General features: G+C 67.5%; 205 protein-coding genes, 10 tRNA genes and 2 pseudogenes (1 of these 217 only partly in view). 79 read left to right on the forward strand and 138 right to left on the reverse strand.

Annotation, left to right across the window (positions count from 1 at the left end):
* The 4 genes from gcl to lysM form a co-directional block, all read left to right on the forward strand.
* Positions 1-1,096: the 3' portion of a glyoxylate carboligase gene (gene gcl, locus HWX31_RS16250; protein WP_059618112.1), read on the forward strand. Its footprint begins 680 nt before the window's first position; the window shows 1,096 of its 1,776 coding nt (coding positions 681-1,776); the start codon falls outside the window, past its left edge; the stop codon is at positions 1,094-1,096.
* A gap of 40 nt (positions 1,097-1,136) precedes the next feature.
* Positions 1,137-1,946, forward strand: coding sequence for a hydroxypyruvate isomerase (gene hyi / locus HWX31_RS16255; RefSeq protein WP_174966013.1), 810 nt, complete (start codon positions 1,137-1,139; stop codon positions 1,944-1,946).
* A gap of 42 nt (positions 1,947-1,988) precedes the next feature.
* Positions 1,989-2,894: a 2-hydroxy-3-oxopropionate reductase gene (locus HWX31_RS16260; protein ID WP_174966012.1), complete on the forward strand. Its 906-nt coding sequence runs from the start codon at positions 1,989-1,991 to the stop codon at positions 2,892-2,894.
* Between the two features lie 438 nt (positions 2,895-3,332).
* Positions 3,333-3,803 (forward strand): peptidoglycan-binding protein LysM, encoded by a 471-nt coding sequence (gene lysM / locus HWX31_RS16265; protein ID WP_069273061.1) that lies wholly within the window; start codon positions 3,333-3,335, stop codon positions 3,801-3,803.
* A gap of 80 nt (positions 3,804-3,883) precedes the next feature.
* Here lysM and HWX31_RS16270 read toward each other — a convergent pair whose 3' ends face one another.
* Positions 3,884-4,903, reverse strand: a complete 1,020-nt coding sequence (locus tag HWX31_RS16270) for an asparaginase (RefSeq protein WP_174966011.1) — start codon at positions 4,901-4,903, stop codon at positions 3,884-3,886.
* A 257-nt stretch (positions 4,904-5,160) separates the two neighbouring features.
* On the opposite strand from HWX31_RS16270, the gene HWX31_RS16275 reads away from it, so the two are divergent.
* The 3 genes from HWX31_RS16275 to HWX31_RS16285 all read left to right on the forward strand — a co-directional run bounded on the left by HWX31_RS16275 (position 5,161) and on the right by HWX31_RS16285 (position 7,021).
* Positions 5,161-5,451 carry a PsiF family protein gene (locus HWX31_RS16275; protein ID WP_059618118.1) on the forward strand — a complete coding sequence of 97 codons (291 nt, stop codon included), beginning with the start codon at positions 5,161-5,163 and terminating at the stop codon, positions 5,449-5,451.
* A gap of 303 nt (positions 5,452-5,754) precedes the next feature.
* Complete coding sequence (locus HWX31_RS16280; protein WP_174966010.1) at positions 5,755-6,195, forward strand: hypothetical protein; 441 nt, start codon at positions 5,755-5,757, stop codon at positions 6,193-6,195.
* A 238-nt stretch (positions 6,196-6,433) separates the two neighbouring features.
* Entirely contained in the window at positions 6,434-7,021 is a 588-nt protein-coding gene (locus tag HWX31_RS16285) for a BPSL1445 family SYLF domain-containing lipoprotein (protein ID WP_076475032.1), read from the forward strand.
* Between the two features lie 74 nt (positions 7,022-7,095).
* Here the strand turns inward: HWX31_RS16285 and HWX31_RS16290 are convergent, their stop codons facing one another.
* The 9 genes from HWX31_RS16290 to mltG form a co-directional block, all read right to left on the reverse strand.
* Positions 7,096-8,160, reverse strand: coding sequence for a glycosyltransferase family 4 protein (locus HWX31_RS16290; protein ID WP_059611654.1), 1,065 nt, complete (start codon positions 8,158-8,160; stop codon positions 7,096-7,098).
* A 170-nt stretch (positions 8,161-8,330) separates the two neighbouring features.
* The gene (locus HWX31_RS16295) at positions 8,331-9,509 is read right to left on the reverse strand and encodes an AAA family ATPase (RefSeq protein ID WP_174966009.1); all 1,179 of its coding nucleotides are present in this window, start codon (positions 9,507-9,509) and stop codon (positions 8,331-8,333) included.
* 13 nt (positions 9,510-9,522) lie between these two features.
* Positions 9,523-10,695, reverse strand: a complete 1,173-nt coding sequence (locus HWX31_RS16300) for a mechanosensitive ion channel family protein (RefSeq protein WP_174966008.1) — start codon at positions 10,693-10,695, stop codon at positions 9,523-9,525.
* Positions 10,696-10,795: 100 nt separating this feature from the next.
* A complete protein-coding gene (locus tag HWX31_RS16305) occupies positions 10,796-11,152 on the reverse strand; it encodes a Rap1a/Tai family immunity protein (RefSeq protein ID WP_029226518.1) in 357 nt (118 codons plus the stop codon).
* A gap of 79 nt (positions 11,153-11,231) precedes the next feature.
* Positions 11,232-11,939, reverse strand: a complete 708-nt coding sequence (locus HWX31_RS16310) for an ankyrin repeat domain-containing protein (RefSeq protein ID WP_059775423.1) — start codon at positions 11,937-11,939, stop codon at positions 11,232-11,234.
* Positions 11,940-11,985: 46 nt separating this feature from the next.
* Positions 11,986-12,765 (reverse strand): TatD family hydrolase, encoded by a 780-nt coding sequence (locus tag HWX31_RS16315; protein WP_059832727.1) that lies wholly within the window; start codon positions 12,763-12,765, stop codon positions 11,986-11,988.
* Positions 12,766-12,855: 90 nt separating this feature from the next.
* Positions 12,856-13,884 (reverse strand): DNA polymerase III subunit delta', encoded by a 1,029-nt coding sequence (locus HWX31_RS16320; RefSeq protein ID WP_175933943.1) that lies wholly within the window; start codon positions 13,882-13,884, stop codon positions 12,856-12,858.
* A 36-nt stretch (positions 13,885-13,920) separates the two neighbouring features.
* Positions 13,921-14,541, reverse strand: coding sequence for a dTMP kinase (tmk, locus tag HWX31_RS16325; protein ID WP_059662583.1), 621 nt, complete (start codon positions 14,539-14,541; stop codon positions 13,921-13,923).
* A complete protein-coding gene (gene mltG / locus HWX31_RS16330) occupies positions 14,541-15,560 on the reverse strand; it encodes an endolytic transglycosylase MltG (protein ID WP_059527630.1) in 1,020 nt (339 codons plus the stop codon). The genes tmk and mltG overlap by 1 nt, the downstream gene beginning before the upstream one ends.
* A gap of 77 nt (positions 15,561-15,637) precedes the next feature.
* Here mltG and ygfZ point away from each other — a divergent pair, with 77 nt between their 5' ends.
* Entirely contained in the window at positions 15,638-16,672 is a 1,035-nt protein-coding gene (ygfZ, locus tag HWX31_RS16335; protein ID WP_174965833.1) for a CAF17-like 4Fe-4S cluster assembly/insertion protein YgfZ, read from the forward strand.
* A 76-nt stretch (positions 16,673-16,748) separates the two neighbouring features.
* A complete protein-coding gene (locus HWX31_RS16340; RefSeq protein ID WP_059527637.1) occupies positions 16,749-17,594 on the forward strand; it encodes an NRDE family protein in 846 nt (281 codons plus the stop codon).
* Between the two features lie 3 nt (positions 17,595-17,597).
* Here HWX31_RS16340 and HWX31_RS16345 read toward each other — a convergent pair whose 3' ends face one another.
* From HWX31_RS16345 to HWX31_RS16365, 5 genes are all read right to left on the reverse strand, one after another.
* Complete coding sequence (locus HWX31_RS16345) at positions 17,598-18,038, reverse strand: GNAT family N-acetyltransferase (protein WP_174965834.1); 441 nt, start codon at positions 18,036-18,038, stop codon at positions 17,598-17,600.
* A 39-nt stretch (positions 18,039-18,077) separates the two neighbouring features.
* On the reverse strand, positions 18,078-19,037 hold the full coding sequence (locus tag HWX31_RS16350; RefSeq protein WP_059611570.1) for an alpha/beta hydrolase: 960 nt from the start codon (positions 19,035-19,037) through the stop codon (positions 18,078-18,080).
* A gap of 64 nt (positions 19,038-19,101) precedes the next feature.
* The gene (locus HWX31_RS16355; protein ID WP_174965835.1) at positions 19,102-20,100 is read right to left on the reverse strand and encodes an NADP-dependent oxidoreductase; all 999 of its coding nucleotides are present in this window, start codon (positions 20,098-20,100) and stop codon (positions 19,102-19,104) included.
* 94 nt (positions 20,101-20,194) lie between these two features.
* Complete coding sequence (locus HWX31_RS16360) at positions 20,195-20,674, reverse strand: PaaI family thioesterase (RefSeq protein ID WP_059611658.1); 480 nt, start codon at positions 20,672-20,674, stop codon at positions 20,195-20,197.
* On the reverse strand, positions 20,674-20,985 hold the full coding sequence (locus HWX31_RS16365) for a Dabb family protein (RefSeq protein WP_042584210.1): 312 nt from the start codon (positions 20,983-20,985) through the stop codon (positions 20,674-20,676). The genes HWX31_RS16360 and HWX31_RS16365 overlap by 1 nt, the downstream gene beginning before the upstream one ends.
* Positions 20,986-21,163: 178 nt before the next feature.
* Here HWX31_RS16365 and HWX31_RS16370 point away from each other — a divergent pair, with 178 nt between their 5' ends.
* On the forward strand, positions 21,164-21,562 hold the full coding sequence (locus HWX31_RS16370) for a hypothetical protein (RefSeq protein WP_174965836.1): 399 nt from the start codon (positions 21,164-21,166) through the stop codon (positions 21,560-21,562).
* A 42-nt stretch (positions 21,563-21,604) separates the two neighbouring features.
* Here HWX31_RS16370 and HWX31_RS16375 read toward each other — a convergent pair whose 3' ends face one another.
* The 5 genes from HWX31_RS16375 to HWX31_RS16395 form a co-directional block, all read right to left on the reverse strand.
* Complete coding sequence (locus HWX31_RS16375) at positions 21,605-23,053, reverse strand: GGDEF domain-containing protein (protein ID WP_174965837.1); 1,449 nt, start codon at positions 23,051-23,053, stop codon at positions 21,605-21,607.
* Between the two features lie 326 nt (positions 23,054-23,379).
* Positions 23,380-24,558, reverse strand: coding sequence for an acetyl-CoA C-acyltransferase (locus tag HWX31_RS16380; RefSeq protein ID WP_174965838.1), 1,179 nt, complete (start codon positions 24,556-24,558; stop codon positions 23,380-23,382).
* A gap of 46 nt (positions 24,559-24,604) precedes the next feature.
* The gene (pncA, locus tag HWX31_RS16385) at positions 24,605-25,237 is read right to left on the reverse strand and encodes a bifunctional nicotinamidase/pyrazinamidase (protein ID WP_059611660.1); all 633 of its coding nucleotides are present in this window, start codon (positions 25,235-25,237) and stop codon (positions 24,605-24,607) included.
* Positions 25,238-25,288: 51 nt separating this feature from the next.
* Positions 25,289-27,373, reverse strand: a complete 2,085-nt coding sequence (locus HWX31_RS16390; protein WP_174965839.1) for a 3-hydroxyacyl-CoA dehydrogenase NAD-binding domain-containing protein — start codon at positions 27,371-27,373, stop codon at positions 25,289-25,291.
* Positions 27,374-27,525: 152 nt separating this feature from the next.
* Positions 27,526-29,163 carry a 3-(methylthio)propionyl-CoA ligase gene (locus HWX31_RS16395; protein ID WP_174965840.1) on the reverse strand — a complete coding sequence of 546 codons (1,638 nt, stop codon included), beginning with the start codon at positions 29,161-29,163 and terminating at the stop codon, positions 27,526-27,528.
* A 112-nt stretch (positions 29,164-29,275) separates the two neighbouring features.
* On the opposite strand from HWX31_RS16395, the gene HWX31_RS16400 reads away from it, so the two are divergent.
* The 5 genes from HWX31_RS16400 (at position 29,276) to HWX31_RS16420 (ending at position 33,034) form a co-directional block, all read left to right on the forward strand.
* Entirely contained in the window at positions 29,276-30,853 is a 1,578-nt protein-coding gene (locus tag HWX31_RS16400; protein ID WP_174965841.1) for a protein adenylyltransferase SelO, read from the forward strand.
* 38 nt (positions 30,854-30,891) lie between these two features.
* Positions 30,892-31,323, forward strand: coding sequence for a peptide-methionine (R)-S-oxide reductase MsrB (gene msrB / locus HWX31_RS16405; RefSeq protein WP_059611584.1), 432 nt, complete (start codon positions 30,892-30,894; stop codon positions 31,321-31,323).
* A 69-nt stretch (positions 31,324-31,392) separates the two neighbouring features.
* The gene (locus HWX31_RS16410; protein WP_010092152.1) at positions 31,393-31,923 is read left to right on the forward strand and encodes a septation protein A; all 531 of its coding nucleotides are present in this window, start codon (positions 31,393-31,395) and stop codon (positions 31,921-31,923) included.
* 1 nt (position 31,924) lies between these two features.
* Complete coding sequence (locus HWX31_RS16415; protein ID WP_059611586.1) at positions 31,925-32,233, forward strand: BolA family protein; 309 nt, start codon at positions 31,925-31,927, stop codon at positions 32,231-32,233.
* Between the two features lie 21 nt (positions 32,234-32,254).
* On the forward strand, positions 32,255-33,034 hold the full coding sequence (locus HWX31_RS16420; protein ID WP_059611588.1) for a peptidylprolyl isomerase: 780 nt from the start codon (positions 32,255-32,257) through the stop codon (positions 33,032-33,034).
* A 79-nt stretch (positions 33,035-33,113) separates the two neighbouring features.
* On the opposite strand, the gene HWX31_RS16425 is transcribed toward HWX31_RS16420, so the two are convergent.
* Both HWX31_RS16425 and purL read right to left on the reverse strand, forming a co-directional pair.
* Positions 33,114-33,656, reverse strand: a complete 543-nt coding sequence (locus HWX31_RS16425) for a GNAT family N-acetyltransferase (RefSeq protein ID WP_174965842.1) — start codon at positions 33,654-33,656, stop codon at positions 33,114-33,116.
* Positions 33,657-33,660: 4 nt separating this feature from the next.
* Positions 33,661-37,725, reverse strand: a complete 4,065-nt coding sequence (purL, locus tag HWX31_RS16430) for a phosphoribosylformylglycinamidine synthase (protein ID WP_174965843.1) — start codon at positions 37,723-37,725, stop codon at positions 33,661-33,663.
* A 240-nt stretch (positions 37,726-37,965) separates the two neighbouring features.
* Between purL and HWX31_RS16435 the strand changes: the two genes are divergently transcribed.
* The 3 genes from HWX31_RS16435 (at position 37,966) to pgi (ending at position 42,631) form a co-directional block, all read left to right on the forward strand.
* The gene (locus HWX31_RS16435) at positions 37,966-39,270 is read left to right on the forward strand and encodes an FAD-dependent oxidoreductase (RefSeq protein ID WP_174965844.1); all 1,305 of its coding nucleotides are present in this window, start codon (positions 37,966-37,968) and stop codon (positions 39,268-39,270) included.
* A gap of 44 nt (positions 39,271-39,314) precedes the next feature.
* Positions 39,315-40,895 (forward strand): NAD(P)H-hydrate dehydratase, encoded by a 1,581-nt coding sequence (locus tag HWX31_RS16440; RefSeq protein ID WP_175933944.1) that lies wholly within the window; start codon positions 39,315-39,317, stop codon positions 40,893-40,895.
* Positions 40,896-41,008: 113 nt separating this feature from the next.
* The gene (gene pgi / locus HWX31_RS16445; RefSeq protein ID WP_174962096.1) at positions 41,009-42,631 is read left to right on the forward strand and encodes a glucose-6-phosphate isomerase; all 1,623 of its coding nucleotides are present in this window, start codon (positions 41,009-41,011) and stop codon (positions 42,629-42,631) included.
* A 48-nt stretch (positions 42,632-42,679) separates the two neighbouring features.
* Here the strand turns inward: pgi and HWX31_RS16450 are convergent, their stop codons facing one another.
* Complete coding sequence (locus HWX31_RS16450; protein ID WP_174962094.1) at positions 42,680-43,393, reverse strand: ABC transporter ATP-binding protein; 714 nt, start codon at positions 43,391-43,393, stop codon at positions 42,680-42,682.
* Here HWX31_RS16450 and HWX31_RS16455 point away from each other — a divergent pair.
* Positions 43,392-44,072 carry an arylesterase gene (locus HWX31_RS16455; RefSeq protein WP_174962092.1) on the forward strand — a complete coding sequence of 227 codons (681 nt, stop codon included), beginning with the start codon at positions 43,392-43,394 and terminating at the stop codon, positions 44,070-44,072. The two genes, HWX31_RS16450 and HWX31_RS16455, sit on opposite strands and share 2 nt — an antisense overlap.
* An 89-nt stretch (positions 44,073-44,161) precedes the next feature.
* Here HWX31_RS16455 and HWX31_RS16460 read toward each other — a convergent pair whose 3' ends face one another.
* The 7 genes from HWX31_RS16460 to tig all read right to left on the reverse strand — a co-directional run bounded on the left by HWX31_RS16460 (position 44,162) and on the right by tig (position 52,842).
* Positions 44,162-46,096: a SurA N-terminal domain-containing protein gene (locus tag HWX31_RS16460; protein WP_174962090.1), complete on the reverse strand. Its 1,935-nt coding sequence runs from the start codon at positions 46,094-46,096 to the stop codon at positions 44,162-44,164.
* A gap of 182 nt (positions 46,097-46,278) precedes the next feature.
* Positions 46,279-46,355: transfer RNA gene (locus HWX31_RS16465), tRNA-Asp, on the reverse strand.
* Between the two features lie 23 nt (positions 46,356-46,378).
* Positions 46,379-46,454: transfer RNA gene (locus HWX31_RS16470), tRNA-Val, on the reverse strand.
* 192 nt (positions 46,455-46,646) lie between these two features.
* Entirely contained in the window at positions 46,647-49,070 is a 2,424-nt protein-coding gene (lon, locus tag HWX31_RS16475; RefSeq protein ID WP_059611604.1) for an endopeptidase La, read from the reverse strand.
* A gap of 199 nt (positions 49,071-49,269) precedes the next feature.
* Entirely contained in the window at positions 49,270-50,541 is a 1,272-nt protein-coding gene (gene clpX, locus HWX31_RS16480) for an ATP-dependent Clp protease ATP-binding subunit ClpX (RefSeq protein ID WP_174962088.1), read from the reverse strand.
* A gap of 160 nt (positions 50,542-50,701) precedes the next feature.
* A complete protein-coding gene (gene clpP, locus HWX31_RS16485; RefSeq protein WP_010092137.1) occupies positions 50,702-51,355 on the reverse strand; it encodes an ATP-dependent Clp endopeptidase proteolytic subunit ClpP in 654 nt (217 codons plus the stop codon).
* A gap of 140 nt (positions 51,356-51,495) precedes the next feature.
* Entirely contained in the window at positions 51,496-52,842 is a 1,347-nt protein-coding gene (gene tig, locus HWX31_RS16490) for a trigger factor (protein WP_174962086.1), read from the reverse strand.
* 365 nt (positions 52,843-53,207) lie between these two features.
* On the opposite strand from tig, the gene HWX31_RS16495 reads away from it, so the two are divergent.
* Together HWX31_RS16495 and HWX31_RS16500 are read left to right on the forward strand one after the other, a co-directional pair.
* Positions 53,208-54,365: a glycerate kinase gene (locus HWX31_RS16495; RefSeq protein ID WP_174962084.1), complete on the forward strand. Its 1,158-nt coding sequence runs from the start codon at positions 53,208-53,210 to the stop codon at positions 54,363-54,365.
* Positions 54,366-54,427: 62 nt separating this feature from the next.
* Complete coding sequence (locus HWX31_RS16500; RefSeq protein ID WP_174962082.1) at positions 54,428-54,877, forward strand: MarR family winged helix-turn-helix transcriptional regulator; 450 nt, start codon at positions 54,428-54,430, stop codon at positions 54,875-54,877.
* A 21-nt stretch (positions 54,878-54,898) separates the two neighbouring features.
* On the opposite strand, the gene HWX31_RS16505 is transcribed toward HWX31_RS16500, so the two are convergent.
* Positions 54,899-55,906 carry a 2-dehydropantoate 2-reductase gene (locus tag HWX31_RS16505; RefSeq protein ID WP_174962080.1) on the reverse strand — a complete coding sequence of 336 codons (1,008 nt, stop codon included), beginning with the start codon at positions 55,904-55,906 and terminating at the stop codon, positions 54,899-54,901.
* A gap of 244 nt (positions 55,907-56,150) precedes the next feature.
* Between HWX31_RS16505 and HWX31_RS16510 the strand changes: the two genes are divergently transcribed.
* Entirely contained in the window at positions 56,151-56,366 is a 216-nt protein-coding gene (locus tag HWX31_RS16510; protein ID WP_059750604.1) for a hypothetical protein, read from the forward strand.
* A 31-nt stretch (positions 56,367-56,397) separates the two neighbouring features.
* Here HWX31_RS16510 and HWX31_RS16515 read toward each other — a convergent pair whose 3' ends face one another.
* Entirely contained in the window at positions 56,398-56,826 is a 429-nt protein-coding gene (locus HWX31_RS16515; RefSeq protein WP_244143757.1) for a DUF4438 family protein, read from the reverse strand.
* Positions 56,827-57,029: 203 nt separating this feature from the next.
* Between HWX31_RS16515 and HWX31_RS34965 the strand changes: the two genes are divergently transcribed.
* A complete protein-coding gene (locus tag HWX31_RS34965) occupies positions 57,030-57,548 on the forward strand; it encodes a hypothetical protein (protein ID WP_244143758.1) in 519 nt (172 codons plus the stop codon).
* Here the strand turns inward: HWX31_RS34965 and HWX31_RS34970 are convergent.
* A complete protein-coding gene (locus HWX31_RS34970) occupies positions 57,545-57,745 on the reverse strand; it encodes a hypothetical protein (RefSeq protein WP_244143759.1) in 201 nt (66 codons plus the stop codon). The two genes, HWX31_RS34965 and HWX31_RS34970, sit on opposite strands and share 4 nt — an antisense overlap.
* Before the next feature lie 484 nt (positions 57,746-58,229).
* Between HWX31_RS34970 and HWX31_RS16525 the strand changes: the two genes are divergently transcribed.
* Positions 58,230-58,685, forward strand: coding sequence for an avidin/streptavidin family protein (locus tag HWX31_RS16525; RefSeq protein WP_174962078.1), 456 nt, complete (start codon positions 58,230-58,232; stop codon positions 58,683-58,685).
* 254 nt (positions 58,686-58,939) lie between these two features.
* Here HWX31_RS16525 and HWX31_RS16530 read toward each other — a convergent pair whose 3' ends face one another.
* From HWX31_RS16530 to HWX31_RS16535, 3 genes and pseudogenes are all read right to left on the reverse strand, one after another.
* Positions 58,940-59,554 (reverse strand): trypsin-like serine protease, encoded by a 615-nt coding sequence (locus tag HWX31_RS16530; RefSeq protein ID WP_174962075.1) that lies wholly within the window; start codon positions 59,552-59,554, stop codon positions 58,940-58,942.
* Positions 59,555-60,196: 642 nt separating this feature from the next.
* Positions 60,197-60,349, reverse strand: a pseudogene (locus tag HWX31_RS35250) (lysozyme inhibitor LprI family protein); the annotation flags it as partial.
* 528 nt (positions 60,350-60,877) lie between these two features.
* A tRNA-Leu gene (locus HWX31_RS16535) sits at positions 60,878-60,964 on the reverse strand.
* Positions 60,965-61,190: 226 nt separating this feature from the next.
* Here HWX31_RS16535 and hpnD point away from each other — a divergent pair.
* Entirely contained in the window at positions 61,191-62,024 is an 834-nt protein-coding gene (gene hpnD, locus HWX31_RS16540; RefSeq protein ID WP_174962101.1) for a presqualene diphosphate synthase HpnD, read from the forward strand.
* Positions 62,025-62,031: 7 nt separating this feature from the next.
* Here hpnD and HWX31_RS16545 read toward each other — a convergent pair whose 3' ends face one another.
* The 3 genes from HWX31_RS16545 to HWX31_RS16555 all read right to left on the reverse strand — a co-directional run bounded on the left by HWX31_RS16545 (position 62,032) and on the right by HWX31_RS16555 (position 65,206).
* Positions 62,032-63,246, reverse strand: a complete 1,215-nt coding sequence (locus HWX31_RS16545) for a DUF1501 domain-containing protein (RefSeq protein WP_174962073.1) — start codon at positions 63,244-63,246, stop codon at positions 62,032-62,034.
* Between the two features lie 50 nt (positions 63,247-63,296).
* Positions 63,297-64,799, reverse strand: coding sequence for a DUF1800 domain-containing protein (locus tag HWX31_RS16550; protein WP_174962070.1), 1,503 nt, complete (start codon positions 64,797-64,799; stop codon positions 63,297-63,299).
* A 128-nt stretch (positions 64,800-64,927) separates the two neighbouring features.
* Positions 64,928-65,206: a hypothetical protein gene (locus tag HWX31_RS16555; protein ID WP_010092130.1), complete on the reverse strand. Its 279-nt coding sequence runs from the start codon at positions 65,204-65,206 to the stop codon at positions 64,928-64,930.
* A gap of 258 nt (positions 65,207-65,464) precedes the next feature.
* Between HWX31_RS16555 and ompR the strand changes: the two genes are divergently transcribed.
* The 4 genes from ompR to HWX31_RS16575 all read left to right on the forward strand — a co-directional run bounded on the left by ompR (position 65,465) and on the right by HWX31_RS16575 (position 68,944).
* Complete coding sequence (ompR, locus tag HWX31_RS16560; protein WP_370542727.1) at positions 65,465-66,199, forward strand: osmolarity response regulator transcription factor OmpR; 735 nt, start codon at positions 65,465-65,467, stop codon at positions 66,197-66,199.
* Positions 66,200-66,239: 40 nt separating this feature from the next.
* Positions 66,240-67,598, forward strand: a complete 1,359-nt coding sequence (locus HWX31_RS16565) for an ATP-binding protein (protein WP_059618296.1) — start codon at positions 66,240-66,242, stop codon at positions 67,596-67,598.
* Between the two features lie 194 nt (positions 67,599-67,792).
* Positions 67,793-68,341, forward strand: a complete 549-nt coding sequence (locus HWX31_RS16570; protein WP_059611629.1) for a peroxiredoxin — start codon at positions 67,793-67,795, stop codon at positions 68,339-68,341.
* Positions 68,342-68,416: 75 nt separating this feature from the next.
* A complete protein-coding gene (locus HWX31_RS16575; RefSeq protein ID WP_059587555.1) occupies positions 68,417-68,944 on the forward strand; it encodes a carboxymuconolactone decarboxylase family protein in 528 nt (175 codons plus the stop codon).
* A 144-nt stretch (positions 68,945-69,088) separates the two neighbouring features.
* Here the strand turns inward: HWX31_RS16575 and ispF are convergent, their stop codons facing one another.
* Both ispF and ispD read right to left on the reverse strand, forming a co-directional pair.
* On the reverse strand, positions 69,089-69,574 hold the full coding sequence (gene ispF, locus HWX31_RS16580) for a 2-C-methyl-D-erythritol 2,4-cyclodiphosphate synthase (protein ID WP_174962068.1): 486 nt from the start codon (positions 69,572-69,574) through the stop codon (positions 69,089-69,091).
* Positions 69,575-69,602: 28 nt separating this feature from the next.
* Positions 69,603-70,313 carry a 2-C-methyl-D-erythritol 4-phosphate cytidylyltransferase gene (gene ispD / locus HWX31_RS16585; protein WP_174962066.1) on the reverse strand — a complete coding sequence of 237 codons (711 nt, stop codon included), beginning with the start codon at positions 70,311-70,313 and terminating at the stop codon, positions 69,603-69,605.
* Positions 70,314-70,420: 107 nt separating this feature from the next.
* Between ispD and mfd the strand changes: the two genes are divergently transcribed.
* The 3 genes from mfd to HWX31_RS16600 all read left to right on the forward strand — a co-directional run bounded on the left by mfd (position 70,421) and on the right by HWX31_RS16600 (position 76,327).
* Positions 70,421-73,897 (forward strand): transcription-repair coupling factor, encoded by a 3,477-nt coding sequence (gene mfd / locus HWX31_RS16590; protein WP_174962064.1) that lies wholly within the window; start codon positions 70,421-70,423, stop codon positions 73,895-73,897.
* 123 nt (positions 73,898-74,020) lie between these two features.
* Entirely contained in the window at positions 74,021-75,250 is a 1,230-nt protein-coding gene (gene argE / locus HWX31_RS16595; protein ID WP_174962062.1) for an acetylornithine deacetylase, read from the forward strand.
* Positions 75,251-75,310: 60 nt separating this feature from the next.
* Positions 75,311-76,327, forward strand: a complete 1,017-nt coding sequence (locus HWX31_RS16600) for a threonine/serine dehydratase family protein (RefSeq protein WP_059965531.1) — start codon at positions 75,311-75,313, stop codon at positions 76,325-76,327.
* A 487-nt stretch (positions 76,328-76,814) separates the two neighbouring features.
* Here the strand turns inward: HWX31_RS16600 and HWX31_RS16605 are convergent, their stop codons facing one another.
* Together HWX31_RS16605 and HWX31_RS35190 are read right to left on the reverse strand one after the other, a co-directional pair.
* Positions 76,815-79,337, reverse strand: coding sequence for a penicillin-binding protein 1A (locus HWX31_RS16605; protein ID WP_174962060.1), 2,523 nt, complete (start codon positions 79,335-79,337; stop codon positions 76,815-76,817).
* Between the two features lie 152 nt (positions 79,338-79,489).
* The gene (locus HWX31_RS35190) at positions 79,490-79,612 is read right to left on the reverse strand and encodes a hypothetical protein (protein ID WP_279613152.1); all 123 of its coding nucleotides are present in this window, start codon (positions 79,610-79,612) and stop codon (positions 79,490-79,492) included.
* Positions 79,613-79,786: 174 nt separating this feature from the next.
* On the opposite strand from HWX31_RS35190, the gene HWX31_RS16610 reads away from it, so the two are divergent.
* The 4 genes from HWX31_RS16610 (at position 79,787) to HWX31_RS16625 (ending at position 83,193) form a co-directional block, all read left to right on the forward strand.
* Complete coding sequence (locus HWX31_RS16610) at positions 79,787-80,467, forward strand: PspA/IM30 family protein (RefSeq protein ID WP_059711135.1); 681 nt, start codon at positions 79,787-79,789, stop codon at positions 80,465-80,467.
* A gap of 76 nt (positions 80,468-80,543) precedes the next feature.
* A complete protein-coding gene (locus HWX31_RS16615) occupies positions 80,544-81,746 on the forward strand; it encodes a tetratricopeptide repeat protein (protein WP_174962058.1) in 1,203 nt (400 codons plus the stop codon).
* Positions 81,747-81,972: 226 nt separating this feature from the next.
* Positions 81,973-82,410, forward strand: a complete 438-nt coding sequence (gene mscL / locus HWX31_RS16620; protein WP_059618308.1) for a large conductance mechanosensitive channel protein MscL — start codon at positions 81,973-81,975, stop codon at positions 82,408-82,410.
* 336 nt (positions 82,411-82,746) lie between these two features.
* Complete coding sequence (locus tag HWX31_RS16625) at positions 82,747-83,193, forward strand: hypothetical protein (protein ID WP_060244710.1); 447 nt, start codon at positions 82,747-82,749, stop codon at positions 83,191-83,193.
* A 61-nt stretch (positions 83,194-83,254) separates the two neighbouring features.
* Here HWX31_RS16625 and HWX31_RS16630 read toward each other — a convergent pair whose 3' ends face one another.
* Positions 83,255-84,145 carry an NAD(P)-dependent oxidoreductase gene (locus tag HWX31_RS16630; RefSeq protein ID WP_174962056.1) on the reverse strand — a complete coding sequence of 297 codons (891 nt, stop codon included), beginning with the start codon at positions 84,143-84,145 and terminating at the stop codon, positions 83,255-83,257.
* 134 nt (positions 84,146-84,279) lie between these two features.
* On the opposite strand from HWX31_RS16630, the gene HWX31_RS16635 reads away from it, so the two are divergent.
* Together HWX31_RS16635 and HWX31_RS16640 are read left to right on the forward strand one after the other, a co-directional pair.
* On the forward strand, positions 84,280-84,489 hold the full coding sequence (locus HWX31_RS16635; RefSeq protein ID WP_059611645.1) for a dodecin: 210 nt from the start codon (positions 84,280-84,282) through the stop codon (positions 84,487-84,489).
* A gap of 206 nt (positions 84,490-84,695) precedes the next feature.
* Positions 84,696-85,625 carry a LysR substrate-binding domain-containing protein gene (locus HWX31_RS16640; RefSeq protein WP_059932531.1) on the forward strand — a complete coding sequence of 310 codons (930 nt, stop codon included), beginning with the start codon at positions 84,696-84,698 and terminating at the stop codon, positions 85,623-85,625.
* Positions 85,626-85,696: 71 nt separating this feature from the next.
* On the opposite strand, the gene HWX31_RS16645 is transcribed toward HWX31_RS16640, so the two are convergent.
* A complete protein-coding gene (locus tag HWX31_RS16645) occupies positions 85,697-87,115 on the reverse strand; it encodes an 8-oxoguanine deaminase (RefSeq protein WP_174962054.1) in 1,419 nt (472 codons plus the stop codon).
* 528 nt (positions 87,116-87,643) lie between these two features.
* Here HWX31_RS16645 and uraH point away from each other — a divergent pair.
* Entirely contained in the window at positions 87,644-87,997 is a 354-nt protein-coding gene (uraH, locus tag HWX31_RS16650) for a hydroxyisourate hydrolase (RefSeq protein WP_010092108.1), read from the forward strand.
* A gap of 52 nt (positions 87,998-88,049) precedes the next feature.
* Positions 88,050-89,243, forward strand: coding sequence for a urate hydroxylase PuuD (locus HWX31_RS16655; RefSeq protein WP_174962052.1), 1,194 nt, complete (start codon positions 88,050-88,052; stop codon positions 89,241-89,243).
* 89 nt (positions 89,244-89,332) lie between these two features.
* On the opposite strand, the gene HWX31_RS16660 is transcribed toward HWX31_RS16655, so the two are convergent.
* Positions 89,333-89,743: an ACT domain-containing protein gene (locus HWX31_RS16660; RefSeq protein WP_174962050.1), complete on the reverse strand. Its 411-nt coding sequence runs from the start codon at positions 89,741-89,743 to the stop codon at positions 89,333-89,335.
* A gap of 185 nt (positions 89,744-89,928) precedes the next feature.
* Here HWX31_RS16660 and HWX31_RS16665 point away from each other — a divergent pair, with 185 nt between their 5' ends.
* Positions 89,929-90,894 carry a LysR family transcriptional regulator gene (locus tag HWX31_RS16665; RefSeq protein ID WP_174962047.1) on the forward strand — a complete coding sequence of 322 codons (966 nt, stop codon included), beginning with the start codon at positions 89,929-89,931 and terminating at the stop codon, positions 90,892-90,894.
* An 82-nt stretch (positions 90,895-90,976) separates the two neighbouring features.
* On the opposite strand, the gene HWX31_RS16670 is transcribed toward HWX31_RS16665, so the two are convergent.
* The 11 genes from HWX31_RS16670 to HWX31_RS16720 form a co-directional block, all read right to left on the reverse strand.
* Positions 90,977-91,489 carry an ureidoglycolate lyase gene (locus HWX31_RS16670; RefSeq protein WP_174962045.1) on the reverse strand — a complete coding sequence of 171 codons (513 nt, stop codon included), beginning with the start codon at positions 91,487-91,489 and terminating at the stop codon, positions 90,977-90,979.
* A complete protein-coding gene (gene alc, locus HWX31_RS16675) occupies positions 91,486-92,499 on the reverse strand; it encodes an allantoicase (protein WP_174962043.1) in 1,014 nt (337 codons plus the stop codon). Before alc ends, HWX31_RS16670 begins: the two co-directional genes overlap by 4 nt.
* 60 nt (positions 92,500-92,559) lie before the next feature.
* On the reverse strand, positions 92,560-93,081 hold the full coding sequence (uraD, locus tag HWX31_RS16680; protein WP_060269000.1) for a 2-oxo-4-hydroxy-4-carboxy-5-ureidoimidazoline decarboxylase: 522 nt from the start codon (positions 93,079-93,081) through the stop codon (positions 92,560-92,562).
* A complete protein-coding gene (gene puuE, locus HWX31_RS16685) occupies positions 93,078-94,031 on the reverse strand; it encodes an allantoinase PuuE (RefSeq protein WP_059624444.1) in 954 nt (317 codons plus the stop codon). Before puuE ends, uraD begins: the two co-directional genes overlap by 4 nt.
* 168 nt (positions 94,032-94,199) lie before the next feature.
* Positions 94,200-95,027, reverse strand: a complete 828-nt coding sequence (locus HWX31_RS16690; RefSeq protein ID WP_174962041.1) for an aspartate/glutamate racemase family protein — start codon at positions 95,025-95,027, stop codon at positions 94,200-94,202.
* Positions 95,028-95,037: 10 nt separating this feature from the next.
* Positions 95,038-96,522, reverse strand: coding sequence for an NCS1 family nucleobase:cation symporter-1 (locus tag HWX31_RS16695; RefSeq protein ID WP_174962039.1), 1,485 nt, complete (start codon positions 96,520-96,522; stop codon positions 95,038-95,040).
* 151 nt (positions 96,523-96,673) lie between these two features.
* A complete protein-coding gene (locus HWX31_RS16700) occupies positions 96,674-97,381 on the reverse strand; it encodes a GntR family transcriptional regulator (RefSeq protein ID WP_059609130.1) in 708 nt (235 codons plus the stop codon).
* A 308-nt stretch (positions 97,382-97,689) separates the two neighbouring features.
* Positions 97,690-98,628, reverse strand: a complete 939-nt coding sequence (ldcA, locus tag HWX31_RS16705; RefSeq protein WP_174962036.1) for a muramoyltetrapeptide carboxypeptidase — start codon at positions 98,626-98,628, stop codon at positions 97,690-97,692.
* A 54-nt stretch (positions 98,629-98,682) separates the two neighbouring features.
* Positions 98,683-99,258 (reverse strand): tRNA adenosine(34) deaminase TadA, encoded by a 576-nt coding sequence (gene tadA, locus HWX31_RS16710; protein ID WP_174962034.1) that lies wholly within the window; start codon positions 99,256-99,258, stop codon positions 98,683-98,685.
* Entirely contained in the window at positions 99,255-99,659 is a 405-nt protein-coding gene (locus tag HWX31_RS16715) for a DnaJ family domain-containing protein (protein ID WP_084903687.1), read from the reverse strand. Before HWX31_RS16715 ends, tadA begins: the two co-directional genes overlap by 4 nt.
* A gap of 243 nt (positions 99,660-99,902) precedes the next feature.
* A complete protein-coding gene (locus HWX31_RS16720) occupies positions 99,903-100,166 on the reverse strand; it encodes a DUF4148 domain-containing protein (protein ID WP_174962032.1) in 264 nt (87 codons plus the stop codon).
* 504 nt (positions 100,167-100,670) lie between these two features.
* Between HWX31_RS16720 and HWX31_RS16725 the strand changes: the two genes are divergently transcribed.
* On the forward strand, positions 100,671-101,753 hold the full coding sequence (locus HWX31_RS16725) for a helix-turn-helix transcriptional regulator (protein ID WP_174962030.1): 1,083 nt from the start codon (positions 100,671-100,673) through the stop codon (positions 101,751-101,753).
* Positions 101,754-101,779: 26 nt separating this feature from the next.
* On the opposite strand, the gene HWX31_RS16730 is transcribed toward HWX31_RS16725, so the two are convergent.
* Positions 101,780-102,727, reverse strand: a complete 948-nt coding sequence (locus tag HWX31_RS16730) for a GlxA family transcriptional regulator (protein WP_174962028.1) — start codon at positions 102,725-102,727, stop codon at positions 101,780-101,782.
* A gap of 134 nt (positions 102,728-102,861) precedes the next feature.
* Between HWX31_RS16730 and HWX31_RS16735 the strand changes: the two genes are divergently transcribed.
* Genes HWX31_RS16735 through HWX31_RS16745 form a run of 3 tightly spaced genes read left to right on the forward strand, consistent with a single transcriptional unit; the run spans position 102,862 to position 104,926 of the window.
* Positions 102,862-103,662: an SDR family NAD(P)-dependent oxidoreductase gene (locus HWX31_RS16735; protein WP_174962026.1), complete on the forward strand. Its 801-nt coding sequence runs from the start codon at positions 102,862-102,864 to the stop codon at positions 103,660-103,662.
* Positions 103,663-103,713: 51 nt separating this feature from the next.
* On the forward strand, positions 103,714-104,475 hold the full coding sequence (locus HWX31_RS16740; RefSeq protein ID WP_174962024.1) for an SDR family oxidoreductase: 762 nt from the start codon (positions 103,714-103,716) through the stop codon (positions 104,473-104,475).
* Positions 104,476-104,521: 46 nt separating this feature from the next.
* On the forward strand, positions 104,522-104,926 hold the full coding sequence (locus tag HWX31_RS16745; RefSeq protein ID WP_060378188.1) for a nuclear transport factor 2 family protein: 405 nt from the start codon (positions 104,522-104,524) through the stop codon (positions 104,924-104,926).
* A 12-nt stretch (positions 104,927-104,938) separates the two neighbouring features.
* Here HWX31_RS16745 and qhpG read toward each other — a convergent pair whose 3' ends face one another.
* From qhpG to guaB, 8 genes are all read right to left on the reverse strand, one after another.
* Positions 104,939-106,483 carry a flavin-dependent monooxygenase QhpG gene (qhpG, locus tag HWX31_RS16750; RefSeq protein ID WP_174962022.1) on the reverse strand — a complete coding sequence of 515 codons (1,545 nt, stop codon included), beginning with the start codon at positions 106,481-106,483 and terminating at the stop codon, positions 104,939-104,941.
* The gene (locus HWX31_RS16755; protein ID WP_244143760.1) at positions 106,480-107,844 is read right to left on the reverse strand and encodes a radical SAM/SPASM domain-containing protein; all 1,365 of its coding nucleotides are present in this window, start codon (positions 107,842-107,844) and stop codon (positions 106,480-106,482) included. Before HWX31_RS16755 ends, qhpG begins: the two co-directional genes overlap by 4 nt.
* 67 nt (positions 107,845-107,911) lie before the next feature.
* Positions 107,912-108,772 (reverse strand): LodA/GoxA family CTQ-dependent oxidase, encoded by an 861-nt coding sequence (locus HWX31_RS16760; protein ID WP_174962018.1) that lies wholly within the window; start codon positions 108,770-108,772, stop codon positions 107,912-107,914.
* A complete protein-coding gene (locus HWX31_RS16765; RefSeq protein ID WP_174962016.1) occupies positions 108,762-110,177 on the reverse strand; it encodes a hypothetical protein in 1,416 nt (471 codons plus the stop codon). The genes HWX31_RS16760 and HWX31_RS16765 overlap by 11 nt, the downstream gene beginning before the upstream one ends.
* Before the next feature lie 9 nt (positions 110,178-110,186).
* Positions 110,187-111,737: a ferritin-like domain-containing protein gene (locus HWX31_RS16770; RefSeq protein ID WP_174962014.1), complete on the reverse strand. Its 1,551-nt coding sequence runs from the start codon at positions 111,735-111,737 to the stop codon at positions 110,187-110,189.
* A 351-nt stretch (positions 111,738-112,088) separates the two neighbouring features.
* Positions 112,089-113,708: a glutamine-hydrolyzing GMP synthase gene (gene guaA, locus HWX31_RS16775; protein WP_174962012.1), complete on the reverse strand. Its 1,620-nt coding sequence runs from the start codon at positions 113,706-113,708 to the stop codon at positions 112,089-112,091.
* Positions 113,709-113,818: 110 nt separating this feature from the next.
* The gene (locus HWX31_RS16780; RefSeq protein WP_174962010.1) at positions 113,819-114,421 is read right to left on the reverse strand and encodes a hypothetical protein; all 603 of its coding nucleotides are present in this window, start codon (positions 114,419-114,421) and stop codon (positions 113,819-113,821) included.
* A 6-nt stretch (positions 114,422-114,427) separates the two neighbouring features.
* Complete coding sequence (guaB, locus tag HWX31_RS16785) at positions 114,428-115,888, reverse strand: IMP dehydrogenase (RefSeq protein WP_174962008.1); 1,461 nt, start codon at positions 115,886-115,888, stop codon at positions 114,428-114,430.
* A 317-nt stretch (positions 115,889-116,205) separates the two neighbouring features.
* On the opposite strand from guaB, the gene HWX31_RS16790 reads away from it, so the two are divergent.
* The 3 genes from HWX31_RS16790 (at position 116,206) to HWX31_RS16800 (ending at position 119,240) form a co-directional block, all read left to right on the forward strand.
* Positions 116,206-117,426, forward strand: a complete 1,221-nt coding sequence (locus HWX31_RS16790; RefSeq protein ID WP_174962006.1) for a helix-turn-helix domain-containing protein — start codon at positions 116,206-116,208, stop codon at positions 117,424-117,426.
* A 37-nt stretch (positions 117,427-117,463) separates the two neighbouring features.
* The gene (locus HWX31_RS16795) at positions 117,464-118,132 is read left to right on the forward strand and encodes a Vgb family protein (protein ID WP_174962004.1); all 669 of its coding nucleotides are present in this window, start codon (positions 117,464-117,466) and stop codon (positions 118,130-118,132) included.
* 139 nt (positions 118,133-118,271) lie between these two features.
* Positions 118,272-119,240: a DMT family transporter gene (locus tag HWX31_RS16800; protein ID WP_174962002.1), complete on the forward strand. Its 969-nt coding sequence runs from the start codon at positions 118,272-118,274 to the stop codon at positions 119,238-119,240.
* A gap of 63 nt (positions 119,241-119,303) precedes the next feature.
* On the opposite strand, the gene HWX31_RS16805 is transcribed toward HWX31_RS16800, so the two are convergent.
* Together HWX31_RS16805 and HWX31_RS16810 are read right to left on the reverse strand one after the other, a co-directional pair.
* Entirely contained in the window at positions 119,304-119,627 is a 324-nt protein-coding gene (locus tag HWX31_RS16805; protein ID WP_010092084.1) for an RnfH family protein, read from the reverse strand.
* 4 nt (positions 119,628-119,631) lie between these two features.
* Positions 119,632-120,069: a type II toxin-antitoxin system RatA family toxin gene (locus HWX31_RS16810; RefSeq protein WP_059750030.1), complete on the reverse strand. Its 438-nt coding sequence runs from the start codon at positions 120,067-120,069 to the stop codon at positions 119,632-119,634.
* Between the two features lie 97 nt (positions 120,070-120,166).
* Here HWX31_RS16810 and smpB point away from each other — a divergent pair, with 97 nt between their 5' ends.
* The gene (gene smpB, locus HWX31_RS16815) at positions 120,167-120,613 is read left to right on the forward strand and encodes an SsrA-binding protein SmpB (protein WP_174961999.1); all 447 of its coding nucleotides are present in this window, start codon (positions 120,167-120,169) and stop codon (positions 120,611-120,613) included.
* 163 nt (positions 120,614-120,776) lie between these two features.
* Here the strand turns inward: smpB and HWX31_RS16820 are convergent, their stop codons facing one another.
* The 3 genes from HWX31_RS16820 to ppsA form a co-directional block, all read right to left on the reverse strand.
* Positions 120,777-121,724 (reverse strand): SPFH domain-containing protein, encoded by a 948-nt coding sequence (locus HWX31_RS16820; RefSeq protein ID WP_174961997.1) that lies wholly within the window; start codon positions 121,722-121,724, stop codon positions 120,777-120,779.
* Positions 121,725-121,755: 31 nt separating this feature from the next.
* Positions 121,756-122,190: an NfeD family protein gene (locus tag HWX31_RS16825; protein WP_174961995.1), complete on the reverse strand. Its 435-nt coding sequence runs from the start codon at positions 122,188-122,190 to the stop codon at positions 121,756-121,758.
* Between the two features lie 121 nt (positions 122,191-122,311).
* Positions 122,312-124,711: a phosphoenolpyruvate synthase gene (ppsA, locus tag HWX31_RS16830; protein WP_174961993.1), complete on the reverse strand. Its 2,400-nt coding sequence runs from the start codon at positions 124,709-124,711 to the stop codon at positions 122,312-122,314.
* Positions 124,712-125,088: 377 nt separating this feature from the next.
* Between ppsA and ppsR the strand changes: the two genes are divergently transcribed.
* Positions 125,089-125,904, forward strand: a complete 816-nt coding sequence (gene ppsR / locus HWX31_RS16835; RefSeq protein ID WP_059609147.1) for a posphoenolpyruvate synthetase regulatory kinase/phosphorylase PpsR — start codon at positions 125,089-125,091, stop codon at positions 125,902-125,904.
* 113 nt (positions 125,905-126,017) lie between these two features.
* Here ppsR and HWX31_RS16840 read toward each other — a convergent pair whose 3' ends face one another.
* From HWX31_RS16840 to rpsB, 16 genes are all read right to left on the reverse strand, one after another.
* Positions 126,018-126,800 (reverse strand): TrmH family RNA methyltransferase, encoded by a 783-nt coding sequence (locus HWX31_RS16840; protein ID WP_174961991.1) that lies wholly within the window; start codon positions 126,798-126,800, stop codon positions 126,018-126,020.
* A complete protein-coding gene (gene rnhB, locus HWX31_RS16845; RefSeq protein ID WP_174961989.1) occupies positions 126,797-127,429 on the reverse strand; it encodes a ribonuclease HII in 633 nt (210 codons plus the stop codon). The genes HWX31_RS16840 and rnhB overlap by 4 nt, the downstream gene beginning before the upstream one ends.
* Positions 127,426-128,598, reverse strand: coding sequence for a lipid-A-disaccharide synthase (lpxB, locus tag HWX31_RS16850; protein ID WP_174961987.1), 1,173 nt, complete (start codon positions 128,596-128,598; stop codon positions 127,426-127,428). Before lpxB ends, rnhB begins: the two co-directional genes overlap by 4 nt.
* A gap of 3 nt (positions 128,599-128,601) precedes the next feature.
* Positions 128,602-129,390, reverse strand: coding sequence for an acyl-ACP--UDP-N-acetylglucosamine O-acyltransferase (gene lpxA, locus HWX31_RS16855; protein ID WP_174961985.1), 789 nt, complete (start codon positions 129,388-129,390; stop codon positions 128,602-128,604).
* 57 nt (positions 129,391-129,447) lie between these two features.
* Positions 129,448-129,915, reverse strand: a complete 468-nt coding sequence (gene fabZ / locus HWX31_RS16860; protein WP_006495559.1) for a 3-hydroxyacyl-ACP dehydratase FabZ — start codon at positions 129,913-129,915, stop codon at positions 129,448-129,450.
* A gap of 130 nt (positions 129,916-130,045) precedes the next feature.
* Complete coding sequence (gene lpxD / locus HWX31_RS16865) at positions 130,046-131,128, reverse strand: UDP-3-O-(3-hydroxymyristoyl)glucosamine N-acyltransferase (protein WP_059750024.1); 1,083 nt, start codon at positions 131,126-131,128, stop codon at positions 130,046-130,048.
* 16 nt (positions 131,129-131,144) lie between these two features.
* A complete protein-coding gene (locus HWX31_RS16870) occupies positions 131,145-131,642 on the reverse strand; it encodes an OmpH/Skp family outer membrane protein (protein WP_010092070.1) in 498 nt (165 codons plus the stop codon).
* 66 nt (positions 131,643-131,708) lie between these two features.
* Positions 131,709-134,018: an outer membrane protein assembly factor BamA gene (bamA, locus tag HWX31_RS16875; protein WP_174961983.1), complete on the reverse strand. Its 2,310-nt coding sequence runs from the start codon at positions 134,016-134,018 to the stop codon at positions 131,709-131,711.
* Positions 134,019-134,078: 60 nt separating this feature from the next.
* Positions 134,079-135,452, reverse strand: coding sequence for an RIP metalloprotease RseP (rseP, locus tag HWX31_RS16880; protein ID WP_059631202.1), 1,374 nt, complete (start codon positions 135,450-135,452; stop codon positions 134,079-134,081).
* An 11-nt stretch (positions 135,453-135,463) separates the two neighbouring features.
* Positions 135,464-136,660, reverse strand: a complete 1,197-nt coding sequence (locus HWX31_RS16885; RefSeq protein WP_174961980.1) for a 1-deoxy-D-xylulose-5-phosphate reductoisomerase — start codon at positions 136,658-136,660, stop codon at positions 135,464-135,466.
* 16 nt (positions 136,661-136,676) lie between these two features.
* A complete protein-coding gene (locus HWX31_RS16890) occupies positions 136,677-137,501 on the reverse strand; it encodes a phosphatidate cytidylyltransferase (protein ID WP_174961978.1) in 825 nt (274 codons plus the stop codon).
* On the reverse strand, positions 137,495-138,277 hold the full coding sequence (gene uppS, locus HWX31_RS16895; protein ID WP_174961976.1) for a polyprenyl diphosphate synthase: 783 nt from the start codon (positions 138,275-138,277) through the stop codon (positions 137,495-137,497). Before uppS ends, HWX31_RS16890 begins: the two co-directional genes overlap by 7 nt.
* A gap of 49 nt (positions 138,278-138,326) precedes the next feature.
* A complete protein-coding gene (frr, locus tag HWX31_RS16900) occupies positions 138,327-138,887 on the reverse strand; it encodes a ribosome recycling factor (protein WP_010092064.1) in 561 nt (186 codons plus the stop codon).
* Positions 138,888-138,999: 112 nt separating this feature from the next.
* Positions 139,000-139,713, reverse strand: coding sequence for a UMP kinase (gene pyrH / locus HWX31_RS16905; RefSeq protein ID WP_006402648.1), 714 nt, complete (start codon positions 139,711-139,713; stop codon positions 139,000-139,002).
* Between the two features lie 157 nt (positions 139,714-139,870).
* A complete protein-coding gene (gene tsf / locus HWX31_RS16910; RefSeq protein ID WP_174961974.1) occupies positions 139,871-140,752 on the reverse strand; it encodes a translation elongation factor Ts in 882 nt (293 codons plus the stop codon).
* A 162-nt stretch (positions 140,753-140,914) separates the two neighbouring features.
* Positions 140,915-141,658 carry a 30S ribosomal protein S2 gene (gene rpsB, locus HWX31_RS16915; protein ID WP_010092062.1) on the reverse strand — a complete coding sequence of 248 codons (744 nt, stop codon included), beginning with the start codon at positions 141,656-141,658 and terminating at the stop codon, positions 140,915-140,917.
* Between the two features lie 384 nt (positions 141,659-142,042).
* Here rpsB and map point away from each other — a divergent pair, with 384 nt between their 5' ends.
* From map to HWX31_RS16930, 3 genes are read left to right on the forward strand one after another with little or no spacing between them, the layout of a single operon-like run.
* Complete coding sequence (gene map / locus HWX31_RS16920) at positions 142,043-142,858, forward strand: type I methionyl aminopeptidase (protein WP_059711121.1); 816 nt, start codon at positions 142,043-142,045, stop codon at positions 142,856-142,858.
* Positions 142,859-142,894: 36 nt separating this feature from the next.
* Positions 142,895-145,471, forward strand: coding sequence for a [protein-PII] uridylyltransferase (locus tag HWX31_RS16925; protein ID WP_174961972.1), 2,577 nt, complete (start codon positions 142,895-142,897; stop codon positions 145,469-145,471).
* A 26-nt stretch (positions 145,472-145,497) separates the two neighbouring features.
* A complete protein-coding gene (locus HWX31_RS16930) occupies positions 145,498-147,351 on the forward strand; it encodes a pseudouridine synthase (RefSeq protein ID WP_174961970.1) in 1,854 nt (617 codons plus the stop codon).
* Positions 147,352-147,470: 119 nt separating this feature from the next.
* Here the strand turns inward: HWX31_RS16930 and def are convergent, their stop codons facing one another.
* From def to HWX31_RS16955, 5 genes are all read right to left on the reverse strand, one after another.
* A complete protein-coding gene (gene def, locus HWX31_RS16935) occupies positions 147,471-148,001 on the reverse strand; it encodes a peptide deformylase (protein WP_059609162.1) in 531 nt (176 codons plus the stop codon).
* Positions 147,998-150,073, reverse strand: a complete 2,076-nt coding sequence (gene ligA, locus HWX31_RS16940; protein ID WP_174961968.1) for an NAD-dependent DNA ligase LigA — start codon at positions 150,071-150,073, stop codon at positions 147,998-148,000. Before ligA ends, def begins: the two co-directional genes overlap by 4 nt.
* A gap of 152 nt (positions 150,074-150,225) precedes the next feature.
* Entirely contained in the window at positions 150,226-151,527 is a 1,302-nt protein-coding gene (locus tag HWX31_RS16945; RefSeq protein WP_174961966.1) for a cell division protein ZipA C-terminal FtsZ-binding domain-containing protein, read from the reverse strand.
* Between the two features lie 99 nt (positions 151,528-151,626).
* Complete coding sequence (gene smc, locus HWX31_RS16950; protein ID WP_174961964.1) at positions 151,627-155,139, reverse strand: chromosome segregation protein SMC; 3,513 nt, start codon at positions 155,137-155,139, stop codon at positions 151,627-151,629.
* Positions 155,140-155,277: 138 nt separating this feature from the next.
* Positions 155,278-156,219 carry a DMT family transporter gene (locus HWX31_RS16955; RefSeq protein WP_174961962.1) on the reverse strand — a complete coding sequence of 314 codons (942 nt, stop codon included), beginning with the start codon at positions 156,217-156,219 and terminating at the stop codon, positions 155,278-155,280.
* 162 nt (positions 156,220-156,381) lie between these two features.
* Between HWX31_RS16955 and dapC the strand changes: the two genes are divergently transcribed.
* From dapC to cls, 6 genes are all read left to right on the forward strand, one after another.
* The gene (dapC, locus tag HWX31_RS16960) at positions 156,382-157,629 is read left to right on the forward strand and encodes a succinyldiaminopimelate transaminase (protein ID WP_174961960.1); all 1,248 of its coding nucleotides are present in this window, start codon (positions 156,382-156,384) and stop codon (positions 157,627-157,629) included.
* Positions 157,630-157,672: 43 nt separating this feature from the next.
* Positions 157,673-158,500 (forward strand): 2,3,4,5-tetrahydropyridine-2,6-dicarboxylate N-succinyltransferase, encoded by an 828-nt coding sequence (gene dapD, locus HWX31_RS16965; RefSeq protein WP_059618359.1) that lies wholly within the window; start codon positions 157,673-157,675, stop codon positions 158,498-158,500.
* Positions 158,500-158,868: an ArsC family reductase gene (locus HWX31_RS16970; RefSeq protein ID WP_174961958.1), complete on the forward strand. Its 369-nt coding sequence runs from the start codon at positions 158,500-158,502 to the stop codon at positions 158,866-158,868. The genes dapD and HWX31_RS16970 overlap by 1 nt, the downstream gene beginning before the upstream one ends.
* A gap of 81 nt (positions 158,869-158,949) precedes the next feature.
* On the forward strand, positions 158,950-160,089 hold the full coding sequence (gene dapE / locus HWX31_RS16975) for a succinyl-diaminopimelate desuccinylase (protein ID WP_174961956.1): 1,140 nt from the start codon (positions 158,950-158,952) through the stop codon (positions 160,087-160,089).
* Between the two features lie 11 nt (positions 160,090-160,100).
* Complete coding sequence (prmB, locus tag HWX31_RS16980) at positions 160,101-161,012, forward strand: 50S ribosomal protein L3 N(5)-glutamine methyltransferase (protein WP_174961954.1); 912 nt, start codon at positions 160,101-160,103, stop codon at positions 161,010-161,012.
* Positions 161,013-161,116: 104 nt separating this feature from the next.
* A complete protein-coding gene (gene cls / locus HWX31_RS16985; RefSeq protein WP_174961952.1) occupies positions 161,117-162,556 on the forward strand; it encodes a cardiolipin synthase in 1,440 nt (479 codons plus the stop codon).
* 45 nt (positions 162,557-162,601) lie between these two features.
* Here cls and HWX31_RS16990 read toward each other — a convergent pair whose 3' ends face one another.
* Positions 162,602-163,081 carry a glutathione peroxidase gene (locus HWX31_RS16990; protein WP_059609172.1) on the reverse strand — a complete coding sequence of 160 codons (480 nt, stop codon included), beginning with the start codon at positions 163,079-163,081 and terminating at the stop codon, positions 162,602-162,604.
* A 132-nt stretch (positions 163,082-163,213) separates the two neighbouring features.
* On the opposite strand from HWX31_RS16990, the gene HWX31_RS16995 reads away from it, so the two are divergent.
* Complete coding sequence (locus tag HWX31_RS16995) at positions 163,214-165,145, forward strand: ATP-binding cassette domain-containing protein (protein ID WP_174961950.1); 1,932 nt, start codon at positions 163,214-163,216, stop codon at positions 165,143-165,145.
* A gap of 28 nt (positions 165,146-165,173) precedes the next feature.
* On the opposite strand, the gene HWX31_RS17000 is transcribed toward HWX31_RS16995, so the two are convergent.
* The 3 genes from HWX31_RS17000 to alr all read right to left on the reverse strand — a co-directional run bounded on the left by HWX31_RS17000 (position 165,174) and on the right by alr (position 168,043).
* The gene (locus HWX31_RS17000) at positions 165,174-165,440 is read right to left on the reverse strand and encodes a DUF2866 domain-containing protein (RefSeq protein WP_174961948.1); all 267 of its coding nucleotides are present in this window, start codon (positions 165,438-165,440) and stop codon (positions 165,174-165,176) included.
* Between the two features lie 144 nt (positions 165,441-165,584).
* On the reverse strand, positions 165,585-166,961 hold the full coding sequence (radA, locus tag HWX31_RS17005; protein ID WP_076475769.1) for a DNA repair protein RadA: 1,377 nt from the start codon (positions 166,959-166,961) through the stop codon (positions 165,585-165,587).
* A gap of 11 nt (positions 166,962-166,972) precedes the next feature.
* Positions 166,973-168,043 (reverse strand): alanine racemase, encoded by a 1,071-nt coding sequence (alr, locus tag HWX31_RS17010; protein WP_174961946.1) that lies wholly within the window; start codon positions 168,041-168,043, stop codon positions 166,973-166,975.
* 218 nt (positions 168,044-168,261) lie between these two features.
* Here alr and lplT point away from each other — a divergent pair, with 218 nt between their 5' ends.
* Together lplT and thiD are read left to right on the forward strand one after the other, a co-directional pair.
* Positions 168,262-169,569: a lysophospholipid transporter LplT gene (lplT, locus tag HWX31_RS17015; RefSeq protein ID WP_174961944.1), complete on the forward strand. Its 1,308-nt coding sequence runs from the start codon at positions 168,262-168,264 to the stop codon at positions 169,567-169,569.
* Positions 169,570-169,627: 58 nt separating this feature from the next.
* A complete protein-coding gene (gene thiD / locus HWX31_RS17020; protein ID WP_174961942.1) occupies positions 169,628-170,437 on the forward strand; it encodes a bifunctional hydroxymethylpyrimidine kinase/phosphomethylpyrimidine kinase in 810 nt (269 codons plus the stop codon).
* A gap of 18 nt (positions 170,438-170,455) precedes the next feature.
* On the opposite strand, the gene HWX31_RS17025 is transcribed toward thiD, so the two are convergent.
* From HWX31_RS17025 to tsaB, 4 genes are read right to left on the reverse strand one after another with little or no spacing between them, the layout of a single operon-like run.
* Entirely contained in the window at positions 170,456-171,424 is a 969-nt protein-coding gene (locus tag HWX31_RS17025) for a DUF1853 family protein (RefSeq protein WP_175933945.1), read from the reverse strand.
* Positions 171,421-172,524 (reverse strand): uracil-DNA glycosylase, encoded by a 1,104-nt coding sequence (locus tag HWX31_RS17030; RefSeq protein WP_174966031.1) that lies wholly within the window; start codon positions 172,522-172,524, stop codon positions 171,421-171,423. The genes HWX31_RS17025 and HWX31_RS17030 overlap by 4 nt, the downstream gene beginning before the upstream one ends.
* A complete protein-coding gene (gene rimI / locus HWX31_RS17035) occupies positions 172,511-173,008 on the reverse strand; it encodes a ribosomal protein S18-alanine N-acetyltransferase (RefSeq protein ID WP_045567600.1) in 498 nt (165 codons plus the stop codon). Before rimI ends, HWX31_RS17030 begins: the two co-directional genes overlap by 14 nt.
* A complete protein-coding gene (gene tsaB / locus HWX31_RS17040) occupies positions 173,005-173,772 on the reverse strand; it encodes a tRNA (adenosine(37)-N6)-threonylcarbamoyltransferase complex dimerization subunit type 1 TsaB (protein ID WP_174966030.1) in 768 nt (255 codons plus the stop codon). The genes rimI and tsaB overlap by 4 nt, the downstream gene beginning before the upstream one ends.
* A 148-nt stretch (positions 173,773-173,920) precedes the next feature.
* On the opposite strand from tsaB, the gene HWX31_RS17045 reads away from it, so the two are divergent.
* The 3 genes from HWX31_RS17045 (at position 173,921) to aceA (ending at position 177,771) form a co-directional block, all read left to right on the forward strand.
* Positions 173,921-174,190 carry an acyl-CoA-binding protein gene (locus HWX31_RS17045; protein WP_059563494.1) on the forward strand — a complete coding sequence of 90 codons (270 nt, stop codon included), beginning with the start codon at positions 173,921-173,923 and terminating at the stop codon, positions 174,188-174,190.
* Positions 174,191-174,536: 346 nt separating this feature from the next.
* A complete protein-coding gene (locus tag HWX31_RS17050) occupies positions 174,537-176,075 on the forward strand; it encodes a DEAD/DEAH box helicase (RefSeq protein WP_174966029.1) in 1,539 nt (512 codons plus the stop codon).
* Positions 176,076-176,463: 388 nt separating this feature from the next.
* A complete protein-coding gene (aceA, locus tag HWX31_RS17055) occupies positions 176,464-177,771 on the forward strand; it encodes an isocitrate lyase (protein ID WP_059609183.1) in 1,308 nt (435 codons plus the stop codon).
* Between the two features lie 224 nt (positions 177,772-177,995).
* Here aceA and HWX31_RS17060 read toward each other — a convergent pair whose 3' ends face one another.
* Positions 177,996-178,430: a universal stress protein gene (locus tag HWX31_RS17060; RefSeq protein WP_076475900.1), complete on the reverse strand. Its 435-nt coding sequence runs from the start codon at positions 178,428-178,430 to the stop codon at positions 177,996-177,998.
* A 153-nt stretch (positions 178,431-178,583) separates the two neighbouring features.
* Positions 178,584-179,486, reverse strand: coding sequence for a LysR family transcriptional regulator (locus HWX31_RS17065; RefSeq protein ID WP_174966028.1), 903 nt, complete (start codon positions 179,484-179,486; stop codon positions 178,584-178,586).
* Between the two features lie 157 nt (positions 179,487-179,643).
* Here HWX31_RS17065 and HWX31_RS17070 point away from each other — a divergent pair, with 157 nt between their 5' ends.
* Positions 179,644-180,402, forward strand: coding sequence for a haloacid dehalogenase type II (locus tag HWX31_RS17070; protein ID WP_059609185.1), 759 nt, complete (start codon positions 179,644-179,646; stop codon positions 180,400-180,402).
* A gap of 70 nt (positions 180,403-180,472) precedes the next feature.
* The gene (aceB, locus tag HWX31_RS17075; protein WP_174966027.1) at positions 180,473-182,065 is read left to right on the forward strand and encodes a malate synthase A; all 1,593 of its coding nucleotides are present in this window, start codon (positions 180,473-180,475) and stop codon (positions 182,063-182,065) included.
* Positions 182,066-182,183: 118 nt separating this feature from the next.
* Here aceB and HWX31_RS17080 read toward each other — a convergent pair whose 3' ends face one another.
* Both HWX31_RS17080 and rraA read right to left on the reverse strand, forming a co-directional pair.
* A complete protein-coding gene (locus tag HWX31_RS17080) occupies positions 182,184-182,597 on the reverse strand; it encodes a gamma-glutamylcyclotransferase family protein (protein WP_174966026.1) in 414 nt (137 codons plus the stop codon).
* Between the two features lie 35 nt (positions 182,598-182,632).
* Positions 182,633-183,130, reverse strand: coding sequence for a ribonuclease E activity regulator RraA (gene rraA, locus HWX31_RS17085; protein ID WP_045567593.1), 498 nt, complete (start codon positions 183,128-183,130; stop codon positions 182,633-182,635).
* Between the two features lie 127 nt (positions 183,131-183,257).
* Between rraA and HWX31_RS17090 the strand changes: the two genes are divergently transcribed.
* Positions 183,258-184,136, forward strand: a complete 879-nt coding sequence (locus HWX31_RS17090) for an AraC family transcriptional regulator (protein ID WP_174966025.1) — start codon at positions 183,258-183,260, stop codon at positions 184,134-184,136.
* Between the two features lie 16 nt (positions 184,137-184,152).
* On the opposite strand, the gene HWX31_RS17095 is transcribed toward HWX31_RS17090, so the two are convergent.
* The 9 genes from HWX31_RS17095 to gltX all read right to left on the reverse strand — a co-directional run bounded on the left by HWX31_RS17095 (position 184,153) and on the right by gltX (position 187,326).
* Complete coding sequence (locus tag HWX31_RS17095) at positions 184,153-184,617, reverse strand: GNAT family N-acetyltransferase (protein WP_174966024.1); 465 nt, start codon at positions 184,615-184,617, stop codon at positions 184,153-184,155.
* Between the two features lie 151 nt (positions 184,618-184,768).
* A tRNA-Asp gene (locus HWX31_RS17100) sits at positions 184,769-184,845 on the reverse strand.
* A gap of 73 nt (positions 184,846-184,918) precedes the next feature.
* A tRNA-Glu gene (locus HWX31_RS17105) sits at positions 184,919-184,994 on the reverse strand.
* A 64-nt stretch (positions 184,995-185,058) separates the two neighbouring features.
* Positions 185,059-185,135 (reverse strand) — tRNA-Asp (locus HWX31_RS17110).
* Positions 185,136-185,214: 79 nt separating this feature from the next.
* Positions 185,215-185,290 (reverse strand) — tRNA-Glu (locus HWX31_RS17115).
* A 63-nt stretch (positions 185,291-185,353) separates the two neighbouring features.
* Positions 185,354-185,430, reverse strand: a tRNA-Asp gene (locus tag HWX31_RS17120).
* An 81-nt stretch (positions 185,431-185,511) separates the two neighbouring features.
* Positions 185,512-185,587, reverse strand: a tRNA-Glu gene (locus HWX31_RS17125).
* A gap of 136 nt (positions 185,588-185,723) precedes the next feature.
* A tRNA-Ala gene (locus HWX31_RS17130) sits at positions 185,724-185,799 on the reverse strand.
* 117 nt (positions 185,800-185,916) lie between these two features.
* Positions 185,917-187,326, reverse strand: a complete 1,410-nt coding sequence (gene gltX, locus HWX31_RS17135; RefSeq protein ID WP_174965462.1) for a glutamate--tRNA ligase — start codon at positions 187,324-187,326, stop codon at positions 185,917-185,919.
* A gap of 273 nt (positions 187,327-187,599) precedes the next feature.
* Here gltX and HWX31_RS17140 point away from each other — a divergent pair, with 273 nt between their 5' ends.
* Positions 187,600-188,541 carry a patatin-like phospholipase family protein gene (locus tag HWX31_RS17140; RefSeq protein ID WP_174965463.1) on the forward strand — a complete coding sequence of 314 codons (942 nt, stop codon included), beginning with the start codon at positions 187,600-187,602 and terminating at the stop codon, positions 188,539-188,541.
* 89 nt (positions 188,542-188,630) lie between these two features.
* Here the strand turns inward: HWX31_RS17140 and HWX31_RS17145 are convergent, their stop codons facing one another.
* The 15 genes from HWX31_RS17145 to HWX31_RS17215 all read right to left on the reverse strand — a co-directional run bounded on the left by HWX31_RS17145 (position 188,631) and on the right by HWX31_RS17215 (position 207,060).
* A complete protein-coding gene (locus tag HWX31_RS17145; RefSeq protein ID WP_174965464.1) occupies positions 188,631-189,308 on the reverse strand; it encodes a C40 family peptidase in 678 nt (225 codons plus the stop codon).
* A gap of 128 nt (positions 189,309-189,436) precedes the next feature.
* Positions 189,437-191,059, reverse strand: coding sequence for an ABC transporter ATP-binding protein (locus HWX31_RS17150; RefSeq protein ID WP_174965465.1), 1,623 nt, complete (start codon positions 191,057-191,059; stop codon positions 189,437-189,439).
* Complete coding sequence (locus HWX31_RS17155; RefSeq protein ID WP_059617615.1) at positions 191,056-192,153, reverse strand: ABC transporter permease; 1,098 nt, start codon at positions 192,151-192,153, stop codon at positions 191,056-191,058. The genes HWX31_RS17150 and HWX31_RS17155 overlap by 4 nt, the downstream gene beginning before the upstream one ends.
* 162 nt (positions 192,154-192,315) lie before the next feature.
* Positions 192,316-193,359: a microcin C ABC transporter permease YejB gene (locus HWX31_RS17160; RefSeq protein ID WP_174965466.1), complete on the reverse strand. Its 1,044-nt coding sequence runs from the start codon at positions 193,357-193,359 to the stop codon at positions 192,316-192,318.
* A gap of 51 nt (positions 193,360-193,410) precedes the next feature.
* The gene (locus tag HWX31_RS17165) at positions 193,411-195,285 is read right to left on the reverse strand and encodes an extracellular solute-binding protein (protein WP_174965467.1); all 1,875 of its coding nucleotides are present in this window, start codon (positions 195,283-195,285) and stop codon (positions 193,411-193,413) included.
* A 187-nt stretch (positions 195,286-195,472) separates the two neighbouring features.
* Complete coding sequence (locus HWX31_RS17170; RefSeq protein ID WP_059527968.1) at positions 195,473-195,832, reverse strand: hypothetical protein; 360 nt, start codon at positions 195,830-195,832, stop codon at positions 195,473-195,475.
* Between the two features lie 260 nt (positions 195,833-196,092).
* On the reverse strand, positions 196,093-196,425 hold the full coding sequence (gene cyoD, locus HWX31_RS17175; RefSeq protein WP_059480081.1) for a cytochrome o ubiquinol oxidase subunit IV: 333 nt from the start codon (positions 196,423-196,425) through the stop codon (positions 196,093-196,095).
* Positions 196,426-197,040 carry a cytochrome o ubiquinol oxidase subunit III gene (gene cyoC, locus HWX31_RS17180; RefSeq protein WP_059527971.1) on the reverse strand — a complete coding sequence of 205 codons (615 nt, stop codon included), beginning with the start codon at positions 197,038-197,040 and terminating at the stop codon, positions 196,426-196,428. It abuts the gene before it with no gap.
* Positions 197,040-199,049 (reverse strand): cytochrome o ubiquinol oxidase subunit I, encoded by a 2,010-nt coding sequence (gene cyoB / locus HWX31_RS17185; protein WP_174965468.1) that lies wholly within the window; start codon positions 199,047-199,049, stop codon positions 197,040-197,042. Before cyoB ends, cyoC begins: the two co-directional genes overlap by 1 nt.
* Before the next feature lie 3 nt (positions 199,050-199,052).
* On the reverse strand, positions 199,053-199,940 hold the full coding sequence (cyoA, locus tag HWX31_RS17190) for a ubiquinol oxidase subunit II (RefSeq protein ID WP_174965469.1): 888 nt from the start codon (positions 199,938-199,940) through the stop codon (positions 199,053-199,055).
* Positions 199,941-200,141: 201 nt separating this feature from the next.
* On the reverse strand, positions 200,142-201,671 hold the full coding sequence (locus HWX31_RS17195) for a complex I subunit 4 family protein (RefSeq protein WP_174965470.1): 1,530 nt from the start codon (positions 201,669-201,671) through the stop codon (positions 200,142-200,144).
* Positions 201,672-202,143: 472 nt separating this feature from the next.
* Positions 202,144-203,196, reverse strand: a complete 1,053-nt coding sequence (locus HWX31_RS17200) for a FecCD family ABC transporter permease (RefSeq protein WP_174965471.1) — start codon at positions 203,194-203,196, stop codon at positions 202,144-202,146.
* On the reverse strand, positions 203,193-204,167 hold the full coding sequence (locus HWX31_RS17205; protein ID WP_244143761.1) for an ABC transporter substrate-binding protein: 975 nt from the start codon (positions 204,165-204,167) through the stop codon (positions 203,193-203,195). Before HWX31_RS17205 ends, HWX31_RS17200 begins: the two co-directional genes overlap by 4 nt.
* A gap of 5 nt (positions 204,168-204,172) precedes the next feature.
* Positions 204,173-204,970 carry an ABC transporter ATP-binding protein gene (locus tag HWX31_RS17210; protein WP_174965490.1) on the reverse strand — a complete coding sequence of 266 codons (798 nt, stop codon included), beginning with the start codon at positions 204,968-204,970 and terminating at the stop codon, positions 204,173-204,175.
* A gap of 2 nt (positions 204,971-204,972) precedes the next feature.
* Positions 204,973-207,060, reverse strand: a complete 2,088-nt coding sequence (locus HWX31_RS17215) for a TonB-dependent receptor (protein WP_174965473.1) — start codon at positions 207,058-207,060, stop codon at positions 204,973-204,975.
* Between the two features lie 827 nt (positions 207,061-207,887).
* On the opposite strand from HWX31_RS17215, the gene HWX31_RS17220 reads away from it, so the two are divergent.
* The 9 genes from HWX31_RS17220 (at position 207,888) to HWX31_RS17260 (ending at position 215,923) form a co-directional block, all read left to right on the forward strand.
* Complete coding sequence (locus tag HWX31_RS17220; protein ID WP_174965474.1) at positions 207,888-208,910, forward strand: aldolase catalytic domain-containing protein; 1,023 nt, start codon at positions 207,888-207,890, stop codon at positions 208,908-208,910.
* Positions 208,911-210,065 (forward strand): isocitrate/isopropylmalate dehydrogenase family protein, encoded by a 1,155-nt coding sequence (locus HWX31_RS17225; RefSeq protein WP_174965475.1) that lies wholly within the window; start codon positions 208,911-208,913, stop codon positions 210,063-210,065. It begins immediately after the preceding gene.
* A gap of 29 nt (positions 210,066-210,094) precedes the next feature.
* Entirely contained in the window at positions 210,095-210,793 is a 699-nt protein-coding gene (locus HWX31_RS17230) for an RraA family protein (RefSeq protein WP_174965476.1), read from the forward strand.
* 108 nt (positions 210,794-210,901) lie between these two features.
* A complete protein-coding gene (locus HWX31_RS17235; protein ID WP_174965477.1) occupies positions 210,902-211,888 on the forward strand; it encodes an NAD(P)H-dependent flavin oxidoreductase in 987 nt (328 codons plus the stop codon).
* A 61-nt stretch (positions 211,889-211,949) separates the two neighbouring features.
* Entirely contained in the window at positions 211,950-212,729 is a 780-nt protein-coding gene (locus HWX31_RS17240) for an alpha/beta hydrolase (protein ID WP_174965478.1), read from the forward strand.
* 12 nt (positions 212,730-212,741) lie between these two features.
* On the forward strand, positions 212,742-213,596 hold the full coding sequence (locus HWX31_RS17245; RefSeq protein ID WP_059613215.1) for a DUF6282 family protein: 855 nt from the start codon (positions 212,742-212,744) through the stop codon (positions 213,594-213,596).
* A gap of 93 nt (positions 213,597-213,689) precedes the next feature.
* The gene (locus HWX31_RS17250) at positions 213,690-214,853 is read left to right on the forward strand and encodes an LLM class flavin-dependent oxidoreductase (protein ID WP_059589865.1); all 1,164 of its coding nucleotides are present in this window, start codon (positions 213,690-213,692) and stop codon (positions 214,851-214,853) included.
* A gap of 65 nt (positions 214,854-214,918) precedes the next feature.
* Positions 214,919-215,479 carry a flavin reductase family protein gene (locus HWX31_RS17255; RefSeq protein WP_174965479.1) on the forward strand — a complete coding sequence of 187 codons (561 nt, stop codon included), beginning with the start codon at positions 214,919-214,921 and terminating at the stop codon, positions 215,477-215,479.
* Positions 215,480-215,554: 75 nt separating this feature from the next.
* Positions 215,555-215,923 carry an antibiotic biosynthesis monooxygenase gene (locus HWX31_RS17260; RefSeq protein WP_059617637.1) on the forward strand — a complete coding sequence of 123 codons (369 nt, stop codon included), beginning with the start codon at positions 215,555-215,557 and terminating at the stop codon, positions 215,921-215,923.
* Positions 215,924-216,011: 88 nt separating this feature from the next.
* Here the strand turns inward: HWX31_RS17260 and HWX31_RS17265 are convergent, their stop codons facing one another.
* Together HWX31_RS17265 and HWX31_RS17270 are read right to left on the reverse strand one after the other, a co-directional pair.
* Positions 216,012-217,145, reverse strand: coding sequence for a helix-turn-helix transcriptional regulator (locus tag HWX31_RS17265; protein WP_174965480.1), 1,134 nt, complete (start codon positions 217,143-217,145; stop codon positions 216,012-216,014).
* 158 nt (positions 217,146-217,303) lie between these two features.
* On the reverse strand, positions 217,304-217,546 hold the full coding sequence (locus HWX31_RS17270) for a hypothetical protein (RefSeq protein WP_174965481.1): 243 nt from the start codon (positions 217,544-217,546) through the stop codon (positions 217,304-217,306).
* 119 nt (positions 217,547-217,665) lie between these two features.
* Between HWX31_RS17270 and HWX31_RS17275 the strand changes: the two genes are divergently transcribed.
* Positions 217,666-218,847, forward strand: a complete 1,182-nt coding sequence (locus tag HWX31_RS17275; RefSeq protein WP_174965482.1) for an MFS transporter — start codon at positions 217,666-217,668, stop codon at positions 218,845-218,847.
* Positions 218,848-218,916: 69 nt separating this feature from the next.
* Here HWX31_RS17275 and HWX31_RS17280 read toward each other — a convergent pair whose 3' ends face one another.
* From HWX31_RS17280 to opcM, 8 genes and pseudogenes are all read right to left on the reverse strand, one after another.
* Positions 218,917-219,888 (reverse strand): LysR family transcriptional regulator, encoded by a 972-nt coding sequence (locus HWX31_RS17280; RefSeq protein WP_174965483.1) that lies wholly within the window; start codon positions 219,886-219,888, stop codon positions 218,917-218,919.
* Positions 219,889-220,223: 335 nt separating this feature from the next.
* Positions 220,224-220,925 (reverse strand): MBL fold metallo-hydrolase, encoded by a 702-nt coding sequence (locus HWX31_RS17285; RefSeq protein ID WP_244143762.1) that lies wholly within the window; start codon positions 220,923-220,925, stop codon positions 220,224-220,226.
* Between the two features lie 601 nt (positions 220,926-221,526).
* The gene (locus HWX31_RS17290) at positions 221,527-222,420 is read right to left on the reverse strand and encodes a UbiA prenyltransferase family protein (RefSeq protein WP_174965485.1); all 894 of its coding nucleotides are present in this window, start codon (positions 222,418-222,420) and stop codon (positions 221,527-221,529) included.
* Between the two features lie 14 nt (positions 222,421-222,434).
* Complete coding sequence (locus HWX31_RS17295) at positions 222,435-225,191, reverse strand: PEP/pyruvate-binding domain-containing protein (RefSeq protein ID WP_174965486.1); 2,757 nt, start codon at positions 225,189-225,191, stop codon at positions 222,435-222,437.
* 116 nt (positions 225,192-225,307) lie between these two features.
* Positions 225,308-226,249, reverse strand: a complete 942-nt coding sequence (locus tag HWX31_RS17300) for an NAD-dependent epimerase/dehydratase family protein (protein WP_174965487.1) — start codon at positions 226,247-226,249, stop codon at positions 225,308-225,310.
* 4 nt (positions 226,250-226,253) lie between these two features.
* Positions 226,254-226,901 carry a methyltransferase family protein gene (locus HWX31_RS17305; protein WP_174965488.1) on the reverse strand — a complete coding sequence of 216 codons (648 nt, stop codon included), beginning with the start codon at positions 226,899-226,901 and terminating at the stop codon, positions 226,254-226,256.
* 33 nt (positions 226,902-226,934) lie between these two features.
* Positions 226,935-227,717 carry an AfsA-related hotdog domain-containing protein gene (locus HWX31_RS17310; protein ID WP_174965489.1) on the reverse strand — a complete coding sequence of 261 codons (783 nt, stop codon included), beginning with the start codon at positions 227,715-227,717 and terminating at the stop codon, positions 226,935-226,937.
* 44 nt (positions 227,718-227,761) lie between these two features.
* A pseudogene (opcM, locus tag HWX31_RS17315) lies at positions 227,762-228,230 on the reverse strand (multidrug efflux transporter outer membrane subunit OpcM); the annotation flags it as partial.

A 228,230-nucleotide genomic window follows, 5' to 3' on the forward strand; every position in this document is an offset into this window, starting at 1 on the left:
GGAAACCGTCGGCGTGCCGGTGATCCCGACGCTGATGTCGTGGGGCGCGATACCCGACGACCATCCGCTGATGGCCGGCATGGTCGGCCTGCAGACGTCGCACCGCTACGGCAACGCGACGATGCTCGCATCCGACTTCGTGCTCGGCATCGGCAACCGCTGGGCGAACCGCCACACGGGCAGCATCGACGTCTACACGAAGGGCCGCAAGTTCGTGCACGTCGACATCGAGCCGACCCAGATCGGCCGCGTATTCGGCCCGGATCTGGGCATCGTATCCGACGCGAAGGCCGCGCTCGAGCTGTTCGTTGCCGTCGCGCAGGAATGGAAGGCCGCCGGCAAGCTGAAGGACCGCGGCGCGTGGGTGGCCGAATGCCAGCAGCGCAAGCGCACGCTGCAGCGCAAGACGCACTTCGACAACGTGCCGGTCAAGCCGCAGCGCGTGTACGAGGAGATGAACAAGGTGTTCGGCCGCGACACGTGCTACGTCAGCACGATCGGCCTGTCGCAGATCGCCGCCGCGCAGTTCCTGCACGTATTCAAGGCGCGCAACTGGATCAACTGCGGCCAGGCCGGCCCGCTCGGCTGGACGATCCCCGCCGCGCTCGGCGTGCGCGCGGCCGATCCGCAACGGCCGATCGTCGCGCTGTCGGGCGACTACGACTTCCAGTTCATGATCGAGGAGCTCGCCGCCGGCGCGCAGTTCAAGCTGCCGTACGTGCACGTCGTCGTGAACAACTCGTACCTCGGGCTGATCCGCCAGGCGCAGCGCGCGTTCGACATGGACTACTGCGTGCAGCTCGCGTTCGACAACGTCAACGCGCCGGAACTGAACGGCTATGGCGTCGACCACGTCGCGGTGGCCGAAGGCCTCGGCTGCAAGGCGCTGCGCGTATCCCGGCCGGAAGAGATCGAGCCGGCGCTGAAGCAGGCGCAGGCGCTTGCGGAAGAGTTCAGCGTGCCGGTGATCGTCGAAGTGATCCTCGAGCGCGTGACCAACATCTCGATGGGCACCGAGATCGACGCGATCAACGAGTTCGAGGATCTCGCCGACAAAGCCGAACACGCGCCGACCGCGATCTCGCTGCTCGACTGACCCGCCACATTACAACTGACCGACCGAAGAGGCTTAGCTCATGCCGAAGTTTGCAGCCAACCTGACCATGCTGTTCAACGAAGTGCCGTTCCTCGACCGCTTCAACGCGGCCGCCGACGCGGGCTTCGACGCCGTCGAGTTCCTGTTCCCGTATCCGTACGCGAAAGAGGAACTCGCCGAGCGACTCGAGACGCACCGCCTGCGCCTCGTGCTGCACAACCTGCCCGCCGGCAACTGGGACCAGGGCGAGCGCGGCATCGCATGCCTGCCCGATCGCGTCGGCGAATTCCAGGAAGGCGTCGGCCGCGCGATCGAGTATGCGAAGGCGCTGAAGGTGCCGCAGCTGAACTGCCTGGTCGGGATTCCGTCGGCGAGCACGGCGCGCGACACGACCTTCGTCACGATCGTCGACAACCTGCGCTTCGCGGCCGATGCGCTGAAGCGCGAAGGCATCCGCCTGCTCGTCGAGCCGTGCAATTCGTTCGACATCCCGGGCTTTGCGCTGAACCGCTCGGCCGAGGGGCTCGACGTGATCCGCGCGGTCGGCTCGGACAACCTGTTCCTGCAGTACGACATCTATCACATGCAGCGCATGGAAGGCGAACTGGCCGCGACGATCGAACGCAACCTCGCGTCGATCGGCCACGTCCAGCTCGCCGACAACCCGGGCCGCAACGAGCCGGGCACGGGCGAGATCAACTACGCGTTCCTGTTCGCGCTGCTCGACCGGCTTGGCTATGCGGGCTACGTCGGCTGCGAATACAAGCCCCGCACCACCACGACCGAAGGGCTCGGCTGGCTGCAACGCATCGCCGGCTGCGCACCGGGCTCGGCGCGCCGCGCCGCCTGAGCCCCGCCCATTCCGTCATCGCCCCTATAAGGAGACACTCATATGGCAACCATCGGTTTCATCGGCCTCGGCATCATGGGCGCGCACATGGCGCGCAACCTGCTCAAGGGCGACCATCAACTCGTCGTGAACGGCGCGTTTCCGGTGCCGGACGACCTGCGGGCGAGCGCAAAGGTCGTCGCGAACTCGACTGAAGTCGCGAAGCACGCGGACATCATCATCTCGATGGTTCCGGACACGCCCGACGTGCGCAACGTGCTGTTCGCGGACGACGGCGTCGCGAAGGGCCTCGCCGCCGGCAAGCTCGTGATCGACATGAGCTCGATCTCGCCGCTCGACACGCAGGCATTCGCGAAGGACATCAACGCGCTCGGCTGCGACTACCTCGACGCGCCGGTGTCCGGCGGCGAAGTCGGCGCGCGCGAGGCGACGCTGACGATCATGGTCGGCGGCCCGGAGCAGGCCTTCGAGCGCGCGAAGCCGCTGTTCGAGCTGATGGGCAGGAACATCACGCTCGTGGGCGACAACGGCGCGGGCCAGACCTGCAAGGTCGCGAACCAGATCATCGTCGCGCTGAACATCGAGGCCGTCGGCGAAGCGCTGCTGTTCGCCGCCCGCTCGGGCGCCGATCCGGAGCGCGTGCGCCAGGCGCTGATGGGCGGCTTCGCCGCCTCGCGCATCCTCGAAGTGCACGGCGCGCGGATGACGAAGCGCACGTTCGATCCGGGCTTCCGCATCGAGCTGCACCAGAAGGACCTGAATCTCGCGCTCGACGGCGCGCGCAAGCTCGGCCTCGCGCTGCCGCATACCGCGAGCGCGCAGCAGCTGTTCAGCGTCTGCGCGTCGCACGGCGGCAAGGCCTGGGATCACTCGGCGCTCGTGCGCGCGCTCGAGATCATGTCGAACTTCGAGATCGCGCAGCCGCACGCGCAAGCCAAGGTCGCCTGACGCAACCCGCGCGCCGTCCGCGGTCATCGCGGACGCGCGCACACGCCACACTTGCGGTTCCGCGTGCCGGACCGCATCGATGCGCGCGTCATCGCGCATCACCGTGGGGCGCCCCGCCACGCATCGCAGCCCGCGTGCGACGGGGCGAAAAACGCCGCTCTGGGCTGAGAGCGGCGAGGTGGGGTCCGCAGCGGCACCCGGCGACGCCGGGGAAGCCTTGGTCGGTCAGACGTCGTCGTCGGGTGTCCGTCTGTCGGATTTCACGTCTTACACTTCTTTACGTTCACGCATGCAATAAGTCATGCAATCGTCGCCGTGAACGCCTACACTTTCGCCACGCCTTTCGAGAAAACCGCCGCGCGCGCATTCGTGCCAGCGCGGTGTTTTTTTCGCCACTTCACGGCGCGTTTTCTTTTCAACCACCTAGGGAGTGCAACGATGGGTCTTCTTTCGTTTATCAAAGAGGCGGGTGAAAAACTGCTGGGTCATGCCGACGCGCAAGCGGCGGAAGATCCGAATGCCGCAAACCAGACCGCGGCCGATGCGATCAAGAATTACATCAACACGCAAGGCCTCGACACGTCGAACCTGACTGTCGCGTTCGACGGCGCGTCGCGCACCGTGACGCTGTCGGGCAGCGTCGCCGATCTCGACACGAAGGCCAAGGTCAAGGTCGCGGCCGGCAACGTGCAGGGCGTCGCGGGCGTCAACGACGACGATCTCCAGCCGGACGATCCGGAAGTCCAGTACCACGACGTCGTGTCCGGCGACAATCTGTGGAAGATCGCCGAGAAGTACTACGGCGACGGCACGAAGAACACCGCGATCTTCGAAGCGAACAAGCCGATGCTGTCGAGCCCCGACCGCATCTATCCGGGCCAGAAGCTCGTGATTCCGCCGCAGTCCTGATCGCTCGCTCAGGAACGCAAAAGGAAAAGGCAGGCCGATCGGCCTGCCTTTTGCATTGACGCCGGACGCAACGCGTCCGGTCAGTAGGTGTCGAACAAGCGCTGCAGGTCGTCGCGCGCGCCGATCCCGTTCGCGAGCGCAAGCATCAGCAGCACGCGCGCCTTGAACGGGTTCAGCGAGCCCGCGCTCACGAAGCCGAGCGCGTCGTCGCAGGCCGCGCCGTTCTTCATCACGTGCCCCGAGCCGACCCGAGACGCGCGGACCACGGCGACACCCTGCTTCACCGCATCGGCGAGCGCCGCCTGCAGCGTCGCATGGATCGAGCCGTTGCCGGTGCCCGCGACGACGAGCCCGCGCACGCCTGCCGCGACGAGCGCATCGACGGCGATGCGCGTGACACCCGCATAGCTGGCAACAACCTCGACCGCCGGCCATGCATTACGCATCGCCAGTTGCGAATCGTGCGGACGCGTCACGCGCCGCGCGAATTCGACGCGGCCGTCCTGCACCCAGCCGAGCGCGCCGAGTTCCGGCGACTGGAACGCATCGACCGCATACGTGCTCGTCTTCACGACGTCGCGCGCGCCATGGATCCGGTTGTTGAATGCGACCAGCACGCCTTGCCCGCGCGCCGCCGGGTGAGCCGCGACCGTCACCGCGTTGAGCAGGTTGAGCGGGCCGTCGGACGACAGCGCGGTCGCCGGGCGCATCGCCGCGGTCAGCACGACCGGCTTGTCGCCCTGCACGGTCAGGTGCAGCGCGTAGGCGGTTTCCTCGAGCGTGTCGGTGCCGTGCGTGATCACGATGCCGTCGACGGCGTCGTCGGCCATCAGCGCGCCGATGCGCGCGGCCAGCGTGTTCCACAGCGGCAGCGCGAGATCCTTGCTGTCGATGCTGGCGACCTGTTCGGCGTCGATGCGCGCGACGGACGCGAGCGCCGGCACGGCGTCGAGCAGGAAGTTGACGCCGAGCGCGCCGGCCTGGTAGCCGGCCGTGCTGGCGGCGTCGGGCGCGGCCCCGGCGATGGTGCCGCCGGTGGCGAGGACGGCGATGCGCGGCAGGGCCGGCGGCGAAGCGGAAGCGGAATGCGGAGTATTCATGGGCGCGATTGTAATGGCTCGCGATCCGGGCACGATAGCCCGGCCGCGCCCGGTGCGTGCGCATCATGGTTTGTCCCGATCGCCCGCCTGCGCTTTTCGTCAACGCCGGTGCGGCCCGCCACGTTATAGAAAGTGCTGTTTTGGTGTTTTCACATTGATTCGCCATAATCGGAGCGCGCGGCGCGATGCGTCCCCGCTATGCGTCCCGCTTCGCGTTTGGCGTCAATAAAACGCAGTTCACCCCATGGGAGTGTCAAATGAAAATCCAATCGCTCGTAGCCGCACTGCTCGTCGGCGGCATGCTCGCTTCCCCCGCATTCGCGGCGAACAGCCAGCAGGACAAGATGAAGGCCTGTAACACCCAGGCAGCCGGCAAGACGGGCGACGAACGCAAGGCATTCATGAAGGACTGCCTGTCGGCGAAGCCGGCGAAGGCGATGTCGCAACAGGACAAGATGAAGGCCTGCAACAAGGACGCCGCCGGCAAGAAGGGCGACGAGCGCAAGGCGTTCATGAAGAGCTGCCTGACCGCTCAGCCGGCCGCCTGATTCCGGCCTCGTCATCAATGCCGCGCACCGTTTCGACGGGCGCGGCATTGTTGTTTTCGTTGCATGCGCATCAACATCCGGTCGCGCGGATGACGGGCTCGCCGCCGCCCGTCGGCCGCAGCGCGGCCCTCCCGACGACGGCTTTCCGTGCCGGCTCCGGCCCGCCGCGCGCCCCCCGCACATGATGCGGCAATTCGCCGCGTTTTCTTCTATGATGGCTGCAATGCGGCCCATCCAAGCATAAGAAGCGCCATCGGGCCGCCCTCGACACGGACGCGCACGCCGCGTCAAACGGAGGCTTGGATGGCATGGAGACAACACCGCTGGTTCCGCCGCTGGGTGATCGTGATCGTGTTCTGGGCCGTCCCCGTCGCGATCGTCGCCGTGCGCGAGATCCGCGAGGAAATGGCCTACAACAAGGCGGACCTGCAACTCGCGCTGACCACCTGGCAGCTCACCGATGCGCAGCGCGCCGCCGGCGCCGCCGCGCGCTGTCACGGCGACCCTGACGAAGCGCGCGCGGCCGGCTGCCCCGCCGACGTGCTCACCGCCAATGCCCCCCGCCAGAAGGCCGCGCGCGATGAGTACGTGGTGCGCCGCAACACGCTCGCGAGCTACCTGTGGCATGCATTCGTCGGCTATTGGGTCGTGCCGGCCGCGTTCCTGTTCGCGTGCGGCGTCGTCATCGCGCTGATCCGTCGCGCGCTGCGACGGCCCCCGATCAAGCCGCCGGTGCCGCACTGACGCGTGCATCGCCGCACCGCGCCCGCCCTCCCCCTGGCCTGCAAGCCGCCGGCGCATGCGCCGCGCCGGCGAGCGCGTGCGCGCCGTTCGTTGACGGATGGCGACACAACTTGACGATTTGACGCTTTTTCACTTCCGAGTAAAAAGCCTCCCGTAATCCGCTGTGATATAACTGCCGACGTGATCCGCCCCTTGAACGGCGCGACTCACGCTGAACATCACCCGATGGAGAACAACGATGCAAAAACGGAATCTCGCACTGAAAGCCGCCGCCGCGCTCATCGTCGGCAGCCTCGCGCTCGCCGGTTGCACCACGACCCCCGACAAGCCCGACACCGCCGCGACCAGTGCGTCGAAGCGCCAGGCGATCGATTCGAGCGTCGACGCGACGCTGTCGCGCCTGTATTCCACGGTCAAGGGCTCGCGTGAGCTCGTCGCGAAATCGCGCGGCGTGCTGGTGTTCCCTGAAGTGCTCCAGGCCGGCTTCATCGTCGGCGGCCAGTCCGGCAACGGCGCGCTGCGCGTCGGCGGCAGCACGGTCGGCTACTACAACACGTCGTCGCTGTCGGTCGGCCTGCAGGCGGGCGCGCAATCGAAGGCGATCGTGTTCCTGTTCATGACGCAGGAATCGCTCGACGAATTCCGCGGCTCGGACGGCTGGGCCGCCGGCGCGGGCGCGTCGGTCGCGCTGGTGAAGATGGGCGCGAACGGCGCGATCGACACCAACACGGCCACCGCGCCGGTGCAGGTGATCGTGCTGACGAACGCCGGCCTGATGGGCGACGTGTCGATCAACGGCACGAAGGTCACCAAGCTGAAGATCTGACGCACGCTGCCCATGTGCAAACGGCGATGCCCACGCGGGCATCGCCGTTTTTTTTTGCGCCTGCGCGACACGCGTCAGGTCGTCGAATCGATCACCTTGAAGCGCGCGCGCTTCTGCGCGCGGATCATCGACTGATAGACGTCGACGTACTCCTGCGCCATCCGGCGCGACGTGAAGCGCTCCTCGAAGCGCTGCCGCACGCGCGCGCGCGGCAGCAGGCGCAGCCGGTTGACGGCCGCGACCGCGCTGATCTCGTCCTCGACGATGAAGCCCGACACACCCTCGTCCAGCACCTCCGGCACCGAGCCGCGATTGAACGCGATCACCGGCGTGCCGCACGCCATCGCCTCGACCATCACGAGGCCGAACGGCTCCGGCCAGTCGATCGGGAACAGCAGCGCATGCGCGCCCGACAGGAATTCCGCTTTCTGGTGATCGGCGATCTCGCCGATGAATTCGACGTGCGGCAGCGCGAACAGCGGCTTGATCTCGCGTTCGAAATACTCCTGGTCGGCCGCGTCGATCTTGGCTGCGACCTTGATCGGCAGCCCGCACTGCTGCGCGATGCGGATCGCCGTGTCGACGCGCTTTTCCGGCGAGATGCGGCCGAGGAACGCGAGATAGCGCGGCTCGACCGGCTGCGGCGTGTAGAGCGTCTCCGGCAGCCCGTGATAGACCGTCGTCAGCCATTTCGCCTGCGGCAGCGGCTGGCGCTGCGCGTTCGAGATCGAGATCACCGGCGCGGTGTTGAACGTGTCGAACACCGGCTGCTGCTCGGGCAGGTCGAGCCGGCCGTGCAGCGTCGTCACGTACGGCACTTCCTGGCGGTTGAAGACCGAGAACGAGTAATAGTCCATGTGGAAATGCAGGACGTCGAAGTCCTTCGCGCGGCGCGCGACCGTTTCCATCAGCAGCATGTGCGGCGCGATCCGGTCGCGGATCGACGAGTCGAGCCGCAGCGCGCGCGGCCACACCGGCTCGAGCTTCGCGCGCGTCGTCGAATCGCCGCTCGCGAACAGCGTCACGTCGTGACCGAGGTCGACGAGCGCCTCGGTGATGTACGACACGACGCGCTCCGTGCCGCCGTACAGCTTCGGCGGCACCGACTCGGTCAACGGGGCGATCTGGGCAATTCTCATGATCCACGTCTCCAAAGGGTCGGCGCAGCACCGCCCGAATATCTCATTATTAGCGATCCGGCCGGGACACACCGGAGGTCTTGCATTTTATGGGTGTTGTTACAGACCGGATACACTCGGCCGCCCTGCCGATACAGGGGTCGGAGCCCCGGCGGACGACGCGCCGCGCGTCAGCGCGACGGCCACTTCCACGGCGGCAGGTCCCGCGTGTCGGCATCGACGAGCCCGGTCGCGCCGAGCCGCTTGTCGAGCACGAGCGACTCGCAGCCGGCCTCGCGCTCGAGCGTCGCGATCAGCCGCGCCGCGTGCGACACGACGATTACCTGCGAATGCCGCGCCGCCTGTGCGATCAGGCGGCCGAGCGCCGGCAGCAGGTCCGGATGCAGGCTCGTCTCCGGTTCGTTCAGCACCATCAGCGCGGGCGGCCGAGGCGTCAGGAGCGCCGCCGCGAGCAGCAGGTAGCGCAGCGTGCCGTCCGACAGCTCGGCGGCCGCCAGCGGGCGCAGCAGCCCCGGCTGGCACATCAGCACCTCGAAGCGGCCGCGGGCGCCCGGATTGTCGATCTCGACCGACGCGCCCGGAAACGCGTCGTCGATCGCCGCGTCGAGCGCCGCGCCGTCGCCGATCTCGCGGATCGTCTGCAGTGCGGCGGCAAGGTCGGCGCCGTCGTCCGCGAGCACGGGGGTGTGGGTGCCGATGTGCGACTGCCGCGCGGGCGCCTGCGCGTCGGTACGGAAATGATCGTAGAAGCGCCACGAGCGGATCCGCTCGCGCACCGCGATCATCTCCGGCGCGCCGCGCGGGTCAGCGAACTCCGTCATCATGCTGTCGAAGCTCGCGACCGGCTGCGGGACGGTCGACCAGTCGCCCGACGCGTCGCGCGCACGGATCTGCGCGCCCTGCCGGTCGACCAGCAGCGTCGACGGCCGTAACGCCGGCCCGCTCCAGATGCATTCGCGCTTGACGACCGGATCGAGCCCGAATACCGAGCCGCCGCCCGGAGCCGGCAACCCGAGATCGATCGCATAGCCGAAATCGTCGCACGCGAACCCGAGCTTGAGACTCACCGGCCCGTTGCGCACCGTGCCGGTGACGGGCGTGTCGCCCGCCAGCATCGACCGCGAGAACCGCTCGGGGCCGGCCCACAGCGTCGACGGCAGCCCGCCCTCGCGGGCCAGCGACGGGATCACGCGGCCCTGCGCGGTGTCGGCGAGCAGCCGCAGCGCGCGGTACACGCTCGACTTGCCGCTGCCGTTCGGCCCCGTCACGACGTTCAGCGCCGCGAGCGGCACGATCAGTTCGCGCAGCGAGCGGTAGTTGGCAATGGCGAGCGTATGGAGTGCCGTCATGATCGGGAGCGGGTCAGCGTCCGTCGACGGCCTGCGGATCGGCCGCGGTATTCGCCGCCGTGCTGGCGGCAGGCGCGCGTTCGCGCGGGCGCACGGGGTTCGGCGCGTCCGGCGCCGAGGCGTGCGGAAACAGCTCGGTGCGGCTGCGCGGCAGGCACTGCGGGTAATGCGACTGGATGTACGCGATCAGCCCCTCGCGCACGCGGCAGCGCAGGTCGAAGCACAGCGACGAATCCGCCGCGCTGACGAGCGCGCGCAGCTGCATCGTGCGCTCGGTCGCGTCGGTCACCTGCAGCACCTGCACGCGGCCGTCCCATTCGGGTGCGTGCTGGACGAGCCGCGCGAGCTCCTCGCGCAGCGGCGCGAGCGGCGTCCGGTAGTCGACGGACAGGAATACCGTGCCGATGATTTCGGCGCTGTTGCGCGTCCAGTTCGCGAACGGATTCTCGATGAACCATTGCAGCGGCACGACGAGCCGCCGCTGGTCCCACAGTCGCACCGACACGTAGGTGCCGGTGATTTCCTCGATGCGCCCCCACTCGCCCTGGATCACGACGACGTCGTCGAGCCGGATCGGCTGCGTCAGCGCGATCTGCAGGCCCGCGATCAGGTTGCCGAGCACCGGGCGCGCGGCGATGCCGGCGACGAGGCCCGCGACCCCGGCCGACGCGAGCAGGCTCGCGCCGACCTGGCGCACGTTCGGGAACGTCATCAGCGCGGCGCCGGTGCCGACGATCACGATCAGCACCATCACGGTCCGCGACAGCACGCGCGCCTGCGTATGGATGCGACGCGCCTGCAGGTTGTCCGCCGTGTCCAGCGGATGCGCCAGGATGATCGCCTCGCAGACAGCGGCCGCGAGCCGCGCGAGCAGCCAGGTCAGCGCCACGATCGTGCCGACGGCCGCCGCGGTGCGCATGCCGCGCACGAACGGCACGCCGTCGTCGGCCTGCAGCCAGACAAATTCGAGCGTGAGCAGCGCGAGCGTGACGAGCGACGGCTTGTCGATGTAGCGCAGTTCCACGCTCAGCATCGGATAGGGGCTCGCGAGGCGCTTGACGATGCGCGCGCCGATCCGGTGCGCGGCCGCGCCGACCAGCAGGATGACGGCCGACACGATCAGCGTGCCGAGCCACGAATGCAATGGCGCATCGGCGATGCGCCGCAGTTCCTCGAGTGAAATCATCGACGCCTGAGCCTCTTCGGTTCAGGAGGCGCGTCATGCGCCTCGTCCTGGATGCATCGGCGACGCCCGGGCGCGGCACGCGCCCGGACACGGCTTCGGGTCAGTTGCCGCCCCTGCAGGGAAACGCCTTGCCGAGACCGAGCGATACCGCGGTGCTCGCGTTGTAGTCGGCCAGCTTCGGATTTTCCGCGATGTACTTGCGCACCGCGTCGGTCATCTGCTGCGCCTTGATATCGGGCGGCAGGCAGAAATACTGGCCGACGCGCGGCCCGGTGGTGCCGCCGATCGCGTCGATCGTGTTGTAGACGCCGTCGGCAGCGCCTTCGATGTAGGCCGCGCACGACGCCCGCGATTTCACGTCCGTCTTCGCGCACAGCCGATCGAGATCCGCGCCCGTGAAAGCCGCCGCCGACAACGGCACGGCGAACGCCGCGGCACAAAACATAGCCCGCAACATGGTGTTCCTTATGTCAATGCGACCCGGGGCCGCCGGCCGCGCCTGGCCGGCCGCGCCTAGCCGGCCGCGCCCAAAACCGCTATTTTGCACTCTTTTGGGCATTGCCCGGCGTCGCCGCGCCGATACGCTCGGTGCGCTTGCTCAGGATGTCGATGGCATCCGGCGCCTTGTAGTGCTTCGCGAACTCCAGCGCGGTGATGCCGAGCTGGTTCTTCACCTGCGGATCGGCGCCCTGGTCGAGCAGCAGGTTGACCGTCGACGCGTGGTTGCCGCGCGCCGCCATCATCAGCGGCGTCGTGCCGTTCGGCGACGCGGTGTCGATATAGGCGTCGTGATCGAGCAGCACCTTGACGACCGCGTCCTGGCCGTTGGTGGCCGCGTAGTGCAGCGGCGCCCAGCCCTTCTTGCTGACCTCCGCGCCCTTGTCGATCAGGAGCTTCACGAGACCGACGTCGCCGTTCAGCGATGCGAGCATCAGCGCGTTCTCGCCCGCCTTGTCTTCCTTCTCGAGGTCGACGTTCGGCGCCGCGGCGAGCGCCGCCGCCACCTTGTCGGACTTCTCGCGCGCGGCGATCACGATGAGCGGATCGCCGTTCGGCGCGAGCGTGTTCGGATCGAGGCCGTTCTTCAGCTGCTTGCCGATATCGGCAATGTCGTCGAACTTGACCGCCTTGACGATCGCTTCGAGCGACTCCGCGTGCGCGCCGGCGGCCGCGAACAGCCCGCCCGCGACCAGCGCGGCGGCGACGAGCGCACGTTTCGGCAGATGTTTGATCGGCTTGGTCATTGTTGTGGGCTCCTTCCCCTGGGTTGTCGGCTGTGTCGCGCCGCCGTCAGCGGGCGATCTTGAACAGCCGGAAAAAGTTCTGCGTCGTCGCATCGGCCAGCGCCTCGACGGCGATGCCGCGCTCGGATGCGATAAAGCGTCCGACATGACTGACGTACGCAGGTTCATTCGGCTTGCCGCGATACGGCACCGGCGCGAGATACGGCGAATCGGTCTCGATCAGCAGCCGGTCGAGCGGCACGCGGCGCGCGACGTCCTGCACGTCGGTCGCGTTCTTGAACGTGACGATCCCCGACAGCGAGATGTGGAAGTTCTGCGCGAGCGCCTGCTCCGCGACCGGCCACGGCTCGGTGAAGCAGTGCATCACGCCGCCCGGCACCTCCGCGCGCTCCTCGGCCATGATCCGCAGCGTGTCCTCCGACGACGACCGCGTATGGATGATCAACGGCTTCAGCGTCGCGTGCGCGGCGCGAATGTGCGTGCGGAAGCGCTCGCGCTGCCACTCCATGTCGGCGATCGAGCGGCCTTCGAGGCGGTAGTAGTCGAGGCCCGTCTCGCCGATCGCGACGACCTTCGGGTGCGCGGCCAGCTCGATCAGCTCGGCGAGCGTCGGCTCCCGCGCGTCCTCGTGGTCGGGATGCACGCCGACCGACGCGTAGACGTTGTCGTGCGCCTCCGCGATCGCGAGCACCTCGGGCAAGGTCTCGAAATCGACGGACACGCACAGCGCGTGCGTGACGTCGTGCTCGCGCATGTTCTCGAGCACCGCCGGCAGGCGGTCCGCGAGACCCTTGAAATTGATGTGGCAGTGAGAATCGACGAACATCGTGTTTCCTGAATGCGGGTGACGGGCGGCCGCTCGGGCCGCGCGCCGCCGGTTATGCGCCCTGTGCGCGGTCGAGCCGCTTGCCGGCGCTCACGCGAACATTTCACGGTATCCGAGAAACAGTTCCTCGAATACCAGCCGCGCGTTGAGCGGATGGTTTTCGACCATCCGCTGGCGCGTCACGGTCTTCATGAAGCGCGCGAACGCATTCGCGTCGAGCGCGTCCGCGCAGCGCGCGAGCGCGGCGGCATGGACCGGGAAATAGCGCGGCGCGCCCGCCATCCGCTGCGCGAGCAGGTCGTACAGCCAGCGCTGCAGCCAGCCGAGCACGAGCGGCACCGGCAGCTTCTGCAGCGCCTCGCCGCACGCGAACGGGTCGCACCCCGCGCCGGCCGCGAGCTGGCCGAGCGTGAAGTCGCGCAGCGGCCGGTTCTCGTCGCTCGCGAGCGCCAGCGCCGCGAGCGGCGCGCCGCCCGCCTCGGCCAGCAGCGCCGGCGCGTCCGCGACGCCCTGCGCGGCCAGCCACGCGGCGGCCTCGTCCGGCGCCGGCACCGTCATCGGCCATTGCCGGCAGCGGCTGATGATGGTCGGCAGCAGGCGGTCGATGCGCGCCGACACGAGCAGGAACACGACGCCTGCCGGCGGCTCCTCCAGCGTCTTCAGCAGCGCGTTCGACGCGGCGACGTTCAGCGCCTCGGCCGGATACAGCACGACGACGCGCGCCCCGCCGCGGTGCGAGCCGACGCCGCAGAAATCCAGCAGCGCGCGCACCTGCTCGATCTTGATTTCCTTGCTCGGCGCGCGGGTCTTCTTGCCGCCTTCGTCGGCATCCGCCGGCTTGGCGTCATCCGCCGCGCCCGGCGCTTCGCCGGCGAGCGCTTCCGGCAGCACGATCCGATAGTCGGGATGGTTGCCCTGAGCGAACCACGTGCAGGCCGCGCACGTGCCGCACGGCTCGCCGTTTGCCTGGCGGGTTTCGCACAGGAAGCCCTGCGCGAGATGCTGCGCGAACTGCAGCTTGCCGATCCCGGCCTGGCCGTGCAGCAGCAGCGCATGCGGCCATTGCGCGCGCAGTTGCTGCAGGCGGTTCCAGTCATCGGTCTGCCACGGATAGATCATGTGTGTTCCAAAGGTAAGCGAAGCGGCCGTCCGGAATTACAGCGCGGCGAGCACGCCTTCGAGCTGCCTGCGGATCTCGGGGATCGACTGCGTCGCATCGACGATCGCGAAACGGTGCGGCGCCTCGGCCGCGCGCCGCAGGTATTCGCCGCGCGTACGCGCGAAAAATGCGTCGGATTCGCTCTCGAACTTGTCGGGCATCCGCGCCGCGCCGCGCCGCTCGCTCGCGACCTGCGGCGCGACGTCGAACAGCACGGTCAGGTCCGGCTGGAAGCCGCCCTGCACCCAGCGCTCGAGCGCCTCGAGCTTGTCGCGCGGCAGCCCGCGGCCGCCGCCCTGGTACGCGAACGTCGCGTCGGTGAAGCGGTCGGACACGACCCAGTCGCCGCGCGCGAGCGCGGGCTCGATCACGAGCGCGAGGTGCTCGCGCCGTGCGGCGAACATCAGCAGCGCCTCGGTCTCGAGGTCCATCGGCTGGTTCAGCAGGATCTCGCGCAGCTTCTCGCCGAGCTGCGTGCCGCCCGGCTCGCGCGTGACGACGACCTGCCGGCCGGCGCCGGCCAGCTTGTCCTGGAGACGTTCGCAGAACCAGTCCAGGTGGGTGGTCTTCCCCGCCCCGTCGATGCCTTCGAACGTGATGAATCTACCGCGCGCCATCATTGACCTCGTATGTATTTGTCCACGGCCTTGTTGTGGTCGTTGAGCGAGTCGGAAAACACGCTCGTGCCGTCGCCCTTCGCGACGAAGTAGAGCGCGCTCGTCGCCGCCGGATTGATCGCCGCCTGCAGCGCCGCGACGCCGGGCAGTGCGATCGGCGTCGGCGGCAGCCCGCGCCGGGTGTACGTATTGTAGGGAGTGTCGGCCTGCAGGTCGCGCTTGCGCAGGCGGCCGTCATACGCGTCGCCGAGCCCGTAGATCACCGACGGATCGGTCTGCAGCGGCATGCCGATGCGCAGCCGGTTCGCGAACACCGCCGCGACGAATGCGCGATCCGCCGCATGCCCGGTTTCCTTCTCGACGATCGACGCGATCGTCAGCGCTTCGTAAGGCGTCTTGTACGGCAGGCCCGGCGCGCGCGCCGCCCATGCCTCGTCGAGACGCGTCTGCATCAGGCGGTACGCGCGCCGGTAGATGTTCAGGTCGACCGTGCCCTTGTCGAACAGGTAGGTATCGGGAAAGAACAGCCCTTCGCCGCTGCCCCGCCTGACCGCGCTGTCCGGCGCGCCGATCGCGCGCAGCAGGTCGGCGTCGCTCATGCCGGCGGTGGTGTGCACGAGATCCGGATTCCCGTCGAGTTCCGCGCGCATCCGCTTGAAGGTCCAGCCTTCGATCACGGTCGCGACGTATTCGTTGACGTCGCCGCGCGCGATCTTCTGCAGCACGTCGTACGGCGTGATGCCGCTCTTGAATTCGTAGTTGCCGGACTTGAGCTGGCTGGACAGGCCGAGCACGCGCGTCATCGCGACGAACGCGAACGGCTCGACGGGCACGCCGCCGCGCTTGAGCTGCTGCGCGACGCTCTTCACGCTGCTGCGCGGCTTGATCGTGACGTCGAGCGGCGCGGCGCCGAGCAGCAGCGGGCGGGTTGCCCAGTAATACGCGCCGCCCGCGCCGGCGGCGACCACAACGACGGCCAGCGCCGCAACCGTTGCGGCGCATTTCTTCAGTAGGGACATGGAAACGTGACTCGGGTAAGACCCATATAATACTTGCTCGCCTCCGTCAAAGTCAGGGTTGACTGTTCCCTCATTCCATGAGCACACCGTTCGCTTCACCGGCTGCCCAGGCCGCACCCGCCCCGCTTCCCGTGTTCCCCCGTCCGCCGGCCGCCGATTTCGACGCGGCGGGCGCGTACATGCCGCTGCCGCAGTTCGGCGTGATCGACGTCGCCGGCGACGATGCCGCGACGTTCCTGCACACCCAGCTGACCAACGACATCGAGCACCTCGACGCCGCGAGCGCGCGGCTCGCCGGCTACTGCTCGCCGAAGGGGCGCCTGCTCGCGTCGTTCCTCGCGTGGCGGTCCGGCCATGACGTGCGCCTGCTGGTCTCGAAGGACGTGCAGGCCGCGGTGCAGAAGCGGCTGTCGATGTTCGTGCTGCGCGCGAAGGCGAAGCTCGCGGACGCCAGCGACGCGCTTGCCGTGGTCGGCTTCGCCGGCGACGTGCGCGCCGCGCTGTCGGGCATCTTCGACGCGCTGCCGGACGGCGTGCACGTGAAGGTCGACGGCCCCGCCGGCGCGCTGATCCGCATGCCGGACGCCGCCGGCAAGCGGCGCTACCTGTGGATCGGGCCGCGCGCGGAAGTCGACACGCGGCTCGCCGCGCTCGACGGCAAGCTGCCCGCCGTGTCGCCGGCCGTGTGGGACTGGCTCGACATCCGCGCGGGCGAGCCGCGCGTCACGCAGCCGGCCGTCGAGCAGTTCGTGCCGCAGATGATCAATTTCGACGTGATCGGCGCGGTGAATTTCCGCAAGGGCTGCTATCCGGGCCAGGAAATCGTCGCTCGCAGCCAGTATCGCGGCACGATCAAGCGCCGCACCGCGCTCGCGCACGCCGCGGGCGACACCGATACGGTGCGCGCCGGCATCGAGCTGTTCCACAGCGACGACCCCGGCCAGCCGTGCGGGATGGTCGTGAACGCGGCGGCCGCACCGGCCGGCGGCATCGACGCACTCGTCGAGATCAAGCTCGCCGCGCTGGAAAGCGGCAGCGTGCATCTCGGCGCGGCTGACGGCCCGGCGCTCGCGTTCGAGCCGCTGCCCTACGCATGGCCGACGGAGGCTTGACCGGCCATCCCAACGTTCAGGCGCCGGCCCGCGCGGTGCGGCCGGCGGCCGAGGTTCGAAGCGAGAAATTTGCCCGATGTGTCTGATTGCCTTCGACTGGCAGCCCGATGCCGCCGCCGGTCCCGTGTTCACCCTGGTCGCCAACCGCGACGAGTTCTTCCGTCGCACCAGTGCGCCGCTGTCGTGGTGGGAGGACGTGCCCGGCCTGCTGGCCGGCCGCGATCTCGAAGCCGGCGGCACGTGGCTCGGCGTGTCGCGCGACGGCCGCTTCGCGGCGCTCACGAACTACCGCGCGCCGTTCGACATCCGCGCGGGCGCGCCGACCCGCGGCAAGCTCGTGTCCGATTACCTCGGCGGGCAGCCGGTCGCGCCGCTCGACTACCTCGCGCGGCTCGCCGAGCATGCCGCGGTGTACAACGGCTTCAACCTGCTGGTCGGCGACTGGAAGCGGCGCGAGCTCGCGTGGTTCTGCAACCGCGCGGCGGAAGACGCGGCCGGCGTCGACGCGCCCGCGCTCGTGCCGGCCGGCGTGCATGCGCTGTCGAACGGGCGGCTCGACACGCCCTGGCCGAAAGTGGTGCGCAAGCGCGCCGAACTCGGCACGCTGCTGACCGACGACCCGACACCCCCGCTCGACGACCTGATCGCGCTGATGCGCGACCCGCACATCGCCGCGGACGACGCGCTGCCGCATACGGGCATCCCGCTCGAGCGCGAGCGCGCGCTGTCCGCCGCATTCATCGAGACGCCCGAATACGGCACACGCGGCACCACCGCGCTGCGGGTCACGATGAAGGAAGGCGTGCGGCTGACGGTGGAAATCAAGGAACGCTGCGACGACGACGGCTCGCACCGCATCGTCCGTCCCGGCGCGTTCGAGCGCGCGTTCACGTTCGACATCGACGCGACGCAGGCGCGTTGACGCTCACGGCGCGCGCGTCATCTCGACGTGCCGCACGCCGGCCTCGACGAACCATTCGCCGATCGTCGAGAAGCCATGCCGCACATAGAACGGCACGGCCGTCTCCTGCGCATATAGCCGCACGGCAGGCTCGCCGCGGCGCCGCGCCTCGTTCAGCAGCGCCTGCAGCACCGCCGAGCCGGCGCCCTGCCCGCGCGCGTCGGCCAGCACCGAGACCCGCCCGATCGTGCCCGACGGCAGCAGCCGCCCGGTCGCGATCGCGCGGCGCGCGCCCGTCGCCGCGTCGATCCGGTACGCGACGGCATGGCGCGACAGCGGATCGTCGTCGTCGAGCTCCCACTCCGGCGGAATACGCTGCTCGCGCACGAACACCGCGTCGCGAATGCGCGCGGCGTCGCCGCCCAGCATCGTCCAGTCGCCCGTCTCCACCTCGCAGTCCGTCATTGCGCATCCTCCGCGCGGCCGCGCCGCCGTCAAAGGTCGTCAAGCGTCGTCGAATGCCGCCTTCAGCGCCGCGACCGCATCCGCATGCGCGGCGAGCACTTCAGGCACGTAGCCGCCCATCTTGAAGAATTCGTGAATCATCCCCGCATAGCAGGTCAGCGTGACCGCGTTGCCGGCCGCGCGCAGCTTGTCCGCATACGCGACACCCTCGTCGCTCAACGGATCGTATTCGGCGGTCGCGATCCACGCCGGCGCGACGCCCGCGAACGACGGTGCGCCACGCGTGCCGTCGAGCGGCGCGAAACGCCAGTCGTCGCGATCGGACGGATCGCGCACGTATTGCGAGAAGAACCACTGGATCGTGTCCTGCGACAGCAGATAGCCGTTCGCGAGCCGCGCATGCGAGTCGGTCTGCTGGTGGCCGGTCACGCCGGGATAGATCAGCAGCTGCAGCGCGAGCCGGATGCCCGCGTCGCGCGCGAGCACCGCGCAGACGGTCGCGAGCGTGCCGCCCGCGCTGTCGCCGCCGACCGCGAGCCGCGCCGCGTCGATGCCGAACGCGCCCGCCTCGCGATGCAGCCAGCGCAGCGCGTCGTCCGCGTCGTTCGCCGCGGTCGGAAACTTGTGCTCCGGCGCGAGCCGGTAGCCGACCGACAGCACCGCGCATTGCGCGTCGCGCGCGAACATCCGGCACAGCGCGTCATGCGTGTCGATGCTGCCGACCGTGAAGCCGCCGCCGTGGTAGTACACGAGCGCCGGCAGCGGCTCCGCGAGGCTCGGCGCGACCGGCAGGTACAGGCGCGCGCCGATCGACCGGCCGTCGCGCGTCGGCACGACGCAGTCCTCGACCGAGTGCATCGGCGCCTGCGCGACGTCGAGGATCGGCGCGCTCTTCTCGTACGCCGCGCGCGCCTGCTGCGGCGTCTGATGATGATAGGACGGACGTCTGGCCCGCTCGACCATGTCGAGTATCTGGGCGATCTTCGGATTCAGCGGCATCGGCAAGCGGGCGCGAGAACGGCGCGGGAACGGTCGACAAGCGCCGTATCATGCCACGCCCGCGTCATACGAGCTGCACGAGCTGCTTGCCGAAGTTGCGGCCTTTCAGCATCCCGAGGAACGCTTCGGGCGCGCGCTCGAGCCCGTACGCGATCGACTCGCGGTAGTGCAGGTGTTTCGACGCGACGAGCTCGGTCAGCTCCGCGAGCGCAGGCGGCCACGCGTCCGGATGCTCGAACACGATGAAGCCCTGCATTTTCAGCCGCGAGCGCAGGATCAGCGCCGGCGCCGCCAACGGCGCGCTCGCGCCGTCGTACGCGGCGATCATCCCGCACACGGCGATGCGGCCGAACGCATTCATCCGCGCCATCGTCGCGTCGAGCACCGCGCCGCCGACGTTCTCGAAGCACCCGTCGACGCCGTCGGGCGTCGCGGCCGCGAGGTCGTCGACGAGCCGGCCTGCCTTGTAGTCGACGCACGCGTCGAAGCCGAGCGCCTCGACGACGTAGCGGCACTTGTCCGGACCGCCCGCGATGCCGACCGCGCGGCACCCGGCGCGCTTCGCGAGCTGGCCCACGACGCTGCCGACCGCGCCGCTCGCCGCGCTCACGACGACCGTTTCGCCCGCCCTCGGCACGATGATCCGGTTCAGCCCGTACCACGCGGTGACGCCCGGCATCCCGGTCACGCCGAGGCTCGCCGACAGCGGCACGCGCGACGTATCGACCTTGCGCAGCCCATGGCCGTTCGACGTGCCGTATTCCTGCCAGCCGAGCGCGCCGACCACGCGATCGCCGACCGCAAACCCGGGATGCCGCGACTCGATCACCTCGCCCGCGGTGCCGCCGATCATCACTTCGTTCAGCGGCTGCGGCTGCGCATACGACTTCGCGTCGTTCATGCGGCCGCGCATGTACGGATCGAGCGACAGGAAGTGATTGCGCACCCGCACTTCGCCGTTGGCGAGCGGCGCGAGCGGGGTCTCGACGAGCCGGAAGTTGTCGACGCTCGCCGCGCCCTGCGGACGCGACACGAGCAGGATCTGACGATTGACGATGCTCATCGCTGCCTCCAGTCCCATGCCTCGCGGCCGCGCGGAACGCGCGCCGCAAGAAAAAACGGCCCTGCCGGACAGGCAGGGCCGCACGTCGCCGCGCTTACGCGTCGCTCGGGCCGGGATGCGCGTCCGGCGCGGTGCGGTTGCGTTGCCGGCGGATGTCGCGGCCTACCGCGATTCGCTTCATGTACTTGAACGTACCGAGCGCCTTCGCGACGAAATGCCCTTCGCTGTCGCGCACCTCGCCTTCGCAGTACGCCATCGTCGTCGAGCGGTGCATCACGCGCCCGTACGCGCGCAACTCGCCGCGCCCGGGCTGCATGAAGTTCACCTTCATCTCGACCGTGACGACGCCGACACCGTCGTCGGTCAGGCTGCGCGCGGCCATCGCGAGCGCGACGTCCGCGAGCGTCATCGTCACGCCGCCGTGCGCGATGCTCCACGTGTTCATGTGCCGTTCGTCGAGCGGCAACAGGATCTCGCTGTTGCCGTCCTTCGCGGACACGAGCTGCACGCCGAGCATGTCGACGAACGGGCTCTCGATCTGCGGGCCGCCCGCCTGCTGTGCCGCGCCGCTCATCATGCCGCGTCGACGAGGTAGTCGATGCACTGGCGCGCTTCGCGCACCGCGCCGACGAATTTCTTCACTTCCTCGTGCACCGGATGCACCTGGTACGCGTCGAGCGCCGCCTGGTCGACGAAGTCGGACACCAGCACGACGTCGTAGGTCGCTTCGAGGCCCGGCGTCGCGAGACCGACTTCGAGATGAAGAACGCCCGGCACGATGTCGCGGCACGCTTCGAGCTTCTCCTTCAGCCTGAGCGCGTTCTGCGCGCGCGTCGCGCCTTCCGCGGTTTCCTTCAGTTTCCACATGACGATATGTCGGATCACTTCGTTTGCTCCAGTTTCAGGTCGTGATGGTTTGCCATTGTGGCTCAAACCTCGTCGACCGGGAATCCTGCCCCACCCGGCTCGCCAACCGGACGGATGGACGGACAAACGCGAGGCTACGTCATCCGCGCCGGTTGGCTACACTGCCGACTTGTCCCCGTTACGCGAAACGCACGCCATGAATCGCCCGCCCTATCTCTCGCACGCCGCGCTGCTGGAACTGGCCCACCAATCGGCCGCCGTGTCGTCGTCGTGTACCTGCACGAAAACACCGCTCGACGGATGGACGAGCCTGCCGCTGTCGCTGCCGGAAGATCAACTGGAAGTGGTCGGAACGCTCGTGGCGCCGGACGAGACCGACGAACCGACCTTCGAGGAACATCATCCGGCCGGAACGCGCTACTGGTCCGCGGATGCGCCGATCGCCGCGCGTCATTTCCCGTACAACCGCAGCAACGTCTGCCGGTGCCGGCCATGCGGGCGCGTGTACCTGCGTTACCAGGAGGGCGGCGGCTACTTCATCGATCAGCGGATTCGCGCACTGAAGCCGGAACTGATCGTCGATGCAGGCGGCTGACGCTTTCGCATCGCTCCATCACCCGACTCGCCCCAATCGCCGTCAATGCGCAACGACGCGATTGCGCCCTTCGCGCTTCGCCTGATACAGCCGCTCGTCCACCGCACGCAGCAGCGCGTCCACCGTGCTGCCGTCGATCCCGTACTGCGCGACGCCGACGCTGACCGTCACCTGCACCCGCTTGAAATCGAGCCCGAACGGCGCGCTCGCGATCGACGAGCGCAGGCGCTCGGCCGTCATCCGCGCCCCCTCGAGCGGCATCTCCGGCAACAGCGCCATGAACTCCTCGCCGCCGACCCGCGCAATCCCGCCCGCCGGCCGGACCACGAACTCGTCGCCACCGCCCCGCGCGGTCCCGCTCCCCGGCCGGATCGCCTCGATGCATTGCCGCACGACGCCGCGCAGCACCTCGTCGCCGATCTGGTGCCCGTACGCGTCGTTGATGTTCTTGAAGTTGTCGAGATCGAACGCGAGCAGCGAAAACGGCGTGCCGTCGCGTTCCGCGCGCTGGATCTCGCGTTCGACGAGGCCGATGAACTGGCGGCGGTTCGACGCGCCCGTCAGCGGGTCGGTCGCGGCCAGGTATTCGAGTTTCTGGTTGGTGCGCCGCAGTTCCTGCAACGCGCTCTCGGTGCGCGACATCGATTCCGACAGCCGGCTCATCAGGTCTTCCTGGCTGTAGATCGCCGAAAACGAACGGGTGGTCTGCAGCGCCTGCACGACGCCGTAGCTCAGCAGGAAGAACCCGCCCGCGAAGATCGCATGCGCGAGCCACCACATGTGGTTCCACGGCTTGCCGAGAATGAACGCGAGCGACGACAGCGCAAACGCCGTGATCGACATCCCGTAGATCGCCATCAGCGGCGAGCGGATGCGCCGCGCGAGCAGCACGCCGACGTTGAGCATCGAGAACACCATCGCGCCGCCCTCCATCGACAGGCGGGTGCCGAGCACGCCGGCGACAGGCGAATACGCGATATACGCAACCGCGGCATCGACGCCCAGGAAGAACACGACCCACGGCAGCCAGGTACGCAGGCTCGTGCGCCGGTCAACGCGATCGGACGGCCGCGAATACGACATCAGGCCGGTCAGCAGCAGGATCGCCATCACGAGCCGCGACGCCGGGCCGTACAGCAGGAACAGCCAGATGTTGTGATGCGCCATCCCGGTGAAGAGGCCGTGCAGCGCATAGATCATCGCGAAGCCGAGAAAGCCGAGCGTCAGCCAGCGCAGCAGCGGTTCGCCGGACGAGCGGTAGCACACCCACGTCACGTACGTGACGAAGGCGCCCTCGAGCGTGGCCGCGGCAATCGCGAGTTCATGGAACGCGTGGTTCTCGAACGTCAGGTGCGGATCGCCGAAGAACCACAGGTATGCGATGAGATAGGCCGGCAGCAGCGCGAATCCGATCAGCAGGCATTTCGCGTAGATCTTCGCGACGGCGCTGACGGCGCGCGGCGGCTCGCTTGCGGTGTATGTCGTGCTCAATTCGGCCCCCGATCGATCCGCTGCGTTGTTCGAATACGAAAGACGCCGGACCACGACACACCGCCCGCCCCCACTTACGGGCATGCGCGGCGACCGTCCGCGCGACGCGCTATCCGGCCCCTAATACCGAAAGGCAAATGTCAGAGGCTAGTATAGGTGGGGCGATTCGTTTGACAAGTAAGGGGAAACGGCATCGGTGCAGCCACGCGGATTGATTCTCGTCCGTATCGGATCGCGCGGATTGGACGCGTTGCCGTATCCGGGGAGAGGCTCGCCCGGGCGGTTGCGCAGCCGGCGTGCGAACACGTACGCCGGCTGCGCCGAGGTCAGACGATTTCGAACAGGCCGGCCGCGCCCTGCCCGCCGCCGATGCACATCGTCACGACCGCATATTTCACGCCGCGCCGCTTGCCTTCGATCAGCGCATGGCCGGTCAGGCGCGCGCCCGACACGCCGTACGGATGCCCGACCGCGATCGCGCCGCCGTTCACGTTGAGCCGGTCCTCGGGAATGCCGAGCGTATCGCGGCAATACAGCACCTGCACCGCGAACGCCTCGTTGAGCTCCCACAGGCCGATGTCATCGACCTTCAGCCCGGCCTGCTTCAGCAGCTTCGGCACCGCGAACACCGGGCCGATGCCCATCTCGTCCGGCTCGCAGCCGGCGACCGCGAAGCCGCGGAACACGCCGAGCGGCTGCAGGCCTTCCTTCTGCGCGGCATCGGCGCTCATCACCACGCACGCGGACGCGCCGTCGGAGAACTGGCTCGCGTTGCCGGCGGTGATCACGCCGCCCGGCACGGCCGAGCGGATCTGCGACACGCCGTCGAGCGTCGTGTCCGGCCGGATGCCTTCGTCGGCCGACACCGTCACTTCCTTCGTGAAGAGCCGCCCGGTCGCCTTGTCGGCAATGCCGGCGCGCACGGTGATCGGCACGATCTCGGCATCGAAGCGCCCCGCCGCCTGCGCAGCCGCCGCCCTCAGCTGCGACTGCACGCCGTATTCGTCCTGCCGCTCCTTCGAGATCCCGTAGCGCTTCGCGACGTTCTCGGCGGTCTGCAGCATGTTCCAGTAGATCTCCGGCTTGTGTTCGAGCAGCCAGCCCTCGTGCATCATGTGCCGGTTCATTTCGTTCTGCACGCACGAGATCGACTCGACGCCGCCCGCGACATACACGTCGCCTTCGCCCGCGATGATCCGCTGCGCGGCGAGCGCGATCGTCTGCAGCCCGGACGAGCAGAAGCGGTTCACCGTCATGCCCGGCACGCTCACCGGCAGCCCCGCGCGCAGCGCGATCTGGCGCGCGATATTGACGCCCGTCGCGCCTTCCGGGTTCGCACAGCCCATGATCACGTCCTCGACGCGCGCGGGGTCGAGCCCGGTGCGTTCGAGCGCGGCGGCGACCACGTGGCCGCCGAGCGTCGCACCGTGCGTCATGTTGAAGGCCCCACGCCACGATTTCGCCAGCGGCGTGCGCGCAGTCGATACGATTACGGCTTCGGTCATGCGAGTCTCCTTCCTGTTCCTGCTTCCTGATGAATGAGTGAATGCGCTACGCCGCCGGGCGCGCGCCGGCCGACGTGACCCGCGTCACGCCCGCCGCCTGCAGCTGTTGCCATGCGTTCGCGAGTGACCCGTTCAGGTCGATCGCGCGACATGCGTCGTCGATCACCGCCGCGTCGAAGCCCGCTGCCCGCGCGTCGAGCGCCGACCATGCGACGCAATAGTCGGTCGCGAGCCCGCAGCACCACACGCGCTTCGCGCCGAGTTCGCGCAGGTAGCCGGCGAGGCCCGTGCGCGTCGTGCGATCGGCTTCGACGAAGGCCGAATAGCTGTCGACCTGCGCGTCGCCGCCCTTGCGGATCACGAGCCGCGCGTGCGGAATGTCGAGGTCGCGATGCAGCGCCGCGCCGTCGGTGTCCTGCACGCAGTGCACGGGCCACAGCACCTGTTCGCCGTACGGCAGCGCGAGGGTCGAGAACGGCTCGCGCCCCGGATGGTTCGCCGCGAACGACACGTGGTCGCGCGGATGCCAGTCCTGCGTCAGCACCACCTGGTCGAAACGCGCGGCGAGCGCATTGATGACCGGCACGACCGCATCGCCGTCCGGCACCGCGAGCGCGCCGCCGGGCATGAAGTCGTATTGCACGTCGATCACGAGCAGAACGTCGTCGGTGTGTTTCATCGCGTTTCTCCTGTAGGCGCCGCTCGGCAGCACGGCGGCACGGCAGCGCAGTCAGCCGTTGAAACCGCGTCCGGCCTGCGCGAGTTCGGCGATCGACGGCGCAAGCTGCCACGCGTCGCCGTTCGCGGCGGCCGCATAGCGGCGGATCGCCCGCTCGACGTTGTAGAGGCCGACCGTGTCCGCGTACAGCATCGGGCCGCCGCGCCACAGCGGGAAGCCGTAGCCGGTCAGGTACACCATGTCGATGTCGGACGCCTTTGACGCGATCTTCTCCTCGAGAATCTTCGCGCCTTCGTTGACGAGCGCGAACACGAGCCGCTCGACGATCTCGTCGTCGCCGATCTTGCGCCGCGCGACGCCGCGCTCCTGCGAATACGCGACGATCATCTCGTCGACGAGCGCCGACGGCTTCGCCTTGCGCTCGCCCGGCGCGTAGTCGTACCAGCCCGCGCCGGTCTTCTGGCCGAAGCGGCCCTGCTCGCACAGGCGATCGGCGATCTTCGAGTAATGGAGGTCCGGCTTCTCGACGTAGCGGCGCTTGCGGATCGCCCAGCCGATGTCGTTGCCGGCGAGGTCGCTCATCCGGAACGGGCCCATCGCGAAGCCGAACTTTTCGATCGCGCGGTCGACCTGCGCGGGCAGCGCGCCTTCCTCGACCAGGAACAGCGCCTGGCGGATGTACTGCTCGATCATCCGGTTGCCGATGAAGCCGTCGCACACGCCCGACACCACCGCGGTCTTGCGGATCTTCTTCGCGATCGCCATCACGGTCGCGAGCACGTCCTTCGCAGTCGCCTCGCCGCGCACGACCTCGAGCAGCTTCATCACGTTCGCCGGGCTGAAGAAATGCATGCCGACGACGTCCTGCGGCCGCTTCGTGAACGCGGCGATCCTGTTCACGTCGAGCGTCGACGTGTTCGACGCGAGGATCGCGCCCGGCTTCGCGACTTCGTCGAGCTGGCGGAACACCTGCTCTTTCACGCCGAGCTCCTCGAACACGGCCTCGATGATCAGGTCGGCGTCCTTCAGGTCGGCGTAGGACAGCGTCGGCGTGATCAGCGCCATGCGCGCGTCGAGCTTCTCCTGCGTGAGCTTGCCCTTCTTCACCTGCGCGTCGTAATTCTTGCGGATCGTCGCCAGCCCGCGCTCGAGCGCGTCCTGCTTCGTTTCGAGCAGCGTGACGGGCAGGCCCGCGTTCACGAAGTTCATCGCGATGCCGCCGCCCATCGTGCCCGCGCCGATCACCGCGACCTGGCGGACCTCGCGCACCGGCGTATCGGCCGGCACGTCGGGGATCTTGCTCGCCGCGCGCTCGCCGAAGAACGCATGCCGCAGCGCACGGCATTCCGGCGTCATCATCAGCGCGACGAAGCCGTCGCGCTCCGCGATGACACCTTTGTCGAAGCCGTGCAGCACACCCGCCTCGATCGCGTCGATGCACTTGTGCGGCGCAGGGAAGTTCGGCGCGGCGGCCTTCGCCGAGTTGCGCGCGAACTGGATGAAGCCCGCGGCGTTCTCGTGGACGATCTTGCGGTCGCGCACGCGCGGATGCGGCCCCGCCTGCGCGCCGACCTTGCGGGCGAACGCGACGGCCGCGTCGAGCAGGTCGCCCTCGGCCATTTCGTCGAACAGCCCGCTCTTCGCGAGCTGCTCGGACGGCACCGGCGCGCCCGACACGATCATGTTCAGCGCGGTCTCGAGCCCGACCGCGCGCGGCAGGCGCTGCGTGCCGCCCGCGCCCGGCAGCAGACCGAGCTTGACCTCCGGCAGCGCGATCTGCGCGCCGGGCGCCGCGATCCGGTAATGCGCGCCGAGCGCGAGCTCGAGGCCGCCGCCCATCGCGACGCTGTGGATCGCGACGACGACCGGCTTCGCGCTCGCTTCCACCGTGCGGATCACGGTGTGCAGCGTCGGCTCCTGCAGCGCCTTCGGGGTATTGAATTCGGTGATGTCGGCGCCGCCCGAGAAGGCGCGGCCCGCGCCCGTCAGCACGATCGCAGCGACCGCCGGATCCTGCGCGGCGCGATCGAGCCCTTCCATGATGCCGAGCCGGGTCGACAGACCGAGCCCGTTGACGGGCGGATTGTTGAGCGTGATGACGGCGACGCCGTCGCGAATCGAGTAATCCACTGCCATCTGTCTGCCTCCATGCGTCGCGCGCCGGGGTGGCTGCGCTTCATTGTGCGCGGGTGAACAGCCGCTTGTCCAAGACGAACGGAGGCAGCATACAACGAAAAAGCACGGTCGTTCAATTTGAATTTGAACGCGATTCGGGGGCGGAACGAACGCTAGCAGTCCGCCGTCGGCAGCGTGTAATCGCGGAACATGTCGCGCAGCTTCAGCTTCTGCAGCTTGCCCGTAGCGGTGTGCGGCAGCGCGTCGACGAACACGACGTCATCGGGAATCCACCATTTCGCAACCTTGCCGTCATAGAACGCGAGCAGTTCCTCCCGGCTCACGTCGGCGCCGTCCCGCAGGACCACGACCAGGAGCGGCCGCTCGGTCCACTTCGGGTGCGCGCAGGCGATGCACGCGGCCTCGGCGACCGCCGGATGCGCGACCGCGACGTTCTCGATGTCGATCGAGCTGATCCACTCGCCGCCCGACTTGATCACGTCCTTGCTGCGGTCGGTGATCTGCAGGAAGCCGTCCGGATCGATCGTCGCGACGTCGCCGGTCGGGAACCAGCCGTCCGCGAGCGGCGACGCGTCGCTGCGGAAGTAGCGGTCGACCACCCACGGTCCGCGCACCTGCAGCTCGCCGAACGCGACGCCGTCCCACGGCAACTCGCGGCCGTCGTCGCCGACGATCCGCATGTCGACGCCGCAGATCACGCGCCCCTGCTTCTCGAGCACCTTGCGCTGCGCGTCGAGCGGACGTTGCGACTGCGCCCAGGTCAGCTTCGCGAGCGTGCCGAGCGGCGACATCTCGGTCATGCCCCACGCGTGGATCACGCGCACGTCGTACTCGTCCTCGAACGTGCGCAGCATCGCCGGCGGGCATGCGGAGCCGCCGATCACGGTGCGCTCGAGCGTCGAGAAGCGCACGCCCGCTTCGCGCATGTAGTTGAGCAGTCCGAGCCACACGGTCGGCACGCCCGCCGAGAAGGTCACGCGCTCGGCCTCCATCAGCGCGTACAGCGACTTGCCGTCGAGGTCCTTGCCGGGCAGCACGAGCTTGCCGCCCGTGAGCGGCACCGAGTAAGGCAACCCCCATGCGTTGACATGGAACATCGGCACGACGGGCAGCACCGCGTCCATCGCGGACAGGTTCATCGCGTCGGGCAGCGCCGCGCCGTACGCGTGCAGCACGGTCGAGCGGTGCGAATACAGCACGCCCTTCGGGTTGCCGGTCGTGCCCGACGTGTAGCAGAGCCCCGACGCCTGCTGCTCGTCGAGGCGCGGCCAGTCGTAGCGGCCGTCCTCCGCTTCGACGAGCGTCTCGTAGCACAGGAACGGCGTCGCGCCGGCGGGCAGGTGCGCGGCGTCGGTCATCGCGATCCAGCCCTGCACATGCGGGCATTGCGGCGCGAGCGCGTCGACGAGCGGCGCGAAATTGATGTCGAAGAAGACGTAGCGGTCTTCCGCGTGGTTGACGATATAGGCGATCTGCTCGGGAAACAGGCGCGGGTTGATCGTGTGGCAGACGGCGCCCATGCCGCTGATCCCGTAGTACGCCTCCAGATGCCGGTAGCCGTTCCATGCGAGCGTGCCGACACGCTCGCCCGCTGCGACGCCGAGCCGCGCGAGCGCCTGCGCGAGCTGCTTCGCGCGCCGTTCGCAGTCGCGATACGTGTAGCGATGCAGGTCGCCCTCGATCCGCTTCGACACGATCTCGACCGCGCCCGCGTGACGCGCGGCATGCGTGATCAACGAGGACACCAGGAGCGGCATGTCCATCATCTGGCCCAGCAACGGCTTACCCATCGTCTTGTTCTCCCGGAAGGACGCGAATCGGTGTACAGCCTCGGCCCGGCGCGCCGCCATGCGGGCGGCGCGAGGCCGCCTTACAATATCGGCTAAACCAGAGGCGCTCAACATGTCGTTTTCCCGAAGCGCAGCCGATCCGGCTGACACCCTGCCCGATCTCCCCGATCTTGCCGCCACGCTCGGCGCGCCCGCCGACGGCGCATTCGTGCGGCTCGGCGCGGCATTTCACACGCGCCTGCCGGCCGCGCCGCTGCCCGCCCCCTACGTGGTCGGCTTCTCCGACGAAGTCGCGCGGCTGCTCGGGCTGCCGGCGGCGCTCGCCGGCCATCCGCAGTTCGCCGGGCTGTTCGCCGGCAATCCGACCCGCGACTGGCCCGCCGACGCGATGTCGTACGCGTCGGTCTATTCGGGCCACCAGTTCGGCGTATGGGCCGGCCAGCTCGGCGACGGCCGCGCGCTGACCATCGGCGAGCTCGACGGCACGGACGGCCGCCGCTACGAGCTGCAGCTGAAGGGCAGCGGCCGCACGCCGTACTCGCGGATGGGCGACGGACGCGCGGTGCTGCGCTCGTCGATCCGCGAATTCCTGTGCTCCGAGGCGATGCATCACCTCGGCATCCCGACCACGCGCGCGCTGACCGTGATCGGCTCCGACGCGCCGGTGGTCCGCGAGGAAATCGAAACGTCGGCCGTCGTCACGCGCGTGTCCGAAAGCTTCGTGCGTTTCGGCCACTTCGAGCACTTCTTCTCGAACGACCGCCCCGACCTGCTGCGCGCGCTCGCCGATCACGTGATCGAGCGCTTCTACCCCGCCTGCCGCGACGCCGACGATCCGTACCTCGCGCTGCTCGAAGCGGCGACGCTGCGCACCGCCGACCTCGTCGCGCAATGGCAGGCGGTCGGCTTCTGCCACGGCGTGATGAACACCGACAACATGTCGATCCTCGGCGTGACGATCGACTACGGCCCGTTCGGCTTCGTCGACGCATTCGACGCGAACCACATCTGCAACCACTCCGATACGCACGGCCGCTACGCGTACCGGATGCAGCCGCGCATCGCGCACTGGAACTGCTACTGCCTCGCACAGGCGCTGCTGCCGCTGATCGGGCTGCAGCACGACATCGCCGACGACGACGCGCGCGCCGAACGCGCGGTCGAGGACGCGCAGGCCGTGCTCGCGAAGTTTCCGGAGCGCTTCGGCCCCGCGCTCGAACGCCTGATGCGCGCGAAGCTCGGCCTCGAGGTCGAACGCGACGGCGACGCGGCGCTCGCGAACCGGCTGCTCGAAGTCATGCACGCGAGCCATGCGGACTTCACGCTGACGTTCCGCCATCTGTCGCAACTGTCGAAGCACGACGCGAGCCGCGATGCGCCGGTGCGCGACCTGTTCATCGACCGCGACGCGTTCGACGCATGGGCGAACCTCTACCGCGCGCGCCTGTCCGAGGAAGCACGCGACGATGCGGCGCGCGCCGCCGCGATGAATCGCGTGAATCCGAAGTACGTGCTGCGCAACCATCTGGCCGAGATCGCGATCCGGCACGCGAAGGAAAAGGATTTTTCCGAAGTCGAACGGCTCGCGCAGGTGCTGCGCCGGCCGTTCGACGAACAGCCCGAATACGCGTCGTACGCGGCGCTTCCGCCCGACTGGGCCGGCTCGCTCGAAGTGAGCTGCTCGTCGTGACGCCCGCGTCCCGACCGTTCCATCAGGAGAAACGACACATGTCCCACGATTCAGACGACAAGTCCTATCCGTACCAGAAAGACGACGCGGAACTGCGCCGCCGGCTCACGCCGATGCAGTACGAAGTCACGCAGCACGCGGCGACCGAGCGCGCATTCACCGGCGAATACACCGACACGGAAGACGCCGGCATCTACAAATGCGTCGTATGCAGCACGCCGCTGTTCGAATCCGGCGCGAAATTCCATTCCGGCTGCGGCTGGCCCAGCTACTTCAAGCCGCTCAACGGCGAAGTGATCGAGGAAGTGATGGACTACACGCACGGGATGGTGCGCGTCGAGGTCCGCTGCAACCACTGCGGCGCGCATCTCGGCCACGTGTTCGAGGACGGCCCGCGCGACCAGACCGGCTTGCGTTACTGCATCAATTCGGCTGCGTTAAACTTCGACTCCCGACCCGAAGACCAATAAGCGGCGCTTCGCGGGCCCCTACAACGGTGAAAGGCCGCGCAAGCGGCCTTTCACGCAGCTGCGATCATCATGAAATTTTTGTTCGATCTGTTTCCGATCATCCTGTTTTTCGCCGCCTTCAAGGTGTGGGATATCTTCACCGCGACCGCCGTCGCGATCGTCGCGACGCTCGTTCAAGTCGCGTGGGTCGCGTTCCGGCACCGGAAGGTCGACACGCTGCAGTGGGTCAGCCTCGGACTGATCGTCGTGTTCGGCGGCGCGACGCTCGTGCTGCACAACCAGAAATTCATTCAGTGGAAATTGACCGTGCTTTACTGGCTATTTGCAATCGGCCTGCTCGCCGCGCGCTACGCGTTCGGCAACAACCTGATCGAGAAAATGATGGGCAAGCAGCTCACGCTGCCGCACCCCGTCTGGGACAGGCTCAACGTCGCATGGTCGCTGTTCTTCGCGGCGCTCGGCGCGGTCAACCTGTACGTGATGCGCAACTTCACCGAATCGCAGTGGGTGAATTTCAAGCTGTTCGGCACGACGGGCGCGATGGTCGTGTTCATCATCCTGCAGAGCCTCTGGCTCGCAAAATACCTGAAGGACGAATGACATGAGCGATGCCTTCCTGAACGCATCGCCCGACGCGCGCATCGCGCTGATCGAGGCGCGCCTCAACGCCGCGCTCGCGCCCGTATCGCTCGCGGTGCGCGACGACAGCGCGCAGCACGCGGGCCACGCCGGCGCGGCCGCCGGCGGCCACTACACGGTCACGATCGTGTCCGCCGCATTCGCCGGCAAGGCGCGCGTCGCCCGGCACCGGCTGGTGTATGATGCGCTCGCTGATGCGATGCAGCGCGGCATTCACGCGCTCGCGATCGTCGCGTACACGCCCGAAGAATTCAACGAATCTTCAATCTAGTCGTCTCATTAGGAATTCCCGATGATCCTGAAATCCCCCCGCCTGTGGGCCGCAGCGGCCGCTCTCGCAGCAGCGCCGGCCTTCGCCCAGAACATCGCCGTCGTCAACGGCACGCCGATTCCGAAGTCGCGCGCCGACGCGATGGTCGCGCAGCTGGTCCAGCAAGGCCAGCCCGACAGCCCGCAGATGCAGCAGGCCGTGCGCCAGGAACTCGTGAACCGCGAAATCCTGATGCAGGAAGCCATTCGCCGCGGCATCCCGAATCGTCCGGACGTGAAGGCGCAAGTCGCCGTCGCGCAGCAGACCGTCGTGCTGCGCGCGATGATCGAGGACTTCCTGAAGAAGAACCAGCCGACCGACGCCGAAGTGAAGGCGCGCTACGACGAACTGGTGAAGGGCGTCGCGAACCGCGAATTCCACCTGCACCACATCCTCGTCGACAACGAGCAGCAGGCGAAGGACCTGATCGCGAAGATCAAGGCCGGCGCGAAGTTCGAGGATCTCGCGAAGCAATACTCGAAGGACCCGGGTTCGGGCAAGAACGGCGGCGATCTCGACTGGGCCGATCCGAAGGCGTACGTGCCGGAATTCGCGGCGGCCGCGACGAAGCTGCAGAAAGGCCAGATGACCGACGAGCCGGTGAAGACCCAGTTCGGCTGGCACATCATCCGCGTCGACGACATCCGCGCCGTCGCGCCGCCCCCGTTCGACCAGGTCAAGCCGCAGATCGCGCAACAGATGGTCCAGCAGAAGCTGCAGGCGTTCGAGGAAAGCCTGCGGCAGCAGGCCAAGGTGCAGTAACGCCACGCTGCGCCGCATACGAGAAAGCCGCTCCACGGAGCGGCTTTTTCTTTTTGCCGGCACGCGAAGCGCAGTGCCGCTACGCGCAGAACGACGCGTGATACCGCACTTCACCCGCCGGACGTGGCGCTGCGGCATCGAACGGCAGCACCATCAGGTATTCCGGCGGCGCCTGCGGAAACACGATGTCGCCCGCGGGCCCGAAGCCGAAGCGCGCGTAATAGGCGGGCTCGCCGAGCACGACGCAGCCGCGCGCGCCGAGCCGCCGCAGCGCATCGAGACCGGTGCGCACGAGCCCCGCGCCGACGCTTTGCCGCTGGCAGTCGGGCAGCACCGCGAGCGGCGCGAGCCCGTACCAGCCTGATTCACCGCCGTCGCCGACCGTCCCGATCATCACCGAGGAAAACGCGACATGCCCGATGATGCGCTCGTCGCGCTCCGCGACGAGCGACACGCTGAGGCTGCCGTCCGCACGCAGCGCGTCGACGATCCGCTGCTCGAACTGCCCGTGTTGCGGCGCAGCCGCAAACGCCGCGGCGATCACGCGGGCAATCGCCGCGACGTCGCTCGCGCGCTCGTCGCGCAGCGTGACGACGTCGACCGGTGCATGCGGATCGAACATCGCGTCAGCCGATCCAGCGGCGCGCGTTGCGGAACACGCGCAGCCACGGGCTCGCCTCGCCCCAGCCTTCCGGGTGCCAGCTCATCGTGACCGTACGGTGCACGCGCTCCATGTGCGGCATCAGCACCGTGAAGCGGCCGTCGGCGGTCGTCACCGACGTGATGCCGGCGGGCGACCCGTTCGGGTTGAACGGATAGCCCTCGGTCGCGTTGCCGCGATGGTCGACGTAGCGCATCGCGACCGCGACGCGATCGATGTCGCCCTGCTGCGAGAAGTCCGCATAGCCTTCGCCGTGCGCGACCGCGACCGGAATCCGCGAGCCTTCCATCCCCGCGAAGAAGATCGACGGCGACGACTGGACCTCGACGAACGAGAAGCGCGCCTCGAACTGCTCGGACTTGTTGCGCGTGAACTTCGGCCACGCATCCGCGCCCGGGATCATCGACGCGAGGCTCGACAGCATCTGGCAGCCGTTGCAGATGCCGAGCGCGAACGTGTCCTGCCGCGCGAAGAACGCCGAGAACATGTCGGCGAGGTTCGCGTTGAAGCGGATCGTCTTCGCCCAGCCCTCGCCCGCGCCCAGCACGTCGCCGTACGAGAAGCCGCCGCACGCGACCGCGCCCGCGAAATCGGCGAGCGTCGCGCGGCCCGCGAGCAGGTCGCTCATGTGCACGTCGTGCGCGTCGAAGCCCGCGCGGTCGAACGCATACGCGGTTTCGAGATGCGAGTTCACGCCCTGCTCGCGCAGGATCGCGACACGCGGACGCGCGCCCGTCGCGATGTACGGCGCGGCGATGTCGTCGGCCGGCTCGAACGTCAGCACCGGCGAGATGCCCGGGTCGGCCGCGTCGAGCAGCGCGTCGTATTCGGCGTCCGCGCAGGCCGGGTTGTCGCGCAGGCGCGCGATGCGCCAGCTCACCTCGCCCCACGCGCGATGCAGCTCGGCGCGCGGCGCGTCGTAGATCTTCTTCGCGTCGCGGTACACCTCGATCACGTCGCGCTCGTTGACCGAGCCGATCACGTGCGAGCACATCGACAGCCCGAACTCGCGCAGCGCGCCGAGCACCGCGTCGCGGTCCGCCGCGCGCACCTGCACGACGGCGCCGAGCTCTTCCGAGAACAGCGCGCGCAGCGTGCGGTCCTCGCGGCGGCCGCTCGTCTGCTTCGCCCAGTCCTTCGCGTCGCCATAGTCGGATTCATGATTGGCGTCGAGCGTCAGCATGTCGACGTTCAGCGACACGCCAGCGTGGCCCGCGAACGCCATTTCGCAGACCGTCGCCCACAGGCCGCCGTCCGAGCGGTCGTGGTACGCGAGCAGCTTGCCTTGCGCATTCAGCGACTGGATCGCGTTGAAGAAACGCTTCAGGTCCTCCGGATCGTCGACGTCCGGCGTCGCGTCGCCGACCTGCTGCGTAACCTGCGCGAAGATGCTGCCTGCCATCCGGTTCTTGCCGCGGCCGAGGTCGATCGCGATCAGCACGCTGTCGCCGGCGTCGGCGACACGCTGCAGTTGCGGCGTCAGGTGACGGCGCACGTCTTCGACCGGCGCGAATGCGGAGATGATCAGCGACACCGGCGAAACGACTTCCTTCGCGACGCCCTGCTCGTCCCACTTCGTCTTCATCGACAGCGAATCCTTGCCGACCGGGATGCCGATGCCGAGCGCCGGGCACAGCTCCATGCCGATCGCCTTCACCGTATCGAACAGCGCGGCGTCTTCGCCGGCGGTGCCGCACGCGGCCATCCAGTTCGCGGACAGCTTCAGCTTGTCGAGCGACGCGATCGGCGCGCTCGCGATATTGGTGATCGCCTCGCCGACCGCCATGCGGCCCGACGCGGGCGCGTCGATCACGGCGAGCGGCGTGCGCTCGGCCATCGTCATCGCCTCGCCCCCGAAGCCCGCGTAGTCGAGCGCCGTCACCGCGCAGTCGGCCACCGGCACCTGCCACGGGCCGACCATCTGGTCGCGCACCGACGTGCCGCCGACCGAGCGGTCGCCGATCGTGATCAGGAACGACTTGCTCGCGACCGTCGGATGCTTCAGCACGTCGACCGCGACCTGCGCGAGCGCGACGCCCGTGACGTCGACCGGTGCGCGCTCGGTGCTCACGCGCGTGACGTCGCGGTGCATGCGCGGCGGTTTGCCGAGCAGCACTTCCATCGGCATGTCGACCGGGTATTCGTCAGCGCCCGTCGCCTCGTCGTCGACGAGCCGCAGCTGGCGCTCGTCCGTCGCGACGCCGACCACCGAGAACGGGCAGCGCTCGCGCGCGCAGATCGCCTCGAAGCGCGGCAGGTCGGCCGGCGCGATTGCCAGCACGTAGCGCTCCTGCGCCTCGTTCGACCAGATCTCGCGCGGCGACAGGCCCGACTCCTCGAGCGCAACCTTGCGCAGCTCGAAACGCGCGCCCTTGCCCGCGCCGTCGACGATCTCGGGGAACGCGTTCGACAGGCCGCCCGCGCCGACGTCGTGAATGCTCAGGATCGGGTTATCGTCGCCGAGCTGCCAGCAGCCGTTGATCACTTCCTGCGCGCGCCGCTCGATTTCCGGGTTGCCGCGCTGCACCGAGTCGAAGTCGAGCTCGGCCGTGTTCGCGCCGGTCGCCATCGAGCTCGCCGCGCCGCCGCCCATGCCGATCCGCATGCCGGGGCCGCCGATCTGGATCAGCAGGGAGCCGGCCGGCACGTCGTGCTTGTGCGTGTGCGCGTCGGAGATGTTGCCGAGGCCGCCCGCGATCATGATCGGCTTGTGATAGCCGCGCACCTGGCCGCCGACGTTCTGCTCGTACACGCGGAAGTAGCCGCCGAGGTTCGGGCGGCCGAATTCGTTGTTGAACGCGGCGCCGCCGAGCGGGCCGTCGATCATGATCTGCAGCGGCGACGCGATGCGGTCCGGGCGGCCGTACGGGCCGTGCTGCTCGTTCGGGTTGCGCTCGGCCACCGGCTGCGCGGCGTCGCGCGCGTTTTCCCACGGCTGGCGCGCGTCGGGCAGGTCGAGGTTCGACACCGTGAAGCCCGTCAGGCCCGCCTTCGGCCGCGCGCCGCGGCCCGTCGCGCCTTCGTCGCGGATCTCGCCGCCCGCGCCGGTCGCCGCGCCCGGGAACGGCGAGATCGCCGTCGGGTGGTTGTGCGTCTCGACCTTCATCAGCGTGTGCGTGAGCTCGGTGTGGCGGCCGTAGCGCTCACCGGGCTCGCCGGCCGCGCCCGCGCCGCGCGGGAACCAGCGCTCCGCTTGCGCGCCCATCATGATCGACGAGTTGTCCGAATACGCGACGATCGTGCCTTGCGGGCTCAGCTTCTCGGTGTTGCGGATCATCGCGAACAGCGACATGTCCTGCGCGTCGCCGTCGATCGTCCACTGCGCGTTGAAGATCTTGTGGCGGCAGTGCTCGCTGTTCGCCTGCGCGAACATCATCAGCTCGACGTCGGTCGGGTTGCGCTCGAGCTTGCGGAACGCGTCGACCAGGTAGTCGATCTCGTCGTCGGCGAGCGCGAGGCCCAGCTCGACGTTCGCGCGCTCGAGCGCGCCGCGGCCCTGCGCGAGCACGTCGACCGTCGCGAGCGGCTTGGCCGGTAGCTCGTCGAACAGGTGCTTCGCGTCGTCGCGCGACGTGACCGCGCTTTCGGTCATCCGGTCGTGCAGCGCGGCCGCGACCGCGGCGCGCGCGTCGTCGGACAGCGCCTTCTTGCCGCCGAGCAGGCCCGACTTCAGCGTGACCGTGTACTCGACGCCGCGCTCGATGCGGCGCACGTGCGTGAGGCCGCAGTGCTGCGCGATGTCGGTCGCCTTGCTCGCCCACGGCGAGACCGTGCCGAAGCGCGGCAGCACGACGAAAGTCTCGACCGCGCCCTTCTCGGCCGCCGGCTCGAACGGCGCGCCGTAGTGCATCAGCGCGTCGATGCGCGCGCTGTCATCGGCCGACAGCGGCTCGCCGGCATTGACGAAGTGCAGAAACTGGCCGCGCACCGCGACGATGTTGGCGTCGATTTGCCTGAGCGTGTCGAGCAGACGGGTTTGACGGAAATCGGAGAGGGCCGAAGCGCCGGGAAAACACGAGAAGTGAGCCATGGGCTGGACTGACGTCGATGAGTCGCGCAAGGTGGCGACGTGGGGCGAAAGGAAGGCCGTAATTATACCCGGAAGTCGGGCGCCCAAACCCGTCCGCGGCGCGCGCCGGGCGTGCCCGAACCGGTCGCGGGCCGCGCGCCGCCGGTTTGGCGCTATCATTGCCGGTTCACCGGGCCCCGCGGCCCGTCACGCGAATCACCCACCGGGCGGCCGGACGGCCGCCCGTCATCGAAGCAATCCATGGATGTCATCGTCATCGGCGGCGGAATCAGCGGCGTCGCCACCGCCTACCAGCTGCGCGCGGCCGGCCACCGCGTGTGCGTGGTCGAACGCCACGCGACCGTCGCGCAAGGCGCGACCTACGGCGATGGCGGCACGCTGCTGCCGAGCCCGCTCGACGTCTGGTTCGGGCCGACCTTCATGCGCCAGCGCCAGCCGCGCGACAGCGGCATCGTCTACAAGCCGGGGCTGAACGGCGGCGTGCGCCGCTTCGTGAAGCGGCTCGGCGAGCTGCGCGCGCCCGACGCGTTCGCCACCCAGTACGCGCGGCTGCGCCCGCTGGTCGACGCGTCGCGCGACGCGCTCGCCGACATCGAAGCCCGCTTCGATCTCGACTTCGAGCAGAAGACCGGCGTGCTGCACGTCGTGCGCGACGCCGGCGACTGGGACACCGCGCAGCCCGCGCTCGAGCTGCTGCGCACGCTCGACCTGCCGCACCGCGTGCTGACGGCCGCCGAATGCGCGGCGCTCGAGCCGTCGGTGCCCGCCGAGCCCGGCTTCGCCGGCGGCGTGCTGCTCGAGAGCGAGCGCACCGCGAACTGCCCGCTGTTCACGAAGCTGGTCAAGCAGGTGCTCGACGAGCACGGCGTGCAGTTCCGCTTCGGCGCCGAAGTCGCCGCGATCCGCGCGGACGCCGGCCGCGCCGCGGTCGAGCTCGCGCCGCCGGGCGCCGACCGGCGCGCGTCGAAGGCGCGCGAGGTCGACGTGATTTCTGCCGACGCGATCGTGGTCGCCGCCGGCGCGAGCAGCCTCGCGCTGCTCGAGCGGCTCGGCATGCACGTGCCGCTGCATCCGATGCGCGTTCACACGCTGACCGCGCCGGTCGCCTACGTCGAACACGCGCCGCACCTGGCCGTCGTCGATTCGATCAAGCGCATCTCGATGACCCGCACCCACCAGCGGCTGCGCGTCGGCGGCGGCGCAGTGCTGCAGAGCCTGCAGGACACCGCGCGGCCGCTCGCCGAGCCGTTGTCGGAGGCCGCGCTCGCGCTGCTCGGCCAGGCCGTCCACGACTGGGTGCCCGGCGCCGCGAAGATCTCCGCGGCGCTGTCGTGGCAAGGCACGCAGCTGCTGTCGCCGGACGGCCTGCCGGTCGTCGGTCCGACCTCGCATCCGCGCGTGTTCGCCAATTTCGGGCACGGCCCGGCCGGTTGGGGCCTCGCATGCGGGTCTGCTAAAGTGGTGGCGGATTACATCGGCGGCGCTGCGCAGCACTGGCCCGCCGACACGCTCGCCGCGCTGCGCGCCGAGCGCTTCTCGCCCTGACCGGCCGCGCGGGCTCGCCCGGCGGCGCCGACCTTCCTGCCGCCATGACGCTCGCCCGCCCCGCCCGCCCCGCCCGCCCCGCCCATCCCGCCCACCCGCTTCCCGCCCCTGAACCGATCGCGCTGCTGCGCGTCGCCGACCTGCGCGCCGCCGAAACCGCCGCGGCCGCGGCGCTGCCGCCGCACACGCTGATGGCGCGCGCCGGCGCCGCCGCCGCGCGCTGGCTGTCCGAACGCGTGGGCGACGACGACCGCCCCGTCTGGTTCGCGGTCGGCCCCGGCAACAACGGCGGCGACGCGCTCGTCGCAGCGGCGGAACTGCAGCGGCTCGGCGTCGCGACGCACGCGTGGATGCCCGTCGCGGTGAAGCCCGACGACGCGCAATGGGCGCTCGGCGTCGCCCGCGCCGCCGGCGTGCCGGTTTCGGCGGAGCCCCCCGCCTCGCTCGACGGCTACGCATGGGTCGTCGACGGCCTGTTCGGCATCGGTCTCGGCCGCGCGCTCGACGGCGCGTTCGCGGAGCTCGCCGGGCGCATCGCCGCGCGCGCCCGCAGCGTCGGCCGCGTGCTCGCGCTCGACGTGCCGAGCGGGCTCGACAGCGACACCGGCCGAATCGTCGGCGCGGGCGCCGCGGTCGCCGCGACGCATACGCTGACCTTCATCGGCGCGAAGCCGGGCCTCTACATGAGCGAGGGACGCGATCTCGCCGGCGAGATCGCCGTCGCGTCGCTCGACGTCCCGCCCCCGGCCGCGCCCGCGGTAACGCTGAATGCCCCGGCACGGTTCGCCGCCGCGCTGCCCGTGCGCGCGTTCGCGTCGCACAAGGGCACGTTCGGCAGCCTGGCCGTGATCGGCGGCGACACCGGCATGTGCGGCGCGCCGATCCTTGCCGCGCGCGCCGCGCTGTTCGCCGGCGCGGGCAAGGTGCACGTCGGCTTCCTGGGCGCCGGCGCGCCGCCTTACGACCCGCCGTTTCCCGAGCTGATGCTGCATCCGGCCGACGCGCTGGATCTCGACATGATGACCGCGGTCGCGGCCGGTTGCGGCCTCGGTATGCGCGAAGCCGCGGCGACGCTCGTGCGCGACGTGCTGGCGCACGCTGCGCCCACGCTGCTCGACGCCGATGCGCTGAACCTGGTCGCCGCGCACGCCGATCTCGCGGCAGCGCTCGCGGCGCGCGGCGCGCACGGCCGCGCGTGCGTCCTGACCCCGCATCCGCTCGAGGCGGCCCGGCTGCTCGGCTGCGACACCGCGGCCGTGCAGCGCGACCGCCTCGACGCCGCGCACGCGCTCGCCGCGCGCTTCGCGAGCGTCGTCGTGCTGAAGGGCGCCGGCACCGTGATCGCCGCGCCCGACGGCCGCCTGACGGTCAATCCGACCGGCAACGCGGCGCTCGCGTCAGGCGGCACCGGCGACGTGCTCGGCGGCCTGATCGGCGCGCTGCTCGCGCAGCGCGTCGACCCGTACGCGGCCGCGCTCGCGGGCGTCTACCTGCACGGCCTCGCGGCCGACACGCTGGTCGCGAACGGCACGGGCCCGGCCGGCCTGACGGCCGGCGAACTCGCGCCGACGGTGCGCACGCTGATCAATCGCCTTTTTTACCCGTCGACGCGCGCGGACACATAACGCCGCTATACTGGGTCCCCCGCCGCGCGGCGGGCCACTCGTCCGCCGGCGGTCCGTTGCCGACTCGCCGGCGCGGCATTCCTCCCTCCGATTCACGCCTCACACGAACCGCCATGACGCTGAAATCGTTCCCCGCCTGGACTGCCCTGCAAAGCCACTTCGAACAGATCCGCAACGCCCGGTTGCGCGACTGGTTTGCCCCGGAAAACGATCCCGCGCCCACCCGCGCCGAGCGCTTCACACTCTCGGGCGGCGGCCTCGCAGCCGACTTCTCGAAGAACCGCATCACCGACGAGACGGTGCGCCTGCTCGCGCAGCTCGCGCGCGACGCCGGCGTCGAGGCGCGCCGCGACGCGATGTTCGCGGGCGACATCGTCAACCCGACCGAAGGCCGCGCCGCGCTGCACACCGCGCTGCGCGCGACCGATCCGCTCGCGCCGTTCCATGCGCAGATCAGCGCCGAGCGCGCGAAGATGGCGACGTTCGCGCGCGCCGTGCGCAGCGGCGCGTGGACCGGCTACACCGGCAAGCGCATCCGCCACGTGATCAACATCGGCATCGGCGGCTCGGACCTCGGCCCGAAGATGGTCGTGCACGCGCTGCACCACGTCGCGACGCCCGAGATCTCGACGCACTTCGTGTCGAACGTCGACGGCGCCGATCTCGCGCGCGTGCTCGAGCAGGTCGATCCGGAAGAAACGCTCGCGATCATCGTGTCGAAGACCTTCACGACGCTCGAGACGATGACGAACGCGCGCTCGCTGCGCGACTGGTTCGTCGCGAAGGGCTGCCCGGAGGATGCGCTGTCGAAGCACTTCGTCGGCGTGTCGGCGAACCCGGCCGAAGTCGTCCGGTTCGGCATCGACGAGAACAACGTGTTCGAGATGTGGGATTGGGTCGGCGGCCGCTACTCGCTGTGGTCGGCGGTCGGCCTGTCGATCATGATCGCGATCGGCCCGGAACAGTTCGACGAGCTGCTTGCCGGCGCGAACGACATGGACCGCCATTTCCGCGAAGCGCCGCTCGAGCGCAACCTGCCGGTGCTGCTCGGGATGATCGGCATCTGGTATCGCAACTTCTTCGGCTCGCAGAGCTATCTCGTCGCGCCGTATTCGGAAGCGCTGCATTACCTGCCGTCGTACCTGCAGCAGCTCGAGATGGAGAGCAACGGCAAATCCGCGCGCCTCGACGGCACGTTCGTCGACTACCCGACGTCCGCCGTGACCTGGGGCGAGCCGGGCACCAACGGCCAGCATGCGTTCTTCCAGATGCTGCACCAGGGGCCGACGATCGTGCCGATCGACTTCGTCGCCGTGCTGACGCCCGAGCATCCGCTCGCGAGCCATCATCCGAAGCTGCTTGCGAACTGCTTCGCGCAGAGCGAGGCACTGATGCTCGGCCGCACGCTCGACGAAGCGCGCAAGGTCGCCGGGCCCGGCAACGAGGCGCTCGCGCCGCACCTGACGTTCCCCGGCAACCGCCCGACGACGACGCTGCTCATCGACGCGCTGACGCCCCGCTCGCTCGGCGCGCTGATCGCGCTCTACGAGCACAAGGTGCTGGTGCAGGCGTCGGTGTGGCAGATCAATCCGTTCGACCAGTGGGGCGTCGAGCTCGGCAAGATCCTCGGCAAGGTGGTCGAGGCCGACCTGGCCGCCGAGGCTGTCGATCCGGCGAAGCACGATTCGTCGACCACCGCGCTGATCGCCCGCGCGCGCGCCGCGCTCAAGCGCTGATGCGCAACCGGCCGCGCGTGCACGCGCAGCCGGGCCGTCGACGATCCATCAGGCGCCGTGCTGCGCCGCACGCGGCGCCACGATCCGCCCCGCGTCGAGCGTCACCGTCGTCGCGCAGCGGCGCGCGAGCTCCGGATCGTGCGTGACGAGCACGAGCGTCGAGCCGTGCGTGCGATTGAGTTCGAACATCAGGTCGATGACCGCATGACCGGTCGCCGCATCGAGGCTGCCCGTCGGCTCGTCGGCGAACAGGATCGACGGCCGGGTGACGAACGCGCGCGCGAGCGCGACGCGCTGCTGCTCGCCGCCGGACAGCAGCTTCGGATAGTGGGTGATGCGTTCGCCGAGCCCGACCTGCACGAGCAGCGCCCGCGCGCGGTCGGCCGCGTCGCGCGCGCTAACGCCGCCTTGCAGCTCGAGCGGCAGCATCACGTTTTCGAGCGCGGTCAGATGCGGCATCAGCTGGAACGACTGGAACACGAACCCGACCGCGCCGTTGCGCAGTGCCGCACGCGCGTCCTCGTCGAGCTGGTCGAGCGGCTGGCCGAGCAGCCGAACCGTGCCGCTCGTCGCGCTGTCCAACCCCGCAAGCAGGCCGAGCAGCGTCGATTTGCCGGACCCCGACGCGCCGACGATCGCGAGGCTGCTGCCGGAGCGCACCGTCAGATCGATGCCGTCGAGGATCGTCAGCTCGCCCGTCGCATCGGCGACACGCTTGCATACGTGATGGACTTCGATGATCGGATCGCTAATCTTGAGCATGGATACGACAACTCGCAGGAATAGACGCGCGGCACTGGCCGCACTGCTGAGCGGCGTGCTCGCCGCAACCGCGGCCGGCGTCGCTTGCGCCGCGACGCCGCCGGCCGCCTCGTCGGGCCAGCCGGTGATCGTCGTGCTGGGCGACAGCCTGTCGGCCGAATACGGGCTGCCGCGTGATACCGGATGGGTCGCGCTGCTGCGGCAACGGCTCGCCACCGAGCGGATCGATTATAGCGTCGCTAACGCGAGCGTCAGCGGCGACACCACGAGCGGCGGACGCGCCCGCCTGCCCGCCGTCCTCACGCGGCTCAAGCCCGCGATCGTCGTCGTCGAGCTCGGCGCGAACGACGCACTGCGCGGCGTGCCGCTCGCGACGACCGAACGCAATCTGCGCGAGATCGTCGCCGACGCGCAGCGCGCGCGCGCGAAGGTCGTGCTGGTCGGCATGTTCGTCCCACCCAATTACGGCCCCGACTACACGCAGAAGTTCCATGGCATCTATACGCGGCTGTCGAAGGATCTCGGCGTCCCGCTCGTGCCGTTCCTGCTGGCAGGCATCGAGAACCGGCCCGACATGTTCCAGGCCGACCAGATCCATCCGACCCGGCAGGCGCAGGGTGTGCTGCTCGACAACGTGTGGCCGTCGCTGAAGCCGCTGCTCGGCAAACCGCGCGGCTGAACATGCGCCGCGCCGGCAGCCTGCAGGCGCCCGGCCAGCAAAAAGCCCCGCTCGATTGGCGGGGCTTTTTGCTGTCGACGCGGCGGAGATCAGTTTCCGCCGTCCTGCGCGGCATTCGCGGTCGAACCGTACAGCTTCACCTTCGAACGATCGCGCAGCGCGGCAAGATAGGCTTCGCCTTCGCTCTGCGCGTCGACCTGCGCCATCTGCTGCTGCGCGGCCGCGAGCTGCTGCGGATCGACCGCGGAGCCCGGGATCACCGCATTCACACGGTAGACCGCATAGCCGTCCGCGCCGAGATCGACGCCGACGTAGGCCGGCAGCGCCTTCGCGTCGACCTTGTAGACCGCGCTCAGCGCCGCGGGCGTCAGGCCGTGCGACTGCGTGCGCGACAGGGTTGCCGCCGGCGCGAAGCCCGTGGTCGCCTTGGACTTCTGCAGCTCGGCGAGCTTTGCCGCGCCGTCCTTCTTCGCGAGTTCCGCTGCCTGCTCGGCGATCACCTTCTGGCGCACCGCATCCTTGATCGCGTCGAGCGCGGGCACGGCGGCCGGCTTGTAGTCGGTCACGCGCGCCGAGATCAGCGTGTTGCTGCCGATGTCGATCGCCTGCGTGTTGTTCCGGTTCTTCACGGAGTCGGTCGCGAACACCGCAGCCAGGAACTTCGCATTGTTCAGCGGGCTCGTGGGCGGCAGCGCGGGGTTCGGCGTCGACGTGACGGTGGCCGTCTGGATCGTCAGCTTGTACTTGTCCGCGGCCGGCTGCAGGCTCTTCGCCTTCTCGTAGACGGTCGACGTGAAGCCTTCCGCGTTGTCCGAGAACGCCTTCGACGCATACTGCTGCTTCAGCTCCACGGCGATCGCATCCTTCACTTCCGCGAACGGCTTCACGGCCGCCGGCTTCACTTCGGTCGCCTTCAGGATGTGCAAGCCCAGATCCGATTGCACGACGCCGCTCACGTCGCCCTGCTTCAGCGCGAACGCGGCATCGTCGAACGCCTTGCCGCCCGCCGTCGAGCCGCGCGTGATGAAGCCGAGGTCGCCGCCCTTCGCCGCCGACGGCGCGTCCTGCGAGCTCTTCTGTGCGATCTGCGCGAACTGGTCCGGATGCGCCTTCACGTCGGCGAGCAGCTGCTCGGCCTTCGCCTTCGCGGCCGCCTTGTCCGCGGCGCTTGCGTCGCCGGCCACCGCGATGAAGATGTGGCTCACGCGCACCTGCGCTTCGGTGCGGAAATGCGTCGGGTTGTCGTCGTAGAACTTCTTGATGTCCGCGTCGGTCGGCTGCGCGTTCGCCGCGGCGGCCGCCGGCGAATAGACGAGATACTGGATCGTCGCGGTCTCCGGCGTCGCGAAGCTCTGCTTGTGCGCGTCGTAATAGGCCGCGAGCTGCGCGTCGGTCGGCTGCACCTTCGACGCGTAGTCGCTCGTCTTCAGCACGAGCGCCTGCACTTCACGCTGCTGCGCAGCGAGTTCGGACAGCCGCTGCGCGAGGCTCTTCGGCGTGAACGCGCTCGACACGATGCTGGCCGGAATCTGCTGCAGCGCCAGGCTGTAGCGCACGCGCTCCTGGTACTGCGTGGGCGTCATGCCCTGGAACGACAGCAGCTGCGCATAGCGCTCGACGTCGATCGAGCCGTCGGGCTTCTTCAGCGACGCGATCATCGGGTCGCTCAGCAGCGACTCGCGCACCGCGTTGTCGGACGCGGTCAGGTGCAGACGCTGCGTCTCGTCGGCCAGCACGCGCTGCTGGATCAGGCCGTCGAGCACTTCCTTGCGGTGCTCGGGCGTGTCGAACGACTTCAGGTCGAACTGCGCGCCGAGCGCCTGACGCGCGCGATCGATCTGCTGACGGTACGTTCCGTCGAATTCGACTCGCGTGATCTTGTGCCCGTTGACCGCCGCGACGTTCGCGCTTTCATCGAAGAAGCCGCGGAAGCCTTGGATCCCGACGAAACCCAGCCCCGGCAACACGATCAGGAGCAGGAGCGCCATCATCAGGCGCTGGTGATTACGGAAGAAATCGAGCATGCGTGACGGGGTGTGTATTGGACAAAACGCCCGATATTACAACAGCGGGCAGGAAAAAAGGCGAAACGGGGGATTCGCGATCGGGCGGACAGGCTCGCCGCCGCGCTGCGAGCCGCGCAATGCGTGCACAAAAAATGGATATAAAAACAAAAATGCCCGCACGAGGCGGGCATTTATTGTCTTGGCGGAGCGGACGGGACTCGAACCCGCGACCCCCGGCGTGACAGGCCGGTATTCTAACCGACTGAACTACCGCTCCTTGGTCTGGCTGAATCGCGAAACTGGTGGGTGCTGAGAGGCTCGAACTCCCGACCTACGCCTTGTAAGGGCGCCGCTCTACCAACTGAGCTAAGCACCCGTTCCGGATTCAATCTGGCTGCGATCTGCGTTTCGGCATCAACAACCAGCGAGCCCGCTAGTTTAATTCATCCCTCAGAACTTTACCAGCCCTGAATCGCGAAATTTTTGCAGCACCGATTTCAATCGGCGCGCCGCGCATAAAAAACCCGCGGACACGCCGCGGGTTTCGTGAACGACCGTCACATCAGGCTCAGTGCTTGACGACTTCCGTCGAGCCGGCATCCTTTGCCGTTTCCGCGACGGGCGCCGCAGCCTTGGCCTCTTCTTCCGGCGGCAGCGGCGTCGGCGACCGCTCGAGCGCGAGTTCGAGCACCTTGTCGATCCAGCGGACCGGCACGATCTCGATCGCGTTCTTCACGTTGTCCGGAATCTCCGCGAGATCCTTCACGTTCTCTTCCGGAATCAGCACGAGCTTGATGCCGCCGCGATGCGCGGCCAGCAGCTTCTCCTTCAGGCCGCCGATCGGCAGGACTTCGCCTCGCAGCGTGATCTCGCCCGTCATCGCGACGTCGGCGCGCACGGGGATCCCCGTCAACACCGACACCAGCGCGGTCGTCATCGCACCGCCGGCGGACGGACCGTCCTTCGGCGTCGCACCTTCCGGCACGTGGATGTGAATGTCCTGCTTCTCGAACGCTTCGTCCTTGATGCCCAGACGCCGCGAACGCGAACGCACGACCGAACGCGCGGCCTCGACCGACTCCTTCATCACGTCGCCGAGCGAACCGGTGCGGATCACGTTGCCCTTGCCCGGCATCACCGCGGCTTCGATCGTCAGCAGGTCGCCGCCGACTTCCGTCCACGCGAGGCCCGTCACCTGACCGACCTGGTTTTCCTTCGCCGCGAGGCCGAAGTCGTACTTGCGCACGCCGAGGAACGTGTCGAGGTTCTCGCCGTCGACCTTGATCGCGCCCGATGCCTTCTTCAGCAGCAGCATCTTCACGACCTTGCGGCAGATCTTCGACACTTCCCGCTCGAGCGAACGCACACCGGCTTCGCGCGTGTAGTAGCGGATGATGTCGCGGATCGCCTGCTCGGCGACCTCGATCTCGCCTTCCTTCAGGCCGTTGTTCTTCTTCTGCTTCGGCAGCAGGTAACGCTGCGCGATGCTGACCTTCTCGTCTTCCGTGTAGCCCGACAGACGGATCACTTCCATCCGGTCGAGCAGCGGCGGCGGGATGTTCAGCGAGTTCGACGTCGCGACGAACATCACGTCCGACAGGTCGAAGTCGACCTCGATGTAGTGATCGGCGAACGTGTGGTTCTGTTCCGGATCGAGCACTTCGAGCAGCGCCGACGACGGATCGCCGCGGAAATCCATGCCCATCTTGTCGACTTCGTCGAGCAGGAAGAGCGGATTGCGCACGCCGACCTTCGTGAGGCTCTGCAGGATCTTGCCCGGCATCGAACCGATGTACGTGCGGCGGTGGCCGCGGATCTCGGCCTCGTCACGCACGCCGCCCAGCGCCATGCGCACGAACTTGCGGTTCGTCGCGCGGGCGATCGACTGGCCGAGCGAGGTCTTGCCGACGCCCGGGGGCCCGACGAGGCACAGGATCGGCGCCTTGACCTTGTCGACGCGTTGCTGCACCGCGAGATACTCGAGGATGCGTTCCTTGACCTTCTCGAGGCCGAAGTGATCCTCGTCGAGCACCTGCTCGGCGTTCGACAGGTCGTTGTTGACCTTGCTCTTCTTGCGCCACGGCAGGCCGATCAGCGTGTCGATGTAGTTGCGCACGACCGTCGCTTCGGCCGACATCGGCGACATCAGCTTCAGCTTCTTCAGCTCGGCGTCGGCCTTCTTCTTCGCTTCCTTCGGCATGCGCGCGGCGTTGATGCGCTTCTCGAGCTCCTCGAGGTCCGCACCCTCTTCGCCTTCGCCCAGTTCCTTCTGGATCGCCTTGACCTGTTCGTTCAGGTAGTACTCGCGCTGGCTCTTCTCCATCTGGCGCTTCACGCGCCCGCGGATGCGCTTCTCGACCTGCAGGATGTCGATCTCGGCTTCGAGCTGCGCGAGCAGGTGCTCGAGGCGCTCGACGACCGGAAACATCTCGAGGATGTGCTGCTTCTGGTCGAGCTTGAGCGGCAGGTGCGCGGCGATCGTATCCGCGAGCCGGCCCGCTTCGTCGATGCCCGACAGCGACGTGAGGATCTCCGGCGGGATCTTCTTGTTCAGCTTCACATACTGGTCGAACTGCGACACGATCGCGCGGCGCAGCGCTTCCGTTTCCGCGCTGTCCGCGTGGTCCGGCTCGAGCGGCATCACCTCGCAGGAGAACTGCGTCTCCTGTTCCTCGATCGACAGCGCCTTCGCGCGCTGCAGGCCTTCGACCAGCACCTTCACGGTGCCGTCCGGCAGCTTCAGCATCTGCAGGATGTTGGCGACGCAACCGACCTCGTACATGTCCTTTTCGGTCGGCTCGTCCTTGGCCGCGGTCTTCTGGGCGACCAGCATGATGTGCTTGCCGCCTTCCATCGCTGCTTCGAGGGCCTTGATCGATTTCGGCCGGCCCACGAAGAGCGGAATCACCATGTGCGGGAAAACGACGACGTCCCGCAGCGGCAGCAGCGGGAGCGTGATGCGTTCCGGCGGGAGAAGTTGGGTGCCTGACATTTCATTTCCCCATGAGTGGAATCAATTGTTCGGTAATTGAGGCCGGCGCATCCGATTGCAAGGCCTCCCAGCGTGGGAAATATTCGGTAAGAAAGTAACCGCCGCGTGTTGAGTCAGATTACCCACAAGATAAACGAAAAAAAGCCGTTCACGCTTCGATGAACGGCCCTTTTTTGTCTGAACATCGCCGTCAAGCCGGTCAATTCGAACCCGCCACCTTCGGCGTGTCCTCATAGATCAACAGCGGCTTGCCGTCCCCATCGATGACGTTCTCGTCGATGATGACCTTGCTGACCCCTTTCATCGTCGGCAATTCGTACATCACGTCGAGCAGCGCCTGTTCGATGATCGAACGCAGACCGCGTGCGCCCGTCTTGCGACGGATCGCCTTGCGGGCCACCGCCTGCAGTGCGGCCGGGCGAATTTCCAGCTCGACGCGCTCCATCGCAAACAGCTTGTGATACTGCTTGACGAGCGCGTTCTTCGGCTCGACCAGGATCTTCATCAGCGCGGCCTCGTCCAGCTTGCCGAGCGTCGCGACGACCGGCAGACGGCCGATCAATTCGGGGATCAAACCGAATTTGATCAGATCCTCCGGCTCGACCTCGCGCAGCACCTCGCCGGCATCGCGCTCCTGCTTGCTCTTGACCGTCGCGCCAAAGCCGATGCCCGTCTTCTCGGTGCGGTCGGTGATCACCTTCTCCAGGCCGTCGAACGCGCCGCCGCAGATGAACAGGATGTTGGTCGTGTCGACCTGGATGAAATCCTGGTTCGGATGCTTGCGGCCGCCCTGCGGCGGCACCGACGCCATCGTGCCCTCGACGAGCTTCAGCAGCGCCTGCTGGACGCCCTCGCCCGACACGTCGCGGGTGATCGACGGGTTGTCCGACTTGCGGCTGATCTTGTCGATTTCGTCGATGTAGACGATCCCGCGCTGGGCCTTCTCGACCTCGTAGTTGCAGTTCTGCAACAGCTTCTGGATGATGTTCTCGACGTCCTCGCCGACGTAGCCGGCTTCGGTCAGCGTCGTCGCATCCGCGATCACGAACGGCACGTTCAACAGGCGCGCCAGCGTCTGCGCGAGCAGCGTCTTGCCGGAGCCCGTCGGGCCGATCAGCAGGATGTTGCTCTTCGACAGCTCGACGTCGTCCTTCTTGTCGAGATGCTTGAGACGCTTGTAGTGGTTGTAGACGGCTACCGCGAGGATTTTCTTCGCGCGCTCCTGCCCGATCACGTACTGATCGAGGATGTCGCGAATTTCCTGCGGGCTCGGCAGATCCGTCCGGGACAGGCTCGCCTCGACGCCCGCGGCTGCCGCCTCGTCACGAATGATCTCGTTGCACAGGTCGATGCACTCATCGCAGATGAAGACCGACGGGCCGGCAATGAGCTTTTTCACCTCATGCTGACTCTTGCCGCAAAACGAGCAATACAACAGCTTCTCGCTGTTCGAACCTTTTTTGTCCGCCATGAATGTATGAGCCTCCGGACAGGTAAATGACATGATACGCCGAATGCTCCGCGCGCCACGACCTAGGGCGCGACCTGAGCCGGCTGGATGCGCTTGCCGAAGTTGCTCGGGGCGTATCGGGCGTGCCGCCGCCAATGGGGCGGCACCCCACTAAGAAAGATCACGGACGCTTCAACAGCACCTGATCGATCAGCCCGTACGCCTTCGCGTCCTCGCTCGACATGAAGTTGTCGCGGTCAGTGTCGCGCGCGATGCGCTCGACATCCTGGCCCGTGTGCTGCGCGAGCAGCTGGTTGAGCCGCTCCTTCAGGTAGAGGATCTCGCGCGCCTGGATCTCGATGTCCGACGCCTGGCCACGCGCGCCGCCGAGCGGCTGGTGGATCATCACGCGCGAGTTCGGCAGCGCGAAACGCTTGCCCTTCGCGCCCGATGCGAGCAGGAACGCGCCCATGCTCGCGGCGAGGCCCATGCACAGCGTCGACACGTCCGGCTTGATGAACTGCATCGTGTCGTAGATCGCCATGCCGGCCGACACCGAGCCGCCCGGGCTGTTGATGTACAGGCTGATGTCCTTGTCCGGATTCTCGCTCTCGAGGAACAGCAGCTGCGCGACCACGAGGTTGGCGGTCTGGTCGTTCACTTCGCCGACCATGAACACCAGGCGCTCCTTCAGGAGACGCGAATAGATGTCGTACGAACGCTCGCCGCGGCCGCTCGTTTCGACGACGATCGGAACCAGCCCCAGCGCCTGGGCCTCGAAACCCTGCGGCGCGTTCGAAGCAAGCATGTCCAGCAATTCAGCGCGAGTGATCATTCAATGAGCCTTGTTCGAATGGGAAATTGAACGGAAGGAAGCCGCCCGCTCAATCGCCATATTAATGGCAACCGTGCGCCTGACGTAAAAACGGCGTGCGGGCCGTCGCTCCGACAGCCGGCACGCCGCTAGAGCGACACTTACGCTTGCGCCGATGCGCTCGCGAGTGCCTCGAAGCTCACTTCCTTGTCCGTCACCTTCGCCTTGCCCAGCACGAAATCGACGACGTTGCTTTCAACGACGAACGCTTCCATCTCGGCGAGGCGCTGCTGGTTCGAATAATACCAGCGGACCACTTCCTTCGGGTCTTCGTAGCTCTTCGCGAACTCGTCGACTTCCGCACGGATCTGCTCCGGCTTCGCTTCCAGGCTGTTCGCCTTCACCAGCTCGGCGAGCACGAGGCCCAGCTTCACGCGGCGCTCGGCCTGCTCGGCGAACATCTCGGCCGGGATCGGCGCGTCCTTCGCGTTCGGCACGCCGCGCTGCGCGAGGTCCTGGCGCGCCATTTCGACGAGGCGCTGCTGGTCCTGCTCGATCAGCGCCTTCGGCACGTCGAGCTCGGAAATCTTCAGCAGTGCGTCCATCACCTGGTTCTTGACGATCGCCTGCGTGCGGCGCTTTGCCTCACGCTCGAGGTTTTCCTTGATCTCGCCGCGCATCTTGGCCAGATCGCCGTCCTCGATGCCGAGCGACTTCGCGAAGTCGGCGTCGATCTCCGGCAGGTGCGGCCATTCGATCTTCTTCATCGTGACCGTGAACTGGGCCGTCTTGCCGGCCACGTCCTTGCCGTGATAGTCGTCCGGGAACTTCAGGTCGAATTCGCGCGCTTCGCCGGCCTTCAGGCCCAGCGCGGCCGTTTCGAATTCCGGCAGCATGCGGCCTTCGCCGAGCACGAACGGGAAGTCTTCCGCGGTGCCGCCCTGGAACGCGACGCCGTCGATCTTGCCGACGAAGTCGACCGTCACGCGGTCGCCGTTCTTGGCTGCCGTGTCCGCGCCGCCGTCGCCGTGCTCGCCGGCTTCGCCGCGTGCGTGGAAGTGCACGCGCTGCTTGCGCAGGATGTCGAGGGTGCGGTCGATTTCCGCGTCGCCGATCGACGTCGTCGAGCGCTCGACTTCAGCCGTCGCCAGGTCGCCGATCTTCACTTCCGGATAGACCTCGAACGTCGCGTCGAACGCGTATGCGTCTTCCGCCTGCTCCTGCTTCGGCGCGAAGCTCGGCTGGCCCGCGACGCGCAGGTTCTCGGCACGGCTGATCGTGAAGAACTCCTGGCCGATCTTGTCGCTCAGGACTTCCGCCTCGACCTGACCCGCGTATTGCTGCGCGACCATCTTCAGCGGCACCTTGCCCGGGCGGAAACCCGGCATGCGCACGTTCTTCGCGAGTTTCTGGATACGGGCGTCGATTTCCTTCTGCACCGAGTCTTTCGGCAGGGAAATCGTCACGCGGCGTTCAAGCTTGCCGAGGTTTTCAACAACGTTAGCCATGGCTTCAATCGTCCTAAAATTATTCGAGCGAATCGGGTTTTCCTTGCCGTGCCTGCCTGGCGGCGTCATACGCCGCGCCGGGACGCCACGCCATCCTTGCATGCGCCGGGAGGGCTGGCGCAAGCGGCTCGGAGCACGGCTTTGGCCGGAAGAATCGACTATTCTAGCAAACAATTTTCCCTGCACCGCCAGAACCGGTCACGCGCATGCGCGGCCGTTGCGCGGCGGCCGCCGATACGCATGGATCGCCGATATGCCGCCGCGCATATCCACGCCCGCCCCCGCATCCTGTAAGCTCCCTTGAAAGCGCATGCGCCGCCGCACGGCGGCCAATCGTCCGACCAATCACGCCAACCGGAGACACCATGCCGCATCACCCGTCCGCGCCCGTCGTCGCGCCCGTCGTGGTCATCGCGCCCGATTCGTTCAAAGGCTCGCTTTCCGCCGCGCAGGTCGCGGACGCGATCGCCGCCGGCATCCGCCGCGCGCGCCCCGACGCGGTCGTGCGCTGCTGCCCGATGGCCGACGGCGGCGAAGGCACGCTCGACGCGATGCTTGCCGGCGGCGGCGCGCGGCGCAGCGTGACGGTCGCCGGCGCGTCGCTCGCGGCGCGCGACGCCGCCGTTGGCGTCATCGATGCGCGCACCGCGATCGTCGAGACGGCCGAGATCGTCGGCATCACCGATCCGGTCGGGATGAGCGTCCCGGTCGACGCGCGCAGCACGCGCGGGATGGGCGAAGCGATCCGCCGGCTGCTCGACGACGGCGTGCGCCGGTTCTTCGTCGCGCTCGGCGGCAGCAGTACCAACGATGCCGGCGCGGGGCTCCTCGCCGGGCTCGGGCTGCGCTGCCTCGACGCCGCCGGCCAGCCGGTCGAGCCGGTGCCGGCGCGGCTCGCCGAGATCGCGCGGATCGACGCGTCGGGGCTCGACCCGCGCATCGCGGACACCGAGTTCATCGGCATGTCGGACGTCGACAACCCGCTGACGGGCGCGCATGGCGCGACCGCGGTGTTCGGCCCGCAAAAGGGCGTGACGCCCGAGCAGGTTGCGACCCTCGACGCCGCACTCGGCCATTTCGCCGACCTGCTCGAAGCGGCGCTCGACCGGCGCGCCCGCGACCTGCCGGGCGCCGGCGCGGCGGGCGGCCTCGGCTTCGCGCTGCACATGCTCGGCGCGCGCTTCGAGGCGGGCGCGGAAGTCGTTGCGCGGCAGGTCGGCCTCGACGCGGCGCTCGCGGGCGCGGACTGGCTGATCACCGGCGAAGGCCGCTCGGACGTGCAGACGCTGCACGGCAAGGCGCCGTTCATCGCGTGCCGTCATGCACAGGCGGCGGGCGTGCCGGCGTCACTGCTGTCGGGTGCCGTCGATCCGGCCGCGCTGCCGCGCCTTGCCGAACATTTTTCCGGGTGCTTCTCGCCCGCGCCGGGCCCGATCACGCTCGACGTCGCGATCCGCGACGCCGCCAGCCTGCTCGCGAACGAAGCGGAGCAGCTGACGCGCCTGAAATACGGCGCGCACTGACCGTTGACCCGAGCGCGCGATACAGGAACAATCGGGCCCGCCCTTTATCATCAGGATTCGACATGAAAGGCCGTCCAGCCGGGCTCGATCAGTTTCTGACCTACCGCCTCCACGTGCTCACGAAGCGTTCCGACCGCGGCATCGGCGAGGTTTACCGCGACAAGCTCGGCATCTCGCTGCCCGAGGCGCGCGTGATCGCGGCCGTCGGCGCATTCGGTCCGTTCTCGATCATGGATCTCGCGCGCCACACCAACCTCGACAAGAGCCAGGCGAGCCGCGCGGCCGAGGCGCTGCTGCAGCAGGGCCTGCTCGAACGCAGCGCCAGCGAGGCGGACGGCCGGATCGTGCTGATCGCGCTGACGCCGGACGGCCGCGCGCTGCATCGCAAGATCATGCCGATCGTGCGCAAGTGGAACGACGGGCTGCTCGCCTGCCTGTCCGACAGCGAGCGCAACACGTTCGAACGGCTGCTCGAGAAAGTGCTCAGCCACTCGCTCGAGCGCGACGACTGAGCCGCAGGGCAGCCGCCCCGCTCACCCGGCCTGCAGCCCGCTGTTCGCGGCGCGCTGGCGCAACAGGCCGAGCACCGCGTCGCAAAACGGCGTCGGCACGTCCAGCTTGCGCCCCAGCTCCGGAAACACGCCGAGGATCGGCCCGATCTCGAGCGAGCGCCCCGCCTCGAAATCCTGCAGCATCGACGTCCTGAACGCGCCGAGCTTGCGGGTCACCGCCATGCGCTCCGGCGCGCTCACGCCGGTGTCCAGGCCGAGCTTCGCGCCGATCGCGGCCGCCTCCTCCATCATCCGCAGCGCGAGCGCGTGCGTGCAAGGATCGTCGAGCAGGCGATCGGCCGTCGAGCCCGTCAGCACGCTCAGCGGATTCATGTTCATATTGCCCCACAGCTTCGCCCAGATCTCGGTGCGGATCTGCGGTGTCATCTCGACGTCGAAGCCGCCCGCGGCCAGCGCCGCCGCGAAGCGCGACGCGGCCGCTTCGCGTGCCGGATCGGGCGCGCCGACGATCAGGCGATTGCCGCGCCCGCGCCGCACGACGCCCGGCGCGTCGGTGCTCGACGACAGGTGCACGACGCAGCCGATCGCCTGCGCCGGCGGCAGCGCCGCGGACACCGCGCCGCCCGGATCGACCGCCTCGAGCGGCACGCCGTCGAGCGGCCCGGCCAGCCCGTGCGTGAACCACCACGGCAGGCCGTTCATCGCCGCGACGATCACCGTCCGCGGCCCGACGAGCGGCGCGAGGCGCGCGGCCAGATCCGGCAGCGCCTGCGCCTTCAGCGCGATCACCACGTAGTCCTGCACGCCGAGCGCGGCCGCGTCGTCGCTGGCGTCGATCGGAACCGACGACATCGCGCCCGTTTCGTCGAGCACGCGCACGCCGTGCGCCTTCAGCGCGTCGAGCGTCGCGCCGCGCGCGTAGGCGCTCACGCGCATGCCGGCTCGCGCGAGCGCTGCCGCAAGCAGTCCGCCGATCGCGCCGACGCCGACGACCGCCGCGCGCATCGCTCCTGAATTCGTGTCGTTCATGATGGAATTCCGTCTCCCGGAAGCTGACGAGCATAGCGCGACATGGTTGCACGCACAACCAATTCAATGGTGTACCGTCGCCGACGGGATCGGCATCTGTTGCGCGACAGCCCGACGGACTTCTGCCTGCCCCGCGAACATCGCGATCGAGGCCGTGCGCATGATGCACCGGCCCTTGCGCGATCCGTGCAGATGGGGTTTGCTGTGATTTTGCATGAACAAGGCCACGAGCCGCATCCTTCCGATGAAACCCACCCCGCGCGAGCATGCGCGCCGCAGGCCGTCGAACCTGACGCTGAATATCGCCGCCATCCTGGTCGGCCTCGTGACGTTCGCGATCGGCGCGAGCTGGCTGGTCTACAGCTGGATCGTCGACCGCGAAGCGCAGTATTTCGCCATTCCGCTGGTGTTCTCGGTGCCGGTGATCGTCGCGGTCGCGGTGCGCAGTTTCTGGGACTAGCGACCCGGCAAGACACGCAAACGCCTGCGCTTCACTCGACGACGGAGCGACCGGCGACGCCGAACGCCAGCCGCGCAGGCTGCTCGCGCAGCACGCGGCGGCGCCGGCAGTCGATCTCGGCCAGCGTCGGCCGCTGCCGCGGCGGCACGGCGCGGCGGATGCCGAAGATCTCGGCGAGATTCGCCTGCGGCTCATGCACCGGAATCAGCACGTCGGCGGGACCGCTCAGCAGCGGCGTCACGCCGGGGCCATGGCCGCTGACCGTGCTGTCGCCATGCACGATGACGCCGATGGTCACGCGGCCCGCTCTATCGCGCGGGCCGCGTCGCGTGTCGGTAATCGCGACCATGTCGCCGAAACGCAGGCTGCCCAGCCGATAGCGCTCGCGGGTGAGCCGATCGGCAAGCTGGATGTCGTAGTCGCCGCGCCACGCGGTGTTCTTCCCGAGGCCCGAGCCCATCAGGCGCGCAGTTCAGCACCTCGACGCGCGCGCAATCCGGCAGGCGCAGCCCCAGGCCGTGCGCGACGATCTGCACGCGGTCGCCGATCCGTAGCTGCATCAGCACCTCGCTCGGGAAGTCCACCAGCACGTGATTGACGCCGCCCCCCGCCAGACCGGGCAGCAGCAGTTCACTCGCGTCGATCACCGGCCAGGGGCTGCACGTGAGCTACGGCTCCAGCACCCGCGACAGCCGCAACGCGAACGCCAGCCCGACGCACGAGCCAAGCACCAGCGCAGGATCAAGCACGCACGCGAGCTTGCGGCTCCGCACCAAGACCAGCATGTCGTCCGCGCGCATGGCCGCTTACCCGCGCACCGCGTCAGGCGCCGATCGCCTGCGGAATGCCCGGCGCGCTCTTCAGCGCCGGGGTCACACCGGGGAAGCCACGCCCTTCCCGCGTCATCCGGTAGGCCGCGAGCCAGGCCTCGGCGTGCGCGCCCATCGGACCACGACGTTCTGGAACAGTATCTGGCCAATCGCGGTCTTGAAGTCGTTGTCCGCGACGAACTTCAGCATCCGTCGCCCGCTCTCGGCCATCATGGCGCGCTGCCACGGTTCGGCGCCCCCCGCCGAGATAGCGGGGTTCGACACGATCTCGACGACGTCTCACTTGGTGTTCGCGTCGAACGCCTGCTTGATGTCCGGCGAATCCAGCAGCTCGAGCATCTGGATCAGCTAATGCTCGGCCTCCATCGCCAGCGCGAAGATGTTGCCGTAGGTCGAGCGGTCCAGAGCGCAGCGCAAGTCCAGGCCGATGCGCTGGGTGGTGCCGACGCTGCCGAACGGCCGCTGGTCGATCAGCTGGCCGCCGCACGTCTCCAAAGCAAAAACCCGCAAGGCTTCACCTGACGGGTTTAGTTTTCTTCCGATGCGCATTCCCCAGTGAGGTGAACGCCGCACCTACACGGCATTAGCCATCACGCACAAGATCGCCGACAATTTGAATCACTTTCATCGAATCCACCGCCACATAGCCGACACCTTAAAAATTCAGATCCACATCAGCCCCTAAAATATGTCGCGAAGTCACAAATCCCCTCACAACCAATTCACGCCCTTGCCAATCGCCCCCACCCAATCTATGCTGAATTTCAAATCACCACCCCATCACGACAAAAATTTAATTGAATAATTAAATAACCAAAACCATTTCAGATCAATCAATTTTTATCACCACCATTAATGGAAACGATCACATAAATTCATCACCCACTCGATCAAGCCTCATAAAGGGATGATTGCCGCCACCGAACGTCATCAGTCGAGCTCGCGCAAATACGTGTCGGATTGGGGTAAGGCTCGCCACTGCGTGTTTGGGCCGATATGCGGGATCCGAACAATCGCACGGAAGGAACTGAAAATGAAGAAGATGCTCGCATCACTCGCTATTTTTGGGGCTTTCGCTTCACCCTCATGGGCCGATACGGCAACGTGTCAAAATCCAGTCGGCTCGTGGCGCAACGAACTGGGCTCGACAATGAAGATCTCCTCCGTCGCGAGCAGTGGCGCCATTACCGGAACGTATATCTCACCTTCCGGAACTACCGGACAGATTTTTGCGCTTTCCGGCTGGTATTATGCGGCACAGTCTTCAAATCCCGGGCTTGATCAAGTCACACTGGTCACGTTTTCCGTAAATTGGAACAATAGCTCTGCCAGCTACAATAGTATTACAACGTGGTCGGGACTTTGCCGAGTGACAAACGGCGCACCGACAATCACGGCGCTTTACTATTACGCAAACGCTTTCGCTCAGTTTTCGTGGAAGCACGTCAACGTTGGGCAAGATGTTTTCACACCAGTTAGTTCGCAGTAAGTAAGCCGCACCTCACATTGTCACACCCAGATCGCGCGTCAGCATCAGGACTTGAGACGAAAGCGCCCCGCTGCCGACGGATCGGCGCGGGGCGCAGGTTGAATCGCACAAGCAAAAGCCCCGAGGGCTTTCGCACTCAGGGCTTCAGCGTTGTCACATTCGACAATCAACGCTTGGATGTATTTCTATCCCCTCACACAACACATCATCGGATCCGATTTTCGCTCGTTGTGTCCAACGCACTCTCCGCAGAACTAATCCCATACCAAGTTCTCGAACGGAGTGAACCATCCGTAGGTTTTTGAGTTGAACACTACCTTCCCTCCATACACGCCGTAGCAGACGTCCTTGCCGCTTTTTTTACCCACCACGGGTGCGCCACTATCACCAGGCTGCGTCTGAACACCTCCGTCCAGGCTAAGCAGGACGACGTGCTCTACTCTATCGCCGGTTTCCGGTACCGTGATATCAACATCTGGCTCAAAAACCGAGCAATTCACGAGACCGGTTAACGCACCCTGCAACCACAAACGCTCGCTCTTTATGGGACGGATCTCTGCGCCAAACTCCACGTGCTTGCTACCGCTATCTGTCCATATCTGATTGAGAGTTGCCTCGACTCCAGGCGACACCCTCACGATAGCGATATCTTGATTATGCGGCAGAAAATTCTCCAACAGAACACCAACCAAATTTTCGTCGTCAGGTTGACCAACCCTCTCATCCCCTGGCCCGAACACATGGCCCGCCGTCGCAAAGCACCTGTTCCCCTCATAGTCCACAACCAGACCTAAAGTGCCGATCTTGCTGCCAGTCACAATTTTGATACCGCCAACCAAAGGACGAACTTTGAGATTGTTTGCAGGCATCACAGGCTCCTCTAACGAGTAAACAAACCAACCGAGAATTACCGAACGGTCATCAATAACGTCAGAACACGACTTTCGTGAACCTTGGTACGTCTATGCCTAAGCTTAGGAGGCGAGATGCGAAAGCTACAAGAAACTCCGTTTCTCGTAGCCTGTTACCACACGTTTCTTAAGGGCGAACGCCCCCACACGACCTAACGGGCTCCGCCATTTATTCTTATGTCCCAAGAGGTTCGCGTTACCCTTGTCGCCAACACAATTTTTCTTGGCGTCAAACGATCGCATGGCAATTTGTCACGCGGCTGCGGAAAAGCAGCGGGATCTCGTCCGCACAGTCAATCGGGAGTCGACTGCAGCTGCGGATAAGTGTGTATGCGCAACTGACGGCCAGCAGATCGCACTCGCCAAAAGCAATTTGCGAAAGCCCGGAGACTCCTACTATCGACATATAATTTCGGGATTGATAGCCGCGCTTCGCGCTGACCAATCAGCACAATAGCTAAGGGGTTGGAATGACAAGCAGAAGCCTCGCCCCGCAAGCCTCTCGTCCCTTGCTGCAGCAATTCTGTAGCATGCAAGCAAGCCCGCGCGTAACGGGCTTTGGCACTTCGGGTATGCAGAATTGAAAGCTACATTGCGCGATCAAGACGACTTGCGGGACGCAATCGCAGAGAGCTTCCTTGTCATGTTCTTTGTCGACGCGGTAGTGCATATTGCCTGCGCCGCCGGCCGCATTGCCCCGTCACCCCACTCGTTGCGCGCCGACTTCTCGCATGAGGCATCGCGCGCCTTTTGTCGGTATAACTGACCAGTTCAGTCGAACTGGACCTGAGTCAGTTCAAGGGTAGTGGCGTTTCGGCGCACCGCGGCTTCCGCCCGGCTGACGCGCGCGCGAGTTGCGCATTTACCTGGACCTCACTTGCCGGGCGAGCAAGCTCCTGCGGCGTACACGGCCCGTGGTGCAGAAGCGTTCCGACGCCGAAAGTGCAGTTGTCTCGATATCGTCGCAGTAAACCAGATCGCATTCTCGCAGGTGCGCGGCGCGGGCCAGCCGGCTTGGCTCATGCGCATGTTCTCATTTGCCATCTGTCGCACTCTCAAAAGCGTTTTGTGCCACGACGGCCGCGTGGACGAAAACGAAACGGCGCGACGGTCGCCAGCGATCACATGTCGCGAACCCTTGCGTAATTTCCGCTTAGCGACACGTGGTTTAGCGTGTTTTCGTATCGTGATTTGGAGGGGTGCGACAACCTGAAAAATCAACGCAAGTCATTGAAAACAAATGCGTTATGGTGCCTTTTGGTGTCGTGCGATGATGCTTGATGGTGCGTGAGGCCGGACTCGAACCGGCACACCCTTGCGGGCGTCAGGACCTAAACCTGGTGCGTCTACCAATTTCGCCACTCACGCGTGTCTCTATCACCTGTCAGCGCATTGCGCACCGGCCCCGGGCCGTCACGCCGACATGCAAAACCGGCGCGCCCGATCAGGCGAGCGCGAGATTCTACCCGATCCGCGCGGCATTGTCTGCATCGGCCGGCGAGGTTCACGCGCCGGTGCTAGAATGCCGCGCTTGATGCTTCCGGCGGTGCGCAACCGCACGTCACCCGATACCGCCCCCGACCCGATTCCGCACGTGAATTTCGACGACTACTGTCAGCAGAAAGCCGCGCCCGCCGGCTCCAGTGTCTACTACGCGTTGCGGCAGGCGCCGTTCGCCGTCCAGCCGCGCCTCACGGCCCTCTTCGCGCTGCGCCGCGAACTCGAGGAGACCGTCAAGGAAACCAGCGACCCGACCGTCGGCCACACCAAGCTCGCATGGTGGCACAAGGAACTCGCGGCGCTGGCCACCGGGGAGCCGTCGCATCCGGTGACGAAGGCGCTCGCGCAGCACCATCCGTCGATCGCGGCCGAAACCGACGCGCTGCGCGCACTGGTCAGCGGCTACGGGATGGATCTCGAACAGGCGCGCTACCTCGATTTCGCGAACCTGCGGCGCTACATCGCGCAGGTGGGCGGCGGCTTCGCGTCGCTCGTCGCGCGGGCCAGCGCCGCGCGTCCGGCCGAGCCGCAGCCGTGGGCCGATGAAGTCGGCCACGCGCTGATGCTCGCGCAATTCGTGCAGGAGCTCGGCAACGACGCGCGGCACGGCCGCATCTACCTGCCGATCGACGAGCTGCAACGCTACAACGTGACGGCCGCGGACCTGCTGAACCGGCGCTACAGCCCCGCTTTCACCGAACTGCTGACGTTCCAGACCGCCCGGGCACGCGACGCGCTCGCGGCTGCCGACGCGGCGATTCCCGCCGCCGAGCGCCGCGCTCAGCGCACGCTGCGCGCGCAACTCGCGCTTGCCCGCGCACTGCTCGTCGAGATCGAGCGCGACGGCTACCAGGTCCTGCACCAGCGCATCGCGCTGACGCCGATCCGCAAGCTGTGGATCGCGTGGCGCGCTGCGCGCCGCCGTTGACGTTCCACTACACCCTCAACAGCGGCAGCGGCTCGAATCGCTGCTGCTGCACGCGCGTCGCATCAAGCCCCCACCACGGCCCAAGCACCGTCGCGTAGAGCTGGCGGAAATCGACCGCGACCGGCAGGTTGCCGTTGCCGTCGAGCCGCCCGAGCGCGGGCGGCGCACCGTACAGCCCGCCGGCCACGCGCCCGCCCATCACGAAATGCGGCGCGGCCGTGCCGTGGTCGGTGCCGTTGCTCTGGTTCTCGCGCACGCGCCGCCCGAACTCCGCATAGGTCATCACGAGCGTCTCGTTCCAGCGCCCGAGCTCGACCAGCGCGCCGCGCATCGCGCTCATCCCTTCGGCAAACTGCTTGAGCAGCGCCGCCTGCTGGCCCGGCTGGTTCTGGTGCGTGTCGAAGCCGTTGAGCGTGAGCCGCAGCACCGCGACCCCGTCCTGCGAACCCGGCCCCGACGCGTCGCACGCGGCGAGCACCTGCATCGCTGTCTTCACCGCGGTGCCGAACGCGCCGCCCGGAAACGCCGTCTTGAAGTCCCGCATCCCGCCGCGCGGCCGCAGCCGGTCCGCGGCCTTCACGATGTCGTTCTCGACGTCGATGATGTGCGCGAGCGCCGGGTTCTGCTCACGCAGCGACACGGGCTCGGCGAGCCGCGCGGCGCGGATGAACTGCGCCGGATTGACGAGCGCGATCGCGCGCGCGCCGTTCGCGAGCGGCCCCATCTCGGCGCTGCCGAGCACCACGCCGTCCGCCGCGAAGCCGGCAGGCACCGGCGCCTGCGCAAACGTGCGCGTGAGCCAGCCTTCGCGCAGATACTGGTCGGAACGCGACGCGGTATCCCAGATCTCGATCGAGCGGAAATGCGACAGGTTCGGCTGCGGATAGCCGACGCCCTGCACGATCGCGACCTGCCGGTCGCGCCACAGCGGCATCAGCGCCGCGAGCGACGGATGCAGCCCGGTGCGCTCGTCGAGCTGCAGCACCTGCTCGCGCTTGATGCCGATGCTGCGCCGGAACGTGTAGTACAGCGGGTCCGCATAGGGCACGACGGTATTGAGGCCGTCGTTGCCGCCCTTCAGCTCGACGAGGATCAGCACGTTCGCATAGCCCGCGCGCGCCTTCGTCGCGGCAAGCGGAGCCGCCAGCGCGCCGGGCTGCCAGAGCGACACGCCCGCCGTCGCGGCAGCGCCGGTGAGCGCGAGGAAATCGCGTCGGTTCATCGTGAATCCTTTGCCGGGCGCAGCGCATGCGTGCCGCCGGCGACTCGTCGTCATTTCAATTGATAGGCCGGGTCCATCAGCAGCGCCTCGAGATACGCGCTGCCGGTCGATCCGGTGTCGATCGCCGCGACGGGCGGCACCGGCAGCACCGCATGCTGCAGCTGAAGTTCGGTCGACAGCCCGGCAGGCGCCTGCGGCCGCGCGCGGTATTGCGCGAGCCAGCGTTCGAGATCGAAACGCAGGCCGCCGCGCGCGGGCATCGCACCCGGGTTGCCGCCGGCCATCGCGGCCATCCCGCCGGGACTTGCCCCGGTCTTCGCCACCATCGCGCCGGCGCTTGCACCGAGCGTCGCGGGACGCATGCCGGCGGTCTCGGTCGCGCGGAACAACTGCTCGACGAACTGCTTGCGCGCGAGCAGCGTCGAACTGTTGATCCAGATCGCGCCGCCCGGCCAGCCCTTGACGTTCGGCGGATAGAACAGGTTCTGCCCGAGCGTGCGCACGGTGTTCGCGAGCATCTGCGGATCGCCGTAGCCGACGTCGAACAGCCGCACCGACCCGACGACGAATTCCGCCGGCGACTTGACCAGCACGCCCCGATTGCGCGGATCCCAGAACGCGTCGGTGGACCACAGCGCGGCGAGCGCCGCGCGGATCTCGTAGCCGCTCGCGCGAAAGCGCTCGGCAACCGCCTCCAGTTCGCTTGCGTCCGGCGTATCGGACACGAATTCGCGCCACAGCTTGCCCACGATGAAACGCGCGGTCTCCGGACGCTTCAGCAGGATGTCGAGGAAGCCGTCGCCATCGAACGGCCCCGTCTCACCGAGGATAGTCTTGTCCCCGGCGTCGTGCCACTCGGTCCGCACGGCAAAGCGCAGCGTGTCGGGATCGATCGTCCAGCCGGTCATCGCGCGCGCGGCTTCGGTCACGTCGCGCTGCGTGTAATGCCCTTCGCCGAGCGTGAACAGCTCCATCACCTCGCGCGCGAAATTCTCGTTCGGCCGCCCCTTGCGGTTGCTCGCGCCGTCGAGATACTGCAGCATCGCCGGGTCCTTCGCGACCGCATGCAGCAGCGTGCCGAAATTGCCGAGCGCCTCGCGGCGCAGCAGCGCATTCTGCGCGGCCATCGTTTGCGGAAACGGCACCTTGTCCTGTCCCGACGTGAAATGCCCGTGCCAGAACAGTGTCATGCGCTCGGTCAGCGGCGACGGCGTCGCGATCATCTCGTTGACCCAGGCCGCGCGCAATGCGTCGTAGCGCTGGTTGCGCGTGCGCTGCTCGTCGCGCCGCTGGTCCGGCGTCTGCGCCTGCCGCTCCGCGCGCGTCGGCGGCAGCTCGGCGAGCCAGTCGGGCCACGTCGCGGCCGGCTCGCGCCGGACGTTGCCGAGCACGTCGGCCACCGCCTGCGCGCGCGTCAGGCCGACGAGGCGCGCCACGTCGGCGGGCGCCGGTGTAAAGCCGGTGCGACTCAGGAAGAACTGCGCATCGTCCGCCTCGAGGGGCGTCTGCATCGCAGGCGTCAGTGCCTGCGCGGCGGCGTTCGCTCGACTCATCGTGAAGGACTCCCGAAACGCGCGATGTGCGCATGTGCCGGTTAAACGGCATTCGGTGAGCGAAAGTTGACTGCAAATTTGCTACGAAATTTTTCCGTGCGGCGGGCTGCCGGCGGAAGCAGCGCGAATCAGCGCTTGTACAGTTCGCGGACGGCGTCCTCGATGTGCTGGCGCAGCAAGTGACGCTCCTCGGGCGTCATGTGCCCGTCGCGGCGGCGCTGTTCGAGATCGGGAGGCACGGCGGAGCGGGCAACGGCATCGGCACGGTCGGCCTGCTGCGCCGCCTTGCCGCGGGGCAGCTTGCGCGACGAAGCGCCCGGCTCGGGGCGTTGCGCATATGCGAAGTTCGACGCACACGGACCGGCGAGCGCGATCGTCAGCATCAGTGCAATCCGGGCAGATCGCATGACCGTCCTCGCTTCTTTGGTCGATTTGTTCCCTACGTCACGCGGCAACCGGCTACCTCTGGTACTTGAAAAACCCTGCGGAAATCGGGCGTGCAAACCATGAAAGATTAAGTGCAGCGAGTATCCACCGAATTTCGTCTTCGAGTAAAGGAATCTCTATAGCGTGCCTTTACTCCGCGCCACACCACGGGTAAATTTTGTAACTGACTGTAACGTGCCAAAATCCCCGGCCGCGCGCCATTTCCCATTCGCGATAAGATGCCGTTCATGGAAACGAAAAACCCCTCCAAGATTCTCGTCGTCGACGACGACCCGCGCCTGCGCGATCTGCTGCGCCGCTACCTGGGCGAGCAGGGCTTCAATGTGTACGTCGCGGAAAACGCGACCGCGATGAACAAGCTGTGGGTGCGTGAGCGTTTCGACCTGCTCGTGCTCGACCTGATGCTGCCCGGCGAGGACGGCCTGTCGATCTGCCGCCGCCTGCGCGGCAGCAACGACCGCACGCCGATCATCATGCTGACCGCCAAGGGCGAGGACGTCGACCGCATCGTCGGCCTCGAGATGGGCGCCGACGACTACCTGCCGAAGCCGTTCAACCCGCGCGAGCTCGTCGCGCGCATCCACGCGGTGCTGCGCCGCCAGGCGCCGGCCGAGCTGCCGGGCGCGCCGTCGGAAACGACCGAGGTGTTCGAGTTCGGCGAGTTCTCGCTGAATCTCGCGACCCGCACGCTGACGAAGTCCGGCCAGGAAATTCCGCTGACGACCGGCGAATTCTCGGTGCTGAAGGTGTTCGCGCGCCATCCGCGCCAGCCGCTGTCGCGCGAGAAGCTGATGGAGCTCGCGCGCGGCCGCGAATACGAAGTGTTCGATCGCAGCCTCGACGTGCAGATCTCGCGCCTGCGCAAGCTGATCGAACCGGACCCGGGCAGCCCGCGCTTCATCCAGACCGTCTGGGGCCTCGGCTACGTGTTCATCCCGGACGGCGCGGCCTGACCTTCCCTTCTTCCGGCTTCGCCTGTCCACGGCCCGTCCCATGCGTATCGACCGGCGCCTTCTGCAGCTCGCCTTCGGCGGGCTGTTCTGGCGCACCTTCCTGCTGATCGCGCTGCTGATCTCGGTCAGTCTCACGGCGTGGTTCCAGAGCTTTCGCGTGATCGAGCGCGAGCCGCGCGCGCAGCGCGTCGCGCTCCAGCTCGTCGCGGTCGTCAAGCTCACGCGCACCGCGCTGCTCTATTCCGATCCCGACCTGCGCCGCGCGCTGCTGCAGGATCTCGAGAGCAACGAAGGCGTGCGCGTGTATCCGCGCGAGAAGACCGACAAGTTCAGGCTGCAGCCCGACGAGTCGCTGAACCGCCTGATCGAGCACGACATCCGCAGCCGGCTCGGCGACGATACCGTGATCGCGCAGACGGTCAACGACATCCCCGGCGTGTGGATCAGCTTCAAGATCGACGACGACGACTACTGGGTCGCGCTCGACCGCGACCAGCTCGACACCGTCACGGGGCTGCAGTGGGCCGGCTGGGGGCTGTTCGCGCTCGCGCTGTCGCTGTTCGGCTCCGCGTTCATCACGAGCCTCGTGAACCGGCCGTTCTCGCGCCTCGCGCTCGCCGCGCGCCAGGTCGGCTCCGGCCAGGCGCCCGAGCGGCTGCCGGAGCGCGGAATGGGCGTCGCCGCCGACACCAATCGCAGCTTCAACCAGATGGTGCGCGACCTCGAACAGCTCGAGGCCGACCGCGCGCTGATGCTCGCGGGCATCTCGCACGACCTGCGCACGCCGCTCGCGCGGCTGCGCCTCGAAACCGAAATGAGCCCGTCCGACCAGGCGACCAAGGACGCGATGGTCGACGACATCGAGCAGATGGACCGCATCATCGCCGCGTTCATCGACTACGCGCGCCCGACGCAGCGCCGGCCCGAGCCCGTCGACCTGTCGACGATCGTGCAGGAAGTCGCCGCGCGCATCTCGGGCGAGGACGGCGTGCAGATCCAGACGCGGCTCGCACCCACCGCCGTCATCGAAGCCGACGAGACCGACATGCGCCGCGTGGTCGGCAACCTCGTCGAGAACGCGCGCAAGTACGGCCAGAGCCGGCAGGACGGCGTCGCGCGGATCACGCTCGAGACCCGCGTGTCGCACGCGCGGGTCGAGCTGTCGGTCAGCGACGAAGGCCCCGGCATCCCGGAGGACCAGTTGCCGCTCGTGATGCGGCCGTTCTATCGCGTCGATACCGCCCGCACCAAGGCGGACGGCACGGGCCTCGGGATGGCCATCGTGCAGCGCCTCGTCGGCCGCTATCGCGGCGCGTTGCGCCTGCGCAACCGCAGCCCGGAACCCGGGCTCGAAGTCACGCTCGAATTCCCCGGCGGCAAGGCGCGTGCGACTGCGTGACGCGCCAGGGCACACGTATTGCGCTGCACACTATCGACCCGGTTGAAAAAAACTATGAGGGTCGTTAGTCAAAATCTATTGAAGCACTTAATCAATAGTGTTATAGTCTTGCCCATGCTGTCACATCACCGTTGCAGCACCGAGGTAGCTTGACTCAAGTCTTCTTCCCAATTCACTCATACAGGAGTAGCCGCATGAAAACCGTGGGCGATAAACTCGAAGCTTTCACCGTCGTAGCCGCGAAGCCGGGCTTCAACCACCACGAGGAAAACGGCCAGTCGGCGTTCGAGACCATCACCGAAGCGTCGTTCCCGGGCAAGTGGAAGATCATCTACTTCTATCCGAAGGATTTCACGTTCGTGTGCCCGACGGAAATCGTCGAGTTCGCGAAGCTGACGAAGCAGTTCGAAGAGCGCGACGCGATCCTGCTGGGCGGCAGCTCGGACAACGAATTCGTCAAGCTCGCATGGCGCCGTGAGCACAAGGACCTGAACAAGCTGAACCACTACTCGTTCGGCGACGTCAAGGGCGAGCTGATCGACCAGCTCGGCGTGCGCGACAAGGAAGCCGGCGTGGCGCTGCGCGCGACGTTCATCGTCGATCCGGACAACACGATCCAGCACGTTTCGATCAACAACCTGAACGTGGGCCGTAACACGGACGAAATCCTGCGCATTCTGGACGGTCTGCAAACGGACGAACTCTGCCCGTGCAACCGCGCTGTCGGCGGCTCGACGCTGTAAGCGCCGATGCATCGAAGCCCGCGGCGCACTTGCTGCCTGCGGGCTTTTTTAACGGCCAACCCATAGGAGATATCAATGGAATTCATCGACTCGATTAAGGCACGTATCCCCGACTACGCGAAGGACATTCGCCTGAACCTCGACGGCACGATCTCGCGCTCGTCGCTCGAAGGCACCGACGCGGTCGGCGTCGCGCTGGCGGCGGCGTTCGCGGCCAAGAGCACGGCGATCGTGAAGACGATCCGCGAAGCCGGCGTGCTGTCGCCCGAGGAAACCAACGCGGCGCTGACCGCGGCCGCGCTGATGGGGATGAACAACGCCTGGTATCCGTATGTCGAGATGGCCGACGACGCCGACCTGAAGACCCAGCGCGCCGAGCTGCGGATGGGCGCGTATGCGTCGCACGGCGGCGTCGACAAGCGCAAGTTCGAGATGTATGCGCTCGCCGCGTCGATCGTCGGCAAGTGTCACTTCTGCGTGCAGTCGCACTATGCGCTGCTGAAGAACGAACAAGGCATGACCGTCACGCAGCTGCGCGACGTCGGCCGCATCGCGTCGGTGATCAACGCCGCCGCGCAGGTGATCGCCGCCGAAGGCGAATAAAGCGAGCTGCGCGAGCCGCACGGCGCGCGCACCCGGCAAAAACGCCACGCGGGCCTGCCTCGCGTGGCGTTTTCATTTCTGCAGGCGTTTGCAGCGCGGGTGCCTCGCCCGCACTGTCGCGCGAGCCGGCCCCGCTGCGGCCCGTCAGCCGCCCTGCTTCACCAGCAGCGCGGCGGCCTGCGCCTCGATGCCCTCGCCGCGGCCGAGATAGCCGAGCTTCTCGTTGGTCTTCGCCTTCACGTTCACGCGGTCGAGCGGCAGACCGAGATCCTCGGCGATGTTCTCGCGCATCCCGTCGATATGCGGCGCGAGCTTCGGCGCCTGCGCGATCACGGTGCTGTCGACGTTCCGGATCGTGAAGCCCGCGGCCTTCACGCGCGCCGCGCATTCGCGCAGCAGCACGCGGCTGTCCGCGCCCTTGAAGGCCGCGTCGGTGTCGGAGAAGTGGCGGCCGATGTCGCCGAGCGCCGCCGCGCCGAACAGCGCGTCGGTGATCGCGTGCAGCAGCACGTCCGCGTCCGAGTGGCCGAGCAGGCCGCGCTCGTACGGAATCGTCACGCCGCCGATGATGAGGGGGCGCCCCGGGACGAGCTGGTGCACGTCGTAGCCTTGTCCGATTCTGAAATCCATGCGTGTTCCGATTGAGATTGAGTGGGGGTCAGGTGGATTGCGGGCCGCGCGCGAGGATCGCTTCCGCCAGCGCGAAGTCTTCCGGATACGTGACCTTGAAGTTGCGCAGGCTGCCCTGCACGACGCGCGGCGTATGGCCGGCCCATTCGATCGCGCTCGCTTCGTCGGTCAGGTCGTGCCCTTCCCGCTGCGCCTGCAGGATCGCTTCGCGCAGCATGCCGATGCGGAACATCTGCGGGGTCTGCGCCTGCCACAGCGCGTCGCGCGACTCGGTGCGCGCGATCGCGTCGCCGCCGGCCGGCACGCGCTTCAACGTATCCGCGACCGGCAGCGCGACGATCCCGCCGACCGGGTCGTCCTTCAGTGTCGCGACCAGCGTGCGGATCAGCTGCGGCGTGATGCCCGGGCGCGCGGCGTCGTGCACGAGCACCCAGTCGTGGTCGGTCGCGCCGAATTCGGTCAGCTCCAGCAGGCCGTTCAGCACCGACGCCTGCCGCGACGCGCCGCCGCAGCGGCGCACCGCGAAGCGCAGGCCGGCAAAGCGGCGCGCGTCGAAATGCGTGTCGTCGGGCGCGAGGACGACGAGCGTCTGCGCGAATTCGCTGCACCCGTCGAACGCGGCGAGCGTGTAATGCAGGAGCGCGCGCCCGGCGAGCGTGCGGTATTGCTTCGGCACGGCCGAGCCGGAACGGCTGCCCGTGCCGGCGCAGGGAATCAGGGCAAAGAGTCGGGGAGTCACGAAATGAAACGCCGGAAAGGTGAAATCAAGAAGCGGATTTTATAATAGGTCTTTCGTCTCGACCGGCGCACCGCGATGCGCCTCGCGCCCGCTACCCTGCCGCCCCTATGCCAGACAACGCTTCCAACCCGTTCGCGTCGCCCGTCGCACGCGTCAAGCCCGGCCAGCGCTTCGCCTTCGACGGCGCGCACGGCTCCGCCGATGCGCTCGCCATCGCCCGCTATCTTGCCGACAACCGCCACGACCTGCCGCTGCTCGCGGTGATCTGCGCGAACGCGGTCGACGCGCAGCGCCTCGCGCAGGAGATCCGCTACTTCTCCCCCGACGCGCGCGTACGCCTGCTGCCGGACTGGGAAACGCTGCCGTACGACACGTTCTCGCCGCACCAGGACCTCGTGTCCGAGCGGCTCGCGACGCTGCACGACCTCGGCGAAGGCCGCTGCGACGTGCTGCTCGTGCCGGCGACGACCGCGCTGTACCGGATGCCGCCCGCGTCGTTCATGGCCGCCTATACGTTCGCGTTCGCGCAGGGCGAGCGGCTCGACGAGGCGAAGCTGAAGGCGCAGCTCACGCTCGCCGGCTACGAGCACGTGAGCCAGGTCGTGCGGCCCGGCGAATACTGCGTGCGCGGCTCGCTGATCGACCTGTTCCCGATGGGCTCGCCGCTGCCGTACCGGATCGACCTGTTCGACGACCAGGTCGACTCGATCCGCGCGTTCGATCCGGACACCCAGCGCAGCCTCTATCCGGTGCGCGACGTGCGCCTGCTGCCGGGCCGCGAATTCCCGTTCGACGAGGCGGCGCGCACCGCGTTCCGCAGCCGCTGGCGCGAGACCTTCGAAGGCGACCCGAGCCGCGCGCCGATCTACAAGGACATCGGCAACGGCGTGCCGTCGGCCGGCATCGAGTACTACCTGCCGCTGTTCTTCGACGAAACGGCGACGCTGTTCCACTACCTGCCGCAGGACGCGCATCTCGTGTTCACGGGCGACCTCGACGCGGCGATCCGCCGCTTCACCGCCGACACGAAGCAGCGCCACGCGTTCCTGTCGCACGACCGCGAGCGGCCGATCCTCGAGCCGCAGCGCCTGTTCCTGTCGGACGAGGATTTCTTCGCGTTCGCGAAGCCGTTCGCACGCGTCGTGCTGCCCGCGCAGCCGGCGGGCGGCTGGGCGACCGGCCTGCCCGAGCTCACGGTCGACCGCCATGCCGACGATCCGCTCGCCGCGCTGCGCACATTCATCGACACGTCGGACAAGCGCGTGCTGCTGACCGTCGAATCGGCCGGCCGCCGCGAGACGATCCTGCAGCTGCTCGCCGAGCACCATCTGCGGCCGGCGTCGAACGACCACTTCGCCGGCTGGCTCGCGAGCGACGACCGCTTCGCGCTCGGCGTCGCGCCGCTGTCGAGCGGCTTCGCGCTGCCGGGCGAAGGCTACGCGATCGTCACCGAGACCGAGCTGTACGGCGCGCTCGGCCGCCGCGCGGGGCGCCGCCGCCAGGAGCAGGCGAGCAACGTCGACGCGATGGTGCGCGACCTGTCCGAGCTGAAAGTGGGCGACCCGGTCGTGCACGCGCAGCACGGCATCGGCCGCTACATGGGCCTCGTGTCGATGGATCTCGGCGAAGGCGAGACGGAATTCCTGCACCTCGAATACGCGGGCGACAGCAAGCTCTACGTGCCGGTCTCGCAATTGCACGTGATCTCGCGCTACAGCGGCGCCGATCCGGACAGCGCGCCGCTGCACGCGCTCGGCTCGGGCCAATGGGAGCGCGCGAAGCGCAAGGCCGCGCAGCAGATCCGCGACACCGCGGCCGAGCTGCTGAACCTGTACGCGCGCCGCGCGGCGCGCGAGGGCCACGCGTTCGCGCTCGACCCGCGCGACTACGTGAAATTCGCGGAAAGCTTCGGCTTCGAGGAAACGCCGGATCAGGCCGCGGCGATCGCGGCCGTGATCGGCGACATGACGAGCGGCAAGCCGATGGACCGCCTCGTGTGCGGCGACGTCGGCTTCGGCAAGACCGAGGTCGCGCTGCGCGCCGCGTTCATCGCGGTGCTGGGCGGCAAGCAGGTCGCACTGCTGTCGCCGACCACGCTGCTCGCCGAGCAGCACACGCAGACCTTCGCGGACCGCTTCGCCGACTGGCCGGTGCGGATCGTCGAGCTGTCGCGCTTCAAGACCGCGAAGGAAGTCAACGCGGCGATCGCGCAGATCAACGAAGGCAGCGTCGACATCGTGATCGGCACGCACAAGCTGCTGTCGTCGGACGTGCAGTTCAAGCGCCTCGGCCTCGTGATCATCGACGAGGAGCACCGCTTCGGCGTGCGCCAGAAGGAAGCGCTGAAGGCGCTGCGCGCGGAAGTCGACGTGCTGACGCTGACCGCGACGCCGATTCCCCGCACGCTCGGGATGGCGCTCGAGGGCCTGCGCGACTTCTCGGTGATCGCCACGGCGCCGCAGAAGCGGCTCGCGATCAAGACCTTCGTGCGCCGCGAGGAGGAAAGCGTGATCCGCGAGGCGATGCTGCGCGAGCTGAAGCGCGGCGGCCAGGTGTACTTCCTGCACAACGAGGTCGAGACGATCGAGAACCGCAAGGCGATGCTCGAGGAGCTGGTGCCCGAGGCGCGCATCGCGATCGCGCACGGCCAGATGCACGAGCGCGAGCTCGAGCGCGTGATGCGCGATTTCGTCGCGCAGCGCGCGAACGTGCTGCTGTGCACGACGATCATCGAGACGGGCATCGACGTGCCGAGCGCGAACACGATCATCATGCACCGTTCGGACAAGTTCGGCCTCGCGCAGCTGCACCAGCTGCGCGGCCGCGTCGGCCGCTCGCACCACCAGGCGTATGCGTACCTGCTCGTCCACGATCCGCAGGCGCTGACCAAGCAGGCGCAGCGCCGGCTGGAAGCGATCCAGCAGATGGAGGAGCTCGGCTCGGGCTTCTACCTCGCGATGCACGACCTCGAGATCCGCGGCACCGGCGAGGTGCTCGGCGACAAGCAGTCGGGCGAGATCCACGAGATCGGCTTCCAGCTGTACACGGAGATGCTGAACGACGCGGTGAAGGCGCTGAAGAACGGCAAGGAGCCCGACCTCACCGCCCCGCTCGCCGCGACGACCGAGATCAACCTGCATGCGCCCGCGATCCTGCCGGCCGACTACTGCGCGGACGTGCAGGAGCGGCTGTCGCTGTACAAGCGTCTCGCGAACTGCGAGCACGGCGACGCGATCGACGGCATCCAGGAAGAGCTGATCGACCGCTTCGGCAAGATGCCGCCGCAGGCGCACGCGCTCGTCGAGACGCACCGGCTGCGGCTCGCCGCGAAGCCGCTCGGGATCACGAAGATCGATGCGAGCGAGGTGGCGATCGGGCTGCAGTTCGTGCCGAATCCGCCGATCGATCCGATGCGGATCATCGAGATGGTGCAGAAGCATCGCCACATCAAGCTCGCGGGGCAGGACAAGCTGCGGATCGAGACGCGCTCGCCGGATCTCGCGGTGCGCGTGTCGACGATCAAGGAGACGCTGCGCGCGCTCGGTCATTCGAACCGTCAGGACGCGGCCGCCGCGTCGCGCTGAGCGGCCGCCTCGACGGCCCGCCGACTCGAAAAGCGCCGCGTTGCTGCAGCGCATCGCGGCCCGCGAGAGCGGGCCGCAGCGTTTTTGAGTATGATTTTCGCATTCATCCGACGGAGTTGAGCCATGCCCACCCTCGACGCGACGGCGCCCGCCGCTGCCGACCATGTCGACCACGACGACGCATCGCTCGTCAGCCTGCCGTGGATCAGGCAGCTCGTTTCGATGGACACGACGAGCCGCGTGCCGAACCTCGGCCTGATCGAAACGGTGCGCGACGCGCTCGCCGCCCGGGGCATCGCGTCCGTGATCACGCACGATCCGCGCGAAGGCTGGGCCAATCTGTTCGCGACCGTCCCCGCGCATGACGGCGCGACCGACGGCGGCGTCGTGCTGTCCGGGCATACCGACGTCGTGCCCGTCGACGGCCAGCAGTGGGACAGCGACCCGTTCCGGCCGGAACTCCGCGACGGCCGCCTGTACGGCCGCGGCACCTGCGACATGAAGGGCTTCATCGGCGCGGCGCTCGCGCTGCTGCCCGAGATGCAGGCGACGAAGCTCGCGAAGCCGATCCATTTCGCGCTGTCCTACGACGAGGAGATCGGCTGCGCGGGCGCACCGCTGATGATCGCGGATCTGGTCAAGCGCGGCGTGAAGCCGTCAGGCTGCATCGTCGGCGAGCCGACCGGCATGCGCCCGATCATCGCGCACAAGGGCATCAACGCGTACCGCTGCTGCGTGCGCGGCCACGCGGCGCACTCGTCGCTGACGCCGAAGGGGCTGAACGCGATCGAATACGCGGCGCGCCTCATCTGCCACATCCGCGACATCGCCGACCGATTCCGCGCCGAAGGCCCGTTCGATGCCCTTTACGACGTGCCGTTCTCGACCGCGCAGACGAGCATGATCCAGGGCGGCAACGCGATCAACACGGTGCCGGCCGAATGCCGTTTCGATTTCGAGTTCCGCAACCTGCCGACGCTCGATCCGGAGCCGATCTTCGCGCGCATCGAAGCCTATGCGCAGGAAACGCTGCTGCCGCAGATGCGGCGCGAGCATCCGAACGCCGCGATCGAATTCTCGAAGATCGCCGCGGCGCCCGGTTTCGACGCGACCGAGCAGGCGGCGATCACGCAGCTCGTGCGCGCGCTGACCGCCGACCAGGACAAGCGCAAGGTCGCGTACGGCACCGAGGCCGGCCTGTTCGAGCGCGTGGGCATCCCGAGCGTCGTATGCGGGCCCGGCTACATCGAGCAGGCGCACAAGCCGAACGAATACGTGGAGCTCGCGCAACTGGCCGAATGCGAGCAGTTCCTGCGCAAGTTCATCCGCAGCATGTCGGTCGACGCGCACTGACCGTTTCCCGCCACGCCGGCTCGCGTGGGCGGGCCGGTTCACTCCCCCATCCGCCAGGCCATGTCGACATCACAACAGGGCACCGCCCACACGATCGACGGCGAGCCGATCCCGACGCTCGACGAAATCGCCGCGCAGCACTTCGCGCTGTCGCCATGGGTTTCGCGCACGCCGGTGTTCGAGCGCGCCGACCTGCCTTCGCTCGAAGGCACGCACGTCAACTTCAAGTTCGAGCTGCTGCAGGCCAGCGGCAGCTTCAAGGCGCGCGGCGCGTTCACGCACCTGCTCGCGCTCGACGAGGCGCGCCGCAATGCCGGGGTCACCTGCGTGTCGGCCGGCAACCACGCGGCGGCGGTCGCGTATGCGGCGATGCGGCTCGGCAGCAGCGCGAAGGTCGTGATGTTCCATACCGCGAGCCCGACGCGCATCGCGCAATGCAAGCAGTACCGCGCGGAGGTCGTGCTGGCGGCGAGCGCGTCGCAGGCGTTCGATCTCGTGCGCCGGATCGAGGCCGAGGAAGGCCGCTTCTTCATCCATCCGTTCAATGGCTATCACACGATCCTCGGCACCGCGACGCTCGGCTACGAATGGGCGACCCAGACGCCCGACCTCGACGCGGTGATCGTGCCGATCGGCGGCGGCGGGCTCGCGGCCGGCGTGTCGACCGCGCTGCGGCTCGCGAATCCGCGCGTGCACGTGTATGGCGTCGAGCCTGACGGCGCCGACGCGATGAGCCGCAGCTTCGCGGCCAACCACACGGTCAAGATGGCCGCGATGCACACGATCGCCGATTCGCTGATGGCGCCGCACACCGAGGAATACAGCTACCAGCTGTGCCGCCGTCACATCGACAGCATCGTCACCGTCTCCGACGACGCGCTGCGCACGGCGATGCTGTACCTGTTCTCGCACCTGAAGGTCGCCGTCGAGCCGGCCTGCGCGGCGGCGATGGCCGCCCTGCTCGGCCCGCTGCGCGAAACGCTGCAGGGCAAGCGGGTCGGCGTGCTGCTGTCGGGCACCAACACCGATCCGGTCACGCTCGGCATGCACCTCGCGCACGCAAAGCTGCTGCGCTGACGCCGCGCGGGGTTATCCACGGTTCGTGTTGAAGAGCCTGTTGAAAAGTTTCTGGAAACTGCGCCAACGCGTTGATCGGACAGGGCTTTCCCCGCGCGATGCGGTTTGCGGCAGCGGCCGTGCGCGGCCCGTCGCGCAGACTAGGGTTATCCCCAGTTTTTGTTGACAGGACTGTGGAGAACTCACCGACAAGCGCCCCAAGCCATTGTTTTCATTAAACAAACAGATATCGCCCCCGGGCATGCCGCCGATTGGGCAACGTTCGCCGTCACCGCCGGTTATCCACAATTTCTGTTGACAGGCATGTTGATAAGGGCGGGATCGGCGCGCCAAGTTGTTGATGCGCAAGGGTTCGTGCGGCGCGCCCGCGACGCGGGCCGGCGGCGGCGGCACGCCCCTCCTTCATCGCAATAAAAAACGGCGGCCGCATCGCGCGCCCGCCGTTCGTCGTGTCGTCGCCGGGCGCTGCCGCGCCCGCCGTCGTCGATCAGGGCTTGTTGCTCTCGAACATGTCCATGATCTGCTGCTTCTCCTGCGCGGTCACGGGCGGCGGCGCCAGGCCCGCCGCGCCGGCCGAGCCGAGCGCGTCGTTCGCGCTCATCGCATTGGCCGCCGGGTTGATGTCGACGCTCGCGACGAAGCCGGCGCCCGGCGTGCGATCCGCGTAGTACAGCTCGCCGTCGATCGTCGTCAGCCCGTCGGGCATCGGCATCGGCTGCTCGGGCACGCCCTGCAGCGCGGTGCGCATGTAGCCCACCCAGATCGGCAGCGCGAGCTGCGCGCCGAATTCGCGGCTGCCGAGGCTCTTCGGCTGGTCGAAACCCATCCACGCGACCGCGACGAGCGACTGCTGATAGCCGGCGAACCAGCCGTCCTTCGCGTCGTTGGTCGTACCCGTCTTGCCCTGCAGGTCGCCGCGACCCAGCACGTTGGAGCCGGCGCCCGTACCGGCCGTCGCGACCGTGTGCAGCAGGCTGTTCATCACGTACGCGTTGCGGCCTTCGATCGTGCGCGGCGCGGTGCCGCCGGCGATCACCGGCTGCGCCTTCTGCAGCGGCTGGCCGCGCGCGTCGTCGACTTCGGCGATCAGGTACGGATCGACCTTGTAGCCGCCGTTCGCGAACACCGCGTAGCCGGTCGCGAGCTGCAGCGGCGTGACGAGCCCCGCGCCGAGCGCCATCGGCAGGTACGGCGGCGTCTTCGCCGGATCGAAGCCGAAGCGCTGCGTCACGTACTCTTGCGCATACTGCGTGCCGATCGACGCGAGAATGCGGATCGACACGAGGTTCTTCGAACGCTGCAGGCCGGTGCGCATCGACATCGGGCCGTCCGGCTGGTCGTCGTCCTTCGGCTCCCACGCGGTGCCGCCCGGCACGCTCGGCGGGAAATACAGCGGTGCGTCGTTGATGATCGTCGCCGGCCCGAGCCCCTTGTCGAGCGACGCCGAATAGACGAACGGCTTGAACGACGAGCCCGGCTGCCGCCACGCCTGCGTCACGTGGTTGAACTTGCTCTTGTTGTAGTCGAAGCCGCCGACGAGCGAGCGGATCGCGCCGTCCTGCGGTGCGATCGCGACGAGCGCGCCCTCGACCTGCGGCAGCTGCACGATCTGCCAGCCCGTCTTCGCCTCCTTCAGCACGCGCACGATCGAGCCGGGCTTGATCTTCAGCGCGGCGTTCGCGCGCGGCCCGAGCGCCGCCGCGACGAAGCGCAGCCCGCTCGCGCCGATCGTCGTGGTCGCGCCGCCGACGAACTGCACCTCGACTGCGTTCGGCGCGGCGGCCAGCACCACCGCCGACTGCAGGTCGCCGTTGTCCGGGTGGTCGGCGAGCGCGTCGTCGATCGCCTCGTCGCGGTCGTCGCCGGCCGCCGGCAGCGTGATGAAGCCTTCCGGCCCGCGGTAGCCGTGGCGGCGCTCGTAATCGAGAATGCCGCGCCGCACCGCCTGGTACGCCGCTTCCTGGTCCGCCGCATTGATCGTCGTCGTGACCGTCAGGCCTCGCGTATACGTCTCGTCCTTGTACTGCGCGTACATCATCTGCCGCACCATCTCGGCGACGTACTCGGCATGCACCGCGTACTGGTTGCCCGGGGTGCGCACGTGGATCTCTTCCTTGATCGCCTGGTCGTACTGCTGCTGCGTGATGTAGCCGACCTCGCGCATCCGCTTCAGGATGTATTCCTGGCGCACCTTCGCGCGCTTCGGGTTGACGACCGGGTTGTACGCGGACGGCGCCTTCGGCAGGCCCGCCAGCATCGCGGCTTCCGCCAGCGTGATGTCCTTCAGGTCCTTGCCGAAGTAGACCCGCGCGGCCGCGGCGAAACCGTACGCGCGCTGGCCGAGGTAGATCTGGTTCATGTACAGCTCGAGGATCTGGTCCTTCGTCAGGGCCTTCTCGATCTTGTACGCGAGCAGCATTTCGTAGATCTTGCGCGTGTAGGTCTTCTCGCTCGACAGGAAGAAGTTGCGCGCGACCTGCATCGTGATCGTGCTCGCGCCCTGGCGCGCGCCGCCGTGCATCAGGTCGGCGACGCCGGCGCGCAGGATGCCGAGGAAGTCGACGCCGCCGTGTTCGTAGAAGCGGTAGTCCTCGATCGCGAGCACCGCCTTCTTCATCACGTCGGGAATCTCCTGGAAGCGCACGAGGCTGCGGCGCTCCTCGCCGAATTCGCCGATCAGCACGTGATCGGCCGAGTAGACGCGCAGCGGCACCTTCGGCTGGTAGTTCGTCAGCGCATCGAGCGACGGCAGCTGCGGCGCCATCACGACGAGCGCATAGCCCACGATCAGCGCGCCGACGACGGCCAGCGTGGCGAACAGGCCGACGAACCACAGCGCGACGCGCGAGCGGAACGAGCGGCGGCCCCCGCCACCGTCGTCATGCGACCCGCCGCGGTGCGCATCGCGGTCGTCGTCATCGGTGTAATAGGCCCCCGCGGGCGAACGGCGCAGCGTGTAGTGAGGTTCGTTCCTGGCGGGAGAAGAAGGCGGTCGTTTGATAATTGGCATGTCGGAATGGCGGGCGCGCATTGCGCCCTCGGACGCATGCGGAATGCAAGCGGATGAATCGAGAGAGAGTGCATCGTGACACATTCGTCACGTCGACAGACCGCGTCGCGCGGCGATCCGTTCCCGCGACGTGACAGCGCATTTTAATGAAATCAATCGATTGGCTTCGCGATTTTTTGTAAAAATTCCCGCGCCGCGGCGCCGCGCGCGTCTTTTTGCCCGCCTGCCCGGCCTATCATGAACACGAAACCCCGCGCGCACGAGCTTTCAATCATGAAAGACTCGGCGCGCGGTTTTCCGGCCCGGAATTCGCATCGCTTGAACTTGCGCGTTTAAGCCGTATTTAAGTGATCCGGTGGTGTAATATCCGCCGGCAATCGCGGGCCGGAACCGGCACCGCCGAGGGCCACGCCGCCACTGCGCGGCGCCTTTTACACACGGAGGATTTCATGTCGCTTTTCGACTCTATTTCGCGCACGCTCAAGGGCTTGCTGAACGACGCGGCCGACTCGGTGCAGGACCCGTCGCGCGACGCACGGCAGATCGTGCGAGAGCTCGACGACAGCATCGGCCGCGCCGAGAACTCGCTGATCGAGATCGAGGCGCAGGTCGCGACCCAGCGCAGCAAGCGCGATGCGGCCGACGACAAGGTGAAGAAGTACGAGGACGGCGCCAAGCGCGCGCTGCAGTCGGGCGACGAGTCGCTCGCGCGCGAAGCGCTCGGCGCGCAGGCGAATGCCGAGGCGGAGCGCGACGCGCTCGCCGCCGAACTCGCGACGCTCGAGCCGTCGGTCGACAAGCTGAAGGGGCAGATCGCCGAGATGCGCCAGCGCCGCAACGACCTGAACGCCCGCTCGAACATCCTGCAGGCGAAGCAGGAAATCGCGCAGGCGAAGGATGTCGCGGCCACCGCGCTCGGCGGCATCGGCGGCAAGAACCTGTCCGAAGATTTCCAGAAGCTCGAGGACAAGGTCGCGCTGCAGAACGCACGTTCGGACGCCCGCATCAATTCGGCCGACACGTCGAGCGGCAAGGCGCTCGACGACAAGCTCGCCGCGCTGAACAAGGGCCCGTCGGTCGAGGATCGACTCGCCGCACTGAAGAAGCAACTCGATACGCCCGCGCAGTAACCGGCGCGCGCCGCCCGGAGTGCCGGCGCGGCGCGCATCGATCGCAAGGAGACGGGCGCGTGCGCCCGGTTCGATCATGAAGAAATCCCTCGCCGCTCTCGGCTTCGCGCTGCTGACGCTGTCGTCCGCCGCGTTTGCGGTACCGTCGCTGCAGCAGGTCGAGCAGTCGATCGCGCAGCGCGACTGGCAGCGCGCCGACACGCAGCTGTCGCAAGTCATCGACGCGCATCCGAACAACGCGCACGCGCACTACCTGTATGCACAGGTGCTCGATCGCGAAGGCCGCGCGTCCGACGCGCTCGCGCAGCTGCAACGCGCAAAGACGCTCGATCCGCAATTGCGGTTCACCGATCCTTCGCGCTTCGCGCAGACGGAAGCGCGCATCCGCGCGGACGCCGGCCGCGTGAGCAACGCACCGCCCATGAGCAACGCGCCGTCGGCAAGCGCCCGGAGCGGCACGCTGCAGTCGTCGCCCGCGCCCGCCGAAAAGCACGGGCCGTCGGTCGGCATGTGGATCGGCCTTGGCCTGATCGTCGCGGTGATCGCGCTGGTGCTGCGCTGGACGCTGCGGCGCGCGCGCTCGGCCGGCGACACGCGCGCCGACGACGAACGCCGCGCGCAGTTGAAGCGCGCGACCGACGTGCTCAACGACATTCGCCCGCTCAAGCTCGATGCACGCCTGTCGACAGCACCCGGCGCCGCCGCGCTGACGAGCGAGCTCGAGGGAATCGAGACCGACGCGCGCGAACTCGTCGAGGCGCTGTCGAACGGCAAGAACCCGGTGCCGTCGTACCGCGTCGACGAGCTCGAGAAGCGCCACGCGAGCGTGAAGGCGCGCGTCGAAGGCCGGCCCGATCCGGCTGCGCCGGCGAGCGCGCCGGCCGGCGGCAGCGGCTCGGTGTTCGCGCAGGAAGCGGACCGCCTGAGCGGCGCGCAGGGCCAGCCGTACCCGCCGCAGCAGGTTCCGCCCCCTTACCCGCCGCAATATCCGCCGCAGCAGCAACCGCCCGTCGTGATCCAGCAAGGCGGCGGCGGCTTCGGCGGCGGCATGGGCGGACTCTTGACCGGCGTGCTGCTCGGCCAGGCGATGTCCGGCGGCCGCGACCGCGTGATCGAACGCGAGGTGATCGTCGACGACGAGCACCGCCGGCGCGAAGCCGATCCGGGCTTCGACCTCGGCCGCGGCGACGATACGAACTGGGATAACGGCAGCGGCGGCAGCGGCGGCAGCGGCGGCGTCGATCTCGGCAGCAACGACGACGGCTGGACGGACACCTGATCGTCGCGACTCGGGGCGCCGCCGCATCGCGCGCCGGCACCCCGCGCGAGCCGGCTCCGCAACGCCGGAACCCGCTCGCGGCGCCGATTTGTCAATCATTTCAAGATGGGCTATCGGCAATGGGGCACGTTCGCTATCATGCGGCCATCGGCGTGCCACCGACCCTGAATTCGACGCAACGCGTCGCGGCACGCCTTCCTTTGCCCCAACCAGGAGAAAGCCGCTCATGAGCATCATCAAGGAATTCAAGGAGTTCGCCGTCAAGGGCAACGTGATGGATCTCGCCGTCGGCGTGATCATCGGCGGCGCGTTCTCGAAGATCGTCGACTCGATCGTGAAGGACCTGATCATGCCGGTCATCGGCGTCCTGACGGGCGGCCTGGATTTCTCGAACAAGTTCGTACTGCTCGGTACGATCCCGCCGTCGTTCAAGGGTAATCCCGATTCGTTCAAGGACCTGCAGGCCGCGGGCGTCGCGGCGTTCGGCTACGGTTCGTTCATCACCGTGCTGATCAACTTCATCATCCTCGCGTTCATCATTTTTCTGATGGTGAAATTCATCAACAAGCTTCGCAAGCCCGTGGAAGCGGAAGCCGCGCCGGCCGCGACGCCGGAAGACATCGTGCTGCTGCGCGAGATCCGCGATTCGCTCAAGCAGCGCTGAGCAACCGCCCGCCGTCGTCAGCCAGGCCCGCCGCGTGCGGGCCTTTTTGTTGCCGCGCGCCATGCGGGACGCCGCGCCGCCGCCTCGCATTTTTTTGTGACGAGCGGATGCACGCGCCGGGAAACCGGGTCTATCATGGAGACTAAACGACAGTACAGGCGCCAAGCGCTGACTGTGTCGATCGTGGCGAGCAGGTCGACGGGAGACATCGATCGTCGCACTGCACGAGCGCAGCATTTTCGTGTGCTATAAAGGATCGACATGCGGCGTACATAGCCGGGAGTGGGTCGCATGAAAATGCCGCATTTCTTGCAATTGTTTTTGAGGCGAGTGTTTATGTCCTTCCCGAAGAAACGTCGACGCGCGCAGCAGGATGGCCAGGAATCGTTCCTCGCGGTATTGCGCCACTCGAAACCGTTCGCCCAGCTCGACACCAAGATCGCGCGCGCCCGCGCGCAGGACGAACCGGTGCTGTACGCGCATGTGCTTCCCGGCCTGGACGTGCTCCTGTGCAGCGTGCGCGGCGCGCAGCCGCCGTACCCGGCAATCGCCGAACTGCGCAAGCGCTGCATCGAGTCGATCGCCAACGCGCTCGAACAGCCGCTCGACGGCCTCGAAAACGGCGGCTACTGGTACGAGTCCAACGGCTTCGGGTTCCTCGTGTTCGCGAGCCGCGCCCGCGTGCGCATCCTGCCCGAATTTGGTGCGGGCACGAAAGCGAGCCTGCGCAGCGGGCTCGGACGACAGAACGCCGGGGACACGACGCCCCGCTCGCTCGGCTGATTCAACGCCGGTTTTCGATGGGCCGCCTCCGCGCGGCCCATCTGTCATTCGCGCGTCGCAGTCATGCCTCCCGGCGCCCGTTCCCCGGCCTGACGATATCGATGAATGCGGCGAAGTCCGCGTCGGCGAGCCCCATCGCCGCGCCGAGCCGCAGCACCTGCTGCACGGTGGCCGATACCGGCATCACCGCGCCCGTGTCGCGCGCCGCATCGGCAATCGTGTCGACGTCCTTCTGAAAGGTGCTGAGCGCGCCGATCGGAGTGTGTCCGCCCGAGGTCATGCGCGGCACGAACGTCTGCAGCAGCACCGAATCCGCCCAGCCGCCGGCAAGCGCTTGCGCAAGGCGCGCGGCGTCGATGCCGCTCGCCTGCGCGAGACCCACCGCCTCGGCGATCGCGGTGACGGTCGCGGTGACGATCGCCTGGTTGCACAGCTTCGTGGTCTGGCCCGCGCCCGCGTCGCCCATGTGCGTGATGCGCGCGGCGTACGCATCGATCAGCGGCCGCACCGCCTCGAGATCCTCCGCGCGGCCGCCCGCCATCACCGCGAGCGTGCCGGCCTGCGCGCCGGGCACGCCGCCCGACACCGGCGCGTCGACCCAGCCGACGCCGAGGTCCGCCGCGCGCTTCGCATAGTCGCGCGTCACGCCGGGCGGAATGCTCGAGTGGTCGACGATGCGCCGCACGCGGCGCGCCGCCGCGTCGCCGGACAGCAGGCCGTCCGGGCCGAACACGACGTCGCCGACCGCGCGCGCGTCCAGCACGCACAGCAGCACCGTTTCGACCTGCTCCGCCAGCGCGCGCGGCGTGTCGGCGACCCGCGCGCCGTCGGCCGCGAGCGCCTCCGATTTCGCGCGCGTGCGATTCCACACGCCGACGCGGTGGCCCGCCGCCAGCAGATGCCGAATCATCGGCGCGCCCATCAGTCCCGGTCCGCAAAATCCGACTTCCACGATGCTCCTCGCTCCGATATGGGTTGAACTTGCCGCCCATCATACCTATCACTCAAGAAGCCGGGCGCATTCCGCACGTGGCTGCGCTTGTGCGCTGCGCCCGCGGCGGAACCCGACACGACAGGGAGCGCATCATGAGCGACCACATTTATAAGCTGATCGAACTGACCGGCTCGTCGCGCGAATCGAGCGACGACGCGATCCGCAATGCCATTGCGAAAGCCGCGTCGACGCTGCACAGCCTGCACTGGTTTCAGGTGACCGAGACGCGCGGCCACATCGAAGGCAATCAGGTGGTTCACTGGCAGGTGACGCTGAAAGTCGGCCTGCGCATCGACGACTGACGCGCGAGCGCCGCGTCACGCCTCATGCCCCCGGATGCGCGCCCGCGCATCCGCGCACCCTTCATGCGCCCCCGCGCCTGCCGCGGTCGCTGCCGTGCCGGCAGCCCCGTGCGGGTATCCATCGCTTGACGCTCTTTTTCGTTCATATTAAAAACCATATACCCCATCCACCTCTCGATCAGCCCGGGCATATAAACGGAGAAACCATGAGTCAGCAACGCGAGGCGATCGACACGTACCTCTTGCGCGTCTTGCACACCCTGTTGATGGAGCGCAGCGTCACGCGCGCGGCCGTCAAACTGAACCAGTCGCAACCGGCGATCAGCGCGGCGCTGCGGCGCCTGCGCGACATCACCGGCGACCCGCTGCTCGTGCGCGGCAAGTCCGGCATGGTGCCGACCGAATACGGGCTGCGCCTGCTGGAGCCCGTGCAGAACGCGCTGCGCGAGATCGAGCGGATCAGGTTCCAGCAGCACAGCTTCGATCCGGCGACGTCGATACGCTGCTACCGGATCGGCTGTCCCGACTACCTGAACGTGCTGTTCGTGCCGACCGTCGTCGAGCGCTTCCGCCAGGCCGCGCCGAACGCGACGCTCGAGTTCCACTCGCTCGGCCCCGCATTCGACTACGAGCTCGCGCTCGAGGACGGCAAGCTCGACATCGTGGTCGGCAACTGGCCGGAGCCGCCGGAGCAGCTGCACCTGTCGAACCTGTTCGTCGACGAGATCGTCTGCCTGATGAGCAATACGCATCCGTTCGCGAAGCGCGGCGGCCTCACGCTCGACCAGTACCTGAACGCGCCGCACCTCGCGCCGACGCCCTACTCGGTCGGCCAGCGCGGCGCGATCGACGTGCACCTCGCGCGCGAGCGGCTGAAGCGCCACGTGGTCGTCACGCTGCCGTACTTCAACCTCGCGCCGTACGTGCTCGTGAAGTCCGACCTGATCTTCACGACGACACGGCTGTTCGCCGATCACTACGCGAAGTTCCTGCCGCTGTCGGTCGTGCCGGCGCCGCTCGACTTCCCGCCGATGCAGTACTACCAGCTCTGGCACGAACGCTGCCATTACTCCGACGAAGTGCGCTGGCTGCGCGGCCTCGTCGCCGAGGCCACCCGCACGCTGATCGAGGCGTAACGGCACGCACGCTGCTGCCGCCGGCCGCCGCCGCGAATCATGACGGCGCGTGGCGGCGGCAAGCCGCGGCGTCAGCGCGACGCGTCGACGAGCGCCTGCGCGAGCGCGTTGTGGCGCGCGATGACGGGCGGCAGGTCGAGCGTCGCCAGGCGTCCTTCGCGCACGACGACCTTGCCGTTCACGACCGTATACGCCGCCTGCGACGGCGCGCAGAACACCAGCGCCGCGACCGGATCGTGCAGCGCGCCCGCGAACAGCGGCTGGCGCAGGTCGAACGCGGCGAAGTCGGCCGCCATCCCCGGCGCGAGCGCGCCGATGTCGTCGCGGTTCAGCACCTTCGCGCCGCCCAGCGTCGCGATTTCGAGCGCCTCGCGCGCGGTCATCGCATCCGGCCCGAAGCCGACGCGCTGCAGCAGCAGCGCCTGGCGCACTTCCGCGACCATCTGCGCGCCGTCGTTGGACGCCGATCCATCGACCCCGAGCCCGACCGGCACGCCCGCGAGCCGCATCTTCTTCACCGGCGCGATGCCCGACGCGAGCCGCATGTTCGAGCACGGACAGTGCGCGACGCCCGTGCCCGTGCGCGCGAACAGGCCGATGCCGGCATCGTCGAGCTGCACGCAGTGCGCATGCCACACGTCGCGCCCGACCCAGCCGAGATCCTCCGCGTATTCGGCCGGCGTCATCCCGAACTTTTCGCGGCTGTACGCGATGTCGTTGACGTTTTCCGCGAGGTGCGTATGCAGCGACACCCCATGCTCGCGCGCGAGCACGGCGGCGTCGCGCATCAGCTCGCGGCTCACCGAGAACGGCGAGCACGGCGCGACGACGACGCGCAGCATCGCGTAGCGCCCTTCGTCGTGGTAGGTCTCGATCAGCCGCTGCGCGTCGCGCAGGATGTCCGGCTCGCGCTCGACGACCGAATCGGGCGGCAGGCCGCCGTCGCGCTGGCCGACGCTCATCGCGCCGCGGCTTGCGTGAAAGCGCATGCCGATCCGCTGCGCGGCCGCGATGCTGTCGTCGAGCCGGCTGCCGTTCGGATAGATGTACAGATGATCGCTCGACGTCGTGCAGCCTGACTGCAGCAGCTCGGCCATCGCGGTCAGCGTCGACACCTCGATCATCTCCGGCGTCAGGTGCGCCCAGATCCGGTACAGGTTCGTGAGCCAGCCGAACAGCTCGGCGTTCTGCGCGGCCGGAATCGCGCGCGTCAGGCTCTGGTACATGTGGTGGTGCGTGTTCACGAGCCCCGGGATCACGAGATGCCCGCGCAGGTCGAGCACCTCGTCGGCCGTGTCGGGCAGCTCGGTGCTCGGGGCGACCGCGACGATCCGGTTGTCTTCGATGTAGAGCCCCGCGTCGCGCAGTTCGCGGCGCGCGCCGTCCATGGTCACCAGCACCTCGGCGTGCTTGACCAGCAGGGTCTTCGGGCGGGATGGGGAATCGTGCGGCGCGCGGGCGGGCGCGCCGGAGTGCTGCTCGAGGTTCATGCGTTCTCCGCGTCGGTCTGCCCCAGGGCGGTTCCTGTGGGCGGTCACAAAGCCGTTCGAACGCTGATTCGCGGCACGCCCGGTGCCTGCGTCCGTTCGAACGCCATGGCCCGGTTACCCGGCGTGCTCGCCGTCTTCGGGGTGCGTGCCGGCCGGAGCCGACACGCACGGCGGGAGGATCGCGCATGCGCGTGCGGCACACAATGCGCGATCCCGAATACCCAGGTTTACGATTCCGATATGGTACGTGCGCAGCCGGGTGCGCGGAGGCGTCCGGCTGCGCGCGGGAACGGCGTTGAAGCGGCGCTGGAATGGCGTTTTTCGCGCCGTCGACAGCCGCTCATGCGCGGCGCATTATCTTTGCTATCGCTCGCGGTTTTGCATGGCGAACGTTCTTACAATGCCTGCACGGCGCTCGCTTCAATCTCGCCGACGGGTATGTAGCCACGTGACGTGGAGCCTCGATCCGCCGCACAGTCAATGGATCGAGTCGCCGCCGAACCTCGCATTCACACAAGGACACAACGAATGGGAAAGCTCACTACCCACGTACTCGATACGGCCCACGGTCGTCCCGGCGCCGCGCTCAAGGTGGACCTCTACGCGCTGGACGGCGAATCGCGCCGCGCGATCAAGACCGTGCTGACCAATAGCGACGGCCGCTGCGACGCGCCGCTGCTCGAAGGCGACGCGCTCGCCGCCGGCGAATACGAACTTGTGTTCCATGCCGGCGACTACTTCGCATCGCTCGGCGTGAAGGTGCCCGAACCCCGTTTCGTCGATCGCGTCGTGCTGCGCTTCGGCATCGCCGACCCGGGCGCGCACTACCACGTGCCGCTGCTCGTGTCGCCGTGGTCGTACAGCACCTATCGCGGCAGCTGACACCGTATCGGCCGCCCGCAACAAGACAACGATCTGAGTCTGGAGGAGTTTCATGGAAGGCTTCATCACCGACTGGCTGAACCTCGCGCTGCGATGGCTGCACGTCATCGTCGCCATTGCGTGGATCGGCGAGTCGTTCTACTTCGTCGCGCTCGACAACAGCCTGAAACCGCCGACCGACCCGAACCAGCGCAAGCGCGGCGTGTTCGGCGAGCTGTGGCACGTCCACGGCGGCGGTTTCTACAACATGCAGAAATACACGGTCGCCCCGCCGGAAATGCCGGATGACCTGCACTGGTCGAAGTGGCCGTCGTACACGACCTGGCTGTCGGGCTTCTCGCTGTTCTTCGTGCTGTACCTGCTCGCGCCGAACACGTACCTGATCGACAAGAGCGTGCTCGACATGGGCCCGGTGGTCGCCGTCGCGTCCGCGCTCGGCTTCCTGATGGCCGGCTGGATCGTCTACGACTCGCTGTGCCGCATCCTCGGCACCAACGATCGCGTGCTCGGCATCTGCGTCGGCATCTACGTGGTCGCCGCCGCATACCTCGCGTGCCACATCTTCGCGGGCCGTGCCGCCTACCTGATCGTCGGCGCGATGCTCGCGACGATCATGTCGGCGAACGTGTTCTTCGTGATCATCCCCGGCCAGCGCAAGATGGTCGACAAGATGCTCAAGGGCGAGGAGCCGAACCCGATCTACGGCAAGCGCGGCAAGCAGCGCTCGGTGCACAACACGTACTTCACGCTGCCCGTCGTGTTCGCGATGCTGTCGAACCACTATGCGATGACGTACACGAACAAGTTCAACTGGGTCGTGCTCGTGCTGATCATGCTGGCCGGCGCGCTGATCCGCCAGTTCTTCGTGATGCGTCACCGCGGCAAGCAGCTGTGGTACCTGCCGATCGGCGGCGTCGCGCTGCTGGCAGGCGCGCTGGTATGGACGACGCCGAAGCCGGTCGCACCGGAAGCCCAGGCCGCGAACGCGCCGAAGGTCGTGATCAACGACATCATGCCGATCCTGCAGCAGCGCTGCGTCGAGTGCCACTCGTCGAAGCCGACGCTGATGGGCAGCGCGCCCGCCGGCGTGATGTTCGACACGCCGGACGAAGTGTCGAAGAACGCGCAGCGCATCTACGAGCAGGCCGTGCGCCTGAAGGCGATGCCGATCGGCAACGTCACGCACATGACCGACGACGAGCGCACGAAGCTCGCCGCCTGGTTCGAGGGCGGCGCGGTCAAGTAAGCCGCCATGCGCCGGTTGCCGGCGCAGTCCTCTCCGTTCGCGGGCCCGGTGACGGGCCCGTTTTTTTCCTGCTTCGAATGCACCGCGCGTCAGCCGCGCATCGCGCCGCGCTGCAGTGCGACGAGCGCGTCGAGCGCGCGCGGGCCGTCGTCGAACGGCACGAAGATGTGATCGTGATACGCGGCGGCCATCACGTTGCAACTGATGCCGGCCGCACCGAGCGCCCGCGCGAATGCCGCGGTGAGGCCGACGGCCGCGAGATCGGAATGTACGGTCAGCGTGATCCATGCGGCGCGAAACAGCACGGGCCAGCCGCGGCGCGCGGCTGTCGCCTCGTCGACCACGACCGTCAGCCCTTCCGCTTCGCGGAACGTCGCGATCGTTTCGGATAACGATACGTCTGCTTCGGCCGGCAGTGCCACGAAGGCGAATGCGCCCGGATGCAGCTCGGGCTGCATCGTGCGCAGCAGGACCGCGAGGTCGTTTTCAGGTTGGCTCATCGAAGGAACACGTCCGGCACCGGACGTCGGGTTGTGGCAATGCGGGCACGATAACACGCACGACGACGGCGCTACGGCTGCAGCAGCGCTGCTTCGCCCACGAGCGCGGCGGATAAACCGGCAACCCTGTCCAGCACTGTTTGCGCGCCGCAAACAATCTCCGACCGACGTGGAGCCCTGACCCGATGGATCGATTCGATGCAATGCAGGCGTTCGCCCGCGTCGTGGAAGCCGGCAGCTTCACGAAGGCGGCCGAGACGCTGCACATGAGCCGCACCACCGTCACGCAGCTCGTGCAGCAGCTCGAAGCGCGGCTGCGCGTGAAGCTGTTCAACCGCACGACGCGCAAGGTCGTCGTCACGGCCGACGGCGCCGCGTACTACGAGCGCGTGGTGCGGCTGCTGGCCGACATGGACGATGCCGAAACGAGCTTGTCCGCGGCGTCCGCGGCACCGCGGGGACGGCTGCGCGTGGACGTGCCGAGCCCGTTCGCGCGCCTGATCCTGATCCCCGCGCTGCCGGCATTCCACGCGCGTTATCCGGACATCCAGCTCGATATGGGCGTGAGCGACCGCGTGGTGGACGTGGTCGCCGAGAACGTCGACTGCGTCGTGCGCGGCGGCGAGCCGACCGACCGTTCGCTGGTCGCGCGCCGCGTCGGCGACCTGCGGCTCGGCGTATATGCGTCGCCCGCCTATCTCGCGCGCGCCGGCACGCCGTCCCATCCCGGCGAACTGGACGACACGCACCACCGGATCGTCGGCTTCCTGTGGGCGCGTACCGGCAAGGCGTTGCCGTTCGCGATGGAATGCGACGGCGAGCGCGTCGACGTGCGCGGGCGCTACGTGCTCGCGGTCGACGACGGCAATGCATACCTCGAAGCCGGCCTCGCCGGGCTCGGCATTCTGTGGCTGCCCGACTACATGGCTGCCGCGCATCGCGCGCGCGGCGATCTGGTGCCGCTGTTCGAACGACGGCGGCTCGACCCGATGCCGATGTATGTCGTGTTCCCGCCGAACCGTCACGTCAGCGCGAAGCTGCGCGCCTTCATCGACTGGATCGCCGAGCTGATGGCGCAGCATGCGCCGGTCGCGAACCGCCGTCGCGACGGCAACGGTGCGCGCGATGCGCGCAAGGCCGCGGCGGCCTGAATCGCGCCGATACGGCCGCACAAGAAAAAAACCCGCGCAACGTGCGCGGGTTTCGACAGTCGCCGGCGGAAATGCCGGTGACTCAGGCCGTCAGCGCGTGCAGCGCCTCGTCGGTGAGCCACAGCGATTCCTGGAGGTCCTGCTCGTTGAGGTTCAGGCCGTCGCCGCCGCGATCGACGACGATGAAGTCGCTGATGCCGCCGAGCGCGATCAGCGGGTGATGCCACACGCCCTTCGCATAGTTGACGCCCTGCCAGCCGCTCGTCACGAACGCGCGGATCTTCGCCGGGTCGAGGTCGCCGGCCGGCGCGACGACGACGAGGTACGGCTGGTCGTTCAGCGGCACGAACGCCTGGCTGCCGAGCGGATGCCGCTCGAGCATCTTCACCTCGAACGGCAGCGTGCGCGGCTGGCCGCGGAACAGGTTGACGAGCGTGCGGCCGTCTTCGTCGGTCACGTCGACCTTCGCGAGATCGTGAAAGCGGATCGTCGTGCCGAGGTTGATCGGGATCTGCTTCGCCCCCTCCGTCTCGATCACGTCGCCGAACGGCGCGAACGCTTCCCTGGTCAGCGGTTCGATGACGAGCGTCTTCATTTGTCGAGCGTCCCGAAGAGGCGCAGGCGCGACACGCCGCCGTCCGGAATGATGTTCAGGCGCACGTGCGTGACCGGGCCGAGCGACGCGATCTCCTGCTCGAAATAGTGCTGCTTGTCCATCTGCAGCTTCTGCTCGCCGAGCAGCACCGGCCAGAACATCGACTGCGTGATCAGCGAGCTGTCGGTGCCGCCCGTCACGTACGCGGCCTGGATCGAGCAGCGGTCCGGATAGTTGCCCTTGAAGAACGCGGTGTCGACTTCGATCTTGCGGATCACGCCCGGCTGTGCGAGCGCGACGATCGCCCAGTCGTTGCCCGGCTCGCGGCGGCGGCGGGTTTCCCAGCCGTCGCCCATGTTCACGCCGCGGCCCGGCAGAAGCAGGTTCGACGCGAGGCCGAAGTGCTGGTTGTTCGCGGCGACCACGTAGCCGCCGTTTTCCGTCGCCGCGAGATCGAACAGCTCGGTCGCGCTCGCGCCGGCCCAGTCGAGCTGCGGCTGGCCGTACACGCGCAGGCGCGCGATGCCGCCGTCCGGGTAGATGTTCACGCGCAGGTGCGTAAACGCACGTGCGTCGCTCGCCTCGACGTAGTGGTGGCTGTTGCCCTGCAGCGTCGTCGCGGGCACGATCTCGACCCACTCGGTCGCCTGCGTCGGCGCGCCGTCGGCCACGTGCGCGGCCTCGATCGACGCGGCCGGCGGGAAGTTGCCGGTGAAGTGGCTCGTGTCGATGTCGAAGCCCTTGATCACGCCCGGGCGCGCGAGCTTGACGATGCACCAGTCGTAGCCGGTGGTGCGCTTGCGGCGCGTTTCCCAGCCGTCCATCCACTTGCCGTGGTCGTCGTACTTGCCGGGGATGAACACCGCCGGCTCGGGGTTCAGCATGCGCTCCTTCGGCGCGAAGAAGTCGTCGCTGGCCTCGAGCGCCTGCGCACCGAGACGCGGGTCGGCGAGATTCACGTAGCGCCGCGTGAAGTCGGGTGCGTCAGGGTCGAGAAGCGGGATTGCCATGGTATGTCCTTGTCAGTATTGCGAAGCGGCCGCTGCGATGCAGCAGGCCGTATTGTGGTGTCACGCGTCGATCAGGTCGTCGAGCCGGAAGCGCGCGATCCGGTAGATCTGGTCGAGGCTCGCGCGCAGCTCTTCGGTGCGCGAATGATTCACGCGCGATTCGAAGTTCGCGATGATGCCGTGCCGATCGTAGCCGCGCACCGCGAGGATGAACGGGAAGCCGAACTTCTCGCGATAGGTGCGGTTCAGCGTCAGCAGCTTGTCGAATTCTTCCTGCGTGCACTGGTCGAGGCCCGCGCCGCTCTGCTCGCGCGTCGATTCGGCGGTCAGCTCGCCGCGCACCGCGGCCTTGCCCGCGAGCTCCGGGTGCGCGTTGATCAGCGCGAGCTGGCGTACTTCGCCCGCCGCCTCCACCGCGCCCGACATCGTCTCGTGCAGCGCGTCGATGCTCGCATACGGCCGCGCACCCGCGGCTGCCTCGGCGACCCACGGCGAATGCTCGAAGATCCCGGACAGCGCCGCGACGAATGCGCCCGGCGCCATCGTGTTCAGTTGCTCCAACGTGTAACGCATCGCCTTCATGCCTTTCCTTCGTTCCGTTGATTGGGCTGATACGGATGATGTTCACGCCAGTGACGCGCGATGTCGACACGCCGCGTCACCCATACGCGATCATGCTGCTCGATGTGGTCGAGGAACCGCTGCAGCGCGCGGAACCGGCCCGGCCGGCCGAGCAGCCGGCAGTGCATGCCGATCGACAGCATCTTCGGCGCCTCGTCGCCCTCCTCGTACAGCACGTCGAACGCGTCGCGCAGGTAATGGAAGAAGTGATCGGCGGTGTTGAAGCCCTGCGGCGTCGCGAAGCGCATGTCGTTGGTGTCGAGCGTGTACGGCACGATCAGCTGCGGCGTCGTGCCGCCGCCCGACACGGCGACGTCCATCCAGAACGGCAGGTCGTCGCCGTAGTAGTCCGAGTCGTACAGGAAGCCGCCGTATTCGGCGACGAGCCGATGCGTGTTCGGGCTGTCGCGGCCGGTGTACCAGCCGAGCGGCCGCTCGCCGGTCACGCGCTCGATCGCCTCCATGCCGAGCCGCATGTGCTCGGCCTCGAGCTCGGGCGTCATGCTCTGGTAGTGGATCCAGCGCCAGCCGTGGCACGCGATTTCGTGGCCGAGCTCGACGAACGCGCGCGCAAGCTCCGGATGCCGCTCGATCGCCATGCCGACGCCGAACACGGTCAGCGGCAGGCCGCGCTTCTCGAATTCGCGCAGGATGCGCCACACGCCGGCCCGCGACCCGTATTCGTAGATCGACTCCATGCTCATGTGGCGGTCCGGATACGCGGCCGCGCCGACGATTTCCGACAGGAACTGCTCGGAGCCGGGGTCGCCGTGCAGCACGCAGTTCTCGCCGCCCTCTTCGTAGTTCAGCACGAACTGCACCGCGATGCGCGCCCGCCCGGGCCAGTTCGCCTGCACCGGATGGCGGCCGTAGCCGATCAGATCGCGTGGATAGTTGGGATCGAGTGACATGGTTCGATGTGCGACGATAGCTTGCTGAATGATGGGTATCGATCGGCCCGGCCGACGGGCCGCCGCGCCCGCACCGGCTGCGCGGCGCCCCCGCGAGCCGATGCGAACGATGGCCCAGTGTAGCGAAAACGCCCATATGCGCCCATACAGCGGCGCAGATAGTGCGTGTCAGACGGTGTGTATGTGCGGGTGCGGCAAAGCGGCGGCGTCCGCCTGCGGCGCGGCGGCGTCCGGCCGGCCCGGCGCCGGGTCCGCCGCGTCCCCGGGCGGGCTGAAGCGCGCGAACTCGCCGTCGTAGCGCTTCGGCAGCGGGCGGGCGTAGTCGCCGCGCTTCGCGGTCGCGAGCCGCAGCGCGACGAGCGCCTCGGCCCACTTCACCGCCGCCGTGACGCCTTCGACCACCGGCGCGCCGATCTGCTGCTCGATCTCGTGCGCGAATTCGGCCATCCCCGCGCAGCCGAGCACGATCGCGTCGGCGCCGTCCTCGTCGAGCGCGCGCCGGCATTCGTCGACGATGATCCGGCGCGCTGCCGAGCCGGGGCGGTCGAGTTCGAGCACCGCGACGTCGGTCGCGCGCACGTTGCGGCAGAACCGCTTCATCCCGTAGCGCTCGGCGAGATGCCACGCCATCCCGCAGGTGCGCGCGAGCGTCGTGACGACCGAGAAGCCGGGCGCGAGCACGCTCGCCGCATGCATCGCCGCCTCGGCGATGCCGATCACGGGCCCGCGCGCGAGCTCGCGCGCCGCGTACAGCCCCGGATCGCCGAAGCACGCGATCACGTATGCGTCGAAGCCGTCGCGCTCGCCCTGCGCGATCTCGGCCAAGAGCCCTGGCGTCGCGAGCGCCTCGTCGTAATAGCCTTCGATCGACGGCGGGCCCAGCGGCGGGCTGACCGCCACCACCGCGGTGCCGGCGCCCGCGACCTCGCGCGCGCAGCGGCCCATCGCGTCGGTCATCCACCGCGTCGTGTTCGGATTGATCAGCTTGATCTTCATCGCGCGCTCCTCAGGCCTTGCCGTTCGCCAGCAGGCGGTAGAACGCGAACCCGAGCGCCGCGCCGATGAACCACGAGAAGTTCGCGACACCCTGCCAGCCCGGCATCATCACGCAGGCGATCGCGATCAGCGCGGCCGGCAGCAGCGCGGCGAGCGCGCGGCGGTTGACGCCGCCCGTGTACCAGTACGCGCCGCGCTCGGACATCGTGTACAGGTCGTCGCGCACGAGCCGGCCGCGCTTGACGAGGTAGAAGTCGGCGATCAGCACGCCGTACAGCGGGCCGATGAACGCGCCGAGCACGTCGAGCGTGTAATGGATCACGGCCGGGTTGTTGAACAGGTTCCACGGCGTGATGAAGATCGACGCGACCGCCGCGAGCATCCCGCCCGCACGCCAGCTGATGAGCCGCGGCGCGACGTTCGAGAAGTCGAACGCGGGCGACACGAAGTTCGCGACGATGTTGATGCCGATCGTCGCGATCGTGAACGTCAGCGCGCCGAGGATCACCGCGGTCGGATGATCGATGCGCCCGACCGTCTCGACCGGATCGGTGATCAGCTCGCCGAACACCGGCAGCGTCGCGGCGGTCGTGATCACCGTGACGAGCGAGAACGCGAGGAAGTTGACCGGCAGCCCCCAGAAGTTGCCGCGCTTCACGTCGCCGAAGCTCCGGCAATAGCGCGAGAAGTCGCCGAAATTCAGCATCGGCCCGGAGAAGTACGACACGACGAGCGAGATCGCGGTGATCATCACCGGAATCACCTCGGCGCCGTGATACCTGACGCCGCCGAGATTGATGCCGATGTTGCGCCAGCCCGCGCGCCACACCATGTAGCCGGCGAGGATGAACATCACGACGTAGACGGCCGGGCCCGCGAAGTCGATGAACTTCTTGATCGTCTCCATCCCGTTCCAGAACACGAACGCCTGCAGCACCCACAGCAGCATGAAGCCCGCCCAGCCGACCGCCGACAGCCCGAGAAAGCCGTAGTGGTGCACGTCCGCATACGGCAGCCACTGCGGGAAGAACTTCAGCACGACGATCACGAGCGCGCTCGACGCGAGATAGGTCTGGATCCCGTACCACGCGATCGCGATCAGCCCGCGGATCACGGCCGGCACGTTCGCGCCGAGCACGCCGAAGGTCGCGCGGCACGCGACCGGATACGGCACGCCGATCTGCTGGCTCGGCCGCGCGATCAGGTTGCACAGCACGTTGACGAGGCCGATGCCGACGATCAGCGCGATCAGCACCTGCCAGCTCGTCAGCCCGAGCGCGAACAGGCTGCCCGCGAACACGTAGCCGCCGACGCTGTGCACGTCCGACATCCAGAATGCGAAGATGTTGTACGAGCCCCATGTCTGATTTTTAAGGGGTGCCAAATCTTCGTTATACAGACGTTCGCTGAAACCGCCCGGCAATGGCGGACCGCTCTCCTCGCCGCCGCCCTCCGCCGGATATGCGCTGTCGTGCGCCACACTGAACTGAGCCATGACCTCTCCTTGACCGCGGCCGCATGGCCGCTTCATCGTCGTCGAAATCGCCCCGGGCCGTCGCCCCGGGGTCGGACCTGCGGCCGCGGCGCTCGCCGCGGGCCGGCATTGCTTCAGTTCAGTGGGTGCGCAAGCAGGGTTCCGTCGCCGCTTACGCGGCGCCGCCGAACACTTCGCGCAAATCGACCGCCCCAGGCGCGGGCCGGTCCAGCATTTTCAACTCGACGTGCTGCAGGTGGTGCGCCATCAGTTCCGCCGCGCGCTTCGCATCCCCCGCTTCCAGCGCGACGAGGATCGCGCCGTGATCGTCGAACGAACACGGGCTGCGCCCGTGCGATTCGTACAGCGCCGACATCAGCGTCGAGCGCGCGACGAGGCCGTCGAGGCACGCGCTGAGCGTCGCATTGCCCATCAGCGCGGCGAGCGCCGTATGGAACTCGCCCGACAGGCGGATCCACGCCGGGACGTCGCGCCGCTCGAACGCCTTGCGCTCCTTGTCGATCAGCGCCGCGACGCCCTTCAGGCGTTTCGCGCCCGGCCCGGTCGCGAGCCGTTCGACCACCGCCAGCTCGATGATCCGGCGCATCTCGAACACCTCGTGCACATCCTGCAGCGTCGGGCTCGCGACGAACGCGCCGCGATTCGGCTCCAGGTCGACCAGCCGGTCGGTCGCGAGCAGCGCGAGCGCCTGGCGGATCGTCCCGCGCTTGACGCCGAACACGTCGCACAGCTGCGCCTCGGTCAGCTTCGCGCCGGGCGCGAGCCGATGCTCGAGGATCGCCGTCCGGATACGCTCGGCGATCGCTTCGGGTCCGGGCGCGCCGGACGGGACGGATTCGGGCTCGTTCATGATCTGCATCGTCTGATGGTCCTCATCGTAGAACGGACATAAAGATTGTCAACAATTCTTTTCATCGATTTTGCACAATCGGCGCGCATCGCGGTGAACCGGCATGGTGCAACGCGCGTCAAATCCATGCACGACAAGCCTGGATCGCCTATAGGCAGCGATCCTTGCCCGTATTGGCGCCAGATATTTTGTTGACAAAATTGGTGCACGACAGAAGCGGCACCATGTTGCGCGGGGCTCGAATGCTTGACCGTTAGTTGCGCGATCACATAAAGAAAAAGGCGGAAAACCCGCCCTTTCGATCGTGCGTCCCGGCATCAGCCGAGATGCGGATAGTCCGACAGCGTGAGCCGGAAGCCGTGCGCGTTCGCGACGAGCTGCGCCCGTGCGCCGAACGGCAGCGTCACCAGGTCCGGCACGTGACCGAACTGCAGACCCGTGATGACCGGAATGCCGATCACCGCGCGCACCTGCTCGATCATCGCCTGCATGTCGTAGCCGTTGTCGTATTCGAACGGCCGTGCACCGGTGAACTGGCCGAGCACGAGCGCCTGCTGGCGCGCGAGCAGCCCCGACAGGTGCAGCTGGTAGATCATCCGCTCGATGCGGAACGGCTGCTCGTTGACGTCCTCGATGAACAGGATGCCGCCCTCGATGTCGGGCATGTACGGCGTGCCGACGAGCGACGTGAGGATCGCGAGGTTGCCGCCCCACAGCGTGCCGGACACGTTGACGCTCTGCGCCTGCGGCGCGTCGGCCACGATCGTCGTGGACGGCTGCGTGATCGTCCGCCAGAAGTGGCTCATCGTGAAGTCGCTGGACGTCTGCGCGCCGAAGTCGGCCGACAGCATCGGGCCGCCGAACGTCTTGATCCGTGCCTTTGCATACAGCGCGAGCTGGATCGCGGTGAAATCGCTGTGGCCGACCAGCGCGATCGGCCGGTCGCGCAGCCGGTGCTCGAGCCCGCGATAGTCGAGCCCGTGCAGGATGCGCGCGGCGCCGTAGCCGCCGCGCACCGCGAGCCCGATGTCGGGCAGCGGCCGCGCGGGATCGGCGAGCCGGTTCAGGTCCCCCGCCCGTTCGCCGTCGGTGCCGCCGAAACGCTGGTAGCGCCGCTGCGTCACCTCGATGTTCTCGATGCGGTGCTTCGCATTGCTCAGGCGCTCGAGCGCGCGATTGATCGCGTCGGGATCGTGCGGATAGCCGGACGGCGCCAGCAGGCGGATCGAATAGGATGCAGTGGACGAAGCGGACATGGTCAGGACGTGTCGGTGATCAAACCAGCTTAGAGGGCCCGAACCGCGCCGGGTTCACGACGTGCCGGACGCCTGGTCGCGGGCGATGCGCGCCTCGCGCAGCGCGCGGCGGCGCTCGGCGAAGAACGACTTCAGCGCCGCGCCGCACTCGTCGGCCAGCACGCCGCCGACGACTTCGGTGTGGTGATTGAGCTGCGGATTCGCGAACGCGTCGATCACGCTGCCGCATGCGCCCGTCTTCGGATCCGCCGCGCCGTACACGACGCGCGCGATCCGCGCGTGCATGATCGCGCCCGCGCACATCAGGCACGGCTCGAGCGTCACGTACAGCTCGCAGCCGGGCATCCGGTAGTTCTGCAGATGCTGGGCCGCCATCCGCAGCGCGGCCATTTCGGCATGGGCCGACGGATCGTGCCCGCCGATCGGGTGATTGAAGCCGCGCGCGATCACTTCGTCGCCGCGCACCAGCACCGCGCCCACCGGCACTTCGCCGGCTGCACGCGCCTGTTCGGCGGCGGCCTGCGCGAGCCGCATGAAATGCGTGTCGCGCGCCGACACCGGCACGGCGGCGGGTGCGGGAGAATCGGTCGTGGGTTCGGCAGGCGCGCCCGGCAGCACGTCGGGCGTCACATCGGCCCCGCTTCCGCAGGCCCGTCGTCGTCGAGCCCGCGCTCGCACAGGCGTTCGGCGATGCGGCGGCAGTATTCGCGGGGCACCGTCATCGGGCCGCCGCGCAGCGATTCGAGCGCCATGTCGAGCGCCAGCATCTTTGCCTGCAGTTGGCAACGCGCCGCGCGGTCGCTGACCGCGCGCAGTTCGTCCTGCAGGTTGCGCAGCGCGCGCAGTTGCTCGACGGCTGGCGGCACGAAGCCCGCGTTCTTCAGGATACGGTTGGCCACCCGCACCTCCTCGGGTACGAGCAGGTCGTCGTCCAGCGCCTGTGGCGCGCCGGTACCCGGCAAATCGTCGAACGCGCCCCGCGCGGCGGCGGCGGCAATACGCTGTTCGACCAGGGCGTCAAGCAATCTCATTGGTCAATCGAAACAATGCGGCAGCCGAATTCTAGCAGGGTGACGCGCGTATGACAGGCCCTTCGAGAGAATGCTCGATATTGCATAGGCGACGGGATTGTGCTGCGCCGGCGCGTGCGCCGTTCTTCCCCCTTTTATGACGATGCGCGGCGTGCGGCATCGCATAATCGCACCGCATCGCCGCGCGTTGCCCCGTCGGCGCAGCCTGGAGACGCAACCGCCTGCGTCGCCTGGCTGCGGTGACTATTGACCGCCCTGGTAGAGCTGGTTCAGGCGTTCCAGTTCACCCGATTTCTGCGCGCGCAGCAGGTCCTGCTTGACCTGCGCCCGAGTCAGGCCGGCCGGGCTGCCCGCCTGCGTACCGGCGGCGGGCATGCTGCCCACTGCCGTCGCGCTGATCGCGGCGTCGGACGGCGACGCCGGTGCGCTTCCCTCCTGCGCCCGGGCGAGCCCCACCGCGCCCAGCACGCAGACTGCGGCCAACGCCGCCTTGAATACGGTCTTCATCGTGGCACCTCACATGAAGCAGCAATGCGATCTGTTCGACGCGGGCAGCGCTGGTGTTCGCTGTCCGCGCGCTTCGACGTCCGCCTCATTGCTTTGCGACCGGCTCGCGCGTCCGAGGCTTCGTCGTATTTTTCCGGCATTCCCCCTATGAATTCCCCGGGCCAGCGCATCGGCATGCGCAACACCGCGTCGCGGCCGCATCGCGCGTTTCGTGTCGTCCTGTTCGCGCCTCTCGCCACATCGCGAATCGAATCTTCCCGTCGTTCCCGCATTGCTTCGGACTCCTCTTTCGCGTCGTGCGCGACGGCGTGCAAGCATCGGTCGTACGGCAGGAATGGGGCAATGATAGGAATCGCGCGTGCGCTTGACGCCCCCTTGAAAGGGGGCAATTGCGCGATTTGTCATCTTGTCGGCCTAAGCTCGACACATCGCGCAACAGGCTCGCGCCGCCCGCGTCGCGATACCGCCGCGAGCAGGTCCGTCATGCACTCGGGGAACGTCTTCATGTCTGACAAGCACGCCGCGCTTGCAGGTCACATTCGACGACTGTGTTCGCTGGGCGTCGAGCCGCGCCTCGTCATTCCTCATGTGATTGAAGCGGCACGGCAGATCGTCGGCGCCGACTGGGGGATGTTCTTCTACGCCGACGAATGCCATGTGCTGACCGACGTGTACAGCGAAAACGATGCGGTCTACACGGTGCTGCCCGCCTACTTCGCGAACGTGCACAACACCCCGCAACAGGATGTGCTCGGCGTCACGTTCTCGGACGCGATGCGTCGCGGACGCGGCTTCGACAACAGCGCGCGCTACGACGGCGCGCTGCTGTCGAGCGCCATGTATGCGGACCTGTGGCAGCCGGTGTCGATGCGGCACTGTCTCGAGCTGACCGCGACCGACGGCACGCGCGGCTGGGGCAGCCTGCAGCTGTCCCGCTCGCCGGGCAGCCCGCCGTTCTCCGACCGGAATCACCGCGACCTCGAACCGTTCGCACGGCATCTCGCGCATGCGTTGTCGCGCCCCGTGCAGGCGCCGCTGCATGAAGCGGAAGGCAGCCTGTCCGCGATCGTGGTGGTCGACGAGACCGGCCGGATCCTGCTGCACAACGCGGACAGCTTCCGGATGCTGGCGCTTGCGACCGGCGAGCCGCTCGCGTTCTACCGCGACGACCGCGTGCCGGACTGGCTCGCGCCGCTGCTGACGAACGTCAGCCGGATCTGGCGAGGCCACCCCGCGCCGCCCGCCACGCTGGAGCGCCGCACCACTGCGGGCCGCTTCCGCTTCAAGGCGTATCGCTTCGCCGACGCCGGCGCGATGCAACGCGAATTCGCGATCGTGATCTACATCGAGCACTTCCCGCCGCTCGAACTGGAGATCGAGCGGCTCGGCTTCCGGTTCGGCCTCACCGAACGCCAGCGCGAACTCTGCACGCAGCTCGTGCTCGGCCGCTCGCACAGCGAGATCGCGCGCTGCCTCGCGTTGCGCGACAGCACCGTCGTCGATCACGTCCGCAAGATCTATCGCAAGCTCGACGTCCACAACCACGACGAGCTGCGCAGCGTGTTTCGTCTCGGCGCGCAGGGGTAGCCGCCGGCATCGGGCGACCTTCGGATTCAGTCGTTCACGCGCGAATCGCGGCGGACGGCCTGCGGCGGCAGGCCGAATCCGCGCACGAAGGCTTCGCGCATGTGGCGGCGATCGCGAAAGCCGGTCTCCCGCGCGATGACGTCGAGCGGATGCCGGCTCTGTTCGATCATCAGCCGCGCGGCCTCCAGCCGCAGCCTTTCGATGGCCTTGGCCGGAGACTGTCCGGTTTCGAGCGTGAACACACGGCTGAACTGGCGCGGACTCAGGTGAACCGTCTCGGCGAGTTCCTCCACCGTCAGCGAGCGGCCCAGATTCCGGCGCGCATAGTTCAGCGCATTCTGGATGCGGTCCGATTTCGGCGCGAGCTCCAGCATTTCGGAATGCTGAGACTGGCCGCCTGCCCGCCGCTGATGCATGACCAGCTTGTGCGCGACCGAACGGGCCGCCTCCGGCCCCAGATCCTTTTCCACCATCGCGAGCGCGAGGTCGAGGCCGGCCGTCATGCCGGCGGACGTCCAGACCGGCCCGTCGACGATATAGATCCGGTCGTCCTCGACGCGGATGTCGGGAAAGCGCTTCTGCATGTCGCGCCCGAACGCCCAATGCGTGGTCGCGCGCCGCTGCGCCAGCAGGCCCGCTTCCGCGAGCACGAATGCGCCGGTGCAGATCCCGGCGATGCGCCTCGCGCGACGGCCCGCGCGGCGCAGATACGCGAGCAGCTTTTCCGGGGCCGGCGATTCGAGCGGATCGTTGACCCCGGCGACGATCCACGTGTCCACGTCGATCTTCCCGCGCAACGACCGCGTGCCCACCGCCACGCCGAGCGACGAGCGCACCTCGCCGCCGTCTGCCGAGAAGTTCTCGAGCGCGTAGAACGCCTCGCCCGCCACTATGTTCGCGTACTCGAACACCGATTGCGGCGCGAGCGCCATGATCTGAAAACCGTCGCTGATCAGAAAGCCGATCCGGTGCATCTCCGTTCTCCAGTGTCGGTCAACGCTGCCACGCCATGTCCTGAATCATACCCATATACGTCATTTCCGTCGCACCGGATCGAAGCCAGAATGCACTCACGCATTTCCCCTCCCCTTCGAAACGGAGTGACATCATGGCTCAAGCACATCAAGGTACGGCTGTCGTGACCGGCGCGTCGACGGGCATCGGCGCAATCTACGCCGACCGGCTGGCACGCCGCGGCTACGACCTGATCCTGGTCGCGCGCAACCGCGACCGGCTGGCGGCCCTCGCCGAGCGCATCACGAACGACACGCGCCGCAGCGTGGAGATCATCGCCGCGGACCTCAACGACCGCGCCGAGCTCGCCGGCGTCGAAGCGAAGCTGAAGCAGGACGCCAGCATCACGCTGCTGGTCAACAACGCGGGCGTGGGCACGCATACGCCGCTCCTCGACAGCGATGTCGACGCGATGACGCGGCTGATCGACCTGAACGTCACCGCCCTCACCCGCCTCACGTATGCGGCCGTCCCGGGCTTCGTCGCGCGCGGCAAGGGCGCCGTCATCAACATCTCGTCGATCGTCGCGATCTCGCCGGAAACGCTCAACGGCGTCTACGGCGGCAGCAAGGCGTTCGTGCTCGCGTTCAGCCAGTCGCTCCAGCACGAGCTCGCCGACAAGGGCGTGCAGGTGCAAGCGGTGCTGCCCGGCGCGACCGCCACCGATTTCTGGGAGACCGGCGGCCTCCCGCTCGAGCACCTGCCCAAGGCCATCGTCATGTCGGCCTCCGACATGGTCGACGCCGCGTTGACGGGCTTCGAGCGTCGCGAACTCGTGACGATCCCGTCGCTGCATGCCGGCGACGAGTGGGCCGCCTATGAAGCCGCGCGGCGCACGATGGCCCCGCATCTGTCGACCGACACGCCCGCACCGCGTTACGCGACGGCGCGATAAGTCCGACATTTCGAACCTGTCGTCGATCCCATTCGATAAGGAATTCTGATCATGAAACTCAGCGGAAACACCATCTTCATCACCGGCGGCACGTCGGGCATCGGTCGCGCGCTGGCGGAAGCCTTCAGCCGGCGCGGCAACCAGGTCATCGTTGCGGGCCGGCGCAAGGCGTTGCTCGACGAGATCGCGAAGCTGAATCCCGGCATCGACACCGTCGAGCTCGACATCGGCGACGCCGCGCGGATTCGCGAGGTCGCCGCGCAGTTGATCGAACGCTATCCGGGCTTGAACGTCGTGATCAACAACGCGGGCATCATGCCGTTCGACGACGCCAGCGGCCCGCTCGACGACGCCCAGGCGCGCCGTCTCGTCGACACGAACCTGCTCGGCCCCGTGCGCGTGAGCGCCGCGTTCGTCGAGCATCTGAAGCGGCAGCCCGACGCGACCCTCATCAACAACAGCTCGGTGCTCGCCTATGTGCCGCTCGCGGCGACCGCGCTGTACTCGGCCACCAAGGCCGCGATTCACTCGTACACGCTGTCGCAGCGCTTCATGCTGCGCAACACGAGCGTGCGCGTCCTCGAGATCGCGCCGCCGTGGGTCGACACGGATCTCGTTCACAAGAGCGGCGACCCGCGCGCGATGCCGCTCGACGCGTTCGTCGCCGAAACGATGAAGCTGCTGGAAACCGCCACGACCGAAGTCGTCGTCGACGCGGCCCGGCCGCTGCGCGATAACGCCGGGCCGAATGAGCATGCGTTCGTCGAGCAATTCAACCAGTTCATCGTCGACAACCCGATTCCTGTCGCATGACGGTCGCACGCGCGGCACGGCGGCTGACATCACCGGAGTTCACATCATGACTGCAACGCTTGAAGAGAAGAACACGGCGCTCGTCCTCGACGCACTCGACACGCTGTTCAATCGCAAGGACTACGCGAAGGCCGCGCAGTTCTGGTCCGATTCCTATGTCCAGCACAGCCGGCATGTTCCCGCCGGACGCGACGGGCTGTTCGGCCTGGTCCGCACGCTTGGCGACCTGCGCTTCGAATACGACAGGGTGATCGCCAAGGACGACTTCGTCTGGGTGCACAGCCGCTACACCAGCTCGGCAAGCCCGGCCGCGCTGATCGGCGTGGACATCCTGCGGATCGAGGACGGCAAGCTCGTCGAGCATTGGGACGTGTTGCAGGACGAGGCGACGCGCGGCGAATCCGCCGGCGGCTATCCGATGTTTGGCGATACGTTCGCGGGCGAGCGGTGACGCGCCACGATCCTATGAGGTCGGACAGGCATTCGCGCCGAACGCTGCGGGTTCGACGATTCGCTTGCTCCACAGCCATTCCAGAAGGCGTCGTGCGCTGGCGGGTTCCATCGATCCCCCGAGCGACCCGATCAGCTCGAGCGGAAACGCCGCCCGCGTCAACGCGCCGAGCAGCGGAACGAGCGCGACGCCGTCCCAGAACGCGACGGGGCGATCGAGATTCGGGTGCTGCAAGGCGGGATGCGCGATGACCCGATCGCCCGTCGCGCATGGCACCACGACAATTTCGGCATCCCGAGCAAAGCGGATCGGATCGTGCATGGGCAATCGGGGAGCGGGATCACCGGACGGCGGGCGAACGACTGCGATCTGCGCCCATTCGGCTTGCAGCGCCAGTGTCAAGTCGGCAACGCGCGTAGCGAGCGCATCGTCGGGCGAGCGCCGCGCAAGCGCATCGGGCGCCGGGCCCGACGTCAACGCTGGCGTCGAGCGCCCGCGCCAGAAAGGCGATTCGCCACACCATGCCTGGCGATAGTAGCCGGCGCTCCATGCGAAATGACGCGCGGCGCTTTCCACCAGACGTGACTCGTAAAAGCGCCGCGCCAGCGCTTGCTCCATGGTATTGCTCGCCCGGCACCAGGTGTTGAGCGCGATGGCGGCCTGGAGCGAGAATCGCATCGCCTTTTCGACGCCCGACGACGAAATCGGATCGAGCGCGAATGCGGCGTCCCCGAGCTTGATCCGCCCCTCTTGCCAGGCAAGCGCGTCGACGTAGGGCGTCGATGCGCACATGTGCGGCGCACTGCACCACGGCAGGTCGGCCATCTCCCCGAACAGCGCGCTGCGCGCGCAAGCCCGCCGCAACAGCGTTTCCGGCTCGCGCGCCGGCGCATCGTCGCGCATGGACGGATCGAAGGTGAACATGATGCGGTAGCGGCCGCTCGGCAGGGCCGCGCCCCACATCCATCCGTCGGGGAGCGCATCCACGCGAGTGGCCCGATCGGCGCCCGGCCCCCGCGCCGAGGCCGGGATCTCGGCCCACAGCGTCGACAAGCGCGGCGCGCGCAGGCGTTGCGGTTCGCGCCGGCTTTGCCGGCCCTGCGCATCGAGCACGGCCGTCGCGTCGACCTGCAGCAAGCCTTCGGACGTCGCGATTTGCGCCCGCCAGCTCCCCGGCCTGCCGTCGACGCGAACCAGGCTCGCCGGCCGCAGCACCGCCACGCCCCGCGCCTGGGCCAGGCGCACGAGTGCCGCATCGAACGCGGCGCGATCGACGACCGCGCCGTCGTGCGCCACCGTCTCGATCGCCTCGCTCGTCCAGCGCAAGCGCGTAGGCTTGCCGGCGAGGATGGGCACGGTCTCCAGCGCGTCGTGCGCATCGAGGAAGTCGATGATGTTCCGCACGCCGGGCGTCAGCGCCTCCCCGATCTGCGGACGGGGCCACCAGCGGCTCCGCTCGACGAGCAGTACGCGATGCCCGAGCTGGTTCAGGCGCAGCGCCGCGCACAGGCCCGCGGGCCCCGCACCGACCACCACCATGTCGAAGGCGCGATTCACGCGCCGCCCGCGGAGCCGGCCGGCGTCTCGCGCGGACCGGCGAACCAGTCGGGCGCATGGCGCGCCAGCCGGCCGTGCGCGCCGATCACGTAATGCAGCCATCCGCGGATGTAGTCACACGCGCTGCGTCCACGCGCAAGGACTTCATGGTGGCATCCGCCACCGCACAGATAGCGCGCCCAACAGGTGTGACAAGGCTGTTGCCGGTGTACGTGACGCTCGGCCAGCCAGGTCGTCTGGCGTACGCGATCGACGCCGGTGGCGAGATGCCCCATGGCGCCCGCCTCGTCTCCCACGAATCGGTGGCAGGCCGCCAGCTCGCCGTCGGCGGATACGCCGAAATATCCCGCGCCTGCGCCGCACGGATAGGGCCGGTGCGTGCCGCGCTGAATTTCATGCAAGGCGTTCTGCATGTTCAGGAACGGGTAGCGCTCGCCGCGCATCACCTTTTGCTCGAACGCAAGCCCGCAAGCGATCATCCCTTGCAGCATATCCGCCATGTCGGCGGGTCCCATTTCCGCGCGGCCGTTCGCGGCGCGCAGCAGCGGCGAAAACCCGACACTGTGAAACCCCATGTCGATGAACGTATCGAGCGTGTCCGGCAAGTCGAGATTGAACGGTGTGACGGTCACGCGCGCGGAAACCTGCATGTGCCGCTGACGCGCGAGGAGCGGCGCCAAACGCTCGACGATGTGATCGAAGGATCCCCTGCCCCCTTTGAACGGACGCAATCGGTCATGCACGGGCGCCGGTCCGTCGAGGCTGACCGTGACCGCGAAACCGTGCTCCTCGAAGAATTCGGCGTCGTCTTCCTGCAGGAGACTGCCGTTGGTCGTGACCGAAAAATTGCAGCGTATGCCGCGCAAGCCGGCGCGCTCGCGCGCATGGACGGTTGCCGCGCGCAGCACGGCTCGATTGGCGAGCGGCTCTCCGCCCATGAATGCCAGATTGATCTTGCCGCCGTCGCCAGCCCCGTCGATCAGCAGGTCGACGGCCGCGAGCGCGGTTTCCAGCGGCATGTTCTTCGCCTTGCCGCCGAATTCCCCCTGCTGGGCATAGCAATAGGTGCAGCCGAGGTTGCATTTCTGCGCGACCGCGAGCGACAGCGCATGCATCGGCACGTCGGCCAAAGGGGCGTCGTCGATCACGGGCATCAGCCCCAGCCCGTAGCGCGCCACCAGCGAGGCGACGGACCCCGCCTCCCCGCCCGGCAGCCCCGCGAGCAATTCGTCACGCAGACGGGGCGGCACATGGAACAGCCGGCTTCCGTTGACGAGCAGCAGTTGCGCGCCCTGCGCATCCTCGACCAGATGGATCTCGGGATGCCGCGGGCGCGACTGCTCGACGATGCGTGCGGCCATCGCCGTCGCCACGGCGGCAAGCGGCGCGCCCGCCGGGCGATCCGTGGCGGCAGGCTCGGCCTGCGGATCACGTTTCATCGGCATCCTTGCCGCGTATCACGAACCGGAGATCCTCCTGCCACGACTTGAACAGATCGTCGTAGGACCACAGCCGCGAGTCGACGCGATTATCCGGTACATAGGTGCCCGTGCGGCGCTTGGACAGCCACATGTCGCCGCGAGCCAGCCCGTCGTCGCCCGGCTCGACGTTGACGAAGTCGGGGCGCGAGGCGGCCCAGTAGTAGCACGCGCATTCTCGGTAGTCGTTCTGCCACGGCGCGCAGAGGCCTTGCGTCAGCTCGCCCGGCTCGAGCATCTGCAGGTTGAAGCTGGCCGTATCGCCGTCGAAAAAGCGCCTGAGGACGAGCGTCTCCTTCAAGGTCTCCTTTTGGGCGTCGGCCAGCACTTCGTCCGTGGCGTTCTGGTAGGCCGTGAATTCGCATTCGACCGCCTGCCCCTGCAAATGCACGATGCGGGCGATGGAGTTGGACCATTCCATGAACGACACCGCGTTGGGGTTGGGCGCGCTGGCAAGCGGGACCGAATCCGCGTTCGGCCGCACCGGGCCTGTCGTCGCGACCATCGTGCCGACCTCCAGCCCGGCAAAGCGGAGCAGGCGGCGCGTCTTGAGGTGCTCGTAGCCCTTCTCCGCGTCGATCACGTAGTTGTTGTTCTCGACCAGCGTGATGCCTTCGAACGCGCGCCGCCAGAGGTTGCGGAAATCGAATTCCAGACCGGGAAAGCAATTCGAGATCGCACTGCGCGGCAGTACCGACGCCGGGTTGCCGACGCCGCGATGATGAATCTGCGCGGTCAGGTTGGCCGCCCGGATGGCTGTGTCCCCGGACGGCTTCGGGTCCTGCGGATGATTGGGATCGTTAGCCGACATGCTGGTCTCCCTTCGAACTCGGTTGTCCGAACATCGCGTCGCGAGCCGCCTTGATCACCAGGTTGATATGGCGGCGCGTGAGCGTCAGGCTGCGACCATCGGCGCCGCGCATCAAGGCCGGCATCTTGCGCAGCCCTTCGGCGGACAGGTCGCCGATCTCCTCGGGCTGGCGCAGAACCTTGGCGAACCACGGCGCGCCGCCCGCCGACAAGGCGCTGAACACGCGCTCGTGCAGCGCGCGCAGTGCGAGATTGTCGACGATCGATTCCGCGGCGATGGGCTCGTAATAGCGCTCGAAGTCGGCAGCGTTCTGACGCACCATGGTGCTCGCGATGTCGAGCCGGCCATTGACCGGATTGCCGTTCATGACGGCCGTGTTCATCAGGCGGATGGTTTCCAGCGCGCGCAGGACGATCTCCGTGGCTTCGTCGATCGATACGCTCTCCTGCTCGACATCCGTGCCGTGGAGAATCTGCTCCATCTCGTCGGACACCACGCGCACCGGCAGCGTATCGGGTGCATAGGCGGGCGGCCCCGCACCGATATAGCCGTGAGCACGCAGCGTGGAGCCGTCCTGCCGGGTCAGCACGACTTGAACGTGGCCGTCGCATTCGTCGTCGAGGTAGCCCCAGCTGACCTGATTGCCGTCCTTGCCGGCGTAGCCGGCGTAGATCTGGGCGGGATTGGTCAGCGTGGGGCCCGTGCTCTCCGTATAGCCGAGCCAGTCGCCGCGCTTCTCGTCGTAAAGCACCAGCTCGTCGCGATCGATGATGGGATCGTCCTGCAGCGCCACGTGCTCGTCCGACAGGCGACGCTTCATGCGCGTCCCGTATACGATGCCGGCCGCGGGCGTGTAGCGCAGGCGGATCTCGGGATGTCGCTGCGTCGGCTTGATGAACTGGACGTGACCCAGCGGCAGGTGCCGCCCGGCGCGAAAATTCTCGCAATGGCCTTCCATCGCGTGCCGCCGGTGGTCCTTGAGGCCGGTCAGGCGCGCATGGATCTTGTCGTTCGGATTGTTCGTGCGCCGGTAAATCTTGATGTTCCCCAGCTGGACGTCCCAATGCAAGGCGCCGGTGTCCAGCTGTTCGGCGGCCAGCAGCTGGAGCGTGAGAGGCTGCAACTGGTCCGGCGCTTCGCTCGTGCGCGCATAGACCTCGAGGAAAGGCGCCACCGGGCGCACCTTCCCGTCCTCGTCCTTGAAGCGGATCTTGTCGGGCACGTAGGCCCGCGCGATTTCACCGCTTTCCTGGTCTACCTCCAATGTCGTACACGGCACGATGCGGCGAAAGTCGAGCGGCTTGTCGGGATCGACGGCGAGGTCGAACGCTTCGAGCGGCGTCGCCGCGGCGCCCAGCCTGCCGACCGCAATAGGCGGCAGAATCCGGAGTTCCAGTATCGGCATGTTTGGCTCCTAGAGTAACGCCGGATCGACGTCGCCGGACAAGATGCGCCTGGCGATGGCGACCATGCCCTTGTCGGCTTCGCGCAGGCTGAGCAGATACGGACGGTGTGCGGCATCGGTGCGGTCCAGCAAGGCCGCCGTCAGGTTGTCCGATGCCGCCAGCAGATCGAGGTGGCCGCGCCACCGGTTCGCCTCGCCCAACGGGCTGTCGAGCGTATACGGCACCTGGAACGGCGGCCCGGCGAGCGGCGCATCCGGCTTATTCGACACGCGCGATTGCATCAGGATCTCGGCGAGGGCGCGCAGGTTGTACATTTCGCCGAACGCGGCATTGACGATCGCGCCGCGCGGCGTCACCGTGCCTGCCGCATTGAGCCCGCCGTAGAGCGTGAAGCTGTGGATCAGGTACTGCAGCAACATGCGATAGCGCAGGTTGGATAGCGACGCCCACAAGGCCGTCACCGGCTCGGTGATGGGCGTCACCGGCGCGCCGTCCTGCTCGGGCTCGAGCTGAGGATCGAGCAACACGTAGGGGTTGACCGCGACCGGGCGCGAAGGCTGCCAGGCAGCGTGCGCGCCCGTCGTGGCCGCGACGCGCTCGCTCAACGCGGCGAGTGCTGCCGGATAGGCCGCCTGCCATGCCGCTTCGAGGAAATCGTCCGGACGTGCGTCGCCCCAGACATCGACGCCGCACAGCTCCCCTCCCAGGACCCTGCGCATTTCAATGTAGATCCGCAGGAACCGCACGAAATGCGAGGGCTGCGTGCCATGCGTGGCCTCGCCTTGCTGGGCAATCGCCTGCAGTGCGTCGACGGCGTCGTCGCGTGACGTGGCGGGCTTCACCAGCACGTCCGGCGTGCTTTTGAGCGACGCGTGGCCGCTGCTGCCGCGCTGGCCGCCCTGGTACCCGCGTCCCCACTCCGCGAAATCCGCCTGGCAGCGATAGGTGTCGGCCTGAAAGACCTCGTCGGGCAGGTAGTCCGGATCGTTGACGCGCGGAATCAGCGCGTCGAACAATTCCGCGACCTGGTGCGGATTGGAAACCTGTGCCGCGACGCGCGCACGGATTTCTTCGCCCAATGCACCGCCTTTCCAGCCGACGGGTGCTTCTGCGTAGACGTATTTCGCGAGGGAATCGAGCGTCAGCGGTTCGAGCGTGAAAGGAAACGGATAGAACGGCGTATCCCACGGATAATCGTCACGCTCGAAATGCAATGGCGAACCGATCAGACGCAGTACGTTCTGCACCGTGATCAAATGGCCCATCTCCTCCTTTGCGATGCCGAGGATGGCTTCTTGCCAAATGCGCACGGCATCGTGAAATTGAGGCGGCACCTGCGGGCCGCCCAGCGAATAGGCGGCATATAAATACTGCACCATCAGGCAATGCTCGATTTCCGCATCGATGGACAGCAGGTAGGTCACGTAATCGCGCGGCGAAAACTCGCTTATGAGCGGCGGTGCCGCTACACCGCCTTTGGCAGTCAGCCCGCGCGGCGTCAGCTCGGCGGGTTGTTGACCGATAGGCGCAAGATGGCGCCAAAGTCTGAGAGATTGCATTGCCGCTCCTTATTGCCCACGTCATCAAGAAAAGAGTCGCGCGGAACTGCAGGAAAAGGCCGGTATTGCGGGAAAGCGGGGAAGCGGGGATCGCACAAGCACGCTGTCGGGCGTGTCATTGCGCAGGCGTGATTTGAATCGATGCGATGGACGGTGTTTGGCCGCCCATGAATATTGTCATTTCATTATTGCACGCAGCGCTGACGAGACAAGTCTGTCAAGTTTGACAGTTCGGGAAAACACTATGGCCGGCATGCACAATTGCCCCGTGCATGTCTCCCGCCCGCTCCCGATCACGAAAAAAAGGGGCGCCCCAAGGGCGCCCCGCATGTTCAGCCGGTTGCGTACAACTCACTCCCACTCGATCGTCGCCGGCGGCTTCCCGGAGATGTCGTACACGACGCGGTTGATCCCGCGCACCTCGTTGATGATCCGGTTCGACGCGCGGCCGAGCAGCGCGTACGGCAGGTGCGCCCAGTGCGCGGTCATGAAATCGGTCGTCTGCACCGCGCGCAGCGACGTCACGTAGTCATACGTGCGGCCGTCGCCCATCACGCCGACCGACTTCACCGGCAGGAACACCGCGAACGCCTGGCTCGTGAGGTCGTACCAGCTCTTGCCGACGTCGGCTTCGCCGCACAGGCCCGCCGCCGCATCCTGCGCGGTCGCGGTCGTATTGCGCAGCTCCTCGATGAAGATCGCGTCCGCGCGGCGCAGCAGGTCCGCGTACTCGCGCTTCACCTCGCCGAGAATCCGCACGCCGAGGCCCGGGCCCGGGAACGGATGGCGGTACACCATTTCCGGCGGCAGGCCGAGCGCGACGCCCAGCTCGCGCACCTCGTCCTTGAACAGGTCGCGCAGCGGCTCGAGCAGCTTCAGGCCGAGCGTCTCCGGCAGGCCGCCGACGTTGTGGTGACTCTTGATCGTCGTCGCCTTCTTCGTCTTCGTGCCGCCCGATTCGACCACGTCCGGATAGATCGTGCCCTGCGCGAGCCACTTCGCCTTCGACAGCTTCTTCGCCTCGGCCTGGAACACCTCGACGAACTCGCGGCCGATGATCTTGCGCTTGGCTTCCGGATCGGTCACGCCGGCCAGATGGCCGAGGAACTGCTCCGATGCGTCGACGTGCACGACCTTCGCATGCAGGCGGCCCTCGAACATGTCGAGCACCATCTGGCCTTCGTTCAGGCGCAGCAGGCCGTGGTCGACGAACACGCAGGTCAGCTGGTCGCCGATCGCGCGATGGATCAGCGCGGCCGCAACGCTCGAATCGACGCCGCCCGACAGGCCGAGGATCACCTCCTCGTCGCCGACCTGCTCACGGATGCGCGCAACGGCTTCCTCGATGTGATCGCGCATGATCCAGTCCGGCTTCGCGCCGGCGATGTCGAGCACGAAGCGCTCGAGCATCTGGCGGCCCTTCACGGTGTGCGTGACTTCCGGGTGGAACTGCACCGCATAGTAGCCGCGCGCCTCGTCGGCCATGCCGGCGATCGGGCAGCTCGGCGTCGACGCCATCAGCTTGAAGCCCGGCGGCAGCTCGGCGACCTTGTCGCCGTGGCTCATCCAGACCTTCAGCATGCCGTGGCCTTCGGCCGTCGTGAAATCCTCGATGCCGTCGAGCAGGCGCGTATGGCCGTGCGCGCGCATTTCCGCATAGCCGAATTCGCGATGGTCGCTCCACTCGACCTTGCCGCCGAGCTGCACGGCCATCGTCTGCATGCCGTAGCAGATGCCGAGCACCGGCACGCCGAGATCCCACACGGCCTGCGGCGCGCGCAGCTGATGGTCTTCGTACGTGCTCGCATGGCTGCCCGACAGGATCACGGCCTTCGGCGCGAACTCGCGGACGAAGTCGTCGGACACGTCGTTCGGATGAATCTCGCAATAGACGTGCGATTCGCGCACGCGCCGCGCGATCAGTTGGGTGACTTGCGAACCGAAGTCGAGAATCAGGATTTTGTCGTGCATGGCTGCGGACGGGATGAAGAACAAACGGATAAGAAAAGCAGCGCATCGCGCGCTGCGTCAATAGCATGGACGGCGGCGTCGGGCGAAACGGGCGCGCGACGCACGGCCGGTCATTCCTGCATCGGCGGGCGCTCGTCCAGCGCGACGTCGCTTGACGCCTTGCCGGACGCGGCAGGCGCGCCGGACGGTGCGGTGGACGACGCTGCGGCGGACGTGGCCGCCGGACGGGCGACGACCGGCTCGGCCCGCTGCGGCGACACCGCCGCCGGCTCGGCCGGCCGCTGCGCGGCACGGCCTTCGAGCGCCTGCGCCCGCTCGCGCCGCCGCACGGCCGAAGCCAGTCGCACGCCGCCGAGGCCGAGCACGAACAGCACGACGCCGACCGCCGCGGACAGCAGCTGGCCGGCCGCCGCCAGCGCCGGACCGTGCGAGCCGATCGCCCACACGATCGTCAGCATGCCGGTCAGCCAGTTCACGTGGCCGACCGCGCGCGCGACCGGCGCCGTCAGGTCGCCGTTGACCGCCGCGTGCGCGGCGAGCCACGCGAGGCCAAGCAGCGCGATGCCGAACGCCTGGCCGAGCATCGCCGGCTCGACGTTCGCCAGCTGCAGCGCGTTGAACAGCGCATGCCACGGCGTCAGCACGAACAGCAGGCCGAACGCCGCCAGCAGCACGGCATCGACGACCAGCACGGCTCGCAGCAACGGTTTCATCGGCGCTTAGTCCACGTGGTAGTTCGGCGCTTCCTTCGTGATCTGCACGTCGTGCACGTGCGACTCGCGCATGCCCGCCGCGGTGATCTGGACGAATTCGGCCTTCTCGTGCAGCTCGGCGATCGTCTTGCAGCCGCAGTAGCCCATGCTCGCGCGCACGCCGCCGATCAGCTGGAAGATGATTGCGTTGACCGAACCCTTGTACGCGACGCGGCCTTCGATGCCTTCCGGCACGAGCTTGTCGATGTTCGCGGAGTTGTCCTGGAAGTAGCGGTCCGCCGCGCCGTCCTTCATCGCGCCGACGGAGCCCATGCCGCGGTACGACTTGTACTGGCGGCCCTGGTACAGGAACACGTCGCCCGGCGCCTCTTCGGTGCCGGCGAACATGCTGCCCATCATCACCGCGTTCGCGCCGGCGGCGAGCGCCTTCGACACGTCGCCCGAGAAGCGGATGCCGCCGTCGGCGATGCACGGCACGCCGGTGCCGCGCAGCGCGTCCGACACGTTCGCGATCGCGCTGATCTGCGGCACGCCGACGCCCGCGACGATCCGCGTCGTGCAGATCGAGCCGGGGCCGATGCCGACCTTCACCGCGTCCGCGCCGTACTCGACCAGCGCCTTCGCGGCAGCGGCCGTCGCGATGTTGCCGCCGATCACCTCGACGTGCGGGAAGTTCTGCTTGACCCAGCGCACGCGCTCCAGCACGCCCTTGCTGTGACCGTGCGCGGTATCGACGACGATCACGTCGACGCCCGCCTGCACCAGCAGCTCGACGCGTTCTTCGTTGTCCGGACCGACGCCGACCGCCGCGCCTGCGCGCAGCTTGCCGTGCTCGTCCTTGCACGCGTCCGGGTGCTCGGTCTGCTTGGTGATGTCCTTGACGGTCATCAGGCCGCGCAGCTCGAACGCATCGTTGACGACCAGCACGCGCTCGAGGCGGTGGCTGTGCATCAGCGCCTTCGCTTCGGCGAGCGGCGTGCCTTCCTTGACCGTCACGAGGCGCTCGCGCGGCGTCATGATCGACTTGATCGGCTCGTCGAGGCGGGTTTCGAAGCGCAGATCGCGGTTCGTGACGATGCCGACGAGTTGCGGGCCCTCGACGACCGGGAAGCCCGAAATGCCATGCTGGCGCGACAGCGCGATCACGTCGCGCACCTTCATCTGCGGCGGCACCGTGATCGGGTCGCGGACGACGCCGGACTCGAAGCGCTTGACCTTCGCGACTTCGCGGGCCTGCTCGGCGGGCGTGAGGTTCTTGTGGACGATGCCGACGCCGCCTTGCTGCGCCATCGCGATCGCGAGGCGACCTTCGGTGACCGTGTCCATCGCGGCGGACACGAGCGGCATGTTCAGGGAGATGTTGCGGGTCAGCTGGGTTTTGAGGCTGGTGTCGCGCGGCAGAACGTCGGAGAAGGCCGGGACGAGGAGCACGTCATCGAAAGTGAGTGCTTTTTGGATCAGACGCATGGCAAATCCTATGGGCGCAAAATCGAATTATACGCGAAGTGCGGCTGAATTTCACAACACGAACAAAGGCTTAGCCGTTTTCCAGCGGTTGGGGGCCCGAATCGTTCGCATCCCCGTTCGAGTCGTTTTCGATCCGGTTTCGTTTTGGGCGCCGGCGCGTCCGTTCGCGCGCGCCCCCACGCCAGCCCGGCCGCGCGTGCGATCTGCGACGCGCCGGCCCGACGGCCGTGCCCCGACGACCCGCGCCGTGCGGGGGCGTGGTGCTAGATTAGTGCCGGGCGACGAACGGCGGGAGTGACGAGTGTGTCGGGATTCGGATGGATTCGCTGATTACGGCCGCAGCCCGCGCGCTCGCCGCGGGTGACCCGCTCGGCGCGCTGAACCGGGTCGCGCTGCGCGACGACGCCCCCGCGCTCGCGCTGCGCGGCATCGCGATGGCGCAGCTCGGCGACTTCGAGCGCGCGAAGGCGCTCATGCGCAGCGCGGCGCGCGCGTTCGGCCCGAAGGAGGCCGTGGCCCGCGCGCGCTGCGTCGTCGCACAAGCCGAGATCGCGCTCGCGTCACGCGAGCTCGGCTGGCCGCCGCGTGCGCTCGACGCCGCCCGCACCACGCTCGAAGCGCACGGCGATCACGTCAATGCGGCGCACGCACGCCATCTCGAGGTGCGCCGGCTGCTGCTGATCGGGCGCCTCGACGACGCCGAGCGCGCGCTCGGCGGCCTCGATCCGGCGCCGCTGCCGGCGGCGTCGCGCGCCGTGCACGAGCTCGTCGCCGCTGGCATCGCGATGCGGCGCGTGCGGCCCGGCGCCGCGCGCGCGGCGCTCGCCCGCGCACGCCAGGCCGCACAAGACGCCGGAATTGCCGCGCTGATGGCCGAGATCGACTGCGCGCGCGGCATCCTCGACGCGCCGGCCGCCCGCCGGATCGCGCCCGGCGGTGTGCAGCTCCTGCTGCTCGACGAAATGGAAGCGCTGCTGGCGTCGGACGCCGTCGTCGTGGATGCGTGCCGCCATGTCGTGCGCGACGCATGCACGGCGATCCCGCTCGCGCGGCGGCCGGTGCTGTTCGCGCTGGCGCGTGCGCTCGGCGAGGCGTGGCCGGCGGACGTGCCGAGAGACGCGCTCGTCGCCCGCGCGTTTCGTGCACGGCACGCGGACGAATCGCATCGCGCGCGCCTGCGCGTCGAGATCGGCCGGCTGCGCGCGATGCTCCGGCCGCTCGCAAATGTAACCGCGACCGCGCGCGGCTTCGCGCTCGAGCCGCACGGCGCGCGCGAGGTCGTCGTGCTCGCGCGCCCGGTCGACGACAAGCATGCGGCAGTGCTCGCCCTCCTCGCCGACGGCGAAGCGTGGTCGAGCGCCGCGCTGGCCCTCGCGCTCGGCGCGAGCCAGCGCACCGTGCAGCGCGCGCTCGACGCGCTCGCGCAGGCAGGCAAGGTACAGACGTTCGGCCGCGGGCGGGCGCGCCGCTGGACGACGCCGCCCATGCCGGGATTCGCGACGACCTTGTTACTCCCCGCGCCGCTGCCGGGCGACTAGGATGGCGTGACAGAACGACGAGGACGAGGACGGCGACATGAAACGATCCGCGGCAGACATCATCCGTGAATACGGCCCCTTTCCGGGCGTCGACGGCGTACACGGCGTCACGTTCGACGGCCGGCAGGTCTGGTTCGCGTCCGGCGACCGGCTGAACGCGCTCGATCCGGACAGCGGCGAGACGCTGCGCGCGCTCGACGTCGCCGCGCATGCGGGCACGGCCTTCGACGGCCGGCACCTGTTCCAGATCGTCGAGGACCGCATCGAGAAAATCGATCCGCAAACCGGCCGCGTGCTCGCGACGATCCCCGCGCCCGGCGGCGGCGGCGATTCGGGGCTCGCGTGGGCCGAAGGGACGTTGTGGGTCGGTCAGTATCGCGAGCGGAAGATTCATCAGATCGATCCGCAGACCGGCGCGGTGCTGCGCACGATCGAATCGAACCGCTTCGTCACCGGCGTGACCTGGGTCGACGGCGAGCTGTGGCACGGCACCTGGGAAGGCGACGCAAGCGAGCTGCGGCGGGTCGATCCGCAATCGGGGCAGGTGCTCGAACGGCTCGACATGCCGCCGGGCGCCGGCGTGTCGGGGCTCGAATCCGACGGCGGCGACCGCTTCTTCTGCGGCGGCGGCAACAGCGGGAAGATTCGGGCCGTGCGGCGCCCCGCACGCGGCGCGACGGCGCCGGCCGATTCGACGGATCAATAGGCAAAGTCTCCCCTGCCGACGACACGCGCGGCGTTCGCCAACGCCGCGCCGCTTCCCGCCGAGTGCAGGAATGAACAAGACGCCTTGCCGCCGACACCGTTAAGATGCGCGCTCGTCAGTGATTCAGTCGGAGAAGTCGATGCAGCGCGGTGTGGTGTACGGAGTGTTGGCGGGCGCCCTGTGGGGCATGGTGTTCATGGTTCCGCGGCTGTTGACCGACTTCTCGCCGCTGCTGCTGAGCGCCGGCCGCTACGCGATGTACGGCCTCGTATCGCTCGCGGCCGCGCTGCCGGTCGCGCGCTCGCTGCTCGCGCGCCTGACCCGCGAGGATTTCATCGCGCTCGCGAAGCTCGCGCTCGTCGGCAACGTCGCCTACTACATGCTGCTGTCCGGCGCGGTGCACCTGATCGGCATCGCGCCCAGCTCGCTGATCGTCGGCGTGCTGCCCGTGACCGTCACGCTCGCCGGCCTCGGCGACCACGGCGCGGTGCCGCTCAGGCGGCTGGCCGGCCCGCTCGCGCTCGTCGTCGCCGGCATCGCGTGCATCAACGTCGACCTGTTCACGTCCGAAGCCGCGCACGCGACGACGCTCGCGCAGAAACTCGCCGGCATCGCGTGCGCGGCCGGCGCGCTCGCGAGCTGGACCTGGTATGCGGTCGCGAATGCCCGCTACCTGCAGCGGCATCATCATTTCAGCGGCAACGAGTGGTCGGTGCTGTGGGGCGTCGTGACGGGCCTGATCGGCGCGCTGTGCTGGCTCGGCATCCTCGCGGCGCCCGCCGGCACGCTACAGGCGGCGCTGCCCGCATCGCGCTGGCAGTTGTTCTGGCTGCTGAACCTCGGTCTCGCGATCGGCGCGTCGTGGCTCGGCAACGGGCTGTGGAACGCCGCGTCGAAGCGCCTGCCGCTGACGCTGTCGGGCCAGCTGATCGTGTTCGAGACCGTGTTCGCGCTGCTGTACGCATTCGTCTACGATCACCGGCTGCCGCGCGTGCTCGAGATCGCGGCGCTCGTGCTGCTGCTCGCGGGCGTCTACGGCTCGGTGCGCCGGCACGGCGACACCCACACGAAGGACGATCCGATGAATGCGAACCTCACCGCGCACTGAGCGCGGCGGGGTTTCATCGGACGAATTGGACGAATGGGATGAATCAGCGCCGGATCGCGCGAATCAGCGCGAATCCTTGTGTTGCCACTTGCGGCCCTCGACGGAGCCCTCGCGGCGCGATTTCTCGACGCGGCGCTGGCGTGCGACCTTCGGGTCGACGATCAGCGGCCGGTAGATCTCGACGCGGTCGTGGTCGGCGAGCGGCGCGTCGAGCGGCACGAGCTTGCCGAACACGCCGGTTTTCGCGTGTTCGAGATCGATCTCCGGATGCAGCGCGAGCACGCCGCTCGCGTCGATCGCCGCGCGCACGGTCGCGCCGTCCGGCAACGTGACCGGAATCAGCGTCTGGCGCTCCGGCAGCGCATAGCAGACTTCGATCGACAGCATCGCGTCACCCCTTCCCGTAGCGCTGGTCGGCGCGCTTGACGAACGAATCGACGAACGTGTTCGCGATATGGCTGAACACCGGCCCGATGATCTTCTCGAGCAGGATGTTCGAGAACTCGTAATGCAGCGAGAATTCGATCTTGCACGCATCGGCGCGCAGTGCCGTGAAGCGCCACGAGCCGGTGAATTTCTTGAACGGGCCGTCCGCGAACTCCATGTCGATGCGCGTCGGGCGCTGCTGCGTGTTGCGGGTCGCGAAATGCTGCTTGATGCCCTTGAAGTTGATGTCGATGCGCGCCTCCATCCCGCTCTCGTCCTGGCGGCGGATCTCGATGCCGCCGCACCAGGGCAGGAAATTGGGGTAATCGGCAACGTCGGTGACGAGGTCGAACATCTGTTCCGCCGAATGACGGATCAATACGGTTTTCTGGACATCTGCCATAAATCGCGCGGCATCGCAAAGGTGAGAACGCAAGCCGGGCGATTCTCGCCCCGCTTTGCTAAAATCGTGATTTTAAACGAGTTGGCCCGATCCTTTCATGAGCATCATCGACAACAGGAAAGCGCGCTTCGATTACCACATCGAGGAACGCTACGAGGCGGGGCTCGTGCTCGAGGGCTGGGAAGTCAAGGCGCTGCGCGCCGGGCGCGGCCAGATCAAGGAAGGCTACGTGATCGTGAAGAACGCCGAGATCTTCCTGATCGGCACGCACATCAGCCCGCTGCCCGAAGCCTCGACGCACATCAAGCCCGATCCGCTGCGCACCCGCAAGCTGCTGCTGCATGCCGAGGAAATCAAGAAACTGATCGGCAAGGTCGAGCAGCGCGGCTACACGCTCGTGCCGCTGAACTTCCACTACAAGGGCGGCCGCGTGAAGTGCGACATCGGCCTCGCGAAAGGCAAGAAGCTGCACGACAAGCGCGAAACCGAGAAGAAGCGCGACTGGGAGCGCGAGAAGGCACGCATCATGCGCGCCGGCACCTGACGCGTCACTACTTCGCATGAAAAGGCCCGCTCGAAGCGGGCCTTTGTCCTGTGGGGAAGCGTGACGAGCCGGCGGGCGGCCGGACACGCACTTCGCCGTGCGGCAATCCGCCGCATGCCCGACGCACGATGCGGCCGCGGCAAGACCGCCGCGGCGACACCGCTCAGGCCTTGCCGGCCGGCGTGCCGGCTCCCGCCGGCCCCGCATGCCTGACGATCGACAGCGCCGACGCGATCGCGGTGCCGAGATCCGACAGGTTCGACGGCACGATCAGCGTATTGCCCTGCTTCGCGAGATTCGAGAACGCACCGACGTACTGCTCGGCGACCTTCAGGTTCACCGCATCCATCCCGCCCTGCGACTGGATCGCGTTCGCGATCTTCTGGATCGCCTGCGCGTTCGCCTCGGCGACCGCGAGAATCGCCGCCGCCTCGCCCTGCGCCTGGTTGATCGCCGCCTGCCGCTCGCCCTCGGACTTCTGGATCGCGGCTTCGCGTGCACCCGACGCGAGGTTGATCTGCTCCTGCTTGCGGCCTTCCGACGCAGCGATCAGCGCGCGCTTCTCGCGCTCCGCGGTGATCTGCGCCTGCATCGCGTGCAGGATCTCCTTCGGCGGCGTGAGATCCTTGATCTCGTAGCGCAGCACCTTCACGCCCCAGTTCGCCGCGGCCTGGTCGAGCGCCGAGACGATGTTGTGGTTGATGAAGTCGCGCTCCTCGAAGGTCTTGTCGAGCTCGAGCTTGCCGACCACCGAACGCAGCGTCGTCTGCGCGAGCTGCGTGATCGCGATCACGAAGTTGCTCGCCCCGTACGACGCCTTCATCGGATCGGTCACCTGGAAGTACAGCACGCCGTCGACCTGCAGCTGCGTGTTGTCGCGCGTGATGCAGACCTGGCTCGGCACGTCGAGCGGAATTTCCTTCAGCACGTGCCGGTACGCGATGCGGTCGACGAACGGCAGCACGATGTTCAGGCCCGGCGACAGCGTCGCGTGATAGCGCCCGAAGCGTTCGAGCACCCACGCGTGCTGCTGCGGCACGATCTTCACCGTCTTCGACACGATCACGACGGCAATGACGAGCAGGACGACCCAGATGATCAGCGAATCCATGAAGCGTTCCCTCCTTGTTGTCAGCGGACGATCAGCCCGCGGGTTTCGCCACGACTACGAGACAGTTGCCGCGCACGGCGTGCACCTTGTAAAGGCGCGCGTCGTCGCGCTCGCCTTCGGCCAGCTCGACGTCCCATTCGGCGCCCCGGTACAGGACGCGCGCGCGGCGGTCGCGCCACGCGTCGACCGTGAGGGTCGCGCCGATGTCGAGATTGATGTCCGGGTTGGCCGACGCGTCGCGCTTCTGCCTGCGCCCGAGCCCCGAACGGCGCAGCACGATCATCGCGCCGAGCGCGACCAGCGCGGCCGCCCCGAACTGCACGTGCGGCGCGAAGCCGGCCACCTGCAGCAGGCCGCCCACGAGAAACCCGAGCGCGATCATCAGCAGATTGAACGTGCCCGTCAGCAGTTCGCCGACGACCAGCACGCCCACCCCGATCCACCAGAACAAATGCCCCGACATCATGTGGTCTCCTGCAAACAAAAACACCCCGGTGCTACCGGGGTGTTTATAACATGAAGCTTGCGTTTTGCCTTCATCCGGCAGGCGAACGCGCCGCCCGCCTGCCGGAGGACCGTGACCGATCTTACTTGCGGTTGGCGAGCGCCTGCCACGTGTCGATGATCGTGTCCGGGTTCAGCGAGATCGACACGATGCCTTCGTCGGTCAGCCATTGCGCGAAGTCCGGGTGATCGGACGGGCCCTGGCCGCAGATGCCGACGTACTTGCCCATCTTGCGGCAGGTGTCGATCGCACGCTTCAGCAGGAACTTGACCGCCGGGTCGCGCTCGTCGAAGTCGACCGCGAGCAGCTCCATGCCCGAATCGCGATCGAGGCCGAGCGTGAGCTGCGTGAGGTCGTTCGAACCGATCGAGAAGCCGTCGAAGTGTTGCAGGAACTCTTCGGCGAGGATCGCGTTGGTCGGCACTTCGCACATCATGATGAGGCGCAGGTCGTTCTCGCCGCGCTTCAGGCCGTACTTCGCGAGCAGGTTCACGACGCGCTCCGCCTGCTTCACGGTCCGCACGAACGGCACCATGATCTCGACGTTCGACAGGCCCATCTCGTCACGCACGCGCTTGAGCGCGAGGCACTCCATCTCGAACGCCTGCGCGAAGTCGTCGGCGATGTAGCGCGACGCGCCGCGGAAGCCCAGCATCGGGTTTTCCTCGTCCGGCTCGTAACGCGAACCGCCGATCAGCTTCTTGTACTCGTTCGACTTGAAGTCGGACATCCGCACGATCACGGGCTTCGGGTAGAACGCCGCGGCGATCGTCGCGATGCCTTCCGTCAGCTTGTCGACGTAGAACGCACGCGGCGACGCATGACCGCGCGCGACGCTCTCGACCGCCTTCTTCAGGTCCTGATCGATGTTCGGGTACTCGAGGATCGCCTTCGGGTGCACGCCGATGTTGTTGTTGATGATGAACTCGAGACGCGCGAGGCCGACGCCGGCGTTCGGCAGCTGCGAGAAGTCGAACGCGAGCTGCGGGTTGCCGACGTTCATCATGATCTTCACCGGGATTTCCGGCAGTTCGCCGCGCTGCACTTCGGTGACTTCCGTCTCGAGCAGCCCGTCGTAGATCTTGCCTTCGTCGCCTTCCGCGCACGACACCGTGACGAGCGCGCCGTCCTTCAGCACGTCGGTCGCGTCGCCGCAGCCGACGACCGCCGGCACGCCGAGCTCACGCGCGATGATCGCCGCGTGGCAGGTCCGGCCGCCGCGGTTCGTGACGATCGCGGCCGCGCGCTTCATCACCGGCTCCCAGTTCGGGTCGGTCATGTCGGCGACCAGCACGTCGCCCGGCTGCACGCGCTCCATTTCCGACGGGTCCTGGATCACGCGCACGGGGCCTGCGCCGATCTTCTGGCCGATCGCGCGCCCCGTCGCCAGCACCTGCGACTGGCCCTTCAGCTTGAAGCGCTGCTCGGCCTTGCCGCTCGCCTGGCTCTTCACCGTTTCCGGGCGCGCCTGCAGGATGAAGATCTTGCCGTCGCGGCCGTCCTTGCCCCACTCGATGTCCATCGGACGCTCGTAGTGCTTCTCGATGATCACCGCGTACTTCGCCAGCTCGATCACGTCCTCGTCGGTGATCGAGTAGCGGTTGCGCTGCTCGTGCGGCACGTCGACCGTCTTCACGCGGCCCGGCTCGCCCGGCTGCGTGAACTCCATCTTGATCAGCTTCGAGCCGATCGAGCGGCGGATGATCGGGTACTTGTCCTGTGCGAGCGTGGTCTTGAACACGTAGAACTCGTCCGGGTTCACCGCGCCCTGCACGACGGTTTCGCCCAGGCCGTAGCTCGACGTGATGAACACGGCGTCCTTGAAGCCCGACTCGGTGTCGATCGTGAACATCACGCCGGCCGCGCCGACGTCCGAGCGGACCATGCGCTGCACGCCGGCCGACAGCGCCACTTCGGCGTGCGTGAAGCCCTTGTGCACGCGGTACGAGATCGCGCGGTCGTTATACAGCGACGCGAACACGTGCTTCATGCGATCGAGCACGTCGTCGATGCCGACGACGTTCAGGTACGACTCCTGCTGGCCCGCGAACGATGCGTCGGGCAGGTCTTCCGCGGTCGCGGACGAGCGCACGGCGAACGACAGCTCGCCCGGCGAGCCGTTCTGCAGGACTTCGAACTGCGCGCGGATGTCCTGCTCGAGGCGCGGCTGCATCGGCGCATCGACGATCCACTTGCGGATTTCCGCACCGGCTTCGGCGAGCGCCTTCACGTCGTCGATGTCGAGCGACTCGAGACGTTTCGCGATGCGGTCGGTAAGGTCGTTGTGCTTGAGGAAGTCGCGGAATGCGAGCGCGGTCGTGGCAAAACCGGTGGGTACGCGCACGCCTGCCGACGCAAGCTGGCTGATCATCTCGCCGAGCGACGCATTCTTGCCGCCGACGATCTCCACATCGGTCATCCGCAACTGCTCGAACGGAATTACATACGCCTGGTCCTTTGCGACGTTTGCTGCGTTAGTCATACAAGCCCCTAAGTGTGAAAAAAATGCTCGATCGCGCAAGTGGGCTTGAACGCGGGCGCTTGCAAAAAGGCGCGGCGCGTCTTGTGCAACCTGTTAGATAAACAATCGCCGGGCTCGAAAATCTTCCGACCCGATTTGCAAAAATCCCGGCAGAAGGGCGAAATTTGCAGCCATATCGCCGAACTTGCCGGGAATTTTCAATCGCTCGCGGCAAGCGCGCTGCGCGCATCGCGCACGGCCCCCGCAATTGCTTATCCAACAGGTTGCCGCTATTCTACCGTGCCGGCTGCCGGATGTGGCGCGACCTTGTCATTGCGCCTGGAGAGTGACCTCCAGCCGTGCGCGCCGCCCGCCCTTCACGTTCGACGTCCAGATTCATGCTGCCTACCGTTTTCATCGTCTCCGACGGCACCGGGATCACTGCCGAGACCTTCGCGCATTCGATCCTCTCCCAGTTCGACCAGAAATTCCGCCTCGTGCGCGTGCCGTTCGTCGACTCGCTCGACAAGGCGTACGCGACCGTCGAGAAGATCAACGAGGCCGCCGTGCACGACGGCCGCCGCTCGATCGTGTTCACGACGCTCGTCGACAGCGAGTCGAACGACATCGTCAAGCGCTCGAACGCGCTCGTGCTCGACATGTTCCAGCGCTTCGTCGAGCCGCTCGAGCAGGAGCTGCAGCTGAAGTCGAGCCATGCGATGGGCCGCGGCCACCAGAATGCGGACACCGAGGAATACAAGACGCGGATCGAGGCGATCAACTTCTCGCTCGCGCACGACGACGGCCAGTCGAATCGCAACCTGTCGGAGGCCGACGTGATCCTCGTCGGCGTGTCGCGCAGCGGCAAGACGCCGACGAGCCTGTACCTCGCGATGCAGTACGGCGTGAAGGCCGCGAACTATCCGCTGATTCCGGAAGACTTCGAGCGCGGCAAGCTGCCGTCCGCGCTCAGCGCGCACCGCGACAAGCTGTTCGGGCTGTCGATCGATCCGCAGCGCCTGTCCGAGATCCGCAACGAGCGCCGGCCGGGCAGCAAGTACGCGGCGCCCGAGAATTGCCGCTACGAGATCAACGAAGCCGAGGCGATGATGCGCCGCGAAGGCATCAAGTGGCTGTCGTCGACGCACAAGTCGATCGAGGAGATCGCGACGACGATCCTGCAGGAAGTCCGCCTCGACCGGCAATCGTACTGACGCAGCGCGGGCGCGCTGCCCTTCCCGCCCCGAAAATGCAAAAGGCCGCGTGCGACACGCGGCCTTTCTCGTTTCGCAGCGCCGGGGCGTGACCGCCCTGCCGCCGCGCACCGTCACGCGCGGCGCAGCTGCCGCACCTGCTCGAACAGGCAGACCGCGGCGGCCGCCGCGACGTTCAGCGACTCCATCCCGCCCGGCTGCGGAATCGTCACGCGATGCGTCGCCGCATCACGCCAGAACGCCGACACGCCGGCGCCCTCGTTGCCGAACACCCAGACGACCGGCCCGGCCAGGTCGCAATCGTAGATCGCCTGCGCGCCGTGCGAATCCGTCAGCGCGACCGGCACGCCGATCCGCTCGGCGAGCGCGCCCGCCTCGACGTCCTCGTGGATCGACAGCAGGAAATGCGCGCCCATACCCGAGCGCAGCACCTTCGACGACCATGCGTACGCGGTGCCCGGCGCGCAGAACACGTGCTTCACGCCCGCCGCTGCCGCGCTGCGCAGGATCGAGCCGACGTTGCCGGCATCCTGCACGCCGTCCAGCACGACCGACGTATCGGTCACGCGCGCGGGCAGCGGATGGGACGGCCGGCCGACGAGCAGCAGGAAGCCGACGCCGTTGACGACGTTCGACAGCTGGCCGAACAGCGCGTCGGGCAACGTGACGAGCCGGTGCGCGTCGATGCGCGCGACGATTGCCTGCGCCTCGTCGTGGCGCAGCGCGCCTTCGGTCGCGACGCACAGTTCGGGAATCGCGCCGGTGTCGAGATACGCGCTCGCGAGATGGAATCCTTCGAGCAGCGCCTCGCCGCTCTTGCGCTGGTGATGCGTCGATCCGGCGAGCGCCTTCAGGCGTTTGTACAGCGGGTTGTCGCGGGAGGTAATGACTTTCATCGAATCAGATCGAGCGCCGCGCGCACCGGCGCGAACGAGCGGCGATGCGCTTCGCACGGCCCGTGCTCGCGCAGCGCGGCAAGGTGTTTCTCGGTGCCGTAGCCCGCATGCACGTTGAACCCGTAGACGGGAAAGCGCTCGTGCAGGTCGACCAGCATGCGGTCGCGTGCGACCTTCGCGAGAATCGACGCCGCCGAGATGCTCGGCACCAGCGCATCGCCGCTGACGATCGCCTCGGCGCGCACCGACAGCGTCGGGCAGCGGTTGCCGTCGATCTGCGCGAGCGTCGGCACGACCGCGAGCCCTTCGACGGCCCGCTTCATCGCGAGCATCGTCGCGTGCAGGATGTTCAGCGTGTCGATTTCCTCGACGCTCGCCGACGCGATGCAGTACGCGTGCGAACGCGCGACGATCAGCTCGTACAGCGCATCGCGCTTCTTCGCCGAGAGCGCCTTCGAATCGTCGAGCCCGTCGATCGGCTGCGCCGGATCGAGAATCACCGCGGCGGCCACGACCGGGCCCGCGAGCGGGCCGCGCCCGGCTTCGTCGACGCCGCAGACGATCTCGTCGGGCCGGCTGAAGTCGAAGCCGCCCTGCGCGCGGCGACGCGATGTGCGTGCCGCCGTCATGCGCGCCGCCCCTTGCGCTGTTCGATCACGCGTACGACCGCGTCGGCGGCCTTCGCAGCCGTGTTCTGCCGCAGGGAAAGATGCATTTCGGTAAAGATTTCGGTGAGCGTGCGGCGGTTCGCGTCGTCGCGCAACTGCGTCAGCGTCGCGTCGGCCAGCGCCTCCGGCGTCGCGAAATGCTGCAGCAGTTCCGGCACGACGAAGCGCCCGGCGAGGATGTTCGGCAGGCCGACGTACGGCAGATAGCCCTGCCGGCGCATGATCTGCCCGGTCAGCCAGGGCACCTTGTACGAGATCACCATCGGCTTCTTCAGCAGCGCGGCTTCCAGCGTCACGGTGCCGCTCTTGACGAGGATCGCGTCCGCCGCCGTCATCGCGACCTGCGAACGGCCTTCGGTGATCGTCAGCGCCAGTTGCGGATGCGCGTCGACGAGCGGCTGCAGCAGCGCGCGCAGCGCCGGCGTCGCCGCCGGCATCACGAAGCGCACGCCCGGCTCGCGCTGCTGCATCAGCGCCATCGCCGCGAAGAACGTCGGGCCGATCAGCGCGATTTCCGAGCGCCGGCTGCCGGGCAGCACGGCGATCACCGGGCCGTCGGCAGGCAGGCCCAGCGCGATCCGCGCGCCGTGCGTGTCGGGCTCGAGCGGGATCTCGTCGGCGAGCGGATGGCCCACGTAGGTCGACGCGACACCTGCCTTGTCAAGCAATGCCGGCTCGAACGGAAACAGGCACAGCATGTGGTCGACCGACTTGACGATCTTCTTGATCCGGCCGCCGCGCCATGCCCAGATCGACGGGCACACGAAGTGGATCGACGGAATGCCCGCGTCGCGCACTGCCTGCTCGACGTTGAAGTTGAAGTCCGGCGCATCGACGCCGATGAACGCATCCGGCCGGTCGGCGAGCAGCTGGCGCTTCAGTTCGCCGCGGATCCGCAGGATCTCCGGAATCTGGCCGAGCGCCTCGACATAGCCGCGCACCGTCAGCTTGTCCATCTGCCAGTGCGAGTCGAAGCCGTGCGCGATCATCCGCTGGCCGCCGATCCCGTAATAACGGGCCGACGCCGGCAGCCGCTCGTGCAGCCCGCCGAGCAGCGATGCCGCGAGCAGGTCGCCCGACGGCTCGCCCGCCACCATTGCAAGCCGGAGCTGGTTGGTCGGGAGCGACATCGCTTAGCGGATGATGCCGCGCTGGGACGCGTCGATGAACGCGACGAGCGCCTTGACCGGCGCGTCGCCGTCGCCGCCGGCTTCCGCCAGCTCGCGCAGCTGCACCTTCGCTTCCTCGAGCGACAGGCCGTTCTTGTACAGCAGCCGGTATGCGCTGCGCAGCGCCGAGATCGCATCGGGCGAGAAGCCGCGACGGCGCAAGCCTTCGACGTTGATCCCGTGCGGTTCGGCCTTGTTGCCGGCCGCGATCACGAACGGCGGCACGTCCTGCACGAGCGCCGACGCGCCGCCGAGCATCGCGTGCGCGCCGATGCGCACGAACTGGTGCACGCCGGACATGCCGCCGACGATCGCCCAGTCGCCGATCTCGACGTGGCCCGCCATCTGCGCGTTGCTCGACAGGATCACGTGGTTGCCGACACGGCAGTCGTGGCCGATGTGAACATAGGCCATGATCCAGTTGTCGTCGCCGAGCGTCGTCACGCCGGCGTCCTGCACGGTGCCGGTGTGGATCGTCGTGAATTCGCGGATCGTGTTGCGATTGCCGATCACGAGCCGGGTCGGCTCGTCCTGGTACTTCATGTCCTGCGGCCGGCCGCCGACCGACGCGTAATGGCCGATGCGGTTGTCCTCGCCGATCGTCGTGTGACCTTCGATCACGCTGTGCGAACCGATCGTGGTACGCGCACCGATCGTGACGTGCGGGCCGACGATCGCGTACGGGCCGACCTCGACCGATTCGTCGATCTGCGCGCCTGGCTCGACAATCGCCGTGGGATGAATCCTGGTCATGCGCGGTTGCCTCTCAATATGATGTGTCGCGTTGCATTGCCATGCGTGCCGCGTCGCTCAGGGCGCCGCGTCGGCCGTCTTGACCGTGCACATCAGTTCGGCTTCCGCCGCGACCTTGCCGTCCACTTCCGCCACCGCCTTGAACTTCCAGATGCCGCGGATATAGCGTTCGAACGTCACGTTCAGGATCAGCTGGTCGCCCGGCTCGACCACGCGCTTGAAGCGCGCGCCATCGATGCCGACGAAGTAGTACAGCGTGTTTTCCGGGTCCTTCGGCTGCTCTTCCGCGAACGTCAGCAGCGCGGCCGCCTGCGCGAGCGCCTCGAGAATCAGCACACCCGGCATCACCGGCCGCTTCGGGAAATGCCCCTGGAAGAACGGCTCGTTGATCGACACGTTCTTCAGCGCCTTGATGCCCTTGTGCGGCTCGAGCTCGAGCACGCGGTCGACGAGCAGAATCGGGTAGCGATGCGGCAGCAGCGTGAGGATCTTGTGGATGTCGAGATTGATTTTTTCAGTGCTCATGATGGTTCGTCTCACGCAGAGGCTGCGCGGTGGTGAAGCAAGTGCTGATGCGGGCCGGTGCCCGGCCCTGTCGGTCGAACCGGGCGGCACGTGCAGTCCCTGCCCGGTTCATGATGTCGCATGGTATGGGTTACGCGTCCGCGCCGCCGCCCTGGGCGGCCAGTGCGGTCTCGAGCGCCTTGATGCGGTCGCGCAGCTTGTCGAGATTGCGCACGAGCGCTGCGCTCTTGTTCCAGTCGCCGTGGTCGACGGCCGGGAATGCGCTCGTGTAGATGCCGGCCTTCGGCAGCGACTTCGATACGCCCGACTTCGCGGTGACGATCACGTAATCGCCGAGCGTCACGTGACCCGCGATGCCGGCGGCGCCGCCGATCATGCAGTGGCGGCCGATCGTCGTGCTGCCCGCGATCCCCGCGTTCCCGGCGATCACCGTGTAGGCGCCGATCCGGCAGTTGTGGCCGATCTGGACCAGGTTGTCGATCTTCACGCATTCCTCGATGACGGTGTCCGCCATCGCGCCGCGGTCGATCGTCGTGTTCGCGCCGATTTCGACGTCCGGGCCGATCGCCACGCCGCCGACCTGCGGGATCTTGACCCAGCTGCCGGTGCGCGCGTCGCCGTCGCCGACGAAGTCCGGCGCGAATCCGAAGCCGTCCGAGCCGATCACCGCGCCCGAATGCACGATCGCGCGCGGGCCGATCCGGCAGCCGTGGTAGACCGACACGTTCGGATACAGGTGGGAACCGGCGCCGATCTTCGTGCCGCGGCCGACGAACACGTTCGCGTCGAGCTGCACGCCGTCCTCGATCACCGCGCCCGCGTCGATCGTCACGTGCGGACCGATCACCGCAGTCGCGGCGACCTGCGCGGCCGGATCGATCGTCGCGCTCGGATGCACGCCCGCGGCGCGCGGCGGCGCGGCGAGGTCGATGAACATCTGTGCGACGCGCGCGAAGTACGCGTACGGATTCGGCGTCACGATAAAGCTACGGCCGGTAGCGGCCGCGCCCAGCTTCTCCAGATCCTTCGGCGCGATCAGCACCGCGCCTGCCCGGGTCGTCTCGACCTGCGACAGGTATTTCGGATTCGCGAGGAACGCGAGCTGCTGGGGGCCGGCCTGGTCGAGCGGCGCGAGGCCGCCGACCTGGCACTGGTGGTCGCCGACGATCTCGCCGCCGAACCGCTTTACGAGTGCCTCAAGCGTCAATGCCATTCGTCGTCCGCTCCGTTCAGTTCACCGAGCCGGACGCGAGCGCCTTGAGCACCTTGTCGGTGATGTCGATGCGCGGGCTGACGTACACGGCTTCCTGCACGATCAGGTCGTAGTTCTGCTGCTCGGCGATCTGCTTGATGACCTTGTTCGCGCGCTCGAGCACCGCCGCCAGCTCTTCATTGCGGCGCTGGTTGAGATCCTCGCGGAATTCGCGCTGCTTGCGCTGGAAGTCCGTATCGAGCTGCGCGAGGTCGCGCTGCTTCTGTGCGCGATCGCCCGGCGACAGCGACGCGCCGTTCTTGTCCAGCGAATCCGACATCGACTTCAGGCGCTGCGCCATGTCCTGCAGGTCCTTGTCGCGCTTCGCGAACTCGGCTTCGAGCTTCGTCTGCGCCGCCTTGGCGGGCACGGACTCGCGCAGGATCCGATCCGAATTGACCGCCGCGATGCGGGCGACGTCCTGTGCGTGCACCGTCGCGGCGCCCAGGGCCAGCGCAACGGTCAGCGCGCACATCACTCGTTTCGAAAACTTACCGGTTAGCAAAATTACCCTCTCGTTGCTGTTGTCATGAGCGTTCGATCAGAACGCCGTCCCGATCTGGAACTGGAATTTCTGGTACTTGTCGCCTTCGTGCTTCTGAATCGGGAAGCCGAGGCTCAGCTTGAGCGGCCCGATCGGCGAGATCCACGCGAGGCCGACGCCGTAGCCGTAACGCAGGCCATTCGCGCCCGTGCTGTTGCCGCCCGGCGCGTTGCCCCACACGTTGCCGCCGTCGACGAACGTGAACACGCGCAGCGTGCGGTCGTAGCCGGTGCCCGGCAGCGGGAACGTCAGCTCGATGTTGCCGACGACCATCTTCGAGCCGCCGATCGGATCGCCCGTCTTCGAGTCGCGCGGGCCCAGCGAGCTCGGCTCGTAGCCGCGCACGGAGCCGATACCGCCCGCGTAGTAGTTCTTGAAGATCGGGTACGGGTTGCCGATGCCGTTGCCGTAGCCGCCTTGCAGGTTCATGCCGAGGATGAAGCCGCGCGAGAACGAATAATAGTACTGCGCCTGCAGGTCCGCCTTGTAGTACTGGATCTTGCCGACCGGCACGCCGTACTCCATGTTCGCCTGCGTGAAGTAGCCGCGGCTCGGGATCAGCGCGCTGTCACGCGCGTCGCGCGACCACGCGACCGTCAGCGGCACCGTGTTCGACACGCGGCCGAACTGGCTCACGTAGTCCTGGTAGCTCTGCGGCGTGTTCGAATCGACGTCGAGGCGGTTCTGCTCGAAGCCCGCGCCGAAGTAGACGGTGTCGACTTCCGAGAACGGGATGCCGAACTTCATGTTGCCGCCCGCGCTGACGATCTTGAAGCTCGAGTTCGTCGAATAGTAGAGCGGCTGGTACGTGCGGTAGTAGACGTCGGTGATCCGCTTGATGCCGTCGACCGTGAAGTACGGGTCGACCTGCGTGACGGTCAGCGTCCGGTAGCTCTTCGCGGTGTTGACGTTCACCGCGAGACTCGTGCCCGAACCGAACACGTTGTCCTGCGACACGCCCGCCGACAGCACGACCTTGTCCGTCGACGAGAAGCCGGCGCCCAGCGTGATCGCGCCGGTCGGCTTCTCGGCGACCTTCACGTTCACGTCGACCTGGTCGTTCGTGCCTTCGACCGGCACCGTCGCCACGTCGACGTCGGTGAAGTAGCCGAGACGGTTCACGCGGTCCTTCGACAGCGCGAGGCGGCTCGAGTCGAACCACGAGCTTTCGAGCTGGCGCATTTCGCGGCGCACGACCTCGTCGCGGGTCCGCGTGTTGCCGACGATGTTGATGCGGCGCACGTACACGCGGCGGCTCGGATCGACGACGAGCGTCAGGTTCACCTTGTGGTTCGCCTGGTCGATGTCCGGCTGCGCGTTGACGGCCGCGAACGCGTAGCCGTATTCGCCGAGCTTGTCGACGATCGCCTTCGTCGTCTGCTGCAGCTTCTCGGCCGAGAAACGGTCGCCCGGCTTGATCTTGATCAGCTTGTTCAGCTCGGCCTCGCGGTCGAGCAGGTTGCCCGCGAGCTTGATGCCGGACACCGTATACGGCTCGCCTTCGTGCAGCGTGACCGTCATGTACATGTCTTTCTTGTCCGGCGAGATCGACACCTGGGTCGACTCGATGTTGAACTCGAGGTAGCCGCGGTTCAGATAGTACGAGCGCACCGCCTCGAGGTCGCCGGTCAGCTTTTCCTTCGAGTACAGGTCGTTCTTCGTGTACCAGGAGAACCAGTTCGGCGTCGACAGCTGCATCTCGTCGCGCAGCGTGCTCGTCTTGAACGCCTTGTTGCCGATGAAGTTGATCTGACGGATCTTCGCGCTCGGACCTTCGGCAACCGCGAACAGGATCGACACGCGGTTCGCGTCGACCGGCGTGACCGTGGTCTTGACCTCGGCTGCATAGAAGCCGCGCGTCAGGTACTGGCGCTTGAGCTCCTGCTCCGCCTTGTCGACGAGCGCCTTGTCGTAGTAGCGGCCGTCCGCGAGACCGACCGCGCGCAGCGCCTTGGTCAGGTTGTCCTTGTCGAATTCCTTCGTGCCGGTGAAGTCGATCGACGCAATCGCCGGACGCTCCTGAACCTGCACGATCACGACGTTGCCCTGGGTGGCGATGCGCACGTCGTTGAAGAAGCCCGTCGCATACAGCGCGCGAATTGCTTCGGATGCCTTGTCGTCCGTGAAGGTATCGCCTTGCTTGATCGGCAGGTACGCAAACACGGAGCCCGGTTCGACGCGCTGCAAGCCCTCGATCTTGATGTCTTGCACCACGAACGGTGCGGCTGCATGCGCCGCGAGTCCGTGCGCGGCGAGCGCCGCCGCTGCCATTGTCTTAGGTACAAAGCGATGAGGTTTGAACAACATGCATCCCCAATATTTAGCTGCATCAAATCAGGCGGCTGCCCGCGGCCGCCGCCCGACGCTTCAGAAATGGATTAACCGAGCCAGATCGTTGAACAGCGCGATCGCCGACAATGCGACGATGCAGATCAACCCGGCTCTTTGCAGAATCAGTTGCCAGCGTTCCGAAACGGCTTTCCCGGTCGCGGCTTCAACCAGATAATATAACAGATGCCCCCCGTCCAAAACGGGAATCGGCAACAAGTTCAGTACGCCAAGGCTAATGCTGACAAGGGCGAGGAACGACAGGAACGCCGACGGACCCAGCCGCGCGCTCTTTCCTGCGTAGTCGGCGATCGTGACCGGGCCCGACAGGTTTTTCAGCGAAGCGTCCCCGGTGATCATCCGCCCGAACATCCGCAGCGAGTACACCGCGATGTCCCACGTGCGGCGCGCGCCCAGCTTCAGGCTGTCGATCGGCCCGTAGCGCACGTCGACGCCCGGCGTCTGCATCGACAGCGCCGCGCCGATGCGGCCGACCTGGCGCCCGGTTTCGTCGTCCGGCTGCGCCTGCGGCACGATCGTGACCGTCTGTGCGACGCCGCCGCGCTCGATCTTCATCGCCAGCGTCTTGCCCGCGTGATGCTTGATCGCGTCGATGAAGCGCGACGCGCCGCCGATCCGCTCGCCGTCTAGCGCCAGCAGCTTGTCGCCGCTCTTCAGTCCCGCCTGCTGCGCCGCGCTGCCCGGCTGCACCGACGCGACCGACAGCGTGCCGCCGCCCGGCTCGAAGCCCAGCCGCGCCATGAAATCGTCGTCGATGTCGCCTTCCGCGATATTGCGCAAATCGACGCGGAAATCGAACGTCGAAGCACCGCCGTCGCGCGCGCCGAGCACGACCTCCCGGTGATCGAACGCCGCCGCGAGGAGCTTCCAGCGCAAGTCCGGCCACGAGCGCACCGGCTGCGCGTCGCCTGCGGGCACGTCACGGATCGACACGATCGTCTCGTTGCCGTCGAAGCCCGCGCGGGCCGCCACCGTGCCGGCCGCCGGCGGCGCGATGATCGCCGCGGGCTCGGTCACGCCGGACGCGAAAACGACCGAGAACAGCACGATTGCCAACAGGAAGTTGGCAATCGGCCCCGCCGCGACGATCGCGATGCGCTTGCCGACCGACTGGCGGTTGAACGCCTGGCCGAGTTCCTCCGGCTTCACGCCGGGGCCCGGTTCGCGTTCGTCGAGCATCTTCACGTAGCCGCCGAGCGGCAGCGCGGACAGCGTCCACTCGGTGCCGGTCTTCTTGCTGACCCAGCGCGCAACCGGCTGGCCGAAGCCGATCGAGAAGCGGAGCACCTTCACGCCGCACCAGCGCGCGACGCGATAATGACCGTACTCATGCACGACGACCAGCACCCCGATCGCCACCGCAAACGCGATCAGTTCGACCAGCACGTTCATGAGCACCTCATTCAGGCAGTGCGCTCCACGCGTGGCGCAGGCGCTTTCGCAATGATCTCGGCGGCGAGGCGGCGTGCCTCGGCATCCGCCGCCAGGACGTCGTCGAGCCCGTTCGGTACGCGGTTCGGCAGCACATTGAGCACCGCGTCGACCGTCGCCGCGATCGCCATGAAGCCGATCCGGCGCTCGAGAAACGCTTCGACCGCGATTTCGTTCGCCGCGTTCAACGCGGCGCTCGCGATGCCGCCTTCAGCCAGCGCCTTCAGCGCGAGCGCGAGGCACGGGAAGCGCGCGTAGTCGGGCTTCTCGAACGACAGCTGCGCGATCTGCGCGAGGTCGAGCTGCTCGACGCCCGCGTCGACGCGGTCCGGATAAGCGAGCGCATGCGCGATCGGCGTGCGCATGTCGGGGTTGCCGAGCTGCGCGAGCACCGAGCCGTCGCGGTACGACACGAGCGAATGGATCACGCTCTGCGGATGGATCAGCACGTCGATCCGGTCGCCCGGCAGCCCGAAGATCCAGTGCGCCTCGATCACTTCGAGGCCCTTGTTCATCATCGTCGCGGAATCGACCGAGATCTTCCGGCCCATCACCCAGTTCGGGTGCTTGCACGCCTCGTCGGGCGTCACGTCGGCGAGCGTTGCCGGTTCGCGCGTGCGGAACGGGCCGCCCGATGCGGTCAGGATGATCTTCGCGATCCCGCCGTGCTCGGCCGCGTCGCGCGGCATGCACTGGAAGATCGCGTTGTGCTCGCTGTCGACCGGCAGCAGGATCGCGCCATGGTCGCGCACCGCGTCCATGAAGATCGCGCCCGACATCACGAGCGATTCCTTGTTCGCGAGCAGGATGCGCTTGCCGGCACGCGCGGCCGCGAGGCTCGGCGCGAGGCCCGCCGCGCCGACGATCGCCGCGACGACCGTGTCGCACTGGTCGCTCTTCGACACGTCGACGAGCGCCTGCGGCCCGTAGGCAACCTGGGTCTTGCTGCCGGCCGCGCGCAACTGCGCTTCGACATGCGCGGCCGTCTGCGCGTCGCCGACCACCGCGACCTCGGGCGCAAAGCGCAGGCACTGGGTGACCAGCTTGTCGCCGTTGCGATGCGCGGTCAGCGCATAAACCGAGAAGCGCTCCGGATGGCGCGCGACCACGTCGAGCGTACTGTCTCCGATCGAGCCCGTCGAACCGAGCAATGTCAGGCGTTTTTGCATAACTGAAGTGTAGGGGTTAACCGTGAAACAGCAGCATCGCGAGCGGCAGCACGGGCAGCAGTGCGTCGACGCGGTCGAGCACGCCGCCGTGCCCCGGCAGCAGACCGCTCGAATCCTTCACGCCGGCCTGGCGCTTCAGCAGCGACTCGAACAGGTCGCCGATCACGCTGTACGCGACGAGCAGCGTCAGCGCCGCCCAGGCGCCCGGCCCGCCGAACTGCGCGGCGAAAGCAGAAAAAAGGGTCGGCTCGAACAGGTGCGCGCCCATCGCGACACTTGCGACGATCATCACGGCGAGCCAGCCGCCCACCGCCCCTTCCCAGCTCTTCCCGGGGCTGATCGTGACCGCCAGTTTACGCTTCCCGAAGGCCTTGCCCGCGAAATATGCGCCGATATCGGCCAGCCAGACGACGAGCAGCAGCGACAGCACGAACGGCACGCCCTGCGCGCGCGCCGCGACGAGCGCGTGCCAGCAGGCGGCGAAGATCACGAGGCCCGCCGCGAGCAGGAACGGCCGCCACATGCCCCCGGCGAGCACGGGCTTGCGCCGCAGCGCGAACGGGCCGACCAGCAGCCAGAACACGCCGGCCGCCGCAAAAAGGGGGCGGGATGAAGAGGTGCCGATGCCGACGCGCGTGGTCGCCAGCAGCGCCAGCGCCGCGACGATTGCGTAGACGACCGGGCCGGCGCCGCCGAGCTTCAGCAGGCGCGCCCATTCCCAGGCGGCGAACACGAGCACGACGCCGATCAGCGCGCCGAACGCGCTCAACGGTGCGAACAAGGTCACCGGCAGCAGCACCGCCAGCAGCACGACCGCCGTGATCACACGGGTTTTCAGCATGAAAGGGAATCGGCGTTCTGGGATTGCGGCTCGAGCTGCGCGCTCGTGCGGCCGAAGCGGCGTTCGCGATCGGTGTACGACGCCAGCGCATCGGTCAGCGCCGCGCCGTCGAAGTCCGGCCAGAATTTGTCGGTGAAATAGAATTCGGTGTACGCGAGCTGCCACAGCAGGAAGTTGCTGATGCGCTGTTCGCCGCCAGTGCGGATGAACAGGTCGGGCTCCGGCGCATAGGCCATCGCCAGGTGGGGCGCGAAGCTGTCTTCGCTGACTTCCACCTCGCGGCCCTCGCGCACGGCCTGCTCGACGAGCTTGCGGGTCGCTTGCAGGATGTCCCACCGGCCGCCGTAGTTCGCGGCGATGGTGAGCGTGAGGCGCGTGTTGCGCGCCGTCTTGGTTTCGGCGCGGCGGATCAGCGCCTGGATCCGCGGCTCGAAGCGGTCGAGATCGCCGACGACGCGCAGGCGGATCCCGTTCGCATGCAGCTTGCCGACCTCGCGCTCCAGCGCGGTGATGAACAGCCGCATCAGGAACGACACTTCCTCGGTCGGCCGCCGCCAGTTCTCCGAGCTGAACGCGAACAGCGTCAGGTATTCGACGCCGACGCGCGCGCAGCCCTCGACCACCGCCCGCACCGCGTCGACGCCGCGCGTATGCCCCGCGACGCGGGGCAGGCGGCGTTCGGTCGCCCAACGGCCATTGCCGTCCATGATGATCGCGATGTGACGCGGCACGGCGCCGACGTCAGGCACGCGAACGGTAGAGCTGGTATAAGTCATGGCCGTTGAGACAGTAATGCGGGAAGAAGGCGGGACGCGAGAACGACGGTCAGACCGTCATGATCTCCGCTTCCTTGCTCTGCACGAGCTTGTCGATTTCGGTCACGTGCTTGTCGGTCAGCTTCTGCACGTCGTCGCCCGCGCGGCGCTCGTCGTCTTCCGAGATTTCCTTGTCCTTGACCAGCTTCTTCAGCTGCTCGTTCGCGTCGCGGCGCAGGTTGCGGATCGCCACCTTCGCGGTCTCGCCTTCGCTCTTGACGACCTTCGTCAGCTCGCGGCGGCGCTCTTCCGTCAGCGGCGGCATCGGCACGCGGATCAGGTCGCCGGACGTCGCCGGGTTCAGGCCCAGGTCGGCTTCGCGGATCGCCTTCTCGACCTTCGCAACCATGTTCTTTTCCCACGGCTGCACGCCGATCGTGCGCGCGTCGACGAGCGTCAGGTTGGCCACCTGCGAGATCGGCACCATCGAGCCGTAGTAGTCGACCTGCACGTGATCGAGCAGGCCCGTGTGCGCACGGCCCGTGCGGATCTTCGCCAGATCGTTCTTGAACGCTTCGATCGAGCGCTGCATTTTCTGCTCTACGCCCTTCTTGACATCAGCGACACTCATTTCAACCTCCGAACCTTCAAATCTTCAATGAACGCGGACTCGTCGCGTGCGCAGCGGCGCCGCGCGGGCACGCCAACCGGTCGCCCGGCCGGACACCCGCATCCGCGGGAGTTTACACGTGGACGAGCGTACCCTCGTCCTCGCCCAGCACGATGCGCTTGAGCGCACCCGGCTTGTTGATCGAAAACACGCGAATCGGCAGCTTCTGGTCGCGGCACAGCGCAAACGCGGTCGCGTCCATCACCTGCAGGTTGCGGCTGATCGCCTCGTCGAAGCTGATCGTCGTGTAGCGCGTGGCCGACGGATCCTTCTTCGGATCGGCGGAATACACGCCGTCGACCTTCGTCGCCTTCAGCACCACCTCGGCGCCCACTTCCGAGCCGCGCAGCGCGGCGGCCGTGTCGGTCGTGAAGAACGGGTTGCCGGTACCGGCGGCAAAGATCACGACGCGGCCCTCCTCGAGCTGGCGGATCGCACGCGGGCGGATGTACGGCTCGACGACCTGATCCATCCGCAGCGCGGACTGCACGCGCGCCTCGATGCCGGCGTGGCGCATCGCGTCCTGCAGCGCCAGAGCGTTCATCATCGTCGCCAGCATCCCCATGTAGTCCGCCGTCGCGCGGTCCATGCCGGCCGCGCCGCCCGCCACGCCGCGGAAAATATTACCGCCGCCGATCACCACCGCGAGCTGCGTGCCGAGACGCACGACTTCGGCGATATCGGCCACCATCCGCTCAATCGTAGCGCGATTGATGCCGAAGGCATCGTCGCCCATCAGCGCTTCGCCGGAAAGTTTGAGGAGGACGCGTTTATAGGCATTGGACATAGGGGCTTCCGAGCGACGAGAGGATGACAACCACGAACTGTAGGGGCGAAATACTGATTCGGGCAAGCGCCGCCGGCCAGACCGGACCTTCCGGCCGGCCCGGCGACGCCGCCGGCCGCGGCGGAGCGGACGCCCGCCGCGGGTGCTGCCGGACTGCTTACTGCTGCTTTGCTGCTGCGACTTGGGCGGCCACTTCGGCCGCGAAGTCGTCCTGACGCTTCTCGATGCCTTCGCCGACGACGAACAGCGCGAACTTCTGCACTGCGGCATTCGCTGCCTTCAGCATCTGCTCGATCGTCTGCTTGTCGTTCTTCACGAACGACTGGTTCAGCAGCGACACTTCCTTCAGGTACTTCTGGACGCTGCCGTCGACCATCTTCGCGACGATCTCGGCCGGCTTGCCCGATTCCGCAGCCTTCTGCTCGGCCACGCGGCGTTCCGTCTCGATCAGTTCCGCCGGCACGTCAGCCGACGACAGCGCGACCGGCTTCATCGCCGCGATGTGCATCGCGACGTCCTTGCCGACTTGCTCGTCCGCGCCCGTGTACTCGACGATCACGCCGATACGCGCGCCGTGCAGGTACGTTGCGATCTTGTTCGCGGTTTCGAAACGGACGAAACGGCGGATCGACACGTTCTCGCCGATCTTGCCGATCAGTGCCAGGCGCACTGCATCGACCGTCGAGCCGTCGAGCGGCAGCGCCGACAGCGCGGCCACGTCGGCCGGGTTCTGCGTCGCGACGAGTTCTGCAACCGTCTTCGAGAACGCGAGGAAATCGTCGTTCTTCGCGACGAAGTCGGTTTCGCAGTTCAGCTCGACCAGCGCGCCTGCGTTGCCGCCGACGAACGATGCGACGACGCCTTCGGCCGTCACGCGCGATGCCGCCTTGCTCGCCTTGTTGCCGAGCTTGACGCGCAGCAGCTCTTCAGCCTTGGCCAGGTCGCCGTCGGCTTCCGTCAGCGCCTTCTTGCACTCCATCATCGGTGCGTCGGTCTTTGCGCGCAGTTCTGCCACCATGCTTGCGGTAATTGCCGCCATCATTCGCTCCTTGAGTCTGTATTCACAACGCCGCCCGCTTGGACGCGAACGGCCGAGATTCGTTTCCGGACCCGCGCCGATTCGGCGCGATCAGGTCCGGCGCACAAGCTTAAAAAAAGGGGGCCTGTTGAGAGCCCCCTTTTTGCGCCGGCTCGGGGCCAGTTACGCGTTTTCCTCGACGTACTCGTCGTCGCCGCCGCGCACTGCCTGGACCACTTCGTTGACCGCGTTCGCACGGCCTTCGAGGATCGCGTCGGCCACGCCTTCCGCGTACAGCGCGACTGCCTTGCTCGAGTCGTCGTTACCCGGGATCACGTAGTCCACACCTTCCGGCGAGTGGTTCGTATCGACCACGGCGATGACCGGCACGCCCAGCTTGTTCGCTTCCGTGACGGCAATCTTGTGGTAGCCGACGTCGACGACGAAGATCGCGTCCGGAATGCCGCCCATGTCCTTCACGCCGCCGATCGACTTCTGCAGCTTGGCGATTTCACGCTCGAACAGCAGCGCTTCCTTCTTGCTCATCTTCTCGAGCTCGCCTGCCTCGACCGCCGCTTCCATGTCCTTCAGGCGCTTGATCGAAACCTTCAGCGTCTTGAAGTTGGTCATCATGCCGCCGAGCCAGCGTGCGTTGACGTACGGCATGCCTGCGCGCTGCGCTTCCTGGGCGATCGTGTCGCGCGACTGGCGCTTCGTGCCGACGAACAGGATCGTGCCGCGGTTCGCCGCCAGCTGACGCACGTACTTCTGTGCGTCGTTGAACATCGGCAGCGTCTTTTCGAGGTTGATGATGTGAATCTTGTTGCGGTGACCGAAAATGAACGGTGCCATCTTCGGGTTCCAGAAGCGCGTCTGGTGACCGAAGTGGACACCCGCTTCCAGCATTTGGCGCATCGTAACTGCCATGTAAATTCTCCACGAGGGTTGGGTCTTAAGCCGGCTGCCGTACCGCCGCACGAACGAGCCCGCAGGCTTTCCGCTCCGTGCGGCCGGCACCCTGGTTGCGCCGGCTTGCGATTCGGCACGTGCAAAACAAGAATGCGCGTGCCGCAAAGCCTTTCACCGCAAACGCCGCCCCAGGTTGGGGCATCTATGGCATTTGAGTGTCGACTTAGCCAAAGAGTATAGCATGCCGAGTGGTCTGCCCTCAAGTCGCCCGACACTTTGCCGGGCCGGCGGCGGTGCCCGCGGCAATCCGCAAAAACCCGCATCCGCGCGGCCGCCGGGGGCTGCGACGCCCGGCATAAGGTGCGATAATCCGTCAATTCACCGCTTTCCAGGCACACCTCGATGGCTATTACGCTCAAAAACGAACACGATATCGCGCAGATGCGCGTCGCCTGCCGTCTGGCGAGCGAAGTGCTCGACTACCTCACCCCGCACGTCGTCGCGGGCATCACGACCGCCGAACTCGACCGCCTCTGCCACAACTACATGGTCGACGTGCAGGGCACGGTTCCCGCGACGCTGAACTACCAGCCGCCCGGCTACCCGCCCTACCCGGCGTCGTGCTGCATTTCCGTCAACGACGTGATCTGCCACGGCATCCCGGGCGACAAGGTGCTCAAGAACGGCGACGCACTGAACATCGACGTCACCGTGATCAAGGAAGGCTACTTCGGCGACACGAGCCGGATGTTCATCGTCGGCGAGGGCTCGATCCTCGCGAAGCGCCTCGTGCAGACCACCTACGAATGCATGTGGCTCGGCATCGACCAGGTCAAGCCGGGCGCGCACCTCGGCGACATCGGCCACGCGATCCAGAAGCACGCGGAAGCGCAGGGCTACAGCGTCGTGCGCGAATACTGCGGCCACGGCATCGGCACGGTGTTCCACGAGGATCCGCAGGTCGTCCACTACGGCCGCCCGGGCACCGGCGTCGAACTGAAGCCGGGCATGATCTTCACGATCGAGCCGATGATCAACGCCGGCAAGCGCGACATCCGCACGATGCCCGACCAGTGGACGGTCAAGACACGCGACCGCAGCCTGTCCGCGCAGTGGGAGCACACCGTGCTCGTCACCGACACCGGCTACGACGTGCTGACCGTGTCCGCCGGCTCGCCCGAGCGCCCCGTCTTCGCCAATTCGACCCCGGCGGCGTGAGCGCGTCCGCGCCCGCCCGCCTCTGACCCGCCGCCCATGAGCGCTCACGCCGCCCCCTCGACCGAAGCGCTCTCGCGGCGCGCCGAATTCAAGGCCGCGAAGGCCGACCTGCTCACGCGCTTTCGCAGCGCGACCAACGTCGCGTCGCTGATGCACGCGCTGTCGAAAGCCACCGACGATGCGCTCAAGCGCGTCTGGGACGATTGCGGGCTGCCCGCGACGCTCGCGCTCGTCGCGGTCGGCGGCTATGGGCGCGGCGAGCTGGCCCCCTATTCCGACGTCGACATCCTCGTGCTGCTGCCCGACGGGCACGCCGCCGAACTCGACGCCCGGATCGAGCGCTTCATCGGCATGGCCTGGGATCTCGGCCTCGAGATCGGCAGCAGCGTGCGCACGGTCGCGCAGTGCATCGAGGAGGCGTCGCAGGACGTCACGGTGCAGACCTCGCTGCTGGAAGCGCGCCGCATCGTCGGCAGCACCGCGCTGTTCGAGCGCTTCACGGTGCGCTACCACGAGGCGCTCGACGCGCGCGCGTTCTTCACCGCAAAGGTGCTCGAGATGCGCCAGCGCCACGCGAAGAGCCAGGACACGCCGTACAGCCTCGAGCCGAACGTGAAGGAAAGCCCGGGCGGGCTGCGCGACCTGCAGACGATCCTGTGGATCGCGCGCGCGGCCGGCTTCGGCAGCAGCTGGCGCGAGCTCGACACACGCGGCCTCATCACCGAGCGCGAAGCGCGCGAGCTGCGCCGCAACGAGGGCTTCCTGAAGACGCTGCGCGCGCGGCTGCACGTGATCGCCGGGCGCCGCCAGGACATGCTCGTGTTCGACCTGCAGACCCAGGCGGCCGAAAGCTTCGGCTACCAGCCGACGCCCGCGAAGCGCGCGAGCGAGCAGCTGATGCGCCGCTATTACTGGGCCGCGAAGGCCGTCACGCAGCTCGCGACGATCCTGATCCAGAACATCGAGGCGCAGCTGTTCCCGGCCACGAGCGGCATCACGCGCGTGCTGTCGCCCGAGCGCTTCGTCGAGAAGCAGGGGATGCTCGAGATCGTCGACGACGACGTGTTCGAGCGCCATCCGGACGCGATCCTCGAGGCATTCCTGCTCTACGAGACGACGCGCGGCGTGAAGGGCCTGTCCGCGCGCACGCTGCGGGCGCTGTACAACTCGCGCGAGATCATGAACAACACGTGGCGGCGCGATCCGCAGAACCGCCGCACGTTCATGCAGATCCTGCAGCAGCCCGAAGGCATCACGCACGCGTTCCGGCTGATGAACCAGACGAGCGTGCTCGGCCGCTATCTGCTGAACTTCCGCCGCATCGTCGGCCAGATGCAGCACGACCTGTATCACGTGTACACGGTCGACCAGCACATCCTGATGGTGCTGCGCAACATCCGCCGCTTCGCGGTCGCCGAGCATGCGCACGAATATCCGTTCTGCAGCCAGCTGATCGGCAACTTCGAGCGGCCGTGGGTGTTGTACATCGCGGCGCTGTTCCACGACATCGCGAAGGGCCGCGGCGGCGATCACTCGACGCTCGGGATGGCCGACGCGCGGCGCTTCTGCCGCGAGCACGGCGTGGCCGGCGACGATGCCGCGCTGATCGTCTGGCTGGTCCAGCATCACCTGACGATGAGCCAGGTCGCGCAGAAGCAGGACACGAGCGATCCGGAAGTCGTCAAGCGCTTCGCCGATCTCGTCGGCAGCGAACGCCGGCTGACGGCGCTCTACCTGCTGACCGTCGCCGACATCCGCGGCACCAGCCCGAAGGTCTGGAACACGTGGAAGGGCAAGCTGCTCGAAGACCTGTACCGCGCGGCGCTCGCGGTGCTGGGCGGCGCGCAACCCGACGCGCATTCCGAACTGAAGTCGCGCCAGGAAGAGGCGCTCGCGCTGCTGCGCCTCGAGACCGTGCCCACCGATGCGCACCGCGCGCTGTGGGACCAGCTCGACGTCGGCTTCTTCCTGCGCCACGACGCCGCCGACATCGCCTGGCAGACCCGCGTGCTGTACCGGCACGTGAACGCCGAGACCGCGATCGTGCGCGCGCGGCCGTCGCCCGTCGGCGATGCGCTGCAGGTGCTCGTCTACGTGAAGGACCGCGCGGACCTGTTCGCGGGCATCTGCGCGTACTTCGACCGCAACGGTCTGTCGGTGCTCGACGCGCGCATCAGCACGACGCGGCACGGCTATGCGCTCGACAACTTCATCGTCACGCAGACCGAGCACGACGTGCAGTACCGCGACATCGCGAACCTCGTCGAGCAGCAGCTGGCGACGCGCCTCGCCGAGGCCGCGCCGCTGCCGGAACCTTCAAAGGGCCGGCTGTCGCGGCTGTCGCGGACGTTTCCGATCACGCCGCGCGTCGACCTGCGGGCCGACGAGCGCGGCCAGTACTACATCCTGTCCGTGTCCGCCAACGACCGGCCGGGCCTTCTCTATTCGATCGCGCGCGTGCTGGCCGAGCACCGGGTCGGCGTCCACGCGGCGCGGATCAATACGCTCGGCGAACGCGTCGAGGACATCTTCCTGCTCGACGGCGCCGGCCTCTCCGGCAACCGTCTGCAGATTCAGGTGGAAACCGAGTTGCTGCGCGCGATCGCAGTCTGAAACAGTTTGAAAGTATCCCAGCGTTTATGCGCACCAAATTGACCGTCAAGAATCCGCGGCCGGCGTCGCCGACCCGCGCACCCGTCCGTTCCGGCAGCCTCGTCGCCCGCAAGCCGGTGCGCGCCGCCGCACCGGATGCGGCAGCCAAGCCGGCCCGCCCGAAGAAGGCGCCCGCGCCGGCGGCCGCCGGCGAGCGTGCGTTCAAGCCGCGCGCCGCCGGCGGCGCGGACCGCCCGGGCGCGGATCGCGCACCGGCGAAACGTCCGCCGCGTGACGGCGGCGCCGAGCGGAGCTATCGCGGCGGCGATGCGAAACCCACCGGCCGCACCGAACAACGTGGCGCGAGCCGCCCCGGCGAAAACCGCCCGTATCGCAACGCGGAAGGCAAGCCCGGTGCGCGCGGCGAGCGCGGCGAATCGCGCCCGTATCGCAGCGCGGATGCAAAACCCGCGGGCCGTACCGAGCGCGGTGAGCGCCGCTCGGGCGAGGACCGTCCGTATCGCAACACGGAAGGCAAGCCCGGTGCACGCGGCGAGCGCGGCGAATCTCGTCCATATCGCAGCGCGGATGCAAAACCCGCAGGCCGTACCGAGCGCGGCGAGCGCCGCTCCGGTGAAGGCCGCCCGTATCGCAGCGCGGACGCGAAGCCCACGGGCCGCACGGAACGCAGCGAGCGCCGCTCCGGCGAGGACCGTCCATATCGCAGCGCAGAAGGCAAGCCCGCCGTGCGCGGCGATACCCGCCCGTATCGGAGCGCGGATGCAAGACCCGCGGGCGAGCGCCGCAGCGCCGACGGCAAGTTCAGCCGAGGCAAGCCCGACGCGCGCCCGGCCCGCCGCGGCGACGACGATGCGCGCCCGCGCCGTGCGAGCGCCGGCGCCGAAGGCGGCAAGCGCCCCTATCGCGACACGGCCGGCGGCGAAGGCGCGAAGCGCAGCTTCGGCGAACGCCGCACTTCGTCCGACCGCCCGGCCCGCGCGCCGCGCGACGGCGATCGCGCCGCGCGCGGCCCGAACGCCCCCGCCAAGCGCGGCGCTGCCGAACGGCCGTCGTCCGGCGCGGGCTTCAAGACCGCGCAACCGGTGAAGCGCCGGGCAGCCGACGTGGATCGCGGCGACGAGTCCGGCCTGATGCGCCTGTCGAAGCGGATGTCCGAACTGGGCCTGTGCTCGCGCCGCGAAGCCGACGAATGGATCGAGAAAGGCTGGGTGCTGGTCGACGGCGAACGCATCGACACGCTCGGCACCAAGGTGCGCGCCGACCAGCGCATCGAGATCGACGAACGCGCCAGCGCGGCACAAGCGGCGCAGGTGACGATCCTGCTGCACAAGCCGGTCGGCTACGTGTCGGGCCAGGCGGAAGACGGCTACGAGCCCGCGACCGTGCTGATCACGCGCGAGAACCACTGGAGTGGCGACCGCTCGGCGCTGCGCTTCTCGCCGCAGCATCTGCACTCGCTCGCACCGGCCGGCCGGCTCGACATCGACTCGACCGGCCTGCTCGTGCTGACGCAGAACGGCCGGATTGCGAAGCAGCTGATCGGCGAACAGTCGGACATCGACAAGGAATACCTGGTGCGCGTGCGCTTCGGCGAGCGCCTGATCGACATTGACCAGCACTTCCCGGCGGAATCCCTCGCGAAGCTGCGCCACGGCCTCGAGCTCGACGGCGTCGCGCTGAAGCCCGCGATGGTGAGCTGGCAGAACAGCGAGCAGCTGCGCTTCGTGCTGCGCGAAGGCAAGAAGCGCCAGATCCGCCGCATGTGCGAGCTGGTCGGCCTCGAGGTGGTCGGCCTCAAGCGCGTGCGCATGGGCCGCGTGATGCTCGGCGCGCTGCCGCAGGGGCAATGGCGCTACCTGTCGGCCGACGAGACGTTCTGACGGCGGTTCCGACGGCCATACGCGGCGCGTCCGCGCACGTTACGAAAAAGCCCGCCGTGTTTTTCCGGCGGGCTTTTCTCATTCCGGCGGGCAACGCGAGCGATCGCATCCGCCCCGCATCAGTCGTCCGTCGCGTCGAGCCCCGGAAACAGCACGTCGGTAAACCCGAAGCGCGTGAAGTCGGTGATCCGCATCGGGTACAGCTTGCCGATCAGGTGATCGTATTCATGCTGGACGACCCGCGCGTGAAACCCTTCCGCGACGCGGTCGATCTTCTCGCCGAACTGGTCGAAGCCGCTGTAGCGGATCTTCGCGTAGCGGCTGACGACGCCGCGCATGCCCGGCACCGACAGGCAGCCCTCCCAGCCCTCCTCCATGTCCGGCGGCATGTACTCGACCTTCGGGTTGATCAGTACGGTCTCGGGCACGGGCGGCGCTTCCGGGTAGCGGTTGTTGTTGCCGAAGCCGAAGATGATGACCTGCAGGCCGACGCCGATCTGCGGCGCGGCCAGTCCCGCACCGTTTGCGTGATGCATCGTCTCGAACATGTCCGCGACCAGTTCGTTCAGCGCCGGCGTGCCGAACTGCTCGACCGGCGCGGCAATTTCGAGCAGGCGCGGGTCGCCCATCTTCAGAATCTCGCGAATCATGGGGCATGGCCCTCCAGAAGTTGGTGTAATCCGTCTTCGTCCAGCACGGGGATGCCGAGCTCCTCGGCCTTCGCGAGCTTGCTGCCCGCCTCCGCGCCCGCGACGACATAATCGGTCTTCTTCGACACCGAGCCGGCGACCTTCGCGCCGGCCGCCTCGAGCATCTCCTTCGCCGCATCGCGCGTGAGGTTCGGCAGCGTGCCCGTCAGCACGACGGTCTTGCCGGCCAGCACGCCCTGCGGCGCCTTCGGCGCGGGCGGCCCTTCGGGCCACGTAACCTTGCCCGGCGCGCGCAGCTGCTCGATCACCGTGCGGTTGTGGTCCTCCGCGAAGAACTGGTGGATCGACTCGGCGACGATCGGCCCGACGTCGTTGACTTCGAGCAATTCCTCGAGCGTCGCGTCCATGATCGGGGTCAGCGAGCCGAAATGCTTCGCGAGATCCTTCGCGGTCGATTCGCCGACGTGGCGGATGCCGAGCCCGTAGATGAAGCGTGCCAGCGTCGTGTGCTTGGCCTTCTCGAGCGAATCGAGCAGGTTCTGCGCGGACTTCTCCGCGAACCGGTCGAGTTCCGCGAGCGTCGCGAAACCGAGGTTGAACAGGTCGGCCGGCGTGCGCACGAGGTTCTGCTCGACCAGCTGGTCGATGATCTTCTCGCCGAGCCCGTCGATGTCGAGCGCGCGCCGCTGCGCGAAGTGCCACAGCGCCTGCTTGCGCTGCGCCGGGCAGAACAGGCCGCCCGTGCAGCGGGCGATCGCCTCGTCCGGCAGCCGCTCGATGCGCGAGCCGCACACCGGGCACTCGGTCGGCATCACGAACTCCGGTGCCGGGTCCGGCCGCCGGTCGAGCACCGCGCCGACCACTTCCGGAATCACGTCGCCCGCACGCCGCACGATCACCGTGTCGCCGATGCGGATGTCCTTGCGGCGCACCTCGTCCTCGTTGTGCAGCGTCGCGTTGGTCACGGTCGCGCCGCCGACGAACACCGGCTCGAGCCGCGCGACCGGCGTGATCGCACCGGTGCGCCCGACCTGCACGTCGATCGCGACGAGCGTCGTCAGCGCTTCCTGCGCGGGAAACTTGTGCGCGAGCGCGAAGCGCGGCGCGCGCGACACGAAGCCGAGCCGCTCCTGTTCGTCGCGGCGGTTCACCTTGTAGACGACGCCGTCGATGTCGTACGGCAGCGACTCGCGCTGCTCGCCGATCTTGCGGAAGAACCCGAGCAGCCCGTCCGAGCCGCGCACGACCGCGCGCTCGCGATTCACCGGCAGGCCGAGCGTCTGGTACCAGTCGAGCAGCGCGCTGTGCGTGTCGGGCATCGGCGCGCCGTCGAGCACGCCGATCCCGTACGCGAAGAACGACAGCGGGCGCTGCGCGGTGATCTTCGGATCGAGCTGGCGCAGGCTGCCGGCCGCGGCATTGCGCGGGTTCGCGAATTCGCGCTGCTCGGCCGCGCGCTGGCGTTCGTTCAGGCGCGCGAAATCGCGCTTGAACATCAGCACCTCGCCGCGCACGTCGAGCACGGCCGGCAGGTTCTTGCCCTTCAGCTTCAGCGGCAGCGAGCGGATCGTGCGGACATTCTGCGTCACGTCCTCGCCGGTCGTGCCGTCGCCGCGCGTCGACGCCTGCACGAACGCGCCGTTTTCGTAGCGCAGCGAGATGGCGAGGCCGTCGAATTTCAGCTCGCACGCGTATTCGACAGGATCGGTCACCGATCCGGCGAGATCGACGGCCTTGTCGAGCGCGTCGGCGATGCGCTTGTCGAACGCGACGATGTCCTCGTCCTCGAAGCCGTTGTTCAGCGACAGCATCGGCGCGTCGTGGACGACCGGCGTGAAGCCGCCCGCGACCGCGCCGCCGACGCGCTGCGTCGGCGAGTCGGGCGTCACGAGTTTGGGGTGGTCCGCCTCGAGCTGTTGCAATTCGAGAAACAGTCGGTCGTATTCGGCGTCGGGCAGGTCCGGCTGGTCGAGCACGTAATAGGCGTGGTTCGCCCGCTCGAGTTGGTCGCGCAGCCACGCGGCGCGCGCGTCGGGCTGGCTGGCTGGCGGTTCGGCTTGGGTTCGGGCCATGCTGGCGGCAGATTCTTTCTGAGACAATCGAATGCCAGATTATCTCAGTTTGGCGCCGCGCCGGGGGCCGGAAACGGCGTGGCGCGCGATGCTGCCGACAGCCGCCGGCAGCGGGTCGCGGCGGCATCGCACGCCGCGACCGGCGGTTCGCGTTACTGGCTGAACAGCCGCCGCGTGACCGGCGAGCCGGCCGGAATGCCGGCTTCCTCGAGCTTCGCGTACAGCTTCATCAACTGCTGCTCGATCGCGAGCAGCGTCGATTCCGGCAGCGGCCGGCGCTGGTCGTCGACCACCCGCGCGCCGATCCGCTCGGACAGCGACTTCGCGTAGTCGCACATCAGCCGGAACGGCAGGATGTCCTCTTCCGCGACCGGCACGTCGAGCACCAGCGTGATCATGTTGCCGCCCTTGTAGGTCAGGTCGTCGCGCAGGAAGTTGGTATCGCCGAACTGCAGCATGAACACCGGATTCTGCTTCGCGTCGAGCTTGACGAAGCGCGTGCCGTCGCGCGACAGCAGCAGCCCGTCCTGCGACGCCACCGCCTGCACGTAGTTGGCCGACCACGGCGCGCCGTCCGACATCACGTTGATCGACAGCTGCGCGTCGCATTGCGCGGCGAAGCCGTCGAGCTCGCGCGCCATCGACACCGTCTCCATCATGTCCGGGAATTCGGGCGCGCCGTCGATCGCGTCGGCGAACTGCTGGACGCCCGTCACGAATTCCGAGAACTCCAGCTCGTTCAGCGGGCCGCCGCGGTTCGCGAGCTGCGCGGCCGCGCGCAGCTCGTCGTAGCGCACGCCGTTCTGCAGCAGCTCCCAGTTGCCGCCCTCCGGCTTGCCTTCGATGTGCACCGGCTTGCTGCCCGCGCGACGCAGGCGCTGTGCGGCCGGCAGGATCTTGTCGCCCGGCAGCGGCGACGCGAGACGGATCGGCACGATGCAATCGATCCGGCGGTCGACGACCGCGGGCGGCGCCGCGGAGATCGTCGTCGCGGCCGGCAGCACCGGCTCGATCGGCTCAACCGGCTCGCTCGCGCCGCTTTCGTCGGCCGTCTCGGCGACCGGCAGATCGGCCGACGTCGCCTCGGCCTGCAGGTCCGCCGGCATGTCGGCAGGCGCCGCGCCGGCCAAGGCGGCCCCGCCTGAAGTGGCCCCGCCTGAGGTGGCCCCGCCGAACGTCGGCTCGACGCGTGCGGCCTCGGCCGACGCGCCCGCGGCGCCGGTCGCACCCTCGGCGTCCGGCGCCGCCGACTCGCGGCGCGCCGGCTGGCGCACGGGCTCGATGAACGGCAGCTCGTCGTCACGCTCCGGGCGGTGCATCGCGTCCGCCGTCTCCTGCGGCATCGGACGCGGCATCTTGCGCCGCACCTTCGCGCCCTGCCACGCGTTGTAGACCACGACGCCGCCCACCACGACCGCGCCTGCGCCGATCAAACCGAGTGTCAACTCGTCCATGCACGCTCCATCACAATTCTTTTTCGTTGGGCTCGCAAGCGGGGCGCCATTGCGCCGGGCGGCTCGGCGCCGCACGCCCGCGAATCCGGTTCGTAAACGTCAATTCTGGGCAAAACCCGCGGCGGTTTCCATGTCCACCGCGACGATCCGCGACACGCCCTGCTCCTGCATCGTCACGCCGATCAGCTGCTGCGCCATCTCCATCGCGATCTTGTTGTGCGAGATGAAGAGGAACTGCGTCTTGTCCGACATCGCGCGCACGAGGTTCGCGAAACGCTCGGTGTTCGCGTCGTCGAGCGGTGCGTCGACCTCGTCCAGCAGACAGAACGGGGCCGGGTTCAGCTGGAACATCGCGAACACCAGCGCGGTCGCGGTCAGCGCCTTCTCGCCGCCGGACAGCAGGTGGATCGTCGCGTTCTTCTTGCCGGGCGGCTGCGCCATCACCTGCACGCCGGCGTCGAGGATCTCGTCGCCCGTCATGATCAGCTTCGCCTGGCCGCCGCCGAACAGGCGCGGGAACAGGTCGCTGAAATGACGATTGACTTCGTCGAAGGTTCCCTGCAGCAGCGTGCGGGTCTCCTGGTCGATCTTGTGGATCGCGTCCTCGAGGGTCGTGATCGCGTCGTTCAGGTCGGCCGACTGCGCGTCGAGGAACACCTTGCGCTCGTTGGCGGCCTTCAGTTCGTCGAGCGCCGCCATGTTCACGGGGCCGAGCGCGTTGATCGCATTGTTGATCCGCGTGACCTCGCCCTGCAGGTACGACGGCTTCAGGTCCGGCGTCAGCTTCTCGCGCAGCGCGGCCTCGTCGACCTCGGCCGTCGCGAGCTGCTCGGCGAACTGCTCGACCGCCAGGCGCGCCGCCTGCTCCTTCAGCTGCAGCTCGGTGATGCGGTCGCGCAGCGGCTGCAGCGAACGCTCGGCGACGAGACGCTGCTCGTCCGACGCGCGCAGCTTCGCGGTCAGGTCGTCGAGCTCGATGCGCGCGGCCTGCAGCGCCTCTTCCTTCACCGCGCGGATTTCGAGCGCGTCCTGCAGGCCCGTATGCGCGGTCTGCTCGTTGATCGTCTCGAGCTCGGCGCGCGCGTCTTCCAGCGACGCGGCGACGCGCTCGCTCTGCTCGTGCGCGACCTGGATGCTGCGCTTGAGCTCGTCGATCCGGGTCGCCGCATTGCGCGCGGCGAAGCGCGCGTCGTTCGCGCCGCGCTCCAGATCGCGCGCCGCCTGGCGCGCCTGCGACAGCGATTCGTCGAGCGACTCGAATGCGAGCTGGTTGTCCTCGAAGCGCGCCTGCAGTTCCGCCAGCTCGCCGTCGAAGCGCTCGAAATTCGCTTCCGACTCCGCGCGCAGCGCACGCTGCTCCTCGACCTGCGCGCCGATTTCCTCGAGCTCCTCGCGGATCTGCGTGCTGCGCTGCGTGTAGCGCTCGTGCGCCTGCGCGAGCTTCAGCACGTCCATCTGCAATGCGTGCACCCGCTGCGTCGCGCGCTCGGCCTGCGCGCGCACGTCGGTGAGCGCCTGCGTCGCCTGCGTGTGCGCGGCTTCCGCGCGCACCACGGCCGACTTCGCTTCGTCCGCGAGCAGCGCCTGCGCGCGCACCTGGCGCGTCAGGTTCTCGATTTCCTGCTGGCGCGCGAGCATCCCCGCCTGTTCCGAATCGGCCGCGTACAGCTGCACGCCGACGCGCGTGACGAGATGGCCCGCCTTGACGACGAACGAGCCGCCGGCCGGCAGCTGCGTGCGCGTCGCGAGCGCCTGCGCGACGTCGTCGGCGACGTACACGTTGCCGAGCCAGTCGTTCAGCACCGCGCGGATGCCCGCGTCGTCGATGCGCACGAGCGACAGCACCGGGCGCAGCCCGGCCGCCGCCACGGGCGGCTCGCCGGCCGGCGGCGGCGCGTAGAACGCGAGCTTCGCGGGCGGCGCGTCGGTCGCGAACGCCTTCACCCAGTCGAGATTCGACACTTCGAGCGCGGCAAGCCGCTCGCGCAGCACGGCCTCGAGCGCCGTTTCCCAGCCCGGCTCGACATGCAGCTTCTTCCACAGCCGCGGCAGCGTGCCGAGCTCGTGCTTGTCGAGCCACGGCTGCACCTTGCCCTCGGTCTGCACGTTCTCCTGCAGCTGCTTGAGCGCGGCGAGGCGCGCCTCGAGCTGATGGATCTGCGCGCTTTCGGCCTGCACGCGCTCGTGTGCGGCACGGCGCTCGGCGTCGAGGCGCGGCACGGTTTCCTGCGCGTCGGCGAGCCGAGCCTGCGCGTCGGAGAGGATTTCTTCCTGTTCGGCGAGCTGCATGCGCAGCTCCTCGAGCTGCGCCTCGTCCGGCGCGTCGAGGCCGCCCGCTTCCGCCTTCAGGCGTTCCTGCCGCTGCTGCAGCTGCTGCAGCTGCTGGTCGGCGTTGCGCTGGTGCGCGGCCTCGAGCTTCAGCGACTGCTCGGTCTGCGCGATCCGCGCGCGCTCGTCGTTGAGCTGCGCCTGCGCATCGCGCCAGGTCGCCTCGAGCGCCGGCAGCGCGTCGTGCTTCGCCGCGGCGTCATCCTCGGCGAGCGCGGCCTTCTCGTCGGCGACCGCGCGCGCTTCCTCGGCTTCCTCGAGCTCGTCCTGCGCCTTCTCGGCCTGCGCGCGCCACTGCTCGCGCTGCGCGTTGAGCGCGGCGATCTGCGCCTGCACGCGGTTGCGCGATTCGACGATGAACTTGATCTCGGCCTCGAGCCGGCTGACTTCGGCGTTCGCCTCGTAGAGCGAGCCCTGCGCGCCCTGCATCGCATCGCTCGCCGCGTAGTGCGCGACGCGCAGCGTCTCGAGCTGCGACTCGACCTCGCGCAGCTTCGCGGTCTGTGCTTCCAGATCGATCTGCGCCTGCTCGATCGCGCGCTGCTGCTTCTGCTGCTCGCCGCCGGCCTCGTTCTTGCGCAGCAGCCACAGCAGGCGCTGCTTTTCCTCGCCGTCGGCGACGAGTTCCTTGTAGCGGGTCGCGACGACTGCCTGCGCGTCGAGCTTCTCGAGGTTCGCGGTGAGCTCGCGGACGATGTCCTCGACGCGGGTCAGGTTCTCGCGCGTGTCGTGCAGGCGGTTCTCGGTCTCGCGGCGGCGTTCCTTGTACTTCGACACGCCCGCGGCTTCCTCGAGGAACACGCGCAGCTCTTCGGGCTTCGCCTCGATGATCCGCGCGATCATGCCCTGCCCGATGATCGCGTAGGCGCGCGGGCCGAGGCCGGTGCCGAGGAAGATGTCCTGGATGTCGCGGCGGCGCGCCGGCAGGTTGTTGATGTAGTAGCTCGACGTGCCGTCGCGCGTCAGCACGCGCTTCACGGCGATCTCGCCGTACTGGCCCCACTGCCCGGCCGCACGGCCGTCGGAGTTGTCGAAGATCAGCTCGACGCTCGCCCGGCTGCCGGGCTTGCGGGCGGTCGAGCCGTTGAAGATCACGTCCTGCATCGACTCGCCACGCAGCTCGGACGCGCGCGACTCGCCGAGCACCCAGCGCACGGCGTCGATGATGTTGGACTTGCCGCACCCGTTCGGGCCTACCACGCCGACAAGCTGGCCCGGAACCTGGAAATGCGTGGGATCGACAAAGGATTTGAAGCCAGCGAGTTTGATCGAGCTCAGACGCACGGCGGTATCGGATGTGAAGAAGGTGTGAAACGGACGACGACACGCCGCGCCGGACCAGCCGGCCCTTGCGCGCGGCGCGCCTCGGAATTCAAAAACGGGGCCGCGCTCTCGAGCGTCGGGCCCCGCAAACGGCACCCATCATACCATCGCGCGTGCGCCGTCCCGCCCGTTCCCGGGTTTGTCCTGCGCGGCGCGCGCCCGGTGGACCCGGCTCGACAGCAGCGTCGCGAGCACGATGCAGGCGCCGCCCGCCCATTCGCGCGCGCTCGGAAATTCGTTCGCGAACACCCACGCGGACAGCGCGGTGATCACGATCTCGAACAGCATGATGATCGACGCGCGGTTCGCGGGCACGCGGGCGAGCCCGTACTGGACGAGCAGGTTGTTGGACGCCATCGTCACGCCGATGCCCGCGACCAGCAGCGCCGCGACGCCCAGATTGCCGCCCGCCGGCACGGCCGGCAGCCCCTCGAACAGGGACGCGATCGCGCCGAACACGGCCGCGCCGCCGAACAGCGTCGCGGTGCGCATCTCGGCCCGCATCTGCGGCAGCTCGCGGCTCGCCTTGACGACCAGCACGTTGCTCATCGCGAAGCTCAGCCCGGCCGCGAGCCCCGCCCATTCGGCCGGGTTGGCCGGCAGCGGCAGGCCGAGCCGCGGCGACCACAGCATCAGCATCGCGCCGCCGATCGACAGCGCGGCGAGCCCCGCGCCCGCCCAGGTGAGCCGCTCGCGCAGCAGGAAGTGCGCGTAGATTGCGGTCCATGCGGGGGTCAGATAGAACAGCAGCATCACGCGCAGCACCTCGCCGTGGATCGTGCCCCACACGAAGCCGAGGTTGGTGATCCCGGCCGTCACCGCGATGCCCGGCAGCACCCAGTGCCAGCGCAGCGTCGCGATCGCGCGGCGCCGCGCGACGATCACGAACAGGAACGCGACGACGCTCGTCAGCGCGCTCGCCGCGGTGCCCGTCAGGCCCAGCGACGCCAGGATCCGCAACGGATACCAGATCAGGCCCCACACCGACGCGCCGATCAGGATCGCCAGCGTCGGCAGGCTGCCGCGTACCGCATTGTTCATTTCGTTCAAACCCTTCCGTCGTTCGTTGCCCGGCCGGCGTTTGCGCCCGCCGTGACCGCATTTCGTCACGCTATAATCGTCGGTTGCGAAACCCGCCGCACACCGGCGCCCGTTCGCAGCCGCGCGGCGCGAGCGCCGCTCCTTTCGCTCCAACCGGCCGCGATGGCCGCTTCGCCCGTGAATCCTCGACTCGACTCGCTCCAGCCCTATCCCTTCGAAAAGCTGCGCGCCCTGTTCAAGGACGTGACACCCGGTGCCGGTACGCCCGCCGCCAGCCTGAAACCGATCAGCTTCGGCATCGGCGAGCCCAAGCACCCGACCCCGGCGCTGATCCGCGACGCCGCGGTAGCCGCGCTGGACGGCCTCGCCGCGTATCCGCCCACGGCCGGCTCGGACGCGCTGCGCACGTCGATCGCGCGCTGGCTCGAGCGCCGCTACGGGCTGCCGGCGATCGATCCGGCGACGCAGGTGCTGCCCGCGTCCGGCTCGCGCGAAGCGCTGTTCTCGCTCGCGCAGACGGTGATCGACGCGAGCCGCTCCGCCGGCGGCGAGAAGGCGATCGTACTCTGTCCGAATCCGTTCTATCAAATTTACGAAGGCGCGGCGCTGCTGGCGGGCGCCGAGCCGTACTTCGCGAACAGCGACCCGGCCCGCAACTACGCGTGCGACTACGCGGCCGTGCCGGACGAAGTCTGGGCGCGCACCCAGCTGCTGTACGTGTGCTCGCCGGGCAACCCGACCGGCGCGGTGCTCACGCTCGACGACTGGCGCGAGCTGTTCGCGCTGTCCGACCGCCACGGCTTCGTGATCGCGTCCGACGAATGCTATTCGGAGATCTACTTCGACGAGTCGAAGCCGCCTCTCGGCGGCCTCGAGGCCGCGCACCGCCTCGGCCGCGGCTTCGAGCGGCTCGTGATGCTGTCGAGCCTGTCGAAGCGCTCGAACGTGCCGGGCATGCGCTCTGGCTTCGTTGCCGGCGACGCGGCGCTGCTCAGGAAATTCCTGCTGTACCGCACGTACCATGGGTCGGCGCTGTCGCCCGTCTGGCAGCAGGCGAGCATCGCCGCGTGGAACGACGAGGCGCACGTGCGCGAGAACCGCGCGCTGTACGTGCAGAAGTTCAACGCGGTGACGCCGATGCTCGCCGACGTGATCGACGTGAAGCTGCCCGACGCCGCGTTCTACCTGTGGGCCAACGTCGCGTGCACCGGCCTGTCGGACACCGAGTTCGCCCGGCGCCTGTACGCCGACTATAATGTGACGGTTCTGCCCGGCTCGTATCTCGCGCGCGACGCGCACGGCACGAATCCGGGCCGCGATTTCATCCGGATCGCGCTCGTCGCGGGCACCCCCGAATGCGTCGAGGGCGCGCAACGCATCGTCGACTTCTGCCGCGGCCTCGCCCGGTAATCGACCCTCCCGATCAATTCCTTCATCTCCTGCGAAAACGAACATGTCGCAACAACTTCAGCAAATCATCGATACCGCCTGGGACAACCGCGCCGAGCTGTCGCCGAAGGCCGCGCCCGCCGAAGTCCGCGAAGCCGTCGCGCACGCGATCGAGCAGCTCGACAAAGGCGCGCTGCGCGTCGCCGAGAAGATCGACGGCAGCTGGACCGTGCATCAGTGGCTGAAGAAGGCCGTGCTGCTGTCGTTCCGCCTGGAGGACAACGCGCCGATGCCGGCCGGCGGCTACTCGCAGTTCTACGACAAGGTGCCGTCGAAGTTCGCGAACTACACCGCCGAAGACTTCGCCGCGGGCGGCTTCCGCGTCGTGCCGCCGGCGATCGCGCGCCGCGGCTCGTTCATCGCGAAGAACGTCGTGCTGATGCCGTCGTACACGAACATCGGCGCATACGTCGACGAAGGCACGATGGTCGACACGTGGGCAACCGTCGGCTCGTGCGCGCAGATCGGCAAGAACGTGCACCTGTCGGGCGGCGTCGGCATCGGCGGCGTGCTCGAGCCGCTGCAGGCGAACCCGGTCATCATCGAGGACAACTGCTTCATCGGTGCGCGCTCGGAAGTCGTCGAAGGCGTGATCGTCGAGGAAAACTCGGTGATCTCGATGGGCGTGTACCTCGGCCAGAGCACCAAGATCTACGACCGCGAAACCGGCGAAGTCAGCTACGGCCGCATCCCGGCCGGCTCGGTCGTCGTCGCGGGCAACCTGCCGTCGAAGGACGGCTCGCACAGCCTGTACTGCGCCGTGATCGTGAAGAAGGTCGACGCGAAGACCCGCGCGAAGGTCGGCCTGAACGAACTGCTGCGAGGCGACTGATGGCGAAGCCGCGCACCGTGGTCGTCTACGGCATTCCGAACTGCGACACCGTGAAGAAAGCCCGCGTATGGCTCGACGACCACGGCGTCGAATTCGAGTTTCACGATTTCAAGAAGGCCGGCGTCAGCGTTCCGCTGATCGAAGACTGGCTGAAGGACGTGTCGCTCGACGCGCTCGTGAACAAGCGCGGCACCACGTGGCGCGGCCTGGACGACGCCATGAAGGCGGCTGCCGACACGCAGGCCGGCGCGGTCGCGCTGATGATCCACAAGCCGTCGGTCATCAAGCGCCCCGTGCTCGTCGTCAACGGCCGCGTGAAATCGCTCGGCTTCGCGGCCGACCAGTACGCGGCACTGTTCGCCGCATAGGGCCTGCTGCCGCCGCACGGCGCCCGAACACATCGCTGCCGGCCACCGCGCCGGCATTTTTTATCGAAAGTGGTCCGAACCATGTCCGCCACCCTAGCCCTTACCGAACAGCTGATCGCGCGCGCGTCCGTCACGCCCGACGACCAGCACTGCCAGCAGATCATGACCGAGCGCCTCGCCGCGCTCGGCTTCGACATCGAGACCATTGCGTCGCACGGCGTGACCAACCTGTGGGCCGTCAAGCGCGGCGCCGCCGGCCGCGACGGCAAGCTGCTCGCGTTCGCGGGCCACACCGACGTCGTGCCGACCGGCCCGCTCGAACAATGGACGTCACCGCCGTTCATTCCCGCGCATCGCGACGGCAAGCTGTACGGCCGCGGCGCGGCCGACATGAAGGCCTCGCTCGCGGGCTTCATCGTCGCGACCGAGGAATTCGTCGCCGCGCACCCGAACCACCGCGGTTCGATCGCATTCCTGATCACGAGCGACGAGGAAGGCCCCGCGACCGACGGCACCGTGAAGGTCGTCGAGCTGCTCGAAACGCGCGGCGAGCGCCTCGACTACTGCATCGTCGGCGAGCCGACGTCGACCGCCGCGCTCGGCGACGTCGTGAAGAACGGCCGCCGCGGCTCGATGTCCGGCGAGCTGATCGTCAAGGGCGTGCAGGGCCACATTGCGTACCCGCATCTCGCGAAGAACCCGATCCACCTGCTCGCGCCGGCGCTCGCCGAGCTCGCCGCCGAACAGTGGGACGAAGGCAACGAATACTTCCCGCCGACCACCTGGCAGGTATCGAACCTGCATGCGGGCACCGGCGCGACCAACGTGATCCCGGGCCATATCGACCTGCTGTTCAACTTCCGCTTCTCGACGGCGAGCACCGTCGAAGGGCTGCAGGCGCGCGTGCACGCGATCCTCGACAAGCACGGGCTCGACTACGAACTCAACTGGTCGATCAGCGGCCTGCCGTTCCTGACGCCGCGCGGCGAGCTGTCGAACGCGCTCGAGACGGCGATCCGCGCCGAAACCGGCCTCACGACCGAGCTGTCGACGACGGGCGGCACGTCGGACGGCCGCTTCATCGCGCGCATCTGCCCGCAGGTGATCGAGTTCGGCCCGCCGAACGGCAGCATCCACAAAATCGACGAGCACATCGAGGTGCGCTTCGTCGATCCGCTGAAGAACGTGTACCGCCGCGTGCTCGAACAACTGATCGCCTGATGGAGCCCCGCATGACGACACCTTTTGCAACAGTTCGCGACCTGCTGCGCTACGCGGTCACGCGCTTCTCGAAGGCGAAGCTCGCGTTCGGCCACGGCTCGGACAACGCATACGACGAAGCGGCCTATCTGGTGCTGCGCACGCTCGACCTGCCGCTCGACACGCTCGAGCCGTTCCTCGACGCGCGCCTGCTGCCCGACGAGATCGACGCCGTGCTGACCGTGATCGAGCGGCGCGCGACCGAGCGCGTGCCGGCCGCCTATCTGACGCACGAAGCGTGGATGCACGGTCACCGCTTCTACGTCGACGAGCGCGTAATCGTGCCGCGCTCGTTCATCGGCGAGCTGCTCGACGACGGCCTGCAGCCGTACGTCGCCGATCCGGAGCAGGTCGGCGCGGTGCTCGAGCTGTGCACCGGCTCAGGCTGCCTCGCGATCCTCGCGGCGAGCGCGTTCCCGAACGCCGAGATCGACGCGGTCGACCTGTCCGACAAGGCGCTCGAGGTCGCGGAGATCAACGTGCGCGACTACGGGCTCGAGGACCGCATCTCGCTGCACCGCGGCGACCTCTACGCGCCGCTGCCGCTGTTCCGCTCGTCCGAGCCGGGCGCGCGCTATGACGTGATCCTGACGAACCCGCCGTACGTCAACGCGGCGTCGATGGCCGCGCTGCCGCCCGAATACCGGCACGAGCCCGAGATGGCGCTCGCCGGCGGCGAGGACGGGATGGACGTCGTGCGCCGCATCATCGGCGAGGCGCGCAACTGGCTGCAAGACGACGGCGTGCTGGTCGTCGAGATCGGCAACGAGCGCGAGCATGTCGAAGCGGCATTCGGCGGCCTCGAGCTGACGTGGCTGTCGACCAGCGCCGGCGAAGACAGCGTGTTCCTGATCCAGGCGTCGGATCTCCCGCAGAAGCCCTGACGCCCCGCCAGCCCGAGCCGCGCGGCGCCCCGCTGCGCCGCGCGGTTCGGTAAGATGCGCGTAAGCGGCCGCGATGCCGCGCTTCAGGAGTCCGCCACGCGCTTATGACACTCGACTGGCTACACCTCGGCACGCTCATCCTGGCCATCCATGTGCTCGGAATCGTCGCGGCCTGCCACGCCATCCTGAACACGCGCACGTCGCAAGGCGCGATCGCGTGGGCCGTGTCGCTCGCGGCGATGCCCTACCTGACGCTGATCCCGTATCTGTTCCTCGGCCGCAGCAAGTTCTCCGGCTACGTCGACGCGCGCCGCCACGAGACCGAAGCGCTGCGCACGCATACGCATCCCGTTCCGTGGGCCGCCGCCGATTCGACCGACGGCGCGGCCGCGAGCGCGCTCGGCCAGCCCGCGGTGCATGCGCTCACGCGGCTCGGCGGCATGCCGTTTCTCGCCGGCAATGCGGTGCGCACGCTCGTCAACGGCGAGGCGACGTTCGCGGCGATCCTGTCGGCGATCGACGACGCGCGCGATTACGTGATCGTCCAGTTCTTCATCGTCCGCGACGACGCGCTCGGCCAGATGCTGCGCGACGCGCTGCTCGCGCGTGCGGCCGCGGGCGTGCGCTGCTACCTGCTTTACGACAGCATCGGCAGCTTCGACCTGCCGCACGGCTACGTCGACGCACTGCGCGCGGGCGGCGTCGAAGTCCATCCGTTCGCGACCAAGCGCCAGTTCGTCAACCGTTTCCAGCTCAACTTCCGCAATCACCGCAAGATCGTCGTCGTCGACGGCAATTGCGCGTTCGTCGGCGGACACAACGTCGGCGTCGAGTATCTCGGCGCGAAACCCCGGCTGTCGCCGTGGCGCGACACGCACATCGAGCTGCGCGGCCCCGTCGTCGCGAGCATCCAGTACGTGTTCGCGGAAGACTGGCACTGGGCGACGCAGAACCTGCCGCCGTTCGCGCCGCCGCCCGCCGCGCTGCCGGACGCCGACATGCACTGCCTCGCGGTGCCGATGGGGCCGGCCGACAAGCAGGAAACCGGCTCGCTGTTCTTCGTCGAGACGATCAACGCGGCGCGCGAGCGGGTGTGGATCACGACGCCGTATCTCGTCCCCGACGAAGCGGTGATCGCCGCGCTCAAGCTCGCGGTGATGCGCGGGGTCGACGTGCGCATCCTGATTCCGAGCCGGCGCGATCACGTCGTCGTGTTCGAGGCGTCGAAGCTGTACGCACGCGACCTCGCCGACGCAGGCGTCAAGGTGTTCCGCTACCGGCCGGGCTTCCTGCACCAGAAGGTGGTGCTGATCGATCGCAGCGCGGCCGCGATCGGCAGCGCGAACCTCGACAACCGCTCGTTTCGCCTGAACTTCGAGATCATGGTGCTGACCGTCGATCGCGCATTCGCCGACGAGGTCGAGGCGATGCTCACGGCCGACTTCGCGCTGGCCTACGAAGTCGACGCGAGCGAATACCGCCGCTCGCCCGCGTGGCGGCGGGTCGCGATGCACATCGCGCGGCTGTTCGCGCCGATTCTGTGAGCAGCCTCCTGATGCCATGGCGACCCGCGCCGGCCGCTTCGGGCGTCACAGCAGCTTTTCGACGTCGGCGGCGATTTCGTCGGGCTTGGTCGACGGCGCGTAGCGCTTGACGATCCGGCCGTCGCGGTCGACCAGGAACTTCGTGAAGTTCCATTTGATCGCCTTGAGCCCGAGGATGCCGGGCGCTTCGTCGGTCAGGTAGCGATACAGCGGATGCGCATTGTCGCCCTTCACGTCGATCTTCGCGAACATCGGGAACGTCACCCCGTAGTTGCGCTCGCAGAATGCGCCGATCTGCGCGGCGTCGCCCGGCTCCTGCTTGCCGAACTGGTTGCACGGGAAGCCGAGCACGAAGAAGCCGCGCGCCGCGTACTGGTCGTAGAGCTTCTGCAGGCCGGCATACTGCGGCGTGAATCCGCACTCGCTCGCCGTGTTGACGATCAGCAGCACCTTGCCGCGATACGCATCGAGCGACGCCGGCGCACCGGCGAGCGTCTCCGCGTTGAAGGAATACAGTGTGGACATCGTGCCCCCTTTCGAATTCGAACCGACGTGAAGTCTAGGCGAAAAACGCGCGGAAACGGTATCTCCCGAACGGCCAATGCCCGGTGCGCGGCCCGCAGTCTAGAATAGCGGTTTTGCCCAGTCATTTCCGTCGTGATCCGTTTCAATCAGTTCAGCCTTGCGCGCGGCACCAAGCCGCTGTTCGACGCGGCGTCGTTCGCGCTCAATCCCGGCGAGAAGGCCGGCCTGATCGGCGCGAACGGCGCCGGCAAGTCGACGCTGTTCGCGGTCCTGCGCGGCGAGCTGCACGCCGACGCGGGCGATTTCTCGATGCCGCCGTCGTGGCGGATCGCCCACGTGTCGCAGGAAACGCCGGCCGTCGAGCGCTCGGCGCTCGACTACACGCTCGACGGCGACGCCGCGCTGCGCGAGATCGAGGCGCGCATCGCCGCCGCTTCGGCCGCGCATGACGGTTCGGCCGAAGCGGAAGCCCATGCGGCATTCGCCGATGCCGACGGCTACACCGCGCCGGCGCGCGCGCAAGCGCTGCTGCTCGGCCTCGGCTTCACGCTCGCGCAGACGCGCGAGCCGGTCTCGAGCTTCTCCGGCGGCTGGCGCATGCGCCTGAACCTCGCGCAGGCGCTGATGTGCCGCTCCGACCTGCTGCTGCTCGACGAACCGACCAACCACCTCGACCTCGACGCGATCGTCTGGCTCGAAGACTGGCTGCACCGCTACCCCGGCACGCTCGTCGTGATCTCGCACGACCGCGAGTTTCTCGATTCCATCTGCAACGTCACGCTGCACCTCGAGAACCGGCAGGTGAAACGCTACGGCGGCAACTACTCGCAATTCGAAGTGCTGCGCGCGCAGCAGCTCGCGCTGCAGCAAAGCGCGTACGAAAAGCAGCAGAAGACGGTCGCGCACCTGCAGAGCTTCATCGACCGCTTCAAGGCCAAGGCCACCAAGGCCCGTCAGGCGCAGAGCCGGATGAAGGCGCTCGAGAAGATGGAGCTGATCGCGCCGGCGCACGTCGCGTCGCCGTTCACGTTCGAATTCCGCACGCCCGACGCCGCGCCGAATCCGATGATGGTGATGGAAGACGTTCGCTGCGGCTACCACGGCGACGACGGCGCCGAGATCCCGATCGTCGAGCGCGTGTCGCTGTCGATCCAGAACGGCCAGCGCATCGGCCTGCTCGGCGCGAACGGCCAGGGCAAGTCGACGCTGATCAAGACGCTCGCGGCGACGCTCGAACCGCTGTCCGGCCATGTGCGCGAAGGCAAGGGGCTGACGATCGGCTATTTCGCGCAGCATCAGCTCGAAACGCTGCGCGAGGACGATTCGCCGCTCGCGCACCTCGCACGGCTCGCGCCCGACACGCGCGAACAGGAACTGCGCGACTTCCTCGGCGGCTTCAATTTCTCGGGCGACATGGCGACGAGCCCGGTCGCCCCGTTCTCGGGCGGCGAGAAAGCGCGCCTCGCGCTCGCGCTGATCATCTGGCAGAAGCCGAACCTGCTGCTGCTCGACGAGCCGACCAACCACCTCGACCTCGAGACGCGCCACGCGCTGACGATGGCGCTCGCGCAATTCGACGGCACGCTGATCCTGGTCTCGCACGACCGGCACCTGCTGCGCGCGACGACCGACCAGTTCATGCTCGTCGCGAAGCACCGGCTGCAGCCGTTCGACGGCGACCTCGACGACTACCGCGACTGGCTGCTGCAGCACGCGGCCGAGCAGCGCGCGGCCGCGAAGGCCGACAGCGCAGCCGCGGCGGGCGTGGAGCCGGCCGTCAACCGCAAGGACCAGAAGCGTCAGGAAGCCGAGGCACGGCAGCGGCTGTCGCACCTGAGAAGGCCGCTGCAGACGCGCATCACGAAGCTGGAAAAGGAAATGGAAGCGCTGCACGCGGAGAAGGCCCGCCTCGACGCATTCGTCGCCGATCCGGCGAGCTACGAAGCGGAGCGCAAGACCGAACTGACCGACGCGATCCGCAAGCTGGGCGACGTCAGCGCGCGGCTCGAATCAGTCGAGGGCGACTGGCTCGCCGCACAGGAAGAGCTAGAGCAGATCGGCTGACCGCCGCGCGGCCCGGCAGGCCGCCCGCTCAGCGCCGCGGCAGCGTATCCCGCGGCATCTGCTCGTCGTCGCGCATCAGATGGCGGCGCCCTTCGGTCGGCCGCCGGATCACCTCGACGACTTCCGCTTCCGTCACGTCCTCCGCGACGACCCGTCGCGCGAGGCGCCCTTCCGCGTCGATCCATTCGACGATCCGGCACCCGCCGCCCCACGGCTGGCGGATCGGCTCCGACACGCGGCAACCGCGCAGGTTGTGGAGGTGTCGGTCCGGCGCATGCCCGTACTGTTTCAACATAGGTCCCTTTCGCATTGCACGGTTCGGCTGTCCGCAAAAGGATAGGGAAAAGCGATGTCCGCCGGGTTACACAACCCTACAGAACATTTACAGCGCATTACGCGACAGATCGCCGGGGGCGCTCCCCCCGGCGCGCGGCGGCGCTCATTCGAGCCCGCGCACCCGGTCGATCGCCTGTTCGAGCCGATCGACCGCCATCACCTCCAGCCCGTCGATCGGCTGTTTCGGCGCATTCGCCTTCGGGATCAGCGCGGTCGTGAAGCCGAGCTTCGCGGCCTCGCGCAGACGCTCCTGCCCGCGCGGCGACGGCCGGATCTCGCCGGCCAGCCCGACTTCGCCGAACACGATCAGGCCCTTCGGCAGCGCCTTGTTGCGCATCGACGAATGGATCGCGAGCAGCACCGCGAGGTCGGCGGCGGGCTCGGCGATCTTCACGCCGCCCACCGCATTGAGGAACACGTCCTGGTCGAAGCACGCGATGCCCGCATGACGGTGCAGCACCGCGAGCAGCATCGCGAGCCGGTTCTGCTCGAGGCCGACCGCGAGCCGGCGCGGGTTCGGCACGTGCGCGGTGTCGACGAGCGCCTGAATCTCGACGAGCAGCGGGCGCGTGCCCTCCTGCGTGACGAGCACGCACGAGCCGGGCACGACCTGCTCGTGCTGCGACAGAAACAGCGCGGACGGATTCGCGACGCCGCGCAGGCCGCGCTCGGTCATCGCGAACACGCCCAGCTCGTTCACCGCGCCGAAGCGGTTCTTGAACGCGCGCACGAGGCGGAACGACGAATGGGTGTCGCCCTCGAAGTACAGCACCGTGTCGACGATGTGCTCGAGTACGCGCGGGCCGGCCAGGTTGCCCTCCTTCGTCACGTGCCCGACCATGATGATCGCGGTGCCGGACTGCTTCGCGATCCGCGTGAGCTGCGCCGCGCACTCGCGCACCTGCGCGACCGAGCCGGGCGCCGACGTGAGCGCCTCCGAATAGACGGTCTGGATCGAGTCGACGACCGCGACGTCCGGCCGCTCCGCGTCGATCGCCGCCTGGATCTTCTCGAGCTGGATCTCCGCGAGCAGCTTCAATTCGGCCGCCGGCACGCCGCCGTCGAGCAGCGCGAGCCGCTGCGCGCGCAACGCGATCTGCGCGGCCGACTCCTCGCCGCTGATATAGAGCGTGCGCCGTTCGCTCGCGATGCCCGCGAGCGACTGCAGCAGCAGCGTCGACTTGCCGATGCCAGGATCGCCGCCGATCAGCACCACGCCGCCCGCGACCAGCCCGCCGCCGAGCACGCGGTCGAATTCGCCGATGCCGGTCGAGAAGCGCGGCACGTCGGCCGCCTCGATGTCGACGAGGCGCTGCACCGGCGCGCGCTTCGCGAGCGACTGGAAGCGATGTGCGGACGGCGCTTCGGCGGCCGATTCGACCAGCGTGTTCCAGGCCTGGCACGACGGGCACTGCCCCTGCCACTTCGGGGACTGACCGCCGCACTCGCTGCAGACGTAAACCGTTTTCTGTTTAGCCACGCGGTGCGCCCTTATTCCGCGCGCACCGGCACGCGGGCCGCGACCGCACACATCAGTTCATAGCCGATCGTCCCGCAGTGGCGCGCCACGTCGTCGATCGGCAGCTCGTTGCCCCACAGCTCGACGCGCGAACCGACGCCGGCCTGCGGGCACGGGGTCAAGTCGACCGTGATCATGTCCATCGACACGCGGCCGACGATCCGCGTGCGGATGCCGTCGACGATCACCGGCGTGCCCTCGGGCGCTACGCGCGGATAGCCGTCCGCATAGCCGCACGCGACGACGCCGATGCGCATCTGCGCCTGCGCGGAGAACGTCGAGCCGTAGCCGATCGACTGCCCCTTCGCGATCGTCTGCACCGCGATCAGCTCGGACGCGAGCGTCATCGTCGGCTTGAGCCCCGTGTCGGCGATGTCGGCGGAGCGCCCGGACGGCGACGCGCCGTACAGCATGATGCCCGGGCGCACCCAGTCGAAATGCGTGCCCGGGTGCCAGAGCACCGCCGCCGAATTCGCGAGGCTGCGCGCGCCGGCAATGTGTTCGGCACCGCGCTCGAACGCGGCCAGCTGCTCGGCGACGCCGCGCTCGCTGTCCGCGTCCGAAAAATGGGTCATCAACGTGATCTGGCCGATGCCGTGGCAGGCGCGCGCGCGCTCCCACGCGGCGCGATATTTCTCGGGCGCGTAGCCGAGCCGGTTCATCCCGCTGTTCATCTTCAGCTGGACGTTGACGGGCTTCGACAGCCGCGCCGTTTCCAGCATCCGCATCTGCTCGTCGTTGTGGACGGTCGTGGTCAGGCTGTAGCGGTCGATCACGTCGATGTCGGTCGAACGGAAGAACCCTTCGAGCAGCAGGATCGGGCCGGCCCAGCCGAGCTCGCGCAGCTTGACGGCCTCGTCGAGGTCGAGCAGCCCGAAGCCGTCGGTGCCGCGCAAGCCGGGAAACGAACGCGCGAGGCCATGCCCGTACGCGTTGGCCTTGACGACCGCCCAGACCTTGGACTGGCCGGCGTAGCGTCGGACGACGGAGAGATTGTTGGCGAGAGCAGCGGTATGGATGGTGGCGGAGATCGGGCGCGGCATGGGAAATTTACGTAAAGACGCTTGCGAATCATCAGCTTACCGCGCCTTTTGGGCGCCGAAGCCGACAACTTGCGGAACGATCGGGGAATCTTGCTAGTCCGAATCGCTGTATTTTCGTGTTATAAAGCCGTGCGCACAACCCATTTCGAACGGAATAAGCCGATCGCCTATCCGGCGGCCCATACGGCCGGACCGCAGCGACGAAAGCATCGCATCAGATGAAAAAAGGTTTTTACACCATCATGGCCGCGCAGTTCTTCTCGTCGCTGGCCGACAGTGCGCTCCTTATCGCCGCCATTGCCCTGCTGAAAGACCTCCACGCCCCAAACTGGATGACACCGCTGCTCAAGCTGTTCTTCGTGTTGTCCTATGTCGTGCTCGCGGCGTTCGTCGGCGCCTTCGCGGATTCGCGCCCGAAGGGCCACGTGATGTTCATCACCAACTCGATCAAGGTCGCCGGCTGCCTGATCATGCTGTTCGGCGCCCATCCGCTGATCGCCTACGGGATCGTCGGCTTCGGCGCGGCGGCCTACTCCCCCGCCAAGTACGGCATTCTCACTGAGCTGCTGCCGGCCGACCGGCTCGTCGCGGCGAACGGCTGGATCGAGGGCACGACCGTCAGCTCGATCATCCTCGGCACCGTGCTCGGCGGCGCGCTGATCAGTCCGCACGTCGCATCGCACGTGATCGCGCATACGCCCGCGTGGATCAGCACGCCCGCCGAAGCCGCGATCGCGGTGATCCTCGCGATCTACGTGGTCGCCGCGCTGTTCAACCTGCGCATTCCCGACACCGGCGCACGCTATCCGAAGCAGCAGCACGGCCCGATCAAGCTCATCACCGACTTTGCCGACTGCTTCACGGCGCTCTGGCACGACAAGCTCGGCCAGATCTCGCTCGCGGTCACGACGCTGTTCTGGGGCGCCGGCGCGACGCTGCAGTTCATCGTGCTGAAATGGGCCGAGGTGTCGCTCGGCATGTCGCTGTCCGAAGGCGCGCTGCTGCAGGCGGTCGTCGCATTCGGCGTCGCGGCCGGCGCGATCGCCGCGGCCAGCCGGATCCCGCTGAAGAAGTCGCTGACCGTGCTGCCCGTCGGCGTCATCATGGGCATCGCGGTGATGCTGATGGCGTTCTACTCGCGCGACCTGATCCCGTCGACCTGGATCGTCCATCTCGGTCACTTCCGGCTGCCGGTCTACCTGATCATCGCGTACATCTTCCTGATGTGCGTCGGCGCGCTGTCCGGCTACTTTGTCGTGCCGATGAACGCGCTCCTGCAGCACCGCGGCCACGTGCTGCTGTCGGCCGGCCATTCGATCGCGGTGCAGAACTTCAACGAGAACCTGTCGGTGCTCGTGATGCTGTGCCTGTACGCGGTGCTCGTGTGGCTCGACGTGCCGGTCGGCGTCGTCATCGTGCTGTTCGGCACGTTCGTCTGCCTGACGATGTGGCTCGTGATGCGCCGCCACCAGGCGAACCAGCGCCAGTTCGATTCGGTCGCGCTGATCGGCGAGGCGAAGCACTGACGCGCCCGCTCCCGTTCCCGCATGCCCGCGCCGGTTCCCGAACCGGCGCTTTGCCATCATGACGCATCCGATCCCCAACGTGCTGACGATCGCCGGCTCCGATTCCGGCGGCGGTGCCGGCATCCAGGCCGACCTGAAGACCTTCTCCGCGCTCGGCGCGTACGGCGCGAGCGTGATCACCGCGCTGACCGCGCAGAATACGCGCGGCGTGTCCGGCGTGCATGCGCCCGACGCCGCGTTCGTGACCGCCCAGCTCGACGCGGTGTTCGGCGACATCCGCATCGACGCGGTGAAGATCGGCATGCTGGCGAACGCGGCGATCGTGCACGCGGTCGCCGACGCGCTGCGCCGCTACGCGCCCCGCTACATTGTGCTCGACACGGTGATGATCTCGAAGAGTTCGCACGCGCTGCTCGCGCCGGATGCGGTCGACGCGCTGCGCGGCGAGCTGCTGCCGCTCGCCACCGTCGTCACGCCGAACCTGCCCGAGGCGGCCGCGCTGCTCGGCGACGCGCCGGCGACGACCGAAGACGAAATGGTCCGGCAGGGTCAGGCGCTCGTTGCAGCGGGCGCGCACGCCGTGCTGATGAAGGGCGGCCACCTGCCGGACGCCGACGCGAGCCCCGACTGGCTCGTCGACGCGGCCCGCACCGTGCGCTTCGACGGCCCGCGCGTGCGCGCGAGCAATACGCACGGCACCGGCTGTACGCTGTCGTCCGCAATCGCCGCGTTGCTGCCGCGGCATCCCGATCTGGAAAGCGCCGTGCGCGACGCGAAGGCCTACCTCACCGGCGCGATCGCCGCCAGCGACCGCCTCGACGTGGGCCACGGCGTCGGCCCCGTGCATCACTTCCACCGCTGGTGGTGAGCGGCGGCTGACGCCGCGTCAGTCCGCCTTTGCGGCGAACGCCCGCGCCCGCTCCGGCCAGTCGTCCGGCACGATGAAGCCGCGTGCGGTCTCGCGCCACGCGCCGTCAGCGGCCGGCCCGTAGACGCCGATCAGCGCCGGCGCCTGCCGCTCCGACAGCCCTGCCGGCAACGCATGCGCGGGCGCCAGCGGCTCGGGCGCGCCGGCGCCCGCCGCGATGCGGCGCGGCGCGAGCCACGCGAGCCGCGGCAGCACCGCCCATCCGGCGTCGGCCGGCTGCGCGGCCGCCCACGCGGCCCACTGCGCGTGGGTCAGCCAGAAGCCGCGCGGATGATCCGGCGCGATTTCCCCGTCGAGCCGCGGCAGCGGCGCGCCGTGCGGATAGAACAGCCATCCCTTGATGAACACCTGCGCGTCGGACAGCGCGCCGTAGCCGAGCCGCGCGAATCCGTCGCGCCCGCTCAGGCGCAGCTGGTGATCGATCAGGCGGGCGCGCTTGCGATCGAAACGGTCGACCAGATTCGGGCCGACGAAGTCGGCGAGCGAAGCCGCGTCGCCGTCGCACAGGGGCGCGCACAGGTAGCACTTCACGGCCAGTTCCCAATGCAGGCGCCGACCGTCAGGCGTATCGACGAGGAAGTCCACCTCGCCGAGCGTCCGGCCGTTGATGCGCAGCGCGAGGTTGGCCGCGACGAGCCGCAGCGCCGGCCCGTGCGTGAGGAAGAATTCGAGCAGGCACTCGGCATAGCGCCCGAGGCGCACCGGCCGCAGCCCTTCGAGCGCGCGGTGCAGCGCCTCGGGCGCGGCGTCGAGCGCGACCAGCCACGCTTGCGCGGCCGCCCGCTCGGCGGCATCGGACCACGGCTGCGCCAGCGGCGCGCCGGGCGCCGCTGCGAGCAGGCTCGGGCTCGCCAGCAGCCACGCCAGATCGCGTACCGCGGCGTCGCGCAGCGTTTCGACGAACGAAGACGCCGCGCCGGCTGTCATTGTGCGGACCGCTCGCCGGCCCCAGGGATGGCCGCCCCACGGATGTCCGTCCCACGGAACGTATCGCGCGCGAGGCACAGGTCGGCCCAGGCCTTCGACTTGTCCTGCAGGCTGCGCAGCAGATAGGCCGGGTGGTAGGTGACGATCACCGGCACGCCTTCGTAGGTATGCACGCGACCGCGCAGCGATGCGATGCTCGCGTCGGTCTTCAGCAGCGTCTGCGCGGCGAAGCGCCCGAGCGCCACGATCAGCTTCGGCTTCACGAGCGCGACCTGGCGCTGCAGATACGGCTCGCAGCGCGCGACCTCGTCCGGCTCCGGATTGCGGTTGCCCGGCGGACGGCACTTGATCACGTTGGCGATGTACACGTTGGCGCCGCGCTCGAGCGACAACGACTGCAGCATGTTGTCGAGCAGCTTGCCCGCCTGGCCGACGAACGGCTCGCCCTGCTTGTCCTCGTTTTCGCCCGGGGCTTCGCCGATCAGCATCCAGTCCGCCTCGCGATCGCCGACACCGAACACGGTGTTGGTGCGCTTCTCGCAAAGCCGGCAGCGCGTGCAGTCGGCCACGCGCGCGGCAAGCGCGTCCCAGTCAAGCTCGGCGACCGGCGTCTCGGCCGCGCGCAGCTCGGCGACCGGCGCGGGATCGGTCGGCGGCGCGGCGTCGAACCACGCGAAATCGTCTTCTTCGACCGGCCGCGCATCGGCCGGCGGCGCAACTTCGTCCGTGCGCGCGGCTTGGCGGGATGCGCTGCGCTCGCGCGCGGCGGACGGGGCATGCGCTTCGGGCGGCTGCGTCGCGACCGGTGCTGCGTCGGCGTCGGACACTCGCTTCGGTGCATCCGCCTGCGCGAATGCCGGCAGCGGGCGCGTCGGCACATCGACCGCCGGCGTGACGGCCACGGATGCCGCCGGCTCCGACGCAATGGCGCCTGCGCGCGCCGCGCCGCCCTCGCCTGCCTGACTCACCGGAGCTGCCCCCGGCGCGTTCGTCACGGCATCCTGCGCGGCGGCCGCCGGCGCATCGGCTGTGCGCAGCCCGCGCCGCACCCAGATCTGCGCCAGCCCCATTTCCTCGAGTGCCGCTTCAGCCCACGCCATGCGCGCCTCCGTCCTTGTTCAGCGTCAGACGCATCACGATCGCGTCCTCCCGGCCGCGATGCCGCGCCGGATAGTAGTTCTTGCGCCGCCCGATCGTCACGAAACCGAAGCGCTCGTACAGATGGATCGCGCGCGGATTGGACGGCCGCACTTCGAGCAGCATGCCGTCGAGCCGCTCCGCCTGCGCGATGCGCACCGCCTCGCGCAGCAGCGCGAGGCCCGCGCCCGTGCATTGCGCGGCCGGCGCGACGCACAGGTTCAGCAGGTGCATCTCGTCGATCACGGGCATCAGCACGCAATAGCCGACGAGTGCCCCCGTCACGTGACGCAGGCACACGCCGAAATAGCCGTTGCGCAGCGAATCCTCGAAGTTGCCGCGGCTCCACGGGAATTCGTAGGCGGCATGCTCGATCGCGACGACTTCGTCGAGATCGGCGTCCGTCATCGGCGACAGATACCGGTCGCTCAGCAACACCCCAGTCATTCCCGCGCTCCGCCCGATTGAGCCGCGCGCGCCGCCATCCGCTCGGCGGTGGTCTGCGCGACCTTGTCGCGCACGTACTCGGGCGCGGCCTGGTCGGCCGGCACCGTGCGCCCGGCCCGGAACGCGCGCAACGCCGCGTGCGCAACCGCCAGCGCATGCGGCATTGCGTCGCCGTCGATCGCAGCCGCCCGCGCGACGGCCGGCAGCTGCGCGCCGAACGCGGCGGCCGCGTTGCCCGCGAGCGTGAACGGCGCGTCGGGCACGCCGACCGAGGCGGGCGCATCGAGCGCGGCCGGATGCAGCGTGCGCCAGTCGCCGGCGCCGTCGTCCCACGCGAACTCGGCCCAGTAGACCTCGTCCATCCGCGCGTCGAGCGCGGCCAGCACGCGCGCGGTGCCGGGCACGCGCAGCCGCGCATGCTCGGCGCACGCGAGCAGCGTGCCGACCGGTACGACCGGCAGCCCGCGCCCGAACGCGAGGCCCTGCGCGATTCCGGTCGCGGTGCGCAGGCCCGTGAACGAGCCGGGGCCCGCGCCGAACGCGATCGCGTCGCAGTCGGCGAGCGTCAGCCCGGATTCGGCGAAGAGTTCCTGGACGGCCGGCAGCACGCGCGTGCTCGACACGGCGCCCGTCAGTTCGTGGCGGACCCAGCTTTGCAGGGAGGAAGCGGCGGATTCGGCCGTGGCCGAGCGCAGCAGCGCGACCGAGCAGTATTCGGTCGACGTATCGATGGCGAGGAGCACTGTTTGCGTCATGGCCGACATTGTAATGCGGCGCCCCGCTCCCACGGGCGACACGCAGCCGATCGCAACGCACACCGGACGCACGCGGCGGTTTGGAAGGATCGCTCGACCCGCCGCGGCGGCGCGCTTGCTAAGATCGCCCGACTTGAAACCTCCACGGAGACACCCGATGAGCGACATCACCGCCCAGTTCAACCAGGCCCAGGAAGACGTGAAGCAACTGTCCGAGCGTCCGGGCAACCTCACGCTGCTGCGCCTCTACGCGCTCTTCAAGCAGGCAACCGACGGCGACGCGCACGGCGACAAGCCGGGCTTCACCGACATCGTCGGCAAGTACAAGTACGACGCGTGGGACGCGCTGAAGGGCACGTCGCAGGATGCCGCGAAGCAGCAATACGTCGAGCTCGTCGAATCGCTGAAGAACGGCACCGCGTCCTGATCGCGGCCCGCAGTCAAATCGGCAGTGGCGCAGCGCAGCAAATATCTCTATAATGCCGGCTGCGTCACTTCCGCGCTCGGCCCACTGGCCGAACCGGCCGGACGCCTCGTAGCGTTAAGCTCCAATCCGGTTTAGAACCTGTCCCCTTCCTGCTTCGGCTCTAGCGGCCGTCAATTATCAGGCTGGCGGCAACGCGTCTCAGCACGCCGCACCCAAAACAGCTTCTAGCCTCATCCGCCTCGTAACCGGCGGATTGCACCCGTTTTCCGATTTGCTCGTTGAATCCGACAACTTGGGTATGCGCGATTGGCGCCGACGTTTCACCCACTGTGTTTCAAGGATTGTTATGACTTCGAGCATTTCCACCAGCCCTCTCAACGCGACCGCCGACAAGGCGCTCGGTCTCGACGACGCCGCGCAGGCTGCAGCCGCGCCGGCTGCCGACGAGCCGACCTTCGCGTCGCTCGGGCTGTCGCCGGAGATCGTCTCCGCGCTGCAGGCCGCCGGCTACGAAAAGCCGACGCCGGTCCAGCAGCGCGCGATCCCGGCCGGCATCGCCGGCCGCGACCTGCTGGTGTCGAGCCCGACCGGTTCGGGCAAGACCGCCGCGTTCATGCTGCCCGCGATCGAGCGCTTCGCGCAGCTCCAGAAGGCGCAGGCACAGCAGCCGCGCCCGCCGCGCGAGCCGAACAACGGGGACCGCCGCGCCCGCCGTCCGCAGCCGGTCGCGCGCCCGGGCCTGCTCGTGCTGACGCCGACCCGCGAACTCGCGATGCAGGTCACGACGGCCGCATCGACCTACGGCAAGCACCTGAAGCGCCTGCGCACGGTCAGCATCCTCGGCGGCGTCGCCTACGGCCAGCAGCTGATGCTGCTCGCGAAGAACCCGGAAATCCTCGTCGCGACCCCGGGCCGCCTGCTCGACCACCTCGAGCGCGGCCGCATCGACCTGTCCGAGCTGAAGATGCTCGTGCTCGACGAAGCCGACCGCATGCTCGACATGGGCTTCATCGAGGACATCGAGACGATCGTCGACGCGACGCCGGAATCGCGCCAGACGATGCTGTTCTCGGCCACGCTCGACGGCAAGATCGGTTCGCTGACGAGCCGCCTGCTGAAGGATCCGGAGCGCATCGAGATCCAGCAGCGCCTCGAGTCGCGCGCGAACATCGCGCAGACCGTGCACTACGTCGACGACCGCGATCACAAGGATCGCCTGCTCGATCACCTGCTGCGCGACAACGCGCTCGACCAGGCGATCATCTTCACGGCGACCAAGATCGACGCCGACCAGCTTGCCGGCCGCCTCGCGGACGCAGGCTTCGAGTCGGCCGCGCTGCACGGCGACCTGCCGCAGGGCGCCCGCAACCGCACGATCCGCGCGCTGCGCGAGCGCCGCGTGCGCGTGCTCGTCGCGACTGACGTCGCGGCGCGCGGCATCGACATCCCGGGCATCACGCACGTGTTCAACTATGACCTGCCGAAGTTCGCGGAAGACTATGTGCACCGTATCGGCCGTACCGGCCGCGCGGGCCGCTCGGGCATCGCAGTCAGCCTCGTGCATCATGCCGAGCAAGGCGCGCTGAAGCGCATCGAGCGCTTCGTGCGCTCGCCGCTGCCGGTCAACGTGATCGAAGGCTTCGAGCCGCGCAAGGCGCCGCCGCGCAACGATCGCGGCAACGGCGGCCGCGGCCGTCCGGGCGGCGGTAACGGCGGCCGTCGTTTCGGCGGCAAGCCGGGCGGCGGTCACGGCAACGGCGGCGGCCGCAGCTACGGCGGCGGCAACGGCGGCTGGAGCGGCAAGCCGAGCGGCAGCCGCGACGGCGGCAACCGTCGCAGTGACGGCCAGCGCGGCGGCCCGCGACGCAGCAATTCGGCGTCGTAACGGCGCGCGGGCGGCCTGATCGGCCGCCCGTCACCGGCCCCGCAACACGTAACCGGCGCACCCGCGCCGGTTTTTTTTCGCCCTCGCCGATATTTCACGATGCGGAAAATTTTTTTGTGTCGTAAAAAATCATGCTGCGCGGCACAACATGTGGCATTGCAGGATGGGAAAAAGCATTTCTTATCTCGAAATAAACACCGCAACACATTGATTTATAACAATTAAAAATTTCCACACTTCTTGATAAAGCCCCTGTTTCGCAACCTGCGATTTGCCTAGACTCTTATATAAGACTTCGCGAAACGGAACCTCACTCCCCGCCTCGCGAATTGCATCACCTTCGTTCGATTCATCCCGATTCAGGCAAGGCCACGTCAAGGAGCACATCATGTCGCGTCAGCAACAGGCACAGGAACTGCAAAAGCAATGGGAAACCGATCCGCGCTGGAAGGGCATCAAGCGCACCTACACGGCTGAGGACGTGGTCCGCCTGCGTGGCTCGCTGCAGGTCGAGCACACGATCGCGAAGCGCGGCGCGGAAAAGCTCTGGACCCTGATCAACAACGAGCCGTTCGTCAACGCGCTCGGCGCACTGACCGGCAACCAGGCGATGCAGCAGGTGAAGGCCGGCCTCAAGGCGATCTACCTGTCCGGCTGGCAGGTCGCGGGCGACGCGAACGTCGCGGGCGAAATGTACCCGGACCAGTCGCTGTACCCGGCGAACTCGGTGCCGCAGGTCGTGAAGCGCATCAACAACACGCTGACGCGCGCCGACCAGATCCAGTGGTCGGAAGGCAAGAACCCGGGCGACGAAGGCTACGTCGACTTCTTCGCGCCGATCGTCGCTGACGCGGAAGCCGGCTTCGGCGGCGTGCTGAACGCGTTCGAGCTGATGAAGGCGATGATCGAGGCCGGCGCATCGGGCGTCCACTTCGAAGACCAGCTCGCGTCGGTGAAGAAGTGCGGCCACATGGGCGGCAAGGTGCTCGTGCCGACGCGCGAAGCGGTCGCGAAGCTCGCGGCGGCGCGTCTCGCGGCCGACGTGATGGGCACGCCGACCGTGCTGGTCGCGCGCACCGACGCGGAAGCGGCAGACCTGATCACGTCGGACATCGACGCCAACGACAAGCCGTTCCTGACGGGCGAGCGCACGGTCGAAGGCTTCTTCCGCACCAAGCCGGGCCTCGAGCAGGCGATCTCGCGCGGTCTCGCGTATGCGCCGTATGCCGACCTGATCTGGTGCGAAACGGGCAAGCCGGATCTCGAGTACGCGAAGAAGTTCGCGGAGGCGATCCACAAGCAGTTCCCGGGCAAGCTGCTGTCGTACAACTGCTCGCCGTCGTTCAACTGGAAGAAGAACCTCGACGACGCAACGATCGCGAAGTTCCAGAAGGAGCTCGGCGCGATGGGCTACAAGTTCCAGTTCATCACGCTGGCCGGCTTCCACGCGCTGAACTACTCGATGTTCAATCTCGCGCACGGCTATGCCCGCACGCAGATGAGCGCGTTCGTCGAACTGCAGCAGGCCGAGTTCGCGGCAGCCGACAAGGGCTTCACCGCGGTCAAGCACCAGCGCGAAGTCGGCACCGGCTACTTCGACGCGGTCACGCAGACGGTCGAGCGCGAAGCGTCGACGACCGCGCTGCACGGCTCGACCGAAGACGAGCAGTTCTTCGACGGCAAGAAGGTCGCGTAAGACGCCTCGGCGTCATGCCGACGCCCGCCGCTCATGCGACGGCGCGGCGTCGGCACCCGAACCGCGAAGGCGCAGCAGGGGAGGAGACGGCATGCGCGCGGCGGCAGACGCCGCGACGTGCCGCACGGCCTGCGGGCCGCCTACGACAAGACGCGCGCCGGCGCTGCCCGGCGCGCACTGCTTTCAGCGTCGACCGACCGGCCTGTGCCCGCCGGTCGCCGTGCCTACCGATAAACGATCACCGGAATTTTCGTATGGGTCAGTACGCGCTGCGTCTCGCTGCCGATCAGCAGGCTGCCGAGCCCGCGGCGTCCGTGCGACGCCATGAAGATCACGTCGCAGCCGCCGCGTTCGGCCGCCTCGATGATGCCGAGATACGGCGACGGATGCACGCTCGTCCAGGTATCGCAGTCGACCCCCGCCTCGCGCGCGGCCGACTCGACCTCGTCGAGATGCGTGCGCGCCTCGCGTTCGCTGCGCGCCCTGAAATCGGCGGGCGGCTCGATGATCACTTCGGAGAACGGCGAGTACGGATACTGCGGCAGGCACGCATATGCGGTCACGCGCGCACCGACGGCCCGGGCGAGATCGATCGCGCCGTCAATGGCCTTCTTCGACAGGTCGGACCCGTCGGTCGGAACGAGGATGTGCTTGAACATCGCGCCCTCCTTCGCCAATCGCACCCCGTGCGCCGCGCGCCCGGCGTGCCTGTTTCGATTGTAGTGTGCGAAAACCGGCCACCGGCCCCGGCAGCGGGTTCGCCCTCATATCGGAAACGCGCGGGCGGTGGACGCGGTGAAGATCGACGCATCCTACCCCCAATATCCGGGCCGCTCGTAGGTGTGTTTCAGGTAATCGAGGAACAGCCGCACGCGCAACGGCAAATGCCGGCGCTGCGGGAACACCGCGTGAATGCCGATCGGCGGCGCCGCGAACGCGTCCAGCACGCTGACGAGGCGGCCTGCTGCGATGTCGTCGCCGACCTCCCACCACGAGCGCCACGCGAGGCCGTGCCCCGCCAGGCACCACTCGTGCAGGACCGCACCGTCCGAGCATTCCATCGTGCCGCTCACGCGGATCGACACGACCTTGCCGTCCTCCATGAACGACCAGCCGCGCTGCTGGTTCGCGTTCGCGGCGAGCGCGAGGCAGTTGTGCCGCGCGAGCTCCGCGAGCGTGGCCGGCGTGCCGCGCCGTGCGAGATAGGCGGGCGCCGCGACGCACACGCGGCGGTTCTCGCCGAGCTTCAGCGACACCAGCGACGAGTCGGGCAGCTCGCCGAGCCGCACCGCGCAATCGAAGCCCTCGTTGACGAGGTCGACCATCCGGTCGGACAGGTCGAGCGTGACCGACACGTCCGGATGCGCGCAGCTGAATTCGGGCACGAGCGGCGCGACGTGCCGCCGGCCGAAGCCGGCCGGCGCGGAGATCCGCAGGTGGCCGCTCGCCTTCACGCCGCCTGCGGACACGCTCGCCTCCGCGTTCTGCATGTCGTTGATGACGCGCTGGCAATCCTCGAGGAAGGCCGAGCCCTCGAAGGTCAGCGTGAGCTTGCGCGTCGTGCGCACCAGCAGCTTGACGCCGAGCCGCTCCTCGAGCGCATCCAGGCGGCGGCCGATGATCGCGGGCGCGACCCCTTCCGCGTGCGCGGCCGCCGACAGGCTGCCTTTCGCCGCGACCGCGGCGAACGTTTCGATCTGTTTGAACCGGTCCATGAATCGGGAGGACGGCCGCAACCGCCCTTCATGTTGACTGAAGCGGCTCCAGATTAGGTATATGAAAGTAAAAGATCAAGTGATGTTTAGCGTCTTTTTTGGTACTGACGATCACGAATAAAATCGTTTCCGACCTCTGAAACTGGAGCGCAAGGCTATGTCGGCCACAACGACACTCTCTCCCAACGCCATCCTCTTCGACGCCTACGGTACGCTGTTCGACGTGCACGCGGTCATGGCCGCGGCGGAGCAGATGTTCCCCGGCCACGGGGAACGGCTGTCGCAGCTGTGGCGGCGCAAGCAAATCGAATACTCGCAGCTGCGCACGCTCGCCGATCCGGCCGGCGCGCGCTACCGCCCGTTCTGGGACATCACGCACGACGCGTTGCGGTTCGCCGCGCGCGCGCTCGGCCTCACGCTCAACAGCGCCGCCGAGAAGCGCCTGATGGACGAATACGCGTGCCTGTCCACCTACCCCGACACGGTGCCCGCGCTGCGCAAGCTGCGCGCGCTCGACCCGCGTCCGCAGCTCGCGATCCTGTCGAACGGCAACCCGCAGATGCTCGATATCGCGGTGAAGAGCGCCGGCATGAGCGGCCTGTTCGATCGCGTGCTGTCGGTCGACGCGGTGCGCGCGTACAAGCCGTGCCCGGCCGCCTACGCGCTGGGCACCGACGCGTTCGGGCCGAACCCGCGCGACATCGTGTTCGTGTCGTCGAACGGCTGGGACGTGACGGGCGCCGCCTGGTTCGGCTACACGACGTTCTGGCTCAACCGCACGGGCGCCCCCGCCGAGGAGCTCGGCGCGCCGCCCGACGGCACCGGCGCCGGCATGGCCGACCTGCTCGCTTTCCTCGCCACCCCGGCTCCGTCCGGCAGAAGCGCCAGCCGCGCGCGCCCCGGCCCGGGCGCGTAACGCTGGCATCGATGCCGGCCACCTCCCCCTTTACCGAAACCTCAACTGACCGACCAAGGAGATGAGACTCATGACCACCACGCTCACGCTGCCGCAAGGCATGGCGATTACCGGCGAGATCCGCCCGGGCTACGAAGCAATCCTGACGCCCGCGGCACTCGAACTCGTCGCGGCGCTGCACCGCACGTTCGAGCCGCGTCGCCAGGCCCTGCTGCAGGCGCGCGTCGAACGCACGAAGCGCCTGGACGCCGGCGAGCGCCCCGACTTCCTGGCTGATACGAAGGCGATCCGCGAAGGCGACTGGAAGGTCGCGCCGCTGCCCGGCGACCTGCAATGCCGCCGCGTCGAGATCACCGGCCCCGTCGAGCGCAAGATGATCATCAATGCGCTGAACTCGGGCGCGGATTCGTACATGACGGACTTCGAGGATTCGAACGCGCCGAGCTGGACGAACCAGATCGACGGCCAGATCAACCTGAAGGACGCGATCCGCCGCACGATTTCGCTCGAGCAGAACGGCAAGTCGTACCAGCTCAACGACAAGGTCGCGACGCTGATCGTGCGTCCGCGCGGCTGGCACCTCGACGAAAAGCACGTGACGGTCGACGGCCAGCGCGTGTCGGGCGGCGTCTTCGACTTCGCGCTGTTCCTGTTCCACAACGCGAAGGAGCTGATCGCGCGCGGCTCGGGCCCGTACTTCTATCTGCCGAAGATGGAAAGCCATCTCGAGGCGCGCCTGTGGAACGACATCTTCGTCGCCGCGCAGGAACAGGTCGGCATCCCGCGCGGCACGATCCGCGCGACCGTGCTGATCGAGACGATCCTCGCCGCATTCGAAATGGACGAGATCCTGTACGAACTGCGCGAGCACAGCTCGGGCCTGAACGCGGGCCGCTGGGACTACATCTTCTCGGCAATCAAGAAGTTCAAGAACGACCGCGACTTCTGCCTGGCCGACCGCTCGAAGATCACGATGACCGTGCCGTTCATGCGCGCGTACGCGCTGCTGCTGCTGAAGACCTGCCACAAGCGCAACGCGCCGGCGATCGGCGGGATGAGCGCGCTGATCCCGATCAAGAACGATCCGGAAGCGAACGACAAGGCGATGGGCGGCGTGCGCTCGGACAAGCAGCGCGATGCGACCGACGGCTACGACGGCGGCTGGGTCGCGCACCCGGGCCTCGTGCCGATCGCGATGGAGGAATTCGTGAAGGTGCTCGGCGACAAGCCGAACCAGATCGGGAAGCAGCGCGACGACGTGCAGATCGAAGGCAAGAACCTGCTCGACTTCCAGCCTGAGGCGCCGATTACCGAAGCCGGCCTGCGCAACAACATCAACGTCGGCATCCACTACCTCGGCGCGTGGCTCGACGGCAACGGTTGCGTGCCGATCCACAACCTGATGGAAGACGCGGCGACGGCCGAGATCTCCCGCTCGCAGGTGTGGCAGTGGATCCGCTCGCCGAAGGGCGTGCTCGACGACGGCCGCAAGGTGACGGCGGAACTGGTGCGCGACTACGCGAAGGCCGAGCTGGAGAACGTGAAGCGCTCGGTCGGCGGCAATACGCAGCCGTACGAGCGCGCCGCGGCGATCTTCGAGCAGATGTCGACGTCGGAAGGCTTCACCGAATTCCTGACGCTGCCGCTGTACGAGGAAATCTGAGCGCGTCGCGACCGCATGAAAACAGCCCGATCAGCGCAAGCCGATCGGGCTGCTTCGGTCAGGCCGTCCGGTTCAAGCGCCCCGCGGGGCGCTTTTTCCTTTGGCGCGGCGCGCCCGCTCAGGCGGCTTCGCGCTCGCGCCGATGCTGGACCCAGTCGCCCGACACGATGCGCGGCTTGTCCGACACCACATGTGCGGCGACCGGGTAATACAGGCACGCGTACTGCCGGCCGCCGAGTTCGACGCTCGCCGTTTCCTGCCTGAACAGGGTGTCGACGCCCGGATACACGCGCTCGATCTCGTCGAGCACGGGGACGAGCTGCTCGTCGACTTCATAGACGTCGCCCCAGACGAGCGTCTTCCCGTCCGCCGCCGCGACCATGCCCGGATACGTGCCGAAATCGTACAGTTCGCCCGGCAGCGCGGCCGCACCGACGAGCGTCGGCGCCGCGATGCCGTGCCGGGCGGCCGCACGGCCGATATCGTTGGCCTCTCCCGCTCTCAACGTGCCGTAGACGAATACGTGGCGCATCGTGTTTCTCCTTCTTGGATTCGTGTGTTGCCGTATCAGGTCAGCGGCGTCGCGCTGACGAGCACGCCGTCCTCGTCGGCGTAGATCCATTCGCCGGGGGCGATTCGCGTGCCGAGCACCGTGACGGGAACGTCCCGTTCACCGGCCCCGCGTTTGTCGCTCTTGCGCGGATGCGTCGCGAGCGCGAGCACGCCGACGTTGCACGCGCGCAATTCAGCCGAATCGCGCACGCATCCATAGACCACGATACCGGCCCAATGGTTCTTCTCGGCGAGCGCGCCGAGGTTGCCGCCGACGAGCGCGCAACGCCGGCTGCCGCCGCCGTCGACGACCAGCACGCGCCCGGCGCCGTCCTGCTCGAGCGCGGCGCGCACGAGCGTATTGTCCTCGAACAGCTTGAGCGTCGCCGCGGGCCCCGCGAAACGCGCGGCGCCGCCGTACGGGCGCAGCGCCGGCTCGAGCACGCGCAGGGCGCCGGCCGCGAGCTGGTCTTCGTGGGCGTCGCAGAGGTCGGTCGTTGCAAACGTCGTCATGTCATCGTCTCCGGTCGCATACAAGGTTCAATCGAACATTGCATTATCGACTGAAAAAAAGCCGCCGCGCGCAGGTGGGCGAGCCTTCTAAAATGACGGCATCGCTGCCGCGCCATCCGAATTGCCCATGAATCCGTCCGCCCGCGCCGACGAGCCCGCTCATCGCGACACCATCGACATTCCGCCGGAATTCGCGCCGACGCCGGTCCACCCGATGCGCGTGCGTGCGCGGCCGGTGCCCGCCGGCGCGCGCATACCGCGTCACACGCACGCATGGGCGCAGCTCGCTTATGCGTCGCGCGGCGTGCTGCGCATGGCGACGACCGGAACCACGTGGATGGTGCCGCCGTCGCGGGCAATCTGGGTGCCGCCGCACGTAACGCACGAGGTCTTGATCGTCGAGGACGCGTACCTGCGCACGCTGTACATCGACGAGTCGATCGTGCCGGGCGGACTCGACGCATGCCGCGTCGTCGAAGTGACGGGGCTGTTGCGCGAGCTGATCGTCGCGCTCGACGCGCGCGATCTGGGCGCGGCCCGCGAACGCCTGCTCTGCGCACTGGTGCTCGACGAACTGAGCCACGCCGAACCGCTGCCGCTGTCGGTGCCGATGCCCGACGAAAAGCGGCTGCGCACGCTGTGCGAAGCGGTGCTCGCGCAACCCGCGCATGCGGAATCGCTGGAGCACTGGGCGAGCGAGGTCGGCGCGAGCACGCGCACGATTTCACGGCTGTTCAAGCAGGAACTGGGCGTGAGCTTTTCGCAATGGCGCCAGCAGGCGCTGCTCGCGCGCGCGATTCCGCTGCTGAACCAGGGGCGCCCGCTGTCGCATATCGCGCGCGAACTCGGCTACCAGAGCCAGAGCGCGTTCTCCGCGATGTTCCGGCGCGCCTTCGGCGAAAGCCCGCGCGCGTTCATGCTGCGCGGCCACCCGCACGAGGCCGCGGAAGGCATGACGGAAAGCGCCGGACAACCGAACGACGACACGGCGGACCGCCAGCCGTGACGGCAGTGCGCGGGCGTCAGACCGGCCGCACCATGTGCCGGATCGCGCCGAGCTGCGCGAACCGCGACCCGGTCACGCGATAGCCCATGCGCAGATACAGCCGCGCGGCGGGATTGTCGACGAACACGCGCAGCTGGAGCTCGCTCAGCCCGCGCGCCCTCGCCCAGCGATGCGACATCTCGAGCAGGTAGGTGCCGGCGCCGTGTCCGCGATGGCCGGCCGCGATCTGCACGTCGCGGATGTGCAGCGAATCGCCCTCTTCCGTGACGCGGAGCACGCCGATCCGCTCGCCGTCGGCTTCGAGGATGAAGTTCTCGGACTCGCGCCAGCTCGCGTAGAACAGGTCACTGCGCCACACGAGCCCGTGGCGCTTGTAATAGCCGCCCATGTTGCCGTGCGTCAGCGCTTCGGCAAACGGAAAATCGCAGGCCTCCGCGGGGCGGAGCTGATACAGGAGTCGCAGGTCGGTGGGATCGAGCATCGCGCGATGGTCAAGGACGCATCTCGCCACGATAGCGCAGTCCGGTGCGGATGCAATCGTGATTTGCTCGTATCGCAGTCACGCGCCCGCCAACGGGCGCAACCGAAAACGCAAATGAAAAAGCCCGCACAAGGCGGGCTTCTTCATTTTTTGGCGGAGCGGACGGGACTCGAACCCGCGACCCCCGGCGTGACAGGCCGGTATTCTAACCGACTGAACTACCGCTCCAGTCTTGCTGCTTGCCTGGCAGGCGTCGGTTACTTCCTGCCGGCGCATCGTTTGTTCGAACGACGCCGAAATCTGGCGTCCCCTAGGGGATTCGAACCCCTGTACTCACCGTGAAAGGGTGATGTCCTAGGCCTCTAGACGAAGGGGACAACGTACTGCTTACATCCTTAATACAAAAGCCCGCTCAAATGACGTCTTGAACGGGCTTCGTTCTGGCGGAGCGGACGGGGCTCGAACCCGCGACCCCCGGCGTGACAGGCCGGTATTCTAACCAACTGAACTACCGCTCCAGCTTTCTTCACCCTGGCCCGCAGATGTCGGCGACACTCTGCAAGCCTTGCGACACTTCCAACGAAACGCCGCTGAATCTGGCGTCCCCTAGGGGATTCGAACCCCTGTACTCACCGTGAAAGGGTGATGTCCTAGGCCTCTAGACGAAGGGGACAACGTACTGCTTACACCTTTAATACAAAAGCCCGCTCAAAAACGTCTTGAACGGGCTTCGTTCTGGCGGAGCGGACGGGACTCGAACCCGCGACCCCCGGCGTGACAGGCCGGTATTCTAACCGACTGAACTACCGCTCCAACTTCCTTAACCCTAACCCGCAGGACGTCGGTTACGTTCCTGCAAGCTTCGCGACACTTCCATCGAAACGCCGCTGAATCTGGCGTCCCCTAGGGGATTCGAACCCCTGTACTCACCGTGAAAGGGTGATGTCCTAGGCCTCTAGACGAAGGGGACAAAATCTTTTCAGATCTGTCTGGCTTCCGTTATTAATTTTTCATCAACAACGAAGGCCGAAATTCTAACTGCTTTAAATCGTTTTGTGAAGCATTTTTTAACTACCCTGCTTCGCGAAGCGATTTGTTTGTTCTGTTGGTGGAGGTAAGCGGGATCGAACCGCTGACCTCTTGCATGCCATGCAAGCGCTCTCCCAGCTGAGCTATACCCCCTTGCAGAACAGAAATGAGATTATATGGACCAACTTTGAGCTTGTAAATACCCTTTTTGCGATTCGAGCAAAATTTTTTGCGAAGCCGCCCACCGACGGCTTCGCGAATGCTCGAACCTCAGGCCAGTGCGCCCTCGATGCGCGACACGACAGCATCGCGGCCGAACAGCATCAGCACCGCGTCGATCGACGGCGTATGCGTCGTGCCCGCGACCAGCAGGCGCACCGGCATCGCCAGTTGCGGCATCTTCAGCTTGTGCGCGGCCAGCGTCGCCTTCAGCGCGGCCGAGATCGCCTCCTTGCTCCACTCGACCGCCTTCAGCGCCGCCGCGAGTTCGGCCAGCGCCGGGCGCACCACGTCGGTCACGTGCTGCGCGAGCGCTTCGGCATCCGGCGCCGGCACGCGGTAGAACATCGCCGCGCCCTCTGCGATTTCCTTGAGCGTCGACGCACGATCCTTCATCAGGCCGATCACCGCATCGAGGGCCGGGCCGCTCGCGAGGGCCGCATCGTCGATGCCGAGCGCTTCGAAGAACGGCTTCGACAGCGCGGCGAGACGCGCGTTGTCCGCTTCCTTGATGTAGTGGTTGTTCAGCCAGTTCAGCTTGTTGTGGTCGTACTGCGCCGGCGACTTGCCGAGATGCTCGAGGTCGAACCACTCGACGAACTGCTCGCGCGAGAAGATTTCGGCGTCGCCGTGCGACCAGCCGAGGCGCGCCAGGTAGTTCACGACCGCTTCCGGCAGATAGCCCGCGTCGCGGTAAGCCATCACGCTCATCGCGCCGTGACGCTTGCTCATCTTCTCGCCCTGCTCGTTGAGCACGGTCGGCAGGTGCGCATAGACCGGCGCTTCGCCGCCGAGCGCGCGCAGGATGTTGATCTGGCGCGGCGTGTTGTTCACGTGGTCGTCGCCGCGGATCACGTGCGTGATCCCCATGTCGAGGTCGTCGACCACCACGCAGAAGTTGTACATCGGCGTGCCGTCCGGACGCGCGATCACGAGGTCGTCGAGTTCTTCGTTCGAGATCTCGACGCGGCCCTTCACGGCATCGTCCCATGCGACGGTGCCCGTCAGCGGGTTGCGGAAACGCAGCACCGGCTTCACGCCCGCCGGCGGCTCGGGCAGCACCTTGCCCGGCTCCGGACGCCACGTGCCGTCGTAGCGGGGCTTCAGGCCGGCTTCGCGCTGGCGCTCGCGCAGCGCGTCGAGCTCCTCGGTCGACATGTAGCACGGGTACGCGAGGCCCTCTTCGAGCATCTTCGCGAGCACCTCGCGATAGCGGTCCATCCGCTGCATCTGGTAGAACGGGCCTTCGTCGAAATCGAGGTCGAGCCACCGCATCCCTTCGAGGATCGCGTCGACCGCTTCCGGCGACGAACGCTCGACGTCGGTATCCTCGATGCGCAGCACGAACGTGCCTTGCATCTTGCGGGCGAACGCCCACGGATAGAGTGCGGAGCGGATGTTGCCGAGATGGATGAAGCCGGTGGGGCTCGGCGCGAAGCGGGTACGGACAGGACGGGTCATAAACGGTAACTCGAACGCCTGGGGCGCGTGAATGATTCGACGCGGGGTCGGCAGCGGCTGCCCGAAGAGCAACAGGACCGGCGACACCCGGAACGGAAAGAAGCCGAAATTATACCCGCGCCGGACATCGCGCCAAGCGTGGCGCTTGCTTTATGATGTGCGCGCCGCGGACGCCTTGCCGGCGCCGCGCCGGCCGCGCGGCACCCGTCGCGCCGCCCCGACCTACCGACGCGGCGGGCCCGTCGCCCGCCGCCCGACGCTGGAGAACCTTCGATGTCGTCCCCTCGCCTGTCGCGCCGCCAGTTCACGATCGCGTGCGCTTCCGCCAGCCTCGCCGCCTGCACGTCGCCCGGCGGCAAGAGCCGCCCCGACAACGCCGCCGCAGCCCAGTCGCACGACAAGCCGGCGAAGATCGCCATCGCGCTCGGCGGCGGCGCGGCGCGCGGCTTCGCGCACATCGGCGTGCTGAAAGGACTCGAGGCGCGCGGCATCCCGATCGAGATCGTCGCCGGCACGAGCGCCGGCTCGGTGGTCGGCGCGCTCTATGCGTCCGGCATGAACGCGCTGCAGCTCAACAAGCTCGCGCTCGAAATGGACCAGTCCGCGATCAGCGACTGGGCGCTGCCGTTCCGCTCGCGCGGCCTGCTGCAAGGCGTCGCGCTGCAGAACTTCATCAACAAGACGCTGAACAACCGGCCGATCGAGAAGATGGCGAAGCCGCTCGGCATCGTCGCGACGGATCTGCAGAACGGCCAGCCGATCCTGTTCCAGCAGGGCAACACGGGGCTCGCGGTGCGCGCTTCGAGCAGCGTGCCGTCGGTGTTCGAGCCGGTGAAGATCGGCAGCCGCGAGTATGTCGACGGCGGCCTCGTGAGCCCGGTACCCGCGTCCTACGCGCGCAAGATGGGCGCAACCTTCGTGATCGCGGTCGACATCTCCGCGCGCCCGGACGGCGCGGCGACCGGCAACCCGATCGAGATGCTGCTGCAGACGTTCACGATCATGGGCCAGACGATCAAGACCTACGAGCTCGACAAGTACGCCGACGTCGTGATCCGCCCGAGCCTCAACGCGATGGGCGGCAGCGACTTCAGCCAGCGCAACGCGGCGATCCTCGCCGGCGAGGAAGCGGTCGCGCGCATCATGCCCGAGCTGCAGCGCAAGCTCGCGGCGGCGCGCACCGGGATCGCCGCGACTGTCGCGACTGCCGCATAAGGCAGCGCCAGGCCTCGACTGCCCCAAAAAGCAAAAAACCCTGCCGCCTTTCGGGCGACAGGGTTTTCGATCCGGCTGTCAGGGAACGCTCAGTTGCTGCCGTTCGCCGCGTCGTCGCCGAGCGTCGCGCGCACGCGCTGGCGCAGATCGTCGGCCTTCATCGGGAACTGCGACTCGATCCGGCGCGCGCCGTTGAAACGCTTTTCCCAGTAGGTGCTGTCGAGATCGTCGACGCGAACCGTGCTGCCCGTCGACGGCGAATGCACGAACTTGTTGTCGCCGATGTAGATGCCGACGTGCGAGAACGTGCGGCGCATCGTATTGAAGAACACCAGGTCGCCCGGCTTCAGCTCGCTCACGCGCACCTTCTCGCCGACCCGGCTCATCTCTTCCGCGCGGCGCGGCAGCGACATGCCGAGCGTGTCCTGGAACACGTAGCGCACGAAGCCGCTGCAATCGAGCCCCGAATCCGGCGTGTTGCCGCCCCAGCGGTAGCGGACACCGATCATGTTCAGCGCGCCGACGACGACGTCGCCCGCCTTGCCCGCCATGCCGGACAGGAACGACTTCGCGCCGCCGGTCGACGACGATGCGTTGGCTTGGGTATTCTGGGAGGAAGCCGACCCGGATTGAGTCGAATTCGTGGCATTCTGATTAAAACTGCTGGCTTCGTCGGCGAACGCGCCGGAAGTTGCAGCGAACAGGACGCCGATAAACATCCCGGCGACGGCGCGCGCGCATGCCTGGGTCAGGGATCGGTGCTGCATTGGTCGATGGATTGTGCTTAAAAATCAGCTGATTGGCGGAAAATTTCGGTCGATACTAGCCAGCGCGTATCCGTTTGTCAAAACAAATTAAAAAATACAATCGAGATGGTCAGACCATTGACGCCCTATCACGCTTTCCAGACGGCTTTCAACAGCTTTTGTGTGTAAGGATGTGACGGTTTGGTGAAGATGTCGGCGACGTCGCCGGCCTCCACGATCGCCCCGTCCTGCATCACCGCGACGCGGTGCGCCATCGCGCCGATCACGTCCAGGTCGTGGCTGATGAACAGGTAGCCGAGGTTGTATTTCTGTTGCAAACTCGTGAGCAGCTTCAGCACCTGCTGCTGGATCGACACGTCGAGCGCCGACGTCGGCTCGTCGAGGATCAGGATGCGCGGCTCGAGCACCAGCGCGCGGGCGATCGCGATCCGCTGGCGCTGCCCGCCGGAGAACTCGTGCGGATAGCGATGCATCACCGTGCGGTCGAGGCCGACCTCGCGCAGCACCGCGAGCGACTTCGCGCGCCGCGCGTCGGCCGACAGGTCCGGGCGGTGCAGTTCGAGCCCTTCGCCGACGATCCGCTCGATCGTGTGGCGCGGCGACAGCGAGCTGAAAGGATCCTGAAACACGACCTGCATGTTCGAGCGCAGCGCGGCCTGCTCGCGGCCGCGGTAGCTCGACAGCGCGCGCCCCTGGAATTCGATCTCGCCGTGCGCGGTCTTCTGCAGCCCGAGCAAGGCCATCGCGAGCGTCGACTTGCCGGAGCCGGACTCGCCGACCACGCCGAGCGTCTCGCCCTGCCGCACCGACACGGACACGTCCGACACCGCCGCCACCGGCACGGTCTTGAACCAGCCCGCGAGGCCCGGGCGCTTGCGCGCGAACTGCACGGTCACGTGGCGCGCGTCGAGCAGCACCGGCGCGATCGGCAACACCGGCACGACCGCGCGCTGCGGCCGGCTGTTCAGCAGGCGCTGCGTGTACGGATGCTCGGGCGCGGCGAAGATCCGCTCGACCGCCCCGCTCTCGACGAGCCGCCCCCGCTCCATCACCGCGATGCGCTCGGCGAAGTGCCGCACGAGGTTCAGGTCGTGCGTGATCAGCAGGATCGCCATCCCGCGCTTTTCGGCTTCCTCGCGCTGCAGCTCCAGCAACAGCTCGACGATCTGCGCGCGGATCGTCACGTCGAGCGCGGTGGTCGGTTCGTCGGCGAGCAGCAGGCGCGGCCGGCACGCGAGCGCCATCGCGATCATCGCGCGCTGCCGCTGGCCGCCCGACAGCTGGTGCGGATAGCTGTCGACGCGCCGCTCCGGTTCCGCGATGCCGGTGCGCGCGAGCAGCGCGATCGCGCGCTTTCTCGCCTCGCCGGCCGTCACGCCGTCGTGCAGCTGAACCGTCTCGCCGATCTGCGCGCCGATCGTATACAGCGGGTTGAGCGCCGTCATCGGCTCCTGGAAGATCATCGCGATGTCGGAGCCGCGCAGCCCGCGCATCTCGCGCTCGCTCTTGGCGACGAGGTCCTGGCCCGCGAAGCGGATCGTGCCGCTGACCTCCGCGTCGCGCAACAGGCGCAGGATCGCCAGCGCGGTCACGCTCTTGCCCGAGCCCGACTCGCCGACGAGCGCGACCCGCTCGCCGCGGCCGATCGCGAGCGTCACGTCGTCGACGGCCACCGTGTCGCCGAAGCGCACGTGCAGGTGCTCGAGCGACAGCAGCGGCTCGGCCGGCTGCGTTACGATCGCGGCGCTCATCGCTGGCCTCCCGCCGCCCGCACGGAATCGGCGATCCGCGTGTCGAGCGCGTTGCGCAGCGCGTCGCCCATGAAGGTCAGCAGCAGCAGCGTCGCGACCAGCACGCCGAACGTCGACAGCGAGATCCACCACGCGTCGAGGTTGCCCTTGCCCTGTGCGAGCAGCTCGCCGAGGCTCGGCGTCGGCGGCGGCACGCCGAGCCCGAGAAAGTCGAGGCTCGTGAGGGCGAGAATCGCGCCGCTCATCCGGAACGGCAGGAACGTGATCACCGGCGTCAGGCTGTTCGGCAGCACGTGGCGCCAGATGATCTGCCAGTTCGTGAGCCCCATCGCGCGCGCCGCGCGCACGTAGTCCTGCGTGCGGTTGCGCAGGAACTCGGCGCGCACGTAGTCGGCAAGGCCGATCCAGCCGAACAGCGACAGCAGCACGATCAGCAGCAGGAAGCTCGGCTCGAAGATCGACGCGAAGATGATCAGCAGGTACAGCTCGGGCAGCGAGCTCCAGATTTCGATCAGCCGCTGCCCGACGATGTCGATGCGGCCGCCGAAGAAGCCCTGCACCGCGCCTGCGGCAATGCCGAGGAGCGTGCCGATCAGCGTCAGCACCAGCCCGAATTCGACCGACACGCGAAACCCGTAGACGAGCCGGGCCAGCAGGTCTCGCCCCTGCGCATCCGTGCCGAGCCAGTTCTCGCGCGACGGCGGCGCGGGATTCGGCACGCGCGAGAAGTAGTTCAGCGTGTCGTAGTGGTAGCGGTTCGGCGGATAGACGACGAAATTGCCGGGCGCCTCGAGACGCTTGCGGACGTACGGATCGAGATAGTCCGCGGGCGTCGGGAAATCGCCGCCGAAGGTCGTCTCCGGATACGCGTTGAACATCGGGAAGTAATAGTGGCCGTCGTAGCGGACGACGAGCGGCTTGTCGTTCGACCACAGCGGCGCGGCCAGGCTCGCGGCGAACGCGACGACGAAGATCACGAAGCTCCAGTAGCCGAGACGCTGCCGCGTGAAGCGCCGCCACACGCGGCGCGCGGGCGACGGCGACACGCGCGCGCGCGCGGCGTCGAGGCGGGACGATGCGGCGGCCTGACTCATGCGCGCCCTCCGCGGGCGACGGGGCGCGCGCCGGTGTCGCCGTCGAAACGCGGCGGGCAAAGCGAGCGTGAGGGGCGTGCCAGCCTCCGCCGGGCCGCCCCAAGGCGGCTGGCCGCCCCCTCGGGGGGCAGCGAGCAAAGCGAGCGTGGGGGTCGTTTCATCTCAGCGCTCCAGGTTTTCGAATTGAATGCGCGGGTCGACCCACACGTAGCAGAGGTCGGAGATCAGCTTGGTCGCGAGGCCGATCAGCGTGAACAGGTACAGCGTGCCGAGCACGACCGGATAGTCGCGGCGCACGACCGACTCGTACGACAGCAGCCCGAGGCCGTCGAGCGTGAACAGCGTCTCGATCAGCAGGCTGCCGGTGAAGAACGCGCCGATGAACGCGGCCGGAAAGCCGACGATGAGCGGCAGCATCGCGTTGCGGAACACGTGCTTCCACAGCACGCGACGCTCGGACAGCCCCTTCGCGCGCGCGGTCAGCACGTATTGCCGGCGGATCTCATCGAGGAACGCATTCTTCGTGAGCATCGTGATGACCGCGAAGCTGCCGACGACCGACGCGGTGATCGGCAGCGCGATGTGCCACAGGTAGTCGAGCACCTTGCCGGCCGTCGACAGCGCCGCGAAGTTGTCCGACGTGAGCCCGCGCAGCGGGAACAGCTGCCAGAACGAGCCGCCGCCGAACAGCACGAGCAGCAGCACGCCGAGCACGAAGCCGGGAATCGCATAGCCGACGAGCACGACGAGGCTCGTCGCGACGTCGAACGGCGAGCCGTTGCGCACGGCCTTCGCGATGCCGAGCGGCACCGAGATCAGGTAGGTGAGGAAGAACGTCCACAAGCCGATGCTGATCGACACCGGCAGCTTCTGCACGATCAGCGACCACACGCTCTGGTGGCGAAAGTAGCTGTCGCCGAGATCGAAGCGCGCGAAGTGCTTCAGCATCAGCACGTAGCGCTCGAGCGGCGGCTTGTCGAAGCCGTACAGCGCCTTGAGCTGTGCGATCTGCTGCGGATCGACGCCCGTATGCGCGCGCATCCCGAACGGCGCCGCGCCCTGCTCCGTCGCGCCCTTGCGCAGCTCCTGCACGGCTTGTTCGACCGGGCCGCCCGGCACGAACTGGATCACGACGAAGGTCAGCGTCAGCACGCCGACGAGCGTCGGGATCATCAACAGCAGGCGTTTGAGGATGTAGCTCCACATAAGCGTCGACTCGCGATCGATAAGCAATGGTTGGGACGGCGGCCGCCGCGCTCAGTTGCCCGGCTTGATCCACCAGGTCGACACGACCCAGTCCTCCGCCGAATAGTACAGCGGCAGCGTCTGCGGATAGGCGAGCGTGCGCTTGTATGCGACCCGGTGCGTCGTGCTGTACCACTGCGGAATCGCGTAGTAGCCGTGCATCAGCACGCGGTCGAGCGCATGCGTCGCGTCGAGCAGCTGCTCGCGGGTCTCGGCTGCGCCGAGCGCCGCGAGCAGCGCGTCGACGGCCGGCGACTTGAGCCCGATCACATTGGACGAGCCCGGTTCGTCCGCGAACCGGCTGCCGTAGCGCGCCAGCTGCTCGGGACCTGGCACCTGCACCCCGAGGTAGCGGATCGTCGTCATGTCGTAGTCGAATGCGTCGAGACGCTTCTGCAGCAGCGCGAAATCGGCTGTGCGAAACCGCGCATCGATGCCAAGCTTCGCGAGATTGCGCTGATAGGCGGCCACGACCGGCGCGAACGGCGAACCCGCATCGTCGAGAATCTCGAAGGTGAAAGGCTCACCCTTCGCGTTGCGCAGCGCGCCGTCGCGATACGTCCACCCGGCCGCGGCGAGCAGCGCGCGCGCCTTCAGCAGGTTCGCGCGCAGCGAACCGGGCGGGTTCGTGTTCGGCTGCGCGACCATTGGACCGAACACCGCCGGGTCGAGCTGCGCGCGCAGCGGCTCGAGCAGCTTGAGCTCGCCCGGGCCCGGCGTGCCGGTCGCCTGCAGGTCGGTGTCGGCGAAATAGCTGTCGAGGCGCGTGTAGCCGCCGTAGAACAGCTGGCGGTTCAGCCATTCGAAGTCGAGCGCGAGGTCGAGTGCCTGGCGCACCCGCACGTCGCGGAACTGCGGCCGCCGCAGGTTCATCATGAAGCCCTGCATGCCTGCGCCGTTGTGCTGCCGGAACTCACGCTTGATCAGCTCGCCGCTGTCGAAGCGCTTGCCGACGTCGTGACGCACCCAGTTGCGTGCGATGTTCTCGACGAGCACGTCGTATTCGCCGGCCTTGAATGCCTCGAGCCGCGCGACGCCGTCGCCGTACAGCTTGTAGACGATCCGCTCGAAGTTGTTGGTGCCCACCCGCACCGGCAGGTCAGCGCCCCAGTATGCGGGGTTGCGCCGGTATGAAATGTTGCGCCCGTTGTCGTAGCGCTCGATCAGGTACGGCCCGCTGCCGATCGGCTGCTCGAACGCGAGCTGGTCGAACGGGATGCGCGTGCCGTCCGCGCGCAGCCCCCACTTGCGCGAGAACACCTGCACTCCGGCCGCGATCAGCGGCAACTCGCGGTTGCGCCGGCGGAACTCGAAACGCACCGTGGCCACATCGACGATCACCGCGCGCGCGATGTCCGCGAAATACGCGGCGTACTGCGGCGCGGCCTGCTTGCTCGTCAGCGTGTCGAACGAATACTTGACGTCGGCGGCCGTCACCGGGTCGCCATTCGAGAAGCGCGCGCGCGGGTTCAGGTGGAACGTGACCGACAGGCCGTCCGGCGCGACCGCAATGTCGTCGGCGAGCAGGCCGTACATGGACGCCGGCTCGTCCGAGCTGCCGGTCGCCAGGCTTTCGATCAGCATCTCGATGCCGGGCGCGGCGTTGCCGCGCATCGTAAACGGGTTGAACTTGTCGAACGACGTCAGCCGGGACGGGTTCGCGAGCACGAGCGTGCCGCCCTTCGGCGCATCCGGATTCACATAGTCGAAATGCGCGAAGCCCGGCGGATATTTCGGCTCGCCGTACTGGGCGATCGCGTGGGCGGCATGCGCGGCGCTCGCGGCGAGCACGGCCTGCATCAGCAGCGCCGCCGCGGCGCGGCCGGCAACCCGCACCACGCCGGAGCGGGCGCGCGTGGCGGCGGTCCGGGGCAAACCCTTCGTCATAAAGTCCTGTCGATCGATTGAGGGTGGCAACGTCCGCGCATTCTACCCATTCGGATCGGTCTGACACCATTCGGCATTTGCCCACGTTTCCGGCACAAGCCGGAAAACAAACAAAAACCCCACGCTCTTCGACAAGCGTGGGGTTCGTCGGCAGCCGGAACCGCCCCGGCGGCGGCGCGCCTGCTAATCAGCGCCAGCCGTTATGACGGCCCCGATCGTGATCCCAGTGGCCGCGGTCGTCCCAGCCGCGATGGTGGCGATACCACTCGTCGCGCCCCCAGTAGCGGCGGCCGTCCCAGTAGCGATCGCCGTGCCAGCCGATCACGATGGCCGGCGCAGGCGCCGCATACACCGGCGCGCCATACACCGGCGCCGGCTGGTAGACGACCGGCGGCGGAGGCGGCGGCACATACACCGGCGCGGGCGCGACGTAGACCGGCGCCGGCACGCCGACGTTGATCCCGACATTGACACCCGCCATTGCTGCGCCCGACAGGAGCAACGCCGCGGTACCTGTGATGAGCGACGCAACACGCAAGGTCTTCATGGATTCCTCTTCTGGTTGTTTCGTGGGTGATTCGACTATAGCGGCATGCGACGCGCGCGCATATTTCAAGTTTGTAAGAACTGATGCGCGGGATCGCAACCCGAACGGCGCGCTAACGTCTTGTAACATTCGCGCCCCTGGCGCGTCGGTGCGGCCCGCGCGCAGGCCGCGGGCGGCGGGAATGACAGCGCGCGCGGACGGACAAAAAAAAGAGCGGCACATGGCGTGCCGCTCTGCTTGTTTCGGGAACCGCTGCCGCGTTACCGCGACATCATGTTCATGCTGACGTTGTGCATCACCCACAGCGTGCCGACGATCAGGATGGCCGCGGTCAGCACTGTATAGCTGAACGCCATCACGTTCCAGCGCTGCCCCGACGAGCTGTTCATGTGCAGGAAGTACACGAGGTGCACGACGATCTGCACGAACGCGAGCACCGCGAGCGCGATCAGCGACGCATGCGGCGACAGCACGCCGCCGAGCACGAGACCGAACGACGCGGCCGTGAGCAGCACCGACAGGATGAAGCCGGCGATGTAGCCGCCGACGCTGCCGTGCCCTTCTTCGAGTTGAGACGAATGCGAATGGGCCATTTAGATCACGCTCGCAAGATAGACAAAGGAAAACACGCAGATCCACACGATGTCGAGGAAGTGCCAGAACAGGCTCAGGCACGTCAGGCGCCGGATGTCGCGCTCGGTCAGCTCGCGACCGAACGCGATCTGCGCGGCCAGCACGATCATCCATACGAGACCGGCGCTCACGTGCAGCCCGTGCGTGCCGACCAGCGTGAAGAACGCCGACAGGAACGCGCTGCGCTGCGGGCCCGCGCCTTCCGCGATCAGGTGCGAGAACTCGCGCAGCTCCATCGCGAGAAACGCCGCGCCGAGCACGAACGTCACCGCGAGCCAGACCAGCGTCGCACCGCGCTTGCCGCGGTGCGCGCCGAGCATCGCGAAACCGTACGTGATGCTGGAGAGCAGCAGCGCGGCGGTCTCGACCGCGACGCCCGGAATGTCGAACAGGTCCTTCGCGGTCGGGCCGCCGGCGTACTGGTTGCCGAGCACCGCGAAGGTCGCGAACAGCGCCGCGAAGATCACGCAGTCGGTCATCAGGTACAGCCAGAAGCCGAACACCGAATGCGACGGCGGATGGTCGTGGTCGTCGGCGTGGCCGACCAGGTTTGCGCTCAAGGTTTTCTGCAACATCAGTTGGCCTCCAGTTCCACGTCGTCGACGCGCGGCGCAGTCGCGCGCGCAGCGTGTCGCGGCTCCTCGATTCGCCGCACCGTGGAAGCGGGAATGTAATAACCGTCGTTATTGCGCGAGCTGTAGATCACCAGCGTCGCGACGATGCCGGCCAGCCCGCCGATCGCGAGCCACCAGATGTGCCATACGAGCGCGAAGCCGAGCAGCAGGCTGAACACGCCGACGAACAGGCCGGCGCTCGTATTCGACGGCATGTGGATGTCGCGGTACGCCGCGCTCTTGCCCTGCCCTTCGCCGCGCGCCTTCATGTCGGCGAATGCGTCGAGCGTGCGCACCTGCGGGATCGTCGCGAAGTTGTACGCCGGCGGCGGCGACGTCGTCGCCCATTCCAGCGTGCGGCCGCCCCACGGGTCGCCCGTCGTGTCGCGGGATTGCGGCAGGTTGCGGTTGCGGATGCTGACCACGAGCTGCAGCAGCTGGCACGCGATGCCGATCGCGATCAGCACGGCGCCGAACGCGGCAACGAGCAGCCACGGATGCCACGCCGGGTTGTCGTAATGGTTCAGGCGGCGCGTCATGCCCATGAAGCCGAGCACGTACAGCGGCACGAATGCGACGTAGAAGCCGACCTGCCAGAACCAGAACGCGGCCTTGCCGAGCTTCTCGTTCAGCTTGAAGCCGAACGCCTTCGGGAACCAGTAGTTGAAGCCCGCGAGATAGCCGAACAGCACGCCGCCGATGATCACGTTGTGGAAGTGCGCGATCAGGAACAGGCTGTTGTGCAGCACGAAGTCCGCGCCGGGGATCGCCATCATCACGCCGGTCATCCCGCCGAGCGTGAACGTGACCATGAAGCCGATCGTCCACAGCACCGGCGTCGAGAATTCGATCCGGCCGCGATACATCGTAAACAGCCAGTTGAACACCTTCACGCCGGTCGGGATCGCGATGATCATCGTCATGATGCCGAAGAACGCGTTGACGTTCGCGCCCGAGCCCATCGTGAAGAAGTGATGCAGCCACACGAGGAACGACAGCACCATGATCGCGCAGGTCGCGTACACCATCGTCTTGTAGCCGAACAGCGGCTTCTTCGCGAACGTCGCGATGACTTCCGAGAAGATCCCGAACGCCGGCAGGATCAGGATGTACACCTCCGGATGCCCCCACGCCCAGATCAGGTTCAGGTACAGCATCGCGTTGCCGCCGGCTTCGTTCGTGAAGAAGTGCATGCCGAGGTAGCGGTCGAGGCCGAGCAGCGCGAGCGTCGCGGTCAGGATCGGGAACGACGCCATGATCAGCACGTTCGTGCACAGCACGGTCCACGTGAACACCGGCATCTTCATCAGCGACATGCCCGGCGCGCGCATCTTGATGATCGTCACGAAGAAGTTGACGCCCGTCAGCAGCGTGCCGACGCCGGAAATCTGCAGCGCCCACAGGTAGTAGTCGACCCCCACGCCCGGGCTGTACTGCAGCTCGGACAGCGGCGGATACGCGAGCCAGCCCGTCTGCGCGAACTCGCCGATCACGAGCGAGATGTTGATCAGGATCGCGCTGACCGCCGTCATCCAGAAGGAGAGCGAGTTGATGAACGGGAACGCGACGTCGCGCGCGCCGATCTGCAGCGGCACGATCAGGTTCATCAGGCCGACCATGAACACCATCGCCATGAAGAAGATCATGATCACGCCGTGCGCGGTGAAGATCTGGTCGTAGTGATGCGGCGGCAGGAAGCCGGGCGCGTTGTACGAAAGCGCGAGCTGCAGGCGCATCATGATCGCGTCCGCGAAGCCGCGCAGCAGCATGATGAATGCGACGATGATGTACATCACGCCGATCTTCTTGTGATCGACCGACGTGAGCCATTCGCTCCACAGCCATTTCCACCGGCCGGTGATCGTCAGTGCGGCGAGTATGCCCAGCACGACGAGCCCCATGAAGGCGCCCGCCCCCATGATGATGGGCTGATCGAACGGGATCGCCGAAAGTGTCAGTTTGCCGAACATGCGTTACCCCTTCGTGCCGCAGGCGGCGTCCTTCAGGTCGAGGACGTGGCCATCGTTGTATTTCGCGATGATGTTGTGGAACAGCTTCGGATCGACCGACGAGAAGTAGCGCACCGGCGCCTTCTCGCTCGGCTGCGCGACCGTGCCGTACACGGCCATGTCGAGCCGGTCGGACGACGCCCTCACCTTCCGCACCCATGCATCGAACTGCTCGCGCGGCTCGGCGAGCGTGCGGAACTTCATGTCGGAGAAGCCGCGGCCGCTGAAGTTGGCCGACGTGCCCGCGTAATCGCCCGCTTCATCGGCGATCAGGTGCAGGCGCGTCTGCATGCCGGCCATCGCATAGACCTGGCCGCCGAGCTGCGGGATGAAGAACGAGTTCATCACCGAGTCCGACGTGATGCGGAAATTCACCGGCGTACCCACGGGAATCGCGAGCTGGTTGACCGACGCAATGCCGAGCTCCGGATAGATGAACAGCCACTTCCAGTCGAGCGCGACGACTTCGACGTCGATCGGCTTGACCGACGACTCGAGCGGCTTGTACGGGTCGAGCTCGTGGGTGGTCTTCCACGTGAGGATGCCGAGAAACAGGATGATCAGCGTCGGCACCGTCCAGATCACGACCTCGATCGCGGTCGAATGCGACCAGTCCGGCGCATACGTCGCGTTGCGGTTCGACGCGCGATAGCGCCACGCGAAGTACAGCGTCAGCAGGATCACCGGCACGACGACGATCAGCATCGCCCACGTCGACGTCGCGATCAGCGCTTTCTCGGCGGCGCCGATGCTGCCTTTCGGATTCAGCACGTCGAGGTTGCAGCCGGACAAACTCAAGGTTACGGCGAGCGGCAGCAGTCTCGACGCGCCTTTCAAAGCCTTTCTTTTCATTACACAGCCTGGTTGTCTATGAATCCATCCACGCCCGATGCGCATTCGATCCACGAAAGTGGCCGCATCTTACGGCGACTGGATTTGCTGAAAATCAACAAATGCGACAAATGATCGTTGCAGAATTTGCTGTGTGTCAGATTGTCGCGGGGCTGCGACGCATGCGCGCAAGCAGCACCCTGCACACGGGCGTCGCGGCGATCAGCCGTGCACCGACGCCACGAACGAAGACTGCGCCGGCGCCGTGCCGTCCCCGTCCGGCACCTTCGATTGGCCGGCCTCGTCGATCAGGCGCGCGACCGTCGGATCGATCGCGTCGGTGAACGGCTTCGGATCGACGCCGACCATCAGCACGATCAGCGCGAGCGACGCGAACACCACGATCTCGCGGCGGTTCAGGTCGACGAGCTGCGCGATGCGCGGGCTCGCGACCTTGCCGAATACGACCCGCTTGAGCATCCACAGCGTGTACGACGCGCTCAGAATCAGCGTCAGCGCCGCCAGCGCGCCGATCCAGAAGTTGAAGCGGATCGCGCCCATGATGATCATGAATTCGCCGACGAACCCCGACGTGCCGGGCAGCCCCACGTTCGCCATCGAGAACAGCAGCGCGAACGCCGCGAAGCGCGGCATCACGTTCGCGACGCCGCCGTATTCGGCGATCGCGCGGGTGTTCGTACGGTCGGACAGCACGCTCACGCAGAGCAGCATCGCGCCCGCGACGAAGCCGTACGACACGAGCTGCACGATCGCGCCTTCGACGCCGATCCGGTTGAACAGGAACAGCCCGAGCGTGACGAGCCCCATGTGCGCGACCGTCGAATACGCGAGCAGCTTGCCGAGATCGGTTTGCGCGAGCGCGAGCAGGCTCGCGTAGATGATCGCGAACAGCGACAGCGCGATCACGGCCGGCGCGAAGAAATGGCTCGCGTCCGGCGTGATCGGCAGCGCGAAGCGCAGGAAGCCGTAGCCGCCGAGCTTCAGCATGCCGAGCATCAGCGCGGCGCCGGTCGGGCCGTCCGAGTAGACGTCGCGCAGCCACGTATGAACCGGCCACATCGGCACCTTGACCGCGAAGGCCGCGAAGAAGCCGAGGAACACCAGCAGCTGCGGCGCAAAGCCGAGCTGCAGCGTGCGCCACACGCTCATGTCGAACGTGTGCGACTTCGCGTACAGGTACAGCATCGCCATCAGCAGCAGCAGCGAGCCCGCGAGCGAGATGAAGAAGAACTTCACCGCCGCATGCACGCGGTTTTCGCGGCCCCACGTGCCGATCAGCAGGTAGAGCGGGATCAGCGTCGCTTCGAAGAAGATGAAGAACAGCAGGCCGTCCTGCGCCGTGAACACGCCCACCATCAGTCCCGACAGGATCAGGAACGACGCGAGGTATTGCGCGACGCGCACCGTGACGGACTCCCATGACGCGACGACGATCACGAACGTCGTGAAGGCGGTCAGCACGACGAGCCATAGCGACGCGCCGTCGATCCCGAGGCGCCAGCCCGCACCGAATGCCGCGAGCCAGTCGCGGTGCTCGACGAACTGCATCGCGGCCGAATGCGTGTCGAAGCCCGCGACCAGCGGCACGACGGTCGCGAGCCCGGCGAGCGCGCCGGCGAGCGCGATCAGCCGCGTGCGGCGCGGATGACGGTCGGAACCGGCGCGCAGCAGGAACGCGCCGAACAGGATCGGAACCCAGATGGCCAGGCTCAGAATGGGAAAAGCTTGCATGTCGGTAAAGCCCTGAGAGTGTCGCGCGCTGGATCGGGGACAGGCGCGACGAAAGGAACGAAATAGACTTGAAAGGTATATTTCGTGGATCACCGGTGTCGGGCAAATGTAAAGCGGCATCCTACGAAAGCTTGATGCCGGTCAAGCGCAGCCGGGTTAACCAGCATAAAGCGGTTGATTATTTTTTGCAGCGCAGCAAGCATGCGCCGCAAATGCCTGCGTCAAATCGTTGATTTTCTTGTATTTATTTTGTGCGAAGCAGCAACGGCAAGGCACTCGATCATGGCCTGGATACGACATTTTTGAGACGGGGAGTCGTCAGCGTATCCGGCAGATTGCGCCTGGTGAAATTCAGCGCATCAGAATTCGGACATCATTTTCTTACATCGATATTTTCATTTTTATTACGGATTAGCCGAACGGAAGGTTCATTTCGTCGCATTCATTCCCGCCTGCGCCGGTTGCCACGCGGTCAACTCCGCCGCAGCAACACGACGAAGAACAGGCTGCCGAACAACGCGGTCACCACGCCGATCGGCAGATCCTCCGGCGCCGCGAGCGTGCGTGCGGCCACGTCGGCCCACACCAGCAGGATCGCGCCCGTCAGCGCGGCGACGGGCAGCAGCCGGCCATGCTCCGCGCCGACGATGCGCCGGCACAGATGCGGCGTCACCAGCCCGACGAAGCCGATCGCGCCGCTCACCGCGACCATCGCGCCCGTCGCGAACGATGCGATCACGAACACCTCGCGGCGCATGCGCGCGCTCGGCACGCCGAGCGCCGCCGCCGCGACGTCGCCCGACATCAGCGCGTTGAGCTCGCGGCGCCGCGCAACCAGCGCGCCGCCGGCCAGCACCGCACACACGGCCGGGACCGGCAACAGGTCCCAGCGCGCGAGGCCGACGCCGCCGAGCATCCAGAACAGCACCGACGCCGTCGCGCGCGGATCGCCGAGATACAGCATCAGATTGCCGAGCGCAGCCATCATGAACGACACCGACACGCCCGCGAGCAGCAGCCGCTCCGGTTCGAGCCGGCCGCGCCGGTACGCGAGCGCGATCACGCAGGCCGTCGCGGCGAGCGCGCCCGCGAACGCGGCCATCGACAGCGTGAACGGCCCGAACGCGGCGCCGAAGCCGAGCGTCGCGGCGACCGCGCCGAGCATCGCGCCGGCGCTGACGCCGAGCAGGTGCGGGTCCGCGAGGCGATTCGCAGTCGCGGCCTGCAGCGCGACGCCGACGCTCGCGAGCGTCGCGCCGACGAGCGCCGCGAGCAGCGCGCGCGGAATCCGGATCAGCCAGACGATGCTGTCGTCGCCAAGGTTTCCGCCGAGCGGCCCATCGAGCGGCGCCGCATGGTCGAGCGCAGCCGAGACGTGCGCGACGACGATCCGCGCAACCTGTGCGGGCGCGATCGACGCTGCCCCGAACGCGGCCGACAGCACGACCGACACCGCCAGCAGCACCGCGAGCAGCGGCAGCGCGATGCCCGCGCGCAGCCGCGCGGCCCGGACCGGCCCGCTCATCGCGGCGCGCGCGCGAACGCGGCCGGATACAGCGCGCGCGCAATCGTCTCGACGGCCGCGACGTTCTCCGGGCCCGGCGTCGCCGCGTCGTACGGAATCACGACGAAGCGCCGGTCGCGAATCGCGGCGACGCGCGCCAGCGCCGGCTGGCTCATGAGGAAGCGCTTCTTCTGCTCGGCGGTCACGGCCGAGTAATCGACGATCACGATCGCCTGCGGATCGCGCTCGACGACGCTCTCCCAGCTCACCTGCGTCCAGCTGCGCGGCACGTCGTCCATCACGTTGCGTGCGCCTGCCGCGGCCAGCAGCGCGGTCGGCATCGCGAGGCTGCCCGCCGTCGTCGGCTTGTCGGTGCCGCTGTCGTAGACGAACACCCGCGGCGGCGGCCCGGCGGTGGCGACCGTGCGCGCGACCGCCGCGAGCCGCTTGCGCATCGCCTCGACGAGCTGCTGGGCGCGCGCCTCCACCGCGAAGATGCGGCCGAGGTTGTGCAGGTCGCGGAACACGTCGTCGAACGACGCGGGCGGCCGCGACATCACGTGCGAGCACGACTCCGTCAGCTCATACGTGCGGATGCCGAACGGCGCGAGCGTGTCGGGCGTCACCGGGCCGCCGACGTGCATCCCGTAGCCCCACCCTGCGAGGTAGAAATCGGCGCGCGCCGCGACCAGCACCTCGAGCGACGGATACTGGCTCGCGAGCTCGGGCACGCCGGCGAGCGCGGCGCGCAGCCGCCCGTTGCCGGTTTTCCAGCCGCCGATGCCCGTGTACCCGGCGAGCCGGTCTTTCAGGCCGAGCGCGAGCATCATCCCGGTCAGGTTGGCGTCGTTGCTCACGGCGCGGGCCGGCGCACGGTCGAACGTCACGTCGCGGCCGCAGCTGCGCACCGTGACGGGATAGGCGCTTGCGTGCGCGGCGGCGCAGCCCAGCGCGACGGCGGCGAACAGGCGCCGCAGGACGGGGATCGGCATGAGAGTCATTCCGGATGAAGCGGCGTATGGAGTGGCGTGATGCGCGGCCGGCCCGTGACCGGATGGTGGTCGACGAGCGCGGCGACGCCGAACACGTCGCGCAGCATGTCTTCCGTCAGCACGTCGTCCGGCGCGCCGGACGCGACCACCCTGCCGTGCGCGAGCACGTAGAGCCGGTCGCAGTACGCCGCCGCGAGGTTGAGATCGTGAATCGTCGCGAGCGTGGGGATGCCGAGGCGCCTCACCCGCGCGAGCAGTTCGAGCTGATGGCGCAGGTCGAGATGGTTCGTCGGCTCGTCGAGCAACAGCAGCTCCGGCTGCTGGACGAGCGCGCGCGCCAGCAGCGCCCGCTGCTTCTCGCCGCCCGACAGCGACGCGAACGGCTGCGCGCGCCGCGCCAGCAAGCCGACGTCGTGCAGTGCGCGCTCGACGATCCGGGCGTCGTCGGCCGTGTCCGCGTCGAACAGCCCCTTGTGCGGCGTGCGCCCCATCCACGCGAGCTCGTCGACGGTCAGCCCGAAGTCGTCGGGCGTTTCCTGCTGGAGCACGGCGACCCGCTGTGCGACCGCGCGCGGCCGCATGCGCCAGACGTCCTGCGCGTCGAGCGCGACGCTGCCGCCGTCGGGCCGTGTGTAGCGGAACACGCAGCGCAGCAGGCTCGTCTTGCCGCTGCCGTTCGGGCCGACGAGCCCGACGAACTCGCCCGCGCCGACCGCAAGCGACACCGTGTCGAGCACGGTCGGCACGCCGGCAGGCGACCAGCTCACGCGATCGATCGACAGCATCGGCGTGCGCACCGTCATCGCTAGAAGCGCAGCGTCGCGACGAGCTCCGCCGAGCGCGCGGGGCCGAGCAGCCATTGCTCGCCGCCGTTCGACGTCGTCATCGCATACGTGCGGTTCGCCAGGTTGCGCAGGTAGAGCGCAAGATCGACGCGCGACGTCGCACGCCACAGCAGCGACGCGTCGAACACCGTGTACGACGGGATCGACACGCGGTTCGCATCGTCGCCGTAGGTGCGGCCGACGTAGCGCATGCCGGCATTCGCCTGCCAGCCCTGCGCGAACGCCCAGCCGAGCCACAGATTCGCGGTTTGCCTCGGCACGTTGGCCGGCACGCTGCCGGCCCGCGAAACCGCGACGCCGCCGATCGTCTGGTTGAACTCGTCATAGCGCGCGCGCAGCAGCGCGACGTTTGCATCGACCGTCCAGCCGTGCGGCAGCCGCGCGCCGCCCGTCAGTTCGACGCCGCGCGACGACTGGCGGCCGACCTGCCGGCGCAGCGCCGGATTGAGCGGGTCGGTGCTGAGCAGGTTGCGCTTCGTGATGTCGTACACGGCGAACGTCCAGTACGCGCGGCCGTCGGCGAGCGTCTGCTTGACGCCCGCCTCCCATTGCTCGCCCGTCGCGAGCCGGTAGTTCGCCTGCGACGCCGACAGCGTCACGAGCGAGCCGAGCCCCTCCGCGCCCGTCGTGTATTGCGCATACGCGGACAGCGTCGGCGTGACCTCGAACACGAAACCGGTGCGCCAGCCGACGTTCGCGAAGCGCTTGTCGAAGCCGGCGCCCGTGCCCGCCTGCTCGCGGCGGTACGCGACATGGTCGTAGCGCAGCCCGCTCACCCACGCGACGCGCGGCAGCACTTCGAGACGGTTCTCGGCGAAAATCGCGGCCTGGCGCGTGCGCGTGCTGAATTGCGGCACGGTCGGGTCCGGGCTCGCGAACACGCCGGGATCGAAGCCATGCGCGTTCACCGTCGATGCGCCGCGATACGGCGAATTGTTGCTGCCGTCGAACGTGATCTGGTTGAATTCCGCGCCGATCACGAAGCGGTTCGCGCGGCCCAGCAGCCGGCCGTCGAGCCGCGCGCTGATGCGATCGCCGATCTGCCGCTGGTGATGGCCGATCTCGAGGTAGTCGCTGCGCGTCACGCGGCCCGCCGACGCGTCGAGCGCATAGGACTCCGCATTGCGCCAGTGGCGATTGGACGTCAGATAGTAGAGCTGGTTGTCGATTCGCACGCCGGCCGTCGGCCGGTACGTGGCCGATAGCCGCGTCCACTGGTCGTAGTAGGAAATCGTCGCATCGCCGACGTTGTAGTTCAGCTTGCGCAGCGTCGAATCGAGCACGCCGTTCGGGGCCGGCACGCCGTAGTAGGTCGCCGGCTTCTGGCGGCCGTAGTCGTAGTCGAGCGTCAGCGTGAACTGCGGGCTCGCATCGAATTTCAGCGCGCCGCCGAACGCCGTCGTATGGGTATCGGCCCGTGCCGCGAGCCCGTTGGCACGCGCGTCGCTCGCGTAGAACCGGTACGACAGCCGCGAACCGAGCGCGCCTGTCGTGTCGAACGCGACGCGCTTGCCGCCGCCCGTGTCGACGCCCGTCTGCAGCGTCGTCTCGCGGACGGACTGCGGCCGCTTCGGCACCACGTTCACGACGCCGCCGATCGCGCCCTCTCCATACAGCACCGACGCCGGACCGCGCAATACCTCGAGGCGGTCGACCGACCACGCATCGAACGGAAACGTGATCGTGCCCGCGGCGGGAAGGAGTCGTACGCCGTCGAGCAGCGTCATGACCGACTCCTGGCCGCCGAAGCCGCGCACGCTGAGCGCGGTGCCGCCGTTGCCGGGCGCGGCCGCGCTCGAAAAGCCGGTCGCGCGGGTCACCGCGTCGAGTATCGTGTGGTCGCCGCGCGTCGCGATCGCCTCCGCCGTGACGGTCTCGACGCTCGCCGGCGTGTCGAGACTCGACAGGCCGAGCCGCGAACCGGTGTCGAGCACGCGCGACAGCGGATCGAGCGGCACACCTTGCGCGGTGACGTCGATCGCCGGCAGCGCGTGCGGCGCGGCAGCGGCTGCCGCGGCCTGCGCTGCAAGCGCGCCGGAAGTCGTCATCGCGCAGGTCAGCATCGTCGTGCAACCGCGCCGCGTGTGAGCCAGCCACGCTCTGCGCCGGCGCGGCGGGCTGTGTCGACGCGCCGGTGATGGTGTTGTTCTCGTCACTTCGTATCGATCTTCGTGTGGTCTCGCCGCGCGCGAAACCACGCACCGGCAGCTGGCGCGCCGGTCGGCGACGCAATCTTCCGATGATACATTATATCGCCATGCATTGTCAGGCAATTGTCAGCCGGCGGCAGCCCATGCGGTGTCGCGCAACCCGGGCCGGATGGTCTGCGGCTGCATACGACGCCGGCTCGCACGAGAATGTCGGCATGCTCCGAAAAGTCCGGACGTCGCGCCATCTTCAGACTCGGTCCAAACTCCATCTCGGACCCATGTGTCAATACTCCAAATTGGCATAACCTAATTCAGTTAATACACCGGAATAAATTCCCCAGAAATTCGCCGTTGCGTCATTCGATGTTCATTCAAAAATCGTAATGCGCGAGCCGTCTCGCACCATAGTCGATCGACCGGCGACCGCTTGCGGAGCATGCCCGCTCAAGCATGGTGCGATCGCCCAACGAACGTGCACACAGGCCAGCGCGCCCGCTCATGCACGACGTATCACGTCGCCGCCTGCATCGTCCGCGCCCCGCGATTCACCGTTGCCTAATTCCACCATCGGCAATCATCCTCAAGGATGATGACGCTCATTGTTTCATCGCTTAAATTTCCTCCAACAACAACACATAAGAAAAGATCAATAAAAGAATCGGCTGCGCCATATTCAAAGCTTGCATTTCGTTTCGTTTTCCCAACTCTTTAAACGAGGCATAGAAATGAACGACATCATCATCACCGACGTTACCCTGCGGGATGGCGGCTATCGGAACAACTTCAATTTCACGACCGAATTCGCCGTCGAGACGACGCGCAGGCTCGCGCACGCAGGCATCCCGTACGTCGAGATCGGGTACCGGAAAGGGTCGTTCGTGCGCAAGAACGAGCACGGGCTCACCAGCGCGGTCGATGAAAGCTATATCGACGCGCTCGTCGATGCCGCCGACGGAAAAACGAATCTCTGCGTGATGGTGCACCCGCGCAACATCGACAACGGCGACCTGGAAATGCTCGCGGATCGCGGCGTCGCGATGGTCCGCGTCTGCCTGCGCCGCGATCAGCTGGACGAGGGTCTCGGCACGATCGTGAGCGCGAAGCGGCACGGCCTGAAGGTCAGCGCGAACGTCACGCACGTGACGACGATGCCGCTGAACGCCATCACCGAAATGTCGGTGCGCGCCGAGGATGCGGGCGCGGATCTCGTCGTCTACGCCGACTCCAACGGCAACATGATCCCGTCCGACACGGAGCGGCTGATCAGCAAGCTCGCCAGCCGCGTCGCGGTGCCGCTCGGCTTCCATGCGCACAACAACCTGTCGCTCGCGCTGTCGAATGCGCTCGCCGCGGTCGACGCCGGCGCCGAATACATCGACGCATCGCTGTGCGGCATGGGCAAGGGCGCCGGCAACCTGCACCTGAGCATGATCGTCGCGTACCTCGACCGCCTCGACCAGCCGACCCGCTACGATCTCGTCAAGGTGCTCGAACTGTCGTCGTACGCCGCGCAGCACGTCACCGAGAGCAGCCTCCCTGCGCCGCTCATCGACATCATGCTGGGCGCGTACAACATCTCGTTCGACGCGAAGCAGAAGATCGCGGCGACGCTCGCCGACAACTCCGATGCCGAGTGGTTCCGCACGCTGCGCCGCGTGCGCGACGAGCGCAAGACCAGCGAGGCCGCCACGGCGCGACCGCACGCATCGCCCGCACACCCGGCCGAAACGCGCGTCGGAGCACTCTGAATGAATGCACGCTCCAACATCCATCCGGGCCGGCCGCTGCGCATCTGCGTGCTGCCCGGTGACGGCATCGGCGTCGAAGTCACGCACGCCGCGCTGCCGGTGCTCGACGCGCTCGGCATTCCGAGCGAACTGAGCTTCGGCGACATCGGCTGGGAGTGCTGGCGCACCGGCGGCGATCCGGTTCCCGACGCCACGTGGGACAAGATCGCCGCGAGCGACGCAACGCTGCTCGGCGCCATCACCAGCAAGCCGATGCGCGAAGCGGAAGGCGAGCTCGCGGCCGAGCTGCGCGGCAAGGGCTTGCAGTACGTGTCGCCGGTCATCCAGCTGCGGCAAAAACTCAATCTCTTCGCGAACGTCCGGCCGATCGTCGACGTGCTGGGCCCCGACCGCTACCGGTTCGCGGTGATTCGCGAAAACACCGAGGGCCTGTACGCCGGGCTGGATTTCCCGGGCATTCCCGCGGAATTCGAGGCGGTGCTGTCGCGCCACGAGCGCGCCGGCGCGCCGTGGCAGCACGTCGCGGCGGCAGATGCGTCGATGGCCGTGCGGCTGCAGACCCGCAACGGCCTCACCCGCCTGTTCCGCTTCGCGTTCGACTACGCGCAGCGGCACGGCTTCGACAAGGTGACGCTCGCCGACAAGCCGAACGTGCTGCGCCATAGCGGCGCGTTCGCACGGGACATCATCGAAGCGGTCGCCGCCGACTATCCGGGGATTGCCGTCGGCATCGACAACGTCGACGCCGTCGCGCTGTGGATGGTCAGGCGTCCGGAACGATTCGGCGTGATCGTCGCGGAGAACATGTTCGGCGACATCCTGTCGGATCTCGGCGCGGGCGTCATGGGCGGCCTCGGGCTCGCCCCCAGCGCGAACATCGGCGAGTCCGGCGCGTACTTCGAGCCGGTGCACGGCAGCGCACCCGCGCACGCCGGACTCGGCAAGGCCAATCCGAGCGCGATGTTCCTCACGATTGCGCTGCTGCTCGATCACTTCGGCTACGCGAACGAGGCGACCGCGATCCGCTCGGCGGTGTGCGACGTCGCGCGCTCCGATTGCCGCACCTACGACCTGGGCGGCACGTCGACGACGAGCGAAGTCGCCGACGCCATCGTCGAGCGCTGCGCGCTCGAGCTGTCGTCGACCCGATCCTAGGACGCCCTCCTCTACCGAGACCCATCAAGATGACCAGCCTTCAACCCATCGCGAACGACAACGATCTCCTGGCCGCCTGTCGGAATCTCGACACCGCGTCCCTGTCGGATGCGCTCGACAGCCTGCGCATCTCGGGCGGCCTTCACGGCCTCGTGCCGCGCGTGGCGGGTGCGCGCTGCGCGGGCTTCGCGTACACGGTCCGCTACGAGCCGGTGAGCGACACCGCCGGCTTCAGGAACGCCGCGAACTACATCGACGACGTGCCCACCGATTCGGTGATCGTCTCGAGCAACGCGGGCCGAACCGACTGCACGGTATGGGGCGACATCCTCACGCACTTCGCGGTGAGCCGCAACATCCGCGGGACCGTCATCGACGGCGCCGCGCGCGACATCGGCACCGTCAGGCAGTTCAACTACCCGCTGTTCAGCCGGGCGGTCTTCATGCAGACCGCGAAGAACCGCGCACAACTTCAGGCGACCCAGGTGCCGGTCGACGTGAGCGGCGTGGTCGTGCATCCCGGCGACCTGATCGTGTGCGACGACAACGGCTGCATCGCGATCCCGAAGCAGCACGCCGAAGAAGTGATCAAACGCGCGCTCGCGATCGAGCAGACCGAATCGCGCATCATCGCCGCCGTCACCGAAGGATCGAGCCTCGCCGACGCCCGCCGCCTGCATCGCTACGACCAGCCGTGGCTGCCGGCCGCCGGCACGAACGCGAACTGACCCGCCGGGCCCGATGGCGCAGGCCCGCGCCATCGGGCCGCACCGACGCGCGGTTCGGATACGAATGAATTTCGCACTCCCGACATTATCCATTTCGAGGATCAATCCATGACCACCATCACCTCGCCAATCACCCAACTGCTCGGCATCCGGTATCCGGTCGTGCTCGCCCCGATGGGCGGCGTGTCGGGCGGCCGCCTCGCCGGCGCCGTCTCCCGTGCCGGCGGCCTCGGCCTGGTCGGCGCGAGCTACGGCGATCCGGACTGGATGCGCGCCGAGCTCGGACTGATGTCGGACGTCGACGCACCCTGGGGCGTCGGACTCGTGATGTTCACGGTCGAGAAGAACATGCAGCTGCTCGATCTCGCGCTCTCCTATCGCCCGAAGGTCGTCGCGCTGTCGTTCGGCGATCCGAACCTGTTCGTCGGCAGGATCAAGGATCAGGGCGCGCTCGCCGTCGTCCAGGTGCACGACGTCGACCAGGCGCTGCTCGCCGTCGACGCGGGCGCGGACGCGCTCATCGTGCAGGGCGCCGAAGCGGGCGGCCACAGCCTGCGTCGCGCGCTCTTTCCGCTGCTTCCCGCGGTTCGCGACGCCGTCGGCGACGCGTATCCGCTGATCGCCGCGGGCGGTATCGCGGACGGGCGCGGCGGCGCCGCCGCCCTCGCCCTCGGCGCGAACGCGGTCATGGTCGGCACGCGCTTCGTCGCGACCGACGAGTCGCTCGCGACCCCGAAGATGCAGCAGCGCCTCATCGACTCGACCGAGAAGGACACCGTGCGCACGCGTGCGTTCGATCTCGTCCGCGGAATCGAATGGCCGGCCGAGTATTCGGGCCGGGCGATCGCGAACGACTTCTCCGCGCAGTGGGTCGGGCGCGAGCACGAGCTGCCGGGCGCGCCCGCCGCCGTGCGCGAAGCCTATCTGCAGGCGGTTCGCGACGACGACGTCGGCACGCGTGCGATCTGGGCGGGCGAAGTGTCGGATCTCGTTCGCGACGTTCGCCCGGCGGCCGACGTCGTGCGCGGCATCGCGCACGACACGGCCCGTCACCTGACGCAGCTCGGCGAAGCGTTCCAGCCCGAGACCGCCTGAGCCCTCGTCCATGCTTGCCGTCCCTTGCACGACCGGGCCGGCACCGACCACTCGCCTCCAGATGAAACCGATCGAACCTGTCCATGCGCGTTACGGCAACGGCCCGCTGCAGGCGGCCGTCCTGTCCCCGGTCCTCCCGGTCTGGGACGAAGGGCGCTTCTTCGAGCCGCTCGTGCGGCCGTTGGTCGACGCCGGCTATCGCGTGACGATTTACGACACGTTGTCGATGCTGTCCGAACAATCGGAAGGCATCGACGCATTCGCCGCGCGCTGGTCCGCCCACCTGGCCGCGTCGGGCCCCTTCGACCTGCTCGCGGGTGGCGCGCTGGGCGGCGCCGTCGTGCAGGCGATGCTCGGCGCGCCGTGGGTTGCCGACGTGCCGCGGATCCTGCTGATTTCCGCGCCGAACCTCGCCGACGAAACGCTCGACACGCGGCTCGGCGCACTCGCCGAGCTCGGCCGCCGCGGCGACGTCGCGCACGCGTTGGCGAGGCTCGACAGCCTCGTCGCCCCGGAAGGCGCACCCGTCGCGCACGCAAGCGCGGCGCCGGCCGCCCACGGCTCCCGCGCGACGGAAGCGGCACGCCTCGCCCGCGGTTTCGCGCTGCTCCTCGGCATCGACGTCAGGGCCGCCGTGGATCGCTACGCCGGCCGGCTGCTGAACGTCTACGGCGAGCGCTCGCAACTCGTCCGGCGCTGCAACATCCATTTGCGCGACACGCCGTCGCAGGCCGCCATCGGCATTCCGAACGGCGGCATGCGCCCGCTGACGGACGATCTCGCCCGCGTCTGCGCGGCCGTGCGCGCGCACCTGGACATCGCCGTGCCGCAACTGACCTGAACGGAAACGAACATGACCGATATCGCCCAGGCCACGTTCATCGACGTGCATTACCACGCGGGGCCCGACGCGTTCGTGCGGCGCCGCTCCGTGCTCGACGCGGGCGCGCGCTACCGCGAAGCCGGCGGCTGGGTCGTCCTGAAGAATCATCTCGGATGCACGGCCGCGCAGGCCTGGGAAGCGCGGCAGGCAGGCCTTCCCGTGTCGGCGTCGATCGTGCTGAACGAGATCGCCGGCGGCATCGACCGGCGCGCGGTCGAGCGTTCGCTTTGCCAGCACGGCGAGGGGCCGGTACGCCTGATCGTCCACTTCCCGACCGTGACGGGCCGCAAGCATGCGAGCCGGCTCGCGCGGGAACGCAGCCACCCGATTCTGGACCAGCGCGCCATCGCGCCATGCACCGTGTCCGACGCCGACGGCCGCCTGAAGGACAGCGTCGTCGACATCCTGCGCATGGCGCGCGACTATCCGCTCGTGATCTCGACCGGCCACGCGAACCGCGACGAGGTGTATCGCCTCGTCGACGCGGCGATTCGCCACGACGTGCCGCGGCTGATGCTCAACCAGCCCGCGAATCCGCTCACGGGCCTGCGCGCGGCCGAGTTGCGCGACATCGCGAGCGCGCCGATGGTGTACGTCGAGCAGACCGCGCTCACCTACCTGCTCGGTTACCAGGACGCCGACGATTTTCGCGCGGTGCTGGCCGACGTCCCGCGCGTCGTCTACAGCTCGGATCTCGGCCAGACGAGCCAGCCGGACATCGCCGACTGGCTGCGGACGTCGTCCGGGTGGTTCGACGCATTCGGTCTGTCCCGCGAGCGAATCGACGACATCACGCGCGTGCAGCCGCTCGCGCTGTTGACCTAGACGCCCGCCGCATTCCGTCGCGCGTGCGCGTCATCCATTCCGTCGTATCAGCGTCTTCTTCTCACATGCGTTGCCCTTTCCAAGGAGAACTTCATGGCCAATCTGACTTACGCGACCCGCAAGCCCAATCCGATGCTGACGAGCACCAATCAAATGAAGCTGGGCGTATTCGCGTTGAACATCGAAGGCGGCTGCACGTTCACCCGCGCGCCCGAGCGCCTGAAGGCGGACGACTGGCTCGGCAACCTGAAGGTCGCGAAGGCCGCCGACCGCGCCGGCTTCGAGGCGCTGCTGCCGGTCGGCCGGTGGCGCGGCTTCGGCGGCGACAGCAACCCGATGGGCGTGTCGTATGAAACCTATACGTGGGCCGCGGGGCTCGCATCGGTCACCGACCAGATCGGCATCCTCACCACGTCGCACGTCTCGACCGTGCACCCGCTGTTCGCGGCCAAGCAGGCCACCACGATCGATCACATCAGCGGCGGCCGTTTCGGGCTGAACATTATCTGCGGCTGGAACAGCGCGGAGATGAAGATGTTCGACGGCACGATGCGGGAGCACGACGAGCGCTATGACCATGCGGACGAGTGGCTCGAGGTCGCCCGCCGCGCGTGGACCCATCAGGGCGAGTTCGACCTGAAGGGCAAGTACTTCAACATCGAGCGCGGCTTCTCGGAGCCGAAGCCGCTCAACCGTCCGTTCCTGATGAACGCCGGCGGCTCGCCGCGCGGCAAGCGGTTCTGCGCGCAGCATTGCGACGCCGCCTACCTGATCGTCAAGTACCAGGACGGCGAAGACGTCGCGCGCGCGCAGATCCAGTCCTACCGGGATCTCGCCCGCAAGGAATTCGGCCGCGACATCCAGATCTGGTGCTATGCGTACGTGATCCAGCGCGACACGCTCGCCGAGGCCGAGCGCGATCTCGACTACTACGTGAACCAGATGGGCGACGAACTGGCCTGCACGAACGTCACGAAGGAAATCGGCATCGAAAGCGGCATGTTCAAGTCGACCGAGGACGCCGAACGCTTCCGTTACCACATCAAGGCGGGGTTCGCCGGCGTGCCGCTCGTCGGGACGCCGGAAATGATCGTCTCGCAGTTCCAGAAGTATTCGGACTGGGGGATCGACGGCATCTGCCTGACGTGGCTCGACTATCACACCGGCATTCAGGACTTCGTCGACGGCGTGCTGCCGCTGATGGAGGACGCCGGCCTGCGCGGCACGTATCCGCACGCACGCGTGCGGATCGCGTGACGGCGGTCGTCCGCCCGCGGCCGCGACGCGCCCTCCACTACGACATTCTCATCAAGGATCAAGTCATGCTCGATCGTTCCCAGCCCGACGACGCCGTCGTCGCGAGCTTCAAGAAAGCGATGCGGCGTCTGACTTCGACGATTTCCATCATCGCGACGGACGAAGGATCCGAGCGCTTCGGGATGGTGGCGACCGCCGTCAGCTCCGTTTCGTCGGACCCGCCGGCCATCCTCGTCTGCATCAACCGCTCGGCGAGCATCTGCGAGCCGCTGCTGCGCCGGCGGCGCTTCTCGGTGAACCTGCTGCGCTCCGACCAGAGTCACCTGATTCCGGTGTTCTCCGGGAAGGTGCCGAGCCGCGAGCGGTTCGCGTACGGCACGTGGGACGAGCGCCACGCGCTGCCGTTTCTCGCCGGCGCGCAAGCGAACCTGTTCTGCGACGTCGACGGCCAGTTCGCGTACGGCAGTCACGAGGTCGTGATCGGCCGGGTTCGCGCGGCGAGCGCGGCGGACGCCATTTCCCCGCTGTTGTGGCAGGACGGCATGCCCGCCGGCGCCTGCGCGCTGCCGGAGCTCCGCGTGCCGGCAAACAGCCTCCATGAAGCCGGGCTCGCGACGCCGGCGTGACGCAACCGGCGGCCGTCGAAACGACGACGGCCGCCGCTCCCCGCTTTCTCAACTCAACCCGACTCGAGGTTTGCTATGGCCAATGACACGCTTTCGACGACGCCCGATTCCGTCAATCCCCACGAGGTCGTGCTCGTCAACGTCGTGCACGTCTTCGAAGGCAAGCAGGATGCCGCGCTCGACGTGCTGCGCGTGACCGTGAATTACGTTGCGCGCACCTACCCGGCGTTCCAGTGGAGCCGCCTGTACAAGAGCGTCGACGGCAAGACCGTCATCAATCAGGCGAAGTGGACGAGCAAGGCCGAATTCGACCAGCTCTTCACGGACCCGGAATTCCTGTCGCGCTACAACGGGCTGAAGGAAACCGGGACCTGGGAATATCACCTTTATCAGGTGACCGATCTGATTACGCCGGAGACGGCCGCCGCTGCTGTCAGCGCATAACCGGGCCGCATAACCGGGCCACGATCGCGCCGTCCGTTCCGGGCGGTCCGCCGCAAGCGGACCGCCCGCTTTCGCTTTCGCGGCGTGCTCACGTCGCCTGGCACAACTGCATGTCGTGCTGCGGCAGCGCCGCCAGCGTCCGGATCAGTTCGCTCTGGCTGCTGATCCCGAGCTTCGCGTAGATCTGGGCCCGCTGGGTCCGGACCGTATTGACCGACACGCGCCGGCTTTCCGCGACACGCGACACTTCCGCCCCCGTGCCCAGCGCAATCGCGATGTCGACTTCGCAGGGCGTCAGCTCGTAAAGCTCGTGCAACGCGTGCAGGTTGTTCTTCGGCCGCTCCAGGTCGTTGATGATGATCATCGTGTACGCCGGGCTTCGAGACGCGTCCGGCCGCGCATGCTCGACCGGCACGCTCCACGCGATATACGGACGCTTGCCGGACGGACGCGTGATCAGCACGGTTTTCGCGCTGTCGCCGCAGGACCGGAACACGGTTCGGCGCAACGTGTCGGCGAGGCTGCGATCGCTTTCGGCGTCGGCGCAACGCAAGCGGCGCTGCGAGATCGCGATGCCGTCGCACGCCGTGCAGATCCGGTCCGCTTCGTTGTTCGTGCGGATCACCTCGCCGCTGGACGCCAGCAGCACCGCGCCGTAGGACAGCCGGCCAAGCGCAAGCAGCGCGGTTTCGTTCACGCCGGCGATATCCTCGAACCGCGCCTTCAATTCGTGAGCGCGGCGGATATGCGGCAGCAACATCGAAAGCAGCTGCGTATCGCCCTGCGCGAACGGCTCGCCGCGCATGCGCGTCTTGAAGCCGATCGCGCCGACGAAAGTATCGTTCCAGGAAAACACCGCAAGCAGCAGTTGCCCGATGTCGCGCCCGCTCGTCGAGCCGACGAGCCACGGCAAGCCCTGCCCGTCTCCGCCCTCCTTCACGTTGATCCTGACGACCTCGCCTTGCGGGCCGACATACTCGAACGGCTGGCAGCCCTCGCCGCGGCTCAACGTATACGTCAGTTTCCTGAACGCGTCGTCGGGCGCACCGTAGGTGATTTCGATCGGCTGGCAGCCGCTTCCCGGTCGCGGGATGTAGAGCAAGGAACCGGACTCGGCTTCCAGCATCCGGCCCAGCGCCGCGAGCGCGATGTGCCAGAGCGATGCATCGTGAGCCGTATCGTATATCTTCGACAGAAGATCATCGAGAATCTCAACCTTCATTATCAATGCCCTTAAGGCGTTCAACGCCTTTGATATTCGTTTGGATAGTTAGGCACTCTCATGAAACGGCGCGCACCAGGACGACATTCCGGGCAATCACTGATCGCCTCGGTCGACGCATTCCCTTAATGTGCACATCAAATCGGCACAAAACTCAATTAGGAACGCAAAAGAAACTGCCGGAAGCCATCCTTTTCAAAAAATGCTGCGCTGCCGCGATCATAATACATACAAATCAACAAAATTGCGCCCATTTCAGTCCATTGTGAACCGAATAAATATCCACAATTCGCCGCTTCATATCCCGGTTCGAATATATCGATTCGCGCGCGTTCGATAACGCGAAATCCACCATTGCCGCAGCCGAATCCGGCCTCGCGCACGCGATTGCGGACACGCAAGTCATCAAACCACGGAACTAGAGACTATTTTTCTTTTTTCCGCATCGACTTACCATCCACGCATCGAATCGAGTCGTTGATTTGCTCGAAGCCTGCGGGCAACGAATGAAGGAGATTGTGTGAAAAAACTGCATCCCATATTTTTCATTGCGCTCGGCCTGTTCGGCGTCTATTCCATCGAATTCGGCGTGGTCGGCATTCTCCCGGTCATTACGCAACGCTACGGCATCAGCGCTTCGCAGGCCGGTTTCCTGGTGGGTCTCTTCGCGCTCGTCGTCGCTGCCGGCGGCCCGTTCATGGTCCTGCTGATGTCGCGCTTCAACCGCAAGAAAGTCCTGATGCTGTCGCTGCTGATCTTCTCGGCCAGCAGCGTGCTGTCCGCGTATGCGCCCAACTACGCGACGCTGACGATCTCGCGGATCATCCCGGCGCTGTTCCACCCGGTCTATTTCTCGCTGGCCTTCGTCGCGGCTGCGTCGCTCTATCCGAAGAACATGGCCACCCATGCTTCCGCGAAGGCATTCGTGGGCACGAGCATGGGCATGGTGCTCGGCATTCCGATCACGACGTGGATCGCGGCGCGCGTTTCCTACGAGGCGTCGTTCCTGTTCAGCGCCGCGGTCAATTTCATCGCCGCGCTCGGCATCCTCGCGAAGCTTCCCGATGCCGCCAAGACCGAACGCATTTCGTACGGCAAGCAGCTCGCGATCCTGCGCAAGGTCCCGCTGTGGCTCAACATCGCCGCGTCGACCGCGATCTTCGGCGCGATGTTCTCGGTGTACAGCTACTCCGCCGAATACCTGCGCCTCGAAGCCCACATGAGCGGCGAGCTCATCAGTGTCGTGCTGGTGATATTCGGGATCGGCGGCGTCACCGGCAATCTGCTCGCCGGCAAGCTGCTCGCGAAGGACAAGGTGCGAACGACGGTGATGCATCCGATCGCGCTGAGCGCCGCCTATCTGGTGCTGCATTTCTTCTGTACGTCATCGCTGCCGCCGATGATCGTCATCGCGCTGCTCTGGGGCGCCATCCATACGAGCGGGCTGATCGTCACGCAGATCTGGCTGACGTCGGAAGCCCCGGAAGCGCCGGAGTTCGCGACCGGCGTGTACATCTCGTTCATCAACCTCGGCGTGGTCTTCGGCTCGACCGCCGGCGGATGGTTCCTCTCCAGGATCGGGATTCAGGGAACCATCTGGAGCGGCCTCATGTTCGCCGCCGTCGCGCTGGCCTTCATCGCCATCAAGATCCTCTACTACGGCGACGTGCCGCGGGAAAGCGCCCTGTCCGCCGCGCGCTGACGCCGGCATGCCGTCGCGGATCGCCATCGTGCATCCGGCCACCAGCCGCTCGAGCGCCGCGCTGCCCGCCTACGTCGACGGCGCAAGCCGCTCCAGCGCCGGCTTGTCTGCGGCCAGGGGCCCCAGGATGCCCGGCGCCGTCCGCATGTCGCTTGCCGGCGCAAACAGGTGCTCCGTCAAATGATCGATGAACGCGCGCAGCTTCGGCGACTCGTGCCGGCTCGACGGCCACAGGATCCAGAAAATGTTCGGATCACCCGCGTGGTTGTCCAGCACCGTCCTCAGCGAGCCGTCGACCAGCGCATCGCGCACGGCGAAATCCGGCAGGCATGCGATGCCGTGCCCCTGCCTCGCCAGATAGACGAGCGTCGTCACGTTGTTGCAGGCCATCGTCACGGGCAGCCGAAAGTCGAATGCGCTGGAACTGCGTTCGATCGGCCATTGCTCGAGCTTGCCGGACGTCGGGAACTTGTAATGCAGACACGCGTGGCGCATCAGGTCGTCCGGATGCTGGGGGACGCCGTGCTCGTCGAGATAGCTCGGCGACGCCACCAGCAGCATCCGGAACAAGCACAGCTTGCGCGACATGAGCATCGAATCGCGCAACTCTCCAGTGCGGATGACCGCGTCGAAACCTTCGTCGATGATGTCGACCAGCCGGTCGCTGAAATCCAGCTCGAGTTCGATTTCGGGATAGCGCGCCATGAACGACGACAGCGTCGACAGCAGCAGGCTTTCGACGAGCGGAAGACTGACGCGCAATTTGCCGCGCGGCGCCGTTCTGGCCTTGGACAATTCCCGCTCGGCGTTTTCGATTTCTCCCAGAATGCGCCGACAGTGTCCGAGGAACAGCGCACCTTCCGGCGTAAGGTGAATACTGCGGGTATTGCGATAGAAAAGCCGCACGCCGAGCCTTTCCTCAAGACGCGAAATACTCTTTCCGACCGCCGACGCGGAAATTCCGAGAGACCGGCCGGTTGCAACAAAGCTGCGAGTCTCCGCTGCCTGCACAAAAACGGTAACGCCGTTTAGCTTGTCCAATACGAATCCCCAATATGCGCGTATTCGATGTGGGTGCGCGTTGTATATTATATGCACGTATTCAATGTGGGCGTACGTTCTATATTTTAAGATAATTGAACGCCTTGTCATTGGGTAATGTCCTCGGTAACGCACAACGCACGCGAGCGGCCGTCGGCTGTGATCGCAGCGGCCGCGACACTGCGCGCGATGCAATAGCGGCGCCGCCACCGACTGAAACGGCAGGCAAGTCGATCCGCACCGTCCGTCGGTCGGTTATGGGCGCATATCGGATCGTCGAATATGAACGGCCCGCGCCTGACATCGGCGCGGGCCGTTCAGCCGGGGGCGTCCGCTCAGACCAGGGCCGGCGACCAGGTCTCGTACGTCAGCGCGTATGCGGCGCCGCGCCGCTCGATGCGGGCACATGCAGGCAGGTTGAAGTGCATGCCGCTGACGAGCAGGTCTTCCGAGCTCACGCGGTCGAGCAACCGGCTTCGCGCCACGGCCGCTTCGTCGGGCGCATGATCGAACGCGATCGTCACCTCCGGACGCTCGATCTGGACGTGAGGAAAATGTACGACGTCCCCCCACACCAGGAGCGCCTGTCCGCTGTCCGATATCAGATACCCGGTGTGCCCCGGCGTATGCCCCGGCAACGGAACGGCCTGGATTCCGCCCAGCACGTCTTCCGAATCGAAGGCCACCAGTTGCGGCTCGTACGCACGGAAGACGTTTTGCGCGATATCGAAGAAGGGTCGAATTTCCGCGGGCGCCCCCGGCCGGTTGGCGTCATCGTTCCAGAAGTCGAACTCGGCGCGATGAATCAGCAGCCGCTCGACGTTGCGGAACAGCGGCGTCGCCAGCGGGCCGGCAAGGCCGCCCACGTGATCGGGGTGTGCATGGGTCAGCAGAATCGTGTCGATATCGAGCGGGTCGATGCCGGCAGCGGCCAGCGCAACCGGCAGCCTTCCGCCCCAGCCGTTATATCCGCCGCCGCCGCCGTCGATCAGGATCGTGCGCTTCGCGTCCTGCACGACGTACACGTTGATGTTCATCCGTGACACGTCGGCTACGCCCCGCTTGCGCAAAATCTCGTCGGCCGACGCACGATCGATTCCATTCAGCAAATCGGTCGTCGCATCGAGATAACCGTCACTGATCATCGTGACATGGAGATCGCCGATTTTTCGACGATTCAGGCCAGGCGTTTGATAGTTGCGGGGGGACGTCATTTAAGCTTCCTTATATACGGTTACGCTTTTCGATATTCCGGGGTAAATCATTTCGCTTCGCGCATCATCCCAGGGACGCAGGCCCTCGCTTCGAATGCCTATCAAAAGAATTGCCTGCCGGGTGTTTCGGCGACAGCCGAGGGCAGTTCGCTCGAACGTTGCGCGCGACCGACGGAATCGAGATCGTTGACGCATGAACGGGTTACACCGTCCACATCGAATCGATGGTGCGGCATGCCGGATTGGCGCGATCGGCCGGTGCGGCAAATCATGCCGGCAGGACAGCAAGGATCCACCTGTTGCGAAGGCCCCGATCGCTTTTGGATGGTATCCGAACGATCAAAGGCCATAAACGGCCCGGCAGTATTTTCTTACACGACAGAAATGTCGCGAATCGCCGCGAGCGCGTGCCGTCGGCGAGCGATCACGCGATCCGCTTGCTCAGCGTCGCCACGCCCACGATCAGGAACGACGCATACATCACCAGGATGTACCACGCCGCATAGCGCAACGGCCATCGGGGCAAGGCCGGGTCGTTGAATTTCAGTCGACCGATAACGACCGGTATCAGCGGCAGCAGCGCCGCCCAGCCCCATGCGCTGCGTGGCGGATTCGCCCACGGCTGAAGCAGCGCGACGACGATCAGGCTCGTGAGCACCGCGCAGGACGACGCGATCCGGACGGTATTCCGAACGCCGAAAATACGCACATAGGTGCGCTCTCCTTCCCTGGGCTTGCGCGTGACCTTGCGCGCCAGCTCCAGGTGCAGCAGGCCGACGGCCGCCGCCAGGATCACGAGCACGCCGGGCCACGTGGGCGTGAGCGCATACTGGGCCAGCAAGTCCGCGTACAGGTAGACGCTCAATGCCAGCTGGATCGGATAGCTGACCGCGAGGTTCGTCAGCAGCTGTCCGTCGCCGGGCCAGTCGAAGCACTTCTCGATCGCCGCGAGCAAGACCAGGTAGATCAGCTGGATCACCAGGATCAGGTCCGTCATGCCGCGACCCGCATTGATCGCCAGCACGAAGAGCACACCGGCCAGGATGAGGACGATCAGGTCCGAACGATGGACTGCACCTCGAGCCAGCGGGCGTGCCGGATTGTAGCGGCGGTCATAGTCGAGGTCGCGGATGTCGTCCAGCGCCCGGATCACCAGTTGATCGATCGCCAGTGTCGCGGCGCTGATCAACAGCCTGAAGCCTAGCGTCCAGTCCGTGATCCTGCCGTCGGTCGCGGCGAGCAGCCCCGTCAGTCCGAATGCATAAATGAGCGAATACGGAATGAAGAATCGCAACGGAAACGACTCGACGACGAACAATCTCAAACGTGCGATCACGATGTCACTTCCTCCAGTTGCAACAGACGCACCGTGCCGGTCGCGCCGTCGAGTTCGATCCACGCGCCGTCGGCAATGCGTCGCGTGGCGTCGGGCACGGACACCACGGTCGGTATGCCGAGGACGCGCCCGGTAATGGCCGTGTGCGACAGCAGCGTCCCCCGCTCCGCGATCAGCCCTTTGGCCGCCAGCATCAGGAAGAGCCAGCCCGGATCCGTTTCCTTCGCAATGAGGATCTGGTCGTGCACGGAGCTCGGCTCGACGGTCGCCGGGTCGAGCACGACGCGCGCCCTGCCGCGCACCACGCCGCTGCTCGAAGGGATGCCCTGCAGGCGGACGTCCGCGGACGCCGAGGCCGCCCTGTCGCCATGCGTGTCCTCGCGACATGACCGCATCGTCGACGTGCGCAGGCCGGCGCCCGAGACCTTGATCGTCTTCGGCGGGTCCGGCAATTGCGCCTGCTTTCGCCGAAGCGCGGCCCGCTCCCGGGCAAGGACGCGCAATGTGCTGTCGGGAACGGTGCCGCTGACGCTGAACGCACCGAGCACTTCGTCGACGGACAAATCGAAGACGTCGTCGGGTCGATCCAGCAACCCGGCGTCCACCAGCGCCGTCCCGAGCCGGATGAAGACTTCGCGGGAAATTCCGAACAGCTCGCTGCGACAGAAGCGCGTGTCCTCGCGCATGCGCATGAACCATCGCATCGCCTTCACCAGGCTGCGCAGCAAAACGCGCTTGCCCCGTGACCGACAATGCTCGCGCAGCTCGGATTCGGCGTCGCTGCGCGAGCGCGCCTCGATCCGGCAGCTGCTTTCCACGGTCAATTGCTGCTGGACGAACGGACGAAGTTGCCCGATCAGTCTCCAGGGCTGTTGCCGCGGCGTCAGCGCCTCGAGCTTCAGGTCGCTGAGGTTGCGGTCGCCGAACCGGCGCAGATGCAGGTCTGCCGCGTCGGCCAGCGCATGTCCGTAACGGCCCGCCTTGAGATCGCGCCAGATCGACACTTCCGATGCGGGACCGAGCAGCGCGCGCAGCATCTCGGGATGCGCGCGCGCTTGCTCGGACAGGGCAATGGTCGATCTCAGCGCCGCGACCGAGCGATTCTCCGTGCCGCCGCAAAGCAGCCCGTTCAACAGCCCCGGGCTGGCCGACGGCGTCCATCGCTGAATCAGCGCGCGCACCCAGCCGGTCAGCGACACCAGGAAGAAGCCGTTCACCAGCGTCACGCCCCATTGAGCCGCGACGATCGCCCACATCTCGCGATAGACGGCAATCAGCGCCGACGCGTCGAGGCCGTCCAGGTCGCGGTTGCCGTTCACGAACGCGCGCCATTGCCGCAGGAAGCGGGAGATCAGCAACGGGTGCGAGACCAGACGCGACGCAATGCCGAGATAGTCGCGACACGCGCCGGCGGCGCGCGTCAGGAACGACGTGCGCCGTGTGGCTGGCGCAGTCGCGACGGAATCGGGCTCGACGCCGAAAAAGGAGCGCTCCCACGTCTTGCGCATCATCCAGAAGATCGGCACATGGCCGTGAAGGTGGTACCAGACGCTCATGCAGCAATAAATCCGGCCGTCGAACTGCCCGATCATGTTGCTCAGGTGGTCCGCATTCCGCTGCAGTATCCGGCGCGAAACTCCCCAACGCCGGTAGCCGTCGGTCAGGAACACGTCGTAGTAATGCGCGGCCAGCGAGAAGGTCAGCGCCGACGTGACGCCCGGGAAGCTCTCGGTGATATTGCTGTTGCTCCATATCATGCCGGCCGGACGCAACGGGCCCGGCCGCGGGCAGTCGCTGCGCTCCTGTCTTGCCGGCGCGATCGGCCGGGCCTGCAGCAGATGCATCGCGCCATCCTCCGACATCGTGCCCTCGATATCCTGAGGCACGCCGAAATGCCGCTCGACGCGGGCGGCCAGCTCGGCCACCGAGCGGGCGACCTCATCGCTGAACACCGGCAGGTCGGCCAGGTCCGGCGGCACGTCGAGCGTGGCGATCGCGCCGGATCGACGGTCGAGTCCGACCAGCCGCTGCTTCGAGACGAGCTGCGAGGCGACCGTTCCGGAATCGCGCTCGACGAAGAAGTGATCGATATCCGCCTTTTCCTGAACCACGCCTTCGCCGATGCCGTATGCCGCGGCGATGACGCAACGATCCGACGCGTCTCGCGGGTCCCGCGTAAAGGCCACGAACGAGCGCGATCCGAGAATCATGGTCTGGATGCCCACCGCGATGCGCGCCCCGGCCGGATCCAGTCCGCGCTTATGGCGGTACAGCATCATCTCGACGTTGAATGCCGATGCCCAGCATTTCATGACCGACGTCACCAGACCGCCGAGCGGCACGTACAGAAAGCTGTCGGACAATCCGGCAAACGGATCGTCGGCCGAGTCTTCGCCCTGCCCGCCGTCATCCGCGACCGCGCAGGCCCGTACCGCGACCAGCTTGTCGTCCATGGCAATTCGTTCGAACACGGTCACCAGTTCGCCGGCCAGATCGGCCGGGCAGACCATTTCATCCAGCCGGGCCCTGATGTCGAGCGACCATCTCTTCAGCGCCGCCGGGTCGCCGTCGGCCAGAGATGGCCTGGGCACCTCGCTCAACACGGCAGCGACCGTCGAATCGAACACCGACACCGGGACGCAGTGGAATCGCGGCACCGGGAATCCCGCCATCCGCAGTTCCGCCTGACGCGAAAACTTGAATCCGACCTCCCTGGGATCGAGACATTGCGTCTCGGGCAAGAGGATAGTCATTACAGTTTCTCCCCAGACAATAGAATGGTCCTTCCGAATTCCCGTCACGCCAACATCTTGGTTGTACGAATCATGCGTCCGATGCGCTTCCATCCGGCCGATGCCGGGCACGCCCCCTACCCGTCGGCCAGCCAGCGCCTGTATCCCCGCCAGTAGTCGTCGCAGCGCTCGAGCACCTTCATGCCGGGCGGCGCGCCGAGCGCTTGCCATAACCGGGTGCCGTCGTACCAGTGATCCTCGGCGAAAAGACGGGCCTGCCGTTCGCTCACGCCGGACGGCAGGCGTCGAAGCGCTTCGGGGAGGCTGACCGATGTTCGCGGCAGCGTGAAATCGACGTGCGTCGCCGCCGCCTCGACCAGATCGCGCACGCGAACGGGCTCGGGATGCGTGCAGTGATAAACGGCCCCCTGCGCGACCCGGCCCGGCTCGAGTGCAATTGCGGCCAATGCGGAAGCGACCGCGTCCACCGTGGTGCACGACAGGAGGGCCTGCCCCTCGTCGATCCAGGCGTTCAACCCGCCGATCAGCCGCAGCAGCGTCGGCAAGAACCACTTGTCACCGGCGCCCATGATGAACATCGGCCGGAGAACGACCCCGCCGGCCGCCAGCACGCATTGCTCGGCAGCCAGCCGCGAGCGGCTGGCTGCCGACACCGGAACCGGCGCCACTTCGTTCTCGCGGATGCCGCGATGGACGCCGGCCCCGTATACGGCGGCCGTGCCGACGTAAATCACGCGCCGCACGCCGGCCCGCCGCGCTTCGTCGACCAACGCCCGCGTGCCCGACCGGTTGACCGCATCGCACGCGTCGGCATCGGCGCCGACGTCGGAAGCCGCGTGGATCACCGTCTCGATGCCGTCGCATAGCCCCCGCAAACCGGCAGGCCGGGTCAGGTTCCCATGCACGCATTCCATCGTGTCCGTTCCGGTAAAACCGGGCGCCCGGCGATGCACCAGCAAGCGCAGGCGCGACGCATGCCCGAGTTCGGTCATCCGGCGGCACACCGCCTCACCGATAAAGCCGCTTGCCCCTGTCACCAGGATCGTCGATGCCGTCATTGCTTCACCACACGAACGGCATCAGCCGATATCGGCCGTGCGAGTAGTCCGCGTAGCCGGCCACGTCGAACAGGACCCGCTCCTCGCAGCGGATGCGCACGACGATGGACGGCAAGAGCATGATCACGAACGCGGCAACGCTATAGCCATTCAGGAAGAACGCCACGAACGATGCATGCGCAATCAACATCCCCGCATAAGCCGGATGCCTTACCCACCGGTACGGCCCGGTTTGCACGATCCGGTGATCGGTGAGCGTGCGCACCTTGTGGGAATAAAATTTCCCGAGCGTGCGAATCGCGATGATCCGCAACGCGACGCCAAAGAAAAAGAGCACCGGCAACACCGGCATCCACGGTCGATATTCGACCCAGTGACTCGGCACGAAGCAGGCACTCGCGACGGTGATCACCCTGGCGGCCCCGTAGACCAGGACCGTGCCGCGATCGCTCGACAGATTGCTTTCGACCGAGCTGGTCATCGCGGTCCGCGCCTCGCATGCAAGCCAGATCAGATACATCGCGACCAGCGCGATGCCGATCCGATGAAGGGGTGACGCATGGCGGGTCGCCTCGCCGATTGCGGCGATCAGTAATATCAGGCAACACGACAGGAATACGAGCAGCGGATACTTGCGCAAGAACCATTGCATGATGTTCCTCCTCAGGCACGGCGCCCGATGAATTCATTCCGTCGAATCGGGATGGGCGAGGCAGGCCTTCAGTCGTCTGACCGTGCGGGCGGCTTGCTTCATTTCATACCGGGTCAGGCAAGCCGTATCGAACACGGTGAACGAGATACGGATCCGGGCTGCGACCGAGCCGGCCTGCTTCACGAGCAGTTCGACACGAAACCGCAATCGATCGCTCTTGTCGCGTTCGATCTCTTCGATTCGATAGTCGATGACGGCGTCCAGCGGAAACAGGAAATTCTCGAACGATGCCTGCCAGTCGTTGATCACGAAACGGTGTTGCCCGTCCGCCTCCCCTCCGAGGAAGTATTGCTCGGTCACCGCGAGAAACATCTGCCGGGCGGCTTCCGTCATGACCATCGCGGAGATATGGCAGCCGGTGACGTGATCGAGCAGCAGTTCGTTATTGCGGGTCAGTCGCAGCGCTGCCTGGTAGTGCGCGTCGTCGAGCCGCTTCAGCTTCGCGAGCAGGACGTTCTGCGGGTTCCGTTTATGCGTATGCGCAATCTCGACGCTATCCGGCTGATGCATTGCGCTCAGCGCGAGCGGATCCAGGCCGAGCCGCTCCAGTTCGCTGCGCAGGACATCGAGCTCGCGATTGTCCACGCCGAATCCGGGTCGCAGCGTCGGCAGGGGTGCGTGATAACGCCCCGCGCGCAATCCGGAAATGAATTCCGATACGCTGATCATGCCGTCGTCGATCCCGACGTTGCCCCAGCAGTCGCCAACGATAAACAATGAGTCGTTCAAGCAGTCGTGAAACGGTCCCTTGTCCATAGTTCCCTCGCATTATTTCGTCGGGCCCCGAGATGCCTGCGACGCTACGCATCGCCCCACCCGCCACCCAGCGCCCGAATCAGGTTCACGGTCGACACCGCCTGCGTGCCCGTCAGCGCATTCGCCTGCAATTGCGACACGAGCACCGAGCGCTCGCTGTCGATCACGTCGAGATAGCTGACCTCGCCTTCCTGATACTGCGTGCGCGACAGCTTCGCCGCGCGGCGCGACGCGTTGACGGCCGCGTCCTGCGCACGGATCTGGTCGTCGAGCAGCCGCAGATCGGCGAGGTTGTCCTCGACCTCGCGGAACGCGACGAGCACCTGCTGCCGGTAGTTCGCGACCTGCTCGTCGTACTGCGCACGCGCCTGCTGCACGCCCGCCGCGCGCCGTCCGCCGTCGAACAGCGGCAGCGTCAGCGCCGTGCCCGCGAACGGCCCGAGCAGGAACGTGCGGCTCGACCACAAGAACAGGCTGCCGAGCGTCGACGCCTCATAGCCGAACGCCCCCGTG

It is taken from the genome of Burkholderia ubonensis (genome assembly GCF_902833085.1).
In the GTDB taxonomy this organism is placed as follows: domain Bacteria; phylum Pseudomonadota; class Gammaproteobacteria; order Burkholderiales; family Burkholderiaceae; genus Burkholderia; species Burkholderia ubonensis.

Bases quoted from the DNA above. Each gene is read 5' to 3' on its own strand.
- HWX31_RS16505 (WP_174962080.1), bottom strand. From the start codon at position 55,906: ATGAACGACACGAATTCAGGAGCGATGCGCGCGGCGGTCGTCGGCGTC.
- HWX31_RS17195 (WP_174965470.1), bottom strand. From the start codon at position 201,671: ATGCAAGCTTTTCCCATTCTGAGCCTGGCCATCTGGGTTCCGATCCTG.
- puuE (WP_059624444.1), bottom strand. From the start codon at position 94,031: ATGTCACTCGATCCCAACTATCCACGCGATCTGATCGGCTACGGCCGC.
- pgi (WP_174962096.1), top strand. From the start codon at position 41,009: ATGACGCTGAAATCGTTCCCCGCCTGGACTGCCCTGCAAAGCCACTTC.
- HWX31_RS17295 (WP_174965486.1), bottom strand. From the start codon at position 225,191: ATGACTATCCTCTTGCCCGAGACGCAATGTCTCGATCCCAGGGAGGTC.
- HWX31_RS16780 (WP_174962010.1), bottom strand. From the start codon at position 114,421: ATGAAACCGTTGCTGCGAGCCGTGCTGGTCGTCGATGCCGTGCTGCTG.
- HWX31_RS16455 (WP_174962092.1), top strand. From the start codon at position 43,392: ATGGATACGACAACTCGCAGGAATAGACGCGCGGCACTGGCCGCACTG.
- HWX31_RS16945 (WP_174961966.1), bottom strand. From the start codon at position 151,527: ATGGACGAGTTGACACTCGGTTTGATCGGCGCAGGCGCGGTCGTGGTG.
- HWX31_RS16575 (WP_059587555.1), top strand. From the start codon at position 68,417: ATGGAATTCATCGACTCGATTAAGGCACGTATCCCCGACTACGCGAAG.
- HWX31_RS16690 (WP_174962041.1), bottom strand. From the start codon at position 95,027: ATGAAGATCAAGCTGATCAATCCGAACACGACGCGGTGGATGACCGAC.
- HWX31_RS17235 (WP_174965477.1), top strand. From the start codon at position 210,902: ATGACCACCATCACCTCGCCAATCACCCAACTGCTCGGCATCCGGTAT.
- HWX31_RS17065 (WP_174966028.1), bottom strand. From the start codon at position 179,486: ATGGACCGGTTCAAACAGATCGAAACGTTCGCCGCGGTCGCGGCGAAA.
- HWX31_RS16530 (WP_174962075.1), bottom strand. From the start codon at position 59,554: ATGCCTGCAAACAATCTCAAAGTTCGTCCTTTGGTTGGCGGTATCAAA.
- HWX31_RS17215 (WP_174965473.1), bottom strand. From the start codon at position 207,060: ATGACGACTTCCGGCGCGCTTGCAGCGCAGGCCGCGGCAGCCGCTGCC.
- HWX31_RS17145 (WP_174965464.1), bottom strand. From the start codon at position 189,308: ATGCAGCACCGATCCCTGACCCAGGCATGCGCGCGCGCCGTCGCCGGG.
- argE (WP_174962062.1), top strand. From the start codon at position 74,021: ATGCCCACCCTCGACGCGACGGCGCCCGCCGCTGCCGACCATGTCGAC.
- HWX31_RS16990 (WP_059609172.1), bottom strand. From the start codon at position 163,081: ATGTCCACACTGTATTCCTTCAACGCGGAGACGCTCGCCGGTGCGCCG.
- HWX31_RS17300 (WP_174965487.1), bottom strand. From the start codon at position 226,249: ATGACGGCATCGACGATCCTGGTGACAGGGGCAAGCGGCTTTATCGGT.
- HWX31_RS16885 (WP_174961980.1), bottom strand. From the start codon at position 136,660: ATGCAAAAACGCCTGACATTGCTCGGTTCGACGGGCTCGATCGGAGAC.
- HWX31_RS16700 (WP_059609130.1), bottom strand. From the start codon at position 97,381: ATGCAGATCATGAACGAGCCCGAATCCGTCCCGTCCGGCGCGCCCGGA.
- HWX31_RS17230 (WP_174965476.1), top strand. From the start codon at position 210,095: ATGACCAGCCTTCAACCCATCGCGAACGACAACGATCTCCTGGCCGCC.
- HWX31_RS16550 (WP_174962070.1), bottom strand. From the start codon at position 64,799: ATGAGTCGAGCGAACGCCGCCGCGCAGGCACTGACGCCTGCGATGCAG.
- HWX31_RS16410 (WP_010092152.1), top strand. From the start codon at position 31,393: ATGAAATTTTTGTTCGATCTGTTTCCGATCATCCTGTTTTTCGCCGCC.
- HWX31_RS16460 (WP_174962090.1), bottom strand. From the start codon at position 46,096: ATGCTCGATTTCTTCCGTAATCACCAGCGCCTGATGATGGCGCTCCTG.
- HWX31_RS16925 (WP_174961972.1), top strand. From the start codon at position 142,895: ATGAGCGCTCACGCCGCCCCCTCGACCGAAGCGCTCTCGCGGCGCGCC.
- HWX31_RS16740 (WP_174962024.1), top strand. From the start codon at position 103,714: ATGAAACTCAGCGGAAACACCATCTTCATCACCGGCGGCACGTCGGGC.
- HWX31_RS16640 (WP_059932531.1), top strand. From the start codon at position 84,696: ATGAGTCAGCAACGCGAGGCGATCGACACGTACCTCTTGCGCGTCTTG.
- HWX31_RS16565 (WP_059618296.1), top strand. From the start codon at position 66,240: ATGCGTATCGACCGGCGCCTTCTGCAGCTCGCCTTCGGCGGGCTGTTC.
- HWX31_RS16605 (WP_174962060.1), bottom strand. From the start codon at position 79,337: ATGCCAATTATCAAACGACCGCCTTCTTCTCCCGCCAGGAACGAACCT.
- HWX31_RS16415 (WP_059611586.1), top strand. From the start codon at position 31,925: ATGAGCGATGCCTTCCTGAACGCATCGCCCGACGCGCGCATCGCGCTG.
- HWX31_RS17225 (WP_174965475.1), top strand. From the start codon at position 208,911: ATGAATGCACGCTCCAACATCCATCCGGGCCGGCCGCTGCGCATCTGC.
- HWX31_RS16355 (WP_174965835.1), bottom strand. From the start codon at position 20,100: ATGAGCATCGTCAATCGTCAGATCCTGCTCGTGTCGCGTCCGCAGGGC.
- thiD (WP_174961942.1), top strand. From the start codon at position 169,628: ATGACGCATCCGATCCCCAACGTGCTGACGATCGCCGGCTCCGATTCC.
- HWX31_RS16790 (WP_174962006.1), top strand. From the start codon at position 116,206: ATGGATTCGCTGATTACGGCCGCAGCCCGCGCGCTCGCCGCGGGTGAC.
- HWX31_RS16720 (WP_174962032.1), bottom strand. From the start codon at position 100,166: ATGAAGACCGTATTCAAGGCGGCGTTGGCCGCAGTCTGCGTGCTGGGC.
- HWX31_RS17285 (WP_244143762.1), bottom strand. From the start codon at position 220,925: ATGAACATCAACGTGTACGTCGTGCAGGACGCGAAGCGCACGATCCTG.
- clpX (WP_174962088.1), bottom strand. From the start codon at position 50,541: ATGGCGGACAAAAAAGGTTCGAACAGCGAGAAGCTGTTGTATTGCTCG.
- HWX31_RS16840 (WP_174961991.1), bottom strand. From the start codon at position 126,800: ATGAAAGTCATTACCTCCCGCGACAACCCGCTGTACAAACGCCTGAAG.
- HWX31_RS16380 (WP_174965838.1), bottom strand. From the start codon at position 24,558: ATGACCGAAGCCGTAATCGTATCGACTGCGCGCACGCCGCTGGCGAAA.
- HWX31_RS16955 (WP_174961962.1), bottom strand. From the start codon at position 156,219: ATGAACAATGCGGTACGCGGCAGCCTGCCGACGCTGGCGATCCTGATC.
- HWX31_RS34970 (WP_244143759.1), bottom strand. From the start codon at position 57,745: ATGCGCATCGGAAGAAAACTAAACCCGTCAGGTGAAGCCTTGCGGGTT.
- HWX31_RS16495 (WP_174962084.1), top strand. From the start codon at position 53,208: ATGCCGCATCACCCGTCCGCGCCCGTCGTCGCGCCCGTCGTGGTCATC.
- HWX31_RS16890 (WP_174961978.1), bottom strand. From the start codon at position 137,501: ATGCTGAAAACCCGTGTGATCACGGCGGTCGTGCTGCTGGCGGTGCTG.
- HWX31_RS16360 (WP_059611658.1), bottom strand. From the start codon at position 20,674: ATGAGCGGCGCGGCACAGCAGGCGGGCGGCCCGCAGATCGAGAGCCCG.
- HWX31_RS16800 (WP_174962002.1), top strand. From the start codon at position 118,272: ATGCAGCGCGGTGTGGTGTACGGAGTGTTGGCGGGCGCCCTGTGGGGC.
- HWX31_RS16755 (WP_244143760.1), bottom strand. From the start codon at position 107,844: ATGGCCGCACGCATCGTCGAGCAGTCGCGCCCGCGGCATCCCGAGATC.
- HWX31_RS16765 (WP_174962016.1), bottom strand. From the start codon at position 110,177: ATGCCGATACTGGAACTCCGGATTCTGCCGCCTATTGCGGTCGGCAGG.
- HWX31_RS16635 (WP_059611645.1), top strand. From the start codon at position 84,280: ATGAGCGACCACATTTATAAGCTGATCGAACTGACCGGCTCGTCGCGC.
- HWX31_RS16970 (WP_174961958.1), top strand. From the start codon at position 158,500: ATGGCGAAGCCGCGCACCGTGGTCGTCTACGGCATTCCGAACTGCGAC.
- HWX31_RS16730 (WP_174962028.1), bottom strand. From the start codon at position 102,727: ATGCACCGGATCGGCTTTCTGATCAGCGACGGTTTTCAGATCATGGCG.
- ldcA (WP_174962036.1), bottom strand. From the start codon at position 98,628: ATGTCCGCTTCGTCCACTGCATCCTATTCGATCCGCCTGCTGGCGCCG.
- HWX31_RS17200 (WP_174965471.1), bottom strand. From the start codon at position 203,196: ATGAGCGGGCCGGTCCGGGCCGCGCGGCTGCGCGCGGGCATCGCGCTG.
- HWX31_RS16305 (WP_029226518.1), bottom strand. From the start codon at position 11,152: ATGTTGCGGGCTATGTTTTGTGCCGCGGCGTTCGCCGTGCCGTTGTCG.
- lplT (WP_174961944.1), top strand. From the start codon at position 168,262: ATGAAAAAAGGTTTTTACACCATCATGGCCGCGCAGTTCTTCTCGTCG.
- HWX31_RS16295 (WP_174966009.1), bottom strand. From the start codon at position 9,509: ATGACGGCACTCCATACGCTCGCCATTGCCAACTACCGCTCGCTGCGC.
- HWX31_RS17090 (WP_174966025.1), top strand. From the start codon at position 183,258: ATGAATCCGTCCGCCCGCGCCGACGAGCCCGCTCATCGCGACACCATC.
- HWX31_RS16645 (WP_174962054.1), bottom strand. From the start codon at position 87,115: ATGAACCTCGAGCAGCACTCCGGCGCGCCCGCCCGCGCGCCGCACGAT.
- tig (WP_174962086.1), bottom strand. From the start codon at position 52,842: ATGGCTAACGTTGTTGAAAACCTCGGCAAGCTTGAACGCCGCGTGACG.
- guaA (WP_174962012.1), bottom strand. From the start codon at position 113,708: ATGCACGACAAAATCCTGATTCTCGACTTCGGTTCGCAAGTCACCCAA.
- def (WP_059609162.1), bottom strand. From the start codon at position 148,001: ATGATTCGCGAGATTCTGAAGATGGGCGACCCGCGCCTGCTCGAAATT.
- HWX31_RS16300 (WP_174966008.1), bottom strand. From the start codon at position 10,695: ATGATTTCACTCGAGGAACTGCGGCGCATCGCCGATGCGCCATTGCAT.
- HWX31_RS16450 (WP_174962094.1), bottom strand. From the start codon at position 43,393: ATGCTCAAGATTAGCGATCCGATCATCGAAGTCCATCACGTATGCAAG.
- HWX31_RS16425 (WP_174965842.1), bottom strand. From the start codon at position 33,656: ATGTTCGATCCGCATGCACCGGTCGACGTCGTCACGCTGCGCGACGAG.
- HWX31_RS16285 (WP_076475032.1), top strand. From the start codon at position 6,434: ATGCAAAAACGGAATCTCGCACTGAAAGCCGCCGCCGCGCTCATCGTC.
- cyoB (WP_174965468.1), bottom strand. From the start codon at position 199,049: ATGTTCGGCAAACTGACACTTTCGGCGATCCCGTTCGATCAGCCCATC.
- HWX31_RS17260 (WP_059617637.1), top strand. From the start codon at position 215,555: ATGGCCAATGACACGCTTTCGACGACGCCCGATTCCGTCAATCCCCAC.
- HWX31_RS16420 (WP_059611588.1), top strand. From the start codon at position 32,255: ATGATCCTGAAATCCCCCCGCCTGTGGGCCGCAGCGGCCGCTCTCGCA.
- HWX31_RS16510 (WP_059750604.1), top strand. From the start codon at position 56,151: ATGAAACCCACCCCGCGCGAGCATGCGCGCCGCAGGCCGTCGAACCTG.
- HWX31_RS16340 (WP_059527637.1), top strand. From the start codon at position 16,749: ATGTGTCTGATTGCCTTCGACTGGCAGCCCGATGCCGCCGCCGGTCCC.
- ompR (WP_370542727.1), top strand. From the start codon at position 65,465: ATGCCGTTCATGGAAACGAAAAACCCCTCCAAGATTCTCGTCGTCGAC.
- HWX31_RS17310 (WP_174965489.1), bottom strand. From the start codon at position 227,717: ATGGACAAGGGACCGTTTCACGACTGCTTGAACGACTCATTGTTTATC.
- HWX31_RS16805 (WP_010092084.1), bottom strand. From the start codon at position 119,627: ATGCTGTCGATCGAAGTCTGCTATGCGCTGCCGGAGCGCCAGACGCTG.
- frr (WP_010092064.1), bottom strand. From the start codon at position 138,887: ATGAGTGTCGCTGATGTCAAGAAGGGCGTAGAGCAGAAAATGCAGCGC.
- ppsR (WP_059609147.1), top strand. From the start codon at position 125,089: ATGCTGCCTACCGTTTTCATCGTCTCCGACGGCACCGGGATCACTGCC.
- HWX31_RS16820 (WP_174961997.1), bottom strand. From the start codon at position 121,724: ATGGATTCGCTGATCATCTGGGTCGTCCTGCTCGTCATTGCCGTCGTG.
- HWX31_RS17245 (WP_059613215.1), top strand. From the start codon at position 212,742: ATGACCGATATCGCCCAGGCCACGTTCATCGACGTGCATTACCACGCG.
- ligA (WP_174961968.1), bottom strand. From the start codon at position 150,073: ATGGCCCGAACCCAAGCCGAACCGCCAGCCAGCCAGCCCGACGCGCGC.
- map (WP_059711121.1), top strand. From the start codon at position 142,043: ATGGCTATTACGCTCAAAAACGAACACGATATCGCGCAGATGCGCGTC.
- HWX31_RS17070 (WP_059609185.1), top strand. From the start codon at position 179,644: ATGTCGGCCACAACGACACTCTCTCCCAACGCCATCCTCTTCGACGCC.
- dapD (WP_059618359.1), top strand. From the start codon at position 157,673: ATGTCGCAACAACTTCAGCAAATCATCGATACCGCCTGGGACAACCGC.
- HWX31_RS16760 (WP_174962018.1), bottom strand. From the start codon at position 108,772: ATGTCGGCTAACGATCCCAATCATCCGCAGGACCCGAAGCCGTCCGGG.
- cls (WP_174961952.1), top strand. From the start codon at position 161,117: ATGACACTCGACTGGCTACACCTCGGCACGCTCATCCTGGCCATCCAT.
- alc (WP_174962043.1), bottom strand. From the start codon at position 92,499: ATGGCAATCCCGCTTCTCGACCCTGACGCACCCGACTTCACGCGGCGC.
- cyoA (WP_174965469.1), bottom strand. From the start codon at position 199,940: ATGAAAAGAAAGGCTTTGAAAGGCGCGTCGAGACTGCTGCCGCTCGCC.
- HWX31_RS17220 (WP_174965474.1), top strand. From the start codon at position 207,888: ATGAACGACATCATCATCACCGACGTTACCCTGCGGGATGGCGGCTAT.
- ygfZ (WP_174965833.1), top strand. From the start codon at position 15,638: ATGAGCACACCGTTCGCTTCACCGGCTGCCCAGGCCGCACCCGCCCCG.
- HWX31_RS16660 (WP_174962050.1), bottom strand. From the start codon at position 89,743: ATGAGCCAACCTGAAAACGACCTCGCGGTCCTGCTGCGCACGATGCAG.
- HWX31_RS16315 (WP_059832727.1), bottom strand. From the start codon at position 12,765: ATGTTCGTCGATTCTCACTGCCACATCAATTTCAAGGGTCTCGCGGAC.
- HWX31_RS17050 (WP_174966029.1), top strand. From the start codon at position 174,537: ATGACTTCGAGCATTTCCACCAGCCCTCTCAACGCGACCGCCGACAAG.
- hyi (WP_174966013.1), top strand. From the start codon at position 1,137: ATGCCGAAGTTTGCAGCCAACCTGACCATGCTGTTCAACGAAGTGCCG.
- HWX31_RS16400 (WP_174965841.1), top strand. From the start codon at position 29,276: ATGTCGTTTTCCCGAAGCGCAGCCGATCCGGCTGACACCCTGCCCGAT.
- HWX31_RS17205 (WP_244143761.1), bottom strand. From the start codon at position 204,167: ATGCCGATCCCCGTCCTGCGGCGCCTGTTCGCCGCCGTCGCGCTGGGC.
- clpP (WP_010092137.1), bottom strand. From the start codon at position 51,355: ATGATCACTCGCGCTGAATTGCTGGACATGCTTGCTTCGAACGCGCCG.
- HWX31_RS16310 (WP_059775423.1), bottom strand. From the start codon at position 11,939: ATGACCAAGCCGATCAAACATCTGCCGAAACGTGCGCTCGTCGCCGCC.
- HWX31_RS16695 (WP_174962039.1), bottom strand. From the start codon at position 96,522: ATGGCTCAGTTCAGTGTGGCGCACGACAGCGCATATCCGGCGGAGGGC.
- lpxB (WP_174961987.1), bottom strand. From the start codon at position 128,598: ATGTCGCTCCCGACCAACCAGCTCCGGCTTGCAATGGTGGCGGGCGAG.
- HWX31_RS16260 (WP_174966012.1), top strand. From the start codon at position 1,989: ATGGCAACCATCGGTTTCATCGGCCTCGGCATCATGGGCGCGCACATG.
- pncA (WP_059611660.1), bottom strand. From the start codon at position 25,237: ATGAAACACACCGACGACGTTCTGCTCGTGATCGACGTGCAATACGAC.
- HWX31_RS17030 (WP_174966031.1), bottom strand. From the start codon at position 172,524: ATGGCGTGGGCTGAAGCGGCACTCGAGGAAATGGGGCTGGCGCAGATC.
- smpB (WP_174961999.1), top strand. From the start codon at position 120,167: ATGAGCATCATCGACAACAGGAAAGCGCGCTTCGATTACCACATCGAG.
- ispF (WP_174962068.1), bottom strand. From the start codon at position 69,574: ATGGATTTCAGAATCGGACAAGGCTACGACGTGCACCAGCTCGTCCCG.
- HWX31_RS16515 (WP_244143757.1), bottom strand. From the start codon at position 56,826: ATGGGCTCGGGCCTCGGGAAGAACACCGCGTGGCGCGGCGACTACGAC.
- pyrH (WP_006402648.1), bottom strand. From the start codon at position 139,713: ATGTCCAATGCCTATAAACGCGTCCTCCTCAAACTTTCCGGCGAAGCG.
- HWX31_RS16275 (WP_059618118.1), top strand. From the start codon at position 5,161: ATGAAAATCCAATCGCTCGTAGCCGCACTGCTCGTCGGCGGCATGCTC.
- HWX31_RS17210 (WP_174965490.1), bottom strand. From the start codon at position 204,970: ATGACGGTGCGCACGCCGATGCTGTCGATCGATCGCGTGAGCTGGTCG.
- HWX31_RS16370 (WP_174965836.1), top strand. From the start codon at position 21,164: ATGAATCGCCCGCCCTATCTCTCGCACGCCGCGCTGCTGGAACTGGCC.
- dapC (WP_174961960.1), top strand. From the start codon at position 156,382: ATGGCCGCTTCGCCCGTGAATCCTCGACTCGACTCGCTCCAGCCCTAT.
- HWX31_RS16655 (WP_174962052.1), top strand. From the start codon at position 88,050: ATGGAAGGCTTCATCACCGACTGGCTGAACCTCGCGCTGCGATGGCTG.
- HWX31_RS16555 (WP_010092130.1), bottom strand. From the start codon at position 65,206: ATGCGATCTGCCCGGATTGCACTGATGCTGACGATCGCGCTCGCCGGT.
- lon (WP_059611604.1), bottom strand. From the start codon at position 49,070: ATGTCAGGCACCCAACTTCTCCCGCCGGAACGCATCACGCTCCCGCTG.
- HWX31_RS16600 (WP_059965531.1), top strand. From the start codon at position 75,311: ATGTCGACATCACAACAGGGCACCGCCCACACGATCGACGGCGAGCCG.
- msrB (WP_059611584.1), top strand. From the start codon at position 30,892: ATGTCCCACGATTCAGACGACAAGTCCTATCCGTACCAGAAAGACGAC.
- HWX31_RS16795 (WP_174962004.1), top strand. From the start codon at position 117,464: ATGAAACGATCCGCGGCAGACATCATCCGTGAATACGGCCCCTTTCCG.
- uraD (WP_060269000.1), bottom strand. From the start codon at position 93,081: ATGAAGGCGATGCGTTACACGTTGGAGCAACTGAACACGATGGCGCCG.
- HWX31_RS17305 (WP_174965488.1), bottom strand. From the start codon at position 226,901: ATGCAATGGTTCTTGCGCAAGTATCCGCTGCTCGTATTCCTGTCGTGT.
- ppsA (WP_174961993.1), bottom strand. From the start codon at position 124,711: ATGACTAACGCAGCAAACGTCGCAAAGGACCAGGCGTATGTAATTCCG.
- alr (WP_174961946.1), bottom strand. From the start codon at position 168,043: ATGCCGCGCCCGATCTCCGCCACCATCCATACCGCTGCTCTCGCCAAC.
- tsf (WP_174961974.1), bottom strand. From the start codon at position 140,752: ATGGCGGCAATTACCGCAAGCATGGTGGCAGAACTGCGCGCAAAGACC.
- HWX31_RS16320 (WP_175933943.1), bottom strand. From the start codon at position 13,884: ATGATCTATCCGTGGCAGACCGATGACTGGAACCGCCTGCAGCAACTG.
- tmk (WP_059662583.1), bottom strand. From the start codon at position 14,541: ATGGCGCGCGGTAGATTCATCACGTTCGAAGGCATCGACGGGGCGGGG.
- HWX31_RS16625 (WP_060244710.1), top strand. From the start codon at position 82,747: ATGTCCTTCCCGAAGAAACGTCGACGCGCGCAGCAGGATGGCCAGGAA.
- rraA (WP_045567593.1), bottom strand. From the start codon at position 183,130: ATGACGACGTTTGCAACGACCGACCTCTGCGACGCCCACGAAGACCAG.
- HWX31_RS16280 (WP_174966010.1), top strand. From the start codon at position 5,755: ATGGCATGGAGACAACACCGCTGGTTCCGCCGCTGGGTGATCGTGATC.
- HWX31_RS17080 (WP_174966026.1), bottom strand. From the start codon at position 182,597: ATGCGCCACGTATTCGTCTACGGCACGTTGAGAGCGGGAGAGGCCAAC.
- HWX31_RS17160 (WP_174965466.1), bottom strand. From the start codon at position 193,359: ATGTGGAGCTACATCCTCAAACGCCTGCTGTTGATGATCCCGACGCTC.
- HWX31_RS17025 (WP_175933945.1), bottom strand. From the start codon at position 171,424: ATGACAGCCGGCGCGGCGTCTTCGTTCGTCGAAACGCTGCGCGACGCC.
- HWX31_RS17060 (WP_076475900.1), bottom strand. From the start codon at position 178,430: ATGTTCAAGCACATCCTCGTTCCGACCGACGGGTCCGACCTGTCGAAG.
- rseP (WP_059631202.1), bottom strand. From the start codon at position 135,452: ATGAACGTGCTGGTCGAACTGATCGCGTTTGCGGTGGCGATCGGGGTG.
- HWX31_RS16870 (WP_010092070.1), bottom strand. From the start codon at position 131,642: ATGTGCGCGCTGACCGTTGCGCTGGCCCTGGGCGCCGCGACGGTGCAC.
- mltG (WP_059527630.1), bottom strand. From the start codon at position 15,560: ATGTCCCTACTGAAGAAATGCGCCGCAACGGTTGCGGCGCTGGCCGTC.
- HWX31_RS16390 (WP_174965839.1), bottom strand. From the start codon at position 27,373: ATGGCAGTGGATTACTCGATTCGCGACGGCGTCGCCGTCATCACGCTC.
- HWX31_RS16350 (WP_059611570.1), bottom strand. From the start codon at position 19,037: ATGCCGCTGAATCCGAAGATCGCCCAGATACTCGACATGGTCGAGCGG.
- fabZ (WP_006495559.1), bottom strand. From the start codon at position 129,915: ATGAGCACTGAAAAAATCAATCTCGACATCCACAAGATCCTCACGCTG.
- HWX31_RS17170 (WP_059527968.1), bottom strand. From the start codon at position 195,832: ATGAAGACCTTGCGTGTTGCGTCGCTCATCACAGGTACCGCGGCGTTG.
- HWX31_RS16440 (WP_175933944.1), top strand. From the start codon at position 39,315: ATGACGCTCGCCCGCCCCGCCCGCCCCGCCCGCCCCGCCCATCCCGCC.
- rnhB (WP_174961989.1), bottom strand. From the start codon at position 127,429: ATGACGGCGGCACGCACATCGCGTCGCCGCGCGCAGGGCGGCTTCGAC.
- HWX31_RS17265 (WP_174965480.1), bottom strand. From the start codon at position 217,145: ATGAAGGTTGAGATTCTCGATGATCTTCTGTCGAAGATATACGATACG.
- HWX31_RS16665 (WP_174962047.1), top strand. From the start codon at position 89,929: ATGGATCGATTCGATGCAATGCAGGCGTTCGCCCGCGTCGTGGAAGCC.
- prmB (WP_174961954.1), top strand. From the start codon at position 160,101: ATGACGACACCTTTTGCAACAGTTCGCGACCTGCTGCGCTACGCGGTC.
- HWX31_RS16545 (WP_174962073.1), bottom strand. From the start codon at position 63,246: ATGAACCGACGCGATTTCCTCGCGCTCACCGGCGCTGCCGCGACGGCG.
- rimI (WP_045567600.1), bottom strand. From the start codon at position 173,008: ATGACTGGGGTGTTGCTGAGCGACCGGTATCTGTCGCCGATGACGGAC.
- HWX31_RS17155 (WP_059617615.1), bottom strand. From the start codon at position 192,153: ATGAGTCAGGCCGCCGCATCGTCCCGCCTCGACGCCGCGCGCGCGCGC.
- HWX31_RS16435 (WP_174965844.1), top strand. From the start codon at position 37,966: ATGGATGTCATCGTCATCGGCGGCGGAATCAGCGGCGTCGCCACCGCC.
- HWX31_RS16500 (WP_174962082.1), top strand. From the start codon at position 54,428: ATGAAAGGCCGTCCAGCCGGGCTCGATCAGTTTCTGACCTACCGCCTC.
- HWX31_RS16670 (WP_174962045.1), bottom strand. From the start codon at position 91,489: ATGAAGACGCTCGTCATCGAACCGCTGACCAGGGAAGCGTTCGCGCCG.
- mscL (WP_059618308.1), top strand. From the start codon at position 81,973: ATGAGCATCATCAAGGAATTCAAGGAGTTCGCCGTCAAGGGCAACGTG.
- aceA (WP_059609183.1), top strand. From the start codon at position 176,464: ATGTCGCGTCAGCAACAGGCACAGGAACTGCAAAAGCAATGGGAAACC.
- bamA (WP_174961983.1), bottom strand. From the start codon at position 134,018: ATGTTGTTCAAACCTCATCGCTTTGTACCTAAGACAATGGCAGCGGCG.
- aceB (WP_174966027.1), top strand. From the start codon at position 180,473: ATGACCACCACGCTCACGCTGCCGCAAGGCATGGCGATTACCGGCGAG.
- HWX31_RS16810 (WP_059750030.1), bottom strand. From the start codon at position 120,069: ATGGCAGATGTCCAGAAAACCGTATTGATCCGTCATTCGGCGGAACAG.
- HWX31_RS16825 (WP_174961995.1), bottom strand. From the start codon at position 122,190: ATGATGTCGGGGCATTTGTTCTGGTGGATCGGGGTGGGCGTGCTGGTC.
- cyoC (WP_059527971.1), bottom strand. From the start codon at position 197,040: ATGTTGCAGAAAACCTTGAGCGCAAACCTGGTCGGCCACGCCGACGAC.
- gltX (WP_174965462.1), bottom strand. From the start codon at position 187,326: ATGACCCGTCCTGTCCGTACCCGCTTCGCGCCGAGCCCCACCGGCTTC.
- lysM (WP_069273061.1), top strand. From the start codon at position 3,333: ATGGGTCTTCTTTCGTTTATCAAAGAGGCGGGTGAAAAACTGCTGGGT.
- HWX31_RS16715 (WP_084903687.1), bottom strand. From the start codon at position 99,659: ATGAGATTGCTTGACGCCCTGGTCGAACAGCGTATTGCCGCCGCCGCC.
- HWX31_RS17045 (WP_059563494.1), top strand. From the start codon at position 173,921: ATGAGCGACATCACCGCCCAGTTCAACCAGGCCCAGGAAGACGTGAAG.
- rpsB (WP_010092062.1), bottom strand. From the start codon at position 141,658: ATGGCAGTTACGATGCGCCAAATGCTGGAAGCGGGTGTCCACTTCGGT.
- mfd (WP_174962064.1), top strand. From the start codon at position 70,421: ATGCCAGACAACGCTTCCAACCCGTTCGCGTCGCCCGTCGCACGCGTC.
- uppS (WP_174961976.1), bottom strand. From the start codon at position 138,277: ATGACTTATACCAGCTCTACCGTTCGCGTGCCTGACGTCGGCGCCGTG.
- dapE (WP_174961956.1), top strand. From the start codon at position 158,950: ATGTCCGCCACCCTAGCCCTTACCGAACAGCTGATCGCGCGCGCGTCC.
- HWX31_RS17000 (WP_174961948.1), bottom strand. From the start codon at position 165,440: ATGTTGAAACAGTACGGGCATGCGCCGGACCGACACCTCCACAACCTG.
- HWX31_RS16610 (WP_059711135.1), top strand. From the start codon at position 79,787: ATGTCGCTTTTCGACTCTATTTCGCGCACGCTCAAGGGCTTGCTGAAC.
- HWX31_RS16770 (WP_174962014.1), bottom strand. From the start codon at position 111,737: ATGCAATCTCTCAGACTTTGGCGCCATCTTGCGCCTATCGGTCAACAA.
- HWX31_RS17150 (WP_174965465.1), bottom strand. From the start codon at position 191,059: ATGAGCGCCGCGATCGTAACGCAGCCGGCCGAGCCGCTGCTGTCGCTC.
- HWX31_RS17255 (WP_174965479.1), top strand. From the start codon at position 214,919: ATGCTCGATCGTTCCCAGCCCGACGACGCCGTCGTCGCGAGCTTCAAG.
- lpxA (WP_174961985.1), bottom strand. From the start codon at position 129,390: ATGACCAGGATTCATCCCACGGCGATTGTCGAGCCAGGCGCGCAGATC.
- HWX31_RS17095 (WP_174966024.1), bottom strand. From the start codon at position 184,617: ATGCTCGATCCCACCGACCTGCGACTCCTGTATCAGCTCCGCCCCGCG.
- HWX31_RS17240 (WP_174965478.1), top strand. From the start codon at position 211,950: ATGAAACCGATCGAACCTGTCCATGCGCGTTACGGCAACGGCCCGCTG.
- HWX31_RS16395 (WP_174965840.1), bottom strand. From the start codon at position 29,163: ATGGGTAAGCCGTTGCTGGGCCAGATGATGGACATGCCGCTCCTGGTG.
- HWX31_RS35190 (WP_279613152.1), bottom strand. From the start codon at position 79,612: ATGATTGAAAGCTCGTGCGCGCGGGGTTTCGTGTTCATGATAGGCCGG.
- HWX31_RS16570 (WP_059611629.1), top strand. From the start codon at position 67,793: ATGAAAACCGTGGGCGATAAACTCGAAGCTTTCACCGTCGTAGCCGCG.
- guaB (WP_174962008.1), bottom strand. From the start codon at position 115,888: ATGCGTCTGATCCAAAAAGCACTCACTTTCGATGACGTGCTCCTCGTC.
- tsaB (WP_174966030.1), bottom strand. From the start codon at position 173,772: ATGTCGGCCATGACGCAAACAGTGCTCCTCGCCATCGATACGTCGACC.
- HWX31_RS16930 (WP_174961970.1), top strand. From the start codon at position 145,498: ATGCGCACCAAATTGACCGTCAAGAATCCGCGGCCGGCGTCGCCGACC.
- HWX31_RS16270 (WP_174966011.1), bottom strand. From the start codon at position 4,903: ATGAATACTCCGCATTCCGCTTCCGCTTCGCCGCCGGCCCTGCCGCGC.
- purL (WP_174965843.1), bottom strand. From the start codon at position 37,725: ATGGCTCACTTCTCGTGTTTTCCCGGCGCTTCGGCCCTCTCCGATTTC.
- HWX31_RS17165 (WP_174965467.1), bottom strand. From the start codon at position 195,285: ATGACGAAGGGTTTGCCCCGGACCGCCGCCACGCGCGCCCGCTCCGGC.
- HWX31_RS16745 (WP_060378188.1), top strand. From the start codon at position 104,522: ATGACTGCAACGCTTGAAGAGAAGAACACGGCGCTCGTCCTCGACGCA.
- HWX31_RS16725 (WP_174962030.1), top strand. From the start codon at position 100,671: ATGTCTGACAAGCACGCCGCGCTTGCAGGTCACATTCGACGACTGTGT.
- cyoD (WP_059480081.1), bottom strand. From the start codon at position 196,425: ATGGCCCATTCGCATTCGTCTCAACTCGAAGAAGGGCACGGCAGCGTC.
- HWX31_RS16525 (WP_174962078.1), top strand. From the start codon at position 58,230: ATGAAGAAGATGCTCGCATCACTCGCTATTTTTGGGGCTTTCGCTTCA.
- HWX31_RS17250 (WP_059589865.1), top strand. From the start codon at position 213,690: ATGGCCAATCTGACTTACGCGACCCGCAAGCCCAATCCGATGCTGACG.
- lpxD (WP_059750024.1), bottom strand. From the start codon at position 131,128: ATGGCATTGACGCTTGAGGCACTCGTAAAGCGGTTCGGCGGCGAGATC.
- uraH (WP_010092108.1), top strand. From the start codon at position 87,644: ATGGGAAAGCTCACTACCCACGTACTCGATACGGCCCACGGTCGTCCC.
- HWX31_RS16290 (WP_059611654.1), bottom strand. From the start codon at position 8,160: ATGAGAATTGCCCAGATCGCCCCGTTGACCGAGTCGGTGCCGCCGAAG.
- HWX31_RS16735 (WP_174962026.1), top strand. From the start codon at position 102,862: ATGGCTCAAGCACATCAAGGTACGGCTGTCGTGACCGGCGCGTCGACG.
- HWX31_RS17140 (WP_174965463.1), top strand. From the start codon at position 187,600: ATGTCGTCCCCTCGCCTGTCGCGCCGCCAGTTCACGATCGCGTGCGCT.
- HWX31_RS16615 (WP_174962058.1), top strand. From the start codon at position 80,544: ATGAAGAAATCCCTCGCCGCTCTCGGCTTCGCGCTGCTGACGCTGTCG.
- HWX31_RS16345 (WP_174965834.1), bottom strand. From the start codon at position 18,038: ATGACGGACTGCGAGGTGGAGACGGGCGACTGGACGATGCTGGGCGGC.